This window comes from Pseudooceanicola nanhaiensis, from assembly GCF_020171315.1.
Classification (GTDB): domain Bacteria; phylum Pseudomonadota; class Alphaproteobacteria; order Rhodobacterales; family Rhodobacteraceae; genus Pseudooceanicola; species Pseudooceanicola nanhaiensis_A.
Window position 1 is genome coordinate 226,771 of record NZ_JAIUZP010000005.1, and the last position, 226,101, is coordinate 452,871.

205 protein-coding genes, 1 tRNA gene and 1 pseudogene (2 of these 207 cut by a window edge) are annotated in these 226,101 nt (G+C 67.3%); 95 read left to right on the forward strand and 112 right to left on the reverse strand.

Annotated elements, in window-relative coordinates; all coding sequences use genetic code 11:
- The 3 genes in view from dxs to LCM32_RS08740 are tightly spaced (at most 33 nt apart) and all read right to left on the reverse strand, a layout consistent with a single transcriptional unit that may run on beyond the window.
- Nucleotides 1-322, reverse strand: the 5' end (the start) of a protein-coding gene (gene dxs, locus LCM32_RS08730; RefSeq protein ID WP_224820666.1) for a 1-deoxy-D-xylulose-5-phosphate synthase. Its footprint begins 1,601 nt before the window's first position; only the first 322 of its 1,923 coding nucleotides appear in the window; it begins with the start codon at nt 320-322; its stop codon lies beyond the left edge, outside the window.
- A 33-nt stretch (nt 323-355) separates the two neighbouring features.
- Nucleotides 356-1,204, reverse strand: a complete 849-nt coding sequence (locus tag LCM32_RS08735; protein WP_224820667.1) for a polyprenyl synthetase family protein — start codon at nt 1,202-1,204, stop codon at nt 356-358.
- On the reverse strand, nt 1,205-1,456 hold the full coding sequence (locus LCM32_RS08740; RefSeq protein ID WP_224820668.1) for an exodeoxyribonuclease VII small subunit: 252 nt from the start codon (nt 1,454-1,456) through the stop codon (nt 1,205-1,207).
- A gap of 129 nt (nt 1,457-1,585) precedes the next feature.
- Between LCM32_RS08740 and LCM32_RS08745 the strand changes: the two genes are divergently transcribed.
- Nucleotides 1,586-2,554 (forward strand): phosphotransferase, encoded by a 969-nt coding sequence (locus tag LCM32_RS08745; RefSeq protein WP_224820669.1) that lies wholly within the window; start codon nt 1,586-1,588, stop codon nt 2,552-2,554.
- 128 nt (nt 2,555-2,682) lie between these two features.
- On the opposite strand, the gene LCM32_RS08750 is transcribed toward LCM32_RS08745, so the two are convergent.
- Nucleotides 2,683-3,399 carry a response regulator gene (locus LCM32_RS08750; RefSeq protein WP_224820670.1) on the reverse strand — a complete coding sequence of 239 codons (717 nt, stop codon included), beginning with the start codon at nt 3,397-3,399 and terminating at the stop codon, nt 2,683-2,685.
- Complete coding sequence (locus LCM32_RS08755; protein ID WP_224820671.1) at nt 3,396-3,893, reverse strand: MarR family winged helix-turn-helix transcriptional regulator; 498 nt, start codon at nt 3,891-3,893, stop codon at nt 3,396-3,398. Before LCM32_RS08755 ends, LCM32_RS08750 begins: the two co-directional genes overlap by 4 nt.
- A 161-nt stretch (nt 3,894-4,054) precedes the next feature.
- Between LCM32_RS08755 and LCM32_RS08760 the strand changes: the two genes are divergently transcribed.
- Nucleotides 4,055-4,924 (forward strand): branched-chain amino acid aminotransferase, encoded by an 870-nt coding sequence (locus tag LCM32_RS08760; protein ID WP_224820672.1) that lies wholly within the window; start codon nt 4,055-4,057, stop codon nt 4,922-4,924.
- A 73-nt stretch (nt 4,925-4,997) separates the two neighbouring features.
- Here LCM32_RS08760 and LCM32_RS08765 read toward each other — a convergent pair whose 3' ends face one another.
- The 7 genes and pseudogenes from LCM32_RS08765 to LCM32_RS08795 form a co-directional block, all read right to left on the reverse strand.
- Nucleotides 4,998-5,795 (reverse strand): pyrroline-5-carboxylate reductase family protein, encoded by a 798-nt coding sequence (locus tag LCM32_RS08765; RefSeq protein WP_224820673.1) that lies wholly within the window; start codon nt 5,793-5,795, stop codon nt 4,998-5,000.
- An 86-nt stretch (nt 5,796-5,881) separates the two neighbouring features.
- Complete coding sequence (locus tag LCM32_RS08770) at nt 5,882-6,886, reverse strand: phosphatase domain-containing protein (protein WP_224820674.1); 1,005 nt, start codon at nt 6,884-6,886, stop codon at nt 5,882-5,884.
- Between the two features lie 15 nt (nt 6,887-6,901).
- A pseudogene (locus LCM32_RS08775) lies at nt 6,902-7,747 on the reverse strand (ABC transporter permease); the annotation flags it as partial.
- A 15-nt stretch (nt 7,748-7,762) separates the two neighbouring features.
- Nucleotides 7,763-9,313 (reverse strand): ABC transporter permease, encoded by a 1,551-nt coding sequence (locus LCM32_RS08780; protein ID WP_224820676.1) that lies wholly within the window; start codon nt 9,311-9,313, stop codon nt 7,763-7,765.
- Nucleotides 9,314-9,601 (reverse strand): DUF1330 domain-containing protein, encoded by a 288-nt coding sequence (locus tag LCM32_RS08785; RefSeq protein ID WP_224820677.1) that lies wholly within the window; start codon nt 9,599-9,601, stop codon nt 9,314-9,316.
- An 84-nt stretch (nt 9,602-9,685) separates the two neighbouring features.
- A complete protein-coding gene (locus tag LCM32_RS08790) occupies nt 9,686-10,798 on the reverse strand; it encodes an extracellular solute-binding protein (protein WP_224820678.1) in 1,113 nt (370 codons plus the stop codon).
- Between the two features lie 247 nt (nt 10,799-11,045).
- Nucleotides 11,046-12,146, reverse strand: a complete 1,101-nt coding sequence (locus LCM32_RS08795; protein WP_224820679.1) for an ABC transporter ATP-binding protein — start codon at nt 12,144-12,146, stop codon at nt 11,046-11,048.
- Between the two features lie 291 nt (nt 12,147-12,437).
- Between LCM32_RS08795 and LCM32_RS08800 the strand changes: the two genes are divergently transcribed.
- Nucleotides 12,438-13,625, forward strand: a complete 1,188-nt coding sequence (locus LCM32_RS08800; protein WP_224820680.1) for a M24 family metallopeptidase — start codon at nt 12,438-12,440, stop codon at nt 13,623-13,625.
- Entirely contained in the window at nt 13,618-14,778 is a 1,161-nt protein-coding gene (gene argE / locus LCM32_RS08805) for an acetylornithine deacetylase (protein ID WP_224820681.1), read from the forward strand. Before LCM32_RS08800 ends, argE begins: the two co-directional genes overlap by 8 nt.
- 36 nt (nt 14,779-14,814) lie before the next feature.
- Here the strand turns inward: argE and LCM32_RS08810 are convergent, their stop codons facing one another.
- Nucleotides 14,815-15,207, reverse strand: coding sequence for a hypothetical protein (locus LCM32_RS08810; protein ID WP_224820682.1), 393 nt, complete (start codon nt 15,205-15,207; stop codon nt 14,815-14,817).
- Nucleotides 15,208-15,292: 85 nt separating this feature from the next.
- Here LCM32_RS08810 and LCM32_RS08815 point away from each other — a divergent pair, with 85 nt between their 5' ends.
- The 3 genes from LCM32_RS08815 (at nt 15,293) to LCM32_RS08825 (ending at nt 17,352) form a co-directional block, all read left to right on the forward strand.
- Nucleotides 15,293-16,024: a Crp/Fnr family transcriptional regulator gene (locus tag LCM32_RS08815; protein WP_412070671.1), complete on the forward strand. Its 732-nt coding sequence runs from the start codon at nt 15,293-15,295 to the stop codon at nt 16,022-16,024.
- A 367-nt stretch (nt 16,025-16,391) separates the two neighbouring features.
- Nucleotides 16,392-16,709: a hypothetical protein gene (locus LCM32_RS08820; protein WP_224820683.1), complete on the forward strand. Its 318-nt coding sequence runs from the start codon at nt 16,392-16,394 to the stop codon at nt 16,707-16,709.
- A gap of 67 nt (nt 16,710-16,776) precedes the next feature.
- Nucleotides 16,777-17,352, forward strand: coding sequence for a hypothetical protein (locus tag LCM32_RS08825; RefSeq protein WP_224820684.1), 576 nt, complete (start codon nt 16,777-16,779; stop codon nt 17,350-17,352).
- 87 nt (nt 17,353-17,439) lie between these two features.
- Here the strand turns inward: LCM32_RS08825 and LCM32_RS08830 are convergent, their stop codons facing one another.
- Complete coding sequence (locus LCM32_RS08830) at nt 17,440-18,831, reverse strand: aspartate aminotransferase family protein (protein WP_224820685.1); 1,392 nt, start codon at nt 18,829-18,831, stop codon at nt 17,440-17,442.
- Nucleotides 18,832-18,976: 145 nt separating this feature from the next.
- Between LCM32_RS08830 and LCM32_RS08835 the strand changes: the two genes are divergently transcribed.
- The 5 genes from LCM32_RS08835 (at nt 18,977) to LCM32_RS08855 (ending at nt 24,419) form a co-directional block, all read left to right on the forward strand.
- Nucleotides 18,977-20,062 (forward strand): polyamine ABC transporter substrate-binding protein, encoded by a 1,086-nt coding sequence (locus LCM32_RS08835; protein ID WP_224820686.1) that lies wholly within the window; start codon nt 18,977-18,979, stop codon nt 20,060-20,062.
- 64 nt (nt 20,063-20,126) lie between these two features.
- Nucleotides 20,127-21,248 carry an ABC transporter ATP-binding protein gene (locus tag LCM32_RS08840; RefSeq protein WP_224820687.1) on the forward strand — a complete coding sequence of 374 codons (1,122 nt, stop codon included), beginning with the start codon at nt 20,127-20,129 and terminating at the stop codon, nt 21,246-21,248.
- Nucleotides 21,249-21,278: 30 nt separating this feature from the next.
- Nucleotides 21,279-22,169 carry an ABC transporter permease subunit gene (locus LCM32_RS08845; protein ID WP_224820688.1) on the forward strand — a complete coding sequence of 297 codons (891 nt, stop codon included), beginning with the start codon at nt 21,279-21,281 and terminating at the stop codon, nt 22,167-22,169.
- Nucleotides 22,170-22,260: 91 nt separating this feature from the next.
- Complete coding sequence (locus LCM32_RS08850) at nt 22,261-23,076, forward strand: ABC transporter permease (protein ID WP_224820689.1); 816 nt, start codon at nt 22,261-22,263, stop codon at nt 23,074-23,076.
- Nucleotides 23,077-23,084: 8 nt separating this feature from the next.
- Nucleotides 23,085-24,419, forward strand: a complete 1,335-nt coding sequence (locus LCM32_RS08855) for an NAD(P)/FAD-dependent oxidoreductase (protein ID WP_224820690.1) — start codon at nt 23,085-23,087, stop codon at nt 24,417-24,419.
- 128 nt (nt 24,420-24,547) lie between these two features.
- Here LCM32_RS08855 and LCM32_RS08860 read toward each other — a convergent pair whose 3' ends face one another.
- The 5 genes from LCM32_RS08860 to LCM32_RS08880 all read right to left on the reverse strand — a co-directional run bounded on the left by LCM32_RS08860 (nt 24,548) and on the right by LCM32_RS08880 (nt 29,529).
- Nucleotides 24,548-25,273 (reverse strand): ABC transporter ATP-binding protein, encoded by a 726-nt coding sequence (locus LCM32_RS08860; protein ID WP_224820691.1) that lies wholly within the window; start codon nt 25,271-25,273, stop codon nt 24,548-24,550.
- Nucleotides 25,270-26,028, reverse strand: coding sequence for an ABC transporter ATP-binding protein (locus LCM32_RS08865; protein WP_224820692.1), 759 nt, complete (start codon nt 26,026-26,028; stop codon nt 25,270-25,272). The genes LCM32_RS08860 and LCM32_RS08865 overlap by 4 nt, the downstream gene beginning before the upstream one ends.
- Nucleotides 26,025-27,281 carry a branched-chain amino acid ABC transporter permease gene (locus tag LCM32_RS08870; RefSeq protein WP_224820693.1) on the reverse strand — a complete coding sequence of 419 codons (1,257 nt, stop codon included), beginning with the start codon at nt 27,279-27,281 and terminating at the stop codon, nt 26,025-26,027. Before LCM32_RS08870 ends, LCM32_RS08865 begins: the two co-directional genes overlap by 4 nt.
- A 5-nt stretch (nt 27,282-27,286) precedes the next feature.
- A complete protein-coding gene (locus LCM32_RS08875; protein ID WP_224820694.1) occupies nt 27,287-28,219 on the reverse strand; it encodes a branched-chain amino acid ABC transporter permease in 933 nt (310 codons plus the stop codon).
- A gap of 74 nt (nt 28,220-28,293) precedes the next feature.
- Entirely contained in the window at nt 28,294-29,529 is a 1,236-nt protein-coding gene (locus tag LCM32_RS08880) for a branched-chain amino acid ABC transporter substrate-binding protein (RefSeq protein ID WP_224820695.1), read from the reverse strand.
- Between the two features lie 391 nt (nt 29,530-29,920).
- On the opposite strand from LCM32_RS08880, the gene LCM32_RS08885 reads away from it, so the two are divergent.
- The 5 genes from LCM32_RS08885 to LCM32_RS08905 all read left to right on the forward strand — a co-directional run bounded on the left by LCM32_RS08885 (nt 29,921) and on the right by LCM32_RS08905 (nt 33,794).
- Entirely contained in the window at nt 29,921-30,382 is a 462-nt protein-coding gene (locus LCM32_RS08885; RefSeq protein ID WP_224820696.1) for a MaoC family dehydratase, read from the forward strand.
- Between the two features lie 81 nt (nt 30,383-30,463).
- Nucleotides 30,464-31,666 (forward strand): acetyl-CoA C-acyltransferase, encoded by a 1,203-nt coding sequence (locus LCM32_RS08890; RefSeq protein ID WP_224820697.1) that lies wholly within the window; start codon nt 30,464-30,466, stop codon nt 31,664-31,666.
- Complete coding sequence (locus tag LCM32_RS08895; RefSeq protein ID WP_224820698.1) at nt 31,666-32,331, forward strand: histidine phosphatase family protein; 666 nt, start codon at nt 31,666-31,668, stop codon at nt 32,329-32,331. Before LCM32_RS08890 ends, LCM32_RS08895 begins: the two co-directional genes overlap by 1 nt.
- A 13-nt stretch (nt 32,332-32,344) precedes the next feature.
- On the forward strand, nt 32,345-33,367 hold the full coding sequence (locus LCM32_RS08900; RefSeq protein WP_224820699.1) for a phosphotransferase family protein: 1,023 nt from the start codon (nt 32,345-32,347) through the stop codon (nt 33,365-33,367).
- 16 nt (nt 33,368-33,383) lie between these two features.
- On the forward strand, nt 33,384-33,794 hold the full coding sequence (locus tag LCM32_RS08905) for a PaaI family thioesterase (protein WP_224820700.1): 411 nt from the start codon (nt 33,384-33,386) through the stop codon (nt 33,792-33,794).
- Between the two features lie 69 nt (nt 33,795-33,863).
- Here the strand turns inward: LCM32_RS08905 and LCM32_RS08910 are convergent, their stop codons facing one another.
- On the reverse strand, nt 33,864-34,904 hold the full coding sequence (locus LCM32_RS08910; protein WP_224820701.1) for an NAD(P)/FAD-dependent oxidoreductase: 1,041 nt from the start codon (nt 34,902-34,904) through the stop codon (nt 33,864-33,866).
- Between the two features lie 49 nt (nt 34,905-34,953).
- Here LCM32_RS08910 and mnmD point away from each other — a divergent pair, with 49 nt between their 5' ends.
- Both mnmD and LCM32_RS08920 read left to right on the forward strand, forming a co-directional pair.
- Nucleotides 34,954-35,655, forward strand: a complete 702-nt coding sequence (mnmD, locus tag LCM32_RS08915) for a tRNA (5-methylaminomethyl-2-thiouridine)(34)-methyltransferase MnmD (protein ID WP_224820702.1) — start codon at nt 34,954-34,956, stop codon at nt 35,653-35,655.
- On the forward strand, nt 35,648-36,523 hold the full coding sequence (locus LCM32_RS08920; protein WP_224820703.1) for a DMT family transporter: 876 nt from the start codon (nt 35,648-35,650) through the stop codon (nt 36,521-36,523). The genes mnmD and LCM32_RS08920 overlap by 8 nt, the downstream gene beginning before the upstream one ends.
- Here the strand turns inward: LCM32_RS08920 and LCM32_RS08925 are convergent.
- Nucleotides 36,479-38,542 carry a lytic transglycosylase domain-containing protein gene (locus LCM32_RS08925; RefSeq protein WP_224820704.1) on the reverse strand — a complete coding sequence of 688 codons (2,064 nt, stop codon included), beginning with the start codon at nt 38,540-38,542 and terminating at the stop codon, nt 36,479-36,481. The genes LCM32_RS08920 and LCM32_RS08925 overlap by 45 nt on opposite strands.
- A 155-nt stretch (nt 38,543-38,697) precedes the next feature.
- Here LCM32_RS08925 and dapA point away from each other — a divergent pair, with 155 nt between their 5' ends.
- Nucleotides 38,698-39,573 (forward strand): 4-hydroxy-tetrahydrodipicolinate synthase, encoded by an 876-nt coding sequence (gene dapA, locus LCM32_RS08930; RefSeq protein ID WP_224820705.1) that lies wholly within the window; start codon nt 38,698-38,700, stop codon nt 39,571-39,573.
- 190 nt (nt 39,574-39,763) lie between these two features.
- Here dapA and LCM32_RS08935 read toward each other — a convergent pair whose 3' ends face one another.
- The 4 genes from LCM32_RS08935 to smpB form a co-directional block, all read right to left on the reverse strand.
- On the reverse strand, nt 39,764-40,345 hold the full coding sequence (locus LCM32_RS08935; protein ID WP_224820706.1) for a VOC family protein: 582 nt from the start codon (nt 40,343-40,345) through the stop codon (nt 39,764-39,766).
- Nucleotides 40,346-40,638: 293 nt separating this feature from the next.
- Complete coding sequence (locus LCM32_RS08940) at nt 40,639-41,823, reverse strand: aromatic amino acid transaminase (RefSeq protein WP_224820707.1); 1,185 nt, start codon at nt 41,821-41,823, stop codon at nt 40,639-40,641.
- Nucleotides 41,823-42,674, reverse strand: coding sequence for a 3-mercaptopyruvate sulfurtransferase (sseA, locus tag LCM32_RS08945; RefSeq protein ID WP_224820708.1), 852 nt, complete (start codon nt 42,672-42,674; stop codon nt 41,823-41,825). The genes LCM32_RS08940 and sseA overlap by 1 nt, the downstream gene beginning before the upstream one ends.
- A gap of 81 nt (nt 42,675-42,755) precedes the next feature.
- Nucleotides 42,756-43,229 carry an SsrA-binding protein SmpB gene (gene smpB, locus LCM32_RS08950; protein WP_224820709.1) on the reverse strand — a complete coding sequence of 158 codons (474 nt, stop codon included), beginning with the start codon at nt 43,227-43,229 and terminating at the stop codon, nt 42,756-42,758.
- 128 nt (nt 43,230-43,357) lie between these two features.
- On the opposite strand from smpB, the gene LCM32_RS08955 reads away from it, so the two are divergent.
- Entirely contained in the window at nt 43,358-44,386 is a 1,029-nt protein-coding gene (locus tag LCM32_RS08955) for an NADP-dependent oxidoreductase (protein ID WP_224820710.1), read from the forward strand.
- 112 nt (nt 44,387-44,498) lie between these two features.
- Here the strand turns inward: LCM32_RS08955 and LCM32_RS08960 are convergent, their stop codons facing one another.
- The 4 genes from LCM32_RS08960 to ade all read right to left on the reverse strand — a co-directional run bounded on the left by LCM32_RS08960 (nt 44,499) and on the right by ade (nt 50,715).
- Nucleotides 44,499-45,560, reverse strand: a complete 1,062-nt coding sequence (locus LCM32_RS08960; protein WP_224820711.1) for an acyl-CoA dehydrogenase family protein — start codon at nt 45,558-45,560, stop codon at nt 44,499-44,501.
- A gap of 1 nt (nt 45,561) precedes the next feature.
- A complete protein-coding gene (locus LCM32_RS08965) occupies nt 45,562-46,749 on the reverse strand; it encodes an acyl-CoA dehydrogenase family protein (protein ID WP_224820712.1) in 1,188 nt (395 codons plus the stop codon).
- Between the two features lies 1 nt (nt 46,750).
- Complete coding sequence (locus LCM32_RS08970; protein ID WP_224820713.1) at nt 46,751-48,850, reverse strand: 3-hydroxyacyl-CoA dehydrogenase NAD-binding domain-containing protein; 2,100 nt, start codon at nt 48,848-48,850, stop codon at nt 46,751-46,753.
- 164 nt (nt 48,851-49,014) lie between these two features.
- The gene (gene ade / locus LCM32_RS08975) at nt 49,015-50,715 is read right to left on the reverse strand and encodes an adenine deaminase (protein WP_224820714.1); all 1,701 of its coding nucleotides are present in this window, start codon (nt 50,713-50,715) and stop codon (nt 49,015-49,017) included.
- Nucleotides 50,716-50,872: 157 nt separating this feature from the next.
- Between ade and LCM32_RS08980 the strand changes: the two genes are divergently transcribed.
- The gene (locus LCM32_RS08980; protein WP_224820931.1) at nt 50,873-51,568 is read left to right on the forward strand and encodes a fumarylacetoacetate hydrolase family protein; all 696 of its coding nucleotides are present in this window, start codon (nt 50,873-50,875) and stop codon (nt 51,566-51,568) included.
- Between the two features lie 3 nt (nt 51,569-51,571).
- Here the strand turns inward: LCM32_RS08980 and LCM32_RS08985 are convergent, their stop codons facing one another.
- Nucleotides 51,572-52,174, reverse strand: a complete 603-nt coding sequence (locus LCM32_RS08985) for a Pr6Pr family membrane protein (RefSeq protein WP_224820715.1) — start codon at nt 52,172-52,174, stop codon at nt 51,572-51,574.
- 224 nt (nt 52,175-52,398) lie between these two features.
- Here LCM32_RS08985 and LCM32_RS08990 point away from each other — a divergent pair, with 224 nt between their 5' ends.
- From LCM32_RS08990 to LCM32_RS09015, 6 genes are all read left to right on the forward strand, one after another.
- Nucleotides 52,399-53,160: a DUF1028 domain-containing protein gene (locus tag LCM32_RS08990; protein WP_224820716.1), complete on the forward strand. Its 762-nt coding sequence runs from the start codon at nt 52,399-52,401 to the stop codon at nt 53,158-53,160.
- 100 nt (nt 53,161-53,260) lie between these two features.
- A complete protein-coding gene (locus LCM32_RS08995; RefSeq protein WP_224820717.1) occupies nt 53,261-53,746 on the forward strand; it encodes a MarR family winged helix-turn-helix transcriptional regulator in 486 nt (161 codons plus the stop codon).
- Nucleotides 53,743-55,626 carry an FUSC family protein gene (locus LCM32_RS09000; protein WP_224820718.1) on the forward strand — a complete coding sequence of 628 codons (1,884 nt, stop codon included), beginning with the start codon at nt 53,743-53,745 and terminating at the stop codon, nt 55,624-55,626. The genes LCM32_RS08995 and LCM32_RS09000 overlap by 4 nt, the downstream gene beginning before the upstream one ends.
- Before the next feature lie 402 nt (nt 55,627-56,028).
- Complete coding sequence (locus LCM32_RS09005) at nt 56,029-56,286, forward strand: hypothetical protein (RefSeq protein ID WP_224820719.1); 258 nt, start codon at nt 56,029-56,031, stop codon at nt 56,284-56,286.
- Nucleotides 56,287-56,605: 319 nt separating this feature from the next.
- A complete protein-coding gene (locus LCM32_RS09010; RefSeq protein ID WP_224820720.1) occupies nt 56,606-57,487 on the forward strand; it encodes a LysR family transcriptional regulator in 882 nt (293 codons plus the stop codon).
- A 172-nt stretch (nt 57,488-57,659) separates the two neighbouring features.
- Nucleotides 57,660-59,174, forward strand: coding sequence for a phospholipase D-like domain-containing protein (locus LCM32_RS09015; protein ID WP_224820721.1), 1,515 nt, complete (start codon nt 57,660-57,662; stop codon nt 59,172-59,174).
- Between the two features lie 182 nt (nt 59,175-59,356).
- Here the strand turns inward: LCM32_RS09015 and LCM32_RS09020 are convergent.
- A tRNA-Leu gene (locus LCM32_RS09020) sits at nt 59,357-59,442 on the reverse strand.
- A 149-nt stretch (nt 59,443-59,591) separates the two neighbouring features.
- Here LCM32_RS09020 and LCM32_RS09025 point away from each other — a divergent pair.
- A complete protein-coding gene (locus LCM32_RS09025) occupies nt 59,592-60,575 on the forward strand; it encodes a complex I NDUFA9 subunit family protein (RefSeq protein ID WP_224820722.1) in 984 nt (327 codons plus the stop codon).
- A gap of 80 nt (nt 60,576-60,655) precedes the next feature.
- On the opposite strand, the gene LCM32_RS09030 is transcribed toward LCM32_RS09025, so the two are convergent.
- Nucleotides 60,656-61,456, reverse strand: coding sequence for an undecaprenyl-diphosphate phosphatase (locus tag LCM32_RS09030; protein ID WP_224820723.1), 801 nt, complete (start codon nt 61,454-61,456; stop codon nt 60,656-60,658).
- A 228-nt stretch (nt 61,457-61,684) separates the two neighbouring features.
- On the opposite strand from LCM32_RS09030, the gene LCM32_RS09035 reads away from it, so the two are divergent.
- The 6 genes from LCM32_RS09035 (at nt 61,685) to queG (ending at nt 70,973) form a co-directional block, all read left to right on the forward strand.
- On the forward strand, nt 61,685-63,124 hold the full coding sequence (locus tag LCM32_RS09035; protein WP_224820724.1) for an NAD(P)-dependent oxidoreductase: 1,440 nt from the start codon (nt 61,685-61,687) through the stop codon (nt 63,122-63,124).
- A gap of 42 nt (nt 63,125-63,166) precedes the next feature.
- Nucleotides 63,167-63,607, forward strand: coding sequence for a GFA family protein (locus tag LCM32_RS09040; protein ID WP_224820725.1), 441 nt, complete (start codon nt 63,167-63,169; stop codon nt 63,605-63,607).
- A gap of 13 nt (nt 63,608-63,620) precedes the next feature.
- On the forward strand, nt 63,621-68,159 hold the full coding sequence (gene gltB, locus LCM32_RS09045) for a glutamate synthase large subunit (RefSeq protein ID WP_224820726.1): 4,539 nt from the start codon (nt 63,621-63,623) through the stop codon (nt 68,157-68,159).
- 189 nt (nt 68,160-68,348) lie between these two features.
- A complete protein-coding gene (gene mtgA / locus LCM32_RS09050; RefSeq protein WP_412070672.1) occupies nt 68,349-69,113 on the forward strand; it encodes a monofunctional biosynthetic peptidoglycan transglycosylase in 765 nt (254 codons plus the stop codon).
- A 68-nt stretch (nt 69,114-69,181) separates the two neighbouring features.
- Nucleotides 69,182-69,847 (forward strand): glutathione S-transferase family protein, encoded by a 666-nt coding sequence (locus tag LCM32_RS09055; protein ID WP_224820933.1) that lies wholly within the window; start codon nt 69,182-69,184, stop codon nt 69,845-69,847.
- Nucleotides 69,848-69,938: 91 nt separating this feature from the next.
- Entirely contained in the window at nt 69,939-70,973 is a 1,035-nt protein-coding gene (gene queG, locus LCM32_RS09060) for a tRNA epoxyqueuosine(34) reductase QueG (protein WP_224820727.1), read from the forward strand.
- A 19-nt stretch (nt 70,974-70,992) separates the two neighbouring features.
- Here the strand turns inward: queG and LCM32_RS09065 are convergent, their stop codons facing one another.
- The 10 genes from LCM32_RS09065 to LCM32_RS09110 all read right to left on the reverse strand — a co-directional run bounded on the left by LCM32_RS09065 (nt 70,993) and on the right by LCM32_RS09110 (nt 81,633).
- Nucleotides 70,993-72,168 carry an acetyl-CoA C-acyltransferase family protein gene (locus tag LCM32_RS09065; protein WP_224820728.1) on the reverse strand — a complete coding sequence of 392 codons (1,176 nt, stop codon included), beginning with the start codon at nt 72,166-72,168 and terminating at the stop codon, nt 70,993-70,995.
- Nucleotides 72,169-72,312: 144 nt separating this feature from the next.
- The gene (locus tag LCM32_RS09070; RefSeq protein ID WP_224820729.1) at nt 72,313-73,056 is read right to left on the reverse strand and encodes a metallophosphoesterase family protein; all 744 of its coding nucleotides are present in this window, start codon (nt 73,054-73,056) and stop codon (nt 72,313-72,315) included.
- A 282-nt stretch (nt 73,057-73,338) separates the two neighbouring features.
- The gene (serA, locus tag LCM32_RS09075; protein ID WP_224820730.1) at nt 73,339-74,934 is read right to left on the reverse strand and encodes a phosphoglycerate dehydrogenase; all 1,596 of its coding nucleotides are present in this window, start codon (nt 74,932-74,934) and stop codon (nt 73,339-73,341) included.
- A 111-nt stretch (nt 74,935-75,045) separates the two neighbouring features.
- Complete coding sequence (locus LCM32_RS09080; protein WP_224820731.1) at nt 75,046-76,200, reverse strand: phosphoserine transaminase; 1,155 nt, start codon at nt 76,198-76,200, stop codon at nt 75,046-75,048.
- Nucleotides 76,201-76,349: 149 nt separating this feature from the next.
- Nucleotides 76,350-76,988, reverse strand: a complete 639-nt coding sequence (locus tag LCM32_RS09085; RefSeq protein WP_224820732.1) for a glutathione S-transferase family protein — start codon at nt 76,986-76,988, stop codon at nt 76,350-76,352.
- Nucleotides 76,989-77,254: 266 nt separating this feature from the next.
- On the reverse strand, nt 77,255-78,598 hold the full coding sequence (locus LCM32_RS09090; protein WP_224820733.1) for a TrkH family potassium uptake protein: 1,344 nt from the start codon (nt 78,596-78,598) through the stop codon (nt 77,255-77,257).
- Nucleotides 78,599-78,605: 7 nt separating this feature from the next.
- A complete protein-coding gene (locus LCM32_RS09095; RefSeq protein ID WP_224820734.1) occupies nt 78,606-79,265 on the reverse strand; it encodes a potassium channel family protein in 660 nt (219 codons plus the stop codon).
- 251 nt (nt 79,266-79,516) lie between these two features.
- Nucleotides 79,517-80,308, reverse strand: coding sequence for a metal ABC transporter permease (locus tag LCM32_RS09100; RefSeq protein ID WP_224820735.1), 792 nt, complete (start codon nt 80,306-80,308; stop codon nt 79,517-79,519).
- A complete protein-coding gene (locus LCM32_RS09105; RefSeq protein WP_224820736.1) occupies nt 80,309-81,142 on the reverse strand; it encodes a metal ABC transporter ATP-binding protein in 834 nt (277 codons plus the stop codon). It abuts the gene before it with no gap.
- Nucleotides 81,139-81,633: a Fur family transcriptional regulator gene (locus tag LCM32_RS09110; RefSeq protein ID WP_224820737.1), complete on the reverse strand. Its 495-nt coding sequence runs from the start codon at nt 81,631-81,633 to the stop codon at nt 81,139-81,141. Before LCM32_RS09110 ends, LCM32_RS09105 begins: the two co-directional genes overlap by 4 nt.
- Nucleotides 81,634-81,771: 138 nt before the next feature.
- On the opposite strand from LCM32_RS09110, the gene LCM32_RS09115 reads away from it, so the two are divergent.
- Nucleotides 81,772-82,902, forward strand: coding sequence for a zinc ABC transporter substrate-binding protein (locus LCM32_RS09115; RefSeq protein ID WP_224820738.1), 1,131 nt, complete (start codon nt 81,772-81,774; stop codon nt 82,900-82,902).
- A gap of 149 nt (nt 82,903-83,051) precedes the next feature.
- Here LCM32_RS09115 and LCM32_RS09120 read toward each other — a convergent pair whose 3' ends face one another.
- A complete protein-coding gene (locus LCM32_RS09120; RefSeq protein ID WP_224820739.1) occupies nt 83,052-84,314 on the reverse strand; it encodes a glycerate kinase in 1,263 nt (420 codons plus the stop codon).
- 140 nt (nt 84,315-84,454) lie between these two features.
- On the opposite strand from LCM32_RS09120, the gene LCM32_RS09125 reads away from it, so the two are divergent.
- Entirely contained in the window at nt 84,455-85,840 is a 1,386-nt protein-coding gene (locus LCM32_RS09125) for an aspartate aminotransferase family protein (RefSeq protein WP_224820740.1), read from the forward strand.
- Nucleotides 85,841-86,058: 218 nt separating this feature from the next.
- Here LCM32_RS09125 and LCM32_RS09130 read toward each other — a convergent pair whose 3' ends face one another.
- From LCM32_RS09130 to LCM32_RS09155, 6 genes are all read right to left on the reverse strand, one after another.
- Entirely contained in the window at nt 86,059-86,703 is a 645-nt protein-coding gene (locus LCM32_RS09130; RefSeq protein ID WP_224820741.1) for a DUF1523 family protein, read from the reverse strand.
- 10 nt (nt 86,704-86,713) lie between these two features.
- The gene (locus tag LCM32_RS09135; protein WP_224820742.1) at nt 86,714-86,980 is read right to left on the reverse strand and encodes a hypothetical protein; all 267 of its coding nucleotides are present in this window, start codon (nt 86,978-86,980) and stop codon (nt 86,714-86,716) included.
- A gap of 3 nt (nt 86,981-86,983) precedes the next feature.
- On the reverse strand, nt 86,984-88,393 hold the full coding sequence (locus LCM32_RS09140; protein ID WP_224820743.1) for a DUF6638 family protein: 1,410 nt from the start codon (nt 88,391-88,393) through the stop codon (nt 86,984-86,986).
- Nucleotides 88,394-88,487: 94 nt separating this feature from the next.
- Nucleotides 88,488-90,422: an AAA family ATPase gene (locus LCM32_RS09145; protein WP_224820744.1), complete on the reverse strand. Its 1,935-nt coding sequence runs from the start codon at nt 90,420-90,422 to the stop codon at nt 88,488-88,490.
- 65 nt (nt 90,423-90,487) lie between these two features.
- Complete coding sequence (locus LCM32_RS09150; RefSeq protein ID WP_224820745.1) at nt 90,488-91,624, reverse strand: hypothetical protein; 1,137 nt, start codon at nt 91,622-91,624, stop codon at nt 90,488-90,490.
- A 73-nt stretch (nt 91,625-91,697) separates the two neighbouring features.
- Entirely contained in the window at nt 91,698-92,774 is a 1,077-nt protein-coding gene (locus tag LCM32_RS09155) for a hypothetical protein (RefSeq protein ID WP_224820746.1), read from the reverse strand.
- A 204-nt stretch (nt 92,775-92,978) separates the two neighbouring features.
- Here LCM32_RS09155 and LCM32_RS09160 point away from each other — a divergent pair, with 204 nt between their 5' ends.
- Both LCM32_RS09160 and LCM32_RS09165 read left to right on the forward strand, forming a co-directional pair.
- The gene (locus LCM32_RS09160; RefSeq protein WP_224820747.1) at nt 92,979-93,533 is read left to right on the forward strand and encodes a hypothetical protein; all 555 of its coding nucleotides are present in this window, start codon (nt 92,979-92,981) and stop codon (nt 93,531-93,533) included.
- Between the two features lie 69 nt (nt 93,534-93,602).
- Complete coding sequence (locus LCM32_RS09165) at nt 93,603-93,938, forward strand: cupin domain-containing protein (protein WP_224820748.1); 336 nt, start codon at nt 93,603-93,605, stop codon at nt 93,936-93,938.
- Between the two features lie 125 nt (nt 93,939-94,063).
- Here LCM32_RS09165 and LCM32_RS09170 read toward each other — a convergent pair whose 3' ends face one another.
- A complete protein-coding gene (locus LCM32_RS09170; protein WP_224820749.1) occupies nt 94,064-95,275 on the reverse strand; it encodes an aminopeptidase P family protein in 1,212 nt (403 codons plus the stop codon).
- Between the two features lie 293 nt (nt 95,276-95,568).
- Here LCM32_RS09170 and LCM32_RS09175 point away from each other — a divergent pair, with 293 nt between their 5' ends.
- Nucleotides 95,569-96,561 (forward strand): P1 family peptidase, encoded by a 993-nt coding sequence (locus LCM32_RS09175; protein WP_224820750.1) that lies wholly within the window; start codon nt 95,569-95,571, stop codon nt 96,559-96,561.
- Between the two features lie 48 nt (nt 96,562-96,609).
- Here LCM32_RS09175 and LCM32_RS09180 read toward each other — a convergent pair whose 3' ends face one another.
- Nucleotides 96,610-97,425 (reverse strand): alpha/beta hydrolase, encoded by an 816-nt coding sequence (locus tag LCM32_RS09180; protein WP_224820751.1) that lies wholly within the window; start codon nt 97,423-97,425, stop codon nt 96,610-96,612.
- A gap of 104 nt (nt 97,426-97,529) precedes the next feature.
- Between LCM32_RS09180 and LCM32_RS09185 the strand changes: the two genes are divergently transcribed.
- From LCM32_RS09185 to LCM32_RS09205, 5 genes are all read left to right on the forward strand, one after another.
- On the forward strand, nt 97,530-99,008 hold the full coding sequence (locus LCM32_RS09185) for an NAD-dependent succinate-semialdehyde dehydrogenase (protein ID WP_224820752.1): 1,479 nt from the start codon (nt 97,530-97,532) through the stop codon (nt 99,006-99,008).
- 426 nt (nt 99,009-99,434) lie between these two features.
- Entirely contained in the window at nt 99,435-101,039 is a 1,605-nt protein-coding gene (locus LCM32_RS09190; protein ID WP_224820753.1) for a hypothetical protein, read from the forward strand.
- Between the two features lie 168 nt (nt 101,040-101,207).
- Nucleotides 101,208-101,951: a 2-dehydro-3-deoxygalactonokinase gene (locus LCM32_RS09195; protein WP_224820754.1), complete on the forward strand. Its 744-nt coding sequence runs from the start codon at nt 101,208-101,210 to the stop codon at nt 101,949-101,951.
- A gap of 246 nt (nt 101,952-102,197) precedes the next feature.
- Entirely contained in the window at nt 102,198-103,226 is a 1,029-nt protein-coding gene (gene deoC, locus LCM32_RS09200) for a deoxyribose-phosphate aldolase (RefSeq protein ID WP_224820755.1), read from the forward strand.
- A 51-nt stretch (nt 103,227-103,277) separates the two neighbouring features.
- Nucleotides 103,278-105,620, forward strand: a complete 2,343-nt coding sequence (locus LCM32_RS09205) for an aldehyde dehydrogenase family protein (RefSeq protein ID WP_224820756.1) — start codon at nt 103,278-103,280, stop codon at nt 105,618-105,620.
- A gap of 106 nt (nt 105,621-105,726) precedes the next feature.
- Here the strand turns inward: LCM32_RS09205 and LCM32_RS09210 are convergent, their stop codons facing one another.
- Both LCM32_RS09210 and serB read right to left on the reverse strand, forming a co-directional pair.
- A complete protein-coding gene (locus LCM32_RS09210; protein WP_224820757.1) occupies nt 105,727-106,041 on the reverse strand; it encodes a YciI family protein in 315 nt (104 codons plus the stop codon).
- A 111-nt stretch (nt 106,042-106,152) separates the two neighbouring features.
- Nucleotides 106,153-107,028, reverse strand: a complete 876-nt coding sequence (serB, locus tag LCM32_RS09215) for a phosphoserine phosphatase SerB (RefSeq protein ID WP_224820758.1) — start codon at nt 107,026-107,028, stop codon at nt 106,153-106,155.
- A gap of 104 nt (nt 107,029-107,132) precedes the next feature.
- Between serB and recO the strand changes: the two genes are divergently transcribed.
- The gene (gene recO / locus LCM32_RS09220) at nt 107,133-107,867 is read left to right on the forward strand and encodes a DNA repair protein RecO (protein WP_224820934.1); all 735 of its coding nucleotides are present in this window, start codon (nt 107,133-107,135) and stop codon (nt 107,865-107,867) included.
- A 26-nt stretch (nt 107,868-107,893) separates the two neighbouring features.
- On the opposite strand, the gene LCM32_RS09225 is transcribed toward recO, so the two are convergent.
- From LCM32_RS09225 to LCM32_RS09265, 9 genes are all read right to left on the reverse strand, one after another.
- Entirely contained in the window at nt 107,894-108,427 is a 534-nt protein-coding gene (locus LCM32_RS09225) for a TetR/AcrR family transcriptional regulator (RefSeq protein ID WP_224820759.1), read from the reverse strand.
- A 235-nt stretch (nt 108,428-108,662) separates the two neighbouring features.
- Nucleotides 108,663-109,127 carry an Hsp20 family protein gene (locus LCM32_RS09230; protein WP_224820760.1) on the reverse strand — a complete coding sequence of 155 codons (465 nt, stop codon included), beginning with the start codon at nt 109,125-109,127 and terminating at the stop codon, nt 108,663-108,665.
- 191 nt (nt 109,128-109,318) lie between these two features.
- The gene (locus tag LCM32_RS09235; RefSeq protein ID WP_224820761.1) at nt 109,319-109,693 is read right to left on the reverse strand and encodes a hypothetical protein; all 375 of its coding nucleotides are present in this window, start codon (nt 109,691-109,693) and stop codon (nt 109,319-109,321) included.
- 43 nt (nt 109,694-109,736) lie between these two features.
- Nucleotides 109,737-110,144: a hypothetical protein gene (locus tag LCM32_RS09240; RefSeq protein WP_224820762.1), complete on the reverse strand. Its 408-nt coding sequence runs from the start codon at nt 110,142-110,144 to the stop codon at nt 109,737-109,739.
- A 67-nt stretch (nt 110,145-110,211) separates the two neighbouring features.
- Complete coding sequence (locus LCM32_RS09245; protein ID WP_224820763.1) at nt 110,212-111,069, reverse strand: trypsin-like serine peptidase; 858 nt, start codon at nt 111,067-111,069, stop codon at nt 110,212-110,214.
- Nucleotides 111,070-111,272: 203 nt separating this feature from the next.
- The gene (gene glcF / locus LCM32_RS09250; protein ID WP_224820764.1) at nt 111,273-112,580 is read right to left on the reverse strand and encodes a glycolate oxidase subunit GlcF; all 1,308 of its coding nucleotides are present in this window, start codon (nt 112,578-112,580) and stop codon (nt 111,273-111,275) included.
- Nucleotides 112,580-112,933: a hypothetical protein gene (locus LCM32_RS09255; RefSeq protein WP_224820765.1), complete on the reverse strand. Its 354-nt coding sequence runs from the start codon at nt 112,931-112,933 to the stop codon at nt 112,580-112,582. The genes glcF and LCM32_RS09255 overlap by 1 nt, the downstream gene beginning before the upstream one ends.
- A complete protein-coding gene (locus LCM32_RS09260) occupies nt 112,933-114,102 on the reverse strand; it encodes an FAD-binding protein (protein ID WP_224820766.1) in 1,170 nt (389 codons plus the stop codon). Before LCM32_RS09260 ends, LCM32_RS09255 begins: the two co-directional genes overlap by 1 nt.
- An 86-nt stretch (nt 114,103-114,188) precedes the next feature.
- Complete coding sequence (locus LCM32_RS09265) at nt 114,189-115,640, reverse strand: FAD-linked oxidase C-terminal domain-containing protein (protein WP_224820767.1); 1,452 nt, start codon at nt 115,638-115,640, stop codon at nt 114,189-114,191.
- Nucleotides 115,641-115,857: 217 nt separating this feature from the next.
- Between LCM32_RS09265 and LCM32_RS09270 the strand changes: the two genes are divergently transcribed.
- The 3 genes from LCM32_RS09270 to msrA all read left to right on the forward strand — a co-directional run bounded on the left by LCM32_RS09270 (nt 115,858) and on the right by msrA (nt 117,434).
- On the forward strand, nt 115,858-116,214 hold the full coding sequence (locus tag LCM32_RS09270; RefSeq protein WP_224820768.1) for a hypothetical protein: 357 nt from the start codon (nt 115,858-115,860) through the stop codon (nt 116,212-116,214).
- A 264-nt stretch (nt 116,215-116,478) separates the two neighbouring features.
- The gene (gene msrB / locus LCM32_RS09275) at nt 116,479-116,928 is read left to right on the forward strand and encodes a peptide-methionine (R)-S-oxide reductase MsrB (protein WP_224820769.1); all 450 of its coding nucleotides are present in this window, start codon (nt 116,479-116,481) and stop codon (nt 116,926-116,928) included.
- Nucleotides 116,925-117,434, forward strand: coding sequence for a peptide-methionine (S)-S-oxide reductase MsrA (msrA, locus tag LCM32_RS09280; protein ID WP_224820770.1), 510 nt, complete (start codon nt 116,925-116,927; stop codon nt 117,432-117,434). Before msrB ends, msrA begins: the two co-directional genes overlap by 4 nt.
- 343 nt (nt 117,435-117,777) lie before the next feature.
- Here msrA and LCM32_RS09285 read toward each other — a convergent pair whose 3' ends face one another.
- Entirely contained in the window at nt 117,778-119,286 is a 1,509-nt protein-coding gene (locus LCM32_RS09285) for a malonate--CoA ligase (protein WP_224820771.1), read from the reverse strand.
- A 184-nt stretch (nt 119,287-119,470) separates the two neighbouring features.
- Here LCM32_RS09285 and LCM32_RS09290 point away from each other — a divergent pair, with 184 nt between their 5' ends.
- Both LCM32_RS09290 and LCM32_RS09295 read left to right on the forward strand, forming a co-directional pair.
- Complete coding sequence (locus tag LCM32_RS09290) at nt 119,471-120,394, forward strand: DMT family transporter (RefSeq protein WP_224820772.1); 924 nt, start codon at nt 119,471-119,473, stop codon at nt 120,392-120,394.
- Nucleotides 120,395-120,504: 110 nt separating this feature from the next.
- Nucleotides 120,505-121,290 carry a sulfotransferase family 2 domain-containing protein gene (locus LCM32_RS09295; RefSeq protein WP_224820773.1) on the forward strand — a complete coding sequence of 262 codons (786 nt, stop codon included), beginning with the start codon at nt 120,505-120,507 and terminating at the stop codon, nt 121,288-121,290.
- A gap of 96 nt (nt 121,291-121,386) precedes the next feature.
- On the opposite strand, the gene pnp is transcribed toward LCM32_RS09295, so the two are convergent.
- From pnp to LCM32_RS09335, 7 genes are all read right to left on the reverse strand, one after another.
- Nucleotides 121,387-123,525, reverse strand: coding sequence for a polyribonucleotide nucleotidyltransferase (pnp, locus tag LCM32_RS09300; protein WP_224820774.1), 2,139 nt, complete (start codon nt 123,523-123,525; stop codon nt 121,387-121,389).
- A 384-nt stretch (nt 123,526-123,909) separates the two neighbouring features.
- The gene (gene rpsO, locus LCM32_RS09305) at nt 123,910-124,179 is read right to left on the reverse strand and encodes a 30S ribosomal protein S15 (RefSeq protein WP_224820775.1); all 270 of its coding nucleotides are present in this window, start codon (nt 124,177-124,179) and stop codon (nt 123,910-123,912) included.
- A gap of 184 nt (nt 124,180-124,363) precedes the next feature.
- Nucleotides 124,364-125,560 carry a calcium-binding protein gene (locus LCM32_RS21975; RefSeq protein WP_263618135.1) on the reverse strand — a complete coding sequence of 399 codons (1,197 nt, stop codon included), beginning with the start codon at nt 125,558-125,560 and terminating at the stop codon, nt 124,364-124,366.
- A 102-nt stretch (nt 125,561-125,662) separates the two neighbouring features.
- The gene (locus LCM32_RS09320) at nt 125,663-126,172 is read right to left on the reverse strand and encodes a DUF1643 domain-containing protein (RefSeq protein ID WP_224820776.1); all 510 of its coding nucleotides are present in this window, start codon (nt 126,170-126,172) and stop codon (nt 125,663-125,665) included.
- An 11-nt stretch (nt 126,173-126,183) separates the two neighbouring features.
- Nucleotides 126,184-127,089 (reverse strand): tRNA pseudouridine(55) synthase TruB, encoded by a 906-nt coding sequence (gene truB, locus LCM32_RS09325; protein ID WP_224820777.1) that lies wholly within the window; start codon nt 127,087-127,089, stop codon nt 126,184-126,186.
- 199 nt (nt 127,090-127,288) lie between these two features.
- Nucleotides 127,289-130,123, reverse strand: a complete 2,835-nt coding sequence (gene polA / locus LCM32_RS09330) for a DNA polymerase I (RefSeq protein WP_224820778.1) — start codon at nt 130,121-130,123, stop codon at nt 127,289-127,291.
- 212 nt (nt 130,124-130,335) lie between these two features.
- Complete coding sequence (locus LCM32_RS09335; protein ID WP_224820779.1) at nt 130,336-130,536, reverse strand: zinc-finger domain-containing protein; 201 nt, start codon at nt 130,534-130,536, stop codon at nt 130,336-130,338.
- Nucleotides 130,537-130,737: 201 nt separating this feature from the next.
- On the opposite strand from LCM32_RS09335, the gene LCM32_RS09340 reads away from it, so the two are divergent.
- On the forward strand, nt 130,738-131,889 hold the full coding sequence (locus LCM32_RS09340; protein ID WP_224820780.1) for an NAD(P)/FAD-dependent oxidoreductase: 1,152 nt from the start codon (nt 130,738-130,740) through the stop codon (nt 131,887-131,889).
- Nucleotides 131,886-132,545 (forward strand): phosphoglycolate phosphatase, encoded by a 660-nt coding sequence (gene gph / locus LCM32_RS09345; protein WP_224820781.1) that lies wholly within the window; start codon nt 131,886-131,888, stop codon nt 132,543-132,545. The genes LCM32_RS09340 and gph overlap by 4 nt, the downstream gene beginning before the upstream one ends.
- A 22-nt stretch (nt 132,546-132,567) precedes the next feature.
- Here the strand turns inward: gph and LCM32_RS09350 are convergent, their stop codons facing one another.
- The 4 genes from LCM32_RS09350 to LCM32_RS09365 all read right to left on the reverse strand — a co-directional run bounded on the left by LCM32_RS09350 (nt 132,568) and on the right by LCM32_RS09365 (nt 135,647).
- Nucleotides 132,568-133,284 (reverse strand): LrgB family protein, encoded by a 717-nt coding sequence (locus LCM32_RS09350; RefSeq protein ID WP_224820782.1) that lies wholly within the window; start codon nt 133,282-133,284, stop codon nt 132,568-132,570.
- Nucleotides 133,281-133,643 carry a CidA/LrgA family protein gene (locus tag LCM32_RS09355; RefSeq protein WP_222491045.1) on the reverse strand — a complete coding sequence of 121 codons (363 nt, stop codon included), beginning with the start codon at nt 133,641-133,643 and terminating at the stop codon, nt 133,281-133,283. The genes LCM32_RS09350 and LCM32_RS09355 overlap by 4 nt, the downstream gene beginning before the upstream one ends.
- Before the next feature lie 286 nt (nt 133,644-133,929).
- On the reverse strand, nt 133,930-134,406 hold the full coding sequence (locus LCM32_RS09360; RefSeq protein ID WP_224820783.1) for a GNAT family N-acetyltransferase: 477 nt from the start codon (nt 134,404-134,406) through the stop codon (nt 133,930-133,932).
- Nucleotides 134,407-134,408: 2 nt separating this feature from the next.
- On the reverse strand, nt 134,409-135,647 hold the full coding sequence (locus tag LCM32_RS09365; RefSeq protein WP_224820784.1) for a pseudouridine synthase: 1,239 nt from the start codon (nt 135,645-135,647) through the stop codon (nt 134,409-134,411).
- A gap of 61 nt (nt 135,648-135,708) precedes the next feature.
- Here LCM32_RS09365 and LCM32_RS09370 point away from each other — a divergent pair, with 61 nt between their 5' ends.
- Complete coding sequence (locus tag LCM32_RS09370; protein WP_224820785.1) at nt 135,709-136,158, forward strand: nucleoside deaminase; 450 nt, start codon at nt 135,709-135,711, stop codon at nt 136,156-136,158.
- A 163-nt stretch (nt 136,159-136,321) separates the two neighbouring features.
- On the opposite strand, the gene LCM32_RS09375 is transcribed toward LCM32_RS09370, so the two are convergent.
- Nucleotides 136,322-137,017: a metal-dependent hydrolase gene (locus LCM32_RS09375; protein WP_224820786.1), complete on the reverse strand. Its 696-nt coding sequence runs from the start codon at nt 137,015-137,017 to the stop codon at nt 136,322-136,324.
- Between the two features lie 93 nt (nt 137,018-137,110).
- Here LCM32_RS09375 and LCM32_RS09380 point away from each other — a divergent pair, with 93 nt between their 5' ends.
- The 6 genes from LCM32_RS09380 to LCM32_RS09405 all read left to right on the forward strand — a co-directional run bounded on the left by LCM32_RS09380 (nt 137,111) and on the right by LCM32_RS09405 (nt 141,879).
- Nucleotides 137,111-137,779, forward strand: coding sequence for a ceramidase domain-containing protein (locus tag LCM32_RS09380; RefSeq protein ID WP_224820787.1), 669 nt, complete (start codon nt 137,111-137,113; stop codon nt 137,777-137,779).
- A 30-nt stretch (nt 137,780-137,809) separates the two neighbouring features.
- Complete coding sequence (gene gatC / locus LCM32_RS09385; RefSeq protein WP_222491051.1) at nt 137,810-138,097, forward strand: Asp-tRNA(Asn)/Glu-tRNA(Gln) amidotransferase subunit GatC; 288 nt, start codon at nt 137,810-137,812, stop codon at nt 138,095-138,097.
- A gap of 109 nt (nt 138,098-138,206) precedes the next feature.
- The gene (gene gatA, locus LCM32_RS09390; RefSeq protein WP_224820788.1) at nt 138,207-139,694 is read left to right on the forward strand and encodes an Asp-tRNA(Asn)/Glu-tRNA(Gln) amidotransferase subunit GatA; all 1,488 of its coding nucleotides are present in this window, start codon (nt 138,207-138,209) and stop codon (nt 139,692-139,694) included.
- Between the two features lie 37 nt (nt 139,695-139,731).
- Nucleotides 139,732-140,616 (forward strand): hypothetical protein, encoded by an 885-nt coding sequence (locus LCM32_RS09395; protein WP_224820789.1) that lies wholly within the window; start codon nt 139,732-139,734, stop codon nt 140,614-140,616.
- Nucleotides 140,617-140,725: 109 nt separating this feature from the next.
- On the forward strand, nt 140,726-141,361 hold the full coding sequence (locus LCM32_RS09400) for an N-acetylmuramoyl-L-alanine amidase (protein ID WP_224820936.1): 636 nt from the start codon (nt 140,726-140,728) through the stop codon (nt 141,359-141,361).
- Nucleotides 141,362-141,411: 50 nt separating this feature from the next.
- Nucleotides 141,412-141,879, forward strand: a complete 468-nt coding sequence (locus LCM32_RS09405) for an OsmC family protein (RefSeq protein WP_224820790.1) — start codon at nt 141,412-141,414, stop codon at nt 141,877-141,879.
- Nucleotides 141,880-141,937: 58 nt separating this feature from the next.
- On the opposite strand, the gene LCM32_RS09410 is transcribed toward LCM32_RS09405, so the two are convergent.
- On the reverse strand, nt 141,938-143,905 hold the full coding sequence (locus LCM32_RS09410; protein WP_224820937.1) for a protein meaA: 1,968 nt from the start codon (nt 143,903-143,905) through the stop codon (nt 141,938-141,940).
- 415 nt (nt 143,906-144,320) lie between these two features.
- Between LCM32_RS09410 and ccrA the strand changes: the two genes are divergently transcribed.
- From ccrA to LCM32_RS09425, 3 genes are all read left to right on the forward strand, one after another.
- Nucleotides 144,321-145,607, forward strand: a complete 1,287-nt coding sequence (gene ccrA / locus LCM32_RS09415; RefSeq protein ID WP_224820791.1) for a crotonyl-CoA carboxylase/reductase — start codon at nt 144,321-144,323, stop codon at nt 145,605-145,607.
- Between the two features lie 398 nt (nt 145,608-146,005).
- On the forward strand, nt 146,006-146,734 hold the full coding sequence (locus LCM32_RS09420; RefSeq protein ID WP_224820792.1) for a helix-turn-helix transcriptional regulator: 729 nt from the start codon (nt 146,006-146,008) through the stop codon (nt 146,732-146,734).
- A gap of 65 nt (nt 146,735-146,799) precedes the next feature.
- Nucleotides 146,800-148,338 carry an ATP-dependent DNA helicase gene (locus LCM32_RS09425; protein WP_224820793.1) on the forward strand — a complete coding sequence of 513 codons (1,539 nt, stop codon included), beginning with the start codon at nt 146,800-146,802 and terminating at the stop codon, nt 148,336-148,338.
- Between the two features lie 125 nt (nt 148,339-148,463).
- Here LCM32_RS09425 and LCM32_RS09430 read toward each other — a convergent pair whose 3' ends face one another.
- A complete protein-coding gene (locus LCM32_RS09430; RefSeq protein WP_224820794.1) occupies nt 148,464-149,339 on the reverse strand; it encodes a 3-hydroxybutyryl-CoA dehydrogenase in 876 nt (291 codons plus the stop codon).
- Between the two features lie 175 nt (nt 149,340-149,514).
- Between LCM32_RS09430 and LCM32_RS09435 the strand changes: the two genes are divergently transcribed.
- Nucleotides 149,515-150,375: a DUF6473 family protein gene (locus tag LCM32_RS09435; protein ID WP_224820795.1), complete on the forward strand. Its 861-nt coding sequence runs from the start codon at nt 149,515-149,517 to the stop codon at nt 150,373-150,375.
- A gap of 94 nt (nt 150,376-150,469) precedes the next feature.
- Here the strand turns inward: LCM32_RS09435 and LCM32_RS09440 are convergent, their stop codons facing one another.
- Nucleotides 150,470-151,396: an electron transfer flavoprotein subunit alpha/FixB family protein gene (locus LCM32_RS09440; RefSeq protein ID WP_224820796.1), complete on the reverse strand. Its 927-nt coding sequence runs from the start codon at nt 151,394-151,396 to the stop codon at nt 150,470-150,472.
- On the reverse strand, nt 151,396-152,154 hold the full coding sequence (locus LCM32_RS09445; RefSeq protein ID WP_222491061.1) for an electron transfer flavoprotein subunit beta/FixA family protein: 759 nt from the start codon (nt 152,152-152,154) through the stop codon (nt 151,396-151,398). Before LCM32_RS09445 ends, LCM32_RS09440 begins: the two co-directional genes overlap by 1 nt.
- A gap of 292 nt (nt 152,155-152,446) precedes the next feature.
- Between LCM32_RS09445 and LCM32_RS09450 the strand changes: the two genes are divergently transcribed.
- Complete coding sequence (locus LCM32_RS09450; RefSeq protein ID WP_224820797.1) at nt 152,447-154,939, forward strand: GcvT family protein; 2,493 nt, start codon at nt 152,447-152,449, stop codon at nt 154,937-154,939.
- A gap of 9 nt (nt 154,940-154,948) precedes the next feature.
- Here LCM32_RS09450 and LCM32_RS09455 read toward each other — a convergent pair whose 3' ends face one another.
- Entirely contained in the window at nt 154,949-155,962 is a 1,014-nt protein-coding gene (locus tag LCM32_RS09455) for a DUF2125 domain-containing protein (RefSeq protein WP_224820798.1), read from the reverse strand.
- Between the two features lie 58 nt (nt 155,963-156,020).
- Here LCM32_RS09455 and LCM32_RS09460 point away from each other — a divergent pair, with 58 nt between their 5' ends.
- Genes LCM32_RS09460 through LCM32_RS09470 form a run of 3 tightly spaced genes read left to right on the forward strand, consistent with a single transcriptional unit; the run spans nt 156,021 to nt 160,052 of the window.
- Nucleotides 156,021-156,584, forward strand: coding sequence for a gamma-glutamylcyclotransferase (locus LCM32_RS09460; protein ID WP_224820799.1), 564 nt, complete (start codon nt 156,021-156,023; stop codon nt 156,582-156,584).
- A 51-nt stretch (nt 156,585-156,635) separates the two neighbouring features.
- Nucleotides 156,636-157,853 carry a biopolymer transporter ExbB gene (locus LCM32_RS09465; protein ID WP_224820800.1) on the forward strand — a complete coding sequence of 406 codons (1,218 nt, stop codon included), beginning with the start codon at nt 156,636-156,638 and terminating at the stop codon, nt 157,851-157,853.
- Nucleotides 157,854-157,856: 3 nt separating this feature from the next.
- Entirely contained in the window at nt 157,857-160,052 is a 2,196-nt protein-coding gene (locus LCM32_RS09470; RefSeq protein WP_224820801.1) for a peptidoglycan -binding protein, read from the forward strand.
- A 13-nt stretch (nt 160,053-160,065) separates the two neighbouring features.
- Here the strand turns inward: LCM32_RS09470 and LCM32_RS09475 are convergent, their stop codons facing one another.
- The 3 genes from LCM32_RS09475 to gloB form a co-directional block, all read right to left on the reverse strand.
- The gene (locus tag LCM32_RS09475) at nt 160,066-161,028 is read right to left on the reverse strand and encodes a M23 family metallopeptidase (protein ID WP_224820802.1); all 963 of its coding nucleotides are present in this window, start codon (nt 161,026-161,028) and stop codon (nt 160,066-160,068) included.
- The gene (clpA, locus tag LCM32_RS09480; protein ID WP_224820803.1) at nt 161,025-163,364 is read right to left on the reverse strand and encodes an ATP-dependent Clp protease ATP-binding subunit ClpA; all 2,340 of its coding nucleotides are present in this window, start codon (nt 163,362-163,364) and stop codon (nt 161,025-161,027) included. The genes LCM32_RS09475 and clpA overlap by 4 nt, the downstream gene beginning before the upstream one ends.
- Before the next feature lie 176 nt (nt 163,365-163,540).
- Nucleotides 163,541-164,308 (reverse strand): hydroxyacylglutathione hydrolase, encoded by a 768-nt coding sequence (gloB, locus tag LCM32_RS09485; protein ID WP_224820804.1) that lies wholly within the window; start codon nt 164,306-164,308, stop codon nt 163,541-163,543.
- Between the two features lie 63 nt (nt 164,309-164,371).
- On the opposite strand from gloB, the gene LCM32_RS09490 reads away from it, so the two are divergent.
- The 8 genes from LCM32_RS09490 to LCM32_RS09525 all read left to right on the forward strand — a co-directional run bounded on the left by LCM32_RS09490 (nt 164,372) and on the right by LCM32_RS09525 (nt 171,446).
- Nucleotides 164,372-165,142, forward strand: a complete 771-nt coding sequence (locus LCM32_RS09490) for a class I SAM-dependent methyltransferase (RefSeq protein ID WP_224820805.1) — start codon at nt 164,372-164,374, stop codon at nt 165,140-165,142.
- A 457-nt stretch (nt 165,143-165,599) separates the two neighbouring features.
- Nucleotides 165,600-166,160 (forward strand): F0F1 ATP synthase subunit delta, encoded by a 561-nt coding sequence (locus tag LCM32_RS09495; RefSeq protein WP_224820938.1) that lies wholly within the window; start codon nt 165,600-165,602, stop codon nt 166,158-166,160.
- A 1-nt stretch (nt 166,161) separates the two neighbouring features.
- Nucleotides 166,162-167,700: a F0F1 ATP synthase subunit alpha gene (gene atpA / locus LCM32_RS09500; RefSeq protein WP_224820806.1), complete on the forward strand. Its 1,539-nt coding sequence runs from the start codon at nt 166,162-166,164 to the stop codon at nt 167,698-167,700.
- 12 nt (nt 167,701-167,712) lie between these two features.
- The gene (locus tag LCM32_RS09505) at nt 167,713-168,591 is read left to right on the forward strand and encodes a F0F1 ATP synthase subunit gamma (protein WP_224820807.1); all 879 of its coding nucleotides are present in this window, start codon (nt 167,713-167,715) and stop codon (nt 168,589-168,591) included.
- A gap of 17 nt (nt 168,592-168,608) precedes the next feature.
- A complete protein-coding gene (gene atpD / locus LCM32_RS09510; protein WP_224820808.1) occupies nt 168,609-170,033 on the forward strand; it encodes a F0F1 ATP synthase subunit beta in 1,425 nt (474 codons plus the stop codon).
- A gap of 11 nt (nt 170,034-170,044) precedes the next feature.
- Nucleotides 170,045-170,464, forward strand: a complete 420-nt coding sequence (locus LCM32_RS09515; protein WP_224820809.1) for a F0F1 ATP synthase subunit epsilon — start codon at nt 170,045-170,047, stop codon at nt 170,462-170,464.
- Between the two features lie 136 nt (nt 170,465-170,600).
- A complete protein-coding gene (locus tag LCM32_RS09520; protein WP_224820810.1) occupies nt 170,601-170,981 on the forward strand; it encodes a VOC family protein in 381 nt (126 codons plus the stop codon).
- Nucleotides 170,982-171,098: 117 nt separating this feature from the next.
- Entirely contained in the window at nt 171,099-171,446 is a 348-nt protein-coding gene (locus LCM32_RS09525; protein WP_224820811.1) for an H-type lectin domain-containing protein, read from the forward strand.
- A 21-nt stretch (nt 171,447-171,467) separates the two neighbouring features.
- Here the strand turns inward: LCM32_RS09525 and LCM32_RS09530 are convergent, their stop codons facing one another.
- Nucleotides 171,468-172,481 carry a ribose-phosphate pyrophosphokinase gene (locus LCM32_RS09530; RefSeq protein WP_224820812.1) on the reverse strand — a complete coding sequence of 338 codons (1,014 nt, stop codon included), beginning with the start codon at nt 172,479-172,481 and terminating at the stop codon, nt 171,468-171,470.
- 101 nt (nt 172,482-172,582) lie between these two features.
- On the opposite strand from LCM32_RS09530, the gene LCM32_RS09535 reads away from it, so the two are divergent.
- Nucleotides 172,583-173,194 carry a 2-hydroxychromene-2-carboxylate isomerase gene (locus LCM32_RS09535; RefSeq protein WP_224820813.1) on the forward strand — a complete coding sequence of 204 codons (612 nt, stop codon included), beginning with the start codon at nt 172,583-172,585 and terminating at the stop codon, nt 173,192-173,194.
- A complete protein-coding gene (locus tag LCM32_RS09540) occupies nt 173,194-174,009 on the forward strand; it encodes an alpha/beta fold hydrolase (RefSeq protein ID WP_224820814.1) in 816 nt (271 codons plus the stop codon). Before LCM32_RS09535 ends, LCM32_RS09540 begins: the two co-directional genes overlap by 1 nt.
- Nucleotides 174,010-174,066: 57 nt before the next feature.
- On the opposite strand, the gene LCM32_RS09545 is transcribed toward LCM32_RS09540, so the two are convergent.
- The 5 genes from LCM32_RS09545 to LCM32_RS09565 all read right to left on the reverse strand — a co-directional run bounded on the left by LCM32_RS09545 (nt 174,067) and on the right by LCM32_RS09565 (nt 178,303).
- A complete protein-coding gene (locus tag LCM32_RS09545; protein ID WP_224820815.1) occupies nt 174,067-175,116 on the reverse strand; it encodes a threonine aldolase family protein in 1,050 nt (349 codons plus the stop codon).
- A 1-nt stretch (nt 175,117) separates the two neighbouring features.
- The gene (locus tag LCM32_RS09550; RefSeq protein ID WP_224820816.1) at nt 175,118-175,591 is read right to left on the reverse strand and encodes a YcgN family cysteine cluster protein; all 474 of its coding nucleotides are present in this window, start codon (nt 175,589-175,591) and stop codon (nt 175,118-175,120) included.
- On the reverse strand, nt 175,588-176,523 hold the full coding sequence (locus tag LCM32_RS09555) for a bifunctional riboflavin kinase/FAD synthetase (RefSeq protein WP_224820817.1): 936 nt from the start codon (nt 176,521-176,523) through the stop codon (nt 175,588-175,590). The genes LCM32_RS09550 and LCM32_RS09555 overlap by 4 nt, the downstream gene beginning before the upstream one ends.
- Nucleotides 176,524-176,887: 364 nt before the next feature.
- Nucleotides 176,888-177,328: a MaoC family dehydratase gene (locus tag LCM32_RS09560; RefSeq protein WP_224820818.1), complete on the reverse strand. Its 441-nt coding sequence runs from the start codon at nt 177,326-177,328 to the stop codon at nt 176,888-176,890.
- A gap of 102 nt (nt 177,329-177,430) precedes the next feature.
- Complete coding sequence (locus LCM32_RS09565; RefSeq protein WP_224820819.1) at nt 177,431-178,303, reverse strand: TIGR01459 family HAD-type hydrolase; 873 nt, start codon at nt 178,301-178,303, stop codon at nt 177,431-177,433.
- Nucleotides 178,304-178,587: 284 nt separating this feature from the next.
- Here LCM32_RS09565 and LCM32_RS09570 point away from each other — a divergent pair, with 284 nt between their 5' ends.
- Nucleotides 178,588-178,950, forward strand: a complete 363-nt coding sequence (locus LCM32_RS09570; protein WP_224820820.1) for an SH3 domain-containing protein — start codon at nt 178,588-178,590, stop codon at nt 178,948-178,950.
- A gap of 287 nt (nt 178,951-179,237) precedes the next feature.
- Here the strand turns inward: LCM32_RS09570 and LCM32_RS09575 are convergent, their stop codons facing one another.
- Together LCM32_RS09575 and hrpB are read right to left on the reverse strand one after the other, a co-directional pair.
- Complete coding sequence (locus tag LCM32_RS09575; protein WP_224820821.1) at nt 179,238-180,158, reverse strand: manganese-dependent inorganic pyrophosphatase; 921 nt, start codon at nt 180,156-180,158, stop codon at nt 179,238-179,240.
- A 133-nt stretch (nt 180,159-180,291) separates the two neighbouring features.
- Complete coding sequence (gene hrpB / locus LCM32_RS09580; protein WP_224820822.1) at nt 180,292-182,730, reverse strand: ATP-dependent helicase HrpB; 2,439 nt, start codon at nt 182,728-182,730, stop codon at nt 180,292-180,294.
- Nucleotides 182,731-182,897: 167 nt separating this feature from the next.
- Between hrpB and meaB the strand changes: the two genes are divergently transcribed.
- The 5 genes from meaB (at nt 182,898) to LCM32_RS09605 (ending at nt 190,465) form a co-directional block, all read left to right on the forward strand.
- Nucleotides 182,898-183,860, forward strand: a complete 963-nt coding sequence (gene meaB / locus LCM32_RS09585; RefSeq protein ID WP_412070673.1) for a methylmalonyl Co-A mutase-associated GTPase MeaB — start codon at nt 182,898-182,900, stop codon at nt 183,858-183,860.
- Between the two features lie 141 nt (nt 183,861-184,001).
- Nucleotides 184,002-184,799 (forward strand): uracil-DNA glycosylase, encoded by a 798-nt coding sequence (locus LCM32_RS09590; RefSeq protein ID WP_224820824.1) that lies wholly within the window; start codon nt 184,002-184,004, stop codon nt 184,797-184,799.
- Between the two features lie 99 nt (nt 184,800-184,898).
- Nucleotides 184,899-185,432, forward strand: a complete 534-nt coding sequence (gene moaB / locus LCM32_RS09595) for a molybdenum cofactor biosynthesis protein B (protein ID WP_224820825.1) — start codon at nt 184,899-184,901, stop codon at nt 185,430-185,432.
- Nucleotides 185,433-185,563: 131 nt separating this feature from the next.
- On the forward strand, nt 185,564-187,036 hold the full coding sequence (locus LCM32_RS09600; protein WP_224820826.1) for an efflux RND transporter periplasmic adaptor subunit: 1,473 nt from the start codon (nt 185,564-185,566) through the stop codon (nt 187,034-187,036).
- Nucleotides 187,037-187,039: 3 nt separating this feature from the next.
- Nucleotides 187,040-190,465: an efflux RND transporter permease subunit gene (locus tag LCM32_RS09605; protein ID WP_224820827.1), complete on the forward strand. Its 3,426-nt coding sequence runs from the start codon at nt 187,040-187,042 to the stop codon at nt 190,463-190,465.
- A gap of 114 nt (nt 190,466-190,579) precedes the next feature.
- On the opposite strand, the gene LCM32_RS09610 is transcribed toward LCM32_RS09605, so the two are convergent.
- The gene (locus tag LCM32_RS09610; protein ID WP_224820828.1) at nt 190,580-191,419 is read right to left on the reverse strand and encodes a protein-disulfide reductase DsbD domain-containing protein; all 840 of its coding nucleotides are present in this window, start codon (nt 191,417-191,419) and stop codon (nt 190,580-190,582) included.
- A 165-nt stretch (nt 191,420-191,584) separates the two neighbouring features.
- On the opposite strand from LCM32_RS09610, the gene LCM32_RS09615 reads away from it, so the two are divergent.
- Nucleotides 191,585-192,133: a YqgE/AlgH family protein gene (locus LCM32_RS09615; protein ID WP_318246187.1), complete on the forward strand. Its 549-nt coding sequence runs from the start codon at nt 191,585-191,587 to the stop codon at nt 192,131-192,133.
- A gap of 23 nt (nt 192,134-192,156) precedes the next feature.
- Here LCM32_RS09615 and LCM32_RS09620 read toward each other — a convergent pair whose 3' ends face one another.
- Nucleotides 192,157-193,143, reverse strand: coding sequence for an L-threonylcarbamoyladenylate synthase (locus LCM32_RS09620; protein ID WP_224820830.1), 987 nt, complete (start codon nt 193,141-193,143; stop codon nt 192,157-192,159).
- Nucleotides 193,144-193,336: 193 nt separating this feature from the next.
- Between LCM32_RS09620 and LCM32_RS09625 the strand changes: the two genes are divergently transcribed.
- The 5 genes from LCM32_RS09625 to LCM32_RS09645 all read left to right on the forward strand — a co-directional run bounded on the left by LCM32_RS09625 (nt 193,337) and on the right by LCM32_RS09645 (nt 197,511).
- Nucleotides 193,337-195,055 (forward strand): acyl-CoA dehydrogenase, encoded by a 1,719-nt coding sequence (locus LCM32_RS09625; protein WP_224820831.1) that lies wholly within the window; start codon nt 193,337-193,339, stop codon nt 195,053-195,055.
- Nucleotides 195,052-196,095, forward strand: coding sequence for an MBL fold metallo-hydrolase (locus LCM32_RS09630; protein WP_224820832.1), 1,044 nt, complete (start codon nt 195,052-195,054; stop codon nt 196,093-196,095). The genes LCM32_RS09625 and LCM32_RS09630 overlap by 4 nt, the downstream gene beginning before the upstream one ends.
- Nucleotides 196,080-196,571 (forward strand): DUF6173 family protein, encoded by a 492-nt coding sequence (locus LCM32_RS09635; protein ID WP_224820939.1) that lies wholly within the window; start codon nt 196,080-196,082, stop codon nt 196,569-196,571. The genes LCM32_RS09630 and LCM32_RS09635 overlap by 16 nt, the downstream gene beginning before the upstream one ends.
- A 99-nt stretch (nt 196,572-196,670) precedes the next feature.
- A complete protein-coding gene (locus LCM32_RS09640; RefSeq protein ID WP_224820833.1) occupies nt 196,671-196,805 on the forward strand; it encodes an aa3-type cytochrome c oxidase subunit IV in 135 nt (44 codons plus the stop codon).
- An 88-nt stretch (nt 196,806-196,893) separates the two neighbouring features.
- Complete coding sequence (locus LCM32_RS09645) at nt 196,894-197,511, forward strand: hypothetical protein (RefSeq protein WP_224820834.1); 618 nt, start codon at nt 196,894-196,896, stop codon at nt 197,509-197,511.
- On the opposite strand, the gene LCM32_RS09650 is transcribed toward LCM32_RS09645, so the two are convergent.
- From LCM32_RS09650 to LCM32_RS09675, 6 genes are all read right to left on the reverse strand, one after another.
- Nucleotides 197,505-197,831: an AzlD domain-containing protein gene (locus LCM32_RS09650; protein ID WP_224820835.1), complete on the reverse strand. Its 327-nt coding sequence runs from the start codon at nt 197,829-197,831 to the stop codon at nt 197,505-197,507. The two genes, LCM32_RS09645 and LCM32_RS09650, sit on opposite strands and share 7 nt — an antisense overlap.
- Nucleotides 197,828-198,532 carry an AzlC family ABC transporter permease gene (locus tag LCM32_RS09655; protein WP_224820836.1) on the reverse strand — a complete coding sequence of 235 codons (705 nt, stop codon included), beginning with the start codon at nt 198,530-198,532 and terminating at the stop codon, nt 197,828-197,830. The genes LCM32_RS09650 and LCM32_RS09655 overlap by 4 nt, the downstream gene beginning before the upstream one ends.
- A gap of 241 nt (nt 198,533-198,773) precedes the next feature.
- Nucleotides 198,774-199,253 carry a transglycosylase SLT domain-containing protein gene (locus tag LCM32_RS09660; protein WP_224820837.1) on the reverse strand — a complete coding sequence of 160 codons (480 nt, stop codon included), beginning with the start codon at nt 199,251-199,253 and terminating at the stop codon, nt 198,774-198,776.
- Nucleotides 199,254-199,376: 123 nt separating this feature from the next.
- A complete protein-coding gene (locus LCM32_RS09665; RefSeq protein WP_224820838.1) occupies nt 199,377-200,393 on the reverse strand; it encodes a hypothetical protein in 1,017 nt (338 codons plus the stop codon).
- A gap of 77 nt (nt 200,394-200,470) precedes the next feature.
- Nucleotides 200,471-200,941 carry a transcription elongation factor GreA gene (gene greA / locus LCM32_RS09670; protein ID WP_224820839.1) on the reverse strand — a complete coding sequence of 157 codons (471 nt, stop codon included), beginning with the start codon at nt 200,939-200,941 and terminating at the stop codon, nt 200,471-200,473.
- Between the two features lie 154 nt (nt 200,942-201,095).
- Nucleotides 201,096-201,479 (reverse strand): VOC family protein, encoded by a 384-nt coding sequence (locus tag LCM32_RS09675; RefSeq protein WP_224820840.1) that lies wholly within the window; start codon nt 201,477-201,479, stop codon nt 201,096-201,098.
- Between the two features lie 102 nt (nt 201,480-201,581).
- Between LCM32_RS09675 and soxR the strand changes: the two genes are divergently transcribed.
- The 4 genes from soxR (at nt 201,582) to LCM32_RS09695 (ending at nt 206,621) form a co-directional block, all read left to right on the forward strand.
- Entirely contained in the window at nt 201,582-202,061 is a 480-nt protein-coding gene (gene soxR, locus LCM32_RS09680) for a redox-sensitive transcriptional activator SoxR (RefSeq protein ID WP_224820841.1), read from the forward strand.
- Nucleotides 202,062-202,186: 125 nt separating this feature from the next.
- The gene (locus LCM32_RS09685) at nt 202,187-203,833 is read left to right on the forward strand and encodes an electron transfer flavoprotein-ubiquinone oxidoreductase (RefSeq protein ID WP_224820842.1); all 1,647 of its coding nucleotides are present in this window, start codon (nt 202,187-202,189) and stop codon (nt 203,831-203,833) included.
- A gap of 149 nt (nt 203,834-203,982) precedes the next feature.
- Nucleotides 203,983-205,704 carry a tetratricopeptide repeat protein gene (locus LCM32_RS09690; protein WP_224820843.1) on the forward strand — a complete coding sequence of 574 codons (1,722 nt, stop codon included), beginning with the start codon at nt 203,983-203,985 and terminating at the stop codon, nt 205,702-205,704.
- An 80-nt stretch (nt 205,705-205,784) separates the two neighbouring features.
- Nucleotides 205,785-206,621: a 4-(cytidine 5'-diphospho)-2-C-methyl-D-erythritol kinase gene (locus tag LCM32_RS09695; RefSeq protein WP_224820844.1), complete on the forward strand. Its 837-nt coding sequence runs from the start codon at nt 205,785-205,787 to the stop codon at nt 206,619-206,621.
- 299 nt (nt 206,622-206,920) lie between these two features.
- On the opposite strand, the gene LCM32_RS09700 is transcribed toward LCM32_RS09695, so the two are convergent.
- Entirely contained in the window at nt 206,921-208,489 is a 1,569-nt protein-coding gene (locus tag LCM32_RS09700; protein ID WP_224820845.1) for a 2-isopropylmalate synthase, read from the reverse strand.
- A 478-nt stretch (nt 208,490-208,967) separates the two neighbouring features.
- Nucleotides 208,968-210,407 (reverse strand): MORN repeat-containing protein, encoded by a 1,440-nt coding sequence (locus LCM32_RS09705; protein ID WP_224820846.1) that lies wholly within the window; start codon nt 210,405-210,407, stop codon nt 208,968-208,970.
- A 146-nt stretch (nt 210,408-210,553) separates the two neighbouring features.
- Between LCM32_RS09705 and LCM32_RS09710 the strand changes: the two genes are divergently transcribed.
- A complete protein-coding gene (locus tag LCM32_RS09710) occupies nt 210,554-212,215 on the forward strand; it encodes an NAD+ synthase (RefSeq protein WP_224820847.1) in 1,662 nt (553 codons plus the stop codon).
- 135 nt (nt 212,216-212,350) lie between these two features.
- Here the strand turns inward: LCM32_RS09710 and LCM32_RS09715 are convergent, their stop codons facing one another.
- The 11 genes from LCM32_RS09715 to dnaE form a co-directional block, all read right to left on the reverse strand.
- Nucleotides 212,351-212,692 carry a carboxymuconolactone decarboxylase family protein gene (locus LCM32_RS09715; RefSeq protein WP_224820848.1) on the reverse strand — a complete coding sequence of 114 codons (342 nt, stop codon included), beginning with the start codon at nt 212,690-212,692 and terminating at the stop codon, nt 212,351-212,353.
- Between the two features lie 135 nt (nt 212,693-212,827).
- Nucleotides 212,828-213,475 carry a DUF938 domain-containing protein gene (locus tag LCM32_RS09720; protein ID WP_224820849.1) on the reverse strand — a complete coding sequence of 216 codons (648 nt, stop codon included), beginning with the start codon at nt 213,473-213,475 and terminating at the stop codon, nt 212,828-212,830.
- Nucleotides 213,472-214,551 (reverse strand): NAD(P)/FAD-dependent oxidoreductase, encoded by a 1,080-nt coding sequence (locus LCM32_RS09725; protein ID WP_224820850.1) that lies wholly within the window; start codon nt 214,549-214,551, stop codon nt 213,472-213,474. The genes LCM32_RS09720 and LCM32_RS09725 overlap by 4 nt, the downstream gene beginning before the upstream one ends.
- Before the next feature lie 266 nt (nt 214,552-214,817).
- On the reverse strand, nt 214,818-215,906 hold the full coding sequence (locus LCM32_RS09730) for a BMP family ABC transporter substrate-binding protein (RefSeq protein WP_224820851.1): 1,089 nt from the start codon (nt 215,904-215,906) through the stop codon (nt 214,818-214,820).
- Nucleotides 215,907-215,935: 29 nt separating this feature from the next.
- A complete protein-coding gene (locus tag LCM32_RS09735) occupies nt 215,936-216,856 on the reverse strand; it encodes an ABC transporter permease (RefSeq protein WP_224820852.1) in 921 nt (306 codons plus the stop codon).
- Between the two features lie 34 nt (nt 216,857-216,890).
- On the reverse strand, nt 216,891-217,973 hold the full coding sequence (locus LCM32_RS09740; RefSeq protein ID WP_224820853.1) for an ABC transporter permease: 1,083 nt from the start codon (nt 217,971-217,973) through the stop codon (nt 216,891-216,893).
- Between the two features lie 126 nt (nt 217,974-218,099).
- On the reverse strand, nt 218,100-219,617 hold the full coding sequence (locus LCM32_RS09745) for an ABC transporter ATP-binding protein (protein WP_224820854.1): 1,518 nt from the start codon (nt 219,615-219,617) through the stop codon (nt 218,100-218,102).
- A complete protein-coding gene (gene xdhC / locus LCM32_RS09750; protein WP_224820855.1) occupies nt 219,614-220,606 on the reverse strand; it encodes a xanthine dehydrogenase accessory protein XdhC in 993 nt (330 codons plus the stop codon). The genes LCM32_RS09745 and xdhC overlap by 4 nt, the downstream gene beginning before the upstream one ends.
- Nucleotides 220,596-223,055, reverse strand: a complete 2,460-nt coding sequence (locus LCM32_RS09755; protein ID WP_224820856.1) for a xanthine dehydrogenase molybdopterin binding subunit — start codon at nt 223,053-223,055, stop codon at nt 220,596-220,598. The genes xdhC and LCM32_RS09755 overlap by 11 nt, the downstream gene beginning before the upstream one ends.
- Nucleotides 223,052-224,425, reverse strand: a complete 1,374-nt coding sequence (xdhA, locus tag LCM32_RS09760; RefSeq protein WP_224820857.1) for a xanthine dehydrogenase small subunit — start codon at nt 224,423-224,425, stop codon at nt 223,052-223,054. Before xdhA ends, LCM32_RS09755 begins: the two co-directional genes overlap by 4 nt.
- Nucleotides 224,426-224,878: 453 nt before the next feature.
- Nucleotides 224,879-226,101, reverse strand: partial view of a DNA polymerase III subunit alpha gene (gene dnaE / locus LCM32_RS09765; RefSeq protein WP_224820858.1) — the end only. Its footprint extends 2,287 nt past the window's final position; 1,223 of the gene's 3,510 nt are visible here — the last part of the coding sequence; its start codon lies off the right edge, out of view — the gene reads right to left on this strand; its stop codon occupies nt 224,879-224,881.

Here is a 226,101-nt window from a genome sequence, read left to right on the forward strand (position 1 = left end):
GCTTGGTGAAGCCCGAGAGCCCGTCCTTCTGGCGCAGGGTGCGGATCCGGTCACGGCGGCCCGTGAGGATCTTGTGCGGGTAGGACTGGTGGCTGACGTCCCAGATGAGCTTGTCGCGCGGCGTGTCGAAGACCGCGTGCAGCGCCACGGTCAGCTCCACCACGCCGAGGCCCGCGCCGAGGTGGCCACCGGTCTCGGAGACGGCGGCGATGGTTTCGGTCCGCAGTTCGTCGGCGACCTGCCGCAGCTGTGCATCGCTGAAACCCTTCAGGTCGGCGGGGATCCGGACCTTGTCCAGAAGGGGCGTCTCGGGTTTGGTCATGTCAGCCTCCGGGGCCTTGTCACGCAAGCTGCGTCAGCTGTCGCGCGAGATAACGAAGCGGGCCGCCTGCCGCAAGCTTTCGGCGGCCTCGCCATAGGGGGCGAGGGCGTCACAGGCGTCCTGCGCCAGTGCACAGGCACGGGCCCGCGCGGGCTCCAGCCCCAGCAGCGAGACGAAGGTCGCCTTGCCGGCGGCCGCGTCCTTCTGCAGCCGCTTGCCGGCGGTTTCCTCGTCACCCTCTACGTCCAAGATGTCGTCCGCGATCTGGAAGGCAAGGCCCATGGCGCGCGCATAGGCGGCCAGCGGCGCAGGATCGGCACCGGCCATGACGGCCCCGGCACAGGCGGACCACTCGAAGAGCGCGCCGGTCTTGCCGGCCTGCAGCTCGGTGATCTGCTCCAGCGTCAGCGGGGTCTTCGCCGTCTCGGCCGCGATGTCGAGCGCCTGCCCATGCACCATCCCGCGCGCGCCTGCGGCGCGGGCGAGCGCCCCCACGAGATCGCCCCGGCTCACGGCGGAGGCGGCCAGTTCGAAGGCGAGGCTCTGCAGCGCATCGCCCGCGAGGACGGCGGTTGCCTCGTCCCATTTCACGTGCACCGTGGGCTGGCCGCGGCGCAGGTCGTCGTCGTCCATACAGGGCAGGTCGTCATGGACCAGCGAATAGGCGTGCATCGCCTCGATGGCGGCGGCGGCCTTCAGCGCCTCGGCGCGGGGCACGTCATGCAGCCGCGCACTCTCCAGCACGAGGAAGGCCCGCAGGCGCTTGCCCCCTTGCACGCCATAGCGCATGGCCGCGCCAACCTCGCCGGGCATGTCCGCAAGGGTGGCGTCGAGAAAACCGGCGACGTCGTCAGCCGCCTGCGTCAGGGAGGTGCGGAACACTCACAGCCCCTCGACCGGCTTCAGGCCCGCGGGGTTGCCTTCGCCGTCGAGCGTGATGGCGGCCACCTTCTCCTCGGCTTCCTTCAGCTTGGCCTCGCAGCGCTTCTTCAGCTCGGCGCCGCGCTCGTAGAGACGGATCGATTCCTCCAGCGGAACGTCGCCCCGCTCCAGCCGGCCCACGACGGTCTCCAGCTCTTTCATGGCGTCCTCGAAGCTCAGGTCGGCAACGGGGGTTTGCGCGGTCTCGGTCATGATGCGTCCTCGGTCTGGCGGTCGCGCGCACCATAGACGCCACAGGGGGCGGGTTCAATCGGCCCCGGCCGCAACGTCCACCGGGCCGCCGGTTGACGCCCGGCCGGCCTGCGGCCAAAGATCACCGCCATGACTGACCTCATCCGCCCGACACAGGACAGCCACCCGAGGATGGCCGAAGCCCTGCGCGAGGGCCTCGAGACGCTCTGCGCGGGCGATCCCACCCTGCGCGGCGCCGTTCCCGTCGACATGCTCCGCTTCGTGCCCGGGCGGCGCGTGGTCTTCCGTGGCACGCTCGACGGCACGCCCGCGATCTTCCGCATGGCCAAATCCGACAGGGACGTGGAGGCCTTCGCCGCGGAATGGCAGGAACTGACCCGCGCCGCCGCCGCCATGGCCGAAGGGGCGAGCGCGGTGAACCGTCCGCTCGCGCTCGGCGCCGGGGGCCGGGTCATGGCGCTGGAACAGGTCGCGGGCCTGCCCTTGCTGGACCTGCTCTGGCAGCTGGAGACCGAGGACCGCCTGCGCTGGTGCGTCCGCGCGGCCCACTGGCTGGCCGGATTCACCACGGGGACCGAGGCGCGGGGCGCGATCAATCGCGGTCCCTGGCGCACATGGGCCGAAGAGGCCGCGGCGAAACAGACCCATGCAGAGCTGATCGAGATCGAGGGTCGGGTGCTCCAGAAGATGAAGAAGCTCTCCCGCGGCTTGCGCGAGGCGACGTGGCGCACGGCGATCTGCCACGGGGATTTCCACCCGAACAACCTGATCGCCGTCGGAGACCGGCTCACGGGGATCGACCTCGGCGGGTCGCGCCGGGCGCCGATCTACCGGGACATCGCCCGCTTCCTGACCCATATGTCCCGCCGCGGCATGCTGCCCTCCGGTCAGCGCCGCTTCGGCGTCGACGCCGCCGCCTACGAGGCCTTCACCACCGCCTTCGCCATGGACGAGGAGGAGGCCACCCGCATCCTGCCCTACCTGATCTGCTATGAATGCCTCGTGCGCGTCGAACACCCCGACATGTCCCGCGACCGCATCGCCCACGCCCGCACCATGGCCGAGGGCCTCTTCGAGGATCTCCGGCAGATCGCCTGACACATCCACTGTTCCGAAATATCCTCGGGGGGAGTCGCGGCACGCGACGGGGGGCAGACAGCCCCCCTTCCACGCCCGCCGCAGGCGCAGCTCTCGGTTATGGTCCCCTTCTGACCCCTGTTCGCCCCTCAGTCCGGAGCCAGCATATAGCCCGCGCCCCGCACCGTCTGGAGATAGCGCGGCTGCTTCGGATCGGCCTCGATCTTGCGCCGCAGGCGGGTGATCTGCACGTCCACCGCCCGGTCCTGCGCCGGTCCCCCGTCGCGCCCCGTGGCGCGGCCGAGGTCCTCGACCAGCTGCGCCCGGGCGATCGGCTCTCCGGGCCGGGCCGCGAACAGCCGCATCAGCTGCGCCTCGGTCGCCGTCAGCCGCACGAGGTCCTGCCCCTGCCACAGTTCGCCGCGGTTGATGTCATAGCGCACCTGCCCGAGATGCAGCACCTTGGGCACCTCCGCCGCCGCGCCATCCCGGTCCGGCATGCGGCGCAGGATGGCATTGATCCGCAGCAGCAGTTCGCGCGGCTCGAAGGGTTTCGCGAGGTAGTCATCCGCCCCGGCTTCCAGCCCCGAGATCCGGTCGTCGGTCTCGCCCCGGGCGGTCAGCAGCAGGATCGGCGTCGCCATCCGGCGGCGCAGGTCGTTGGTCAGGGTGATCCCGTCCTCGCCCGGCATCATCACGTCCATGATGATCATGTCGAACTCCAGACCCGCCAGCAGGCGCCGGGCATGGGCCGCGTCGCGGGCGGCCGAGACAAGGAACCCGTTCTTCTTCAGGAAGCGCGCCAGCAGCTGGCGGATGCGCTCGTCGTCGTCGACGATCAGCAGGTGCGGGGCAGGATCGCTCATGCCGCACCCTCCCGCAGGGCCGCGCAGAGACGGCGCATTTCCGGGTCCATCATCGCGTCCAGCACCTGCCGGAAGCCGGCCACGGCCTCGGGCCCGGCGGCACGGTAGGCGGCGCGCATGTTGCGGCGCTGCGCGTCGGACAGGCGATGCTCCAGCTCAGTGCCCTGCGCGGTCAGGTAGAGATGGCGTTCCCGCTTGTCGACGGTCCCGATGCGGCTCTCCACGAGGCCGTCCTCGATCAGGCTGCGCAGCACGCGGTTCAGCGATTGCTTGGTCACGCCGAGGATCGCCAGCAGGCGGTTCACGTTCATGCCGGGGTTCCGGGCGATGAAATGCAGTGCCCGGTGATGCGCTCGCCCATAGGCCAGCCCGTCGAGGATCTGGTCCGGGGCGGCGGTGAATCCGCGGTAGGCAAAGAACATCGCCTCGATGCCCTGGCGCAGCTGTTCGTCGGTCAGGAAGAGCAGGCTTTCACCCATGGGAACCTCTGACATGACCACCTCTCTTCGTTCACAAACTGCCCAAGTGCCGGGCATCTTACGTCAGCGTTATTGACATTCCAAGAGCGAACTGTTAGCGACTCGCCCGTTCTGCGCAACTTTCTGTCCGCTATCGGCTTTGGTTTCGCAATATTCGTAAAGCGTAGGAGAGTGTCATGGCTGGCGCATATGATGATCGTGACGGCAAGATCTGGATGGACGGCAAGATGGTGGAGTGGCGCGATGCCAACGTACACCTGCTGACCCACGCGCTGCATTACGCCTCCTCCGTCTTCGAGGGCGAGCGCTGCTACAACGGCAAGATTTTCAAGGGTGTGCAGCACTCCGAACGGCTGCGCAAGTCGGCGCAGATGCTGGACTTCGAGATCCCCTACTCGGTCGAGGAGATCGAGAAGGCGAAATACGAGATGCTGGCCGCCAATGGCTGGACGGACGCCTACGTGCGCGCCGTTGCATGGCGTGGCGCCGGTGAGGATATGGGTGTCTCCGCCAAGCGCAACCCCGTCCGCCTCGCCATCGCGGGCTGGGAGTGGGGCAACTACTACGGCGACGCCAAGATGAAGGGCGCCAAGCTCGACATCGCCAAGTGGAAGCGCCCCTCGCCGGAAACGATCCCGGTGCATGCCAAGGCCGCCGGTCTCTACATGATCTGCACCATGTCCAAGCACGCGGCCGAGGCCAAGGGCTGCTCGGACGCGCTCTTCATGGACTACCGCGGCTACGTGGCCGAGGCGACCGGCGCCAACATCTTCTTCGTGAAGGATGGCGAGGTGCACACGCCCAAGCCTGATTGCTTCCTGAACGGCATCACCCGCCAGACCGTCATCGGCATGCTGGAAGAGCGCGGCGTGACGGTGCACGAGCGCCACATCATGCCGGAAGAGCTGGAAGGCTTCCAGCAGTGCTGGCTGACCGGCACTGCGGCCGAGGTGACCCCCGTGGGCCAGATCGGCGACTACACCTTCGAGGTCGGCGCCCTGACGCAGGAGATCGCACAGGCCTACGAGGAACTGGTGCGCCGCTGATCCCGGCTGATCCCTTTGGGGACAAAGTCACGAAGGGCGGGCCTTGGCCCGCCCTTTCGCGTTTCCGGGGGGCTCAGCCCTTGCCCATCTCGCGGGCCTTCTTGCGAGCGGCCTCCAGCCCGGCGGCGACCTCGCGCAGCAGCGGGCCTTCCTGCATCCGGGTCAGCCCGGCGGCGGTGGTGCCGGCGTAATTCACCATCTCCTGCACCCGCACGGCGGGCGTGGGCCCCTCTGCCATCATGGCGGAGGCCGCGCGGAAAAGCTGGCGCACCGCCCGGTCGGCCACCCCGGCAGGGGCACCCTTGGCCCGCGCATAGGCCGCCATGCTCTCCGCAAAGAGTGCAACGAAGCCCGGCACCGGCCCGGTGATCGCGGTGAAGACGTCGATCAGGTCCTCGTCGTCGACCTCGTCGCTCAGTCCGACGGCGCCGAAGAGGGCGGCTACCTGCGCCGCATCCTCCCGCGTGGCGCCGGGGCCGAGCAGGAAGGGCGAATAGGCCATCCGCTCCGCCGCGGCCGGGCTGCTCATGGCACGGATGATCCGCGCCCCGCCCGATTGCGCCGCCAGCCGTTTCACCGGCACGCCCGCCATGACCGAGATCACCAGCCTGCCCGCTGCCGCGATCTCGACGCCCGCGTAGAGCGCGGGCGGCAGCGACAGCACGATGGTGTCACAGGCCGCCACCAGCGCGGCCACATTCGCCGTCACGGTCACGCCGCGCCGGTCCTCCCAGCCCACCCGGCTGCCGGAGCGGTTGGCGAGCCAGAGCTGATCCTCCCGCAGCGCCCCGCTCTCCAGCAGCCCGGTCGCGATCGCCGCGCCCAGCATCCCCGTTCCGCCGATGATCCCGATCTTGCCGTTCAGTGCCATGACCTGCTCCCTTCATCTTTCCAGCAATACTCTCGGGGGGAATTGGCCCGCAGGGCCAAGGGGGGGCAGACAGCCCCCAACCCCTCTCAGATCCAATCTGCGCCGCCGAGGATCTCGCGGTAATCCCGCCCGCTCTCCACCCGCAGGCCCATCTCGCGCAGCGCTGCCATGTCGCGCCGGTCGCGCCGGTCGGGCCCGCGCCCCGGTTCGCGCAGGATGACGCCCGCGATCCGCCCGGGATGGCGCTGTGCCGCCTCGAGGTAGACATGGGGATCATGCTGCCCGGTGTCGCCCACGAGGACGAAGCGCCGGTCGGGATGGGCCGCAAGGATCGCGTCGATGGCCAGCGACTTGTGATCGCCCCGCTTGCGGTTGAGGAACCGGCGCGAGGTCAGGCCGAAATCCCGCAGGAAGAGCGGCCCGCGCGGCGCGCCGTGGCGCTCCAGCACGCGGGTCAGGAAATGGTGCAGGTTCCAGGGCGAGGAGCTGACGTAGAACACTGGCCCGCCGCCCTCTGCCAGCCGGGTCAGCAGCTCCACCGCATCGGGGAAGACGTGGCGCGTCAGGGCGTTGCCGGTCAGCGAGGTCCAGAGGTTGCGGACCAGTGAATAGGCCCCGGTCTCCATCACCGTGTCGTCGATGTCGGAGATCACCGCGATGCCCGGCCCCGGCGGCGGCACGAGGGCCTCGACCGTGGCGGCGCTGGCGGGCTGGCCCGAGACCTGCGCCGTGACGCCGTGCCAGCCGGTCTCGTTCCCGTTGCGGGGCAGGCGCAGGGTGAAATAGCCCTCGCTGTCCGTCACCGTCCGCTCGCCGTCGGCCTTGACGACCACGTGGGCGACCTCGTCGGTGAGGAAAAGTGCCAGCATCTGCAGGAAGTTGACCCAGCGGCTCTGCTCCGGCTCGGGCGCGAAGCGGCGCAGGGCCGACAGGACGCGGCCCCGCAGGATCAGCTCATCCGGCGTGGCGTACCCCAGATAGGGGTCGATGACGGGTGGCCCCTCTGGTGGGGTACCCCGAGAAAGACCGATCCGGCCGAACAGGAATTCGGCCGGATACCAGAGTCGCTTGAGAAGTCTGATCAGGCGCATGCGCCTTGGGCTATATCAGCCCGGGGACATGCCCCGCAAACGTTCAGAACGCCGCCGCAGGATTTCCAGCGTCGCCAGCAGGCAGATCGAGATCGCCACCAGCAGCGTCGCCACCGCGAGGATCGTGGGCGAGATCTGCTCGCGCAGGCCGATGAACATCTGCCAGGGCAGTGTTTTCTGGCCTGCGGAGCCCACGAAGAGCACCACGACCACCTCGTCGAAGGAGGTGATGAAGGCGAAGAGCGCGCCCGAGATCACCCCGGGCAGGATCAGCGGCATCTGGACGCGGAAGAAGGTGGTGACCGGATCCGCCCCCATGTTGGCCGCAGCCCGGGTCAGCGAATTGTCGAAACCGACCAGCGTCGCCGTCACCGTGATGATGACGAAGGGGATGCCGAGCGCGGCATGGGCCAGCACCACGCCGAAGTAGGTGCCCTGAAGCCCGATGCGCGAGTAGAAGAAGTACATCCCCGCGGCCGAGATGATCAGCGGCACGATCATGGGCGAGATCAGGATCGCCATGATCGCCCGGCGGAAGGGCACATGCGGCTGGCTGAGGCCGATGGCCGCCAGCGTGCCGAAGCCGACCGAGAGCAGCGTCGCCACAGGCGCGATCTTCAGCGAGTTCCACATGGCGGCCTGCCAGTCGGAATTGTTGAAGAAGTCCTGATAGTGTTTCAGCGAATAGCCGTCAGGATCCAGCCGCAGCATCTCGGGCGTGAAGGTGAAGAAGTCCTCGGCGTTGAAGCTGAGCGGGATGATCACGATGATCGGCGCGATCAGGAAGAAGAAGATCAGCCCGCAGATCACCCGGAAGGCATAGAACCAGATGGTCTGGCCCGTCGTGGCATAGGGAGGAAGTGAACTCATATCTGATTACCCCAGCTTCACGTTGTCGATGCCGACGATCCGGTCGTAGACCCAGTACAGGAGCAGAACGACCGCCAGCAGGATGGTCCCGAGCGCCGCAGCCAGACCCCAGTTCAGCGAGCTGGAGATGTGGTAGGCGATCCGGTTCGAGATGAATGTGCCCGTCGTCCCGCCGACGATTTCCGGCGTGATGTAGTAGCCGATGGCGAGGATGAAGACGAGGATCGAGCCTGCGCCGATGCCCGGCACCGACTGCGGGAAGTAGACCCGCCAGAAGGCCGTCCAGTTGGTGGCCCCCAGCGATTTCGCGGCCCGCAGGTAGGTGGGCGGGATGGTCTGCATCACCGAGTAGAGCGGCAGGATCATGAAGGGCAGCAGGATGTGGGTCATGGCGACGATCGTGCCGAACTGGTTGTTCATCATGATCAATCGGTTGCCGTCATCGACCAGGTGCAGCCAGACGAGGATGTCGTTGATCACGCCCTGCTGTTGCAGCAGCACCTTCCAGGCCGAGGTCCGCACGAGGAGAGAGGTCCAGAACGGCAGCAGCACGAGGATCATCAGCAGGTTCGCCGTGCGCATCGGCAGGTTGGCAAGGATCCAGGCGACCGGGTAGCCCAGCATGATGCAGCTGAGCGTGATGGTCACCGACATGAAGATCGTGCGCTTGAACAGGATGCCATAGATCTGCTGGTTTTCGGGGCGCTGCTCGACCCCGTCCGGGGTCAGCTGCATGTCGACGGCGTTCAGGAAGTACCCAGAGGTGTAGCGCGGCGAATAGGTCTGGATCATGCGCCAGACATCGGCGTTGCCCCAGTCCTTGTCGGCGTCGATGAACTGCGCCTTGAGATCGACGGTTTCGAAGCTCGGGACGGCGGCGGCGGCCTGTTGCAGGCGCTCGGGCAGGCCCGACACCGGCGGCTGGGCCGCAAGATCGGTATAAAGCGTGGTGAAGAAGACATCCTCGATATCTTCCTTGGCGGGATCGTCGCCCTCGCGGTCCAGATAGGCGGTCCAGCGGTCCCAGGCATCGGCGGTGTGAGGCAGGGCCTCGAGAACCGCGTCATCTTCCATCATCGTGACCCAGGTGGCGGGGTCTTCCCAGCTGGCATCCAGCGCGGTGAACTGATCCGTGTAGCTGTCAGTGTCGAAGCGGCCCACCGCGCGGCCCGTTTTGCGGAACAGCGACGAAACGCCGGTCATCTCGTAGTTCAGGCGGCTGCCGAGGCGGGTGTGCAGCTTCTCGGCCTCAGCAAAGAACATATCGACATAGAACGCCTCCCAGAGGGCGTCGGGGGGCATGTCGGAGGCCTCGTGATCCCAGTCCGCCAGCACCTCGACCGTGTCGGGCAGCGTGTCGGCGACGATGTCGTTCTCGACCGAGCGGAACAGCATGTCGGCGATGGGCGCGATGAAGGTGATCAGCACGAAGATCAACAGCGGCGCGATCAGCATCAGCGCGCGCAGCTTCTGCCGGCGCAGGGCGCGGTTCAGGCTGCGCTTGAGCGGTTTGCCGTCAGCGGCCAGCATTGGGCCGCTCTGGGTTGCCTCAACCATTCAAACACCCTCCACGAGCATGATGTCACTGTCCGAGGTACGCCGACGAATTTCGGCAACCTCTTGGTATTCAGGGGAATAAAAGGCGCGCTTTGCGTCCTCGAAGGTCGGGAACTCGATCACGACGTGACGGTCCTTGACCGGGCCTTCGGGGGCTTCGCTGGCGCCGCCGCGGACGATGAAGCGCCCGCCATAGCCCTGCAGGATCGGCGTGTCCCGCTCGACGTATTCCTTGTACGCCTCCGGGTCGCGCACGGTGATATGGCCGATGATGTAGCCCTTGGGCATGTCTTTCCCCTGTTTGATGCCCTCTGACGGGGCTTTCATGGGTGGAAGGGGCCGCGCGGGCCCCTTCCGGACGTTTCAGGGCGCTTAGCGCGCCAGCCAGGCCTGGAACTTGGCGTCGATGTCGTCGCGGTAGTCAGCCCAGAACGAGTAGTTGGTCACGAAGACGTTCGTGGCGTTGGCCGGGTCGGTCGGCATGTGCGGAGCCATGTCGATGCCCAGTTCGGCGTGCTTGCCGACCAGCGGAGCCGAGGAGGCGCGCGCCGGACCGTAGGAGATGTAGGCCGCCTGATCTGCCAGACGCTGGGTGTCGGTGGCGAACATCAGGAAGTCCTTGACGCGGGCAAGGCGATCCTCGGGCAGGCCCTCGGGGATGATCCAGCCGTCAAAGTCCAGCATCTCGGCGTCCCAGAGCATGCCGATGGGCTGGTCCTGCTCGGCGATGGCCGAGAAGAGGCGACCGTTGTAGGTCGAACCCATGAAGACTTCGCCGTCGGCCAGCAGCTGGGGCGTGTCGGCACCGGCGGTCCACCAGATGGTCTGGTCCTTGATGGTGTCGAGCTTGGCCAGCGCGCGTTCCTGCCCCTCGGGGGTGGCGAGCACGTCGTAGATCTCGTCCTTCGGCACGCCGTCGCAGAGCAGAGCCCATTCGACGTTCGCCAGCGGACGCTTGTTCAGCGAGCGGCGGCCCGGATAGGTTTCCAGGTCGAACAGCGCGCAGATGTCGGACGGCGGCTCGGTCCCTGCGGGCACCATGTCGGTGCGGTAGCCCACGGTGGTCGAGAAGACGATCTGGGGGATGAAGCAGTCGGACACCAGCGAATCGCCGAAGTCGTCTTCCGCCGAGGAGCCGTCGTCGCCCTTGGCCAGCATTTCATCCACGTCGATTTCCATCGCCAGGCCTTCATCGCACAGGCGGATGGCGTCGGCGGCTTCCACGTCGACCAGGTCCCAGGTGATGTTGCCGGCTTCGTTCATGGCGCGCAGCTTGGCGACGGCCTCTGCCGAGGATTCGTCCCAAGTGGCCGAAACGCCCGCGTTGTTGGCCAGGTAGGGCTCAACATAGGCTTTCAGCTGCGAGTTCTGGTAGGCGCCGCCCCAGGACACGATGGTCATGCTGTCGGCCATGTCCTGAGCGGACAGACCGCCGGCGGTCAGCGCAAGTGCGGTGCTCGCCAGAAGGGTTTTGGTCAGTTTCATACTAGGCTCCCATTTGACCCGTTTGGGTTTTGTGAGCCCCGCGTCACGGGTGAGACGGCGGGGGCTTCTCTTTCCCTTGCGCGGTGGGGCGCACGGGGAAACTCGCGTGTGGCGCCGGGCCTCAGACCACGCGCCGAACCGCCCCGGTGCGCTGGGCACCGGTGGGGGCGGGACGGGGCTTGGTGGTCACGAAGGCCATGGCGCTCCTGTCGAATGGCACGGGATGCGGGACCGCGGGGGGGCGGTCTCAGGCGTCCAGTGCGCGGCAATCCTCGGCCAGCCAGCCGATCTCGATCATCTGACCGGGGGTCAGACGCTGCTGATCGGGGGCGTTCCGGGTCTTGATGACGAAATCCTCGTTGCCGGCCACCTTGAGCCGGGTGCGGAAGATGTCACCCATGTAGATGAACTCCAGCACTTCAGCCTTCAGCAGGTGCGCATCGGGCGAGAGGCGTTCCTTGTTGGTCTCGACGCGCTCGGGGCGAATCGACACGCGGGTCCGCTGGCCCGGCTCGGTCACGTTGACCGGCTTGCAGTCGATGACTTCGCCGCCATCGAGGCGGACTGTGGCGACGTCACCGCGGATATCCTGCACCACGCCTTCCAGCGTGTTGTTCTCGCCGATGAACTGCGCGACGAAGCTGTTCTCGGGGCTTTCGTAAAGCACATCCGGCGGCGCCAGCTGCTGAATGCGGCCATCGTTGAAGACGGCGACGCGGTCCGACATGGTCAGCGCCTCGGTCTGGTCGTGGGTCACGTAGACCACGGTGATGCCGAGGCTGTCGGAGATGCGCTTGATCTCGAACTGCATGTGTTCGCGCAGTTGCTTGTCGAGCGCGCCCAGCGGTTCGTCCATCAGCACCAGTTCCGGTTCGAAGACGAGGGCGCGGGCGAGGGCGATCCGCTGCTGCTGACCGCCCGAAAGCTGTGCCGGGCGACGGCCGCCAAAGGCACCCATCTGCACCATGTCGAGGGCGCGTTTCACTTTTTCCTCGCGCTCGGACTTGCCCATCTTCCGCACTTCCAGCGGGAAGGACAGGTTCTCGGCGACGGTCATGTGCGGGAAAAGCGCGTAGTTCTGGAAGACCATCCCGATGCCGCGCTTGTGGGGCGGGATGTTGTTGATCGGCCGGCCGTCGAGGGTGATCTCGCCATGGGTGGCCGTCTCGAAACCCGCCAGCATCATGAGGCAGGTGGTTTTGCCCGAGCCTGACGGCCCCAGCATGGTGAGAAATTCGCCCTTCGGAAGGGACAGGTTCAGGTCTTTGACGACCAGTGTCTCACCATCGTAGCTTTTCTGGACGCGTTCAAACGCCACGAAAGCATCGCTGCTTTGCGTTTCAGCCAAAGGCTAACTCCCCGTTGATGTCGCGCGGGTTGACCCGCTTCTGTACTGTCCCCGAGTAAAACGTCCCATTTGGCTGCATGCAACCAATTAGCCCAAAAAACTGGCAAAACTGCTTGGTTTCCCGGGGGCCAATTGACCAAATGGTCTGAAATTACCCAAAGTCTAACAAGGATTCTCCGAATTCCGGGGGCTGTCCTAGCGGAAAGCGACAGTCCTTCGCTGCAGTGCGACATGAAGCGGACAGGAGACTCCGGCGGCCATGCCGCCCGGACCGAAAATCAGGGAGCAGACATGCAAACAGATGCCGTGCCGTTCAGCGCCGCAGAGTACCGGCGCCGACTCGCCAAGACGCGCAAAGCCATGGAAGAGGCCAATCTCGACGTGCTTTTCGTCGAGGATCCGTCCAACATGGCCTGGCTCACCGGCTATGACGGCTGGTCGTTCTACGTCCATCAGGGCGTGATCGTCACCCATGATCAGGACCCGGTCTGGTGGGGCCGCAACATGGATGCCAACGGCGCCCGCCGCACTGCGTGGATCGGCGAGGACAGCATCCGCCCCTACGGTGACCAATACGTCCAGTCGACCGAACTGCACCCGATGCAGAACCTCGCCTTCCTGCTGACGGAAATGGGCTTCGGACAGGCCCGCGTCGGCGTGGAGATGGAGAACTACTACTTCTCCGCGAAGGCCTACACGACGCTGGTCTCCTCGATGCCCGCGGCGACGATCTGGGATGCCACCGCGCTGGTGAACTGGCAGCGCGCGATCAAGAGCGACGAGGAAATCACCTTCATGCGCAAGGCGGCCCGGATTGCCGAGAAGATGGTGGATGGTGCCATTTCCCGGGCCCGCCCGGGCCTGCGCAAGAACGAGTTGGTGGCCTCGATCTATCACGACGCGCTGATGGGCGTGGGCGACGACTGGGGTGATTACCCGGCCATCGTGCCCATGGCGCCCTCGGGGGCCGACGCCTCGGCCCCGCACCTGACGTGGGACGGCAATACCCTGAAGGAGGGAGAGGCGACTTTCTTCGAGCTGGCGGGGGTGTACCGCCGCTATCACACGCCCTTCTGCCGGACGATCTTCCTCGGCACGCCGCCCGATGACCTGCTGCGGGCCGAGGCCGCGCTGGTCGAGGGGCTGGAGGCCGGGCTGGATGCCGCCCGTGCGGGCAATCAGGCGCGCGACATCGCCGCCGCGCTGGCCCTGCCGCTGGAGCGGGCGGGCATCGTGCGCGGTGCGCGCTGCGGCTATTCCATCGGCCTCAGCTATCCGCCGGACTGGGGCGAGCGGACGATCTCGCTGCGCCTCGCGGATGAGACGGTGCTGGAGCCGGGCATGTGCTTCCACTTCATGCCGGGGATCTGGAAACCGGAATGGGGTCTCGAGATCACCGAGCCGATCCTGATCACCGAAGATGGCCCCGCGCAGCCCTTCTGCGACCGCCCGCGCAAGCTCTTCGTCATCGATGACTGACCTCAAGACCACGACCGACGTTCTGGCGGAGCTGGTGGCCTGTCCCACCGTCTCCTCCGACAGCAACCTGCATATGCTGGGGCTGATCGCGAACCGGCTGCATGCCGTGGGCGCGCGGGTCGAGCTTTACCACGATGCCGGGGGCACCAAGGCGAACCTCGTCGGCACCCTCGGCCCGGACCGGCCGGGGGGCATCATGCTCTCGGGTCATTCCGATGTGGTGCCGGTGGAGGATCAGCCGTGGAGCTCCGATCCCTTCACCCTGCGCGAGGAGGGCGGGCGCTTCTACGGGCGTGGCACCTGCGACATGAAGGGTTTCATCGCCTGCAGCATCGCCATGGCCGAGCATTACGCCACGCTGGACCTGAAGCGGCCGGTGCATTTCGCCTTCACCCATGACGAGGAGATCGGCTGTCTCGGCGCGCAGGCACTGGCGCCGATTCTCGCGGCGCGGTCCGATACGCCGGCCCTCGCCGTCATCGGGGAGCCGACCTCGATGCGGATCATCGAGGGGCACAAGGGCTGCTGTGAGTATCAGGTCACCTTCACCGGGCGGGAGGGCCATGGCTCGGAGCCCGACAAGGGTGTCAACGCGGTGGAGTTCGCCACCCGCTACATCACCCGCCTGCTGGACCTGAGGGCGGAGTTGCAGACCCGTGCGCCCGCGACCTCGCGCTTCGATCCGCCGTGGACCACGGTGAACATCGGGCGGCTGACCGGGGGCCACGTGCCCAATGTCATCCCCGGCCATGCCGAGGTCGACTGGGAAATGCGCCCGGTGCGGGACGAGGACCGTGTCTTCGTCAAGGAGGCGATCGAGAGCTACACGCAGGACGTGCTGCTGCCGGCCATGCGCCGGGTCTGGCCCGCGGCGGGGATCGAGACGACAGTTCTGGGAGAGGTGGCCGGGCTGGAGCCGATGGAGGAGAACGCCGCCCGCGATCTGGTGGCGGAGCTGACCGGGGCGAACGGGACGGACCTCGTCTCCTTCGGAACCGAGGCGGGCCTGTTCCAGCAGATCGGGATGAGCGCCGTGGTCTGTGGCCCCGGCTCCATCGAGCAGGCGCACAAGCCCGATGAATATGTCACCGGTGACCAGCTGGAGATGTGTCTTGCGATGCTGCGCCGGTTGGGAACGCGGCTGGCGCGGTGATCCTGCCATGCCGCGCCACCCGGCGCGGCGGGCGTCTCAGAAGGGCGGGACCGCGGGCGGCAGCATCCGCCGGATCATGATGTCGGTGAAGGGCCGGATCAGCAGGAACCAGCCCTTGTCCGCGATCTTGTCGCGGTCCAGCTCTCCCGCCGTCAGGACGATCCGCGCCCCGCGTTCGCCCAGCAGTTCCGGCAGGCCGCTGTCCAGAAACTCGCCATAGCGCATTTCCAGCAGCGCCGCGGTCACATGCGCGATCCCGTCCAGCACGACCGGGATCTCAGCCGGTTTCTTCACCATCACAACCCTGCAGGGCCCCTGGGCTGACAGCGCGTCCGCGATGTCCGTGGCGATCAGGGCGTCCGTCTCCAGCACAAGGAAAACAGGCGTGGCACGGACCGGTTTCCCGTCCGCTTCGACTCGGTTGGTCATCTTCGCCTCCGCTTTGCCCGCTACAAGTGGAACGAAACGGGCCGCGGCGCATTAAACTGTGACATACCTACGGAGGAACAATCCCGTGGCCATCGCCTGTGTCCAATGCCCGCTGCGCAACCGCAAGATCTTCGATCCGCTGACCGAGTCCGAGGTGCGCTTCATGCAGCGCTTCAAGACCGGCGAACTGGAGGTCGAGGCCGGTGCGGTGCTGATGATGGAGGGGGCGAACGCGCCGCATCTCTATACGGCGCTGGAGGGTCTGGGCCTGCGTTACAAGACGCTTGAGAGCGGCGAGCGGCAGGTGATCAACTTCGTGATGCCCGGCGATTTCATCGGGCTTCAGGCCGGGGTGATGAACGAAATGCAGCATTCGGTCGAGGCGACCACCTCGATGAAGCTCTGCGTGTTCAATCGCAACGCGCTCTGGTCGCTCTTCGCCGATCACCCCGGGCGCGCTTATGATCTGACATGGAGCGCGGCGGTCGAGGAACATCTTCTGGGCGAAACGCTGGCCGCGATCGGTCACCTCAACGGGATCGAACGTGTCGCGCGGGCCTTCATCCGGCTCTATGACCGGGGCGAGTCCCTCGGCCTTGCGTCGCGGTTCGAAATGGCGCTGCCCTACAAGCAGCAGGACCTTGCGGATGCGCTTGGCCTGTCGCTGGTGCACACCAACAAGACCCTGAAAAAGCTGCGCGATGCGGGTATGGCCGACTGGCAGCGTGGCAAGCTGACGATCCTCGACTATCCCGGCCTGTGCGAGATCGGACGGCTGGAGGTGGATGGCGCGCTGCCGACCCGTCCGCTGCTGTAGGGTGCAGGCCTGCGCCGGGGTTTCGGCGGCGGGCGCGGGACAGGTGCGGGCGGGATTGCCGGGATACTTGATTGTGGCGGGAAAGCCAGCCCCGGACAGGAATTGCAAAAACAGGATAATTCTCTGGCGTCAGCCACCTTGCGTCCATTAGAACGCAAAATTGCCTCGGCGACATTGGTCGCCAAGGCGCGATGCTGATAAAATACAGGCGACGACACCACTCACGGAACGAAGCCGTTCGAACGGTAGCACGGAAACCTATGGGGGCAAAGATCATTATCATAATGACAATTTGTCCGGGAGTTTCCATCGCCGTACGGCAACGTCCGAGTTGACCGGAGGGGCCAAGTGCCGGAGACTATGAAAGATGGATAAGCTCAACTCCATATTCCAGCTGCGGGAAATGCTCCGCGAGTTGGAGCGGGACGTCGGCCTCGACGACCTGAGCCGTACGGAACGGGATGTTCTGCTGGCGGCCCATAGCCTGTGCGAGCACCCCGGAGACGTCATCAGCACCGAACAGATTCGCGGCCATACGCTGGTACAGCCGGTGGCACAGGCGACGCTCTACCGGGCGATCCGGACGTTGCTGCGTCTGGGCCTGCTGGAACGTGCGGCGCAGACCAAGGCCCGTGCCTATGTCGTGCGCAGCGATCTCGTCGGGCGTGACCTGCCCGGGGCCTGAGGTCCGCATCGCGCCCCGGCCCCCGTGGGGCTGAAGCGCTCCCTGCTATCCGTCACGGACATTCTGCATGAAATGGCTTCAGAGCTTTGCCGTCGTTGGTGTCGCCTATATCCTGGCGCATGGTCTGACGGCCTTCCTGATCACCCCGGTGCAGATGCGACTGCTGCCGGAGATCACCTCCTTCGCAAGTCTGATCTACCTGCCTCACGGGGTGCGGGTGCTGTCGACGTGGCTGCTGGGGCGGATCGCCTTCATCCCCCTTGCCATGGGCGCCTTCCTGTCCGAGCTGCTCTTTACCCCGGCCGAATTCAGCACCGCCTGGGAGCCGCATATCCTGCTGTCCATTGCCGTCGGGGCGGCCTCGTCCATCGTGGCCTTCGAGGTGCTGCGTCTCGCGGGGCGGAACCTCTATGCCGGGCAGTCCTACCGCGTGCACTGGACATGGCTGCTGGTGGTGGGGGGGCTGGCCTCGGTTCTCAACTCCATCGGGCAGGCGGTCGTCTTCTCCGGTTCGCTCCTCTCCGGCCAGTTCGCGGGGGTGCTGCTGGTCTATGCCCTCGGTGATCTCTGCGGGCTGGTGGTGACGACGCTGGCCCTGATGCTGGTCTTCCGGCGCATGCGCCTTGGATCGTCGCGGGGCTAAGGCCCTTCTGAAAACCGCCTGACCTTCGCGTACGAAAAAGCCGCGCAGCCGGGGGCCGCGCGGCGTCTTTCTGTCAGCCGTGTCGGATCAGGCCGGGAACAGGCCCTTTTCCTGCGCCTGCGCCATGCATTCGTCCAGCGACTTGCGGGCGCGTTCGATCAGGATGTCGATCTCCTCCTTGCTGATCACCAGCGGCGGGGAAATGATCATCCGGTCGCCCACGTGGCGCATCACGAGGTTGTTGGCAAAGCAGCGCTCGCGGCACATGTAGCCCACGGTGCCCGCCTCGGCGTCGAACTTGGCGCGGGTGTCCTTGTTGGGCGTCAGCGCGATGGAGCCCATCATGCCGACGATCTTGGCCTCGCCCACCATCGGGTGATCGAGCAGGCTTTCCCATTTTTCCTTGAGGTAGGGCGCGGTCTCGGCGCCGACGGTGTCGACGATACCTTCCTCTTCCAGCAGGCGGATGTTCTCCAGCGCCACGGCACAGGCGACCGGGTGGCCGGAATAGGTGTAGCCGTGGTTGAACTCGCAGGCCGAGATCACCGCGTTCACCTCGTCGCAGACGATCGATGCGCCGATCGGCTGGTAGCCGGAGGAGAGGCCCTTGGCGATGGTCATGATGTGCGGCTTGATGTTCAGCGTCTGGCAGCCGAACCATTTGCCGGTCCGCCCGAAGCCGCAGATCACCTCGTCCGCGATCAGCAGGATGCCGTATTTGTCGACGATGCGCTGGATCTCGGGCCAGTAGGTCTCGGGGGCGATGATGACGCCGCCCGCGCCCTGCACCGGCTCTGCGATGAAGGCGCCGACGCGTTCGGGGCCGTAGTGCAGGATCGCCTTTTCCAGCTCCTGCGCGCGGGCAAGGCCGAAGTCCTCGGGGGACATGTCGCCGCCTTCGGACCACCAGTCGGGCTGGGGAATGTGGTGGATGTCGGGGATCGGCAGGCCGCCCTGGCTGTGGATGCCCGCCATCCCGCCAAGCGACCCGGAGCCCACGGAGGAGCCGTGGTAGCCGTTGGTGCGGGCGAGGATGATGTTGCGCTCGGGCTGGCCCTTCTCGGCCCAGTAGGTGCGCACCATCCGCAGGTTGGTATCGTTCGCCTCGGAGCCGGAGCCGGCATAGAAGACGTGGTTCAGATCGCCCGGCGCGATCTCGGCCAGCTTGGCGGCCAGCGCGATGGCCGGGACGTGGGACGTCATGAAGAACGTGTTGTAGTACGGCAGTTCCTTCATCTGGCGGGCGGCGGCCTCTGCCAGTTCGTCGCGGCCATAGCCGACGTTCACGCACCAGAGCCCCGCCATACCGTCGAGAATGCGTTCGCCTTCGCTGTCCGTCAGCCAGCAGCCGTCGGCGCTGGTGATGATGCGGGCGCCTTTTTCGGCGACCTGCGTCTGGGTCGAGAAGGGATGCATGTGGTGCGCTGCGTCCAGCGCCTGCAGCTCCGCGGTCGGCATGTGGTTGGTAATCGCGGGCATGTGACACCTCGTTGATCATTTCACGGAATTGTCGCGACGCTAGCCTGCCCTCACGGGAAACGCCATATTGCCTATCCGTCATTTTGTTGATCAACTCTCGGTCATGGACGAGCGCTTAAGACTAAGTCCAAGGGAGATAAACCAAATGACCAATAAACTGCTGACCTTCACTGCCGCCATGGCATTCGGCGCAACCGCCGCCATGGCCGAGGAGGTCCACGTCTACAACTGGTCCGATTACATCGACGAAGAGCTTCTGTCGAAGTTCGAGGAAGAGACCGGGATCGACCTGGTCTACGACGTCTTCGACTCCAACGAACTGCTCGAGACGAAGATGCTGGCGGGTGGTTCGGGCTACGACGTCGTCGTGCCGACCGGCTCGTTCCTGCAGCGCCAGATCGCGGCAGGCGCGTTCCAGAAGTTGGACAAGTCCAAGCTGCCGAACCTCGAGAACATGTGGGACGTGATCGAGGATCGCACGGCGCAGTACGACCCCGGCAACGAGTATTCCATCAACTACATGTGGGGCACCACCGGCATCGGCGTGAACACCGGCAAGGTGGCCGAGGTTCTGGGTGACGACGCGCCCATCAACAGCCTCGACCTGGTCTTCGACCCGGCGAACATGGAAAAGCTGGCCGCCTGCGGTGTCTACTTCCTCGACGCGCCGACCGAGATGATCCCGGCCGCGCTGAAGTATCTGGGCCTGAACCCCGACAGCAAGGATGCCGACGAGATCGAGAAGGCCGGCGAAGTGCTGATGGCCGTGCGTCCCTACGTCGCCAAGTTCCACAGCTCGGAATACATCAACGCGCTGGCGAACGGCGACATCTGCGTCGCCTTCGGCTGGTCCGGTGACATCCTTCAGGCCCGTGATCGCGCGGCCGAAGCCGACAACGGCGTCGAAGTGGCCTACAACGCCCCGACCGAGGGTGCGCTGATGTGGTTCGACCAGATGGCGATCCCGACCGATGCGCCGAACCCGGATGGGGCTCACAAGTTCCTGAACTTCATCATGGATGCCGAGAACATGGCCGCGGCGTCGAACTACGTCTACTACGCCAACGGCAACAAGGCCTCGCAGGAGTTCCTTGTCGAGGACGTGATCGGCGATACCGCGATCTATCCGGATGAGGCGACTCTCGAGAACCTCTACACCGTTTCGCCCTACGATCCCAAGGTGCAGCGGGTGGTGACGCGGCTCTGGACCAAGATCAAGTCCGGCACCTGATCACCCTGCCCGAACGTCAGGCCCGCGCGTATCCTCGCGCGGGCCAATTGCACCAGAGGACATCATGCCCCAGAAAGTCTTCGCGCCGTGGGATGACCCGCAGGAAAAACCGCTGATCCAGTTCAAGAACGTGACCAAGCGGTTCGGCAGTTTCACTGCCATCGACAATCTGAACCTCGATATCTTCGAACGCGAGTTCTTTGCCCTTCTCGGCCCGTCGGGCTGTGGCAAGACCACGCTGATGCGGATGCTGGCGGGCTTCGAGACGCCCACCGAAGGCACCATCCAGCTGTCGGGCAAGGATATCGGCGGCGTGCCCCCGAACCAGCGCGCCGTGAACATGATGTTCCAGAGCTACGCGCTCTTCCCGCACCTGTCGGTCTGGGAAAACATCGCCTTCGGCCTCAAGCGCGAGGGCAAGGACAAGGGCGCGATCGAGACCCGCGTCAGTGAGATGATGCGCCTCACGCGGCTCGAGAAATTCCGCAACCGCAAGCCGCACCAGCTGTCCGGCGGGCAGCGGCAGCGGGTCGCATTGGCCCGGAGCCTCGCAAAGGCGCCCAAGCTTCTGCTGCTGGATGAACCGCTCGGCGCGCTCGACCGCAAGCTGCGCGAAGAGACCCAGTTCGAGCTGATGGACATTCAGGAGAAGACCGGCACCACCTTCGTCATCGTGACCCACGATCAGGAAGAGGCGATGACCGTCGCCTCCCGCGTGGCGGTGATGGACGAGGGCAAGCTGGTTCAGGTCGCCACGCCCGACCGGATCTATGAAGGCCCGAATTCGGTCTACGTGGCCGATTTCATCGGGGACGTGAACATCATCGAGGGCCGCGCCCACCAGACCGGCGACAAGGTGCAGGTGATCTGGTCCGAGAGCGAGCCGCCCCTGATGGCGACGACCCAGAAGAATTTCTCTCTCGACCAGAAATGCTACATGGCGATCCGCCCCGAGAAGGTGGGGATTTCCGCGGACCGGCCTACCGCGGCCAATGCGCTGAAGGGCAAGATCCTCGACATCGCCTATCTGGGCAATATCTCGACCTATCATGTCGAACTGCCCTCCGGCCACGTGATCAAGGCGCAGGAAGCCAACACCCGCCGGATCGCGCGGCGGCATTTCACTTGGGAAGACGAGGTCTGGATCAGCTGGACCGACACCGCCGCCGTGCTGCTGGAGCAGTGAGGATGACGCCCGGAACGGAAGGAAGCTGACATGCGCCGCCTGATCCTGATCGCCGTGCCCTACCTGTGGCTGCTGGCCTTCTTCCTCGTGCCTTTCCTGATCGTGCTGAAGATCGCGCTCAGCGACTACAACCTTTCGATCCCGCCCTATACGCCGCAGCTGGACCTGTCGGCGGGCTGGCAGGGGATCAAGGATTTCTACGACGCGCTGGACTTCGAGAACTTCACCTTCCTGACGTCTGACGATCTCTACTGGAAGGCCTACCTCTCCTCGCTCAAGATCGCGGTGATCTCGACATTCATGACGCTGCTGGTGGGCTACCCCATCGCCTACGGCATGGCACAGGCGCCCGACGAATGGCGGCCCACGCTGATGATGCTGGTGATCCTGCCGTTCTGGACGTCCTTCCTGATCCGGGTCTACTCGTGGATGGGCATCCTCTCGAACGAGGGGCTTCTGAACAAGTTCCTGCTCTGGACCGGGGTCATCGACCAGCCGCTGATCATCCTGTCGACCAATACGGCGGTCTACATCGGCATCGTCTACACCTACCTACCGTTCATGATTCTGCCGATCTACGCCGCGCTGGAGAAGCTGGACGGATCGCTGCTGGAAGCGGCCGAGGACCTCGGCTGCTCGCGCCTCTCGGCCTTCTGGCTGGTGACCTTCCCGCTGTCGCGCAGCGGCATGGTGGCGGGCTGCTTCCTCGTCTTCATCCCGGCGCTCGGCGAATTCGTGATCCCCTCGCTGCTTGGCGGCTCGTCCACGCTGATGATCGGCAAGGTGCTGTGGGAGGAGTTCTTCTCCAACCGCGACTGGCCCGTGGCCTCGGCGGTGGCGGTGGTGCTGCTGCTGATCCTCGTGATCCCGATCGTGCTCTTCCAGCGCAACCAGGAACGCCAGCAGGAGGCCGAACGATGATCCCCTCCCGGACCTCTCCGGCGCTGCCCGGAAAATTCGAATTTTCCGAACCGTTTTCTGCGCGGAAAACGGGCAGATCGGAGGCCGTGGCATGAGACGTTTCAGCTGGTTCAATGCGACGGCGCTGACGCTGGGCTTCGTCTTCCTCTATCTGCCGATGGTGATCCTGGTCATCTATTCCTTCAACGCGTCGAAGCTGGTGACGGTCTGGGCCGGGTTCTCGACCCGCTGGTACGGCGAGTTGATGCGCAACGAGGCCTTCCTCGATGCGGCGCTCGTCACGCTGAAGGTCGGCATCGTCTCCTCGACGCTGGCGACGGTGCTGGGGACGATGGGCGCCTACGTGATGATCCGCGCGGGCCGCTTCACCGGGCGCACGCTCTTCTCGGGGATGATCTATGCGCCGCTGGTGATGCCCGAGGTGATCACCGGCCTGTCTCTGCTGCTGCTCTTCATCGGCATTGGGCTCGACCGGGGGATCGTGACGATCATCCTTGCCCATACGACCTTCTCGATGTGTTACGTCTCGGTGGTGGTGTCCTCGCGGCTGGTCTCCTTCGACCGCTCGCTGGAAGAGGCCGCGCTCGACCTCGGGGCCTCGCCCTTCGAGGCGTTCCGGCTGGTCACTCTGCCGATCATCGCGCCTGCGGTGATCTCGGGCTGGCTGCTGGCCTTCACGCTGTCGCTCGATGATCTCGTGATCGCCTCCTTCACCGCGGGGCCGTCCTCCACCACGCTGCCGATCAAGATCTTCTCGGCGGTGCGCCTCGGGGTCAGCCCCGAGATCAACGCGCTTTCGACCATCATGATTTCCATTGTGACCGTGGGCGTGATAGGCGCCTCTCTCGTGTCGAAACGCGCCGCGGTGAAGCGGCAGGAAGAGGAGCGGGCCGCCGTCCGCACCTGAAAGACCCCATGAAGCATATCTACCCCGCCCATGCCTATTCCATGGGCCCGATCCGTGACTGTTACTGGGCCGAGGACGTGCCCTCCGAGAGCCTTGCCCGGCCCCGTGCGAAGGGGCCGATCCGTGCGCGCACGGCGATCGTCGGCGCGGGGTTCACCGGCCTCAACGCGGCGCTGCGGCTGGCCGAGGCCGGCGAGGACGTCGTCGTGCTGGAGGCGGAGTTCCCGGGCTTCGGCGCCTCGGGCCGCAATGGCGGCTTCTGCTGCCTCGGGGGCGCGCGGATTTCCGACGCGGGGCTGCTGTCGCTTTATGGTCAGACGGGGCCGCAGGCGGTGCGCCGGGCCGAGGTCGGGGCCATCGCCCATGTGGACGCGCTTCTGACGCGTCACGGCTGGGAGGTCGACCGCCATTCGCAGGGCGAGACGATCATGGCCCATACGCGCGCCAAGATGGACAGCCTGCGGGCCTGGGCGGCGGAGTGCGAGGCCGAATACGGCGCGCCCGCGCAGGTGATCGAGAAGGACGCCCTGCGCGCCCACGGTATGAACGGCACCTTCGAGGGCGCTGTGTCGCATCCCATGGGCTTTGCCCTGCATCCCCGCAAGTACCTCGCCGGGCTGCTGGGTGCGGCCGAGGCGGCGGGCGCTGTGGTGCATGGCGCCACGCCGGTGCTGGAAACCCGGCAGGTGGCCGATGGCTGGGTGCTGAAGACGCCGCAGGCCGAGGTGACGGCGGATCGCCTGATCATCGCCACCAACGGTTATTCCAGCGAGGACCTGCCGCGCTGGATGCGGGGCCGCTACCTGCCCGCGCAGAGCTCTGTCATCGCCACGCGGGTGATGACCGAGGAGGAACTGGAGCGGCAGGGCTGGACCACGCGGCAGATGTGCTACGAGGACCGCCGGCTGCTGCATTACTTCCACCTAACCCCCGAGGGGCGGATGGTCTTTGGCCAGCGGGGTGGCGTCCGGTCCCATCCGCTGATCGAGAAGAGCCTTCAGCGAAAGGTGCGGGCCGATTTCGACCGGCTGTTCCCGGAGTGGCGCGGGATCGAGACGCCCTATTACTGGTCCGGGATGGTCTGCATCACCGGCTCGCTGATGCCGTTCTGCGGGGCGATCCCCGGGGCGCGCAACGCCTTCGCGGCCTTCGGCTATCACGGCAACGGGGTGGCCATGGGCTCGCTCTGCGGGGCGGCGGTGGCCGATCTGGCGCGGGTGGGCGAGACCGACCTGCCGCTGCCTGCCTTCTTCGGCGATACGCCGCGCCGGATGCCGCCGGGCCGTCTGCGCCGGCTGGCGCTGCTTGCGGATTACAGCTGGGCGACGCTGACGCGAGGCTGACCTTGGGCTGACCTTGCGCCGACCTGGGTCTGAAACGAAGCGACCCGCCCCGAAGGGGCGGGCCATCGGCCGGGCACCGAAAATTCTTCGAAGAATTTTCCAAAATTCTTGGTCGCGGGCCGGAGGGGTCAGACCTCCAGCCACTCCTTGCGCACGTCGTCCCGGGCGCGGAACTCCGCGGGTGTGCCCTCGAAGACGATCTCTCCGTGGCCCATGACATAGACCCGGCTGGCGATCCTGAGCGCGATGGAGAGCTTCTGTTCCACCAGCAGGATGGCGACCCCGGTCTTGGCGATCTCGGCGATCATGTCGCCGATCTGCTGCACGATCTTGGGGGCCAGCCCCTCGGTCGGTTCGTCGATGATGATCAGGTCGGGATCGCCCATCAGGGTCCGGCACATGGTCAGCATCTGCTTCTCACCGCCCGAGAGGACCCCCGCCGGGTTGTCGGCCCGGGCCGCGAGGTTGGGGAACATCTGCAGCATCTGCTCGATGGAGTACTTGCCCGGCCGCTTCATGTCCTTGATCCCGAGGATCAGGTTCTGGCGCACCGTCATCGTCGGGAAGATGTCGCGGCTCTCGGGCACGTAGCCGAGGCCGAGCCGCGCGATGCGGTGGCTTTCCAGCCCGGCAATCGGCTGACCCTTGAAGGTGATCTCGCCCTTGGGCGCGACCTCTCCCATGATCGCCTTGGCGGTGGTGGATCGGCCCACGCCGTTGCGGCCCAGCAGGGCGATGACCTCGCCCGGCTGGATGTGCAGGGTGACGCCCCGCAGCACATGGGACTTGCCGTAATAGGCGTGAAGGTCGCGCACTGACAGCATCGGTTCCTGCATCTGGCTTTGCACGTTCATGCCGCGTCCTCCACGTCTTCGCCGAGGTAGGCCTCGCGCACCTTGGGATCGTTGCGGATCTGCTCGGGCGTGCCGGTGGCGACGATCTCGCCGTAGACCAGCACCGAGATCCGGTCGGCGAGGTTGAACACCACGCCCATGTCATGCTCGACGATGATCAGCGTCTTGCCCTCGGTCGCCTTCTCGATCAGCGCCACGGCGCGGTCGGTTTCGGAATGGCTCATGCCGGCCGTGGGTTCGTCCAGCAGGATCACCTCCGCCCCGCCCGCGATGGTGATCGCGATCTCCAGCGCGCGCTGGTCGGCATAGGGCAGCAGGGCAGCAGGCGTGTTCGCCTTGTCGATCAGCCCGCAGTGTTCCAGCACCGCCGAGGTCTTCTCCTGCACATCGCGCTGCGATCCGATGTTGCGCCAGAAGCTGTAGCCCTGTCCCAGCGAATGCAGCACGCCGCAGCGCACGTTTTCCCGCACCGTCATCTTGGCAAAGATGTTCGATACCTGGAACGAGCGCGACAGCCCGCGGCGGTTGATCAGGAAGGGTTTCATCCCGCCGATCTCTTCGCCGTTCAGCCGGACCGAGCCGGAGGAGGGCGCGAAGAGCCCCGAGACAAGGTTGAAGAGCGTCGACTTGCCCGCCCCGTTGGGCCCGATCACCGCGTGGCGTTCGCCGCGCGGGATCGTCAGGTTCACCCCGTTGATGATCTGCGCCGGGCCGAAGCTCTTGCGCAGGTCGGTGATCTCGAGCGCGTTGGTCATGCCGGGTCCTCCTCGCGGCTCAGCCGGCGCAGGATCGCCACGCCCGCCGCGAAGGGCACGACGATGAGGACCCAGGTCAGCGGGTTGGTGAAGGTGAGATGCAGGCCGAAGGGTTCGAAGACCTCGCCATAGCCGTTCGACCAGCGGGTCGAGACCTCGACCAGCACGATCAGCCCGGCAAGCGCCAGCCCGATGCCCGCCGCCTGACCGCCCCAGCGTTTCAGCACCGTACCGGTTTCGCCATGCCGGGCCGTATGGGCCAGGCCGAAGACGATGCCCGCCAGCCCGCCGGGGGCGAACATGACGATCGAGATGAAGAGCACGCCGAGGTAGAGCAGCCAGGCCTCGGTGTAATCCGACAGCATGGACTGCATGAAGGTCAGCAGCACCGCGCCCAGAACCGGGCCGACGAAATAGCCGATGCCACCCACGTAGGCCATGATCAGCACGAAGCCCGACGGGATGAGCGAGACGGCCTCGGGGGTGAAGATCTCGTAGTTCACCGCGGACATGCCGCCTGCCATCCCGGCAAAGGCCCCCGCCGCGATGAAGACGAGGTAGCGCACGCGGGTCGGATCGTAGCCGATGAACTGCACCCGCTGCGGGTTGTCGCGCGTCGCCTCCGACAGCTTGCCGAGCGGCGTGCGGGTGAAGGCATACATGCCCAGAAGCCCCGCCACGACCCAGAAGGCCATGAACCAATAGACGTCCTCCACCGGGCCCATGGACAGGCCGAAGAGTTGCGGCCCGTTCATCCGGTCGCCCGAGACGCCCATTTCCCCGCCGAAGAAGGACAGGAACATGAAGCCCGCCGCCGCGATCAGCTCGGCCACGCCGAGGGAGATCATGGCGAAGGGGGTGCCGGCCCGGCGGCAGGAGGGCCAGCCGATGATGGCGCCCGCAAGGGCCCCGCCGGCAAAGCCCACCAGCGGCAGGCCGAAGACCGGGAAGTTGGCCCAGAACGGGCTGGTGCCCGCCTCGATGAAGGTCATGGCATGGACGGCGCAGTAGCCCCCCAGCCCGTAGTAGACCGCATGCCCGAAGGACAGCAGCCCGCAGCGCCCCAGCAGCATGTTGTAGCTGAGCGCGAAGACGATGTTGATCGCCATGACGTTCAGCAGCGAATACATGGTGCGGGACGGCCCGAGGAAGGGGATCACCACGACCAGCAGGGCAAAGAGCAGGATCGGCAGGATGCGGCCATAGAACTTGGCCGAGGCCGAGGGCGCGAGATCCGCGTAGTCTTGGGTCATGTCGGTCACAGTTCACGTTCTCCCATCAGGCCGCGCGGGCGGATGAAGAGGATCAGGACGAGCAGCAGGTAGGGCAGCATCGGCGCCAGCTGCGCGATGGTGATGCGGCCGACCTCGGTCGCCGACGACAGGCCGATCCAGCCGAAGAGATCGGCAAAGCTCGCATCCACCGACACGGCAAAGGTCTGCAGCAGCCCCAGCAGGATCGAGGCGACAAAGGCGCCCTCGAGGCTGCCCATGCCGCCGATCACCACGACCACGAAGACAATCGGCCCCATGTAGGCGGCCATGAACGGGTCGGTGACGAGGTAGTTGCCGCCGATCACCCCGGCGAGGCCCGCAAGGGCGCAGCCCACGCCGAAGACGGTCATGAAGATCATCGGCACGTTATGGCCAAGGTGGCCGACCATGTGCGGATGGGTCAGCGCCGCCTGGATGATCAGGCCCGCGCGGGTCTTCTTCAGCAGCACCCAGAGTGCCACCAGCATCGCCACGGCGACAAGCAGCATGAAGATCCGGTAGGCCGGATATTGCGCGCCGTAGAGGGTGAAGAGCGGGAAATCGAGCGCCTCGGGCACCCGGTAGTCCACGGCGTTGCGCCCGTAGACGATCTTGATCACCTCGTCGATCAGGTAGGCGAGGCCGAAGGTGAAGAGCAGTTCCGCCACGTGGCCATTGGCGTGGACGCGGCGCAGGCCCCATTTCTCCACCCCCGCGCCGACAAGGCCCACGAGGATCGGGGCAAAGATCAGCGCGAACCAGTAGCTGGTCGCATCGGTGACGGTATAGGCGAAATAGGCGCCGAGCATGTAGAAGCTGGCGTGGGCGAAGTTCAGCACGCCCATCATCGAGAAGATGAGCGTCAGCCCCGATGACAGCATGAAGAGCAACAGGCCGTAAATCACCCCGTTCAGGAGCGAGAATACGATCGTTTCCATGGTTCCCTCTCTGGATCGCGGGGGCGCCGCGCCCGGCACGGCGCCCCTGTTTCAACTGCGGGCGACGGGCCCCGTCACATCTTGGGGCGGGTCATCTGGCAGGTGGTTTCCATCGAGGTCGCGGCGGCGGGGATGTGGTCCTTGTCCTCGGCCATCCATCCCAGCGGCAGCCCTTCCACCCCGCGCGGCGGGTTGGCGGAGAAGGTGCCGACAAAGAGATCCTGCAGGATCTGGTGGTTGTCGGCCCGCATGGTCAGATGCCCGTAGGCGCCGTCCATCTCCATGCCTTCCATGGCATAGGCGACCTTGGTCGGATCGTTGGACCCCGCCTTCTCGGCGGCGGCGTCAAGGAAGTGCATCACGTTGAACACGCGGTGATAGTAGTAGCTGTTCTCGGGATACTTCTCTTCGAACTTGGCGATCCGCTCCTGCTGTTCGGGGGAGGAGGGGTAGTTCACCACCACTTCCGACACCTGCCGCACCTTGCCCACGGCCGCCTCGCCCATGGCGGTGGCCGCCCCGGTGGAGCCGCCGTAGTAGGTCAGGATCGGCTTGTCCCAGCCCGCGTCAATGGCCGCCTTCACCAGCAGCACCATGTCGGAGCCCCAGTTGCCGGTGATGATCGCGTCCGCGCCGGAGTTGATGATCTTCTGCACGTAGGGGGTGAAGTCCTTCACCTTGGCCAGCGGGTGCAGTTCGTTGCCGACGATTTTCACCTCGGGGGCCTTCACCTCCAGCATCCGCACGGCGGCGGCGGCCACGGCCTTGCCGAAGGAATAGTCCTGCCCGATCAGATAGACCGACTTGATGTCGGGATGCCCGGCGACCCAGTCGGTGACCGCCTCCATCTTCATGTCGGCGTCGGAATCGAAGCGGAAGTGCCAGAAGCTGCACTTCTCGTTGGTGAAGGCCGGATCGACAGCGGCGTAGTTCAGGAACAGCACTTCCTCGCCGGGATTGCGCTTGTTGTGTTTCTCGATGGCGTCGATCAGCGCCGAGGCCACGGACGAGCCGTTGCCCTGCACCACGTAGCGGATGCCCTGGTCGATCGCCTTCTGCAGCTGCACGAGGCTTTCCTTGGGGTTCACCTTGTTGTCGAAGCCGACGACCTCGACCTGCGACCCGTTCACGCCGCCCTCGGCGTTCAGTTCCTCGGCCGCGAACATGAAGTGCTTCAGCCCGGATTCGCCCGAGGGGCCCATGGGGCCGGACAGCGGGTCGATGAAGGCGATTTTCAGGGTGTCTGCCGATGCGCCAAGGGCGACAAAGGACATGGCCGCCGCGAGAGCGGCGGATGCGATGAGTTTCATGATTTTCCTCCCGTTTGGAGAGAGCCCTCCCAAGCCCTCTCACTGCGCCCGATGAAAAGCCGGGCAGGGCGGCTTGTCAAGAAATCTGTGAAATTCTATTCTGCATTGCGAACAATGGCCGTTCGGGAGGAACGGAATGCCGGAGGAGGCAGAGACGAGGGGGCGCGCCGACCCGGCACCCGCAGCCCGGTATGGCGCCGTTTTTCCAAGGAACCCGCAAGGTGTCGCCCCTTCTGGCGCGACGGCAGGAGGGGCCGGGGAGGCATGGCGGATCACGGACGAATCGCCGCGGCGGGGGGGCCATGCCGGGGCCACGGGGCGAGACGCGAACCGGACGGGCCGCTAGGCTGGCCGGATCGGACAGAGGATTGAGACGGGAGAGAGTTGAGGCATGGTGACACGGCAGGAATTGCGCGGGCTGGTGGGGCAGGAGGTGGGAACCTCGCGCTGGTTCACCATGGATCAGGAGCGGATCGACCAATTCGCCGAGGTGACCGAGGATCACCAGTACATCCACATCGACCCGGCGCGGGCGAAGGACACGCCGTTTGGCACCACGATTGCCCACGGTTTCCTGACGCTGTCGATGCTGTCGGCGATGGTGATCGACGGCGGGCCGAAGCTGGAGGGCGTCACCATGGGGGTGAACTACGGGTTTGACCGGCTGCGCTTCATCTCGCCGGTGCCGTCGGGTGCGCGGGTCCGGGGCGTCTTCGTCCTGAAGGCGGTCGAAGACAAGAGCCCGACAGAAATCCAGACAACCTATACCGTCACGGTCGAGATCGAGGGGCAGGCCAAGCCCGCCCTCGTCGCCGACTGGCTGGGCCGGAGGCACTTCGCAGAGGCCACGTGACGGCGGGGGTCGGCGAGAGGAGCGCCGGCCCGACGGCCCGCCACACCACGGGCCAGACCACATTTCAGGGAGGAACCCACCATGCGCGATGCAGTCATCGTCTCGACCGCCCGCACCCCGATCGGCAAGGCCTTTCGCGGTGCATTCAACGCCACACAGGCGCAGGAGCTCATCGGCCACGCCGTGCGCCACGCCGTCGACCGCGCCGGGCTAGAGGGCGGTGAGGTGCAGGATTGCCTGATCGGCTGCGCGATCCAGCAGGGCTCCACCGGGGGCAATATCGGCCGTCAGGCGGTGATCCGCGCGGGCCTGCCCACCTCGGTCGCGGGCATGTCGATGGACCGGCAGTGCGCCTCGGGCATGATGGCCATTGCCACTGCGGCCAAGCAGGTGGTGCAGGACGGGATGGACGTGGTGATCGGCGGCGGGGTCGAATCGATCTCGCTGGTGCAGAACCAGAAGATGCGCACCGACCACCTCCGCGACCCGTGGATCACCGACCATGTGCCCGCGCTCTACATGTCGATGCTGGAAACCGCCGAGGTGGTGGCCGAACGCTATGGCGTCAGCCGCGAGGATCAGGACGCCTATTCGCTTCGCTCGCAGCAGCGCACCGCCGCCGCGCAGCAGGCGGGCCGGTTCGATGACGAGATCGTGCCGCTGACCAGCACCATGGCCGTCATGGACAAGGAGACGAAGGAGGTTTCCTACAAGGAGGTCACGCTGGCGCAGGACGAGGGCAACCGTCCCTCCACCACGCTGGAGGGGCTGCAATCGCTCGCCCCCGTCTTCAAGGACGGGCAGGTGGTGAAGGAGGGCAAGTTCATCACCGCGGGCAATGCCTCGCAGCTTTCCGACGGAGCCTCGGCCTCGGTCCTGATGGAGGCGAAGCTGGCCGAGAAGCGCGGGCTGCAGCCGCTGGGTCGCTACGTGGGCGTCATGGCCGCGGGTCTCGATCCCGACGAGATGGGCATCGGCCCGATCCATGCCGTGCCCAAGCTGCTGGCGGCCCATGGCCTCAAGATGGACGACATCGGCCTGTGGGAGCTGAACGAGGCCTTCGCCTGTCAGGTGCTGCAATCGGCCCGTGTCCTCGGCATCCCGGACGAGATCCTGAACGTGAACGGCGGCGCGATCTCGGTCGGGCATCCCTATGGCATGTCCGGCGCGCGGATGGTCGGCCACGCGCTGATCGAGGGCAAGCGGCGCGGCGCGCGCTACGTGGTCTGCACCATGTGCGTCGGTGGCGGCATGGGCGCGGCGGGCCTCTTCGAGGTGCTCTGATGGTCGCGCTGACGGTCGTGCGGCACGGGCAGGCCTCCTTCGGGGCGGCTGACTACGACGTGCTGTCGGAGAAGGGGCATGCGCAGGCCTATGCCCTCGGGCAGGCGCTGAAGGCGCAGGGCCTGCGGCCCGATCGTTTCGTCACCGGCACCCTGCGCCGCCAGAAGGAGACCATGGCGGGGCTGCTGGAGGGGCTGGGGCTGACGGCGGAGATCGAGGAACACCCGGGCCTCGACGAATACGACTTCGCCGCCCTGCTAGCGGCGCGGTTTCGCGACGGCGGTGCGCCCGAGGGGATGATGCAGGACGCCAAGACCCACTTCCGCACCCTGCGGGCCGTGGTGGGCGAATGGCAGCAGGGCGCGGTGGCGGACCCGCCCGAGACATGGGCTGCCTTCACCGCGCGGGTCGAGGCGGCGCGCGCCCACATGGCGCGGGACGGCGCGCAGAGCGTGCTGGCCGTCTCCTCCGGCGGGGCGATCGGACAGCTGGCGGCGGCGGCGCTTGGCGCGCCGGGGGCGGCGCAGCTGGCCCTGCAATTGCAGATGAAGAACTGCGCCGTGACGCGCCTGCTGGTGACACCACGCCAGACATGGCTGACCGGCTTCAACGAGACGCCGCATATCGACGCTGCCACCGAGGCGGCGTTCCTGAGCTACAGCTAGGGAGGGCTGGAACATGCAGGACAGCGCAACGCTGGACACCGGGGCGGTCGCCCGTTGGCTGACGGACCATGTGGAGGGCTTCGAAGGCCCGCTGGAGGCAGAGAAATTCGCAGGCGGCCAGTCGAACCCGACCTATCGCCTGAAGACCCCGCGCGCCTCATACGTGCTGCGCCGCAAGCCGCCGGGCAAGCTCCTGAAATCGGCCCATGCGGTCGACCGGGAGTACCGGGTGCAGAAGGCATTGGCCGGGACCGCGGTGCCGGTGGCGCGGATGCATGCGCTCTGCGAGGACGAGAGCGTGATCGGCTCGGCCTTCTACGTGATGGAGGAGGTCCGCGGCCGCAACATCGGCCTGCCGACGATGCCCGACGTGGCCTTCGACCAGCGGCGCCAGATCAACGCCGAGATGGCCCGCGTGCTGGCCGCGATCCACGGGGTCGACCTGCAGGCCACGGGGTTGTCAGACTACGGGCCCGAGGGGAACTACTACCGCCGCCAGATCGACCGCTGGACCAAGCAGTACCGCGCGACCGAGACGGAAGTGATCCCCGAGATGGAAGAGCTGATCCCGTGGCTCGACGCCAATATCCCCGCCGATGACGGGCAGCGGACGCTGGTGCACGGGGACTACCGGATCGACAACATGCTCTTCGACGCCGAGGCGCCGCGCTGCCTTGCGGTGCTGGACTGGGAGCTGTCCACCACCGGCCATCCCTATGCGGATGTGGCCGCCGTGATCATGCAATGGCAGATGCCCGAGACGAACCGAGGCCTTCAGGGCCTCGACCGCAGGGCACTGGGCGTGATGGAAGATGAAGACTTCCTCGCGGCCTACTGCGCAGAGGCCGGCATTTCGCAGATTGAAAGGTTCGGGTTCTACCTCGCCTTCACCTTCTTCCGGATGGCCGGTATCATCCAGGGCGTCAAGAAACGCGCGCTGGACGGAAACGCCTCGAACCCTGCGCTCGCGGCGAAGGTGGCCCGGACGGTGCCCGATTTCGCGCGGGGGGGGATCCGGGCCGCCCACAGTGTTTGACCCCCGAGGAGACAGAATGAGCGAATTGGAACTGGACCCGGCGCTGGTGGAGGACCCCTATCCCTTCCAGCGGCACATGGGATTCAAGCTGGTGGCGTGGAAGGAGGGCTATTCGCGCTTCGAACTGCCCTGGGACGACTATCTGGGGAACCGCTACGGCATCCTGCACGGCGGCATTCACGGCGTGCTCTGCGACACGGTGATGGGCTTTGCGGGCTGCTACACCGGCGATCCGGAGCGCAAGCAGCTGGCCATGACCCTGTCGCTGAACGTGAACTTCATCGGGCAGCTGCAGGGCAAGGTGATCATCGCGGAAGGCTTCCGCATCGGCGGCGGGCGCAAGACCTTCTTTGCCGAGGCCAAGGTCCGCGATGATCTGGGCAACCTGCTGGCCACCGGCTCCGGGGCCTTCCGGATGCGCAGCTGAACGGCTGTCGACGGGTGATCGAGAGGGGCGCGGCCTGCCAAGGTCCGCGCCCTTTTTCCTGCGCGGGGCCTAGAACAGCGCCTCGGCGCGGAAGGCCTCGGGGACGGCATCGACGCCTTCCAGCACGAGGTCGGCCATGACCTGCGCCACCTTGGGCGCCATGCCGAAGCCGATCTTGAAGCCGCCGTTGGCGATGTAATGCCCGGGCCGCCCCGGCCATGTCCCCAGCACCGGCGCACGGGTCTTGGCCCGGGGTCGCAGCCCGGCCCAGCGGTCGATCACCGGGGCGCCGCGCAGGGCGGGCACCACCTCGCGCGCGCGGGCCACCACGTCGTCGAGCAACTCATCGGTTCCAAACGGGTCCGTATACTCTCGCTCGCTGGTGGAGCCGATGGCAACGGTGCCGTCCTCGTGCGGCACCACGTGCACCCCGCCCGCATAGATCTGCGGCATGTCATGGGCGTCATGGGCCAGCAGCGCCGCCTGTCCCTTCACCCCGTTGCCGAGAGACTTGCCGCTGTCCTCGCTCAGCGACTGGAGCCCGGCCACGCCGGTGGCCCAGATCACCGCACCCCGGTTCGGCCCCTCGCTTTCGACCCGGCCGCCCTTGGCGCGGATCGCGGCGACGAGGGCATCGCAGGCCATGCGCGGATGCATCCGCGCGGTCAGCGTGTCGTGGATCACCTGCCCCGTGGGGCTCAGGGGCGCCCAGTCGCTCTGCGCCGGGATCGGCAGCACGCGCCAGTCCGCCAGCCCGTGCCACAGCGTCCGGGCCGAGGCCGCCCGCTCCTGCGCCAGCGTCAGGGCCTTCTCGTCCGCCAGCGGCTGGATGCGCCCCAGCCGCTTGTAGCCCGGCGAGCGGCCGGAAACGTCCTCGACCTCTTCCCAGAATGGTTCGGCCAGGATCAGGCTTTCGAACTGGAACTGCTTCTTCTCGTTCCACTGGTCGGGCACATGGGGCGCCAGCGCGCCCACCAGCCCGCCCGAGGCCCCGGCGCCCGGCCCGAAGGGGTCGATCACCGTGACCGAGGCCCCGGCCTTGAGGCAGGCCCATGCACAGCTGAGCCCGAAGATGCCCGCGCCGCGTACCGTGACCTCTGTCCTTGCCATCGCCCTGATCCCTCGTATCCTTGCGCCGCCATCCATAAGGGAACACGACATGCAGGACCAGACGCCCGAGCGTCGCGGCGGGGTTGCCGATCTCGACTGGCGCGAGGGGGAGATCCCGGTCTCGCGGCTTTTCGACGATCCCTATTTCAGCCTCGAGAACGGGCTGGCCGAGACGGCCTATGTCTTCCTTGCGGGCAATGACCTGCCGGCGCGGTTCCGGGACGGCTTTCACGTGGCCGAGCTGGGCTTCGGCACCGGTCTGAACCTGCTCGCGGCGCTGCGGCTCTGGCGTGAGACGGGGCAGGCCGGGCGGCTGCACTTCACCACCTTCGAGGCCTATCCGATGACCGCCGGGGAGATGCGCCGCGCCCATGCGGCCTTCCCGGAGATCACGGCCCTGTCGGACGAACTGGCCCCCGTCTGGGGGCAAGAGGCCTTCGACCTGCCCGATCTCTCCTTCCGCATGATCCGTGGCGACGCGCGCGAGACGCTGCCCGCGTGGCAGGCCCGCGCGGATGCCTGGTTCCTCGACGGATTCGCGCCCGCGAAGAACCCCGAGCTCTGGGAGGAGGGCCTCATGGCGCAGGTCGGCGCCCATACCGTGCCGGGCGGCACGGCGGCGACCTACACGGCTGCAGGTTTCGTCAGGCGGGGCTTGCAGGCGGCAGGGTTTGACGTTGTCCGCGCGCCGGGATACGGGCGGAAACGGCACATGACCCGTGCCGTCTTACCGGACCCCTCCCATGGCTGAACAGAACACGCGACTCGGCATCCTGCTGATGATCCTGACGACCTTCGTCTTCTCGGTGCAGGACGCAGTCTCGCGCCATCTGGGGGACAACTACCCGGTCGAGATGATCGTGATGATCCGCTACTGGTTCTTCGGCGTCTTCGTCATGGTGCTGGCGACCCGGCAGGCGGGAGGGCTGCGCAAGGCGGCCAAGACGGGCTACCCGCTGCTTCAGGTCCTGCGCGGCACGCTTCTCGTCCTCGAAATCGGCGTCATGGTGGTGGCCTTCACCCTGCTGGGGCTGGTGGAAACCCATGCCGTCTTCGTCTGCTATCCGCTGCTGGTGGCGGCGCTCTCGGGCCCGGTTCTGGGCGAGCGCGTGGGCTGGCGGCGCTGGCTGGCGATCGGCGTCGGCTTCCTCGGCGTGCTGATCGTGCTGGAGCCGGGCTTTGGCGTCTTCAGCGTGAAGAGCCTCGTGCCGCTGGCGGCCGCGCTGATGTTCGCGGTCTACGGCCTGCTGACGCGCTATGTGTCGCGGCGCGATACCTCGGCCACCTCCTTCTTCTGGACCGGTGTCACCGGGGCCGTCATCTCCAGCGTCTGGGGCATCTGGTACTGGACGCCCATGACGGGCGGGGACTGGATCTGGATGGGGCTGCTCTGCATGTCGGGCGCGCTTGGCCACTACCTGCTGATCCGGGTCTACGAACTGGCCGAGGCCTCTGCCGTGCAGCCCTTCGCCTACTTCCAGCTCGGCTTTGCCTCGGTCATCGGGATGATCGTCTTCGGCGAGGTGGTGCGCCTGAACGTGGCCATCGGCGCGGCGGTCATCGTGGGCGCGGGCCTATTCACCTTTTGGCGCGAACGGCGGGCCCAGCAACAGGCTTGAGCCTTTCAGCTCCTTCGTGAAGGGCTGGGGCAGGGGGGCCTTGCCCAGTCGGGCGCGGTAGACCGGCAGGCTTTCCGCCACCCGCATCACGTAGTTGCGCGTCTCGCGGTAGGGGATCAGCTCGACCCAGTCGACAACGTCCACATCCGGATCGCGCGGATCGCCGAAGTCGTTGATCCACTGCTCGGGCCGCCCGGGCCCGGCGTTGTAGCCCGCCGCCACCAGCAGCACGTTGCCATCGAAGCGATCCGCCAGATCGGCAAGGTAGGCGGTGCCGAGCCGCGTGTTGTAGGTCCAGTCGCTGAGGACGGCGGCGGCGTCATGGGGCCCCTCGAAGCCGCGGGCCACCAGCCGCGCCGTGGCGGGCATCAGCTGCATCAGCCCCTGCGCACCGGCGTGGCTGCTGACGGTGGGGTCGAACTCGCTCTCGCGCCGGGCAATGGCGAGCGCCATCTCGGGCGGGACGGGCATCCGCATCGCGGCCAGCGGGTGCAGCGCGAAGTAGAAGCGCGGCAGCACGATATCGCGCTGTGCGGCGGCCTTGCCCAGCATGATCTGGAGGTGCGGCGTGCCCTCGTCCTCCAGCAGGCGGCCAAGCCGCCCCAGCCCGGTCCGGTCGAGGTGATCGGCGAGGTTCACGAGGAATCTCTCGCCGTCGTAGCCCTGACCGGCGGCCAGCAGCAGCATCCCCGCCTCGATCTGGTCGGAGCCCGCGAAATCCGCCTCGTGCCAGTCGCCGAAATCCTCGTCTCCCGCGAGGTCGGGATCGGGCGGCAGCCCGGCCTTCTCGGCCGCCAGCAGCCCGTAGTAGGTCGTCTGGTAACCGCCGCCCTCGGTATAGGCGGCCATCGCCTCGCCACTGCGGCCCATGGCCTCTTGCGCGCGGCCGATCCAGTACCACGCCCGGCCCAGCGAGATCGGCGTCTCGACCCCGTCGCGCAGGCGCTCGAAATGCATCAGGGCGCGTTTCGGATCGTCCAGCCACCGCAGCGCGATGAAGCCCGACAGGAATTCGAGGTCGGCAAAGGCCGCACCGCCGGTCAGCTGGTTCTGAGAGGCCAGCCGATAGGCGAGGGTCACGTCGCCTTCATAAAGCTTCTCGCGCACGTAGTAGCGTCGCCGGGCGGCCCAGTTCTCTGCCAGCCCCAGCCCGCCGGGAATCGCAGAGCGTTCCAGCATCAGCGCGATCGCCTCGTCCTCGCGGCCCTTGCGGACCCGCCAGTCGAAGCGTTCGAAAGCCAACCCGGCATCCTGTTGCAGGGCCTCGGGCAGCGCGTCGATCAGCGTGTCCACGTTGCCGGCGTCCTCGCGCAGGCCGCGGCGGGCGAGTGCCAGCTTCCAGCGCGCCTCGCTCACCAGCGGGACCATGCGGTTCGCGTCCTCGGTCCAGCCCTCCCAGAGCGCCCGGTCGAGGCGCGCCTCGTGGTGCGGTTTCAGCAGGTCGGCGTGGGTGGTGAGGAAGGCGTAATGTTCGTCCTGTGTCAGCGACATGCTGCGCCATGCCAGCACGAGGCTTGCCTCGGCCTCGCCCTGCTGGCCGTTCGCGGTGAGTGCGGCTGCGCGCAGCAAAACGCCGGTGCCGGTCTGGGCAGGGGTGTCGCCGAAGAAGGCGAGGATCTGATCGGGGCCCGCGCCCTGCAACTGGTCCTCGTGCCGCCGCCGCAGGTAGTCGAGCCCGGGCCAGTCCGGGTGCGCGTCGAGGAAGCGGAGCGTGTCGGCAAGCGATCCTGCGCCGCTGCGCAGCCGGGTCCACTCGATGATCTCTGCCGCCACCGGGCCGTCGCGCAGGGCCAGCAGCCGGGCGCGCTCCCAGTCGCCGCGCCCGGCAGCATGGAGCGCCGAGGACAGCGGCCGCGGCGGCTTGCGCGCCAAGTCCTCGGGGGATGGCGGGGCCGGTGTCTCCTCGGGCTGCTCCTCGGCCTCAGCGCTCGGCACCTCGATCTGCTGCGCCAGACCGGGGGCGGCAGGGCCAAGAGCGGCCAGAAGCACCAGAATGCGGTAGCGCCGGTGCAAGATCACTTGCAATTCCCCTAATGAAAACGGATAGACACGCGGGAAGATAACCCGGCGCCTTTCCCTCTCAACTCACATTCGCGGCAGAGGCGCCTTTTCGCATGGGTTCGCCTGCACATTCAGCGTCGCAGGCCCGCCCGCCACGTAGAAAGGAGCGTGTCATGTTCAAGGGGTCCATTCCTGCCCTGGTCACGCCGTTCAAGAACGGCGAGCTGGATCTGGAGACGCTCAAGAAGCTGGTCGACTGGCATGTGGAGCAGGGCTCCAACGGCCTCGTCCCCGTGGGGACCACGGGCGAGAGCCCCACGTTGAGCCACCGCGAGCACGAAACCGTCATCGAGGAAGTGGTGAAGGCCGCCGCTGGCCGTATCCCGGTGATCGCGGGCGCGGGTTCGAACAACACCAAGGAAGGCATCCGCCTGATCCAGCATGCCGAATCGGTGGGTGCCGACGCGGCGCTGGTGGTGACGCCCTACTACAACAAGCCGACGCAGCGCGGCCTGATCGAGCATTTCCGCGTTCTGCATGACTGCTGCACCCTGCCGATCGTGATCTACAACATCCCCGGCCGCTCGGTCATCGACATGACCCCCGCGACCATGGGTGAACTGGCCAAGCTGCCCCGGATCATCGGCGTCAAGGACGCCACCGGCAAGCTGGAGCGCGTGAGCCAGCAGCGCATGGCCTGCGGCCCCGAGTTCATGCAGCTCTCCGGCGAGGATGCGACCGCGCTCGGCTTCAACGCCCATGGTGGCGTCGGCTGCATCTCGGTCACCGCGAACGTGGCGCCGAAGCTCTGCGCCGAGTTCCAGGCCGCGACGCTGGCGGGCGACTACGCGCTCGCGCTCGACTACCAGGATCGCCTGATGCCGCTGCACGAGGCGATCTTCATCGAGCCCGGCCTGGCCGGCGCCAAGTTCGCCATGGCCGAACTGGGGCTCTGCTCGGACGAGGTGCGCCTGCCGCTCACCGGCCTCGAGGACAGCACCAAGACCACGATCCGCGCCGCCATGCGCCACGCGGGGCTGATCAACTGATCACCTGAAGGTTCGAAAAAGAGGAAGGCCCGGGACGACACCGTCCCGGGCCTTTTCCTTTTGCGCACTTCATCTTTCCCCAAGTACTCCCGGGGAGTCCGCGCCCCGCGCGGACGGGGGCAGGGCCCCCTCCCGGAAAATGCGCATTTTCCTGTCCGTTTCTTCGAAGAAAACGGGCAGCGCGGCGGGGTCAGTAGGGGGCTTTCGGGCTCCGGTCCTCGGAGAGCGAGCGCGTGGTCGCCGTCGTCAGCCGCTCGATCGCATCGGCGAGGTGCGCCGTCTGGATGTTATAATCGCCCTGCTCGACCCGGATGTGATGCGCTTCCAGCAGGACGGCGGCATGGCTGACGCCCGCGGGCGGCTCGAACCGGTAGGAGGCCAGTTCGATCAGGAAGCCCAGGGGATCCTTGAAGTAGATCGAATCCATGAAACCCCGGTCCTTGGGGCCGGAGTGCTTGATGCCGCGTTCGTCGAGGCGCTTGACCGTCTGGGCAAAGGTGGCCTGGCTGACGTTGAAGGCGACGTGGTGCACGCAGCCGGGATCGGTGGGCGTGCGGTCATGGACCGGGCCACGTTTCTCGTTGGTGAAGATCGTGATCAGCCGCCCGTCGCCGGGATCGAAGTAGAGATGCCCCTCGTCCGCGTTGTCGAGGTTCGGCTGGTCGAAGACGAAGGGCATCCCCAGCACGCCTTCCCAGAAGTCGATGGTGCTCTGCCGGTCGGCGCCGGTGAGGGTGATGTGATGCACCCCCTGTACCTGAAGCTTGCGCATGGCTCTCTCCCTTGTTGGCTGGGCCCTTGTTGGCTGGGAACAGGGTGCGCAGCAGGGCGGGGCGGGTCAACGGTCGAGGCGCGCAATGACTGTGCAGGGACTGTGCAGGGGCGCGGGCGGGCGCGGCGCGCGTCCAAGAATTTTCGAAAATTCTTGGCAAAATTCTTCGAAGAATTTTGGGGGCGCTGCCCCCTTGCACCGCTGCGCGGCGCAATTCCCCCGGAGTATTGGGGGAAAGAGGAAGGCCCGGGGCGCGTCTGCGTCCCGGGCCTCGTCATGTCCCGTGGTGCGGATCAGATGCCGGCGTCGATGATCGCGCGGGCGAGGATCGGCACCGTCTGGCTGTTCAGCCCGGCGATGTTCATGCGGCTGTCACCCACCATGTAGATGCCATGGTCCGCGCGCAGCTTCTCGACCATCTCGGGCGAAGTGCCGAGGCGCGAGAACATGCCGCGGTGCCGGGCAAGGAAGGCGAAACGGTCGGAGTTCGACAGCCGCGCCAGCTCGCCGGCCAGCTGCTCGCGCAGGCCCAGCATGCCGAGGCGCACCTCTTCCAGCTCTGCCATCCAGTCGGCGCGCAGCTCGGCATCGCCGAGGATGGTCGAGACGAGGCGGGCACCGTGGTCCGGCGGGAAGGAGAAGTTCTGCCGGTTCAGGAAGGCCAGCGTCTGCTGGTTCACCGCGGTCTTCGACGTGTCGTGCGAGATCGCCATCAGCACGCCGGTCCGCTCGCGGTAGATGCCGAAATTCTTCGAGCAGCTCGCCGCGACGATGGTTTCGGGCACCGAGGAGACCACCAGCCGGGTGGCGGCGGCGTCTTCTTCCAGCCCGTCGCCGAAGCCCTGGTAGGCGATGTCGATCATCGGCACTGCGCCGGTCTTCAGCAGCGTCTCGACCACGGTCTGCCACTGGTCCAGCGTCAGGTTGGCGCCGGTCGGGTTGTGGCAGCAGCCGTGCAGCAGGATGACGTCGCCCGTCTTGGCCTGGCCGAGATCCTCGATCATGCCGTCGAAGTTCACCTCGCCGGTGGCGCTGTCGAAGTAGCGGTAGGGTACGGTTTCCACGCCCATGAACTTCAGGATCGACAGGTGGTTCGGCCAGGTCGGATCGGAGACGAAGACGCGCACGTCGGGCTTGGCCAGCCGCGCCATCTGGAAGCCGTGGTGCACGGCGCCGGTGCCGCCGGGGCTGGCAGCGGCGGCGACTGTGTCGCGGGCCACCGCATCGCCCAGCACGAGCGAGATCATCGCGTCGAGGAAGGCGGGCTCACCGGCGAGGCCGGTGTAGCTCTTGGTGGTTTCCTCTTCCCAGATGCGCTTCTCCGCGGCCTTCACGGCGCGCATCACCGGGGTCACGCCCGAGGCGTTCTTGTAGACGCCGACGCCGAGGTCGATCTTGGTCTCGCGCGGGTCTTCGCGGAATTTCTGCATCAGCGCGAGGATCTTGTCCTCGGGCAGCGGTTTCAGGGCTTCGAACATCAGGCGTCTCCGGTGGCAATCGGGAGGGTGGGGAAGGCACCCCATTCGGTCCAGGACCCGTCGTAGAGCGCGTGGTCGGCCTTGCCGATCCGCTCGAGGGCGAGGCTGAGCACGGCCGCGGTGATCCCGGAGCCGCAGGAGGTGATCACGGGTTTCGTCATGTCGACCCCGGCGGTGTCGAAGATCGCGCGGATCTCCTCGGGGGATTTCATCGTGCCCTCGGCGGTCAGGAGCGTGCCGAAGGGCACGTTCCGCGCACCGGGGATATGGCCCGAGCGCAGGCCGGGGCGCGGCTCGGGCGTGGCGCCCGAGAAACGGTCGGCGGCGCGGGCGTCGACGATGACGTAGTCGCCCAGCTTGGCGGCGGAGGAGACCTGTGTCACGTCCTTCACCATCTGGTTCTGGCGCCGCACCGTCATGTGGCGGTCGCGGATCACCGGCGGCATGTCCTCCACCGGGCGGCCCTCGGCCTGCCACTTGGGGAAGCCGCCGTCCAGCACGGCCACGTCGAACTGCCCCATCAGGCGGAACAGCCACCAGACGCGCGGGGCCGAGAAGATGCCGGTGCTGTCATAGACCACGACCTGATGGCCGTCGCCGACGCCCATGGCACGCAGGCGCGACATGAACTTCTCCACCGGCGGGGCCATGTGGGGCAGGTCCGAGCGCAGGTCGCTGATCTCGTCGATGTCGAAGAAGCGCGCGCCCGGGATGTGGGCGGCGTCGAACTCGGCCTTGGGATCCCGGTCGGAGCCGGGCATGAACCAGCTTGCGTCCAGGATCCGCAGGTCCGGATCCTTCAGGTGAGCGGCCAGCCACTCGGTCGAAACAAGCGTCTTCGGATCATCCACGGCGTCGTCCCCCTCATACGAAAAACGAGGGTATAGCTAGCGCCGCTGCGCCGCGGAGGCAAGCGAGGGCTGGCGGAAACCCTAGTGGTTTTCGCGCAGCAGGCGCTGTTTCTGCCGGTTCCAGTCCCGCGCGGCCTCGGTTGCGCGCTTGTCGTGGGTCTTCTTGCCCTTGGCGATGCCGATCTTCACCTTCACCATCCCGCGGTGGTTGAAGTACATCACCAGCGGCACCAGCGTCATGCCCTTGCGCCCGGTGTCCTGCCACAGGCGGGACAGTTCGCGCTTGGAGACCAGCAGCTTGCGGCGGCGGCGCTCCTCGTGGCCGAACATGGCCTGCTCGTAGGGCGCGATGTAGCTGTTCACCAGCCAGAGCTCGCCTTCCTCCACCGCGGCATAGCTTTCCGCGATGTTGGATTGCCCGGTACGCAGGGATTTCACCTCGGACCCGGTCAGCACGATGCCGCACTCGAGGTCTTCCTCGATGGCATAATCGTAGCGGGCGCGCCGGTTCTCGGCGATCACCTTGTAATTCGGGTCTGTCGGTTTCTTGGCCATGGTCGCGCTCCTCTACACCAAGCCGCGCGGGCCGTCCATGTTCCCGGCATGACGCAGCGTTGGTGAAGGGCCCTATATTGGGTCGCCTGCCCCCGCGCGCTAGGGTTTGCCGGGAGAAGGAGTACCCCATGACAGAGATGATGCAACGAATCGCGCTGGCGAGCCGCCCGGCGGGCGAGCCCACGGCCGAGAATTTCCGCCTCGAGAAGAGCGCCCTGCCGCAGCCCGGCCCGGGCGAGGTGCAGGTGCGCTGCCACTACATGTCGCTCGACCCCTACATGCGCGGCCGCATGAGCGACGCGGAAAGCTATGCCGAGCCGGTGGCCATCGGCGAGACCATGACCGCCGGTGCCGTGGGCGAGGTGATTGCCTCGAACCACCCCGGCTTCGCGCCGGGCGATTTCGCCCTCGGCATGTTCGGCTGGGCCAGCCACGGCGTCCAGCCCGGCGACCAGCTGCGCAAGGTCGATCCGCAGGCTGCGCCGATCTCCACCGCGCTCGGCGTGCTGGGGATGCCCGGCCTCACCGGCTGGTCCGGCCTCAGGGCCTATGGCAAGCCGCAGGCGGGCGAGACGCTGGTGGTCGCGGCGGCGACGGGGCCGGTGGGCTCGATGGTGGGCCAGCTCGCCCGGCTCGCGGGCTGCCGGGTCGTCGGCGTCGCGGGCGGGGCCGAGAAGTGCCGCATCGCGACCGAGACCTTCGGTTTCGACGCCTGCATCGACCACCGTGGCAAGGACGCCCGTGCGATGCGCGAAGCCCTGGCCGAGGTCTGCCCCGAAGGGATCGACATCTACTTCGAGAACGTGGGCGGCGCGGTGCTGGGCGGCGTGCTGCCGCTGATGAACCTGCACGGGCGGATCATCGTCTGCGGCATGATCGCCTGGTACAACGGCGCCGAGGACGACCCGACCGCCCAGATGCCTCTTGCCGCGCTATGGCGCCGCACGCTGGTCAAGCGCCTGCAGATCAACGGTCTGCTGGTGGGCGATCACTTCCACCTCTTCCCCGACTTCGCCAAGGAGGTCGCCCCCCTCGTCGCCTCCGGCGAGATCGCCTACCTCGAGGATGTGGCCGAGGGGCTGGAAAACGCGCCCGCGACCTTCATCAAGCTCCTCAAGGGCGGCAACACCGGCAAGCAGGTGGTCAAGCTCATCTGACGCGAAAGGGCCCCGGCACTGCCGGAGCCCTTCATCCACTGTTCCGAAATATCCCGGGGGGTGCGGGGGGCTGGCCCCCCGCCAGCCTGCGTCTTGCGCTCAGGCCGCCCGTTCAGGCCGCCATCACCCGCGACAGGTGATAATCCGTATCCCCCAGCTGCGCGTCGATCATGACGATCCGCTTGGCGTAATGCGCGCCGGGATATTCCCAGGTCATCGCGATGCCGCCATGCATCTGGATCGCTTCCTCGGCCACCAGCCGGCCTGCGCGGCCGATCAGGTTCTTCGCCATCGAGGCATAGCGCCCCGCATCGGGCCCGCCCAGTTCCGCCGCCGCCTTGATGGTGATCGAGCGCGCCTGCTCGATCTCCGTCAGCATGTCCACCGCACGGTGCTGCAGCGCCTGGAAGGAGCCGATCGTGCGGCCGAACTGCTTGCGCTGCCCGAGGTAGTCCACGGTCATCCGGTGCAGCACGTCCATCAGCCCCACCGCCTCGGCGCAGAGCGCGACGATCCCCGCCGCCTGTGCATCTTCCAGCGCGGCGCGGGCATCGGCCAGCAGCAGCCTGCCCGGCGTGGCGTCCAGCACCACCTCGGCCGCGCCGCCGCCGTCGATCATGCCGTAGCCGGTGACCGAGGCCTCCGCCGCCGTCACCTCGAAGAGCGCAATCTGCCCGTCGAGCCTTGCCGCCACCAGCAGCCGGTCGGCGGCCTGCCCGCCATAGACCGCGCTCTTGCGGCCGGTGAGCGTGTAATCCTCGCCGGCCAGCGTCGCGGTGCAGGCGATCCCGTCGAGGTCGTAGGGCGCATCCAGCTCCCCCACGGCCACGGCATAGGTCACGGCGCCCGACATCAGGTCATCCGCATCGGCGCTCGCCGCGGCCAGCAGGCGCGCGCCCATGGCGGCCCCCAGCAGCGGCTCGGGGCAGAGCGCGCGGCCCATGGCCTCGAAGACCACGGTGATGTCGAAGCCGGAGCCGCCAAAGCCGCCCTGCTCCTCGGTGCCGAAGGCATAGAGCGCGCCCAGTTCCGACAGGCCGGCCCAGAGGGCGGGATCGTGGTAGGGCGCCTCGTAGGCGACCTTGGTGCGGTGCTCGAAGGGGCATTTGTCCGCGAGGAACCGGTTCAGGCTGTCCGACAGCATCTGCCGGTCTTCGGTCAGATCGAAGTTCATGTCACAGCTCCAGCATGGTCTTGGTGAGGATGTTGCGCTGGATCTCGTTCGACCCACCGTAGATCGAGGTCTTGCGCCCGTTGAAGTAGCGCGCGGCATTGTTCGCCGCCTCGACCGGCGCCAGCATCAGGTTGCCGTCGGTGATGTGACCCGGGAAGGGCGCCGACGAGGGGCCGAGCGCCCGGCGCGCCAGATCGCGCAGCTCCTGCATGATGACCGTGCCCTTGATCTTGAGGATCGAGGTCTCGGGCCCCGGCGCGCCCTGTTTCTGCGCCGTGTAGAGCATCCGCAGGTTGGTGATCTTCATCGCCTCGAGGTCGATTTCCACCTGCGCCACGCGGGCGGCGAAAAGCGGGTCCTCGATCAGCGGGCGGCCGTTGCGCGTGGTGCGGCGGGCCAGCGTCTTCACCTCCTCCAGCGCCTGCATCGAGAAGCCGACACCGGCGATGTTGGTGCGCTCGTGGGTCAGCAGGTACTTGGCGATGGTCCAGCCCTGGTTCTCCTCGCCCACGAGGTTGGTGACCGGCACGCGTACGTCGGTGAAGAAGACCTCGTTCACCTCGTGGCCGCCCTCGATCAGACGGATCGGCCGGACCTCGATGCCGGGCGTGTCGATGTCGATCAGCAGGAAGGAAATCCCCTGCTGCTGCTTCACGTCCGGGTCGGTCCGCACGAGGCAGAAGATCCGGTTGGCGTGCTGGCCCAGCGTGGTCCATGTCTTCTGACCGTTCACGACGTACTCATCGCCGTCGCGCACCGCGCGGGTCTTGAGCGAGGCAAGGTCGGAGCCCGCGCCGGGCTCGGAATAGCCCTGGCACCACCAGTCGTCACCGTTGAGGATGCGCGGCAGGTAATACTCCTGCTGTTCCTTGCTGCCGAACTTCTGCAGCACCGGCCCCAGCATGGCGAGGCCGAAGGACAGCGGGCGCGGCGCATAGGCGCGGCAGGCCTCCTCCTCGAAGATGTGGCGCTGTACCGGGCTCCAGCCGGTGCCGCCGAACTCGACAGGCCATGTGGCGGCCAGCCAGCCCTTGGCATTCAGGATCGTGTGATAGCGTTCCAGCATCTCCTTGCCCAACTCGCTGCCGTTGCGCACGGCGGTGCGGATGTCCTCGGGCATGTTGTCGGCGAAGAAGGCGCGCACCTCGTCCCGGAAGGCGATGTCCTCGGGGGAATAGCTCAGATCCATCTCAGCTCTCCTTGTTCAGATCGGCAAAGGTGGTCCCGTCCGCGGCCATCTTCCGCAGCAGGGCAGGCACCTGCCAGTAGTAGTCATCTTCCTGCGCATAATGCTCGATGCGCTCGATCAGGGTCTTGGCCCCGATGGTATCGGCATAATGCAGCGGGCCGCCACGGAACCGCGGGAAGCCGTAGCCGAAGAGGAAGACCATATCGACGTCCACGGGGCGGCGGGCGGTGCCGTCCTCGACCACGCGGGTGGCCTCGACGATCATCGCGGTCATGTAGCGGTCCACGATGTCCGCGTCGGTGAAGGGATGCTCGAGGCTGCCCTCTTCCTTGCGCACGTCGTCGATGATCCGCAGGGCGCCGGGGTTGGGCACCGGCGCGCCGGTGTCATAGAGGTAGTAGCCCTTGCCGGTCTTGCGTCCGAACCAGCCCTGTTCGCAGATCCGGTCCGCGATGGTCCCGGCATAGCGCTGCTCGGGATCGCGGGTCGCGGCCTTGCGCTTGCGCGTGGCCCAGCCGATGTCGAGGCCCGCGAGGTCGCCCACCTTGTAGGGGCCCATGGCAAAGCCGAAGTCCTCCAGCGCGTGGTCGATCTGTTCCGGCGAGGCGCCGTCGAGCACCATGTAATCCGCGACCAGACGGTAGTGGGCGAGGATGCGGTTGCCGATGAAGCCATCACAAACGCCCGCGCGCACGCCGACCTTCTTGAGCTTCTTGGCCAGCAGGAAGCCGGTGGCCGTCACATCCGCCGCGGTCTTGTCGGCCACGACGATTTCCAGCAGGCGCATGATATGGGCCGGGCTGAAGAAATGCAGGCCGATCACGTCCTGCGGGCGCGCGGTGGCCGCAGCGATCTCGTTCACGTCGAGGTAGGAGGTGTTCGAGGCGAGGATCGCCCCCGGCTTGCAGATCGTGTCGAGCTTGGTGAAGATCTCCTTCTTCACCGCCATCTCTTCGAAGACCGCCTCGATCACCATGTCGACGGGCGCGAGGTCGTCCATCTTCAGCGTCGGCAGCAGCTTGGACAGCGCCGCATCGCGTTTCTGCGCGCTCATCTTCCCGCGCGAGACCGCGCCGTCGAGGTTCTTGGTGATCGTGGCGACGCCCCGGTCGAGGCCGTCCTGCGCAACTTCGACCAGCGTCACCGCGTAACCCGCGGTCAGCAGCGCCGTCGCGATGCCGGAGCCCATGGTGCCGCCGCCGATCACGCCGATGCTCTCCAGCGGACGGGTCGGGCCCTTGGCCTCGGGGATGTTGGAGACGGCACGTTCCCCGAAGAAGGCATGGATCAGCCCGCTGCGTTGCGGGGTCTCGATGCAGTCGAAGAAGGCCTGTCGCTCGAACTTCAGGCCCGCGTCCAGCGGGCCGGTGGAGGCCGCGACCGCCTCGACGCATTTCAGGGGCGAGAAGAGGTGCGGCTGCTTGGCCTTCAGCATGGCGGCGGCGTCTTCCAGCACCTGATCGTCGGGGGTGACCTGCAGGTCGCAGGTGCGGCGGGTGGGCAGGGTGCCGGCGATCACCTCCTGCGCGGCGGCAATGGCCACGTCGCGCGGGGTGCCGGTGGTGATGCGGTCGATCGCGCCCTTTTCCAGCGCCTCCGCGGCCGAGACCTGACGGCCCGACAGGATCACCTCCAGCGCCCAGGGGATATCGGTCAGACGGGGCAGGCGCTGCGTGCCGCCCGCGCCGGGCAGGATGCCCAGCAGGACCTCGGGCAGGCCGACGCGGGCGCCTTCGATGGCCACGCGGGCATGGGACGAGAGCGCCAGTTCGAAGCCGCCGCCAAGGGCGGTGCCGTGAATCACGGCGATCACGGGCGTCGGGTTCTGTTCGATGCTGTTGAGGACGGCAGGAAGGATCGGCTCCCGCGGGGGCTTGCCGAATTCGCGGATGTCGGCGCCCGCGACAAAGGTCCGCCCGGCGCAGTAGAGGCCGATGGCCTTGGCCGTGCCGCCTGCGGTGATCTCTTTCAGCGCGGCGTCCAGCCCGGCCCTGACGGGATAGCCGGTGGCATTCACCGGCGGGTTGTCGATGCAGATCAGCGCGACGTCGCCCACGTATTCCACCGTGACGACGTTGTCGGTTGTCGCTGCCGTGTCCATGACGGACCTCTCCTCCTGATGTCTCCTCCGTGATGGCAGGCGCAGGGCATCGCCCGGCGCGCCATCGCGGGCCAAGGTAGGGGAGCAGACGGGTTCGGTCAATCTGCGGAATGATTTTTTGCACTGCGGAAGTTGACGACCCGAAACGGCCTTCCGCCCCGGGGTTAACCCGGGATGATTTCGAATTTCACCACGTCCACCATGCCGCGATCCGTGATCTTCAGCGCCGGAATCACCGGCAGCGCCACGAAGGCCAGTTGCAGGAAAGGTTCCTCCAGCACGACGCCGAGGCTCTTGGCCGCCGCGCGCAGGTCGATCAGCCGGTCGCGGACCTCCTCGAAGGGTTCAAGGCTCATCAGCCCCGCCACCGGCAGCGCCAGTTCGGCCAGCACCGTGCCGTCGCGCACCACGACGAAGCCGCCCTCGATCTCGCCCAGACGGTTCGCGGCAAGCGCCATGTCGTCGTAGTCCGCGCCCACCACGGCGATGTTGTGGTGATCGTGGCAGACGGTCGAGGCGATGGCCCCATGTTGGAGGCCAAAGCCCTTCACGAAGCCGGTGGCGATATTGCCGTTGATCCCGTGGCGTTCCACCACGGCCACGCGGATCAGGTCACGGGCGGTGTCGGGGCGCTTGTCGCCGTCCTCGATCGGGATCTCCTCGCGCAGGTGCTCGGTGATGATCTTGCCCTCCACCACGCCGATGACGTCCGTCATGGTCTGGTTCGAGGTGGCGCGGAACGAGGTCGCCGTGACCTTGGGCGCCTTGACCGAGTTGCGCCCCACGGGTGGCGCGATCTGGCGCGTGGCAAAGGCCGCATCATTCACCACCACGCCACCGGCCAGCACCATCTCGGCCCGGCAGTCCTTCAGCGAGGAGAGCGCGACGATATCCGCCCGCTTGCCCGGCGCGATCTGGCCACGGTCCTTCAGGCCAAAGGCCTCGGCGGCGGAGAGGGAGGCCGCACGATAGGCCGCCAGCACCGGCGTGCCATGGGCGATCATCCAGCGGATCATGTAATCGAGGTGGCCATGTTCGCCGATGTCCAGCGGATTGCGGTCATCGGTGCACAGGCACATGTAGGCCGAGGTGATATCGGTCAGGATCGGTTGCAGCGCCGCCATGTCCTTGGAGACCGAGCCCTCGCGCAGCAGCACCCGCATCCCCTTGCGCAGCTTCTCCAGCGCCTCTTCCGCCGTGGTCGCCTCATGCTCTGTCCGGATGCCGGCGGCGACATAGGCGTTCAGGTCCTTGCCCACCAGCTGCGGGCAGTGGCCGTCGATGTGGCCGCCGCGGAACATCTCCAGCTTGGCCATGCAGCCCGGGTCCTGGAAGATCACGCCGGGGTAGTTCATGAACTCCGCCAGCCCGATGACCTGCGGGTGATCGCGCAGCGGCGCGAGGTCCTCCGCCTCGATCCGGGCGCCCGCCGTCTCCATGTGGGAGGAGGGCACGCAGGAGGACAGGTTCACGCGGATGTCCATCACCGTCTGGGTCGCGCTGTCGAGGAAGTACTGGATGCCCTCCACCCCGATCACGTTGGCAATCTCATGCGGGTCGCAGATCGCCGTGGTGATCCCGCGCGGGCCGACGCAGCGGTCGAACTCATGCGGCGTGACGAGGGAGCTTTCGATGTGCAGATGCGTGTCGATAAAGCCGGGGACCAGCGTCAGACCGGTGACGTCGATCACCTCGACCCCGTCGTAATCGGCGCCGATGCCGACGATCGTGTCGCCGCAGATCGCCACATCGCCCTCGACGAAGGCGCCGGTGACCACATCCAGCACGCGTCCGCCGCGCAGAACCTTGTCCGCGGGCGCGTCGCCGCGACCCTGCGCGATCAGATCGGAAAGGGGCATCGTCATGGGGCGTCTCCTGTACAGCTGCGCCGCCAAGCCTCCCGCAATCCGCAGGGCCTGTCCAGCGGTGCCCGTCATCGGTGTCCTTCGGGCAGGGGGCGCAGAGAGTGGCTTCTCAGGCGCGCGGGAACGTGGCAGGTAACTGGTATATTAGTGTAAAGGAATCGCCATGAGCCTCTTCGATCTGCCGCCGATCCCCGACATTCCCGTGCTGGGCGAAGGCGAGGGCTACCCGGTGCGCCGCATCTTCTGCGTCGGGCGCAACTATGCCGCCCATGCCGCCGAGATGGGCTATGAGGTGGACCGCGAGTCGCCGTTCTATTTCACCAAGTCGCCTGCCAACATGGTGCTGACCGGCGCGGCCACGCCCTATCCCGGCGGGACCGAGGATTACCATTTCGAGATCGAACTAGCCGTCGCCATGGGCGCGGAGGTCTTCCAGTGCACCCCGGAGGAGGGCGCCGCGGCGGTCTATGGCTATTGCGCCGCGCTCGACATGACGCGCCGCGACCTGCAGATCCGTGAACGCACCAAGCTGCGCCCGTGGTCGCTGGGCAAGGATGTGGAGCAATCCGCCGTCTTCGCACCGATCACCAAGGCCGCGGACTTCACCCCCGGGGCACAGCGCATCTGGCTGGACCAGAACGGCGAGACGAAGCAGGACAGCACGCTCGACCTGCTGGTGCACAAGGTGCCCGAGATCATCGCCCACCTTTCGACCTTCTATCACCTGCGGCCCGGTGACCTGATCATGACGGGCACGCCCGAGAACGTGGGCCCCGTTCAGCCGGGCGACGTGCTGGAGGCCGGGGTTGAAGGGCTGAGCCCGATCTCGCTGACCATTACCGAGATGGCCTGAGCTTTAGCGGAACAGCCGGCCTGCGAAGATCAGGGCGAGGCCGCCGAGATAGAAGGCGGCCCCCAGCCCGAGGATGTAGAGCACCAGCCCCCCGGTGCCGACGGCGCCGGGGTTCAGGAAGTAATAGGGATAGGCGTCGCCGCCCTGTGCGCGGGCAAAGACATAGGCGACATAGCCCAGCGGATAGGCCAGCCAGATCAGGGCATGGCGCTGTCCCAGCCGCGCCTTGGGCGCGAAGATGACCCACCACAGGCCGACCGCCGCGGGCACGTAGCTGTGCAGCCCGAGGTCCGCCAATCGCCCGATCTGCCGTGGTCCGGGCTCCCCCGCCAGAAGCAGCCAGTAGACCGCGCTGACGATGCCGATCCAGAGGGTCAGCGCTATGAGCCAGCCGGGCCGGGCCCGCGCGCGGCCCAACCCGATGGCGAGGAAGGTGCCCGCCACCATGAGGTTCGTCGTGATCGTGAAGAAGCGGAGCAGCCGCCAGCCGACCTGAAGCGGGCCGAGGTGCGGATTGTCGAGCGAGGTGTCGATGAACTCCCCGGCCAGCGACAGGGCGGCGAGGCATCCGATGAGGGCGGCGCTGAGGCGGGCAAGACGGGTCATCGGACCCACGTCGCAGGTCGCAGCGCCGGTGGCAAGCGGGCATCGGGCCGGGCGTGTCGCCGCGCCTTGGTCTTGAGGCCCCGATCCTCTGGCCAAGCCCGGCGCCGCATGGCTAGACTATGCACAATCGGATACCGGCTCTGGCGGGGTGCCCGCTGGCATGTCACGCCGTGGCGGGCGGGCGGGCCCTTGCTGCGCCGCTGGGTGCCGGCCGTGGAGGATGCATGACCTTTTCGATCATCGGGCATTGCCCGCAAACCGGGGCCTTCGGGGGCGCTGTCACCACTTCGGACCTCGCTGTCGGGAACCGGTGCCTCCACCTCGCCCATGGGCGCGGCGCCGTCCTGTCGCAGCATCGCACTGACCCGCGTCTTGGGGCGCTGGGCCTGCGGCTGTTGCTGGAGGGGCTGAGCGCGCAGCAGGTCGTCGCGGAAATCGCGGCCGCCACCCCGGATATCCACTGGCGCCAGATCGGTGTCCTCGACGCGGCGGGGGGCAGCGCCGCCTACCACGGCGCCAGCCTCTATTCGATCCACACGGACAGCGCCGGGCGCGACTGCCTCGCGCTGGGCAACATCCTCGACAACGACCGGGTGACCGATGCGATGGCGCGGGCCTTCGGGGCCGCGGCCACGCTCCCGCTTGCCGAGCGGTTGATGCGCGGGCTGGAGGCCGGGCAGGCGGCGGGCGGCGAGATCTTCGGGCCGTTGCAATCCGCGGCGCTGCAGGTGACGGGGCCCGACGACATCGCGCAGGTGGACCTGCGGATCGACATCTCCGCCGGCTGTGCCCTTGCCGACCTGCGCGCGCTTCATGATGCCTACCAACCCCGCGCCGCAGGCCTGCGCCGTGTCGCACTCGCGCCCGACGAGGTGCCGGTGAACGCCGCCCTCTTCGAGGCCAGCCTCGACCGGATCGACGCGCTCGGGCTGGCAGACCGCTTCCCGTCGCGCCGGAACCGGGATCGCTGGCGCATCGGCTCCTGACGGGCGGTCAGCCCTTCGCCGGATGCAATGCGGGCATGCGGGCAGATGATTTGGCTCAAAATGATTTGAGTGCCAAATCAATTTGAGGCAAGCAGCCGGGATGACCGACAGCCTTGTTGCCCCTCTCCCCGCCCCAGTTCCCGCCCGCGAGCGGATCGGCTTCTCCTTCGTCACGCTGGCCCGCCGCTGGCGGCGCGTGATCGACCATGCCCTCGCCCGCGAGGGCCTGACGGACGCCAGCTGGTCGCCCCTGATCCACCTCGCCGAGGGCGGTGACGGCATCTCGCAGAGCGAGTTGGCGCAGCGGATCGGGCTCGACGCCTCGTCTCTCGTGCGGCTGATCGACCTACTGGCCGAGCGTGGCTTCGTCGAGCGCCGGGTGGACCCCAACGACCGGCGCGCCCGCCTCATCATGCTGACCCCGGAGGGCGAGGCAGAGGTCGCCCGCACCCGGGCCCACATCCACGAGATCGAGGCGCTGATGCTCGCCGATCTCTCCGAGGAGGACCTCGAAGAGATGATGGCGGCGCTGGATAAGATCAGTGCGCGGGTTCAGGTCCTTCTTGAGAAGGAGGCCGCGGAATGAGCACGCTTCTGACCCGCGCAGGCTTCGACGAGGGCCGTCTGGCCTATGCCATTCGGACCGCGATCGCGGCCTCCATCGCCTTCGTGCTGGCCTGGTGGCTTGGCCTCGAACATCCGCAATGGGCCGGCATGGCCGTCTGGGCGGCCTCCCAGCCGACCCGGGGCCAGCTGATGGAGAAGAGCCTGTTCCGGGTGGTCGGCACCGTGATCGGGTCGATTGCCGGGGTGCTTCTGGTGCTGGGCAGCCATGTTCACCCGGCGCTGCTGGTCGTGGGCCTGTCACTCTGGGTGGCGCTCTGCACCGGGGCGGGGAACCTCGCGCGGGGGTTCGTGGCCTATGGGGCCGTCCTCGCGGGGTACACGGCGGCGATGGTGTCGCTGTTGGATGCGGCGCATCCCGATCAAGTGCTGGCGCTTGGCGCGGACCGGATGGCGACGGTGCTGACCGGCGTCGTGGTGGCCGCGGCCATCGGCTATGTCTTTGCACCCCCGGCGGATGGCGGGGGGCTGCGCAAGCGGGTGATCGCGCTGCTCGCAGATCTGCTGGACCGTGCCGCGCGGCCCGCGCCGGCCCATGCGGATGCGGCGGATCAATCCCTGCTGCACCGCATCGCCGAGGCCGAAGAGATGCTGGATGCCCATGGCGCCGGGTCGATCCGCTCCCGGCGGATGGTGCGTGCGACACGCGACCTGCTGATCGCCGCGATTGCCCTGTTGCTCTGGCGCCGCGGGCGCGGGCGGACGTTTGACAGCGGTGTCAGTGCCGCGGGCCTTCAGGACGCGGCGCAGGCGCTCCGCGCCGGGCAGTTCGGCAGTGCCGCCCGCGCGCTGGAGCAGGTGGCCGCCGCGGGCAATGACGTGTCCGAGGCCGGCCTCGACGCCGCGCTTGCCCCGCTGGCCGCGGCGCTGCGGGCGTGGTCCCCGGAAGGGCCCGACCGGGCAGAGCCCGCCCTGCCGCAGGTGCTTCACCGTGACTGGGTCGGCGCGCGCGAGGCGATGATCCGGGCGGGGGGCACGATGCTGGTCTTCGGGGCGATCTGGCTGGCGACGGGCTGGCAGGCGGGTGCCTTCATGCTGCTCGGCCTCTCGGTGATGCTCTCGCTCTTCTCGACCTTCCCGAGCCCGACCCAGATGATGCGCTTCGTCTTCGTGGGCCAACTGCTGGGGGTACTGGGGGCGCTGGCGTGCCGCTGGCTGGTCTGGCCGCTGGCGGGAAGCGAGCTTCAGATGATCTTGCTTACCCTGCCGTTCATTCTGCTGGGGCCGCTGCTCGTCGGGCACCGGCGCACGACCGCCGCCAGCTTCGACTACAACATGGTGGTGCTGCTGATGCTTCAGCCGCATTGGCCGCTGGAGGGCAGCTTTGCCCATTCCGCGATGGCGGGGCTGGCCGTCGTGGCGGCGCCCTTGGCGGCGTTCCTTGCCTACAGCTTCATCTACCCCGCCTCGCTGCGCCGCCGGTCCGAGACCATGCTGGAGATGATGCGGCACGATCTGGCCGATCTGGCCGCCGATCCGCAGGCGCTGCAACGCCGGACGACGTGGCAGGCGCGCCTCTATCACCGCACGCTCCGGCTCGTGCGGAGCTCCGAGCGGTCCGCCCGTGCCAACGAGGCGGCGCTGGAGGTGAGCCTTGCGCTGCTCACGCTGGGGCACGCCGTGTTCTATTGTCATGGCCTGCTGGCCGACCCGGCGACCACGGCAAGCGACCGGCGTGCGGCACGCGCGGCGCTGGCACGGGTGGCACAGTTCCGGGTGCGCCCGGAGCGGGCGGGCAGCGCGCTGTCGCATCTCGCGCTGCGCCGCCGCACGGGCGAGGCAGAGATGCTGCGCGCCGCGGCGGCTGGCATCCGGCTGGTGGCGCCACGGCCCACCGCCTGACCGCCGCGTCAGGGGGGGGACTGCCGCCGCTGCTGTCCCGCGTCGTCAAGGCGAGGTGAGCCGCGGTGCGCCTCCGTCCCGGCCCCCGGGTCCATTGCCGAACAATGATAGGGCTGTCTGATCGGCCCTGTTGAACGGCTGTCCTGTGCCGCCCTTGTGAGGTGACCGGCGGGGGCAGGCAGTTTAAGCTGCAAAAGCATGGGCACCCGGACCGGCGCTCCGGTCAGGTGCTGCGATGACGGTTTTTAATTATGTCGATCTATCGAATAATGATTGCGATGATTTGCATCTAATGGTGGATGATGGGCGTTCCCATATCATGTGTATAAGAAGCGACGGCATCCAGCAGGATGCGGCGCCTTACCCCTAGAGTTTACCCCGGATTTAACGAGGAGACATGTTATGAATTTCGCTGCAATCACCGCAATCGCGCTGATGCTCTCGGTCGGAGCGGCGGCAGCAAATACGCAGCCGGTGCAGCCTGAAAAGGCCCCCGCGCCCGCGCCGACGACGCAACCGGCACAGCCCTCGGGCACTACCCGCGGACACGTCGAGATGCGCAAGGCGAGCGAAGTCTATTCGCCCTTCGAGCGTGCAGAACTTGGCCTGCGGGCGGATGAGCTCATCCCCGTCACGACATTCTCGCGCTCGGGGCGCTGAGCGCCCGATTTGAACTGATCACATCTTGAGGGAGTGCCGCAGGCCCCATTGGGGCGGCGTCCCGTCCATTTCTTCGATCCCACCTCCTGAGCCGTCGGCGCGGGGGCCTCTGCGAGGCTGCCCGTCCCTTCGACCCTGTCCGGCAAATGCGCCGCGGTCCTGCCGCGTTGCGCGACGCCCGGCGCGCGCCTGCGCTGCTGGATGCTGGACCCATTGTGCATTATCATTGGTCAATGGCGACGGAATTGATGGGCCAGGTTGCGCGCTGACGTGCGCGGCTGGCTGGGCTCGGAGCCTTGAAACAGGAACAGACATTACCATGGATACCGTTGCTCTGAAGGCCTATGCGCTGATCGTCGAGGAAGGCAGCTTCTCAGCTGCTGCGCGGCGGCTCGGCATTTCGAAAAGCATGTGCTCCAAGCATATCAGCGACATCGAGGCGCGGCTTGGCGCCCGGCTGCTGACCCGTTCCACCCGGTCGGTCCGGCCGACGGCGATCGGGCTCGATTACTACGGCAAGGTGCGCCGCATCCTCGACCTCCTGATCGAGGCGGACGAGAGCGTGAAGGCCGAGGTCAATACCGCCTCCGGGCGGCTGAAGATCGGCGCGCCGCTCTCCTACACCAACTCCGTGTTGCAGTCGCATATCATGCGGTTCTCGCAGGCCTATCCCGCGATCCAGCTGGAAATGGTGCTGGACGACGGCATGGTCGATCTGATCTCGGAGGGCTATGACGCCGCGGTCCGGGTCGGTGAGCTGAGTGACAGCGCCCTTCATGCGCGTCGGATCGACAGCGTTTCGACCTTCATCGTGGCCGCGCCGGAGTATCTGAAGGAATATGGCACCCCGGAACGCCCCGGCGACCTCGCCCAGCATCGTGCGCTGCATTACACCAACATGCGCGGTGCGGGCACATGGCCTTTCCGGCTGGGCCGCGAGGTGCAGCATCAGAAGGTCCACCCGTCCTTCATGGCCAACAACGGCGAGATGATCCGCGCCGCGGCCGTGGCCGGGATGGGGCTGGCCTATATGCCCGAGTTCCTGATCCGCAAGGACGTGGAGGATGGACGGCTGGTCAGCGTGCTGACCGAGTACGAGATGCCGGAACTGCCGGTGAGCATCGTCTACCCGTCGAAGAGGAACGCCTCCGCAGCGCTCAAGGTCCTGCTGGAATTCGCCCCCCGGATGGAGGTTCGCTGACACCAAGGCGACCGGAACGGCCCGCGCCGATCCGGTCGTCGCACTTGCTCACGGCGGCATCTGGTGCTGCGCCGTTTCCTGTATAGCTCGCGCATCTCCTTGATTTCAGGTGCGTTGCGGCGTTTCATGGCTGCCATGGTGCGCGTTGGACGCGCAGAGGTGGGTGAGTGTCATGATCGGGTTTCGGGTTTCAAACGGTTTCGGGGTGTGCGCAGGCTGGCTGCGAGGCATCGGGCTGGGGGCAGTGCTCTGTGCGCTGTCTGGCTGTGTCACGCTCGATGCCACCGTCTCGCGCAACGAGCCCCAGCCGCTGGTCGAGGTGCCCGTGCTGGCCTCCAGCGGGGCCGCGCCGACGCGTGTCGTGCAGCTTGTCGAGGGGAATGACGCCCTTGGCGCGCGGCTGAGCATGATCGCCCGTGCCCGTCATCGCATCGACATCCAGACCTTCCTCGTGCGTCCCGACATGGCCGGGGCGCTCGTGTCCCTCGCGTTGATCGAAGCCGCGGACCGCGGTGTCGCGGTCCGGCTGCTGGTGGATGATGCCATGACCACCACGCGCGATTCCCAGCTGGCCTTCCTGTCCTCGCATCCGCGGATCAGCGTCCGGGTGTTCAACCCGCTCGGTGTTCGGTCGTCCAAGGCGCTCAGCTACATGATGGATTTCCCGCGGGTGAACCGCAGGATGCACAACAAGACCTTCATCGTTGACGGGCGCCACGCCATCATGGGCGGGCGCAATATCGCGGATGAATATTACCAGATCGACACCAGCTCCGAGTTCGCGGATTTCGACCTCTTCCTGACCGGCGGAGCAGTCTCTGGCCTATCAGACGTCTTCGAGCGCTACTGGGGGGACGCGTGGTCCCTGCCGGTGGAGGCCTATGCCCGGCCGGCCCGCACCGACTTCAAGGCCGTCGTCGCGGAGGTGCTGGCGCGGAACGCCGAACGCGGGGCCGGGGATGTCTACCGGCACGCGGTCGAGTCGACCTATCTCCAGGATGTGCTGTCTGGCCGCCGGGCGCTCTATCCCGCCACGGCCGAGGTGCTGGCCGATACGCCCGACAAGCTGCGCCAGAAGGTGCGTGGCGGTCCCCGGCTGCTGGCCGAGGGGCTGATGCAGCGGATCGCGGCGGCGCAGAAGCAGGTGACGATCATCACGCCCTATTTCGTGCCCGAGGAGTGGGGCGTCTCGCTGCTCGAGGGGCTCGCGGCGCGGGGTGTGCAGGTGCGGGTCGTGACCAATTCCCTCGCCGCGACGAACCACCCTTACGTGCACGGCGGCTACCTTCCGCACCGCGAGCGGCTGCTGAAGGCGGGCGTGTCGCTCTACGAGGTGAAGCCCTATCTCGAAGGGTCGGAGGACCGGCATCTGACCATGCACACCAAGCTGGTGCTGATCGACGATAGCGAGACCTTCGTCGGGTCGATGAACTTCGATCCCCGCTCGATCAAGGTGAACACGGAAGTCGGGGTGCTGGTGCACAGCCCCTCCCTGACGCGGGACATGCTGGCAGGGCTGGAGGATGACATCGCCCGGCTGACCTATCGCCTCTCTCTCGACGCCGAGGGCCGGGTGACCTGGGTCGCGGGAAGCGGGGCTACCTTCCGGGATGAGCCCCACGCCGGGGGCTTCCGCAAGTTCGTGGCGCATATGGCCTGGCTGCTTCCGGTGGAGGGGCAGTTGTGACGTCAGGGAACTGCGTTTCAGGGCGGCGCGCGGGTGACGAAGCGGCCTGGCGTGCAAGGTGTCGGGGAGAGGTCCGTGAGAGCGCCCGGTCAGGCTGCCAGCAGCGGATGCCGTGTTGCCGACCCCCCAGAAACAAGAAAACCCCTGATAATCATAAATCTATGATTATCAGGGGTTTACTATGGTGCCCAGGAGAGGACTCGAACCTCCACGACCGTAAGGTCACTGGCACCTGAAGCCAGCGCGTCTACCATTCCGCCACCTGGGCAGGTGCCGTGGAGGGGCGTATATTGGTGCGCGCGGGGGGTGTCAACGGACTTTTTGCAGGTTTTTATCCATTCTCTTCTTAACGCCTTGCCCGGGCCCGGGTGGAGGTCTAGGAACAAGGGGAAAGCGCGGTAGCGGGGAGATTTCTTCATGGCAAAGCTGGTGACGATTTTTGGCGGCTCGGGCTTCATCGGGCGCTACGTGGCCCGTCGTATGGCGCAGGATGGCTGGCGCGTGCGCGTCGCGATGCGCCGCCCGAACGAGGCCGGTTTCGTCCGCACTTACGGTAATGTCGGCCAGGTTGAACCTGTGTTCTGCAACATTCGCGACGACGACTCGGTTCGCGCGGTCACCCGTGGCGCCGATGCGGTGGTCAACTGCGTGGGCGTGCTGGTCGAAAGCGGCAAGAATTCCTTTGACGCCGTGCAGGGCGAGGCCCCGGGCCGGATCGCCCGGATCGCGGCAGAGGAGGGCGTGGCCTCCATGGTGCATCTGTCGGCCGTCGGCGCCGATGCCGAGTCGGCGAGCGCCTATGCCCGCACCAAGGCCGCGGGCGAAGAGGCCGTGCAGGCGGCCTTCCCCGGCGCGGTGATTCTGCGCCCCTCCGTGGTCTTTGGGCCCGAGGACGAATTCTTCAACCGCTTCGCTGCCATGGCGACCCGCGGCCCGGTCCTGCCCGTCGTGGGGGGTGACACGAAGTTCCAGCCGGTCTTCGCTGATGACGTGGCCGCGGCGGCGCAGCTTGGCGCCGAAGGCAAGGCGGGCGCGGGCATCTACGAACTGGGCGGTCCCGATGTCGTGCCCTTCCGCAAGCTGATGCAGGACATGCTGGCAGTCATCCGTCGCAAGCGGATCATCGTGAACATGCCCTTCGCCATCGCGGGGATGATCGGCGGTGCCTTCGACCTGCTCCAGAAGATCACGGGCGGCCTGCTGACGAACAAGGTGCTGACCCGCGATCAGGTCCGCAATCTGAAGTCGGACAACATGGTGTCCGAAGGCGCCAAGGGCTTTGCCGATCTGGGGATTTCCCCGGTGGCCTACGAGGCGGTGCTGTCCAGCTATCTCTGGCGCTACCGCGAAAGCGGCCAGTATTCCGACATCAAGAATTCGGCCCGCAACCTCAACGTCTGAGGCTCAGACCTTAGACACGGCCCTGAACGACAAAAGACCCTGCCTCGGCAGGGTCTTTTCGATTTCGCCAGTGCGATCCGTCAGGCGTAGACCCAGACCAGCAGCGCCACCCCGAGCACCAGCCTGTAGATGACATAGGGGGTGTAGCTGACGCTGCGCAGCAGGCGCATCATCAGGGTCAGCGCGACGAGGGCGGAGAGGAAGGCGAAGAGCGCCGCAATACCCATGTCGCGGAAGGAGGCCTCGTGCGTCGCCACGACCTCTGCTGCAAGGTAGAGCGCGCTGGCGATGATCGTCGGGATCGACATCAGCATCGAGAGCTTGGCCGCGTCGCGCCGGGTATAGCCCAGCATCAGCGCCGAGGTGATCGTGATGCCCGACCGCGACGTGCCGGGGATCAGCGCCACCGCCTGCCACAGGCCCATGATCAGCGCATCCCGCACCGTCCACTCGCGGTCCTCCTTCAGGCCGCCCTTCCGCTGGTCGGCCCAGTAGAGAAGCAGGCCGAAGCCGATCATCGTCGCGGCGATCACCGTGGCGGAGCGGAGCAGCTCATCAAGCCCGGTCGCCTTGAGGATCAGGCCGAAGAGCACCACCGGAATCGTCGAGATGATCAGCAGGAACGCCAGTTTGGCGCCCGGGGTGTCCATCCTGCCGGTGAGGGCGCGGGGCAGCCCGATCGCCGCGTCGCGCACATCGGCCCAGAAATAGAGGATCACGGCGCCCAAAGTTCCGACATGAACTGCTACATCTATGGCCTGACCCTGATCCGACGCTCCTGTCAGGGCGGGAATCAGGATAAGGTGCCCGGAGGACGAGATCGGGAGGAATTCAGTCACCCCCTGAACGACCGCCAGAAGCAACAGATGGAGGAGAGTCATCGAGGGGCTCCGATGTCTGCGAGAGTCGTGGCCACCTTTACCGGGTCCCGTAAAAATTGAAAGACATACGGTAGGTATCGATCCGGACCTAATTTTTGACGAAAAAATGCCGGAGGCTGCTCCGGAGCGGTGCTTTTATCATATATAAGTCAGCATTTCTGACTTTTATTCCCTCGGGACATTCCGTAAAGAGGTCTCCGATCTAGGGACTCCAGGAAAGGCAGCGACGTGGCGAAGCAACCTATGCTGAAATTCGTGACCGTTGAGCGCGACATGCCCGAGAAGCGTGGCGCCGACACGCGGAACAAGGATTTCGACGAAATCTATGCTGAATTCGCCAAGGCGAAGGCCGAGGAGCAGGCAAGCCGCTGCAGCCAATGCGGTGTGCCCTACTGCCAGTCGCATTGCCCGCTGCACAACAATATTCCCGACTGGCTGAAGCTGACGGCGACCGGCCGCCTTCAGGAGGCCTATGAAGTCAGCCAGGCGACCAACACCTTCCCCGAGATCTGCGGCCGCATCTGCCCGCAGGACCGCCTGTGCGAAGGCAACTGCGTCATCGAGCAGTCGGGCCACGGCACTGTGACCATCGGCGCCGTCGAAAAGTACATCACCGATACCGCCTGGGAAGAGGGCTGGGTCAAGACCATCACCCCCGCGCTTGAGCGCGACCAGTCGGTGGGCATCATCGGCGCGGGCCCGGGTGGCCTTGCGGCGGCTGACGCGCTGCGCCGCGCGGGCGTGCAGGTCACGGTCTATGACCGCTACGACCGCGCCGGCGGGCTGCTGACCTACGGTATCCCCGGCTTCAAGCTGGAGAAGGACGTGGTCATGCGCCGGATCGAGCAGCTGGAGAAATCCGGCGTCGAATTCGTGCTGAACTGCAATGTCGGCGAGGACCTGTCCTTCGACGCGATCCGCGGCAAGCATGACGCCGTGCTGATCGCCACCGGCGTCTACAAGACCCGCGACCTGACCGGCCCCGGGTCCGGTGCCGACGGCATCGTGCGCGCCATCGACTATCTCACTGCCTCGAACAAGGCGTCGAACTTCGGCGACGAAGTGCCCGAGTTCACCAGCGGCGAGCTGAACGCCAAGGGCAAGAAGGTCGTGGTCATCGGCGGTGGCGACACCGCGATGGACTGCGTCCGTACCGCGATCCGTCAGGGCGCCGAGTCGGTCAAATGTCTCTACCGCCGCGACCGCGCCAACATGCCTGGCTCGCAGCGCGAGGTGCAGAACGCCGAGGAAGAGGGCGTGGAATTCGTCTGGCTGTCGGCGCCGAAGGCCTTCGCCGGTGACAGCGTCTCGTCCGTGACCGTGCAGAAGATGCGCCTCGGTGCACCGGATGCCTCGGGCCGTCAGAGCCCCGAGGTGATCGAGGGCGCAGACTACGTCGAAGACGCGGATCTGGTCATCAAGGCGCTCGGCTTCGAGCCCGAGGACCTGCCGACGCTCTGGGGGCAGCCGGAATTGGCCGTGACCCGCTGGGGCACGATCCGCGCCGAATACGGCACCGGCAAAACCAGCCTCGATGGCGTCTATGCGGTGGGCGACATCGTGCGCGGCGCTTCGCTGGTGGTCTGGGCGATCCGCGACGGGCGCGACTGCGCCACCGCGATGCTCGACTACCTCAACAACGGCGCCGAAGCGGTCGCCGCCGAGTAAGCACTTCGGCCCCGGCGCGGACCGGATCAGGGAGACGGGAAGATGGAGACCATTCAGGGTCACTGCCTCTGCGGCGCCGTCACCATCACCCTGACGGAATACCGCGCCGAGGTCGGCGTCTGCCACTGCGCCATGTGCCGGCGCTGGAGCGGCAGCGCCTACGCCTTCTTCACCGCCCCCGATGACGCGATCCGCGTCGCGGGGGAGGTGCGCACCCACCGCTCCTCCTCGTTCTCGCAGCGGAGCTTCTGCCCCACCTGCGGCAGCGGCCTCTGGCTGAAGGACGACGGAGCGGAGGAGACGGAATTCTGCGCGGGCCTCTTCGAGGCGGCCCGCGACTTCCCGCTGATCAGCGAAGCCTACGTGGATCAGCACCTGACCGCTCTCACCCTCGAGGGCGACCATCGGCGGGTGACTGCCGAGACCTATGAAGAGAAGTTTCCCTTCGTCCCCACGGCCGAGTTGCCGCAAGGACGGACCTGAGAAGGAGCCAGCCATGACGACGTTCGACGAAAACTGGGTCGCAGCCGAAGAAGCCAAGCGCAAGTGGATGGCGGAGAATTCGCTGTTCCGCGAAGAGGACGAGAAGTCCTCCTGCGGTGTGGGCCTCGTCGTCTCCATCGACGGCAAGAAGAGCCGCAAGGTGGTTGAGGCGGGTATCCAGGCGCTCAAGGCGATCTGGCACCGTGGCGCCGTGGACGCAGACGGCAAGACCGGTGACGGCGCGGGTATCCACGTCCAGATCCCGGTGCCCTTCTACTATGACCAGATCAAGCGCACCGGCCACGAGCCCCGCGCGGATGAGCTGATGGCGGTGGGTCAGGTCTTCCTGCCCCGCACCGATTTCGGCGCACAGGAAATCTGCCGGACCATCGTCGAGACCGAAGTCCTGCGCATGGGCTACTACATCTACGGCTGGCGCCACGTGCCGGTCGACATCTCCTGCCTTGGCGAAAAGGCCAACGCGACCCGTCCCGAGATCGAGCAGATCCTGATCTCGAACTCCAAGGGCGTGGACGAAGAGACCTTCGAACGTGAACTCTACGTGATCCGTCGCCGGATCGAGAAGGCCGCGACCGCCGCGCAGGTGAACGGGCTCTACATCGCGTCGCTGTCCTGCCGCTCTGTGATCTACAAGGGCATGATGCTGGCCGAGCAGGTCGCCGTCTTCTACCCCGACCTGATGGACGAGCGGTTCGAGAGCGCCTTTGCGATCTACCACCAGCGCTATTCCACCAACACCTTCCCGCAGTGGTGGCTGGCACAGCCGTTCCGGATGCTGGCCCACAACGGTGAGATCAACACGATCAAGGGCAACATCAACTGGATGAAGTCCCACGAGATCCGCATGGCCTCGTCCACGTTCGGGGACATGGCGGAAGACATCAAGCCGATCATCCCCGGCGGGTCGTCCGACTCTGCCGCGCTGGATGCCGTCTTTGAAGTGCTGGTGCGCGCCGGCCGCAACGCCCCCATGGCGAAAACCATGCTGGTGCCCGAAGCCTGGTCGCAGCAGGCGATTGAGCTGCCGCAGGCGTGGCGTGACATGTATTCCTACTGCAACGGCGTCATGGAACCCTGGGACGGCCCCGCCGCCCTCGCCATGACCGACGGCCGCTGGGTCTGTGCCGGTCTGGACCGGAACGGCCTGCGCCCGATGCGCTATGTCGTGACCGGCGACGGCCTGCTGATCGCGGGCTCCGAGGCGGGCATGGTGCCCTCGAACGAGGCGACCGTGCGTGAGAAGGGCGCGCTTGGCCCGGGCCAGCTGCTGGCCGTCGACATGGCAAGCGGCAAGCTCTACCACGACACCGAGATCAAGGACAAACTGGCCGCCTCGCAGCCCTTCGGCGAATGGGTCGGCAAGATCACCGACCTCGACGAGCCGCTTGCCGCGGTGACCGAGAAGGCGCTGTTCTCGGGCGGTGAGCTGCGCAAGCGGCAGATCGCGGCGGGCTACTCCATTGAGGATCTCGAAACCGTGCTCTCGCCGATGGCCGAGGACGCGAAGGAAGCGCTCGCCTCCATGGGCGATGACACGCCCTCCGCGGTGCTGTCGAACAAGTACCGTCCGCTGAGCCACTTCTTCCGCCAGAACTTCTCCCAGGTGACCAACCCGCCGATCGACTCCTTGCGCGAATTCCGCGTGATGAGCCTCAAGACGCGCTTCGGCAACCTGAAGAACGTGCTCGACGAAAGCTCGGCCCAGACCGAGATCCTCGTGCTCGACACGCCCTTCGTCGCCAACGCCCAGTTCGACGAACTGATGACGCATTTCAACGCCGACTTGGTCGAGATCGACTGCACCTTCCCGGTGGGCGATGACGGCGATGCGCTGCACAAGGGGCTGGAGCGGATCCGCGCCGAGGCCGAGGACGCCGTGCGTTCCGGCGGCGGCCACATCGTGCTGACCGACCATCATCAGGGCCCCGACAAGGTGGCCATGCCGATGATCCTTGCGACCTCGGCCGTGCACTCCTGGCTGACCAAGAAGGGCCTGCGGACCTTCTGCTCGCTCGGCGTGCGCTCGGCTGAATGCATCGACCCGCATTACTTCGCCGTGCTGATCGGCGTGGGTGCGACGATCGTGAACCCCTACCTCGCCGAGGACAGCCTCGCCGACCGGATCGACCGGGGCCTGCTGGACGGCACCCTGACCGAGAACATGGCCCGCTACCGCGAAGCCATCGACCAGGGCCTGCTCAAGATCATGTCCAAGATGGGCATCTCGGTCGTCTCGTCCTATCGCGGCGGTCTGAACTTCGAGGCCGTGGGCCTGTCCCGCGCCATGGTGGCCGAGTATTTCCCCGGCATGACCTCGCGCATCTCGGGCATCGGTGTCTCGGGCATCCAGAAGAAGGTCGAGGCCGTGCACCAGCAGGGCTGGCTGGGCGGTCAGGACGTCCTGCCGATCGGCGGCTTCTACAAGTCGCGCAAATCGGGCGAGACCCACGCCTGGGAAGCGCAGACGATGCACATGATGCAGGCGGCCTGTAACCGCGCCTCCTATGAGCTGTGGAAGCAGTATTCCGCGCGGATGCAGGCGAACCCGCCGATCCACCTGCGCGACCTGCTGGCGATCAAGCCGCTCGGCACGCCGGTGCCGATCGAGGAAGTCGAAAGCATCACCTCGATCCGCAAGCGCTTCGTCACGCCGGGCATGTCGCTGGGCGCGCTGAGCCCCGAGGCCCACAAGACGCTTAACGTCGCCATGAACCGCATCGGTGCGAAATCCGACAGCGGCGAGGGCGGCGAGGATCCGGCACACTTCGTGCCGGAGCCCAACGGCGACAACCCGTCCGCCAAGATCAAGCAGGTGGCTTCGGGCCGGTTCGGCGTGACCGCCGAATACCTGAACCAGTGCGAAGAGCTGGAGATCAAGGTGGCGCAGGGCGCCAAGCCCGGCGAGGGTGGCCAGCTGCCCGGCATGAAGGTGACCGACCTGATCGCGCGGCTGCGGCATTCGACCAAGGGCGTGACGCTGATCTCGCCCCCGCCGCACCACGACATCTACTCGATCGAGGACCTCGCCCAGCTGATCTACGATCTCAAGCAGATCAACCCGGGCGTGAAGGTGACGGTGAAGCTGGTGGCCTCCTCGGGCGTCGGCACCATCGCCGCGGGCGTGGCCAAGGCCAAGGCCGACATCATCCTGATCTCGGGCCACAACGGCGGCACCGGGGCGTCCCCGGGCACCTCGATCAAGTTCGCTGGCCTGCCGTGGGAAATGGGCCTGACGGAAGCGCATCAGGTTCTCGCCATGAACAACCTGCGTGACCGCGTGACCCTGCGGACCGACGGTGGCCTGCGCACCGGTCGTGACATCGTCATGGCCGCCATGATGGGCGCCGAGGAATACGGCATCGGCACCGCCGCGCTGATCGCCATGGGCTGCATCATGGTTCGCCAGTGCCAGTCGAACACCTGCCCGGTGGGCGTCTGTACCCAGGACGAGAGCCTGCGCGCCAAGTTCACCGGCAACGCGGACAAGGTGGTGAACCTCATCACCTTCTACGCCACCGAGGTGCGCGAGATCCTCGCCTCCATCGGGGCCCGGTCGCTGGACGACGTGATCGGCCGTGCCGACCTGCTGAGCCAGGTCAGCCGCGGGGCCGAGCATCTGGATGACCTCGACCTGAACCCGCTGCTGATCACGGTCGATGGCGCCCATGCCATCGTCTACAACCGTGACAAGCCGCGCAACGCCGTGCCCGACACGCTGGATGCGGAAATCGTGCGCGACGCGGCCCGCTTCCTGAAGGACGGCGAGAAGATGCAGCTCTCCTACGCGGTGCAGAACACGCACCGGACGGTGGGCACGCGGACCTCGTCGCACATCGTGCGGAAGTTCGGCATGCGCAACGCGCTGCAGCCGGATCACCTGACCGTCAAGCTGACCGGTTCCGCCGGCCAGTCGCTGGGCGCCTTCGCGGCCCCGGGCCTCAAGATCGAGGTGGCGGGCGAGGCGAACGACTATGTCGGCAAGGGCCTCTCGGGCGGTACCGTCGTGGTGCACCCGCCGATGTCCAGCCCGCTGGTCGCGTCCGAGAACACGATCATCGGCAACACTGTGCTCTACGGTGCGACCGATGGTTACCTCTTTGCCGCTGGCCGTGCAGGCGAACGCTTCGCGGTGCGGAACTCGGGCGCCAAGGTGGTGATCGAGGGCTGCGGCTCCAACGGGTGCGAGTACATGACCGGCGGCGTGGCGGTGATCCTCGGCTCCATCGGGGCAAACTTCGGTGCGGGGATGACGGGCGGCATGGCCTATCTCTATGACCCCGAAGCGAAGACGCCGTCGCTGATGAACATGGAAACGCTGGTGACCTGCCCGGTCACGGTGCCCCATTGGGAAGCCCAGCTGAAGGGCCTGATCGAACGTCACGCCGAGGAAACCGGCAGCCGCAAGGCCCGGGACATCCTGCAGCACTGGGACGTGGAGAAGGCCAACTTCGTGCAGGTCTGCCCGAAGGAGATGCTGGTGCACATCCCGCACCCGCTGGCCATCGAAGAGGCGGCGATGCCCGCGGAGTGATCTGCCGGTTCATGGATGAGAGAGGGCCCCGTCGGATGCGACGGGGCCTTTTCGTTTGCGGGGCGGCCCTTCTGCGCGCGGAGCCCGCCGCCCAAAGCGGAGACACGGCCCGCCCACTGCCCGCATCTTCCCGCCCCGTCAGCCGCCGTTTCGCTTCCGCGTGTCCCGCCCTTGGCCTATAGTCGCGCCGTGGCACGACAGGCAAAATCATCGGGCAAGTCCGTCAAGGGCAAGGCCACCGGATCGAAGGCAAAGGCCGGGACGGCGAAGAAGGCGCGGATCAACCCGATCCGCTGGCTTCTGCGCATGGCCCTGCGCGGCCTCGCGCTCGTCGTCGTGCTGACGCTGCTGCTGGTGCTGGTCACCAGCCGCGTCAACCCGCCCATGGGCGTCTACATGCGTCAGGAACAGGCCCGGCTGGGCACCATCGAGAGGACATGGGTGCCGCTCTCGGACGTGGCGCCTGTCATGGCGCGCTCGGTCGTGGCGGCGGAGGATGCGAACTTCTGCACCCACTGGGGCTTCGACATGACCGCGATCCGCACCGCGATCGAACAGGGCGGACGGCGCGGCGGATCGACCATCACCCAGCAGGTGGTGAAGAACGTCTTCCTCTGGCACGGGCGCAGCTATGTCCGCAAGGCGCTGGAGGCGCTGCTGACCCCGGTGGTGGAAACCTTCTGGTCCAAGCGCCGCATCGTCGAGGTCTATCTGAACGTGGCCGAGTTCGACGAGGGCATCTTCGGCGTCGAGGCCGCGGCCCGGCATTACTTTGGCGTGGCGCCCGAAAAACTGAGCGACCTGCAGGCCGCGCGCCTCGCCGCCGTGCTGCCCGCCCCGCAGAGCTGGTCGGCCTCGAACCCCAGCACTTACGTGCGCAAGCGGACCGGAATGATCATGGACGGGGCGGCCACGATCCGCGCGGATGGCCGTGCGGCCTGTTTCGAGGATTGAATTTCCCCGGTTTCGCAGGCAATGACGTGGAACCTTCGAAAAATCGGCACATCTTTCCGCTCATGACCATGGCTCGCCTCTATCACGTCCCGCTCTCCCCCTTCTGCCGCAAGGTTCGCCTCGTGCTGGCCGAGAAGAAGATCGATTGCGAGTTGGTCGAGGAACGCTATTGGGAGCAGAATCCCGATTTCCTGCGCCGCAACCCGGCGGCCAAGGTGCCGGTGCTGCGCATCGACGGTAAGACCATGTCCGAAAGCGGCCCGATCTGCGAGTGGCTGGAGGAAATGTATCCCGATCCGCAGCTGATCCCGGACACGCCGGACGAGCGCTACGAGGTGCGGCGGCTGGTGAACTGGTTCGACGACAAGTTCCACCACGAGGTGACCTCCAAGCTGCTCTACGAGCGGGTGAACAAGAAGGTCACGGGGCAGGGCTATCCGGACAGCAAGAACGTGAAGTTCGGCGCGCAGCGGATCAAGTTCCACCTCGACTACATGACATGGCTGCTGGACCACCGCCGCTGGCTGGCGGGGGATCGCATGACGCTGGCGGATTTCACCGCTGCGGCGCATCTCTCCTCGCTCGACTATATCTCGGACGTGGACTGGAACCGCTCCGAGCCGGTGAAGGACTGGTACGCCAAGATCAAGTCGCGGCCCGCGTTCCGGAAGATCCTGATCGACCAGGTGCCGGGCTTCCCGCAGCCGCCGCATTACTCCGATCTGGACTTCTGACCGGCGGCTTCTGACTGGCGACCGGGCGGGGAAGGGGGGCCAGCCCCCCGTCGCGTGCCGCGACTCCCCCCGGGATACTTGGGAAACGAAAATGGACGAGGTGAAGACCCGGCTGATTGCGCGCGCCCTCGAGGAAGGGTTCGATGCGGCGCGGATCTGCCACCCGTCCGCCGTGCCGGAGGTGGCCGGGCGGCTGAGCGGGTTTCTCGACGCGGGCTATCACGGGCAGATGGGATGGCTGGAGGACCGGGCCCATTGGCGCGGCGATCCTTCGGCGCTCTGGCCCGAGGCGCGGTCCGTGATCATGCTGGCGGAGAGCTACACCCCGCAGGACGATCCGCTGGCGGGGCTGTCCGAGCCTGAGCGCGGCGTGATCTCGGTCTATGCACGGGGCAAGGATTACCATGACCTCGTGAAGAAGCGGCTGAAGCGGCTGGCCCGCTGGCTGATCGCTGAAGCGGGCGGCGAGGTGAAGGTCTTTGTCGATACCGCGCCGGTGCCGGAGAAGCCGCTGGCGCAGGCGGCGGGATTGGGCTGGCAGGGCAAGCACACCAATGTCGTCTCGCGGGAACTGGGGAACTGGATGTTCCTCGGGGCTGTCTTCTCGACGCTGGAACTGCCGGTGGATGCGCCGGAGGTGGATCACTGCGGCTCCTGCCGGCGCTGCCTGTCGGCCTGCCCGACGGAGGCCTTCGTCGCGCCCTACCGGATGGATGCCCGGCGCTGCATCTCTTACCTGACGATCGAGCACAAGGGCCCGGTGGCAGAGGAGCTGCGGGCGAAGATGGGCAACCGGATCTACGGCTGCGACGATTGCCTGGCGGTCTGCCCGTGGAACAAGTTCGCGCAGGCGGCGCGGGAGATCGGCTATCAGGCGAAGCCGGGCAATACGCTGCCGGAGTTGGCGGAGCTGGTGGCGCTGGATGATGCGGCGTTTCGCGAGCGGTTCCGGGGCTCGCCGATCAAGCGGATCGGGCGCGACCGTTTCGTGCGCAACGTGCTCTATGCCATCGGGAATTCGGGGGCCGCGCATCTGCTGCCTGCGGCGCAGGGGCTCTGCGAGGATGCGGACGAGGCCGTGGCCGACGCCGCCCGCTGGGCCGTGGCGAGGTTGCGCCCCGCCTGAGCGGGGCGCGCGCGCCGTTTCAGAGGCGTTCGATCGCCAGGGCGATGCCCTGACCGCCGCCGATGCACATGGTGATCAGCGCCTTGGAGCCGCCGATCCGCTCCAGCTCATAGAGCGCCTTGACGGTGATGATCGCACCGGTGGCGCCTACGGGATGGCCGAGCGCGATGGCGCCGCCGTTCGGGTTCACCTTGGCGGTGTCGAGGCCGAGGGCGCGGTTCACCGCGATCGCCTGGGCCGCGAAGGCCTCGTTCGATTCGATCACGTCGAAGTCGCCCGCCGAGAGGCCGGTCTTCTCGAGCAGTTTCTCTACCGCCGGGATCGGGCCGAAGCCCATCACCTCGGGGCGCACGCCAGCATGGGCGTAGCCCAGCACGCGGGCGCGGGGCTTGAGCCCGGCTTTCTCGGCCGCCGCACCGCGGGCCAGCACCAGCGCCGCGGCACCGTCATTGAGGCCCGAGGCATTGCCCGCCGTGACGCGGCCGTCCTTGCGGAAGGCGGGGCGCAGCCCGGCAAGGGCCTCCAGCGTGGTGGCCTTGGGGTGTTCGTCGGTGGTGAAGGGCACCATGTCGCGCTTCACCTTCACCTCGACCGGCACGATCTGGCTGTCGAAATACCCGGCGGCGATGGCCGCGGCGGCGCGGGTCTGGCTCTCCAGCGCGAAGGCATCCATGTCGGCGCGGGTGATCTCGCTCTCGTCCGCGACATTCTCGGCGGTGATGCCCATGTGGCCGGTGCCGAAGGGGCAGTTCAGCGCGCCCAGCATCATGTCGAGCGTCTGCACATCGCCCATCTTCTGGCCCCAGCGCTGCGAGGGCACGATGTAGGGCGAGCGGCTCATGCTCTCGGCCCCGCCGGCGAGGGCGAAATCCGCATCGCCAAGCGCCAGCGACTGCACCGCCGAGACGATGGCCTGCGCGCCCGAGCCGCAGAGACGGTTCACGTTCATGGCGGGTGTCGTGTCGGGGATGCCGGCCTGGATCGCGGCAACGCGGCTCAGGTACATGTCGCGGGGTTCGGTGTTGATGACGTGGCCAAAGACCACGTGGCCGATCTGGCCGCCCTCGACGCCGGAACGCTCCAGCGCGGCCTTCGCCGCCGCGGTGCCGAGGTCGATGGGGGCGACGCCGGAAAGGCTGCCGCCGAAGGTGCCGATGGCCGTGCGGGCCCCGTCGAGGATAACGATATCGTCCATGTCTGGTCTCTCCCTTGAAGGGGCGCTCATCCCCGCCCCGGTCGCGCGGACCTTGCCGCGCAGGCCGGACCATTGCAATGCTGCAGCGCCAAAGACGCTGCGGCGGATGCGTGGAATGAAACGATCACCCGGGCCGGGTGGGGCTCAGCCCGCCTCAGGCTCGACGGGCAGGGGGCGTGGGCCGTCGGCCTCCAGCACCCAGGCGGCGTGCCCCTCGATCCGGGCCGCCGTGGGCATCCGGCCATAGCCCGCTCCACTGTCGAGGTCGATCCGCGGGCCGAAATGGCGCGGCGCCTCCAGCGCGGTATGGCCGTGGACGACCAGCCAGGGCAGGTCCTGCGCGGCGTCATAGAAGGCGTCGCGTATCCAGATCAGGTCGTCGATCCGCTGGTCTTCCAGTGCCACGCCCGGCACGATGCCTGCGTGGACGAAGAGCTTGTCCTCTGTCTCCAGCCAATAGGGCAGACCGGCGAGGAAGGCGCCATGGGCCTTCGGCACGGCGGAGAGCGTATCGGCGTGGATCTCCGCCATCGGGCGGCGCTCGTCCACGTCCACACCATAGCTTTGCAGCGTCGCCAACCCGCCGAGCCGCCGGTGCGGCCAGGGCAGGCCTGACTTGATATTGGCGTCATGGACGGTGGCATCGGCGAGGAAGCGGCGGAACATCACGTCGTGATTGCCCGCCAGAACGGTCATGTTGCGCCCGGCGGCGGCTTCCGCGATCAGTAGGTCGATGACGCCCCGGCTGTCCGGTCCCCGGTCCACGAGATCGCCCAGCAGGACCAACTGCGCCCCCGGCCCGCCATCCCGGTCGACCCTCTGCAGCAAGTCCTCCAGCCAGTCCCGCTGGCCGTGGATGTCGCCGATGGCATAGATCGGATCGCTCATGAGCCTGTCTCCTGTCTGCGTTGCCTTTGAACCACCGGCCGGCCCGAACTGCCACCCCCGGCTTCATCTTTCCCGAAACACTCCGGGGGAATTGGCCCCGGTAGGGGCCAAGGGGGCAGGGCCCCACCGCCGCGCGACAGCGCGGCCAAATGTCGTGTCGCGCGGAACGCGCGCCGATCTGGTTAAACTTGGCGGAACGCGCGCCCGTCCGCTCGGATCAACTCCGCCAACGAAAGAGGCCCCGGCATCTCTGCCGGGGCCTCTTGTCTCATCTCATCCGCCTCAGGCGACGTCGAATTCCAGCGGTTTCACCTGCTGGAACTTGCCGGTGGCGTTCAGCGCCTCGACCGCCTCGACCGGCAGCGGCCCGTCGAGGTAGAGCAGCGCGATCGCCTCGGCCCCGGCCGATGCGCGGCCGAGAGTGAAGTTCGCGATGTTCACGCCGTTCGCGCCCAGGGTGGCGCCCAGCGTGCCGATGATGCCCGGCACGTCCTGGTTGGTGGTGTAGAGCATGTGCGCGCCCACTTCGGCGTCCACGTTGATGCCCTTGATCTGGATGAACCGGGGCTTGCCGTCCGAGAAGACGGTGCCCGCGGCAGACCGCTCGCGCTTGTCGGTGACCACGGTCACCTTGATGTAGCCGTCGAAGGCGCCCGACTTGTCCTGGTTCGTGGTGGAGATGCGGATGCCGCGCTCCTTGGCCACGACCGGGGCCGAGACCATGTTCACGTCCGGGTTGGCCTTCTTCATGATGCCTGCCACGACGCCGCAGTTCAGCGCCTCGAGGTTCATGCCTGCCACGGTGCCGTCGTAGAGGATGTTGATCGCCTTGATCGGCTCATCGGTCATCTGGCCGATGAAGGAACCGATGTGCCCGGCGAGCTTCAGCCACGGACCCATGACCTTGGCTTCCTCAGCGGTGACGGAGGGCATGTTGAGCGCGTTCTCGACGGCGCCGGTCAGCAGGTAGGCCGACATCTGCTCGGCAACCTGAAGTGCTACGTTTTCCTGCGCCTCGGTGGTGGCAGCGCCGAGGTGCGGCGTGCAGACCACGTTGGGCAGGTTGAAGAGCGGGTTCTCGGTCGCGGGCTCTTCGGAGAAGACGTCGAAGGCCGCACCGGCCACGTGGCCCGATTTCAGCAGCTCTGCGAGGGCCGCTTCATCGACGAGGCCGCCGCGGGCGCAGTTGATGATCCGCACGCCCTTCTTGGTCTTCTCGAGGTTTTCCTTCGAGAGGATGTTCTTGGTGGTCTCGGTCAGCGGCACGTGCAGCGTGATGAAGTCGGCGCGGGTCAGCAGCTCGTCCAGCTCGACCTTCTCGACGCCCATCTTCTCGGCCTTCTCTTCGCCGAGGAAGGGGTCATAGGCCACGACCTTCATCTTCAGGCCGCGGGCGCGGTCGCAGACGATGCCGCCGATGTTGCCGGCGCCGATCACGCCGAGGGTCTTGCCGGTCAGCTCGACACCCATGAACTTCGACTTCTCCCACTTGCCCGCATGGGTCGAGGCAGAGGCCTCGGGGATTTGGCGCGCCACGGCGAACATCATCGCGATGGCATGTTCCGCCGTCGTGATCATGTTGCCGAAGGGCGTGTTCATCACGATGATGCCCTTCTTGGACGCGGCGTCCTTGTCGATATTGTCGGTGCCGATGCCGGCGCGGCCGATGACCTTGAGGTTGTCGGCGGCGGCGATGATCTTCTCGGTTGCCTTGGTGGCCGAGCGGATGGCGAGGCCGTCATACTGGCCGATGACCTCCAGCAGCTTGTCCTTGTCCTTGCCAAGGTCGGGCTGGAAGTCGACGTCGATGCCGTGGTCCTTGAAGATCTGGACGGCGGCGTCGGACAGCTTGTCGGAAATGAGAACGCGGGGGGCCATGTCTGGGCTCCTTTGGATAAGATCGGGGTGTGGACCGGCGCTGCAAACGCCGGCCGTGCCGTCAAATTCGGGGAAGATGGGGGCGGACCGGGGCCCGCCCGTCAGATCGGATCAGGCTGCTTCGGTCTGGGCCGCGATCTCGGCTTCGAAGGCATGGGCCACCCAGGGCATCAGCGCTTCGACGTCCGAGGTATCGATCGTGCCGCCGCACCAGATCCGCAGACCGGCCGGTGCATCGCGGTAGGCGCCCAGGTCGAGGCCCACGCCGGCCGCTTCGAGGCGCTTGGCCACGGCCTTGGCAAAGGCGGCGCCGTCCTTGATGCGGTCGTCGGTGAACTTCAGGCAGACCGAGGTGTTCGAGCGCGTCGCGTCATCCTCGGCGAGGTTCGCGATCCAGTCGTTGGCTTCGCAGAAGTCCCAGATCACCTTGGCGTTCGCATCGGCGCGCGCCATCAGCCCCTTCAGGCCGCCCACGGAGCGGGCCCAGTCCAGCGCCACGAGGTAATCCTCGACCGCCAGCATGGAGGGGGTGTTGATCGTCTCGCCCTTGAAGATGCCTTCGTTGAGCTTGCCGCCCTTGGTCATGCGGAAGATCTTCGGCATCGGCCAGGCGGGGGTGTAGCTTTCCAGCCGTTCGACGGCGCGGGGGCTGAGGATCAGCATCCCGTGGGCCGCTTCACCGCCCAGCACCTTCTGCCAGGAGAAGGTCACCACGTCGAGCTTGTCGAAGGGCAGGTCCTGCGCGAAAGCGGCCGAGGTCGCGTCGCAGATGGTCAGGCCTTCGCGGTCGGCGGGGATCGCGTCGCCGTTGGGCACGCGCACGCCGGAGGTGGTGCCGTTCCAGGTGAAGACGACGTCGGTGTTGAAGTCGACCTCGGCGAAGTCGACGATCTGACCGTACTCGGCGGTCTTCACCTCGGCGTCGATTTTCAGTTGCTTGACGACATCGGTCACCCAGCCTGCGCCGAAGCTTTCCCAGGCCAGCATGGTGGCCTTGCGGGCGCCCAGCATGGACCAGAGCGCCATTTCGACGGCGCCGGTATCGGAGGCGGGAACGATGCCGATCTTGTAGTCGGCGGGCACGCCCAGCAGGTCACGCGTCTCTTCGATCGCGGCCTTCAGCTTTTCCTTGCCGATGGCAGCACGGTGCGAGCGACCGAGTGCGGCATCAGCCAGTTTGTCGAGCGTGAATGTGGGGATCTTGGCGCAGGGGCCAGAGGAGAAACGCGGGTTTGCAGGCCGCGTGGTCGGTGCTTCAATAGCCATGTAGCTATCCTTCCAGATAAGCGCCCTTCGTTGGGGAAGGGTGTCCCACTGCCGCATCTAGTGCCTGTCGCGACGCTGCGCAACGAAAATTTTCAGGGGAAAGACGACAATTTGAATGCCGAAAGCGACATCGCGTCGCTTTCGGATGATCAGGCGCGCAGGGCGTCGTAGGGCACCATGACGTGCTCCCGGTAGGCCGGGCGCTCGGTCAGGCGGGCGTAGTAGGCCGCCAGCGCGGGCAGCTCGGGCCGGTCGACCTCGATGTCGTAGTAGCGGTAGAGGACATGGCCGAACTGGATGTCCGCCAGCGTGAAGTCCTCGCCCGCGAGGTGGGCGTGACGGGTCAGCTGCACCTCTGCGATTCGGAGCGGTTTTTCCAGCGCTGTCATGGCCTTGGCGATGGCCTCGGGGTCCCGCTGATCGGCGGGCGTGCGCACCACGCGCCAGAAGACGGGGCCGGTGAAGCCGATGGCGACGTTGATCTTGGCCCATTCCGCCCAGCGGTCGATATCGCTCCGATCCAGGAGGTCGGAGGGCCAGAACGGGCTGCCGCCGTAGCGCGTCGCGAGGTAGCGCAGGATCGCCCCCGTCTCCCACAGGGGCGGGTTGTCGCCGTCACGCAGGACCGGCACGGTGCCGTTCGGGTTCATGGCGAGGAAGGCCTCGGTATCGGTGACGCCATGGACATGCCCGGCGTCGATCCGCTCATGGGGCAGCTTCAGTTCGGCCACGGCCCACATCAGGGCCTGCACGTTGGACGATGTCTTGCGTCCCCAGATCGTCAGCATGTCGCTCTTCCTCTTTCGGCCTTGCATAGCTGTGGTGTTTTCGCGCGCGGACAAGGGCGGGCCCGGGACAATGACGCGAACGTGCCCTTTGCCTCGTCCTGGCCCCATCCCGGGCCCCCGTCCGACGGGCGGCGATTCGCCGGGGCCCGCGCCGGGCGCCTCGCTGCGGGATACGGTGCCCCGGATGCCGCGCGGGAAAATTCTTCGAAGAATTTTCTCAAGAATTTTCCAAAATTCTTGGGTGCGCCCGGCCGGCCTCCGGACCGTCAGCCGAGGTGGATCTGTCCGGCGGGGTAGCGCACGCGCGGCGTCGACCGGGTGGCGAGGAAGAAGCCAAGCGTCAGCGGGCCGACGCGGCCGAGGAACATGATCGCCATGATCACCGCCCGGCCAAAGCCCGACAGATCCCCGGTGAAGCCGCGCGACAGGCCCACGGTGCCGAAGGCGCTCGCCACTTCGAAGGAAATGTCGAGGAAATGCCCCTCGTGCGAGGCGGCGAGCAGGAAGACTCCGATGAAGACGACGAGCACGCTGATCGCGGTCAAGGCCATGACCTTCAGCACTTCGTCGAGGCTGATGCTGCGCCCGAAGGCGTGCAGCTGCGACTGGCGGCGGAAGAAGGCCATCGTGGCGATCAGCATGACGACGAAGGTGGTGACCTTGATTCCGCCCGCGGTAGAGGTGGGCCCTCCGCCGATCAGCATCATCGAGATGAACATCATCGTCGTGCTGTCGTGCATCGCGCTGATGTCGGTGGTGTTGAACCCGGCGGTGCGCGTCGTGACGCCCTGGAACCAGCTGACCGTCAGCTTGGCCACGGCCCCGTGGAGGTGGCCCAGCGTGCCGGTATTGTGCCATTCCAGAAACGCGAAGAGCCCGACCGACCAGGGGATCAGCACCGCCGTTCCCAGCAGCATGATCTTGGTGTGCAGCGTCCACCGGCGCCAGTCGCGCTGGTTGAACACGTCCTGCAGCACCACGTAGCCGATGCCCCCCACGATGAAGAGCGCAGGGATCACGATGTTGACGATCGGATCGGTGGCATAGGGCACCAGCCCGTTCGGGAAGGTCGAGAAACCGGCGTTGTTGAAGGCCGAGATGGCGTGGAAGAGCGCGGTCCAGAGCCCCTGCCAGACCCCTTCCTGCGGCACGAAGACCAGCGCCAGCAGCAAGGTGCCGGTCATCTCGCAGAAGAGGACGACCTTGGCGATGGTCTTCATCAGCAGACGGACCTGGGTCATGGAACTCTGGTTCAGGTCTTCGCGCAGGTAGACGTGGCCGGTGATCCCCACCGGCAGGCCGAGGGCTGCCAGCACCAGCACCGCGAAGGTCATGAGCCCCAGCCCGCCAAGCTGGATCAGCAGCGCCAGCACCACCTGTCCGAAAAGCGTGAGCCCGGTGCCGATGTCGAAGACGGCGAGCCCGGTCACCGTCACGGCAGAGGTGGCCGTGAAGAGCGCGTCGCCCCAGCTGATCGGGATCGTGCGGGCGAAAGGCAGCATGAAGAGCGCCGCCCCGGCGAGGATCAAGAGCGCATAGGCCAGCGCCAGGATCGCCGGCGCGGGCATCCGGGCGATGCGCTGGAGCGTTTGCTTGGGGATCAGGGCCATGACGGGCTCAGATCTGATCGCCGAAGCTGCGCAGCTCGGGCCGCTTGCCGAGGACGATGATCTTGTCGTCCTTTTCCAGCGTGTAGTCGCGGCTGTGGGCGGGGCGGAACTCGGTCCCGCGCATGACCCCCAGCAGGGTCAGGTCATGGCCGGTGAAGTCGAGCGCCTTCAGCGGCTGGCCCGCCATGCGTTCGGGCACCGCCATGTTGACCACGGAATAGCCGTTCCCGAGGCTCACGTAGTCCAGCATCACCGGGTTGTTCAGCATCTGCGCGATGTGGCGGCCCATCTCCTGCTCCGGCAGGATGACGCGGTCGGCGCCGAGCTTCATCAGGATGCGGTGGTGGGTCCGGTTCGAGGCCTTCACCCAGATCGTGTTCACGCCGCAGAGCTTGAGGTTCATCGTGGTGAGGATCGAGGCCTGGATGTCCTCGCCGATCGCCACAAGCGCCACATCGTAGCGTTCGATCCCGGCTTCGCGCAGGGCGCCCTCGTCGGTGGAATCGAGGATCACGGTCGCGGTCAGCACCGAGGCCATGCTGTTCACCCGGCGCTCGTCCATGTCCACGCCGATCACGTGGTTGCCGAAGCGCGCCAGTTCCGCGGCGACGGTCTGTCCGAAGGCGCCGAGGCCGATCACGGCGAAGCTGCGGTTTTCCTTGGCCATTGCGGGCTCCCTGTCGGTGGTGGTGGGGCGGCGGAAATGGGGGCGACGCTGCCGCTGCGGCGCGGCGCTGTCAAGCGCACAGGCGGCAGGGGCACTCGTGCGCGGGGGGCGATTGTGGAGACTGAGTGCAGGGGCGGACTGCGGGGGCCCGAGGGGCCGGGCGCGTGCCGCAGGCGGGGAGGGGGGCTGTCTGCCCCCGTCGCGTACCGCGACTCCCCCCGAGGATATTTGGGAACAGTGGATGTGGCGGGTCAGCCGCGGCGCAGGCGGGCGACGATCTGGCCGAGGGCGAAGAGGATCACGGCGCAGGTGACGATCGAGGGCCCTGCGGGCGTGTCGAGCACCCAGGCGAGGCGCAGCCCGCCAAGGGCGGAGGCCACGGCCACGACGGCGGCGAGGCCCAGCATCGCCTCGGGGGTGCGGGCGAAGGGGCGGGCGGCGGCGGCGGGGATGATCAGCAGGGCGGTGATCAGCAGCGCGCCCACGACCTTGATGGAGAGCGCCACCACGAGGGCGAGGGCAAGGGTGAGGCCCAGCTGCTCCCGCTCGGGGTCGATGCCGGAGGCGGCGGCGAGGTCCGGGTTCAGTGTGGCCGTGAGCAGTGCCTGCCAGCGCCAGGCCAGCCAGAGCGCCAGCAGCACCGTGCCGCCCCAGACCAGCGCGAGATCGGATTTCGAGACCGAGAGGATGTCGCCGAAGAGGTAGCTTTCGAGGTTCAGCCGTGCGCCAGGCAGGAAGGCGACGGCCATCAGGCCGAAGGCCAGTGCCGCATGGGCCAGCACGCCCAGCACCGTGTCCATCGCCTGCCCGCGGCGCGAGAGCGCGGTGATCGTCAGCGCCATGACCAGCGCCACCACGAGGACGCCGCCGGGGATCGGCAGGGAGAAGCCAAGCGAGAGCGCCACGCCGAGGATCGCCGCATGGGCGGTGGCATCGCCGAAATAGGCCATCCGGCGCCAGACCACGAAACAGCCCAGCAGCGCGGCACCCAGCCCCACGCCGACCCCGGCCAGCGTCGCGCGGATCAGGAAATCGTCGAGCATTCAGGGGCGTCCTTGGGTGGTATGGAGGGTGGCATGGCGCGGGGCCGGGTCGTCGTGCAGGTGATCGTGGGCGTGCGCGTGGTCATGTCCGTGATCATGCCCGTGATCGTGGGTGCAGCCCTCGTCGTGGTCATGGTCATGCTGGTGGCGGTAGAGCGCCAGCGCCCCCTGCGTGCCGCGGCCGAAGAGGGCCCGGTACTCCGGCGCGGAGCTGACCACCTCGGGCGTCCCCTGGCAGCAGATATGTCCGTTCAGGCAAACCACCCGGTCGGAGGCGCTCATCACCACGTGCAGTTCGTGGCTGATCATCAGGACGGCGCAGCCGATCTCGTGCCGGATCTCGTCGATCAGCTGGTAGAAGGCGGCGGAGGCGGGCTGATCCAGGCCCTGCGTCGCCTCGTCCAGCATGAGGATATGGGGATCCTGCAGCAGGGCGCGGGCGAGGAGGACACGCTGGAACTGGCCGCCGGAGAGGTCGACCATCTGGCGTTGGGCGAGGCTTTCGGCCACGCCGGTCCGCGCCATCGCGCGGGCGATGGCGTCGGGGCGGGCGCGGTGCGGCAGGTTCAGGAACCGCATCACCGACATCGGCAGGGTCCTGTCGATGTGCAGCTTCTGCGGGACATAGCCGATGCGCAGCCCCGGCATCCGGGTCACCGTGCCGCCGGTGGGCTTCAGCGCCCCGGCCAGCACCCGCAGCAGCGTGGATTTGCCAGAGCCATTGGGCCCGACGATCGTCACGATCTCCCCGGGTTCGAGCGACAGGTCGACGCCCTGCAGCACCTGCTGGCCGCCGAAGCCAGCCGTCAGTCGGCGGGCGGTCAACAGGCTCATGCTGCCTCTTCCCGGCACAGCGGGCAGAGCCCCTCTGCCTCGATCGTCGTCTTTTCCACCGCGAAGCCGGCCGCGTCCGCGCTGGCGTCAAGCGGGGTCACGCCCTGCGCTTCCGCCACGGCGCCACATTTGCGGCAGATGAAGAAAGCCGGGTCATGCGCTGCGCCGGGATGAGCGCAGGCGACGAAGGCGTTCAGCCGTTCGATCCGGTGCGCCAGCCCGTTGTCCATCAGGAAACCAAGTGCCCGGTAGGCCACCGGCGGCTTGGAGCCGAACCCGTCCTCCGCCAGCCGCGCCAGCACGTCGTAGGCGCCGAGCGCCACGTGGCTTTCCAGCAGGATCTCCAGCGTGCGCCGCCGCACCGGGGTGAAGCTGAGGCCCTTCTCGGCACAGGTCTCCTCCGCGAGGGCGAGGGCCGCGCGGGTGCAGGCGCTGTGATCATGCGCGGCGAAGCCCACGATGCCCTGCGGGTCGGTCGATCCTTGGCTCATCTCTCACCTCCTCGCCGTCACAGGTGCGACGGCCACGAACAGCTTGCCCCTCCGGCGCGCCGGATTTTCGGGGGTTGTGATATTATAACATACGCGTTAGGTGGGGGCTACTGTATAACATCCCCCCGGAGGACTTCCATGAGAACCCGCCTGAATGCAAGCCTTGGTCTCGGCTTTTCCGCAGCTCTGCTGGGCGCAACCGCCCTCGCAGGGACCGCGCGCGCCGAGGTGCCGGTGGTCACGGCAGACATCCCCGCGGTGCAGTCCCTCGTGATGCAGGTGATGGGCGACCTCGGCACGCCGGGTCTGGCCATGACGCCGGGGGCCTCGCCGCATGGCTACCAGATGCGCCCCTCCGAGGCGAAGCAGCTGGCGGGCAGCGACGTGATCTTCTGGGTCGGCGAGGCGCTGGAGCCGTGGCTGGGCGAGGCCATCGGCACGCTGGCCCCGAAGGCGCAGTCGGTCGAACTTCTGGAGGCCCCGGGTGTCGAGACGCTGATGTTCCGGACCGAGGCGCTGTTCGAGCAGGCGGGCAATCATGACCACGACCATGGGGACGAGCACGGCGAAGACGATCACGCCGATCACGAAGGGCATGACCACGATCATGACCACGGCGATCATGCCGATCACGATGGCGACCATGATCACGATCACGCCGCGGACCATGATGACCACGATCATGCCGCAGACCATGATGATCATGACCACGCCGCCGCGCATGGCGCCGAGGACGAACATCATCACGACCATAGCGGGATCGACCCGCATGCATGGCTCGACCCGCAGAACGCCTCCGCCTGGCTTTCGACCATCGCCGCGACGCTCTCCAAAGCCGATCCGGAGCATGCGGACACCTATGCCGCCAATGCCGCCGCTGCGCAGGACAAGATCGCGGCCCTTGCGGACCAGATGGCGGCTCAGCTGACGGAGCTGCCCGGCGCCTACGTGGTCTTCCACGATGGCTATCACTACCTTGAAAACCGCTTCGGCCTGCCGTCCCGCGGGGCGATCTCCATGAGCGATGCCACCAGCCCCAGCCCCGCGCGCCTTGCCGAGCTGCGCGAGGCCATCGCCGCGGAAGGCGTGACCTGCATCTTCGCCGAGCCTCAGTTCAGCGCGTCGTCGATGGAGCGGATCGCAGAGGATCTCGACCTCAAGACTGGCACGCTTGACCCGCTCGGGCAGGACATCCCCACCGGGCCGGAGTTCTATGCCACGCTGATGGAAGGCCTCTCGGCGTCCCTGCGCGGCTGCCTCGCCGACTGATCCCGCGCCAAGTGAGACGAAAAGTAAGGGGGCCTGCCGGGCGAACGGCGGGCCCCCTGAACTTTGCGGGGTGCTCTATCGGCCCCCGGCACACCGCAGGTGGGGGGCAGCACAGCGTGCCGTCAAAGGCCCCTGACGCCCCCCTCGCGTCAGCGCAGCAGGATCGCCCGGAAATCGTTCACGTTGGTGCCGGTCGGCCCCGGTTCAAAGAGGGCCTCGACCGCCTCGAAGGCCGTATAGGCATCGTTGCCGAGCAGCAGGGCCGACGGGTCAATCCCCGCGGCGCGCATCGTGGCCACCGTCTCGCCATCGGCAAAGGCGCCCGCGTTGTCCTCCGACCCGTCGATGCCATCGGTATCCGCCGCCAGCGCCGCAATGCCCGCCACGCCTTCGATCTCCAGCGCCAGCGACAGCAGGAACTCGCTGTTGCGCCCGCCGCGCCCCTTGCCGCGCAGGGTCACCGTGGTCTCGCCGCCCGAAAGGATCATCACCGGCTTCGCGAACGGCCGGTCCTTGGCCTGCACCTCGCGCGCGATGGCGGCATGGACCTTGGCCACCTCGCGGGCCTCGCCCTCGATAGCGTCCGACAGGATCGCCGAGGGCACACCGGCGGCCTCGGCCACCTCTGCCGCCGCCTCAAGCGAGCGTGCGGCCGAGGCGATGACGGTCACGCTGTTGCGGGCAAAGCGCGGCTCCGCGGGATCGGGCGCATCCTCCGGCGCCTCGCGCAGATGCGCCATGATCCGCTCCGGCAGGGTGATGTCGTAATCCCGGATCGCCTGCATCGCCGCCGCCCGGCCCACGGTCGTCGGCACCGTCGGACCCGAGGCCACCTCGCCCGGGTCATCGCCCGGCACGTCCGAGACGATCAGGCTCACCATCCGGGCCGGGGCGGCGGCTGCCGCCAGCCGTCCGCCCTTCACCCGGCTCACCTGCTTGCGGATCGCGTTCATCGCCCCGATGGGCGCGCCCGAGGCCAGAAGCGCCTCGTTCAGGGCCACTTCATCGGCCAGTTCCAGCCCCTCCGGCGGGGCCGCCAGCAGGGCCGAGCCGCCCCCGGTCACCAGCGCCACCACGAGGTCATCCTCGGTCAGCCCCTCCAGCGCCGCCAGCACCTCACGGGTCGCCGCAAGCCCTGCCTCGTCCGGCACCGGATGCGCCGCCTCCAACACCTTCAGTTGCTTGCACGGCGCGGCATAGCCGTAGCGGGTCACGATCACTCCCTCCAGCGGCCCGTCCCAGAGGTCCTCGAAGGCCTGTGCCACCTGCGCGGCGCCCTTGCCCGCGCCGATCACCACGGTGCGGCCCTTGGGTTTCTCCGGCAGATGGGCGGCCAGCGCCGCCTTCGGGTCTGCGGCGGCAATGGCGGCCTCGAAACAGCGGATCAGGAGGGCGCGGTCGGCTTCGGTCATCGGGGGCTCCACTTGCATGTTTGCGCGCACCATAGCAGCCCGCCGCCCATGTACCAGCCGCGCAGCGCCGCGCCCGATTGCCAAGTGTCGACAACGCGCCTAGGCTTCCCCCAACCTCACCCTTTCAGCGGAGCATCGCCATGGACGGCGCATACAAGGACAACGACATTTCCCGCGTGGTTGCGGCGGACCGCGCCCATGTCTGGCACCACCTGACCCAGCACAAGCCCTTCGAGACCGGCGAGCCGCGGGTCATCGTCGAGGGCAAGGGGATGCGCGTCTGGGACCAGGCGGGCCGCGAATTCCTCGACGCGGTCTCCGGCGGCGTCTGGACGGTCAACGTTGGCTACGGCCGCGAAAGCATCGCCGACGCGGTCCGCGACCAGCTGGTGAAGCTGAACTACTTCGCCGGCTCCGCGGGCTCGATCCCGGCCGCGCTCTTCTCCGAGAAGCTGATCTCCAAGATGCCCGGCATGAGCCGCGTCTACTATTGCAACTCGGGCTCCGAGGCCAACGAGAAGGCCTTCAAGATGGTCCGCCAGATCGCCCACAAGCGCTATGGCGGCAAGAAGCACAAGATCCTCTTCCGCGAGCGGGATTACCACGGCACCACCATCGGCGCCCTCTCCGCTGGCGGCCAGCCCGAGCGCAACGCGCAATACGGCCCCTTCGCGCCGGGCTTCATCGAGGTGCCGCACTGCCTCGAGTACCGCGCCCAGTGGGACCTCTCCGGCGAGGCCTACGGCCAGCGTGCCGCCGATGCCATCGAGGAGGTCATCCTGCGCGAGGGCCCCGACACCGTGGGCGCGATCTGCCTCGAGCCGGTGACCGCCGGCGGCGGCGTCATCGTGCCCCCGAAAGGCTACTGGGAGCGCGTGCAGGAGATCTGCCGCAAGTACGACGTGCTCCTGCACATCGACGAGGTGGTCTGCGGCGTGGGCCGCACCGGCAGCTGGTTCGGCTACCAGCAGTTCGGGATCGAGCCCGACTTCGTGACCATGGCCAAGGGCGTGGCCTCCGGCTATGCCGCCATCGCCTGCTGCGTCACGACCGAGGCGGTCTTCGACCTCTTCAAGGATGACGCCGCCGATCCGCTGAACTACTTCCGCGACATCTCGACCTTCGGCGGCTGCACCGCCGGCCCCGCGGCCGCACTCGAGAACATGCGCATCATCGAAGACGAGGACCTGCTCGGGAACACGCAGAAGATGGGCGACCGCCTCACCGCCAACCTCCTTGCCCTGCAGGAGAAACACGCGGTGATCGGCGAGGTCCGCGGCCTCGGCCTGTTCCAAGGCGCGGAACTCGTCACCGATCGCGCCACCAAGGAGCCGGTGCCCGAGAAACTCGCCCAGCAGGTGGTCGCGGAATGCGGCGCCCAAGGCGTGATCATCGGCGTCACCAACCGCTCGCTGCCGGGCCTCAACAACACGCTCTGCCTCAGCCCCGCGCTGATCGCGACCGAGGCAGACATCGACCGCATCACCGATGCCATCGACGTGGCGCTGACGAGAACCTTCGGCTGACCCAGCCCATCATCGACACGCAAAGGCCGGGGCACTCTCCCCGGCCTTTTCAATGTCGCCTTTCCAATTTTCTTGCCGCAAATATCCTCGGGGGGAATTGGCCCGCAGGGCCAAGGGGGGCAGACAGCCCCCAACCCCGCCCGCCGCAGGCGCCCCCGCCGGACGGCCCGCAGGGACGTTCCGCGGGGTATCTCCCGGTCAGCCCCGGAACGCGCCGCTCACTTGCCCGTCCAGCTCTGCCACCAGCGCGCCAGCCGTCCGCGTTTCTCCCGCGCGCTGTCGCTCATATCGTCCCAGGCCTCGCCCGCATCCGCGACCACCGGGTCGATGCGCCGCTGCCGGAAGCGGATCCAGCGCACCCGCACGGCCCAGACCAGCGCCAGGAAGACCACGATGATCACGATGTTCAGCCAGGGGATGAAGCGCGCGTCCGGCCCGTCGACCTGCGTGACCCCGACCGCGTTCGGGAAGATCGAGAGGAACTCGTTGCGCCAGCCGTAATGGGTCACCGCCACCCACTTCGGGTTGTCCGAGGTCGAGCGCAGGTCGGCCGCCTCGGTCTGCAGGTTGTTGGTGTCGAACTTGAAATAGGGCGGCCAGCCCCAGCTGGTGTCCTCGTTGCGATAGACCAGCGGTTTACCGTTGGTCTTGATCGTCTGGATGAAGAAGACGTCCCGGTTCGGCCCGCCGACCTGGTTGCCCGGCCCGGGCGAGGCCCAGAAGATCGAGTTCTCGCCGAAGTCGATCCGCCGTTCGAAGGTGTCGGTGATCCGCACGATGTCGCGCTGCGGCAGCGTGTAGTGGAAGAATGCCGCCACCAGCAGCCAGACGATCGCCCAGAACGTCCATTTCACATAGACCATGAGGGTCCCCTTACCAGAAGTTCACGTAGTAGATGAGGAAGGCCACCACCATCACCGGGACGATGTAGATCAGCAGGATCAGTTTTCGACGGAAGGACTGGTCGTAGTCTTCCAGTTCCTCGCGCATCCATGCCCTGCGGTCCCCGGTGCGGCCCTCGGCCTTCCAGCGCGCTTTCAGCTTGGCGCGCCGCGTTTCGCGCGACCAGATCGACACGATGACGTAAAGCACTGTCAGCACAACAAAGCCGACGAGGATCAGGCGGAACAGTTGAACCATGGATCACTCCCTCCCGCGCAGCACGGCGCCCCAGGGGCCGACCTGTGCAATCCTGTCGTCGGTCGCCGGGGCCGCAGCGGTGGCGGCGCGGGGCGACCATGGCCCAGTAACGGGCGGCGGTGGCGGTGGCGGGGCGGCCTCCATCGGGGCGTCGTGCCCGAAGAGCGCCCGCCGCGCGCCGGCCTTGTCCACCTGGTATTCCCGCGCGAGGAAATCGGCCACATAGGCCTTCTTGGTCTCGCCCCAGCCGGAATAGAGCCGGTAGAACAGCTCCTTGTGGCAGATGAAGAGCTGGCGCACATCCTTCGGCGAAAGCTCGGCCAGCACCATGTTCACGAGGTCCCGGTCGGCGTGATCCGCCGCGCGCAGGGTATAGAAATAGGCCGGGTGATCCGAGGAGATCCGCGGCCAGCGCCCGCCGTCCTCGGCCCAGGCCAGCAGGTCCCGCAGGGCGTGGTATTCCTCTGGCAGCGCCTCGGCATGATCGCGGGCCAGGGCGCGGATGTCGCGCCGGGTCGCGCCCTGCAGGTTCACGCCGCTCTCCTGTGCCGCGTCCACGACGATGAAATCCATCTTCTGGCGCAGGATCGCCGCCGCATCTATCCCGCGGGCCTTCACGATGGGTTCGACGAGGTCGTTCTGCTCCAGGAACCGGGCCACGCGGTTGCGCTGCCGGGTGAGGGAGAAGACCTCGCCCGGGATTCCTTCCAGCGGCTCCGTCGGCCCCGCCGCAAGCGTCGCGGGATGGTCCACCCCGCGAAAGACGTAGAGACCGCCGAAATGCGCGGTCCAGAAGTTCTCCTGCCGGAAGGACATCGTCTTAAGCCGCACCGGGTTGCGGGTCACGTCGCCGGTCCGCTTCGCGGTGGTGATCATCTGGGCGATAAGCACGTCATCGAACCAGGCGTCTTCCTCCTGCAGGAACCTGTCCGAGAGCTTGCCCAGAGCCTCCGCCGCGCGCACCGTACCTGTCGTGGTATCGGCCTCGATTTCGACCCGCCGGATGTCGAAGAGCCGCGCGGGATCGCGCACCGAGAAGACGGAGTTCACCAGCTCCCCCGCCACCGCGTCCTGCGCGGTCAGGGCGAAGAGCTGGCGCTCGTTCTCCTCGATGAAGCTGCGCAGGATCGACCGCGAGGTCGAGAATTTCGCGTTCAGCAGCGGCGCGCGCTTCTGGTCCGTGGTCAGCAGGATGAACTGCCGGTTCACCCCGTTGCGGTTGAGGTAGAGGTGGTCGTCCAGCTCTTCCCCGATCTCCGGGCTGAAGCCCGAGATATCGACGTGGAAATCCTTCAACGCCGTGCGCTTGCCCGCCAGATGCTCCAGCGCGCGGTTGTAGCGCTCGATCATGGAGGGCGCCTGAATGTGGACGAGGTTGCCGAACATCAGGCCCTTTTCGATAAGGCGTTTCATGGCCGGGCCTCCGCTGCGTAAGCGGCGCACTGCATCAGGACGGATCGACCGCGCGTTCCGCTCCATACGGATGTGTCTGGGCTGAAAACCACGCTCATCCCTTCCCCTCCAGATACCGCCGCTTCGCCTCGTCCTGCCGCCCGAAGTCGCGCACCATGGCCTCGATCGCCACCTCGTCGGACTTGTCGGCATAGCGGAATTCGCTGTCGGCGTAGCGGTTGATCTCCTGCACCACCATCTCCACCGTGATCGGCTGGCGCAGCTCGGCGATCATCGCCGCCTTGGTGTCGTAGTCCTTGAAGAGGAACAGCTCCGGCTCTTCCATCCAGGCATCGGGGAGCTCGAAATCCATCGCCCGCACCTTCACCGCATCGGTGATGTTCTTGATCGCCCGCCCGGTGAAGCGGGGATCGGCCTGCTGGATCGCCTTCAGATACTCCCCCAGCTTGGCAATCGTATCGAGCCGCCCCAGACGGTCCTCGACCCGCTCCCAGACCGCCAGCAGGCCGGCTTCCTTCGGGCGGCCGTGCCCCTCGAAAGAGGCGGCGACAGCGCGCTTGATCTCCTGCGCGGCGAAAAGCTCATGCGCGCCCAGCGGGATGTCGTGCTTCTTCCCCAGCAGCAGGGCGAGGATGTCGATGTAGTCCTCCCGCGTCTGCGGCCCGTCCACGAGGAACCGCGCGCCGGCCCGTTGCCGCAGGGCGTCATCCACGTTCTCGGGATAGTTCGAGAACATGCCGAAGGTGCAGTTCCCCCGCACAACGGTGTTCGCCCCGGCAAAGGCCTCCATGAAGACCGCCGTCACCTCCTGCTGCCCGGCCGAGGACTGCCGGTCCCCGCGCTTGCCCGCGATCTGGTCGATGTCATCGATGGTGCCGAAGCCGATCACCCCCGGGTCCAGCACAGTCTGGATGAAGGCCTTGGCGTTCTGCCCCGACTTGCCCTGATAGCTGTCGATATTGTCGATGCCGAAATTCTGGTAGCGGAAGGGATAGCCCGCCACCTGGCAATAGTCGTTCAAGAGCCCCGCCATCATCTGGATCAGCGTCGTCTTGCCGGTGCCCGGCGCGCCGTCCCCCATGAAGGTGAAGATGAAGCCGCCCAACTCGGCAAAGGGGTTCAGCCGCCGCTCGAAATCATAGGCCATGAGCATCTTGGCCAGCTTCATCGCCTGGTACTTGGCGATGTGGTTGCCCACCACCTCGTGCGGTTTCTTGAAGGCCATGGTCAGCACGCTGCCGCGCGCCTTCGTCGCCGGGGTGAAGCCCTGAAGCGTCAGGTCGTCCGCCTCCACCCGCCATGCGGCAGAGGTGAAGGCCTCCAGCCGCGGGGCGGTGGCCGCGCGGGCCGCGACCTTCTCCATGACCTTCTCGGCAAAGCCCGCGACCACGGCCACCAGCCGCGCCTCGTCGGTGCCAAGCGCCGCGATGTCCTGATCCAGCTCCCAGAGCATCCCGTGCAGCGCAAGCGGCGCATTGTCGGTGAGGATCTCCTCCACCTCGCCCGGCTCCACGGTGACCTCGCCCAGATGCGGGGCCAGCAGGTAGGCCAGCGTATTGGCGCAGACATGGAGCACGACCAGCGCCTCCGCCGTCAGCAACGCGCCGAAGTCCGCCTTCCGGTCGGCGGGCAGAGCCCCTTCAAGGTTCGCCCGCTTCAGCCCGTCGAGCCCGCTCGCCTCGGAAAGCTGCTCCCCCATGGCCAGCGCCACGGCAAGGGCCCGGCGAAGCGCCCCCATGACGGCGGCCTGCCGGGGCGAGACCAGCGGGTCTTCTGCCTCCGCGCTCTCGATCCGCTCCAGCAGCCGCACGCCCTCGGGCCGCGCCACGCTGCGCCCGGCCAGTCCCGGCGTGGTGGAGCGGAACCGCCGCCGCGTGCCAATCCCGGAGGACCGCTCCGCCACCGGTGCAGCCCCGCCCGCCGCGATCCGCGGCGCATGGTCAAAGCCCTCCAGCAGGGCAAAGGCCGCGGGGTAGTGCTTCACGATGTCCTCTTCCCGCAACTCCATGCGGTTTCCGGTCAGGCTCATGCGCTCCCCCTCATCCACTGTTCGAAAATATCCCCGCCGGAGGCCTCAAATCTCATGTCCCGCCCTCACCGGTAGCGCAGCACGGCGCCGTCGGGCGCCACCACGAACTTGCGCACGTTGGCGAAGCCCGGCGGGTTGCGCTCGCTCAGCACCTGGAAGGGCCGCGCCGGCAGGATGACAGAGCGGACCATCTCCGTCGCCCCAAGGTCCACGCCGCGCCCGCCGAAGGGATCGAGCGCATAGACCTCGCGCTCCACCCGGCCGAACCAGCCCTGCGCCTCGGTGGTCACCCGCTCGCTTTCCAGCCGCTCCTCGGTCCAGACCAGCGCCCAGTCCTGCCCCTCGGTCGAGGAAGCTTCGACCAGCACGTCGTGGATCGGCCCGGACTGGCGGGTATAGGCCGAGGAATGCATCGGCCCGATGTGGAACCGGCGCAGGCGCTTGGGGTGCAGGTGATCGAAATCCGCGTCGAAGCCGCTGGCGATGGTCAGCAGCTTCAGCCCGCCGAGGCTCTGCGCCATCAGGTGGGCCTGCGCCTCGGGCCAGCGGCGCTCGTCCTTGGGCAGGGCGACCTTCCCGGTGTCCTCCACCTCCATCAGGTAGAGGCAGGGCAGGTTCACCTCGGTGTCGTAGACCGACCAGTGCAGCAGGTAGCGCCGCCGCCCCTCGCCGACATCGCCCAGCCAGACCGCCTCGGGATCGTTGCGCGGCCAGAACAGCTCCCCCCGCGCCAGTTCCTCGTAGTAGAGCCGCTGCGACAGGGCGAACTGCAGCTTCGTCGGCACCTCGAGGTCACCGATGATCTTGCGCAGCATCTGCGCCTTCAGCTCCTCGACCGTGGGCATGTCGCGCAGGTGGCGGGCGGCCTGCTGCGCGTCATTGGCCATCACCATCAGCTCCTGCGCTGCCGGAAAGCCGCTTTCGTGGTTGTCGATGGTCAGCGAGCCGAAGAACCGGCCCGTATCGCGCCCGGTCATCAGGTATTTCATCGAGAGCGCGCGGAAGGTGAAGGTCAGCGCGGAGACATGCCGCGCCAGCGCCGTCACCTCGGCACGGGTGAAATCACCCTCCGCCTCCATCACGCCCGCGACCCGGCCCATGTGGGCCATGATCGCCTCGAACTTGCGGAAATAGCGCCGCGCCGCGACCCCGTCGGAAATCCCCACGTGGTCGTTGCCCGGGCTCTTGCTGCTGTCAGTCATCTTAGGGTCCGTCCGGTTGGCCACCCTGCCGGAAGGCGCGCAGGGCGCCGGGCCCCGCAGGCGGCCGTGCCTCTCACGCGCCGTAGAGGTTCTTGTCGTGTTTCTCGACGATCTTCTGGAACCGGCGGGCAAAGCGTTCGTCCGCCTTGGCCTTGGCTTCCAGCACCTCGCGGGCAAAGACCATGTGGCCCTCGTGGGCCTCCAGCATGTCAGCCATGCGGGCATTGGTGGCCGCGCCGATCTGGGCCATGGCCTGCTGCGCCTGCTTGTCGGTCTCGGTGCCGATCTCGTTGATCCGGTGCGCCACGTCCTGCTGCTGCGCGGTCTTCAGCGACTTGGTCAGCGCATCGTAGAGCACGACCCGCTGCTTGGTGTCCGTCTGCAGCTTGTTGATCAGAACCATCTGCGTCGCCGCCTGGTTCTGCAGGCTGTCGACCCAGGATTTGCCCTTCTCGATATAGCGCTCCAGCGTCTGCGACTTGGCGAGCTTCACCTGCTCGTCCTGCACCAGCGCGTTGTAGTGCGCGTTCAGGTCGGCCAGCTCGGTCTCCAGCTTGGTGCGCGCGGCGGCGTCCTGCTCGACCGAGATCTTGTTCTCCAGCTCGATGATCTTCGGATCCATCGCCGTGATCTCGGCCCGGACGGCCTCCAGCTCACCCACGGTGGTCTCGCGTTCGTCCAGCGTGTCGGTCAGGTTGGCCTCGACCTTGGTCTTCTGGCTGTTGAGCACCTCCAGCTGGCTCTGCAGCAGCCGGGTGATCACGTCGGACTTGGAAATCAGGTCCTGCAGCTTGTCGTCGATCGAGGCGGTGCGGATACGCTCCTGCCGCATCTGGTCCGACTTGTGGCGCGCGAAGAGGCCGACGAAGCTTTCCCACCCGGTCTTGGAGCGGATCTCCTCGAAATCCTTGGAAAAGCCCGCCGTCACATCGTCCAGCCCCATGATCAGCTCGGCGATATTGGCGTTCATCGCCTCGGTGTGGGCATGGACATCGGCCAGCGTCGCATTCTCGATCTCGGCGATCGCGTCGCCGCCGGTCTGCATCTTGGCGCGGGCCGCCTCGATCCGGCTGGTCAGTTCGGCAATCTTGGCCTGCGCCTCGGTCACCTCGGTCTGGCTCTGGCGCAGCTGCGCGTCGAAATCGGCCATCGCACTCTCCTCACTGAAATCTATTCAAAAGCAATATGGGGATCATGCCCCGGTCCTGCACGGGATGATACCGGTTTTTCGATGCGGGGGCAGGGTTTCACGGGTCAGGTTTACCGGACTTGCCAGCCCGGCTGCCATTTTGCCATTCTGAGCCAGATGTACGTCGCGGGCAGAGTTTCGCCCCATTTCAAAGGAAGTTTTTGAATGAAGTCCCTATTGGTCGCTGCGGCCTTCGCCTGCAGCCTGTCCCCGGTTTACGCAGACGAGATTTCCGACACGCTGCAAAGCGCGCTTGACGCCTACACTGACGGCGACGTGGCCTATGCCCTTGAAGAGCTGGAGTATGCCCGGCAGCAGATGATGGCGTTGAAGCAGGATGCGCTGACCCAGTTCCTGCCCGAGGCACCCGAGGGCTACACCCGCGAGGTGAACACCGAGATGAACGCCGGTCTCGCTCTCATGGGCGGCGGCTACGGGGCCGAGGCCTCCTATATCGCCGAGAGCGGCGACAGCTTCACCATCCAGCTTCTGGCCGACAACCCCATGATCGCCGGGCTGGGGGCGCTTATCTCCAATGCCGCGGCCTATGGCGCCAAGATCGAGCGGGTCGGGCGGCAGAAGTTCATGGTGCAGGACGGTGAGGCGCAGGCGCTGATGAACGGGCGCATCCTGATCAAGGCGGAGGGCGGCGACATGGCCACGATGCTCGCGCTGCTGGAAACCATCGACTACGGCGCGCTCGGCGCCTTCGGGAACTGAGGCGCGGGTTCGGGCTTTACCTTGCCGGGCGGGCGGTTTCTGATGGCGCAGACCATCCGGAGACCGCCCATGCCCATCCTGCCCGTCGCGCCCACCGGCCTGCCCGAGATCGAACGCCCCGCGCCCGAGAAGGTGATCGCGGGCGATCCCGTCTTCACCACCTGGAATCTCGTGGAGGAGGACGGGCTCTATGCCGGCATCTGGGAAGCCACCCCCGGCACCTGGCGCATCACCTACGATGAATGGGAATATTGCCGCCTGCTCAGCGGGGTCTCGATCCTGACCGAGGAAGGCGGGGCGCCGGTGACGCTCCGCGCGGGCGACAGTTTCGTCATCCCGCGCGGCTTCAAGGGCACTTGGCAGGTCGTGGAGACCACCCGCAAGGACTACGTGATCCGGCTCTGAGGGGGCCGCCGGGGCCAGGCAAAGGCCGGGCCTCGCCTGACAAGCTCCCATCTTGCAGGGCCCCTGCCATTTTCTTGCTCCAAATATCCCCGCAGGAGGCTTGAAATCTGACGGCCCGCGGGCCCTCAGATCACGTTCTTCTCCGGCCCGTAGGGGAAGCCGGTCAGGTTCTCGTTCCCATCGCCGGTGATCAGCAGGATATCATGCTCCCGGTAGCCCCCGGCACCGGGCGTCCCCTCCGGCAGGGTCAGCATCGGCTCCATCGAGACCACCATCCCGGGCTCCAGAACCGTGTCGATGTCCTCGCGCAGTTCCAGCCCGGCCTCGCGCCCGTAGTAATGCGAGAGCACGCCGAAGCTGTGGCCATAGCCGAAGGTCCGGTACTGCAGCAGGTCGCGCTCGGCGAGGAAGGCGTTCAGTTCCGCCGTCACCTCGGCGCAGGAGACGCCGGGCTTCAGCAGCGAGAGGCCAAGCTCATGGGTTGCCACGTTGGCCTCCCAGATCTTCAGCGAGGCGGGATCGACCGCGCCGAGGAAGAGCGTCCGCTCCAGCGCGGTGTAATAGCCCGAGATCATCGGGAAGGTGTTCAGCGACAGGATATCGCCGTGCTGCAGCCTGCGGGCGGTGACCGGGTTGTGCGCGCCGTCGGTGTTCAGGCCCGACTGGAACCAGACCCATGTGTCGCGATACTCGGCATCGGGGAAGGCGCGGGCGATCTCGGCCTCCATGGCGTCACGGCCGGCCATGGCCACGTCGATCTCGCGCACGCCCTCGCGGATCGCGGCGCGGATCGCCTCACCGCCAAGGTCCGCCACCCGGGCGCCTTCGCGGATCAGGGCGATCTCGGCCGGGCTCTTGGACATGCGCTGGCGCATGGACTGGACGTGGATCGGCACCAGCGCGGCGGGCGAGAGCAGCGCCTCCATGGCGGCCTCCACCGTGCGGGTCAGGTGATCGCCCTCGATGCCCAGCCGTTTGCCGGTGCCGGTGACCGAGGCGACGGCGCGCCAGATATTGTCGCGAGCCCAGTCGGTATAGGTGATCGCGTCGCCATGGGAGCGGCGCCAGGGCTGGCCCGCGTCGATCCCGGCCGAGATGGTCACGCAGTCGGTGGCGGTCACCACCAGCGCGTAGGGTCGGCCGAAGCTGCAGTAGAGGAAGCCGGAGTAATAGGCGATGCCATGCATCGAGGTGAGCACCGCGGCATCGAGGCCCTCGGCGCCGAGGATCGTGCGCAGCCCGGCGAGGCGGGCGTCGTATTCAGCGGGCGCGAAGGGCAGGGGGGCCTTTTCGCCGTTATGGAACCGGTAGAAGGCGGGACGGTCGTGCTGGGTCAAGGTGACCTCCTGTGAAAGAGGTCCCGGCGTACAGGACTGTAGGGGAAGGGCCCTGATCCCTGCGGGGGATTCGGCGACGCCATCGCCCGGGCCTGGGCAGAGAGTACAGGGGCCGGGGAAACGCGCAAGAGGGCGTGATGCGGCACCGGCGTTCTACGGTCTTTTCCGCCCGCGGGGGGCGGTCTAGGGTCCGCCGGAAGAGGTGATGCGCGGCCAGCCAGTGAATGGGTCAGTCAATTGGCTTCCCCCAATCGGCCCGCCCATCCGCCTGACCACAAGACGAAGGACATGCTATGCTGCGCCCCGGCCCCCGCAACCTGATCACCGACGTGCCCGGCCTGATGGTGGGCCAGTCGCAGGACCTCGACATTCGCACCGGGGTGACCGTGCTGACGGCAGAGGCCCCGTTCACCGCGGGCGTCAACGTCATGGGCGGCGCCCCCGGCACGCGGGAGACGGACCTGCTGGCACCCGACAAGACCGTGCAGCAGGTGGACGCGCTGGTGCTCTCGGGTGGCTCGGCCTTCGGGCTCGACGCGGCCTCGGGCGTGGCGGACCTGCTGCGCGCACGCGGGCGCGGCTTCGGCCCGCCGGAGGTGCGGGTGCCGATCGTGCCCGGTGCGATCCTCTTCGACCTGCGCGGCGGCGGGCGGAAGGACTGGGCCGAGAACCCCTACAAGGCGCTGGGCCGCGCGGCGCTGGAGGCGGCGGGGCCGGACGTCGCGCTGGGCACCGAGGGCGCGGGCACCGGCGGCACCACGGCGACAGTGAAGGGCGGGCTGGGCTCGGCCTCGGTCGTGCTGCCCTCGGGCCATGTGGTCGGGGCGCTGGTGGCGGTGAACGCGCTGGGCTCGCCCATCGTGGGCGAGGGTCCGGAGTTCTGGGCCGCGCCCTTCGAGGTCGCGGGCGAATTCGGCGGCATGGGTCTGCCCGCCGCCTTCCCGGACCCGCATCTGCCGGTCACCAAGATGCGGATGCACGGCAATACGACCATCGGGATCGTGGCCACGGATGCGGTGCTGGACCAGGCCCAGTGCACGCGGATGGCCACGGCGGCGCATGACGGCTTTGCCCGCGCGCTGGTGCCGTCCCATACGCCGATGGATGGAGACCTGATCTTCGGCGCCGCCACCGGGGCGGTGCCACTGGCGCAGCCGGTGCCGGACCTGCTGGCGCTCTGCCATGCGGCCTCGGTCTGCATGGCGCGGGCGATCGCACGCGGGGTCCATGCCGCGCGCGCCCTGCCGGACGATCCGGTGCCGGCCTGGGCGGCCCGCTTCGGCTGAGAGCGGCGGCGGGGGCTGCCCGCCGCGCGCCGGACCTCAGGCCAGATCTCAGGCCAGTGTCGAGACCAGCAACTGGCTGTCCGCGATCTCCAGCGGCTCGATCACGTCGAGATGGTGCCGCCCCTCGGCCACGATGCAGTCGACCTCCCAGGCCTGCGCAAGGTTCCGGGCATCGCGCTTGAAGACCGGGCGTTCCTTGGCGCCGACCCAGATCGTCACCGGCACGTCGAGGCGCTGCTTCATCAGCAGCGGGCTCTCTGCGGCGGCTTCGGCCATGTCGAGGCGAAAGATCTCGTTCATCGTGGTCTGCAGCAGCGGCCGCAGATCCGCCAGGGGCGAGATCGGCACCACCCGGCGCAGCCGCGCCGCCACCTCTGCCGGCAGCATCCCCGGTTGCAGCATCCGCGCCGCCAGGTGCCCGCCCGCCGAATGGCCGACGATCACCAGCGGCCCGGGCACCATCGCGGCCATGACCGGCAGGGCGCGGGCGACCTGCCGCACCGTGGCCGAGACCCGTTGCTGCGGGCAGAGCGTGTAGCTGGGCATCGCCACGGCCCATCCCGCCGCCTGCGCCCCAGCCGCCAGATGCGAGAACAGCTTGCGGTCAAAGCGCATCCAGTAGCCGCCGTGGATGAAGACCATCAGGCCTTTCGGCGGTGTGCCGGCGGGCAGATGGGGCTGGAAGAGGTCGAATCGTTCCCTCTCCCCCGTGCCGTAGGCGAGGTCGGATTGCAGCCGCCCCGCGTTGCACTCGGTCTTGCGCCACTGCGCGGCGGCCTCGGCCCATTGGCCGGAATATTGTGGCCCGCCGGGGATATGGCCTAGGTTGTCGTAGTCGTCGTCCAGTACTCCGATAACATCCATGCCTGGGCTCCTCCCTGCTCTGGCACAATAAGATGATAGCCGCTGGCCCTATGCGTTGGGAATACTAAGTGCTTCCTCAACGGAAAGTTGAGAAGGAGCCCCCCATGCTGGATACCGCAACCGATCTGAAATCCCTGCTCAAGGACCCGAGCCTGCTGGTCGAAGCGGCCTATCTGGCCGGGGAGTGGGTGCAGGGCGACGATGGCACCTTCGAGGTGACGAACCCCGCCCGCGGCGATGTCATCGCCAATGTCGCGGACCTGTCGCGCGCCCAGATCGCCAAGGCGATCGAGGCCGCCTATGTCGCGCAGAAGGAGTGGGCCAAGCTGACCGGCAAGGAACGCTCGATCATCCTGCGCAAGTGGTTCGACCTGATGATGGAGAACCAGGAAGACCTCGGCACGATCCTGACCGCAGAACAGGGCAAGCCACTGGCCGAGGCCAAGGGCGAGATCGCCTATGGCGCCTCCTTCATCGAGTTCTTTGCCGAAGAGGCCAAGCGCATCTACGGCGAGACGATCCCGGGCCACCAGCGGGACAAGCGCATCACCGTGATCAAGCAGCCCATCGGGGTGGCCGCCTCGATCACGCCGTGGAACTTCCCCAACGCCATGATCACCCGCAAGGCGGGCCCGGCGCTGGCGGCGGGCTGTGCCTTCGTGGGCCGTCCGGCCTCGGAAACCCCGCTCTCGGCGCTGGTGCTGGGCGTGCTGGCGGAACGCGCGGGCATCCCCAAGGGCGTCTTCTCGATCCTGCCCTCCTCCTCCGCCTCCGAAGCGGGCAAGGAGTTCTGCGAGAACCCCATGGTGCGCAAGCTGACCTTCACCGGCTCGACCGAAGTGGGCCGCATCCTGCTGCGCCAGTCGGCGGATCAGGTGATGAAATGCTCGATGGAGCTGGGCGGCAACGCGCCCTTCATCGTCTTCGACGACGCCGATCTGGATGCGGCGGTCGAGGGCGCGATCCTGTGCAAGTTCCGCAACAACGGCCAGACCTGCGTCTGCGCCAACCGGATCTACGTGCAGGCCGGTGTCTATGACGCCTTCGCCGAGAAGCTGAAGGCCGCCGTGGCCAAGATGAAGGTCGGCGACGGCTTCGAAGAGGGCACCGAACTGGGCCCGCTCATCACCACCGACGCGATCGAGAAGGTGCAGGAGCATATCGCCGACGCCAAGTCGAAGGGCGCAGAGGTGATCCTCGGCGGGGGCGACGTGCTGCAAGGCAAGGGCAACTTCATGGCGCCGACCATCGTGACCGGTGCCACCCGCGACATGCTCTTCTCCACCGACGAGACCTTCGGCCCGCTGGCCCCGCTCTTCAAGTTTGAGACCGAGGACGACGTGATCGAACTGGCCAACGACACGATCTTCGGCCTCGCCTCCTACTTCTACGCCAAGGACCTGAGCCGCGTATACAAGGTCGCCGAGGCGCTGGAATACGGCATCGTCGGCGTGAACACCGGCATCATCTCGACCGAGGTCGCCCCCTTCGGCGGCGTGAAGCAATCCGGTCTGGGCCGCGAAGGCTCGCACCACGGGATCGAGGATTACCTCGAGATGAAGTACATCTGCATGGCGGTCTGACCTGACCCCATCGGCAAGGACCTGCGCGCGGGGCGGCCTTCTGGGCCGCCCCGTTTGCGTCTGGGGGCGGGACGGCGCGTGGCGTGATGAGGGGAAAACACGTCACGGTGAGGGGTTCCCGGGGCAAAATCCCGAATTGGCGCTGCATCGCAGAAAATCGCGGAACCGATGTGGTTAAAGGGGGCTTTCCTTTCTGTGTGAGTAGGCGCGGTTTCGCCGATCCAGTGAAACAACCATCAAGGACCTATGGCCCTAACCGATACGCAAGGCATTGCCAGCCGCCCCGCCCCGGCTTCCTCCGGAAGCACGAAACCCCACCCCCGACACAGCGCCATTCCGGCGGCCGCACGACACGTCCGCGGCTGGCGGTATTTCGCTGGGCTTTTCGGAGGCGAGCACATCGCCGCCACCGAATTCGTCATCGGGATGACCTTCGTGACCATGGGCGTGGGCACCCGCGAGGTTCTGCTGGGGCTCCTGCTCGGCAACCTGCTGGCGGTGGCCAGCTGGACCCTCGTCACTGCGCCGATCGCGGTCGAGACGCGGCGCTCGCTCTTCTCCTACCTCGAACAGATCGCCGGGCCCTACTTCTCGAAAATCTACAATGTCGCGATCCTGCTCTTCTACGGCTCGCTGGCGGCGGCGATGATCACCGTGTCGGCCTATGCGCTGCGGTTCGCGCTCGGCGTGCCGGTGCAGCTGGAGTGGTATCCGACCTCCGGCATGTTCATCCTTGTCACGCTGCTGATCGCCGCCGTCGTGGTGGTCGTGGCCGCCAACGGCTTCGAGGCGATGGCGAATTTCGCGACCATCTGCGCGCCCTGGATGCTGGCCTGCTTCATCTGCGGGGCCGCCGTGGCGCTGCCGGTGCTGGCGCTGAACGCGACCGGCGAGACCGGCTTTGGCGGCTTCACCAGCTTCATCGAGATGGCGAAGGACCAGATCTGGACCGGCACCACGCCCGCCGGCGCGCCCGGCATCTCCCTGTGGGAGGTCGCGGCCTTCGCCTGGGCCAATGGTGCGATGGTGCACCTCGGGCTGATCGACATGGCGATCTTCCGCTTTGCCCGCAAGAAGAGCTACGGGCTCTTCTCCGGCATCGGCATGTTCCTTGGCCACTACGTCGGCTGGATCGCCGCGGGTCTGATGGGCGCCGGTGCTGCCGTCCTCGTCGGGCTGCCGCTGACCGGGCTCGACAGCGGTGACGTCGCCTATGCCACGCTCGGCTTCATCGGCATCCTCGTGGTGATCTGCGCCGGCTGGACCACCGCCAACGCCTGTCTCTACCGGGCCGGGCTTGCGGCCTCGAACCTGATGCCCTCGGTGCCGCGGTCGCGGGTCACGCTCTACGTCGGCGTCGTCATCGCAGTGGCCGCCTGCTTCCCCTTCGTGGCGCGGTCCATCATGCCGCTGACCGTCTATGGCGCGATGCTGCTGGCCCCCGTCGGCGCGATCGTCATCGCCGAGCATTACCTGCTGCCCAAGCTGGGGCTGACCCGCTACTGGGCGCGGTATCACGGGCTCAAGCTGAACCCCGCGGCGCTGCTGGCCTGGGGCGTGGCGCTGGCCTTTGCCCTGACCATGCTGCTGACCGGCGCGATGAGCTTCTACTTCATCTTCATTCCGGAATACCTGATCGCCCTTGCGCTCTACCCGCTGCTGGCGGCCCGGATGGGCGCCCGCAAGTCGTGGCCCAAGCGCGAGGAGCAGCAGGCCGCCCGGGAAGAGGCGCTCACCGCCTACGAGGAACGCCGCGAGGCGCGCGAGGCAGAGGCCGCGGAAAGCGAGGACGACGAGGAAGACCCCTCCGGCTTCCACACCGCCCGGCTGGCGAAATGGCTGCTCTTCGGGGCGGGGGTGATGCTGCTCTCGATGATCTTCTTCGCACTCCGCATCATGGTGCTCTCGCCCGAGCCGGAACTGCTGGAGAGCTTCCGCCAGACGTTCCAGATCACCGCGATCGTCTGCACCCTGTGCTATTTCATCACCGCGGTCCTCGCGATGCAGGTGACCGACGCCAACGAGGGCTGACCCTCCGGCACAGACCCGCTACGGGTCATGTCCGGGACATTCACGGGGCTGACGCCTCCCTCCCCGGGCGCCGCGCTGTCGCGGCGCCCGGGTCACGTTCGGGGGAGGGGCCCCCGCGGGCACCCGCGCCCCATTGACCGGCAGAGGCCGCTTGCCTATGCCCTCCCCATGAACGACTGGATCGGCATTCTCCCCCACGATGACACGGACCGCAGGGGTTGGCACTTCCACGGGGCCGACCTGCGCGGCCCGCTGGAGGGCCCGGCCCTCGATGCGGCGCTCAAGGGCCTGCCCAGCGAGGCGATCCTGATGGCCGATGCCGCCGGGGCCCCGCCCGAGGCCGTGCCGGCCAACCTGCTGCCCGACCAACTGCTGCACAGCCCCGGGGGCCTCGTCCTGCCGCCGCTGGCGCAGACCAGCCCCGCGGCCCGCATAAGGGCAGAGCGGCTGCTCCTGATCGGCTTCATGGCGCTGAACCCCAACTGGGACGGCGTCGTCTGCGTGCCCGGCGAGGTCACCACCTGGGCCAGCCTCTCGGCGGGCGAGGTGATCTTCCTCCAGCAGAGCCTCACCGGCCGCCTCGCCGCCGCCCTCGGCGCGGTGGAGATGCCGGATACCTCCGCGCTCGACACCACGCTCTCGCGGCCCGAGCGCCTCGCCACCGACCTGCGCGCGGCGGAACTCTCGGGCCAGCCCGGCGCGGCCATGGGCCACCTGCTGGGGGCCGAACTGGCTGCGGCCCGGGGCCTCTGGCTGGGCCAGCAACTGGCCGTCATCGGCACGGGCACGCTGGCGCGGGCCTATGCCGCTGCCCTCAAGGCGCAGGGCGCCCCGGTGACCGAAGCCGCGCCCGAGGCCATGGCCCAGCAAGGCTTCCTCGCCCTCGCCCAGAAATTCGGCCTTCCGGGCTAAGCCCGCATCCACTGTTCCGAAATATCCTCGGGGGGTGGCCCCGCAGGGGCCGGGGGGCAGACAGCCCCTCTTCACCGTCGCGGTCCGCGCTCCCGCCGGTTGAATTCCCGCAGACCCCGATCCTGCCCCCGATCCTGCCGATGCCGCCAAGTGATCCCGCCCCGCGCTTGCCAAGCCTGCCCCGCCATGCGACCGTCGCGCCCGAGTTGAGGCCCGCCTTGGGGCCCGAGCCGAGGGGAGGCGCCGATGCCGCAGGACCACGCCCAGACCGCCACACAGGCCGGTCAAGACACGGCCAGGGAGGCGGGACATCACCAGCTGCCCCAGACGGTGGAGCCGCGCAATCCCGGCATGCCGCTCGACATGGCCTGGGTCGAGGCGGCCACCGCCAATGCCCCGGCCATCACCCGGCGCTGTGCCACCCTGCCGGGGCGGCGCACGGTGAAGAAGGACCACCAGGCGGCCTGGCTGGCGCGCGCGATCTCCTGCATCGACCTGACCACGCTGGCGGGCGACGACACGCCCGGCCGGGTCCGGCGGCTCTGCGCCAAGGCGCGCCAGCCGGTGCGGGCCGATCTGGCCGCGGCGCTCGATTTGCCCGACCTCACGGTGGGCGCGGTCTGCGTCTACCACGACATGGTGCGCACCGCGGTGAAGGCGCTGCAGGGCACGGGCATTCCCGTGGCCGCCGTCTCCACCGGCTTCCCGGCGGGGCTGTCGCCCTTCCACCTGCGGGTGGCCGAGATCGGCGAGAGTGTCAGTGCAGGCGCCGCCGAGATCGACATCGTGATCTCGCGCCGCCATGTGCTGACCGGCGACTGGCAGGCGCTCTACGACGAGATGCGCGCCTTCCGGCAGGCCTGCGGCGATGCCCACGTCAAGGCGATCCTCGCCACCGGCGAGCTGGGCACGTTGCAGAATGTCGCCAAGGCCAGCCTCGTGTGCATGATGGCGGGGGCGGATTTCATCAAGACCTCCACCGGCAAGGAAAGCGTGAACGCCACGCTGCCGGTGAGCCTGGTCATGATCCGCGCGATCCGCGAGTATCACGAGCGCACCGGCATCCGCATCGGCTACAAGCCCGCGGGCGGCATCTCCAAGGCCAAGGACGCGCTGGTCTACCTGAGCCTGATCAAGGAAGAGCTGGGCGACCGCTGGCTGCGGCCCGACCTCTTCCGCTTCGGCGCCTCCTCCCTGCTGGGGGACATCGAGCGCCAGCTGGAACACCATGTGACCGGCGCCTATTCGGCCTCGTGGCGCCATGCGGCGGGCTGAGGGCTTGAGTATTTTCGGAAAGATGAAGCGGGCGTCGTGCGGGGGCGGGCAATGAGCGTGAAAGAGATCTTCGAGACCATGACCTATGGCGAGGCGCTGGAGAGCGCGGGCGAGGCCCTGGCCTGGCTGGTGGACCAGGGCGACCGGTTCGGCTGCTTCATCGACGGCACCTTTGCGGAGCCGGGCGAAACCTTCGAGAGCCGCAATCCCGCCACCGGCGAGGTGCTGGCCCATGTGACGCAGGCGAGCGCGGCGGACGTGGATGCCGCCGTGGCCGCCGCGCGCGCGGCCCAGCCGGGCTGGGAGGCGCTTGGCGGCTATGGCCGGGCGCGCCATCTCTATGCCCTGGCCCGGATGGTGCAGAAACATGCCCGCCTGCTGGCGGTGCTGGAAACGCTCGACAGCGGCAAGCCGATCCGCGAGGCGCGCGACATCGACCTCGCCCTCGTGCACCGGCATTTCTACTACCACGCGGGCATGGCCCAGCTGATGGAGGCCGAACTGCCGGGCCGCCGCGCGATGGGTGTCTGCGGGCAGGTGATCCCGTGGAACTTCCCGCTGCTGATGCTGGCATGGAAGGTGGCCCCGGCCCTGGCCATGGGCAACACGGTGGTGTTGAAGCCTGCGGAATACACCTCGCTCACCGCGCTCTGCTTTGCCGATATCTGCCGTCAGGCGGGCCTGCCGGAGGGCGTCGTGAACATCGTCACCGGCGACGGTACCGTGGGCGAGCTGGTGGTGACCCACCCGGGCGTGGACAAGGTGGCCTTCACCGGCTCCACCGAGGTGGGCCGCCGCATCCGCACCGCCACGGCGGGCCAGGGCAAGGGGCTGACGCTGGAGCTGGGGGGCAAGTCGCCCTACATCGTCTTCGAGGATGCAGACCTCGACAGCGCGGTCGAGGGGCTGGTGGATGCGATCTGGTTCAACGGCGGGCAGGTATGCTGTGCGGGCTCGCGCCTGCTGGTGCAGGAGGGCGTGGCCGAACGCTTCCATGCCAAGCTGCGCGCCCGGATGGACAAGCTGCGCGTGGGCAATCCGCTCGACAAATGCATCGACATGGGCGCGATCGTCGACCCGGCGCAGCTGGAGCGGATCAGCCGCATGGTGGCCGAGAGCACCGCGGGCGAGGTCTATGCCGCGCCCTGCGCCCTGCCCGAGGGCGGCTGCTACTATCCGCCGACGCTGATCACCGGGCTCTCCTCCTCCGATCCGCTGATGCAGGAGGAGATTTTCGGCCCTGTGCTCGTCTCCGGCACCTTCCGGACGCCGGCCGAGGCGGTGAGCCTTGCCAACAACACGCGCTACGGTCTCGCGGCCTCGATCTGGTCCGAGAACATCAACGTGGCGCTGGAGGTCGCGCCCAAGCTGGTGGCGGGCGTGGTCTGGGTGAACGGCTCGAACATGTTCGACGCGGCGGCAGGCTTCGGCGGCGTCCGCGAGAGCGGCTTTGGCCGGGAAGGCGGTTGGGAAGGCCTGATGGCTTATACGAAGCCCGTGGCCGAAGGCGCGCCGCTGGCGAAACTGGCCCCGATGGTGGGGCAGGGCGGACCCGGGGGCGGGCTGAACCGCACCGCCAAGCTCTATGTCGGCGGCAAACAGGCCCGGCCCGACGGCGGCTATTCCCGCGCGGTCTATGGTGCCGAGGGCAAGCTGCTGGGCCATGTGGGCGCGGCCAACCGCAAGGATGTGCGCAACGCCGTGGAGGCCGCGCAGGGCGCTGCCGCCTGGAGCCGGACCACCGGCCACCTGCGGGCGCAGATTATCTATTACATCGCCGAGAACCTCGAGGCGCGGGCGGAGGAATTCGCCGCGCGGATCGATGCGCTGGCCGGCTCCGGCGGGGCCGAGGAAGTGGCGGCCTGCGTGAAGCGGCTTTTCACCTGGGGGGCCTGGGCGGACAAATATGCGGGCAACCTCGCGGCGGTGCCGATGAAGGGGCTGGCCATGGCGCTGCGCGAGCCCGTCGGCGTGATCGGCGCGATCTGCCCGGACGAGGCGCCCTTGCTGGGGCTGATCTCTGTCATGGGGCCGGCGCTGGCCATGGGCAACCGCTGCGTGCTGGTGGCCTCGGAGATCTTCCCGCTGGCGGCGACGGACTTCTACCAGGTGCTGGAAACCTCGGATGTGCCCGGGGGCGTGGTGAACATCCTCACCGGGGAACATGCGGAACTGGCCCCGGTGCTGGCCAAGCACATGGATGTGGAGGCGGTCTGGTGCTTCTCCTCGACCGACCTGTCGCAGGTGGTGGAAGCGGGGGCTGCGGGCAACCTGAAGCGCACCTGGGTGAACAACGCACGCGCCCGCGACTGGCTGGGGGCCGAGGGCGAAGGCCGTGCCTTCCTCGACGCGGCGACCGAGGTGAAGACCGTGTGGGTGCCTTACGGGCTGTGATCCGTCGCGGCGGGGCAGGGGGGCTGTCTGCCCCCCACGGGGCCTGCGGCCCCTCCCCCCGAGGATATTTTCGAAACGAAAATGGGCGGGGCGCCGCGCGGGGCGGTCACATCGGGATGATCTGCGCCACTTCGACGCCGCCGCTGCCGGTGACCATCGGGTTGCCGGTGGCCATCTCGCAGGCGGTGGCAAGGTCCGGGGCCTCGACGATCGAATAGCCGAAACTGGGGTTCGGCACCTCCGGGCTGACACCGGTTTCGGAGACGAAGCTGGATTTGCCCACCGGGTTGCCGGGGTCGATCAGCGCCGCACCCAGGCCCGCCATCCAGACCCCCCAGGCGGCCATGGCGGCCTGCTGCTCTTCGGGGGTCGTGGGGATCTGGCTGGTGTCACCGCGGTAGATGTAGAGGAAGTGGGGCATGTCGGATCTCCTGTCTCCATGGAGCGGATCATCCGATGAGTCGCCGGTTTCGCGCAGTGTTTTCTGGGTGTGGGAGGCACCGGGCGGATTGCCGCCCGGCGGCCCGAAGCCTCAGGCGGCGAAGTCCTCGCGGGCATAGCCCTGCAGGTAGAGGAGCGCGGTCAGGTCGCCGAAGTTCACCCGCAGCTCGCATTCCGCCGCGACCGAGGGCTTGGCATGCAGCGCCACGCCCGCACCCGCGCGGGTCAGCATCCCGAGATCGTTGGCACCATCGCCCACGGCCATGACCTCGGCCTCGGAGAGGCCGAGACGGGCGGTGATCTGTTCCAGCGCCTCGACCTTGGCGGCGCGGCCGAGGATCGGGCGGCCGACCTCGCCGGTGAGCGTGCCCTCGGAGACGATGAGCGTGTTGGCGCGGTTCTCGTCGAAGCCGACGAGGGCGGCCACCTGCGCCGTGAAGGCGGTGAAGCCACCGGAGACCAGCGCCGCGTAGCCGCCCTGGGCCTTCATCGTGGCGACCAGCGCCGTGCCGCCGGGCATCAGTTCGATCCGCTCGGCCAGCACCTTGGCGATGACGCTCTCGGGCAGGCCCTTGAGCAGGCCGACGCGTTCGATCAGCGCGCCTTCGAAGTCCAGCTCGCCGTTCATGGCGCGGGCGGTGATTTCCTTCACCCGGTCGCCGACCCCGGCCTCGTCGGCCAGTTCGTCGATGCATTCCTGCCGGATCATCGTGCTGTCCATGTCGGCCAGCAGCATCTTCTTCCGGCGGCCCTCGGCGGGCTGCAGGTTGAGGTCGATCCGCATCTGCTGGAAGTCGTCCCAGGCCTGACGGAAGGTATCCGGCACGGCGGGCAGCGGGAATTCGGCGGCCTCGCCGGTGGCGAGCCAACGAATATCACCGCCGCCCCAGGCATTGCGCAGGGCGCTGACGGCGGCGCCGTCGAGGGCGGGGGCCGCGGGATCGCTGGTGAGGGTCACGACGTACATGGAAATCCTCCGGTCTGTTGCGGGGGATAAAGCACGGGGCGCGCGCCATGGGAAGGGGTTGGCCCTTGCAAATCGCGGGCCGAGGCGCTCCTCATGGCGCCATGATGGAATGGCGCGACGAAGGTATCCTGCTCTCGGTCCGGCGGTACGGGGAATCCGCGGCGATCGCCGAGGTCTTTACCCCCGGGCACGGCCGCCACGTGGGCGTCGTGCGGGGCGGGGGCTCGCGCCGGATCGCGCCGGTGCTGCAGCCGGGCGCGCAGCTCGACATCACGTGGAAGGCGCGGCTGGAGGAGCATATGGGCGCCTTCACCGTGGAGCCCGTGCGCTCCCGCGCGGCGGTGATCATGGGCGACCGGATGGCCCTGGCCGGGCTCAACGCGGTGACGGCGCTGCTGTCCTTCTGCCTGCCGGAACGCGAGGTCCACGGGCCCCTTTACCTGCGCACGGAGCGCCTGCTGGACCTGCTGGAGCACGGCGAGGTCTGGCCGCTGGCCTACCTGCAATGGGAACTGGCGCTGCTGGAGGAGATGGGCTTTGGCCTCGACTTGACGCGCTGCGCGGTGACGGGTGCGACGGAGGGGCTGATCTATGTCTCGCCGCGCACCGGGCGGGCGGTGTCGCAGGCCGGTGCGGGGGAGTGGGCGGACCGGCTGCTGCCGCTACCCGACTGCCTTGCGGGGCGGGGCGATGCGCCGGATGCGGAAATCGCGCAGGCGCTGCGGGTGACGGGGCATTTCCTGAGCGAGCATCTGGCGCCGGAACTGGGGCGCAAGCCTCTGCCCGAAGCGCGGGCGCGCTATGTCGATCTCTTCGTGCGCAGGCTGTCGGCGGGATAGCGGCGCTGCGCCGTCGTTGATGCGGCTTACCTGAGGGCCAGCACGAGGTCGACGAGCGTCCCCATGGCGGAATTGGTCTTCTTCGTGTCCGCGACGGGCAGCTGGGTGCTGCCGATCTGCGCGGCGTAGAGAATGCGCGCGATCTCGGGATTGGTCACGCCGATCTGGCGCAGCAGCTTCTCGAGGTGGGCCAGACGACGGGCGTCGATCTCGGCCAGGGTCGCGGCGGCGGTGGGTTCGGTCCGGGCCCAGGCCCGCATCGCGGCCTCGGCCGGCAGGCTGTCGGAGAAGCCCTCCTGCATCAGCTTGTGCAGCTGGCCGACGGCTTCGGTCTTGTCCTCCGGCTCGGAGAGGGCGGCCCCGGCGGTGTCGCCCCAGAAGTCGAGCAGCGCCTTGCGATAGGCGGGGACATCGGGGAAGTGCCAGTAGAAGGAGCCCTTCGTCGTGTCGAGACCACGGGCGAGGGCCTCGGCCTTCAACGCCTCGGGCCCCGCTGCTGCGAGGGCATCAAGACCGGCTTTCAGCCAGTCGTCGGGGGAAAGGCGTTGCTTGCGACTCATGGCTTTACCTTACGTACGGCGCCGGATGAATTCATGGGTTAATCTGGACCCTACGCCGGAATTGGCCGTTTTTCGCCCCTTCGTTACACCCCGTGAGCGGATTTCGCGACGTTGATGCTGCCTTGCAGCGATCCGCTGGCGTCGGGCGGGGTTCAACCGGTGCGTGCGTGCCGAAAAAAAGGGCGCGGCCGAAGCCGCGCCCACTGAGATACGAGGGGTCTTGGGGTCTGAAGCCTTATGCCTCGGCGTTCTCAAGCGCCTTGGCCTCGACCGTATCGCCGGAGGCGATCTGGATGCGGCGCGGTTTCAGCGCCTCGGGGACTTCGCGCAGGAGGTCGATATGCAGCATGCCGTTGGCGTGGGTGGCGCCCGTCACGCGCATGTGGTCGGCCAGATGGAAGCGCCGTTCGAAGGCGCGGGTGGCGATACCCCGGTGCAGGTAGGTGCGCTGGCTGTCGTCCTCGGCCTTCTTGGCGGCGATCACCAGCATCTTTTCCTTGACCTCAACCGAGAGGTCTTCGTCCGAGAAACCGGCCACGGCGAGCGTGATGCGGTAGCCGTTGTCGGCGGTTTTCTCGATGTTGTAGGGCGGGTAGCTCGGCTGAGCGACATCATTGGTCAGGACCCGGTCCATCATGTCGGCGATCTGGTCGAAGCCGACGGTGGCGCGATAGAGCGGGGCAAAGTCGAAGTTACGCATGGGGTTATCCTCTAGATAAGCGATACCTTGGATGCCTTCCCGACGGGACAGGCAGGGATGCGGGACCCTGTAGCGGCGTCCCGTATCCGGAATCTGGGAAGGCGGCGGCGGGGTTTCAAGACCCCCGGCAGGCTGTTGCCTGCTCCGCGCGGATCACCCTGTCGCGAGCGCCGCCATCCCGTCGCTTCAGATCACTGGAGCCAGATGCCCACGCCGAGGATCGCGGCCGAGCCCGCGAGGAAGCAGGCCCAGTTGATCAGGGTCTGGCGGTTGCTCTGGCTCGGCGTGCTGGATTTCAGCTCACACCAGCGGCAATGGGTCTCGCCCTGCGGGATGGGCGTGCCGCAGCCGCTGCAGGCCACGGTGGGCAGGTCGGCGGCGTCGGGTTTGACCGCGCGCCGCCGGGTCGGCGGGGCGGGCAGTTCCTTGGGCATCTGGATCGGTTCGCGCGGGGCGCGGGGGCCCGCGGCGCGGCGGGCGCGGGAGCGGCGGATGCCGGTGCCGATGAGCGCAAGGGCACCCATCGCAGGCAGCAACGCCTGGAAGGGAAGGGCGGAAAGGGCCATGAAAGCCTCCGTTCAGGGGGCGAGCCTATGGGCTCGCATCAGGTCATGCGTCGTGCGGGGGCATGAGACTGAACGGGGGCGCCCGGGGTTCCGGGCGCAGGCCATGGGCAGAGCGGGGATCGAGGGCCTCGGCAGGCGCCATGCATTGCGGCAGCGCCTCGTCGTCGCCCAGCGGAAGCACGCAGGCCTCCACCGGCAGGGCGGGGCTGTTGCCGCTGTCGCTGTCCGGCTGATCCTCGGTCGCCCTTGTGTTGGCCTTGACCGGCTGCACCAGGGCCATGTCGGTCTGGTACAGGGTCCAGGAGGGGGCGGTCTCGGCCGCTTCGCTCCGGTCGCCCTGACCGGCGAAAAGCGCCAGTGCAAGGGTCGTCAGGACCTGCAGCAGCCAATGCGCCATCCGCTCCGCCCGGGGGGCGGACCGCGTGGGGCCATGGGGAATGCTGCGGGTCATATCGTGTCCGGGGAGCGGAGGGTTAGCGGACAATGTAGTCCTCTCCTGCCCCTCCGTCCAGCGGAGGCTAGTTTCCCGCCCGGATGAATTTTGCACCGGTGTCGTTGCGCTGACCCCCGACCACGACGCGGTTTTGCCGCGGGGCGGGGCCGAGGAAGACGCCCTTCCCCGCGCTCAACTCGGCCTTGAGGGCCGCCAGCGGCTGGTCGAGCTGCATGCCAAGCGCCACCGGGCGCCCGTCGACCTCGGCCTTGGCCGAGATCACCGAGACGATGCGCGGCTGGCCGTTGTCGAAGCTGAAGACCGGCGCGCCGGAGGAGCCGAAATCCACATCGCAGGAGAGGATCAGGATGCCCTCCTGCCGCGACATGACGGAGCAGATTTCCTGAAGCGCCGGGGCCTCGGCCCGGTCATGGGCGTAGGAGACGACACCGATCCGCGTGCCCGCCATGGCTGTCGGTTCGGTCTGGAACGGGACCACCGTGGTGTTCCGGATCGGCATCTCGAGCTCCAGCAGCGCCACGTCGTCCTGCACCCGCTTGGTCGAGACGGAGGCGCCATAGCGATACTCGGGGTGGACCACGGCGCGGCGCACGTTGCGATAGGCCTCGGCCCGGCCATTGCGCCAGCCCGCGCGGAATTCGATCTTGGTGGGGTCGATCCGGGTGCCGGTGTGACGGTCATAGAGGCAATGCGCCGCCGTCAGCACGAGGTCCTCGGCCACCAGCGCGCCGGTGCAGAAGCCCTTCCCGTCGATGTCGAGCCGCCCGACGGCCTCCCAGCCGCGCGATTCGTCGCCCGTGTCGAGTCGCTGAAGCCGGCTGTCCTGCTGGGCCGCCAGCGGCGTGGCGCAGAGCACCGCCACAAGCAGCAGAAGCAGGGCGGGCGGCAGCAGGAGGCTGGGGCGAAAGGCAAGTCTTGGCATCGGGGCGGACCTGTAAGGATCGTTTATCCTCAAGGACCTATTCCCGCTCTGGGGCGAAATTAGGGAAATTCGGTGAACGATGGCGGCGGGCGTGCGTCAGCCCGGTTCGTCCCCGACCTCGACCGCCAGAGGGCCGACCGCTTCCGCGCCCGGGAAGCCGTCGAAGCGGTGGCCGCCGGCTTCGCCTCTCCCGGGCGGTCGCGTCAGATGTGGCCGGGCTTGGCCGCGGCGTCCAGCGCCCGGGGCGCAGGCCCGCCGGTCGCCCAGTCGAGCAATTCGACCGTATGCACCACCGGCACCCCGGTGCCCGATCCGATCTGCATCATGCAGCCGATATTGCCCGCCGCGATGACATCCGGCTTCACCGCCTCGAGGTTGCCCACCTTGCGCGCCTTCAGCTGGCCCGAGATCTCGGGCTGCATCAGGTTGTAGGTCCCTGCCGAGCCGCAGCACAGGTGCGGCTCCGCCGGTTCTGCCACGGCAAAGCCCGCCCGTTTCAGCAGGTCCTTGGGCGCGGTCTTCACCTTCTGCCCGTGCTGCAGCGAACAGGCGGAGTGATAGGCCACCTTCAGGCCCTTCTCGGTACCTTCCGGGATCTCCAGCCGGGTCAGCAGCTCGCTCACGTCACAGGCCAGCGCCGAGATCCGCTTGGCTTCCTCGGCCAGCGGATCGTTGCGGAACATGTGGCCGTAATCCTTCACGGTCGTGCCGCAGCCCGAGGTGTTGACTACGATGGCGTCCAGCCCCTCGCCCGCGATCTCCTGCCCCCAGGCGCGGATGTTGGCGGCAGCGGAGCCGTGGCTTTCGGCTTCGCGCCCCATGTGATGGGTCAGCGCGCCGCAGCAGCCCGCGCCCTTGGCCACCACCACCTCGCACCCCAGCCGCCGCAGCAGCCGGATCGTGGCGTCGTTGATGTCGGTGTTCAGCGCCTTCTGGGCACAGCCGGTCATCAGCGCCACCCGCATCCGGCGCGGGCCGGTGGCCGGGAAGACCTGCGGCGCGTCGTTGGGGGACACCGGCGGCACGCGCTTGGGCGCCATGGCGATCATCGCCCGCAGCCGCGGATCGGGCAGGAATCGCGCGAAGGGACGCCCCATCTTGGCCCCCAGCAGCGCCAGACGGAACCGCCCGGGATAGGGCAGGATCCGCGCCAGCAACCAGCGCAGCGCCCGGTCCGACCACGGCCTGCGATAGCGTTCCTCCACATAGGCGCGGGCATGGTCGATCAGGTGCATGTAATGCACGCCCGAGGGGCAGGTCGTCATGCAGGCCAGGCAGGAGAGGCAGCGATCGAGGTGCTTCACTGTACGTTCGTCCGGGACGCGCTCGTTCTCCAGCATGTCCTTGATCAGGTAGATCCGGCCCCGCGGGCTGTCGAGTTCATCGCCCAGCACCTGGTAGGTCGGGCAGGTGGCGGTGCAGAAGCCGCAATGCACGCAGGCCCGCAGGATCTGGTTTGCCCGCGCCGTGCCCGGGTCGGTCAGCTGTTCGGGAGAGAAGTTCGTCTGCATCAGGCCATCGCCTCCGCCAGGAAGAGCCCCGCCACGGGCACGAGGGTGGACGCCGCGCCAAGGGCGGGGGCCCAGACCGGCAGGTCCGGGGCACGGCGGCGCAGGATCTGCACCACGAGGGCCGCCAGACCGACCCAGCCGAGGTAGAGCAGCGCCAGCGCCGCCAGCGCCCGGCCCGGCTGGGTGCCGGCGTCCATCGGCACGATGCGCAGCACGAAGAGCCCGGCCAGCAGCGCCAGCAGAACGCCGCCCGCCAGCAGGCGCAGCGCGCCGCCGCGCGGGGCGGGCAGAACGAGCATGCCATAGAGGATCAGCCCCACCAGCACGGCAAGGGCGGGCACGAGCAGGGACATCAGGCAGGCACTCCCACCGGCATTGCGGCCATCAGCCCCGGGTTCAGGATGCCCCGCGGATCGAAGGTGGCCCGCAGCCGCTCGGCCAGCCGGGCCACGCCCGGCGCCTGCGGCTTGAACATCGGCACCTCTGCGCGATGCGCCTCGGAGGCGCGCATCAGCGTGGCGTGGCCGCCAAGTGCGGCCACCTCGGCCCGCAGCCGGGCCGCCGCCGCCGCGCTCTCCTCCAGCACCAGCCAGAGCCGCCCGCCGGACCAGTCGCAGATCGCGGGCCCGCGCCCGCCCGCCGTCTCCAGCGCCGCCAGCAGGCGCGGCCCGTCGGTGGGCTTCACCGAAACCTGCCAGACCGCCCCGGCGAGGTCAGCGAGCGGCGTCACATCGCGCACCGCACGCCAGAGGGCCGCGCTCTCTTCGCCCTCGACGCTTTCGAACCCGGAACAGACGCCCGCCAGCAGGGCATGGCGGCGATGCGCCACCGATCCCGGCAGCCCCTCGATCCGCACCAGCGTCAGGCTCTCCGCCCCGGCCAGCCCGGCCTCCAGATGCGCCGTCCCCGTCACGTCATAGGGCGTGCCCATGGCGGCACAGAGCCGCGCCACACCCGCTGCCACGTCCAATCCGCGCAGCATCAACGTGCACTCCACCGGCGGCGTCGCCAGCACCTTCAGGCTCACCTCGCTCAGCACGCCGAGGGTGCCCCAGCTGCCCGCCATCATCTTCACGAGGTCATAGCCGGTGACATTCTTCATCACCCGCCCGCCGTTCGACACGAGGGTCCCCGCCCCGTCCACGAAGCGCACGCCCAGCAGGAAGTCCCGCGCAGCCCCCGCCTGCACTCGCCGCGGGCCCGAGATATTGGCCGCGATGACCCCGCCCAGCGTGGCCGTGCCGGAGGTCCCCATAAGCGCCTGCGCCTCCATCGGCTCGAAAGCCAGCCGCTGGCCCTTCTCAGCCAAGAGCGCCTCGATCTCCGCCAAGGGCGTCCCGGCCCCTGCCACCAGCGTTTGCGCGCCGGGCTCATAGAGCCGCACACCCGACAGCCCGCCGGTCTCCAGCACATCGCCCGCCATCGGACGCCACGCCAGCCGCGTGCTACCGCCGCGTACCTCCACCGGGCCGCCCGCGTCCCGCAGGGCCTCCACCAGCTGGCTCTCGCTCTCAGGTCTCATCCACTGTTCCCAAATATCCCGGGGTGAATTGGCCGCAGGCCAAGAGGGGCAGCGCCCCTCTACCCGCCCCGCAGGGCACGCACGCCTCACCCGACATCGCGCAAATCCCCCTCCCGGCGCGGTGCCGAGACCGCCAGCGGGAAGACCTTGGCCGGGTTCAGCAGCCACTTCGGATCGAAGACATCCTTCACCGCCATCTGCGCTTCCAGGTCGGCAGGCGCATATTGCACCTCCATCAGGTCGCGCTTCTCGATGCCCACGCCATGCTCGCCGGTCAGGCAGCCGCCGACCTCGACGCAGAGCTTCAGGATCTCCGCCCCGAAGGCCTCGCATTTCTCCAGCTCGCCGGGGGTATTGGCGTTGTAGAGGATCAGCGGATGCATGTTGCCGTCGCCCGCGTGGAACACATTGCCCACGTCCAGCCCGCAGGCGCGGCTCATCTCGCCGATGCGGCGCAGGACGAGGGGCAGGGCGTTCACCGGGATGGTCCCGTCGAGGCACATGTAATCATTGATCTGCCCCATGGCACCGAAGGCGCTCTTGCGGCCCAGCCAGATACGGGCGCTCTCTTCGGGCGAGGTGCTCTCGCGCAGCTCCACCGGGTCGTGACGCCGGGCGATCTCGAGGATCACCGCCAGCTGTTCCTCGATCTCGGCGTCGGAGCCTTCGACCTCGATGATCAGCAGCGCCTCGCAGTCCGGGTAGCCCGCGCCCGAGAAATCGTCGCAGGCCCGGATGCAGGGGCCGTCCATGAACTCGATCGCCACCGGCACCACGCCGGCCTCGATGATGTCCGAAACGCAGGCCCCCGCGATCTCGGAGGAGGCATAGCCCACCAGCACCGGACGCGCGCCCTCGGGCTTGGGCAGGATGCGCAGCGTGGCCTCGGTCACGACGCCAAGCTGCCCCTCGCTGCCGCAGACAAGGCCCATGAGGTCCAGCCCGCCCGCGTCCAGATGCGCGCCGCCCAGCTCGATGATCTCGCCATCCATGAGGACCATCTTCACGCCCAGCAGGTTGTTCGTGGTCACCCCGTACTTCAGGCAATGGGCCCCGCCGGAGTTCATGGCGATATTGCCCGCGATGGCGCAGGCCAGCTGCGAGGACGGGTCAGGGGCGTAGAAGAAGCCCTCTGCCTCCACTGCGCCGGAGACCGAGAGGTTGGTGCGCCCGGCCTCGACCCGGATCAGCCGGTTGGCGTAATCGGTTTCCAGCACCGCCGTCATCCGCATCAGGCCGAGGACGACGGAATCCGCCGTGGGCAGCGCGCCCCCCGCCAGCGAGGTGCCCGCGCCGCGCGGCACCACCGGCACGCCGAGGGCGTGGCAGATTTTCAGCGCAGCAGCGACCTCCTCGGTCGAGCGCGGCAGGACCACGGCCAGCGGCGGGCAGCGGTAGGCGCTGAGCGCGTCGCATTCGTAGGCCAGCAGCTCCGCCGGGGCTTCGATGATGGCGTCCTCCGGCAGGACCGCGCGCAGCTCCGTCAGGAGCCGGGGCTTGAGCGCGAGGACGCGCGGATCGGGCTGCGGCATCTGCATAATTTCTCTCCCCTCCCGGGGCCTGTGACGGCCCCTGACCGGCCCGGGCGGGCCGCCGGGTCTCCATCCCGGGTTGAGCCGGAAATACAGGCAGGCGCCGCACCGATCAAGCGTTCTGGCCGTGGCAGGCGGCCACACGCAAGTGTGACCCCTGTTTCAGCCCGGCCCGCCTATGGTACGGGCGATGCAGAAGATTTGTCCCGTTCCCTCGCCCCGCATGCTGACCCGTGCCGCGGTGTTCTGCCTGCTTCCGGCCCTGCCCGCGCTTGCCTCTCCGCCCGAGATACTGGGCGCAAGCGCCAAGCGTGCCGCCGGGGGCTGGAACATCTCGGTCACCCTGCGCCACGACGATACCGGCTGGGACCATTACGCCGACCTGTGGGAGGTGCGCGACGAGGCGGGCAATCTGCTGGGCGAGCGCCGCCTGCACCATCCCCATGTGGACGAACAGCCGTTCACGCGCTCGCTGCGGCAGATCGTGGTGCCGGACGGGACCCGCAAGGTCTATATCCGTGCGCGCTGCAATGACGGGACCTGGACGGAAGGCCGCTACAAGCTGAAGCTGACGCGCTGAGGGGGCCATGGGGGCCGGGCAGATCGGGCCGGGCAAATCGGGACTGAGGCGGGGCTGCGATGGCTGTGGCGGCTTTCGCTCTGGACAGGACGGCCTGGGGGATCACATCCTCCACAGCAGGATGTAACAGGGCTTTTCCCGGCAGGCCCCACGCCCCACATGGGAGTTGAGCCACGTGGGACGCCGCCCTTACGGGTGCCGGCCCACATGAGAGCCGCACGAGAGCTACAGGTGACCCGCAAGGGACCCGACAAGGAGAACCGCATGGCAAGCTATCACAAGGACCCGGCGGCCATCGCCGCGCTGAGCCCCGAGGAATACTGGGTGACGCAGGAATCGGGCACCGAACGGCCCGGCACCGGCAAGTACCTCGGCAACAAGGCGCCGGGGATCTACGTCGACATCGTCTCGGGCGAGCCGCTCTTCGCTTCGTCCGACAAGTATGAAAGCGGCTGCGGCTGGCCGAGCTTCACCAAGCCCATCGCGCCCGCCAATGTCAGCGAATTGCGCGATACCAGCCACGGCATGATCCGGGTCGAGGTCCGCTCGACCCATGGCGACAGCCACCTCGGCCATGTCTTCCCGGACGGGCCGGTGGACCGGGGCGGTCTGCGCTACTGCATCAACTCGGCCTCGCTTCGCTTCGTCCACCGCGACGACATGGCTGAGGAAGGTTACGGCGAGTATCTCGACCAGGTGGAGGATGTGACATGACGATCGAACGCGCAGTCCTTGCAGGCGGCTGTTTCTGGGGCATGCAGGACCTGATCCGCAAGCTGCCGGGGGTGGAGAGCACCCGCGTCGGCTATACCGGCGGGGACGTGGCCCATGCGACCTATCGCAACCACGGCACCCATGCCGAGGGGATCGAGGTGATCTTCGACCCCGCGACGATCAGCTACCGGCAGCTGCTGGAGGTCTTCTTCCAGATCCACGATCCCACGACGCTGAACCGGCAGGGCAACGACATCGGCCTCTCCTACCGGTCGGCGATCTACTACGTCGACGCGGCCCAGAAGGCCTGCGCCGAGGAGACCATCGCGGATGTGGAGGCCTCGGGCCTCTGGCCCGGGCGGGTGGTGACCGAGGTCGAACCCGTGGGCGACTTCTGGGAGGCTGAGCCGGAGCACCAGGATTACCTGGAGCGCTTCCCGAACGGCTATACCTGCCACTTCCCGCGGCCCGGATGGGTGCTGCCGAAACGCGCGGCGGCGGAATGAACGCAAGGCCGGTCCCGAAGGGGCCGGCCTTTTTCCTGGCCTTTTTGCTGGCGCTGCGGGCGCGGCTGGACGGGTAAAATTCTTCGAAGAATTTTACCAAGAATTTTCGCAAAATTCTTGGCCGCGGGGGAGAGGGGCTGTGCGCCCTTCGGACCGACGGGTGACCGCGAGGGGCGATCCGTTTTCTTCAAAGAAAACGGTCCGGAATTTTCGAAAATTCCGGGTCCCGGCGCGCTGTGGGCACGTCGGGTCTGGCGTGGCACGGGCCTCGGGCGGTGCGGGGGCTGTCTGCCCCCAGTCGCTGGCGCGACGTCCCCCGAGGATATTTTTCAGCGAAAGATGATCAGGCGAAGAGCTTGGCGAAATCGTCGCGCAGGGCCTTCTTCTGGACCTTGCCCATGGTGTTGCGGGGCAGGGCGTCGATGAAGGCGATGTGCTTGGGTTGCTTGAACTTCGCGAGACGTTCGTTGAGCGCGGCGGCGATCGTCGGGGCATCGGTGCCGGCGCCTTCGGGGACGACCACGGCCACCACTGCCTCGCCGAAGTCGGGGTGGGGCACGCCGATGACCGCGCTTTCCTTCACGCCGGGCAGGTCGTCGATGACCTCTTCGACCTCCTTCGGGTAGACGTTGAAGCCGCCCGAAATCACGAGATCCTTGGCGCGTCCGACGATGGTGACATAGCCCTCGGCATCGACGAACCCGAGATCGCCGGTGATGAACCAGCCATCGGCGCCCAGTTCCTCGGCGGTCTTCTCGGGCATCTGCCAGTAGCCCTGGAAGACGTTCGGGCCACGGACCTCGATCACGCCGATCTCGCCTTGCGGGATGTCGCGGCCCTCGTCGCGGATGCGCAGTTCGACGCCGGGCAGCGGGAAGCCCACGGTGCCGGTGCGGCGCTCGCCCTCGTAGGGGTTCGAGGTGGACATGTTGGTTTCGGTCATGCCGTAGCGTTCGAGGATCGTGTGGCCGGTGCGCTCTTCCCAGGCCTTGTGGGTGTCCACCAGCATCGGCGCGGAGCCGGAGATGAAGAGCCGCATGTTCGCCGCGCGGGTGCGGTCGAGGCGGGGATCGTCGAGCAGCCTTGTGTAGAAGGTGGGCACGCCCATGAGGCTGGTGGCCTCGGGCATCGCCTCGAGGATCGCATCGGCGTCGAAGCCTGCGAGGAAGACCACGGCCGCGCCGGAGAGCAGCGCCACGTTGGTGGCCACGAAGAGCCCGTGGGTGTGGAAGATCGGCAGGGCGTGGATCAGCACGTCGTCGCGGGTGAAGCGCCAGTAGTCGCGCAGGGTCTCGCTGTTGGAGGCGAGGTTGGCATGGCTCAGCATGGCGCCCTTGGAGCGGCCCGTGGTGCCGGAGGTGTAGAGGATCGCGGCGAGGTCGGAGGCGTCGCGCGGGACGGCGTGGAAATCGCCCGAGGGTTGGGTCGCCTGTGCCTGGGCCAGCGTTCCGGTGCCATCGGCGCCGAGGGTGAAGAGACGGGCCGCGCCGGCAAGTGCTGCGATCTCGGCCTCGCGGGCGGGATCGCAGACCACCACGGCGGGGGTGGCGTCGCCGAGGAAGTAGGCAACCTCGGGGCCGGTATAGGCGGTGTTCAGGGGCAGGAAGATGCCGCCGGCCAGCACGGTGCCGATGTAGAGCTCCAGCGCGGTGAGGGACTTGGCCACCTGTACCGCCACCCGGTCACCGGGCTGGAGGCCCGCGTCGATCAGGGCGCGGGCCATGCGTTCGGCCCCGTCGAAGAGGGCGCCATAGCTCACGTCGTCCTGCCCGGGGCGTCGGGCAAAGAGCTTCTCGGGCGTCAGGGCTGCGTGGCGGGACAGCCGGCTGGCCAGGTAGTTCTCATCGTACATGCGGTTTTCCTCCCTCCGGGGCAGGCTGCGGCGGGGGCCAGCCTGCGCGGGTGCCGTTCCAGTGCGGGGACGCGGCGTAACGCCGGGCCCGGATTTCTGTCATCCGGCACGGCGTCCCGGATTGCAAGACCCGGTGAGGATTGCCTATGGAGGGACGATCCCCGCCCCACGGAAGGCCAGACCCATGCAACCGCTTCGCGGCATCCTCCTCAAGATCGGCGCCGTTCTGTGCTTCATCGGTATGAGCACGATGATCAAGCTGACCTCGGAGCGCATTCCCGCGGGCGAGGCGGTCTTCTTCCGGTCCTTCTGCGCGCTGCCGGTGATCCTGGCCTGGCTGGCGATGAAGGGCCAGCTGCGCACGGGGCTGAAGGTGAAATCCCCGGCGGCGCATTTCTGGCGCGGGCTGGTGGGGACGACGGCCATGGGCTGCGGCTTTGCCGCGCTGGCCTTCCTGCCGCTGCCGGAGCAGACCGCGCTTGGCTATGCGACGCCGCTGCTGGTGGTGATCTTTGCCGCGATGTTCCTGAACGAGAAGGTCGGTCTCTTCCGGATCTCGACCGTGCTGGTGGGGCTGGTGGGCGTGATGGTGGTCATGGTTCCCCAGCTGACGCTCTCGCCCGAGGAGGCGATGAACAGCGCGGCGCCGCTCGGGGTGGCGCTGGTGCTCTTCGGGGCGGTCTGCGCGGCGCTGGCGCAGATCCACATCCGCAACATGGTGCGGGTCGAGCATACCTCGGCCATCGTGTTCTGGTTCTCCTCCACCGCGACGCTGCTGTCGCTGGCGACGATCCCCTTCGGCTGGGTCCTGCCGATCGGCTGGGAATGGGTCTTCCTGATCACCACGGGCCTGATCGGCGGGGTGGGGCAGATCATGCTGACCTCCGCCTACCGTTTTGCGGATGCCTCGGTGGTGGCGCCCTTCGACTATGCCTCGATGCTCTTCGCGATCATCATCGGCTATACGGTCTTTGGCGATGTGCCGACGTACCAGACCCTTCTGGGGGCGGCGATCATCATCTGCGCTGGCGTCGTCATCATCCTGCGGGAGCGTCATCTGGGGCTCAAACGGGGCGGCGCGCGGCAGGCCAAGACGCCGCACGGATGAGGCGCCGCTAGGGGTTTTAAAATTTTGTGGAATAAGTGCGTCGGAAACTTCGGTCTCGTGCGTTGAAACGTCACGGCCCCCATGCCGCGAGACCCTAGAACGGACCGCTGATGTTTAACGATTTGCCACCTATCCCCCGGGAACGCCCCATCGACCGGCGCAAGGCGCGCCTCCTCTCCCCGCTCAGCCGCCGCTACCGTGCCAAGGCCGGACTGGCGGACATGCCCCTGCAAAAGCAGATCGTCTACAGCCACTGCATCCTGAGCCACGACGGCAAGCTCTTCTTCCCCAAGAACGCCAAGGCGGCCTCTTCGACCACGCGGCGCCATATCGTGCGACTGGCCACCGGGCAGTTCGAGCGTGACGCCCCGGAGGTGAAACAGGGCCAGCGGCACTGGCGCGCCTACGAGGCCGCCGTGCGCGATCCGCAGTGCGTCAAGTTCTGCATCACGCGGCATCCGGTGGACCGGCTCGTCTCGACCTTCTGCAACTTCTTCGTGGACGAGGGCCATCCTTCGACGCGGGCCCACATGGGGCCGATCGAGGCGCGTGGCTATCTGCGCGGCGGCGACATGGCACGGAACTTCGATGTCTTCCTCGCCTATATCGGCGAAGCCCACGCCGAGGGGCTGATCTATTGCGATCCCCACTGGCGGCCGCAGTACATCAACATCGCCCATGACGAGGTCACCTATGAGCTGTCGGGCGATATCTCGGACTATGCGAAGATCCTGCGCGAGGCCTTTGCCCGGGCAGGACACGGGGATCCCTTCGCGGGCGAAGACGGCAGCCGCCGCTTCAACGTGTCGTCGGGCGGCGATTTCGAGGTCAGCGCGGAGCAAAGGCGCAAGATCGAACTGCTCTTCGAACGGGACTACACGCTCTACGGCTATTGAGCCTTTGCCGGATGCGGGTGCTGCGCACACCCGTCCCCGGAACGAAAAAAGCCCCGGCATATGCCGGGGCTTTCTGATCTCTCGCAGAGGGGCAGATTACTCTGCCTTTTCCTCGGCGTCCTTGGCCAGCTCTTCGCCGGTTTCCTGGTCGACCATCTTCATGGCGAGGCGGACCTTGCCACGATCGTCGAAGCCGAGGAGCTTGACGTAGACTTCCTGGCCTTCCTTCAGAACGTCGGAGGGGTGGTTCAGGCGACGGTTCTCGATCTGGCTGACGTGCACGAGGCCGTCACGCTTGCCGAAGAAGTTCACGAAGGCGCCGAAATCGACGATCTTCACGACCTTGCCCTTGTAGACCTTGCCCTCTTCCGGCTCTGCCACGATCGAGTAGATCATGTCATAGGCCTTCTGGATGGCTTCACCGTTGGCCGAGGCGATCTTGATGATGCCGTCGTCGTTGATGTCGACCTTGGCACCCGAGGTTTCCACGATCTCGCGGATGACCTTGCCGCCCGAGCCGATCACTTCACGGATCTTGTCGGTCGGGATTTGCATCGTTTCGATGCGCGGTGCGTGAGCCGAGAATTCACCAACGCCCGACTGGGCCTTGTTCATCTCGCCGAGGATGTGCAGACGGCCGGCCTTGGCTTGGGCCAGGGCGGTCTTCATGATCTCGGGCGTGATGCCCTGGACCTTGATGTCCATCTGCAGCGAGGTGATGCCCGCTTCGGTGCCTGCAACCTTGAAGTCCATGTCGCCGAGGTGATCCTCGTCGCCAAGGATGTCGGTCAGGATCGCGTAGGAGCCGTCGTCTTCCAGCACGAGGCCCATGGCCACACCGGCAACAGCGGCTTTCAGCGGAACACCTGCGTCCATCATCGAGAGCGAGCCGCCGCAGACGGAAGCCATCGAGGAGGAGCCGTTCGATTCCGTGATCTCCGACACGACGCGGATCGTGTAGGGGAAGTCGGTCGGGGCGGGCAGGACGGCCTGCAGGGCGCGCCATGCGAGCTTGCCGTGACCGATTTCGCGACGACCGGGCGAACCGACGCGGCCCACTTCACCGACCGAGTAGGGCGGGAAGTTGTAGTGCAGCAGGAAGTTCGAGCGGAAGTTGCCGTGCAGCGCGTCGATGATCTGCTCATCGTCACCGGTGCCCAGCGTGGTCACGACCAGGCCCTGGGTTTCGCCACGGGTGAACAGTGCCGACCCGTGGGTCCGCGGCAGCAGGCCGGTTTCCACGGCAATCGCACGCACCTGATCGGTGGCACGGCCGTCGATCCGCTTGCCGTTCTTCACCACGTCGCCGCGCAGAACGCTGGATTCCAGCTTCTTCAGCGCCGAGCCGAGGTTCGCGTCTTCCAACTGCTCTTCGGTGAGGGCGGCCTTGATGGCCTCCTTCGCCGCGCCAACGGCTGCGACACGCTCCTGCTTGTCGGTGATGGCATAGGCGGCGCGCATCTTGTCTTCACCGGCGGCTTTCACGGCAGCGTAAAGCTCCGAGTAATCCGGGGGGGTGAAGTCGAAGGGCTCTTTCGCAGCGGCTTCGGCTAGGTCGATGATCAGGTCCAGCACGGGCTGCATCTGCTCATGGGCGAAGGTCACGGCGCCGAGCATCTCGTCCTCGGTCAGCTCGTAGGCTTCCGATTCCACCATCATGACGGCGTCCTTGGTGCCGGCCACAACCAGGTCGAGACGCTGCTCGGGGTTGTTGCGCAGGCCCTGCATGTCGTCGACGGAGGGGTTCAGCACGTATTCGCCATCGACGAAGCCCACGCGGGCACCGGCGATCGGGCCCATGAAGGGCACGCCCGAGATGGTCAGCGCGGCCGAGGCGGCGATCATGGCGACGATATCGGGATCGTTGACCAGGTCGTGGCTCAGCACGGTGCACATCACGAGGACTTCATGCTTGAAGCCGGGGGCGAAGAGCGGGCGGATCGGACGGTCGATCAGGCGCGCGGTCAGCGTTTCCTTTTCGGTCGGCCGCGCCTCGCGCTTGAAGAAGCCACCGGGCACTTTGCCGGCAGCATAGTATTTCTCTTGGTAGTGCACGGTCAGCGGGAAGAAATCCTGACCGGGCTTGGGTTCCTTGGCGAAGGTCACGTTGGCCATGACCGAGGTTTCGCCCAGGGTGGCGATGACGGTGCCATCTGCCTGACGGGCAACCTTGCCCGTTTCCAGCGTGAGGGTTTCGTCGCCCCACTGCATCGTTTTCGTCGTCACGTTGAACATTCAGCGTATCCTATGAGGGAGCCTACCCGGCCCTCCGGGTCTCCCGTTTTGCGTGGCGGCCCCATTGCCGCCGACCCCATCATCATTCCCTTCACAGCGCCGGGGTCCGGGCGCTACGTCTCAGATGGGCGGGCCATACATGAGTTTTGGACGAAAAGAAAGGAAAACGGCACAGTCTCTCGACCCGAATGCGGTGCAAGAGCTGCGGCGGATAGCCCCGCCCGGGGCAAGCGGCCGGGTGATGGTGGGCGTCTTGCCGGGGTCGTTGGGAGGGGGCTGCGGGGCCCTTGGTGAGGGCCGTGGCCGGGTCCTTGGCAGGGCAGGGCGCGCAACGAAAAAGGGGCCGCGCAGGCGACCCCTTTCATGCGTTCCCTGCGGGAAGGCTTAGCGGCGCAGGCCGAGACGCTGGATCAGCGACTGGTAGCGAGCTTCGTCCTTGCCTTTCAGGTAGTCGAGCAGCTTACGACGCTGGGCAACCATCATCAGCAGGCCGCGGCGGCCGTGGTTGTCTTTCTTGTGCGTCTTGAAGTGCTCGGTCAGGGTCGCGATGCGCGAGGACAGGATTGCGACCTGGACTTCGGGCGAACCGGTGTCGCCTTCCTTGGTCGCGAATTCTTTCATCACGCGGGCTTTTTCTTCAACAGTGATCGACATCGGGGTCTCCTTGGGTTGAAGGGTTCGGGCACAAGCCGGGATGTCGTCCAGCAAGGTCCATGGAGTCACCGCACCCTCGTGGCGCGGATTGCGGGCTGATAAAGCATCGGCTCCCCTTTGAAAAGAGGGATTCTCCCCGGTGTCGCGGGCCCCTCGGCGGGGTCCGGGGCGGGCCCTGCCCGGCTCAGCCCGCCGCCAGCATCGCGTCGGCCTCGGCCTGTGTCATCACCACCACATCGTCGAGCGTTGCGCTGCCGCTGCCCGAGAGCACGGCGACGACCGATCCATCCAGCAGCACCTGTTGCAGATCGTCCTCGGGCAGATCGCGCAGCGTGACCTCGGCCGGCGTATCGCCGTCATGCACCACCAGCAGGTGATCCGTACCGGGCTGGAAATCAAGGATATGGGCCGCTTCTCCGCCAGCCATCCAGTCTCCGATGAGGATCGAGTCGAAGCCCTGTCCGGCGGTCACGATGTCGCCGCTGCCCGCGATGATCGTGTCGGCCCCGGCGCCGCCGTTGAGAAAGTCCGGCGCATCGGCGTCAAGCCAGAGCCCGTCCTCGGCAAGCTGCGCGACAACGCCGGAGAGCACGTCCGCGCCCCAGCCGCCAAAGAGCGTATCGGTGCCAAGGCCGCCGGACAGGTGGTCGTTGCCATGACCGCCCAGAAGCGCATCCGCCCCCGCGCCGCCGGACAGGCTGTCGGCACCCATGCCACCCTCCATCGAATCATCGCCCTCGCCGCCGAAGAGGGCGTCGCGGTTCAGCCCGCCAAAGAGACGATCGTCGCCGTCCGCTCCCATCAGGGTGTCGTCGCCCTCGTTGCCCTCGATCTGGTCGCTGCCCGTGCCCCCCGCGATGACGTCGTCGCCGTCGCCGCCCAGAAGCCAGTCCGCGCCGTCGCCGCCCGACAGGCTGTCGGCACCGGCATAGCCGTGGATCTGGTCGTCTTCGTCGCCGCCCGCCAGCAGATCGGCAAGCGGGCCGCCGGGCTGGATGCCGCTGACAGGATCGGGACTTGGGCCCGCTGCCTCTTGTTCGGGGTCTTCCGCCGCGTCCTGCATGGGGTCTTCGGTGGTCTCCTCGTCCGCCGCGCTGTCCGTTGTGTCGGCAGGCACGGTCTTCGCTGCGTCGGCGCGGGCGTCGGGTGCGACTTCCGTGGCCCCCTCAGTGGCAGGCACGACATCGGCGGGCTCGGCGTCGGACAGGGCGTCGCCGAGCGGCGCAAGGTCGAGGAAGTCGGCGACGGAGGTGCCACCGGACGACGCATCGTCGCCCGTGTCGGTCTCGGCCTCCTCGTCCTCCTCTTCGGAGGGATGCAGCCCAAGAAGGGCCGTCGTCCCGGCAAGCAAGGCGCCCATCAGGCTGGCAATCACAAACATCGGTGCTCCGCTTTCGTCCTCGCAGACGGACCCTTCCCCTGCGTCATTATCGGGCGCGGGGCAGGGGCCGGTCAAAGCCAATTGGAGCAGTTGGTTAACGGCCTAGCCCTGCCAGGCCAGAGGCACCGTGTCGTAGGAGATGTAGAGCGGGTGGCGCGGCTGCCCGGCCTTCGTCAGGCCGAGGACATGCAGCGGCCGCCCGGTGCCGCGCAGCAGGGTCGCCACCTCGGCGTCGCGGCCCATGTGGGCGCCGTGAAAACCCCAGCCGGCGAGGATCATGTCACCCCAGGCGCAGGCGTCGCGCAGCACGGCGTCATTTTCGGGGCCGATCGGGGCCCCGGCCGCGCGCAGGGCCTTGGGATCGGTCTCGCGCCAGGCAAAGAGATTGACCACCCGCAGCGCGCCATGGCCCAGACGGCGGGCGCGCTCCTGACAGCGGGCTATGGTGGGGTCGTTCTGGGTTTCGGTCGCTTTCGACGGGTTCAGCATGACGAAGACGAGGCGGGGCGCGTCGGGCGCCCAGACCCGTGTCAGCGCATAGCGATACCGCTCGCAGGGGGAATAGAGCGCCTCCGAGCGGACCGTGCCGTCGTCATGCCTCCGGGTGATCATCGCCCCGTCGGTCAGAACCGGAACACGCGGGTCGGATGCAACTCGCCGCCCTTGAAGATGCCGACGGCGACGGGCTGCCCGTCGAGGCTGGCCCAGCATTCCTCGCCATAGTCCACGTCATGGGCGATCACCATGCCGGGGTTGCCGTTGGTCAGCCGGGCCGCGCCTTCGGGCGTGGCCTTCACCTCGGGCAGATCGGCAAGGCCGGTCTCCACGGGCAGCAGGTAGCCATCCAGTTCCTCGGTGCGGGCGTGGGCCTCGATGGTCTCCAGCGTGATGCCCTTGGCGGCCTCGAAGGGCCCGGACCAGACCCGGCGCAGGGTGGCCACATGGCCATGGCAGCCGAGCGCCTCGCCAAGGTCGCGGGCGATGGAGCGGACGTAGCCGCCCTTGCCGCAGACCATTTCCAGCACGGCATGGTCGGCATCGGGCACATCGAGCAGCAGCAGGGAGTCGACGTAGAGGGGCCGGGCGTCCAGCTCCACCTCCTCGCCGTCGCGGGCCAGCTTGTAAGCGCGCTGACCGTCGATCTTCACGGCGGAGAACTTGGGGGGGACCTGTTCGATATCGCCAAGGAACCCGGACAGGGCGGCCTTGATCTCATCCTCGGTCGGACGCGCGTCGGAGGTGGCGATCACCTCGCCCTCGGCATCGTCGGTGTTGGTGGCCTGCCCGAAGCGGACCGTGAACTCGTAGGCTTTCAGCGCGTCCGTGACATAGGGCACGGTCTTCGTCGCCTCGCCGAGCGCAATGGCCAGAACACCGGTCGCCTCCGGATCCAGCGTGCCGGCGTGGCCCGCCTTGTTGGCGTTCAGGGCCCATTTCACCTTGTTGACGACGGCGGAGGAGGTCAGCCCTGCGGGTTTGTCCACCACCAGCCAGCCCGAGATGTCGCGGCCCTTGCGCTTACGTGCCATGCGGGTCCCCTGAATGTTGCGCTACAGGCCGTGGCGGTTAGCGCAGGTGAGGTGCGGGCGTCAACAGCCCGCGGCGGAAAGCGGCCCGGGGGCCGCTTGCGTGGGGTCAGGCGCGGGGGCTGTCACGGGCCAGTGCTGGTACCGCAGCAGGCTCAGCGACAGGCCCCGAACCAGACCCCGATACGGGCGCGGCGCAGGATCAGTGCGCCTGCGCCCAGTTTGCCCCGCGGCCTGCGTCCACCACCAGCGGCACGTCGAGCTTCACCGCCGGATCGGCGGCATTCTCCATCACCGCGCGGGCGGCGGCGATGACCTCGTCCGCGGCGGCTTCGTCCACCTCGAACAGCAGTTCGTCGTGGACCTGCAGCAGCATCTTGGCGGGCAGGTGGGCGATGGCTTCGGGCATGCGGATCATGGCGCGCCGGATGATGTCCGCCGCCGCGCCCTGGATCGGGGCGTTGATCGCCGCACGTTTGGCAAAGCCCGCGCGGGGGCCCTTGGCGGCAATCTCGGGCGTGTGGATCTTGCGGCCAAAGAGCGTCTGGACGTAGCCATGCGCCTTGCCGAATTCCACCGTGGCATCCATGTAGTCGCGGATGCCGGGGAAGCGCTCGAAGTAGCGGTCGATGAAGCCCTGCGCCTCGGCCCGGGGGATGCGCAGGTTGCGCGCCAGCCCGAAGCCGGAAATCCCGTAAATCACGCCGAAGTTGATCGCCTTGGCCTGACGGCGCACCATCGGATCCATCCCCTCGACCGGCACGCCGAAGACCTCGGATGCGGTCATCGCGTGGATGTCCTGCCCCTCGTGGAAGGCCTGTTTCAGCGCGTCGATCCCGGCCACATGAGCAAGGATGCGCAACTCGATCTGGCTGTAGTCGAGCGAGAGCAGCACCTTGCCCTCCTCCGCCACGAAGGCCTCGCGGATGCGGCGGCCCTCTTCGGAGCGGACGGGGATGTTCTGCAGGTTCGGATCGGTCGAGGCGAGCCGCCCGGTGTTGGCCCCGGTCTGGACGTAGGAGGTGTGGACGCGGCCCGTCTCGGGGTTGATGTGGGTCTGCAGGGCGTCGGTATAGGTGGATTTCAGCTTGGAGAGCGCGCGCCAGTCCAGCACGCGGCCCGGCAGCTCATGCTCCGTCGCCAGATCCTCCAGCACGTCCGCGCCGGTGGCATAGGCGCCGGTCTTGCCCTTCTTGCCGCCTTCCAGCCCCATCTTGTCAAAGAGGATCTCGCCCAGCTGTTTCGGGCTGCCGACGTTGAAGGTCTCGCCGGCGAGTTCGTGGATCTCGGCCTCCAGCGCGGCCATCTTCTGAGCAAAGGCGTTCGACATGCGCGAGAGCGTGTCGCGGTCCACCTTCACGCCGTGCCGCTCCATCTGCGCCAGCACGGGCGAGAGCGGGCGTTCCAGCGTCTCGTAGACGGTGGTCACGCGGTCGCGGTGCAGCTGCGGCTTGAACAGCTGCCACAGCCGCAGGGTGATGTCGGCATCTTCGGCGGCGTATTTCACCGCCTCGGCCACGGGGACCTTGTCGAAGGTGATCGCGCTCTTGCCGGTGCCGAGCAGCGACTTGATCGGGATCGGCGTGTGGTCGAGGTACCGCTCGGAGAGCGTGTCCATCCCGTGCCCGTGTTCGCCCGCGTGCAGCGCGTAGGACAGCAGCATCGTGTCGTCGTAGGGCGCGATGGTCACACCGTAGCGGGCAAGGACCTTGGCGTCGTACTTCATGTTCTGGCCGATCTTGAGGACGGCGTCGTCCTCCAGTACCGGCTTCAGCGCGTCCAGCACGGCGTTCAGCGGCAACTGGCCCTCGGCAAGGCTGTCATCCTGAAAGAGGCCCTCGTCGCTGCCCCCGGCCTTGTGGCCCAGCGGGATGTAGCAGGCCTGACCGGCCTTGACGCTGAGACAGATGCCCACCAGTTCGGCCACCATCTCGTTCAGCGAATTTGTCTCGGTGTCCACGGCGACATAGCCGCGGTCGTTGATCCGGTCGATCCAGACCTGAAGCGCCTCCATGGTCGAGACGCATTCATAGGCCTCGGGGTCGATCTTGGGGGCCTCGGGCGTGGCGGCGGGGCTGGCCTGCGTCACCTCGGGCTCGGGGATCGCGGGGGCCTCGACGTTCAGCGTCTTGGCGACGCGGGCGGTGAGGGTGCGGAACTCCATCTCGGTCAGGAAGGCCATCAGCACCTCGGGGTCCGGGTCCTTCACCTCGAGGTCTTCGAGGGAGAAGTCGAGCGGCGTGTCGCAGTCGAGCTGCACCAGCTTCTTGGACAGTTCGATCTGCGCGCGGTTCTCGATCAGGGTCTGGCGGCGCTTTGGCTGCTTGATCTCCTCGGCGCGGTCCAGCAGCGACTCGAGGTCGCCGTATTCGTTGATCAGGAGGGCCGCGGTCTTGATCCCGATGCCCGGCGCGCCCGGCACGTTGTCGACCGAGTCACCGGCCAGCGCCTGCACGTCCACCACCCGGTCGGGATAGACGCCGAACTTCTCGTGCACGCCGTCGCGGTCGATGCGGCGGTTCTTCATGGCGTCGAGCATCTCGACCCCGTCGCCCACCAGCTGCATCAGGTCCTTGTCGGAGGAGATGATCGTCACGCGCCCGCCCGCCTCGCGGGCCTGACAGGCCAGCGTGGCGATGATGTCATCGGCCTCGTAGCCCTCCAGCTCCTTGCAGGCGATGTTGAAGGCCTCGGTCGCCTGCCGGGTCAGCGGCATCTGCGGGCGCAGGTCCTCGGGCATCGCCTCGCGGTTGGCCTTGTAGAGGTCGTAGAGATCGTTGCGGAAGGTGTGACTGCCCTTGTCGAAGATAACGGCGACATGGGTGGGGGCGTCGGGGCCGGTGGCATCCTCGACATACTTCTGCAGCATGTTGCAGAAGCCCGAGACCGCGCCGATCGGCAGGCCATCGGACTTGCGCGTCAGGGGCGGCAGGGCGTGGTAGGCGCGGAAGATGAAGGCAGAGCCGTCGATCAGGTGCAGGTGGCAGCCCGTGCCGAACTGCGTCGCGGGCTGGTCCTTGGGGGTCTCGTTGCTCATGTCGCGCCTCCGTTGGTCGGAGACGGTAATGCCACGATCCGCCCCGGGCATCCAGCGGGCAATGGTGCGGGGCGGGGGCTGCGCGGATCACGGCCCCGGCCGGGTGCACAGCGTCAGCGGCAGGGCGTCGGGGCCGCCGCGCGCCCGGAAAATTCTTCGAAGAACTTTCCCAAGACTTTTCGAAAAGTATTGGGTGCCTCGCGTCGGGGCGGTTACTTCGCCGCGGCGGTCAGCTCGGCTTCGGCCTTGGAGCCGCGCAGCACGTATTTCGCATCGCAATAGCCGCATTCGACGAAACCGGTCTCTTCCGGGATCGCCAGCCAGACGCGGGGATGTCCGAGCGCGCCTTCGCCGCCGTCGCAGGCCACCTTGGCAGAATCCACGATCTTCGTTTCGGGCGCTTCAATCGACATGCTGGCGTTCCTTCCGACTGGGGCCTCGACGGGCCGGGCTTGCGCTGCCCAAGATGCGGGCACGGGCCGGAATATGGGCGAAAACCGCGTGCGGAGCAAGCGGGGCGGCGCCGGTTCTGGACATCGTCGTCGGGTCGGGCAAAGCTGCCCGCGCAGAGGCCCAGCCACCCCCAGCTGCGGGCTTTCATTGGAAAGGACATCATGCATATCGCCGTTATCGGGCGCGGGCTGATCGGCTCCGCCGCCGCACGTCATCTGGCCAAGGCCGGCGGGCAGGTCACCCTCATCGGCCCCGACGAACCCGCGGCCCTCGCCACCCACGAGGGTGTCTTCGGAAGCCACTACGACGAGGGACGGATCACCCGCGGGCTCGACCCTGCGCCGTTCTGGAGCCGCGCCAGCCGTGCCTCCATCGCGCGCTACCGCGAGATCGAGGCCGAGAGCGGCATCGCCTTCTACACCGAGGCAGGCAGCCTGATGTCCGGCCCCGAGGGGCAGGACTACATTCACCGCGTGGCCTCGGTTCGGGCGCGCGACGACATCGCCGCCGATGCGCTGACCGGTGCGGCGCTGGCCGAGCGGTTCCCCTACTTCGGCTTCCCCGAGGGCACGATGGGCCTGCACGAGGCCAAGGGCGCGGGCCATATCAGCCCCCGCCGCATGGTGGCCGCCCAGACCGCCGCGGCCGAACGCGCGGGCGCCGCGATCCTGCGGGCCGAGGCCATCGGCATCGACCCGGATGCGCAGGGCGTGACGATCCGCACCAGCGCGGGCGACCTGCGCGCCGACCGGGTTCTGGTTGCCGCCGGGGCCTTCACCAACCGGCTACTGGCCAATGCGCTGACGCTCAGCGTCTATGCCCGCCTCGTGCGGCTCTTCGTGCTCGACGCCGAGGAACACGCCCGGCTGGCAGACATGCCGAGCTGGATCTACCACGATGCCTCGGGCGATGAATTCTACATGCTGCCGCCGATCCGCTATCCCGACGGCACCGTGGCGCTCAAGATCGGCGGCGATCCCGAGGACATTCTGCTGCCCGACGATGCGGCGATGCGGGACTGGTTCCGCAGCGGCGGCGACCCGGAGGTCGGCGCCTACCTACAGGCCAAGTGCGAACGCTTCATTCCGGGCCTTCGGGCGGTGGAGATGCGCGACGTGCCCTGCGTCACCACCTACACGCCGGACGTGCGCCCGGTGCTGCGCTTCGTGGATGACCGCATCGCCGTGGCGGCGGGCGGCAACGGGCGCGGGGCCAAGAACTCCGACGAACTGGGGCGCCTCGGCGCGCTGGTGGTGCGGGACGAGGCGCTGCCCGACTGGGCGCTCGAACCCGCCGAGGAGGCCGCTGAATGAGCACGCGCCTTCCGGTGATCTTCGATCTCGACGGCACGCTGATCTCCTCGGCCCCGGACATCCGGGAGGGGCTGAACGCCGCGCTGGAAGAGGTGGGTGCCGGGCCGCTCGACCTACCGACGGTCGTCTCCTTCATCGGCTGGGGCCTGCCCCGGCTGGTGGAGCAGGCCGCCGACCACCTGCGGCTGGACCGGGCGGGCCTGCCCGCGCTGACCGACCGGACGATGCATCACTACAAGGCTCTCAGCGGCAGCCGCACCGCGCTCTTCCCGGGCGTGGCGGAGGTGCTGGCGGAGCTGGCAGGGGCGGGCCATCCGCTCGCGCTCTGCACCAACAAACCTGCGGCCGCGACGATTGAGGTGCTGGCGCATCTTGGCCTTTCCGAGACCTTTGCCAGCGTGGTCTGCGGCGATAGCCTGCTAACCCGCAAGCCCGATCCGGAGATGCTGCGCCTCTCGCTCAGCGAGCTTGGGGCGGGCCATGCGGTCTATGTCGGGGACAGCGAAATCGACGCCGAGACGGCAGAGCGCGCGGGCCTGCCCTTCGCGCTTTTCACCGAAGGCTATCGTCATTGCGCGGTAGAGGAGATGACCCACGCCGCCGCCTTCGACGATTTCGCGGCGTTGCCGGGGATCGTGGCGCAGCTCGCGGGCTGAGTGCCCGCGCGCCGCAGGGCCGTCAGAGCAGCCAGGTCACGATATAGGGCACGATGACGGCGGTGAGCAGGGCGTTCAGCCCCATGCCGATGCCGGCGAAAGCGCCCGCCGTCTCGTTGATCTGCAGTGCCCTTGCGGTGCCCACGCCATGGGCCGCCACGCCGGTGGCAAAGCCGCGGGCGCGCCAGTCGGTCAGGCCGAGGGCGTTGAAGGTGGGCGTCACCACGATGGCGCCGAGGATGCCGGTGATCAGCACCAGAACGGCGGTCAGCGTGGGCAGGCCGCCGACCTTCTCGGAGATACCGATGGCGACCGGGGCGGTGGTGCTCTTGGGCGCCAGCGAGACCAGCGTGGTGTGATCGAGCCCCATCATCATCCCCACGGCGATCGCCACCAGAACGGCGGTGAGCGAGCCCGCCACCAGCGCCGCCAGCATCGGGATCAGCGCCCGGCGGATGTGGACCCGGTTGGCATAGAGCGGCACCGCCAGCGACACGGTCGCCGGGCCAAGCATGAAGTGGACGAACTGCGCGCCCTCGAAATAGGTGTGATAGGGCGTGCCGGTGATCAGCAGCAGCGCCGAGACGAGGATCGTCGCGATCATCACCGGGTTCGCATAGGGCGCGCGGTTGAAGCGCCGGAAGATAGCGTCGCCGATCACGTAGGCCAGCAGCGTCATGGTCAGCCAGAGCAGCGGGCCCTTGGCGAGGTAGGTCCAGATATCGGGCAGCGCGGTCATTGCTTGGCCTCCTTCGGGCCCTCGGTCAGGCGCGCCACGCCGACGAAGGTGAAGGCACCCACGATCAGCGCCAGCGTCGTCGAGGCCAGCACCGCCAGCAGCAGGCCGAGGCCCTCGCTCTCCATGATGGAGAGGTGCTGCACCACGCCGACGCCCGCGGGCACGAAGAGCATCGAGAGATGCGCCAGCAGCCCCTGCGCGGTGGAGGACACCATCCGGGCCACGGCCGGGAACAGCAGGAAGGTGACGAAGAGCCCGGCAAGGCCCAGCACGGGGCCGGGCAGCGACAGGCCAAGCCCGCGCACGAGCGTCTCGCCCGCCAGCTGGAAGCCGAGAATGATGACGATATTCAGGATCATGGTCCGGGTCCCTTCAAGGATGCGTCGCGGCGCGTGGGCGCGGGAATGCGGGGCGATCTACTGTGTGACGCAACGTCTGAAAACCCCCGTCCGCTGCAGGGCCGCCTTTCCGAAACCGGGCACCCGGCGGCGGGGCTGTCCGTTTTCTTCGAAGAAAACGGGCCGGAAAATTCGAATTTTCCGGGCAGCGTGGCCGGTCTTGGCGCGGACGGCAAGCGGGGCGTTGCGGGGCAGGGGGTGAAAAACCGGGCGCCCCGCCTCATTGGCGGGCGCTGCGGAAACGGCGTCAGGCCGTCGCGGTGAGGTCCCGGGTAAAGGTGAGGCTGGTGGGCCGGTCGTAGCCGTCATGTGCCGTGCGCCCGGTCTCGACGAAGCCCATGCGGGCAAAGATTGCGTGGTTCTCGGTCAGCTCGATTCGGGATTGCAGCACGATCCGGGGCAGGCCGAGGACCGCGGCACGCGTCACCGCATGGTCCATCAACTGCCGGGACAGCCCCGTGCCGCGGGCGGCCTCCGCCACGGCGAGCTTGCCGAGGTAGAGGTGATCCGTCTCGGGCGTCAGCAGCACGCAGGCCAGCGGCGCGGGGCCCGGGCGGATCACCCAGAGCTCTTTCGTCGCAGCGTCGCGGGCGAGGCTCTCGGGCGTCATGCGGTGGAGCGAGGAGGGCGGATCGATCCGCGCCTCCATATAGGCAAAGGCCGCGTGGAGCAGGGCATGGACGGGGGCCATGTCATCCTGCGGTCCGAGGCGGACAGGCTGCATGATCAGCCGCGCGGCTTGCGGCGCGGGCCGGACGGGGCGCCGTCACGGCCGGGTCTGGGCCCGGATTTCGGGCCTGCGCCGGAGCCGGTGCGCGGCCCGGGCTTCGCGCCGGACTTGGGTCCGGAGGTAGGGCCGGATTTCGGGCCAGACTTGGTGCCAGTCTTGGAACCCGGCTTGCTGCCATCGCGCGCGCGGGCGCCGGGCTTGGCGTTGAAGCCTTCACCCTCCTGTGCGCGGTCACGGCCAAAGCCGCCGGGCTTGCCGCCAGTGCGGGGGCCCCTACCGGGGGCTCCGCCCTCGGTGCGCGGCCCCTTGCCGGTGGAGGCGCCACCCGAACGGGGGCCTTTGCCTGCAGGGCCATCGGCCCGGGCGGCGCGGCCCGCGGTGATGCCCTTGCCGGTGAAGATCGTGCCTTCCCAGGCCGGGGCCTCGGGCTTCGGCTTGGCGGGCTTGCGCGGGCGCAGGCCGGGCTTGCCCTTGGCGGCGCGCGCAGTGCCGATGTCGTCGCCCAGCTCCAGCCCCAGCTGGTCGCGCAGCACGCGGCGGCGCAGTTCCTCGACCGCGCCGGGCTTCAGCTGGCCCAGCTGGAACGGCCCGTAGCTGACGCGGATCAGCCGGTTCACGGTCAGACCGATCTCGGTCATGGCGCGGCGGATCTCGCGGTTCTTGCCCTCGCGCAGGCCCACGGTCAGCCAGGCGTTCGCGCCCTGCTGGCGGTCGACGGTCACCGTCATCGGCTGGAACTTTTCGCCCTCGATGACCACGCCCTTGCGCAGCGGTTCGAGGTCGGCGTCCTGCGGCTTGCCGTTCACCCGCACCCGGTACTTGCGCAGCCAGCCGGTCGACGGCAGCTCCAGCCGGCGCTTCAGCTCGCCATCGTTGGTCAGCAGCAGAAGCCCTTCGGAGTTGAGGTCGAGCCGGCCCACGGACATCACGCGCGGCATGTCCTCGGGCAGTTCGTCGAAGATCGTGGCGCGGCCCTGTTCGTCCTTCGCCGTGGTCACGAGGCCGGTGGGTTTGTGGTAGAGCCAGAGGCGCGGCGGCTCGGCGGCGGCCAGCGGCTTGCCGTCCACCGTGATCTTGTCACGCTCGGTCACGTTCAGCGCGGGGCTGTCGATCTTCTTGCCGTTGACGGTGACGCGGCCAGCCTCGACCAGCCGCTCCGCGTCTCGGCGGGAGGCGACGCCGGCGCGGGCCAGCACTTTGGCGATCCGGTCGCCGGGGGGGGATTTCTGCTCCATCTTCCCGCGATAGCCGGATTCGGGCGCTTGCGGAAGACGGGACAGCGGGGCAGGAAGGGCCATGACATTCCGCAGCCACATGCAGATCGCGCTGGACGAGGCGCAGGCCGCAGGCCGCCGGGGCGAGGTGCCGGTGGGCGCCGTGCTGCTCTCGCCGGAGGGGGCGGTACTGGCGCGCGACGGCAACCGCACGCGGGAATTGAACGACCCCACCGCCCATGCCGAGATACTGGTGATCCGCGCCGCCTGCGCGGCGCTGGGGCAGGAGCGGCTGCCGGGCTGCGATATCTACGTGACGCTGGAACCCTGCCCGATGTGCGCGGCGGCGATCTCCAACGCGCGGATCGCGCGGGTCTATTACGGGGCGGCCGATCCCAAGTCGGGCGGCGTGGCGCAGGGGCCGCGGATCTTCACCCATCCCCAGTGCCACCATGTGCCCGAGGTCTATGACGGGATCGGTGCGGCACCGGCCGAGGCGCTGCTGAAGGATTTCTTCGCCGCGCGTCGGTGAGGCTCTCCCCGGAAAATTCGAATTTTCCGGTCCGTTTTCTTCGAAGAAAACGGGCAGGGCCCTCTGACGGACGCATCCAGGATTTTTCGAAAAATCTTGGCAAAATTCCTGGAAGAATTTTGAGGGGCCGCGGGCGGCCCCTCGCAAGCATCGGTCAGGGCGATCAGATCTCGATCGCGGTCATGACCTCGGGCTCGATGACGTTCACGCCGGGCAGGGCAGCGACCAGTTTCTCGGCCGATTGCTCCAGCAGCGGGAAGGTCTTGTAGTGCATCGGGATGACGGTCTTGAAGTCGAAGAAGGTCTTGGCCGCATAGGCCGCGCGCTTCATGTCCATCGTGTAATGGCCCCCGGCGCACAGGATGCCGATGTCGGGTTCATGCAGCGCGTTGAAGACGCCCATGTCCGCCATCACGTCCGTATCGCCCGAGAAATAGATCGTGTGGCCTTCGCCCGAGATCATGAAGCCCGATTCGGTACCGAGGTAGAGCGGCCCGTCCGGCCCGTCGGTGGAGGAGGAGTGGGTCGCGTTCACCATGGTGACCTGCACGTTCCCAAGGTCGATCGTGCCGCCCTTGTTGAAGCCGGTGGCATTCGCGACGCCCTTCTTGGCCGAGAGCCAGCCCATCAGCTCGACCATGCCGAAGACCGGGATGCCCAGTTCCTCGGCGATGGCGGGAACGTCGGCGACGTGGTCGCCGTGGCCATGGGTGCAGAAGATATGGGTCGCGCCCTTGATGGCCGTGTCGCGCTTGTCGTCCGGGAAGACGGGGTTGCCGGTCAGGAAGGGGTCGATCAGCAGCACCTTGTCCTCGATCTCGAGACGGAAGGAGCCGTGGCCCAGCCAGATGATTTTCATGTTGAACCTCCAACGGAAACGGCCACCCATGGGGCGGGCGGCCCGGAAACACGGGGCAGAGCCTAGCGCGTGCCGTGAGGAAGGAAAGAGCCGATGGACTGGACCCGGGCGGTGGACGCCTATTGCGAACGGACCGGGCCCGAATACTGGTCGGAACCTGTGAACGCCCTGACGAACCTCGCTTTCCTGCTGTCGGCGACGGTGATGGGGGCGCGCTGTGCGGGGCTGAGGACGGGCCGGACGACAGCGCGCGCGCTCTGCATAAACCTCTTCGTGATCGGGATCGGCTCGTGGCTGTTCCACACCCATGCGCAGGCCTGGGCGGGGATGGCCGACACGTTGCCGATCCTCGTCTTCATCCTCGCCTATCTCTTCGTGGCGAACCGGGACTTCTGGGGCATGCGCCCGCTTCATGCCGCCCTCGCGGTGCTGGCCTTCTTTCCCTTCGTGGCGCTGACCCTGCCGCTTTTCCGGCTGATCCCGGGCATCGGCTCCTCTGCCGGCTATGCGCCGGTGCCGCTCCTGATCGCGCTCTATGCCATCGGGCTGTGGCGCCGGGCGCCGGTGCTGGCCCGCAACCTCGCCCTCGGGGCGGGTCTGCTGGTGCTTTCGATCACCTTCCGGGCGCTCGACGGGCCGCTCTGCACCGCGCTTCCGGGGGGCACGCATTTCCTCTGGCACCTGATGAATGCGCTCATGCTGGGCTGGATGATCGAGACATGGCGCCGCCACCGCCTTGCGGGCGCGGGGCGCGGGCGGTAAAGGCTTTCGGGACCAAAGGAGAGACGCGCCATGTCGATCGACACCGATACCGCCGCCCGCGTGGCCAAGCTGGCCCGGATCAAGGTTGAGCCCGACCAGCTTCCCGCGCTTGCGGAGGAGTTCAACAACATCCTCGGCTTCATCGAACAGCTGAACGAGGTCGACGTGGAGGGCGTGGAGCCCATGACCTCCGTCACCCCGCAGCGCCTGAAGCGGCGCGAGGACGTGGTGACCGAGGGCGACCAGCAGGACAAGATCCTCGCCAATGCCCCCGATGCCCGCGAAGGTTTCTTCGCCGTGCCCAAGGTGGTCGAATAAGCCACGCTGGCCCGGGCCGCGCCTGCCTGCGCGCCCGAGCCCCTGCCGCCCACCTGCCGCGCTGTGCCCCCACAGCTGACGATGTGCCTGCCGAGAGAGGCGAGACCCGATGACCGAACTGAACAAGCTGACCATTGCCGAGGCCCGCGACCTGCTGCGCAGCGGTGACGTGACCTCGAAGGCCCTGACCGAGGCCTGCCTGAGCGCCGTCGAAGGCGCCGGTGCGCTGAACGCCTTCGTCCACAAGACCCCCGAGATCGCCCTGCAACAGGCCGAGGCCGCCGATGCCCGCCTCAAGGCCGGCGACGCGCCCGCGCTCTGCGGCATCCCGCTGGGGATCAAGGACCTCTATTGCACCAAGGGCGTGCCCAGCCAGGCGGCGAGCAACATCCTCGAAGGCTTCAAGCCCGAGTACGAGTCGACCGTTACGCAGAACCTCTTCGACGATGGCGCGGTCATGCTGGGCAAGCTCAACATGGACGAATTCGCCATGGGCTCCTCGAACGAGACCTCGGCCTATGGCAACGCGGTGAACCCGTGGCGGCGCGGCAACGACGACACCGCGCTGACGCCCGGCGGCTCGTCCGGTGGCTCGGCCGCGGCCGTGGCGGCGGACCTCTGCCTCGGCGCGACGGGTACCGACACCGGCGGGTCGATCCGCCAGCCCTGTGCCCTCACCGGCACCGTGGGGATCAAGCCGACCTATGGCCGCTGCTCCCGCTGGGGCATCATCGCCTTCGCCTCCTCGCTGGATCAGGCCGGGCCGATGACCAAGACCGTGCGCGACAGCGCGATCATGCTGCAGTCCATGTGCTCGCATGATGCCAAGGACAGCACCTCGACCGATCTGCCCGTGCCTGATTTCGAGGCCGCGCTGACCGGCGACATCCGGGGCAAGACCATCGGCATCCCGCGCGAGTACCGCATCGACGGCATCCCCGACGAGATCGACGCGATCTGGAAACGCGGCACCGAGATGCTGAAGGACGCGGGCGCCAAGGTGGTGGACATCTCGCTGCCCCACACCAAATACGCGCTGCCCGCCTACTACGTGATCGCCCCGGCCGAGGCCTCCTCGAACCTCGCGCGCTATGACGGCGTGCGCTATGGCCACCGCGCCAAGCTGGCGCAGGGCGACGGCATCACAGAGATGTACGAGAAGACCCGCGCCGAAGGCTTCGGCCACGAGGTGCAGCGCCGGATCATGGTGGGCACCTACGTGCTCTCCGCCGGGTTCTACGACGCCTACTACAACCGTGCCCGCAAGGTCCGCACCCTGATCAAGCGCGACTTCGAAGAGGCCTTCGCGCAGGGCGTGGACGCCATCCTGACGCCCGCCACCCCCTCCGCCGCCTTCGGGCTGGGCGAGATGAAGGACGCCGATCCGGTTCAAATGTACTTGAACGACGTGTTTACCGTGACGGTGAACCTTGCGGGCCTGCCCGGCGTTTCGGTACCAGCAGGGCTGGACAAGCAGGGCCTGCCCCTCGGGCTGCAGCTCATCGGCCGGCCCTGGGAAGAGGCAGATCTGCTGAATACCGCCCTTGCGCTGGAGACGGCGGCGGGCTTCGTGGATAAGCCTGCCAAATGGTGGTAAACCTGCCCGTCAGGAGCAGGCGATAGAGAGGACAGACATGTCCAAGCGGATGATTTCCTGCGGAGTTGTGGCCCTTGTTGCGCTCTCCGCATGTTCCCCGACGGTGCCCGACAGCGCCGCCGGTGTGGGCTTTGGCGACTACGAAAGCTATCAGCAGCAGCGCGAAGCTGCCCTCGCCACGGGCGGCGGGCGGACCTATTCGCTGCCGCCGCAGCGTACCGGCAGCGCAGGCGGGGCCCCGATGTCCGCGATGAACAGCGCAAGCCCGGTGAACGCGATGCCGGCGCCCGCGCAGGTCACGGCGCAGCCGCTGGACGGCGGCAGCGTCAACGTGCCGTCCAACCTGTCGCAGCCCGTCGCCACCGGCGCGGCGCTCGGCACGGCAACCACTGCCACCGGTGGCGCAGATGACATCGCCGCCGAGACCCGCGCCGCGCTGAACGCGGCACAGGCGAACTCGGGGCAGGTGCCGCTTCAGGCCAGCCCCAACAACCCGCCGCCCGAGGCAGTGGGCCCTATGGGCCTCTCGCGCGAGAATGATTTCAGCGCCGTCGGCGACCTGCGTTCGATCGAGAGCGACAAGGAACGCATGGCCGAGAACCGGGCGAACTACCAGGTCGTCCAGCCCGAGGCCCTGCCCGAGCGGACCTCCTCCGGGCCGAACATCGTGGCCTATGCGCTGCAGACCTCGAACCCGGTGGGCCAGCAGGTCTACAGCCGTGGCGGCTTCAACGTGGCCGCGCGCAACGCGCGCAACTGCGCCAAATACGCCTCGCCCGACCTCGCGCAGGAGGATTTCCTGAGCAACGGCGGGCCGCAGCGTGACCGCATGAGCCTTGACCCCGATGGCGACGGCTACGCCTGCAGCTGGGACCCGCGGCCGTTCCGCCGCGCCGGTGCCGCGGCCCGGCAGGGTGGCTGAGGACGACAGCGTCCCGTCCGGCGCACCGGACGGGGCTGCCGCCGCAGGGCTGGCCCATTGGCAGGCCTCGCCCAACGTGAATGCCCGCCGACACGGCGGCGACCCGGACATGGTGGTGTTGCACTACACCGCCATGACCAACGCCGAGGATGCCCTGCGCCGCCTCTGCGACGATTGCCCGCCCGAGGGGCTGGGCCCCGTTTCCTGTCACTACCTGATCTCGGAAACCGGCCGCATCTGGCAGATGGTGCGCGAGCGTGACCGCGCCTGGCATGCCGGGGTCGGTGCATGGGGCGGGCGCGAGGATGTGAATTCCCATTCCATCGGGATCGAGCTGGCCAACACCGGCATGCATCCTTTCCCCGAGCCGCAGATGGCGGCGCTGGAGGCGCTGCTGCCCGGCATCCTCGCGCGGTGGTCCATCGCGCCTGCGCGGGTCATCGGCCATTCCGACATGGCGCCGGGCCGCAAGATCGACCCGGGCCCGCGGTTCGACTGGCGCAGGCTGGCGCGGCAGGGCCTCTCCGTCTGGCCCGGGGCGGCGCGGGAGGGCGATTTCCACGCCGATCTGGCGCGCTTCGGCTACCCGGTGGAAGCTGTGGCAGAGGCGGACCTGCTGGAGGCCTTCCGGGCGCGCTTCCGGCCCCATGGCCGCGGTGCGGTGAGTGCCGAGGACCGGCGGATCGCGCGCGATCTGGCAGAGCGTTTCCCGGCCCGTGCGGGGGCGCACAGCCCCACCGCTTGATCGCCGGGCCCGGCCTGCGCCAGATGGCCCCATCGGCGCAGGAGGCCCCCATGGACGATCAGGTCTTTACCTCTCACATCCGCTGGACCGGGAACCGGGGCGACGGCACGGCCCATTACCGCGCCTACGACCGGACATGGGACGTGGCCGCGCCGGGCAAACCGCCGATCCCCTGTTCCAACGATCCGATGCTGGGCGGCGATCCCGCGAAGATGAACCCGGAGGACCTGCTGCTCTCGGCGCTGGCCGGGTGCCACATGCTGTGGTTCCTGCATTATGCCTCGGACGCGGGGATCGTCGTGCTGGGCTACGAGGACAATCCGCATGGCGTGGGGGAGCATGGTGCAGGCGGGGCAGGGCGCTTCCTGCGGGCGGAGCTGCGGCCGCGGATCACCGTCGCGGCGGGCACAGACCTGCATGTGGCCGATGCGATCCACAAGCGCATCCACGAGGTCTGCTTCATCGCGCGGTCGGTCTCCTTCCCGGTGGGCATCCGGGCGCGCTACCGCGTGGGGTGAGACCCGGGGGCTGTCTGCCCCCGGACCCCCGAGAGTGCTTGCGGAAAGATGAAGGCGATTACTCGGCCGCGACCTTCTGCGGATCGGCGAGGGTGACGATGTCCTTCATGATCGCGTTCAGCTCGAAGTCCTTGGGGGTATAGACCTTGGCCACCCCCATCTCGAGCAGGCGCTTGGCGTCCTCGTCGGGGATGATGCCGCCCACGATCACCGGCAGATGGTCGAGCCCCGCCGCCCGCAGGCGCGCGAGCGTATCTTCCACCAGCGGCATGTGCGAGCCGGAGAGGATCGAGAGGCCGACCACATGGGCGCCTTCCTCCTGCGCGCGGGAGACGATCTCTTCCGGCGTCAGGCGGATGCCCTCGTAGCTGATGTCCATGCCGCAGTCGCGGGCGCGGAAGGCGATCTGCTCGGCGCCGTTGGAATGACCGTCGAGGCCCGGCTTGCCGATGATGAACTTGAGCCGCCGCCCGAGACGGGACGAGACGGTATCGACCGCGTCGCGGATCTCCTCCAACCCCTCGGTCTTGTTCGAGGGCGCGCCGGAGACGCCGGTGGGGCCGCGGTACTCGCCGTGGACCACGCGCATCTGCGCCGCCCATTCGCCGGTGGTGGCCCCGGCCTTCGCTGCCGCGATGGAGGCAGGCATGATGTTCTCGCCCTTTTCGGCGGCCTCGCGCAGGGCGGAGAGGGCGGCCTGCACCGCGGCCTCGTCGCGCTGGTCGCGCCACTCCGTCAGCCGGGCGATCTGGTCGGCCTCGACCGCCGGGTCGACGGTCATGATGCCGCCGTCCTCGCCCATCAGCGGCGAGGGCTCGGCCTCCTTCCAGCGGTTCACGCCGACGACGACGGTCTCCTCGCGCTCGATCCGGTTCACCCGGTCGGCGTTGCTGTCCACGAGGCGCGACTTCATGTATTCGATCGAGCCGATCGCCCCGCCCATGGAGCCGAGGTTGGCAAGCTCGGCGCGCGCGCCGGCCTTCAGCTCTTCGACCTTGGCGTCGATGGCGGGGTTGCCGTCGAAGAGGTCACCGTATTCCAGCAGGTCGGTCTCATAGGCGAGGATCTGCTGCATCCGGAGCGACCACTGCTGGTCCCAGGGCCGCGGCAGGCCAAGTGCCTCGTTCCACGCCGGAAGCTGCACCGCGCGGGCGCGGGCCTTCTTGGAGAGCGTGACGGCCAGCATCTCGATCAGGATGCGGTAGACGTTGTTTTCGGGCTGCTGCTCGGTCAGGCCGAGGGAGTTCACCTGCACGCCATAGCGGAAGCGGCGGTACTTGGGGTCCTCGACGCCATACCGCTCTTCGAGGATCTCGTCCCAGAGGTCGACGAAGGCGCGCATCTTGCACATCTCGGTGATGAAGCGGATGCCCGCGTTCACAAAGAAGGAGATCCGGCCGCAGAGCGCCGGGAAATCCTCTGCCGCCACCCGGGGGCGCAGTTCGTCCAGCACGGCGATGCCGGTGGCGAGCGCATAGGCCAGCTCCTGCTGCGGCGTCGCCCCTGCCTCCTGCAGGTGGTAGGAGCAGACGTTCATCGGGTTCCACTTGGGCACGTTGGTGTAGCAGTACTCCGCCACGTCGGCGATCATCTTGAGCGAGGGCTTGGGCGGGCAGATGTAGGTGCCGCGCGACAGGTATTCCTTGATCAGGTCGTTCTGCACCGTGCCCTGCAGCGTGGTGGTATCGGCGCCCTGTTCCTCCGCCACGGCGATATAGAGCGACAGCAGCCAGGGCGCGGTCGCGTTGATCGTCATGGAGGTGTTCATCTCGGCCAGCGGGATCTGGTCGAAGAGGGTGCGCATGTCGCCCAGATGGCAGACCGGCACGCCGACCTTGCCCACCTCGCCGCGCGCCAGCACGTGATCGCTGTCATAGCCGGTCTGGGTCGGCAGGTCGAAGGCCACGGAAAGGCCGGTCTGCCCCTTGGCGAGGTTCGAACGATAGAGCGCGTTCGACTTCGCAGCCGTGGAATGGCCCGAATAGGTCCGGAAGAGCCAGGGGCGGTCTTTCTTGGTCTCGGTCATCTTATCGGTCATGGCACCCTCGTGCGGCAGGGCGGGAGATCCCGGGTGAGCAACAATCTTACGTCGAGCGGGTCTTAGCGGACAGAATATGGCTTTGTCAATTCGCCGCAACGCGGCGTCACGGCCTATCCTACACCTGTTGCGCCCGTCGCGCAGGCGGACACTGGGCAAAGACGGGCCTGCAGCGCGACCCAACGGAAACTTTTCTGCGGCTTTGGCTGATTCTCGCGTATTTTAAGGGCTATCGGCCTGAGCCGGCGCAGGGTTTCCGCGCCGGGCCTGCGGAAACGTCGGATTTTACGCGACATAAAATTACAAAAGTTGCGTTTCTTGCATTGCAAAGTTTCGTGACGGATTATATCCGATGAGCACCCACCGCGATTCTGCATCGCGGCAATCGCATGAGGAGGCTGTCATGGCGCTTGATACGGAAACGGGCATCGCGGCTTACGACGCGCCCGAGAAGGACCTTTACGAAATCGGCGAACTGCCGCCGCTCGGCTATGTGCCCAAGAAGATGTACGCATGGGCGATCCGGCGTGAACGGCACGGCGAGCCCGACAAGAGCTTCCAGGTCGAGGTCGTGGATACCCCCACGCTCGACAGCCACGAGGTTCTCGTGCTCGTGATGGCCGCCGGCGTGAACTACAACGGCGTCTGGGCCGGTCTGGGCATTCCGATCAGCCCCTTCGACGTGCACAAGGCCGAGTATCACATTGCCGGCTCCGACGCCGCGGGCGTTGTCTGGGCGGTGGGTGACAAGGTCAAGCGCTGGAAGGTGGGCGACGAGGTCGTGATCCACTGCAACCAGGACGATGGCGACGACGAGGAATGCAACGGCGGCGATCCGATGTTCTCCGACAGCCAGCGGATCTGGGGTTACGAGACCCCGGACGGCTCCTTCGCACAGTTCACCAACGTGCAGGCGCAGCAGCTCATGCCGCGGCCCAAGCACCTGACCTGGGAAGAGAGCGCCTGCTACACGCTGACGCTGGCCACCGCCTACCGGATGCTCTTCGGCCACGAGCCGCATGACCTGAAGCCGGGCGACAACGTGCTGGTCTGGGGCGCCTCGGGCGGCCTCGGCTCCTTCGCGATCCAGCTGATCAACACGGCGGGGGCGAATGCGATCGGCGTGATCTCGGAAGAGGACAAGCGCGATTTCGTCATGAGCCTTGGCGCGAAGGGCGTGATCAACCGGAAGGAGTTCAACTGCTGGGGGCAGCTGCCCAAGGTGAACACGCCCGAGTACAAGGAATGGTTCGGCGAGGTCCGCAAGTTCGGCAAGGCGATCTGGGACATCACCGGCAAGGGTGTGAACGTCGACATGGTCTTCGAGCACCCCGGCGAGGCGACCTTCCCGGTCTCGACCTTCGTCTGCAAGAAGGGCGGCATGGTCGTGATCTGTGCCGGCACCACCGGCTACAACCTGACGATGGACGCCCGCTATGTCTGGATGCACCAGAAGCGCATTCAGGGCTCGCATTTCGCCCATCTGAAACAGGCGGCCGCGGCGAATAAGCTGATGGTCGAACGCCGGATCGACCCCTGCATGTCCGAGGTCTTCCCCTGGGACCAGATTCCGGATGCCCATATCAAGATGCTGAGAAACCAGCATAAACCGGGCAACATGGCGGTTCTCGTGCAGGCGCCGCGCACCGGTCTGCGCACGGTCGAGGACGTCCTCGCGGCACGCTCCTGATCCAATCGCGCCGGTCCCGATTTCGGGGCCGGCGCATCTGACGCCCGGCTTTTGCAATTCGCGAAGATTGCAAGACACATTCTTATGAATGTTTTTGGCGCCCTTTTTCCAAGAATTAATGCATTCCACCCCAATCCTCCGAAATGGGGGGATTGATCGCCCGCGACTGGCAATATCTAGTTGTCCGGCGGCGCGATGATCTGTTGTCCGACCCATGCAATGGTCTCTCACACGGCCGGACCCGGTGAGCAGCCCGATGCCCGTGATCGCCGGTCTCTCACCGGGATGGCGAACCGCACGGGCGGTGAAAGCGGCCAGGACGGCAGGGCCGGATCGGGAACGTCGCAAAGCTCAGTTCGCGCAAGGGTAGTGCCGCGCGAAGATAAAGGCCTTTTGGGATGCGACATTCGAGCGCCGACAGGATGGAGGCGAACTGTCAGACGGTGGAAGCCGTGGGCGGTCATGATGAGTTGCAGGAGCTCATCGTGCGGTTTCGCGATGACTTCGGGGTGCAGCACCTGAACTACACCTGGGTGACGGCGCCTGTGCGTCCCTGCCGTTTCGGCACGCTCCCCGAGGACTGGCTCGACTACTACAAGCAGCGCAACTACGCGATGATGGACCCGGTGATCCTCGGGGCGTCACGCCATTTCGGCGTGGTGAACTGGGCCGATCTCGACTGGAGCAGCCGCATCGCCCGGGACATGCGCGCCGAGGCCAATGCCCATGGTGTCGGCTGGCAGGGGCTCAGCATCCCGGTGCGCGGCCCCCGTGGCCAGTTCGCGCTGCTGACCGCCACCAGCGACGTGTCGGACGAGGACTGGGCGCTCTTCGTGCGCCAGCAGGGCAATGCGCTGCTGCTGCTGGCCCATACGATCCACCGCAAGGTGCTGGCGCTCTGCGATCACAGCGGGCCCGATACGACGGCTCTTCTGTCGCCCCGGGAATGCGAAACCATGACCCTTCTGGCACAGGGCAAGAGCCGGGCGCAGGTCGCTCAGGAGCTGTCGATCTCCGAGCATACGCTGCGGGATCACATCAACTCGGTGCGCAGCAAGCTGAAGGCGGGCAATACCGTGCAGGCCGTCGCGCTCGCGCAGGCCTACGGGTTGATCGTCGTCGGCTGACGCCGGGACGGAAACCTGTCGTGCGGGCACTGGCGTCTACCCGCCGGCGCGGCTAGATTGCCGTCATGGCCGGGACTTCGCTCACCTTTTCCCATGATCAGGCGGAGGCCTGGGACCGTATCGCCGAGATGCTCCGCGAGGCGGGCGTCGACGTCGAGGACGGCACGACGCGCCCCGACAGCGGCACCCGCTCCCGCGTCCTCGCCGTGACCGGGAAGGCGGGCTCCGGCAAGACGCTCCTTCTGGCGGAGCTTTCACGCACCTGCGCCGAGGCCGGGCTGGCCGTCGTTTCGGGCGATTACGAGCCGAAGAAGTCGAAGGAGCGCCGCACGCTCTCGATCCTCGCGCCCACCAACAAGGCGGCCTCGGTCCTGCGGCTGCGTGGCGTACCGGCGACGACGATCCACCGCATCCTCTACACCCCGGTCTATGATCCCGAATACGAGAAGATCGCCGAATGGCTGGCCGAGGACGGCGAACGCCCGGTGATCGAGGGGCTCAGCGACGTGGCGCTCGACCGGGCGCTGGCCTTCTACCAAACCAACAAGTCGATCCCCGGGGCGCTCGCGGCCGCCGGGCTGCGCGGCTCGGATTTCATCACCGGCTGGAAACGGCGCGAGGATCCGCTGGACGTGGGCTTCGTGGACGAGGCCTCGATGCTGGACGAGAAGCAGTTCGAGGACCTCAAGGAGATCTTCCCGACGCTGATCCTCTTCGGCGATCCGGCCCAGCTGGCCCCTGTGGGCCAGTCCGGGCAGATGGTCTTCGACCGGCTCCCGGAACCGGCAGTGCTGACGCTGAACCGCATTCACCGGCAGGATGCCGACAACCCGATCCTCGACCTCGCCCATGCGCTTGCCGACCCGGCGCTCACCTTCGAAACCTTCGAACGCATGATCGAGGAGGCCGCCCGCAAGGACGACCGCGTCCGCTGGGCGCAGCGGGTCGAGGTCGACCTCATGGCGCGCTCGCCGGTGCTGGTCTGGCGCAACGTGACCCGGATCAAGCTGATCAACGCCTTCCGCGCGGTCTACAACGCGCCGGACGATGCGCTCCTGCCCGGGGAGCCGCTTATCTGCGACGGGATCGAGCTGCCCCTGAAGCACCGCAAGAAGCGCCTCGATCTGGAAGCGCGCGGGCTGATCAAGGGGGCGCAGGCGATCTACCTCGGCCCCGGGCGGCGCGCGGGCTTCTCCCGGCTGCACCTGATGGGCGCGGAAGACCCGCAGATCTCCGCCGCCTCGATCGTGAAGATCGAGAAGCCCGACGAGGAAGAGCCCTTCATCCCCTACGCCGCCCATATGGGCGCCACCTTCCTGCATGGCGCGGCGGTGACGATTCACAAGGCGCAGGGCTCGCAATGGTCCGACGTGCAGGTCTTTGCGCCCGATCTCTACGCCGCCGCCCGCGCGGGCCGCAACGAGGCTGGCCAGCCGCTCTGGAAGCGGCTCGCCTACGTGGCGATCACCCGCGCCGAGGAACGGCTGCACTGGGTCGTGCGCAACCGCCTCGCCCGGCCCAGCCACGAGCTGCGCCTCGACGATCTCAAGGCCGCTGCACCCGCGGCCCTTCAGCTCGAAATGCAGGAGCCGGAGGGGGAGTAGCCCTCATCCACTGTTTACAAATATCCCCGCCGGAGGCCTCAAATCTCTTCTGTCGGAACAGAAGATTTTAAAGCCTCCGGCGGGGATATTTTCGAACAGTGGATGGACCGGATCGGCCCGCCCTATCAGCGGGTGGGGACTGGCGTCTCGCCGCGGTAGTCGTAGAAGCCGCGGCCGGTCTTGCGGCCCAGCCAACCGGCTTCGACGTATTTGGTCAGCAGCGGGCAGGGGCGGTACTTGGTGTCCGCGAGCCCGTCGTGCAGCACGTTCATGATCGCGAGGCAGGTGTCGAGGCCGATGAAGTCGGCCAGCTCCAGCGGACCCATCGGATGGTTCGCGCCGAGCTTCATCGCCTCGTCGATCGAGCGCACGTTGCCGACGCCTTCGTAGAGCGTGTAGACCGCCTCGTTGATCATCGGCACCAGGACGCGGTTCACGATGAAGGCCGGGAAATCCTCGGCCGAGGCCGCGGTCTTGCCGAGGCGTTCCACCACGTTGAGGCAGGCCTTGTAGGTCGGCTCGTCCGTGGCGATGCCGCGGATCAGTTCCACCAGCTTCATCACCGGCACCGGGTTCATGAAGTGGAAGCCCATGAACTTCTCGGGCCGGTCGGTGCGGCTGGCCAGACGGGTGATCGAGATCGACGAGGTGTTCGAGGTCAGGATCGTGTCGGGCTTCAGCGCGGGCAGAAGCTCCCGGAAGATCTGGTCCTTTACCGTCTCCCGCTCGGTCGCCGCCTCGATCACGAGGTCGGTCTGGCCGAGGTCGGTCAGCGTCAGCGTGGTGGAGATCCGGCTCATCGCGGCATCGCGGTCCGCCTGTGCGATCTTCTCGCGGCTGACCTGCCGGTCGAGGTTCTTGCCGATGAGGGCGACGGCCTTGTCCAGGGCGTCCTGGCTGATGTCCGTCATCATCACGTCGTAGCCTGCAAGGGCCATCACATGGGCAATCCCGTTGCCCATCTGCCCCGCGCCGATCACGCCGACCTTTTCGATCTCCATTTATCCCTCGCTGCGGTGGCTTGAATACTGGCCGCAGAATAGGCCCCTGACGGGGGAAACCGCAAGGGAGGGCAGGGGTCGGGAGGCCAGTTAAATTTTTCGGAAAATGAGGGGTTTAGGCGGATGGAAAGTGTTTTGGGGGAATCTGGCCCGGTGGACTGAAGTGGTGGGAACCATGACTTACGAGAAACTGGGGCAAGAGGCCCTGGAGTATTACCCGTGCCGGTATGGCCGGTCGAAGATCCTGTTCCGTGGGCCGAAGCGCACGCTGGATGGGCCCTACGTTGCCTTCCTCGGCGGATCGGAGACCTATGGAAAGTTCATCCCGCGGCCGTTTCCGGCGCTGGTGGAGGATGAGCTGGGGACGGCCTGCGTGAACCTTGGCTGGATGAACGCGGGCGTCGATGCCTTTCTGCACGACCCGGCGATCCTTCAGATCGCTTCCGGGGCGAAGGCCGTGGTGATCCAGGTGATGGGGGCGCAGAACATGTCGAACCGGTTCTACGGGGTCCATCCGCGGCGCAACGATCGCTTCCTTCAGGCCTCGGAGCTGTTGCGCACCGTGTTCCGCGATGTGGATTTCACGGAGTTCCATTTCACCCGGCATATGCTGCAACACCTGCGCGCCCGTTCGGAGGAGCGGTTCGAGATGGTGCGGGGGGAGCTGAAGGCCGCCTGGTCGGCCCGGATGGACCGGCTGCTGTCGCGGATCGGCGCACCGGTGGTGCTGCTCTGGCTGTCGAATCATGCCCCGGGGGATGCGGTGCTGGAGGCGGAGATGCGCTCCGATCCGCTGTTCGTGGACCGGTCGATGATCGAGGCGCTGCGGCCCCGCGTGCAGCAGGTGGTGGAGGTGATCGTCAGCGCCGAGGCGCAGGCCCGGCGTGGCGAGGGGATGGTGTTCAACGAGCTGGAGGCCCCGGCGGCGGCCGAGATGCTGGGCCTGGGCGCGCAGGTCGAGGCCGCAAAGGCTTTGGTGAGCGCGCTTCAGACCCAGCTTCAGGGGCGCAGCGGCCGGGAGCAGGGTGCGGTCTGAGCGCAAGCCGGGCTGACCCCGCAACGGTGCCACGAAAAAGGCCCGCGCCGGGCGCGGGCCTTTCGGGGATCGGAACGGGCCGGAGCCCGCAGGATCAGAGCTTTTCGATCAGCGCAGGGACGGCCTCGAAGAGGTCGGCCACGAGGCCGTAGTCGGCGACCTGGAAGATCGGCGCTTCTTCGTCCTTGTTGATCGCGACGATGACTTTCGAGTCCTTCATCCCGGCGAGGTGCTGGATTGCGCCGGAGATGCCCACGGCGACGTAGAGCTCGGGCGCGACGACCTTGCCGGTCTGACCCACTTGCCAGTCGTTGGGTGCGAAGCCCGAGTCGACCGCAGCGCGCGAGGCACCGACGGCGGCGCCCAGCTTGTCGGCCAGCTTCTCGATCAGCGCGAAGTCTTCCTGCGAACCCACGCCGCGGCCACCGGAGACGACGACACCGGCCGAGGTCAGCTCGGGACGGTCGCTCTCGGCCACCTTGTCCTCGACCCACTCGGAGATCGCGGGATCTTCGGCAGCACCGATGGCATCGACCGAGGCGGAGCCGCCGGTGGCGGCTGCTTCGAAGGTCGAGGTCCGGAAGGTGATGACCTTGGTGGCGTCCTTGGACTTCACGGTCTGGATCGCGTTACCGGCATAGACGGGACGCTCGAAGGTGTCGGCGTCGACCACGGCGGTCACGTCGGTCAGGATCATCACGTCCAGCAGGGCGGCCACGCGGGGGAAGATGTTCTTCGCGTCGGTGGTCGCGGGGGCCACGATGTGGCTGTAGTCGCCGGCCAGCGACACGATCAGCGCCGCGGTCGGTTCCGCGAGGCGGTGACCGTAGAGCGCGTCCTCGGCGACCAGCACCTTGGCGACGCCCGCGATGGTGGCGGCCTCGTCGGCGGCGGCCTTGGCGGAGGCGCCAACGGCCAGAACGGTCACGTCACCGAGGGCCTTCGCGGCGGAAACGGCCTTGGCGGTGGCGTCCATGGACAGGGTGCCGTCCTGGATCTCGGCAAGCAGAAGAACAGCCATTACACGATCCCCTTCTCTTTGAGTTTCGCCACCAGCGTGTCCACGTCGGGCACGATCTCACCGGCCTGGCGGGATTCCGGCTCGGAGGTCTTCACGATTTCGAGGCGCGGGGCGACATCGACGCCGAGGTCGGCGGCGGTCTTTTCGTCCAGCGGCTTCTTCTTTGCCTTCATGATGTTCGGCAGCGAGGCATAGCGCGGCTCGTTCAGGCGCAGGTCGGCGGTGACGATGGCGGGCAGCTTGACCTTGACGGTCTGAAGGCCGCCGTCGACCTCACGGGCCACGGTAGCGCTGTCGCCGTCCACGTCGAGCGTGTTGGCGAAGGTCGCCTGCGACCAGCCGAGCAGGGCTGCCAGCATCTGGCCGGTGGCGTTCATGTCGTTGTCGATCGACTGCTTGCCCGCGATGATCAGGCCGGGCTGCTCTTCTTCTGCAACCTTGGCAAGGATCTTGGCGACGGCGAGCGGCTCGATGTCGGTGTGCACGTCATCGGCGGCCACGACGAGGATCGCACGGTCGGCGCCCATGGCGAGTGCGGTGCGCAGGGTTTCCTGCGCCTGCTTGACGCCGATCGAAACGACGACGACTTCCTCGGCCTTGCCGGCTTCCTTCAGACGGATCGCCTCTTCCACGGCGATTTCATCGAAGGGGTTCATCGACATCTTCACGTTGGCCAGATCGACACCGCTGCCATCCGCTTTCACGCGGACTTTCACGTTGTAGTCGATCACACGTTTCACAGGTACGAGTACCTTCATAAGTGTGGTCTCCCATAGTGATGCCGCGCAAGATTCGTGCGCGGCGCATACTTCTCCCGCGTGTTGATATCGGCTTGGGGCCGGGGACAACAGTACAAAAACCGACGCTTGGCAGCCGGGAACGCCGCGTTTTCGCCTTTCTGGCGGTTTCGTTGCCGCAGTGCGGAAATTGGAGAGGTCGGATTTTTGCCCCTACGTCGCAAATGAGACGATTTGCGTCGGCTGGGCACTGCGGGAATCCGCTGGCCTGCTATCGCTGGATCCGCGTCCAGTTCTAGGAGTCCCTCGCGCCATGAAAACCCATGTCAAAGCCCTTGTCGTCGGCGGTGGTGCCGTCGGGACGGCGATCGCTTATCACCTTGCCAAGGCCGGCTGGTCCGACGTGGTCCTGCTGGAGCGGGACGAGCTGACCTCCGGCTCGACCTGGCATGCCGCGGGTCTGCTGCCGCTCTTCAACATGAGCTATGCCACGACCCACATCCACAAGTACTCGGTCGAGTTCTACAAGTCGCTGGAGGCCGAGACCGGCCTGAACGCCGGCTTCTCCATCGTCGGCAACCTGCGCATGGCGCAGACGCAGGACCGGATGGACGAATACATGCTCTATGCCTCGACCGCCGAAACCGCGGGCGTGCCCTACGAGTGGATGAGCCCGGCGCAGATCAAGGAGCGTTGGCCGCTGGTGAACATCGACGGCCTGAAGGGCGCGATCTTCCACCCGACCGATGGCTACATCAACCCGGCCGACGTCACCATGGCGATGGCCAAGGGCGCCCGGCAGCGCGGCGTGACGATCGAGCGCAAGTGGCAGGTGGATGCCTACGAATGGACCGGCTCCGAGTGGAAGGTCACCTGCACCAAGATGGGTGAGCGGGGCGGCAACCTCGTGCCGACCGAAGAGACCGCCGTGGTCTATGCCGAACACGTCGTCACGGCGACGGGCAACCACGCGCAGCGCACCGCCAAGATGCTGGGCATCAAGATCCCCGCGATCCCCGTCGAGCACCAGTTCATCGTGACCGAGCCCGATCCCGCGCTGGTCGAGTTCCGCGCCAACGGCGGGGCAGAGCACCCGGTGCTGCGCGATGCCGACGCCAAGTGGTACGTCCGCGAAGAGCGCGGCGGCTGGATCCTCGGCCCCTATGAGCGTGGCGCACCCGCCCGCTTCCAGTACGGCGTGCCCGACAGCTTCCGCGCTGACCTCTTCCCGCTCGACCTTGAGCGGATCGAGGAAGAGTACATGTCGATGATCCATCGTCTGCCCTCTTCCGAGACGGTGGGCCTGAAGGACGATTTCAACGGCCCGATCTGCTACACGCCGGATGGCAACCCGCTGGTCGGCCCGGCGCCGGGCCTGCGCAACATGTGGCTGGCCGAAGGCTTCTCCTTCGGGATCACCGCCGCGGGCGGCACCGGCCACTACCTTGCGCAGATGATGGTGGAAGGGGAGGCCGAGATCGACATGGCCAGCCTCGACCCCAAGCGCTACGGCAGCTGGATGACCACCGAATACGCGGTGAAGAAGAACGAGGAAGCCTACGAGCACGTCTTCATCCTGCACCACCCGGACGAAGAGCGCGAAGCGGCCCGTGGCCTGCGCACCTCGCCCGCCTATGACCGCCAGAAGGCGCGCGGCGCGCAATTCGGCCAGGTGAACGGCTGGGATCGTCCCAACTACTTCGCGCCCGAAGGCTTTGACGATCACGCCGCGCGCTCCTTCCGCCGTGGCGGCTGGTGGCAATATGCCGTGGAAGAGGCCAAGGCGATCCGTGAGGGCGTCGGTCTTGTCGATGCGACGGCCTTCACCAAGCACGTGGTCAAGGGCCCCGGCGCGACGGCCTTCCTCGACTGGTTCACCTGCAACAAGCTGCCCAAGGTCGGCCGGATCAACCTGACCTACGCCCTGACCGCCGCCGGGACCACCCGCACGGAATACACCATCGTCCGCATGAAGGAGCATGAATACTACCTCGTCTCCGCGGGGGCATGGACGGCCTATGACGCCGATTTCCTGCGCAAGGCCGCCGAGGACAAGGCGGAGGAGTTCGGCTACATCGAGATCCAGGATGTCACCACGCAGTGGGGTGTCTTCGCTGTCGCTGGTCCGAAATCGCGTGACCTGCTGAAGGCCGTGATCAAGGACGCCGATCCGGAAACCGCCCTCTCCAACAAGCGCTTCCCCTGGCTGTCGGCCCGTCCGATCGAACTGGGCATGTGCCCGGTCAACGCGATCCGCGTGGCCTATACCGGCGAGCTGGGCTGGGAACTGCACCACCCGATCGAGATGCAGAACTACCTCTTCGACCTGCTCGAAGAGGCGGGCAAGCCGCTGGGGATGAAGCTGGTGGGCGCGCGCGCCCAGAACTGGCTGCGGCAGGAGAAGAGCTATCGCGCCTTCGGCACCGAACTGGGCCGCGACGCGACCCCGGCCGAGGCCGACCTGCCGCGCTTCATCGACCTGTCCAAGGAGTTCCACGGCAAGGAGGCGATGGAGAAGCTGGGCATCCGCGCGAAATGCGTCACCGTCCTGATCGACGGGCCCGAGGATGCGGATCCCTGGGGCCGCGAGGCGCTCTATGTGGATGGCACCAAGGTCGGTCGTCTGACCTCGGGCGGCTACTCGGTGGCCTTCGGCAAGTCGATCGGCATGGGCTACGTCAGCCCCGATCTGGCCGTGGTCGGCCAGAAGCTGAAGGTCAAGATGTTCGACCAGCTCTGGGACGCCGAGATCGTGGAGGACAGCCCCTACGATCCCACCAACGCCCGCATCCGTCAGGACGGATAAGCGCGGCGATCAGCGCAGAATGAGACGGGGGGCCGGTCCGATGGGGATCGGCCCCAGTCGCATCATCCCCCCGGTGAACGTCAGCGTAACGTTCAGCGAATTGCGGTTGCCCGAGAAGCCCGCCAGCAGGGTCAGCCCCTGTTCGATGGCCTTGGCCACATCCGCGTTCAGCGCGTCCGAGCTGACGGCCATCTGCAGCATCTCGCGCCAGTGCTCGGCCTTGACCGAGACCTCGCCCTCGGGCGTGCCCTCGTCATCCACATCCACCGTGCCGGTCGCCTCGATCGCCATCTCGCCCCATTGCGCGCGGGCGGTCTTCAGCTCCAGCCGGCGGGGTTGCGGGCGGCTGTCGTCGAGGGCGTGGATGTTCCACGGGCGGTTGAAACTCGCCGTCATGTCCATTCGCACGTCAGAGAGCGCGTCCGGCAGGGCCAGCCCCTCGGAAATCCGGTTGCGCCAGCCTTCGGGCGGGGTCAGCGCCGTGGCCGCAAGGCCGAGGTGGTAGGTCGCGGGGTCTGCCACCCGCTCGACCCCGAGGCGCAGCTCATCCGCGTGCAGCGGATCGCTGCGGGTGGCGCGGGCAATGTCCATGCCCTTGCCGATGACCGTGGCGCGCTGCAGCTCCAGCGTGGGGCTGGCATCGGTGATCAGGCTGGCGCGCAGGTCCTCGTTGGTGATGACGTAGCTGTCCACCGGCGTGTCCAGCAGGAAGGAACGATCCGTCACCGCGATGACGTGCTGCGGCTTGTAGGAGAGCATGAGGATCTGGAAGAGCGGCATCTCCACCGACCAGCCGGTGTCGGGATCGCCCAGCTTCAGCCCGCTCCACGTCGAATCGAACCGGTTCGGGAAGCCCTGCAACGTGAAATCGGCATATTGCGCCTGCCAGCCGTCGGCCTGCCTTTCGGTGAACCATGTCTCGAAGGCGCCGCGCAGCTTGCTGGCACCCCAGTACCAGTAGCCGCCCCACGCGGCGGCGGCCGCGAAGATCAGGATAATCAGCAGGCTCAATGCGCGTTTCATGGCGTTCCCTCTCCACGACCCCTTCAAATCGGGCCCATTGAGGTGTTTATAGGGCCCCATGCACGACACGCCAGAGACAGACGGCCCGATGTGGGTCTTCGGTTACGGATCGCTCATCTGGAACCCCGGCTTCACACCCGTCGAAACCGCCATCGCCACCCTGCCGGGCTGGGCCCGCAGCTTCTGCATGCGCTCCATCCACCACCGCGGCACGCCCGAGGACCCGGGCCTCGTGCTGGCGCTGGACGAGGTGGCGGATGCGGAATGCCATGGCGTTGCCTTCTGCGTGGCGGAGCCCGAACGCGCCCACGTTCTGGCCTACCTGCGCGAGCGGGAACTGGTCTCCTCCGCCTATCTCGAGACATGGCAGCAGGTGCGTCTGGCCGATGGCCGCGAGGTGCAGGCGGTGACCTACGTGATCGATCCGGCCCATGTGCAATACTGCGCCCTCGCGCTGGAGGAGCAGGCCGAGATCATCGCCTATGCCCATGGCGGGCGCGGGCCGAACCACGAATACCTCACCAATACGGCAGATCATCTGGCCGAACTGGGCATTGAGGACACAGACCTGACCTATCTTGCGAAACGTGTCCGGAGTTTAAGGGATAACTCCTTGGCTTGATCCTGCGAGATCTCTAGAATCAGCACGAAATCAAAGTCAGGAGCTGTCCGCATGGACCAGCCCGCCCGCGAGGCAGAGCCGCAGTTTTCCCAACCCGTCCGCCAGATCCTGCTGATGCTGATCGTTCTGGGGCTGACGGGCGTCGTCGCCTTCTTCATCGCACCGCGGGTCCTGCCGGTGTTCCTGTCGAACCCCTACCTGAACGGGCTGATCGGCTTCGTCTTCGTGGTGGGCGTCTTCTCCTGCTTCTGGCAGGTGGCACAGCTCGTCTCCTCCGTCCGCTGGATCGAGGCCTTCGCCTCGGACCGGCTGGAAGCGGAAGGCGTGCAGGCGCCGCGCCTGCTGGCACCGCTGGCCACGCTGCTGCGCTCGCGCAGCAAGCGGATGCAGATCTCCTCCTCCTCCTCGACGTCGATCCTCGAATCCGTCGTGACCCGGATCGAGGAACAGCGCGAGATCACCCGCTACGTGGTGAACGTGCTGATCTTCCTCGGCCTGCTGGGGACGTTCTATGGCCTCGCCACCACCGTGCCCGCCGTGGTCGACACCATCCGAAGCCTCGCGCCGCAGGAAGGCGACAGCGGCGTCGAGGTGTTCAACCGCCTGATGACTGGGCTCGAAGCCCAGCTGGGCGGCATGGGCACGGCCTTCTCCTCCTCGCTGCTGGGCCTCGCCTTCTCGCTGGTCGTGGGCCTGCTGGAGCTCTTCGCCGGGCATGGCCAGAACCGTTTTTACCGCGAGCTGGAGGAATGGCTGTCCTCGATCACCCGCGTCGGTTTTGCCGGGGGCGACGGTGACGGGCAGACCGATCATTCCATCCTCGCCACCGCCATGGACCAGATGGTCGAGAACATGCAGGCGCTGGTGGAGATGAACGCCGCCACCGACGCGAACCGCGCCATGCTGGACGAGAAGCTGGCCAACCTCGCCGATGCGGTGGAACGTCTTGCCTATCGTCTGGGCGATCAGAACCCGACCCAGACCGCGCTGCTGCGTGTGGCCGAAGGGCAGGAGAAGCTGATCGAGCGCTTCAACCGCAGCGAGGCGGGCGAGGGGATCGACGCCGAAAGCCGGATGCGCCTGCGCTCGATCGACGTGCAGATGCTGCGCATCCTCGAAGAGATTTCCGCGGGGCGTCAGGAAACCATGTCCGAGCTGCGCACCGATATCGCGGCCCTGTCCCGTGTCGTGGCGCAAAGCGCCACCGGCCAGCCGGGCACGCGCCGTCTGGGCGGCCAGGTGAAGAAATCCACCGGGCAGGAGGGCTGACCCATGGCGCTCTCGCGCCGCACCGGCAACCGCTTCCAATCCTCGATCTGGCCCGGCTTCGTCGACGCCATGACGGGGCTGCTGCTGGTGCTGATGTTCGTGCTGACCATCTTCATGGTGGTGCAATTCACCCTGCGCGAGACGATCTCGGGGCAGGAAAGCGAACTGGATGAGCTGTCCTCGCAGGTGGCTGAACTCTCCCGCGCCCTCGGGCTGGAGCGCGACCGCAGCGACCGGCTTCAGGGGGAACTGGGGCAGCTGAACGCCACGCTGTCCACCGCGCAGGATCAGGTCGCCTCGCAACAGGCGCTGATCGCCTCGTTGACGCAGGAGCGCGACGCGCAGGTCACCGCCCTCGACGAGGCACAGACCAAGATCACCGCTTTCGAGGCACAGGTGGCCGCGCTGCTGAACCAGCAGAGCCGCAGCGAAAGCACCATCGCCGACCTGCGCGCCACGCAGGAAGAGCTGGAAACGGCCCGCGATCAGCTGCTCTCGGAGCAGGAGGCGCTGAACCTCGCCCTCGCACAGGCCCGCAGCGAAACCGACGCGCAGGCCGAGGCCGCCCGCCTTGCCGCCGCCCGTAGCGATGCGCTTGATGCGCTCGTCGCCGATCTGCGCCGCCAGAACGCCGAGGGCGAAGAGCAGCAGGCCGCGCTGTCCACGCAGGTCGACAGCCTGCAAGCGCAGCTGAGTGACGAGGAGAAGGCCCGGCTCGCCGAGGCCGCCGCCGCGCAGGCCCTGCGCGAGAGGCTGGCGAACTCCGAGGACGAGCTGACCGCGATGACCCTTGCGCTGGAGGAACAGCGCAAGAAGGCCGAGGACACGCTGACCCTGCTGGCCGCCGCCCGCGCCGCGCGGGAAGACCTCGCGCTGAAACTGGCCGCCGCGCTGGTGGATCAGGATAGCCTGCCGCAACTGCGCGCTGACCTTGCCGCCCGCGAGACGGAGCTGGCCACCGCCCGGGACGCCCGCAGTCAGGCCGAGGCCTCGCTGGTCGCGCTGGAGGCCCGTGTGGCTGCCCTCGAAGCCGCGCTCTCCGGCGCGCGGGACGAACGCGACGGCTTGCAGGATCGTCTGACCGCCGCGCTCGATGCGCAGGATGCAAATGCCGCGCTGGAGGCGGACAAGCAGGCGCTGGAGCAGGACCTCGCCTCCGCCCGCGGGGCGCTCGAAGAGGGGCAGGGGCGCGTATCGGCGCTGGAGGCCCGGATCGCGGCGCTTCAGGCGCAGGTGTCCGATGCCGAACAGGCGCAATCCGACAGCGCCGCGAAACAGGCCGACCTCGAACAGCAGCTGGCCGCCATGATCGCGGCCCGGAATGCGGCTGAAGCCGATGCGATGGATCGCGATGAGGTGGAGCAGCAGCTGGCCGCCGCCCTCGCGGCCAAGCTGAAGGCCGAGCAGCAGGCGCAGGACCGGCTGAGCGCGGCGGAGCAGCGGGATATCCTGCTGAAGCAGGCGAACGAGGCGTTGTCGCAGGAAGAGGCGCGTTCTGCCGAATCCGCGCGGCGGGCGGCCTTGCTGAACCAGCAGGTCACGGCGCTGCGCTCGCAGCTCGCCAGCCTTCAGGCGCTGCTGGACGACGCCAAGGACCGCGACGAGGCGGCGCAGGTCGAGATGACCTCGCTCGGCAACGAGCTGAACGCGGCCCTTGCGCGGGCGGCGGCAGAGACCAAGAAGCGCCTCGCCCTCGAAGAGGCGGAGCGCAAGCGCCTTGAGGCCGAGAAGCAGCAGCTTGAAAACTACCGCTCCGAATTCTTCGGGCGGATGCGCGAGGTGCTCTCGGGCCTCGACGGCGTGCGCATCGTGGGCGACCGTTTCGTCTTCTCCTCCGAGGTGCTCTTTGCCCCCGGCGCGGCCACGCTGTCACCGGATGGCGAGGATCAGATCGCCCGGATCACGCAGGTGCTGAGCGATATTTCCGGCGACATCCCCGCAGGCATCGACTGGGTGCTGCAGGTGGATGGCCATACCGACAACGTGCCGCTGTCGGGCCAGGGCGAGTTCCGTGACAACTGGGAGCTTAGCCAGGCGCGGGCGCTCTCCGTGGTGCGCTTCATGTCGCGGAGCCTCGGCTTCCCGCCGGAGCGGCTCTCGGCCAACGGGTTCGGGGAATACCAGCCGATCGCCGCGGGCAACAGCGAAGAGGCCCGCGCCCTGAACCGCCGGATCGAGTTGAAGTTTACCGAGAAGTAACGGGGGCAGGCGCCTACTGCGCCACCGTCATGGTGATCGTGCGCGTCACGGGCGCCAGCCCCTCGCGCGTCAGCGTCACCTCACCCCGATAGGTGCCCGCGGGCAGGGGGGCCTTCAGGCGTTTGCCGGCGGCTTGGTAGTAGAGGATCTGCTGTTTTTCGAGCGCCACGTCGTTGTCGAGCAGGGCGCCCTCCGGCCCCTCGATGTGGAAGCGGAGGCCGTCGCCCGGCTTGGAGCCATAGGCATAAGCCCAGAGGACCAGCGCTCCGGCATCGCGCCCCGGCTGCACCTCGGAGGCGGCGCCGGACTTGATGTCGTCGAAGGAGGGCAGGCCATCGGAAAAGCCGAGCGCGATGAGCCCGGTCGGGAGATAGGCGGGGGTTTCGGCCCAGAGCGAGCGCCCGGGCGTGCCACATCCGCCACCCACGGCGAAGGGGTCGATCACCTCGTCCCCGCGGCGCACCGACATATGGACATGGGGGAACTGGGTCCGGCCGGACAGTCCGACCTGTCCAAGCAGCGCGCCCCGTTCCAGCACATCTCCGGTGCGGACCCGGATAGACCCGCGGCGCATGTGGCAATACTGGGTGACCCAGCCCTCGCCATGGTCGATGGCGACACCGTTGCCACAGGCAGGGCGGTCGTCGCCTTCGGGCGGCATGATGCGGTCCTCGACACCGTCGCGGGTGCCGATCACGCGACCGGGGGCGGCGGCGATGACATCGACGCCCGCCATCATCGCGGCCAGCGACGGCACGGCGAGGTCGGTGCCCTTGTGCCCGTCGTAGCTGAGCGCGCCGCAGGTGAAATCCTCGGCCTCCGGGCCCGGGTCGTGGTCGACATATTGCTGGAAATAGCAGGTCTCGCCCAGCGTACAGTCCGCGTAGAGGGTCAGAGACGGTTCCGCCGCCGAAGGACCGGCGGCGGAGAGAAATCCGAAGAGGGGCAGGGCCGCGAGGGCCCTGTCCAGTCTCATTCTGCCGTCAGGAGCGGCGGCTTGTTGCCCGAGAGGCGCGGATTGCCCGGCCCCTGGATCTGCAGGTCGATCTCGCCGTTCTTCACGGCGACACGGACCAGGCCACCCTTGGCCAGCTTGCCGAAGAGCAGTTCCTCGGCCAGCGGCTTCTTGATGTACTCCTGGATGACGCGGCCCAGCGGACGGGCGCCCATCTTGTCGTCGTAGCCCTTGTCGGCCAGCCATTCGGCCGCCGGGCGGGTCAGTTCGATGGTCACGCCGCGGTCCAGAAGCTGGGCTTCCAGTTGCAGCACGAACTTCTCGACCACCTGCAGGATGGTTTCCTTCGGCAGCGGCGCGAAGCTGATGACCGCGTCCAGACGGTTGCGGAATTCCGGCGTGAAGGTCCGCTCGATCGCGGCGGTGTCTTCACCCTCGCGACGGTCGCGGCCGAAGCCGATGGCCGATTTGGCCTGTTCCGCGGCACCCGCGTTCGAGGTCATGATCAGGATCACGTTACGGAAGTCCACCGTGCGACCGTTGTGGTCGGTCAGGCGGCCGTGGTCCATCACCTGCAGCAAGATGTTGTAGACATCCGGGTGGGCCTTTTCCATCTCGTCGAGCAGGAGCACGCAATGCGGGTGCTGGTCGACGCCGTCGGTCAGAAGGCCGCCCTGGTCGAAGCCGACATAGCCCGGAGGCGCACCGATCAGGCGCGAGACGGCGTGTTTCTCCATGTACTCGGACATGTCGAAGCGCAGCAGTTCCACACCCAGCGTATCCGCCAGCTGTTTCGCCACCTCGGTCTTACCCACACCGGTCGGGCCGGCGAAGAGGTAGTTGCCGATGGGCTTTTCCGGCTCGCGCAGGCCGGCACGGGCCAGCTTGATCGCCGAGGCAAGCGCCTCGATGGCGTTGTCCTGACCAAAGACCACGCGCTTCAGCGTGCCCTCCAGATCCTTCAGCACCTCTGCATCGTCCTTGGAGACGTTCTTCGGCGGGATGCGGGCGATCTTGGCCACGACGGCCTCAATCTCCCGGGGACCGATGGTCTTGCGCCGCTTGCTTTCGGTGACCAGATGCTGCGCCGCGCCGGCCTCGTCGATGACGTCGATGGCCTTGTCGGGCAGTTTGCGGTCATTGATGTAGCGCGCGGAGAGTTCCACGGCGGTCTTGATCGCCTCGGCGGTGTAGCGGATGTTGTGGTGATCCTCGAAGTAGGGCTTGAGGCCCTGCAGGATTTTCACCGTATCCTCGACCGAAGGCTCGCTCACGTCGATCTTCTGGAACCGGCGCGACAGGGCGCGGTCCTTTTCGAAGTGCTGGCGGAACTCCTTGTAGGTGGTGGAGCCCATGCAGCGCAGCTTGCCGCCCTGAAGCGCGGGCTTCAGCAGGTTCGAGGCATCCATGGCCCCGCCAGAGGTGGCACCGGCACCGATGACCGTGTGGATCTCGTCGATGAAGAGCACCGCGTCGGGATGTTCCTCAAGCTCGGTCACCACGGCCTTCAGCCGTTCCTCGAAATCGCCGCGGTAGCGGGTGCCGGCCAGCAGCGCGCCCATGTCGAGCGAGAAGATGGTGGTGTTTTCCAGCACGTCCGGCGTTTCGCCCGCCACGATCTTGCGTGCGAGGCCCTCGGCGATGGCGGTCTTGCCGACGCCGGGATCGCCCACGAGGAGCGGGTTGTTCTTGCGCCGGCGGCAGAGGACCTGGATGCAGCGCTCCACCTCGGACTCGCGCCCGATGAGCGGGTCGACATCGCCGATCCGGGCCTTGGCGTTCAGGTCCACGCAATACTTCGACAGGGCGCTCTCCTTCCCGTCAGATTGCTCGGCGGTGGAGGAGCTGGAGGAACTGGTGCTCTCGCTGTCCTCGTCGGTCGAGCCGGTGACCGGGCGGCTTTCGCCGTAGGCCGGATCCTTGGCCACGCCATGAGCGATGAAGTTCACCGCGTCGTAGCGCGTCATGTCCTGCTCCTGCAGGAAGTAGGCGGCGTTGGATTCCCGTTCGGCGAAGATCGCGACGAGGACGTTGGCCCCCGTCACTTCGGTCCGGCCGGAGCTTTGCACGTGGATGGCCGCGCGCTGGATCACGCGCTGGAAGGCCGCGGTGGGGACCGCTTCCGAGCCGTCAACATCGGTCACGAGGTTCGAGAGATCGTCCTCGATGAACTCCACAAGCGTCTTGCGGAGGTCCTCGGTGTCGACCGAGCAGGCTTTCATAACCTTTACGGCATCGGGTTCATCGATCAGCGCCAGAAGCAGATGTTCGAGCGTTGCGAATTCGTGTCGGCGCGCATTGGCAAGCGCCAGTGCCGCGTGAATTGCCTGTTCAAGCGTCGTCGAGAATGAAGGCACTCTGATGCTCCTTTCAACTGCGTTCTGGAGCGGGGTGCGGGCCCCGGTCCCACCATGGCCTCATAGTGTTAAAGTTTGGTCGAGTTTCGCCGCGCTTCAAGGGTTTTCTGTGATCTCCCGTTCACATTTCGGATTTTGCTGCAACGCCGCGTGAGTTTGCGGCAACGGGATAAGGGTCAGAAATTGTCCTTGGCCTTGCGCACGGCGGCGAAGACGGCGACCGGATCCCCTCCGGGCAGACCGACGGCGGCCTGAACCTCGGGCTGATCGACTCGGAGGAAGGGGTTGGTGGCCAGCTCCTCACTGAGGAGGCTCGGCACGGTTGGGAGGGCGTCGGCGCGGGCTGCGGCGACCTGTTCGACACGCGATATAAGCGCTGCGTTGCCGGGTTCAATGGTTAGCGCAAACTTGCCGTTCGAGGTGGTGTATTCGTGGCCCGAACACACGATTGTCTCGCCGGGCAGGGCGGCCAGTTTCTGAAGGCTGGCATAGAACATCTCGGGGTTGCCTTCGAACATGCGTCCACAGCCGAGCGCCATCAGGCTGTCGGCGGTGAAGACGATGCCGCTGTCCGGGAAGTAGAAGGCCAGATGGCCGATGGTGTGGCCCGAGACATCGAACACCTCGCCGCTTTCGCCGCCCAGCACCAGCTTGTCCCCTTCGGCCAGGTCGAAATCGAGATCGGGCAGGCGGTGCGCATCGCCACGCCCGCCATAGACCTTGGCCGGATGGGCCATCAGCACCTCGGCCAGCCCCTGCACGTGATCGTCGTGGTGGTGCGTGATCCAGATCTGATCGAGCGTCCAGCCGCGCGCCTCGAGCTCTGCCAGAATCGGCGCGGCCTCGGGAATGTCGATCAGCGCCGTCTCGCCGCTTTCCGGGTCATGCAGCAGGTAAGCGTAGTTGTCCGAAAGGCAGGGCACGGTGACGAGATCGAGGGGCATGGATTTTCACCAGTCGGTTGCTATTGTCCTCTCAAGACTTGCAGCTAAGCGGGCCGAAGGCAAATGCATCTGGATGTTCAGGATCTGCGGAATTTCTATTACCGCTCCACCCTTGGCAGGGCGGCGCAGCATCAGGTGCGCATGCAGGTCCTCAAGCTCTGGCCCGAGGCGCAGGGGCAGACCGTGGCGGGCTTCGGCTTTGCCGTGCCGCTGTTGCGGCCCTACCTGCCCGAGGCGCGCCGGGTGATCGGCCTAATGCCCGCGCCGCAGGGGGTGATGCCCTGGCCCGCGGGCATGCCCAACGTCTCGGTCCTGTGCGACGAAACCAACTGGCCCCTCGACACAGGGCAGGTGGACAAGCTGGTCCTGATGCACGGGCTGGAGACCTCGGAGAATCCCACCGACCTGCTGGCGGAATGTTTCCGCGTGCTGGGTCCGGGGGGCAAGGCGCTCTTCATCGTGCCGCACCGCGCCGGGCTCTGGTCCCGGTCGGATCGGACGCCCTTCGGCTACGGGCGGCCCTACAGTCAGGGGCAGCTGGAGGCGCAGCTCAAGCGGCATTCCTTCCTGCCCGAAACCGCGATCCACACGCTCTACCAGCCGCCCTCCGGGCGCCGCTTCTGGCGCAAGACGGCCGGGTTCTGGGAGAAGGCGGGCGCGTCGCTGTCCATGGTGATTTCCGGCGGGGTCCTCATGGTGGAGGCGTCGAAGCGGGTGCAGGCGCCCTCGGGTCCGGGCGAGCGCATCCGCAAGCCCTCCGGTCTGCGCGTCCTCGAAGGGCTGGCGGCCGCGAAACCCGAAGGCGCGCTGTCGCGCGGCGAGGGCCGGTTCTGAGCATGCGTCTCCTGCACCGACCCGGGCTGTGGACGAATCCTGACCCGGCGTCATGCGAGCCGCCGCCTCCATTCGGTGCCCCGGAGGGGGCGCGAAATGCCGCAGGTAAAAAAAATATTGTCAGGCGTTAGCGATATCCGTCGCCCTTGCAGCTGGTGCATGGGTCGATGTTAGCGCCTGACGGATTCGCAAAAGGTAAAGGAATCGTGAGTGTTTCCGCCCGGATGCGGGGCGCAATCAGTCATGAGAGACTGACGGCGCTGTGAGAAGCGCCTGAAAAACAAGGCCGTCCGATTGACCCGCTAATCCTTGCAAGCAGGTTGATAGGCGGGGTGGCCTCTGCTAGACCCACGGCGATTTTGATGCTTCGGCGCGGCTTCGGCTGCGCTGTCTTGCTGCCAACCCCCCGGGCCCGCACCCTCACGGCGGATCGGGGCCTGACATCGGAAGGGTGGACGTGTCCGAACCAGCTTCGATCTCCTCCGGCATTGCGCACCGCTATGCCACCGCCATCTTCGAGATTGCCCGTGACAACGACAGCCTGTCTCAGCTCGAGACTGGCGTCGCAGACCTGTCCGCGGCTTTGGCGGAAAGTGACGACCTCAAGGCGCTGATCTCGTCGCCGGTCTACACGCGCGAGGAACAGGCCAAGGCGATTGCCGCCGTGGCGAAAAAGATGGGTCTGGCCGATGTGCTTGGCAATGCCCTGCAGCTGATGGCGCAGAAGCGCCGTCTGTTCGCCCTTCCCCAGCTCGTCGAGGCGCTGCGCGCCCTGCTGGCGGAGCACAAGGGTGAAGTGACCGCCGAGGTCACCAGTGCCAAGGCGCTGACCAAGACCCAGTCCGAGAAGCTGGCCAAAGTGCTGTCGGCTTCCGTGGGCAAGGATGTGAAGATTGTTGCGGCCGTCGATGAAACGCTCATTGGCGGTCTCGTTGTTAAGGTGGGCTCGAAGATGATCGACACCTCGATCAGCTCGAAGCTCAACTCCCTCCAGAATGCAATGAAAGAGGTCGGATAAGATGGGTATCCAAGCAGCCGAAATCTCTGCGATCCTCAAGGAGCAGATCGCAAACTTTGGCCAGGAAGCAGAAGTGGCCGAAGTTGGCCGCGTGCTCTCCGTCGGCGACGGGATTGCCCGCGTCTACGGTCTGGACAACGTCCAGGCCGGTGAGATGGTCGAATTCCCCGGCGGCATCATGGGCATGGCGCTGAACCTCGAGAGCGACAACGTTGGTGTCGTGATCTTCGGTTCGGACCGTGACATCAAAGAAGGCGACACCGTCAAGCGGACCAACTCCATCGTGGACGTTCCCGCAGGCGACGCCCTGCTGGGCCGCGTCGTCGATGGCCTCGGCAACCCGCTGGACGGCAAGGGTCCGATCGCGGCAGCCGAGCGTCGCGTGGCCGACGTCAAGGCACCGGGCATCATTCCCCGTAAATCGGTGCACGAGCCGATGGCGACCGGCCTGAAATCGGTCGACGCAATGATCCCGATCGGCCGTGGCCAGCGTGAGCTCATCATCGGTGACCGTCAGACCGGCAAAACCGCCGTGGCTCTCGACGCGATCCTGAACCAGAAGTCCTACAACGAAGCCGCCGGCGACGACGAGAGCAAGAAGCTCTACTGCGTCTACGTCGCCATCGGCCAGAAGCGCTCGACCGTTGCGCAGCTGGTGAAGCGTCTCGAAGAGACCGGCGCGATCGAATACTCGATCGTCGTGGCCGCAACCGCTTCGGACCCCGCGCCGATGCAGTACCTCGCGCCCTACACCGCGACCGCGATGGCGGAATTCTTCCGCGACAACGGCCGTCACGCGCTGATCATCTACGATGACCTCTCCAAACAGGCCGTGGCCTACCGCCAGATGTCCCTGCTGCTCCGCCGTCCGCCGGGGCGTGAAGCCTACCCGGGCGACGTGTTCTACCTCCACTCCCGGCTGCTGGAACGTTCGGCAAAGATGGGTGACGCAGCTGGCAACGGCTCGCTGACCGCACTGCCGATCATCGAAACCCAGGGCGGCGACGTTTCGGCGTTCATTCCGACCAACGTGATCTCGATCACCGACGGCCAGATCTTCCTGGAAACCGAACTGTTCTACCAAGGTATCCGCCCGGCCGTGAACACCGGTCTGTCGGTGTCCCGCGTGGGCTCCTCGGCTCAGACCAAGGCGATGTCCTCGGTGGCTGGCCCGGTGAAACTGTCGCTCGCCCAGTACCGCGAGATGGCCGCCTTCGCCCAGTTCGGTTCGGACCTCGACGCCTCCACGCAGCGCCTGCTGAACCGTGGTGCCCGTCTGACCGAGCTGATGAAGCAGCCGCAGTACCAGCCGCTGACCAACGCAGAGATCGTCACCGTGATCTTCGCCGGCACCAACGGCTACCTCGACAAGATCGACGTCAAGGACGTCGGCCGCTACGAGGCAGAGCTGCTCAAGTTCATGCGCACCAAGAAGAAGGACGTTCTTGACTGGATCACCAACGAAGATCCCAAGATCAAGGGCGAGCCCGCTGACAAACTGAAGGCTGTGCTGGACGAGTTCGCGGCAGACTTCGCGTAAGGGAGAGACGTAATGCCTTCTCTCAAGGACCTAAAAAACAGGATCTCGTCGGTCAAATCGACCCGCAAGATCACCAAGGCCATGCAGATGGTTGCCGCGGCGAAACTTCGCCGCGCGCAGGACGCTGCCGAAGCCGCACGCCCCTACGCCGAGCGTTTCAACGCGGTGATGGGTCAGCTGGCGGCCTCGGTCGGCGGGTCGGATACGGCACCGCTGCTGCTGAAAGGCACCGGCAAGGACGACGTGCACCTGCTCGTCGTCATGACGTCGGAGCGCGGTCTGTGCGGCGGGTTCAACGCGAACATCGCCAAGCTGGCCCGCCAGCACGCCCGTGACCTGATCCAGAAGGGCAAGACGGTGAAGATCATCACCGTCGGCAAGAAGGGTCGCGAAGCAATGAAGCGCGACCTGGGTGAGCTGTACATCGGCCACGTCGACCTGTCCGACGTCAAGCGTATCGGCTATGGCACTGCCACCGATATCGCCAAGGACGTGCTGGGCAAGTTCGACGCGGGCGAGTTCGACGTGGCGACGATCTTCTACTCGAAGTTCGTCAACGTCGTGACGCAGACCCCGACCGCCCTGCAGGTCATCCCGGCCAAGTTCGACGCTCCCGAAGACACGGGCGCGGCCTCGGCCCTCTACGAATACGAGCCCTCGGAGGAGGAGGTCCTTGCCGACCTGCTGCCCCGTGGCGTGGCGACGCAAATCTTTGCGGCGCTGCTCGAAAACGCAGCCTCGGAACAGGGGGCGCGGATGTCCGCCATGGACAACGCGACCCGCAACGCTGGCGAAATGATCGACAAGCTGACCATCGAGTACAACCGCTCGCGTCAAGCCGTGATCACCAACGAGCTGATTGAAATCATTTCGGGCGCCGAGGCGCTCTAAGGAACCGGAGAAACGACATGGCAAACGCAAAAGGCAAGGTGACTCAGGTCATTGGCGCCGTTGTGGACGTGCAGTTCTCGGATCACCTGCCGGAGATCCTGAACGCTCTGACCACCGAAAACAACGGTAAGAAGCTGGTTCTGGAAGTTGCTCAGCACCTCGGCGAAAACACCGTTCGCACCATCGCAATGGACGCAACCGAAGGTCTGGTTCGCGGTCAGGCAGTCGCCGACACCGGCGGCCCGATCTCGATCCCCGTCGGCAACGCCACCCTGGGCCGCATCCTGAACGTCGTCGGCGAACCCGTCGACGAACAGGGCCCCGTGGAAGCGGAAGAGACCCGCGCGATCCACCAGCCCGCTCCGGAGTTCTCCGAGCAGGCAACCGAGACCGAGATCCTCGTCACCGGCATCAAGGTGATCGACCTTCTCGCGCCCTACTCCAAGGGTGGTAAGATCGGCCTCTTCGGCGGCGCCGGTGTGGGCAAGACCGTTCTGATCATGGAACTGATCAACAACATCGCAAAGGTGCACTCGGGCTACTCCGTGTTCGCCGGTGTTGGCGAGCGGACCCGTGAAGGGAACGACCTCTACCACGAGATGATCGAATCCAACGTCATCAAGCCCGACAACCTGTCGGAATCGCAGGTGGCCCTGGTTTACGGTCAGATGAACGAGCCTCCGGGGGCCCGTGCCCGTGTTGCTCTGACCGGCCTGACCCTGGCCGAGCAGTTCCGCGACCAGTCCGGGACCGACGTTCTGTTCTTCGTCGACAACATCTTCCGCTTCACGCAGGCAGGTTCCGAGGTGTCCGCACTTCTGGGCCGTATCCCCTCCGCAGTGGGCTACCAGCCGACGCTGGCCACCGACATGGGCGCCATGCAGGAACGGATCACCTCGACGAAAGCCGGCTCGATTACCTCGATCCAGGCCGTCTACGTTCCCGCGGATGACCTTACCGACCCGGCACCGGCCACGACCTTCGCGCACCTCGACGCGACGACGGTTCTTAACCGTGCCATCTCGGAACTCGGCATCTACCCGGCCGTTGACCCGCTCGACTCCAACTCGCGGATCCTCGACCCGCAGATCGTTGGCGAAGAGCACTACAACGTCGCCCGTGAGGTCCAGGGTATCCTTCAGCGCTACAAGTCGCTGCAGGACATCATCGCGATCCTCGGCATGGACGAACTGTCGGAAGAGGACAAGCTGACCGTGGCCCGCGCCCGGAAAATCCAGCGTTTCCTCTCGCAGCCGTTCGACGTGGCAAAGGTCTTCACCGGTTCCGACGGTGTTCAGGTTCCCCTGGAAGACACCATCTCGTCCTTCAAGGCGGTTGTCGCCGGCGAATACGATCACCTGCCCGAAGCAGCCTTCTACATGGTCGGCGGCATCGAAGAGGTGAAAGCCAAGGCCGAGAAACTCGCCGCTGAAGCGGCCTGAGGGGTATCCTGATGGCGAATACGACGCAGTTCGACCTGGTCTCGCCCGAGCGCAAGCTCGTGTCGGGTCCGGTCACCGCCGTCGAGATCCCCGCGGCTGCGGGCGATCTCACGGCGATGCAGGGCCATTCGCCGCTGATCACCACCCTGCGTCCCGGCGTGCTGAAAGTCAGCGGCCCGGACGGGGAGCAGGAATACGTGGTCACCGGCGGCTTCGCCGAGATCTCTGGCGAAAGCATCTCGGTGCTGGCAGAGACGGCGCTGCCCAAGGGGGAAGTCACCCAGGGTCACATCGACGACTGGGTCGCTCAGGCGCATGCTGCCAAGCAGAACGCACCGGAGCACCTGACCGAAGCAGCCACCAAGCTGCTGGCCGACATGGTTGCCCTCGGCACCCACATCGGTCTGGACCCGAACCAGCCCAACCTCTGATCCACCCGGATCAGACGCTCTGTGAAATTTTGGTAAAGGCCCCCTGTGCGGGGCCTTTTTCCGTTCTAGGATCTTGGCAGTGGAAGCGATTGCCCTATCTGCGGTATACGGCAGTATACAGTAGTGGGAAAACGCTATGATCCTCGACATGCACCATGTTCAGCTCGCCATGCCACAGGGGCAGGAACCCGCAGCCCGTGCGTTCTATGGCGATGTGCTTGGCCTTGCCGAAGTGGCAAAGCCCGCGCCCCTCGGCGCCCGTGGCGGCGTCTGGTTCGAGCAGGGCGCCCTGCGGCTGCACCTCGGTGTCGAGACCCCCTTCAATCCCGCCCGCAAGGCCCATCCCGCCTTCCGTGTGGCCTCTCTGCCCGCCATGGTCGAACGGCTGGACGACCGGGATGTGAAGTGGCGCATGGATGTCGATCTGCCCGGGCTGCGTCGGGTCTATGTCGATGACCCCTTCGGCAACCGGATCGAACTGCTCGAGACGGATCCCGACGGCGCGGACGAAGATTGACCAATCGGCCAAAAATCGCGCATTGTGCCTATGCCCTGAACCACAAAAAGACAAAGACTTGGCAGACTATTCCCTCTCCCGCGGTGAACGCCCCCTTGGCCTGTGCGGACTGATCGCATGAAACGGCTGAACCGCAACATGATCGGCGTCGATCAGGGCGAAGACCTGATCTTCTCGGATTTCGAAGAGGGGGGGGACATGTGGACCGGCGAAGGCCCGCGTGAGCGTCGCCTTGCGATCACCTTCTCGGAAATCTTCCGGACGCCGCCGGTGGTGCATTGCGCGCTGTCGATGTGGGATGTGGCCCAGGGGGCGAACCTGCGGGCCGATGTGACGGCCGAAACGGTCACCACGACCAGCTTCGAGCTGGTCTTCCGGACGTGGGGCGATACCAAAATCGCCCGCGCACGGGCCCGCTGGATGGCCATCGGCGAGGTCGCCGATGACGACGAGTGGGACGTCTGAGACGCCCCACCCGCCAATCGCTTACTTGAAGAAGCCTTCGTAGATCGGCTCCAGCGTGTTCGCCTCGAAGAGCGAGGAGACCGAGGTGCCGTTCCAGATGTTCAGGATCGCCTGGGCAAACATCGGGGCCGTCGGCACGATGCGGATGTTCGGCGCGTCCAGCACCGGCTGGGGTGCTGCGATCGAGTCGGTGATGACGAGGCTCTTCATGACCGAATTGGTCACGCGCTCCACCGCCGGGCCGGACAGGACGCCGTGCGAGATGTAGGCGTGCACCTCTTTCGCGCCGTGGTCGACCAGCAGCTGCGCCGCCTTGCAGAGCGTGCCAGCGGTATCGCACATGTCGTCAACGATGATGCAGACCTTGTCCTGCACGTTCCCGATGACGGTCATCTCGGCGATCTCGCCCGGCTTCTCGCGGCGCTTGTCCACGATCGAGAGCGGGGCGTTGATCCGCTTGGCCAGTTCACGGGCGCGCGCCACGCCGCCCACGTCGGGCGAGACGACCATGAGGTCGTCCATCTGGCCTGCGAACTTGTCGCGGATATCCAGTGCAAAGATCGGCGAGGCATAGAGGTTGTCGACGGGGATGTCGAAGAAGCCCTGAATCTGCGCCGCGTGCAGGTCCATGGTCAGGACGCGTTCGATGCCGGCCTCGACCATCATGTTGGCAACCAGCTTGGCGCTGATCGGGGTCCGGGCCTTGGTGCGGCGGTCCTGACGGGCGTAGCCGAAGTAGGGGATCACGGCGGTGATGCGGCTGGCCGAGGAACGACGCAGCGCGTCGGTCATGATCAGCAGTTCCATCAGGTTGTCGTTCGCCGGGTTCGACGTCGACTGGATGATGAACATGTCCTCGCCGCGGACGTTCTCGTAGACCTCGACGAAGATCTCCTGATCGTTGAACCGCTCCACCCGCGCATCGACGAGGCCGACGTTCATTCCGCGATGCATGGACATGCGCCGGCAGATGGCATTGGCCAGAGGTTTGTTGGCATTGCCAGCAATGAGTTTGGGTTCGTTCAGCATGGGCATCTTCGACTCCGGGAGGAACGGGTGACAGATTCGTGACGTTGACACCGCTTACCACCCGGATACGGTCTTGCCAAACCGCGACAGGGGCCTAGGAGGGGCAGATGGCGCATATCGACTATTACTTTACGACGATTTCGCCGTGGACATACCTCGCCGGGCTCCGGCTGGAGGAGATTGCCACGAAACACGGGGCTACGATCACCTACAAGCCGGTCGACCTGCCCAAGGTCTTCTCGCAGACCGGGGGGCTGCCGCTGGCCGAACGGCCCGTCGCGCGGCGCAATTACCGGATGCAGGAACTGCGCCGGGGCGGGGCCAAGACCGGCCTGCCGCTGACCCTGCAACCTGCGCATTTCCCGACCAACCCCGCGCCCTCCTGCTACGCGATCATCGCGGCGCAGGCGGCGAATGCAAAGGGCGCCGGCGGTGACCTCGCCGGGCTGGTGCACGGCTACCTGCGCGCCTGCTGGGCCGAGGAGAAGAACATCGCCGAAGACGACGTGATCCGCGCCGGTCTCTCCGCCGCGGGCTTCGATCCGGCGCTTGCCGACAGCGGGCTGCTCATGGGGGCCGAGACCTTTGCCCGCAACACCGAGGAAGCGGTGCAGGCCGGTGTCTTCGGCTCGCCCTTCTACGTGGTGGACGGCAGCGAATGCTTCTGGGGACAGGATCGGCTGGAGGACCTCGACCTCTTCCTCGCAGGCAAGCTCTGATGCCCAAGGACACGATCGCCGGCCGCACCGTCGGCTGGCGCGAATGGGGCACGCCCGGCGATCGCCCTGCGCTGATGATCCACTGCGCCCTTGCGCATTCCGGCGCTTGGGGCCCGGTGGCAGAGATGCTGACCGACAGGCTCTGGATGCGGGGCTTCGACCTGCCCGGCCATGGCGGAACCGATCCCTGGGACGGCACCGGCACCTATCAGGAGGCCGCCCGCGACATCGCCATCCCCATGGCCGAGGAGATGGGGCAGGGCGCCCCCATCGACCTGATCGGCCATTCCTTCGGCGCGACCACTGCGCTGCGCCTCGCCGTGGACCGGCCCGACCTCGTGCGCAGCCTCGTGCTGGCGGAACCGGTGTTCTTCACCCCCGCCTTCGCGGATGATCCTGCGCTCAAGACACGCCACGACCGGGAACAGGCCCCTTATGCCGAGGCCATCGCGTCAGGGGATGACGAGGCCGCGGCCAAGGCCTTCATGTCGGTCTGGGGCGGTGGCGTCAGCTGGGAGTTGCTGCCGGAGGAGATGCGCAAACAGTTCGTGGCGCAGATCCCCATGGTCGAGGCCTTCCGCGCCACCAACTACGGCGATCCCTCGGGCATGGTCTCGCGCAATACGCTGGCGGATGTCTCGGTGCCGGTGCTGCTGATCGATGGCGGCGACAGCCCGATCTACATGAACGCGATCAACCGGGCCCTGGCGCGGCGCCTGCCGGATGCGCGGGTGATGACGGTGCCCGGCGCACGGCACATGGTGCCGATCACCCATCCCACGCAGGTGGCAGAGGCGATCCGCGCCTTCCTCTGACGGTGTGCGCATGAAAAAGGCCGGTCCCGAGGGGCCGGCCTGTTGCGTGTCCGTGTCTCAGCCCTGCCGGGCGAGGTCGAGGTAGCGGTCGATATCCTCATCCGTCAGCGCCCAGTCGGCGACGTAGCGCGCCATCAGCGGCTCCTCGTCCGGGCCACTGTCGAGGTCTCCGTCATAGAAGGCATAGCGCGCACCTTCGGCCTGAAGCTTGCGGTGCAACCCGCGCGGCAGCCAGGCGAAGAGCATGTTGGCCTCGGGCTCATGCAGGAAGCGGGCACCGGGAATGTCGCGCAGCCCCGTGGCCAGCCGCGCCATGGCGGCGTTCGACCGGCGCGCCAGGTCGAGCCAGAGGTCGTCCTCGAGGTAGGCCATCATCTGGGCCGAGAGGTAGCGGTGCTTGGAGAAGAGATGCGCCCCGCGCTTGCGGCGCAGCTCGAATTCCCAGGATTTCGCGGGGTCGAAGATCACCACCGCCTCGACGCCCATGCAGCCGTTCTTTGTGCCGCCGAAGGAGACCGCATCCACGCCCGCCTTCCACGTCATCTCGGCCGGGGTGCAGCCGAGCGCGACCATCGCATTTGCAAACCGCGAGCCGTCGAGGTGCACCTTGAGGCCGAAGTCCCCGGCCACGTCGCAGATCGCGCGGGTCTCGGCCAGCGAATAGGCGCGGCCCTTCTCGGTCAGGTTGGTGATCGAGACCGGCCCGCGCTGCGGCCCGTGCACGCCGCGGCTTTCCTCCGCCGCGATGGCGGTGCGCAGCGCCTCGGGGGCGATCTTGTCGGAACCGGGCACGAGGGTCAGCTTGGCCGCGCCCATGTAGAACTCGGGCGCGTTGCACTCGTCCTCGTGGATATGGGCCACGGGCGAGCAGAAGGCGGTTTCCCACGGCTGGGTCAGCGTGGCGAGGGCCAGCGAGTTGGCGGCCGTGCCGGTGGCGACGAAGTGGACCATCGCCTCGGGCGCCTCGAAGACCTCGCGGATGCGCGCCTGCGTGGCGGCGGTCAGATCGTCGGCGCCATAGCTGGCGACATAGCCGGTGTTCGCGCGGGCCAGCCCGTCGAGGATCGCGGGGTGAACGGTGCCGGCGTTGTCGGAGGCAAAGAACATGTCAGAGAGGTTCCTCTATGATGTAATCCTCCCACTCGTTCTCATCGATCTCGAACTCGGACACGGTCATGCCCTGCACCGAGACGCCCGCGCGATGCACCGTTGCGGGATCGCCCGAGATCAGCGGGTGCCAGTCATGGAGCGGCAGGCCCAGATGCAGCAGCCGGTAGGCGCAGGTCTGGGGCATCCAGTAGAGGTTCTTCTCGATGTTCGAGGGGCGGAGCGTGATGCATTCCGGCACGAACTGGTGCCGGATCTCGTATTGGCTGCACAGGCAGGTGTCGTCGTCCAGCAGGCGGCAGGCGACGCGGGTCAGGGCGACCTCGCCGGTCTCCTCGTCTTCCAGCTTGTTCAGGCAGCATTTGCCGCAGCCATCGCAGAGCGCTTCCCATTCCTTCCGGGTCAGCTGCTTGAGGCTGTATTTCTCCCAGAACTTGGGGCGCAGGCCCTTCTTGCGGTCGATCGGGTCGGTCATAGGGCGTCCAGAATGGCGCGGGCCTCGTCACAGTCACGGTCCATCTGGGCGATCAGCGCGTCGAGACCATCGAACCGCAGCTCGGGGCGCAGGTAGTCGATCAGCGCGACGGAGAGCGTGGCGCCGTAGAGGTCGCCGTGGAAGTCGAAGAAGTAGGTTTCGAGGTTCGGCTCCTGCCCGTTGAACATGGGCCGCATCCCGAGGGAGGCCGCGCCCTTGTACTGGCCCTTGTGCGGGCCATCGAGGACGTCGACCAGCACGGCGTAGACGCCGAACTTGGGCTGCTGCAAGCCGCGGATCCACATGTTTGCCGTGGGGAAGCCGAGGTCGCGCCCCCGCTGGTCGCCGGTCACCACGGTGCCCTCGATCCGGTGCCAGTGGCCCAGCATGGCGGCGGCATCGCGCGGGCGGCCCTCGGTCAGGGCCTCGCGGATCGCGGTGGAGGAGACATTGCCGGCCTCGCCCCGCAGCAGGGGCGCCACGGTGACGCCGAAGCCCATCTCGGCGCCGAAGGCCTGCAGATCAGCGACCGAGCCGGCACGGCCCTTGCCGAAGTGGAAATCACCGCCCACAACAACGTGGCGCAGGCCAAGGCCCTTGATCACCTTCTCGGCGAAATCACGCGGGCTTAGGGCGGCGAGGGCGGTGTTGAAGTTCAGCTCGTAGAGCGTCTCGACACCCAGCTTCTGGAGCCGGTGCGCCCGGGCGGCGGCACTTGTCAGCCGGAAGGCGGGGGCGTCGGGCGCGAAGAATTCACGGGGATGGGGCTCGAACGTCAGCACGCCGAGCGGGGCGCCGATCTCGGTCGCGGCCGCGCGGGCAAGGTCGATCACCGACTGGTGGCCGAGATGCACACCGTCGAAGTTGCCGATGGCGACGCAGGCCCCACGGTTTTCCGGGGCGACGAAGTGGTAATCACGCACGATCCTCATGGGCCGAGGGTTAGCCCCGGCGTGCAGGGGGCGCAAGGGGACAAGCGTCTTCCGGCCGGGCAGGGGCTGTGCGTGGGGTCACAGGGCAGGGGGCCGTGGTGCAGAACCGGGCTGTTTGCCGATCCCTCGACAGGGCGCGCCCAAGAATTTTCGAAAATTCTTCGAAGAATTCTGAGCGCAGGGTTTCGCGCGGAGCGTGTCGTTCAAAGGGTCCGCTGGCGGCGCGGCTGGACCCGGAAAATGCGCATTCTCCGGACCGGAATTTTTGAAAATTCCGGGATGGGACGCACCGGGGGCGCAGATGCGAAAACGAGGCCCTGTGGAGGCCCCGTTCTGCAGATGCGTATTTCTGGAAAGATGAAGCTCAGCCCGCGCGGGTCGGGGCCAGCACCATGCCTTCGCCGATCAGGACCTTTTTGCCGTCCACGAGGCAGCGGCAGTCGAGTTTCACCCGGCGCTTGGCGTGGTTGATCTCGAGTACCTCGACCTCGGCCCGGACGATGTCGCCGGGGCGCACGGGGGCGAGGAAGGTCAGCGACTGGTTCATGTAGATTGTGCCGTGGCCCGGAAGCTGTTCCCCGATGACGGCAGAGATCAGCCCGGCGGTCAGCATCCCGTGGGCGATCCGCCCGTGGAAGATCGACTGCTTCGCATATTCGTCGTCGAGGTGCACCGGGTTGTGGTCGCTGGAGACCTCGGCGAACATCTCGATGTCGCGGTCGGTCACCTGCTTCTCGAGGTGGCGCATCATGCCCACCTCGAGGTCTTCGAGGTAGATGGTTCCGCGCGGGGCTTGATCGAACATGGGACCCTCCGTGGGATTGGTCGAGTAATTTTGTGCTATACCATATCGTGGTTTCGGCAATTTAATTACCTCGCAGCCGCAGAAAGTCAAGGGGAGATGTGATCAGCGCAGTTTACCGATCGCGAAGGTCGGGGAAGACTTTTCCTTGTTAAGATAGTCATTTAGCGCGGTTTCGTCCGGTTGGACCTCGGTCAGCGTCTCTTTTGCCGCAAGGCCGCCGGTGATGAAGAGGGAATCGATCCCTTCGCCCATGGCGCCGAGGACGTCGGTCCGGATGCCGTCGCCGATGGCGATGATGCTGCTGTCCGGGATGTCCTTGCCGGTGGCCGCGAGGCGGCGGCGGGCCAGATCGTAGATCGGCGGGTGGGGCTTGCCGAAGTAAAGGCTTTCTCCACCCATCTCGGTGTAAAGCTCGGCAATCGCGCCGGCGCACCATTCGCGGGTCTCGCCGCGGTCCACCACGATGTCGGGGTTGGCGCAGAGCAGTTTCAGCCCCTTCTGCTTGGCCAGCAGAAGCTGCGGGCGCAGCACGGAGGGATCGGCGTGGGGATCGAAGGGGCCGGTGCAGACGATGCCCTCGGCCTCGTCCAGATCAACGCGTTCGATCGTGACGGGGTTGTCGATGATGTGCAGCGGTTCGAAGAAGGCCGTCTCCTCGGGCACACCGATGTGGAAGACCTTGGAGCCGACGGCGCCTTCGAACATGGCGGCGCGGGCGCTGTCACCGGAGGTGGTGATCGTGTCCCAGGCGTCGCGGGCGACGCCGAAGTGGTCCAGTTGAACCTCCACGCTGGCGCGCGGGCGGGGCGAGTTGGTGACGAGGACGACGGTGCCGCCGGCAGCGCGGTACGCCTGAAGGGCCGCCACCGCTTCGGGCAGGGCTTTCACGCCATCGTGGACGCAGCCCCAGAGGTCGACAAAGGCGGCGTCGTAGTTGGTGGAAATGTCGGCGAAGGAGGCGACGATGCGGGTCATGGGGTCCTCGCAAAGGAAAAGTGGGTTCGGCCTTGGTATGGCCGATCCTTGCCGCGGGGGCCAGAGGGGGCGGTTCTGGGGCGGGGACTTGGGCGAGGACTTGGGCCAATTGTCATCGGACCGTCATGTTGCGCAGCAGCGTCCCGCCCTGAAACGCGGCAATCGGAGGGTGATGCACGGGCGCAACGGCCGCCGCCCTGCGCCGGGTGCGACAGTCTGTCGGGGGAACCGGGGCGGCGCCTCGCCCGTTGTTCAGCAAAACGACCTGAGCAGGAGAAGAAACGATGCAATACGAGGTCACTGAAAACTGGACCGCAACGGCTGCCGATCCGATCAAGGTGCGTGCAGGGGATCCGGTCGAACTGGACGGGCGCTCGGACGAGCGTGACGGTCATCGCTGGCTCTGGGCCCGGTCCCGGACAGGCGGCGAAGGCTGGGTGCCCGAGGCGCTGCCGATGCCGGCCCCGGAGGGCTATGTCGCGACCGTGGATTACACGGCACGCGAACTGAGCTGCAAGGCGGGCGAAGTGGTCCGCGCCGTCAGCGAAGGGCATGGCTGGGCATGGTGCGAGAACGCGGATGGTGCAAGCGGCTGGGTGCCGCTGGACCACCTGCGGATGCAGCGCGCAGGGTACCGGGCACACTGAAACGGGCCGAGCCGGGCGGAGGCTGAGATCGGTCGTGCTGAGGCGTGCCGCATAGGAGCGGTGCGCGACCGGCGGTTATGGCGGGGGAGCACCCCGACCAAGCCGAGGCGACCGGGCCCTGATGCCCATGGTCACCCGGTCTATCACAGATCGGATCGGTGTCGGCGCGACGCCTGCCTGCGACATGCAGCACGCAGCGCAGCGACACACGCGGACCACCAGACACGAGAAAGGGCGCCCCGAGGGGCGCCCTTCGTGTTCCGGACGCGAGGTCCTGACCGGAGAGGTCAGACCTTCAGCGACGGGATGATCTGCTTCTTGCGGCTCATGATGCCGGGCAGGACAACGGTGTCGCCCTCGACGGTGGCGCCGAAGCTCTTTTCCGCCACGGTCTTCACCAGATCGTTGGGGACCATCAGGGTGGCTTCTTCGTTCAGGATGTCCACGACGAAGAGCAGTACCTGATCCACGCCGTCTTCCGAAGCGACGGTCAGCATGGTTTCCATCAGGCTGTCCTTGCGGTCCAGCACGATCTTGGGTGCGGTGGTTTCCAGCACGGAGACGCGGAACTTGGTGCCGTCGACGGCGTATTCCTTGCTGTCCATCCGCAGCAGTTCTGCGTCGGAGAAGGCGGAGACGTCGGACTTGGCTTCGAACATCTCGGAGGCATAGGCCGACAGGTCGAGGTTCAGCTCAGCCGCCAGTTTCACGGCCAGGTCCTTGTCCTGGTCGGTCGTGGTGGGGGAGCGGAATTCCAGCGTGTCGGACAGGATGCACGACAGCATCAGGCCCTTGATCTGGTCGGTCATCTTGGCGCGGTTTTCGCCCATCAGGTTGTACATGATGGTCGCGGTGCAGGCGAGCGGCTTGATCGTGATGTCGATCGGGGCCTTGGTCTCGATGCCGCCGGTCAGCTTGTGGTGGTCGATGATCTGGATGATCTCGGCGTCGTTGATCGCGGCGGGCAGTTCGGCGGGGTTGTTGGTGTCCACGATGACAACCTGGTCGTCCGCGGTCACGTCCGAGATGATCTCGGGCTTGTCGCAGTTCCACTTCTCCAGGACGAAGGCGGCTTCGGTGTTGGGTTCACCGAGCAGCTTGGCCTCGGCCGGGGTGCCTTTCACCTCGGAAAGATACCAGGCCCAGATCAGCGGCGAGCCGGTGGAATCGGTGTCGGGGGACTTGTGGCCAAAAACCTTGATCGTCATTGAATGATCCGTCGATTGGTGTGTTGATTTGGCCAGCCTTATAAGCGGCATGTGCAGGGTTGTCACCCTGTTGAGCCGGTCGTCGGCAAAGGAATGCTGCGGCGCAGCGTCTCAGCGGAGTCTTGGCCGAAGGTCAGCCGCGCGGCTTGGCCCGCAGGGTGGGGTCGGCCTGCGTCGGGTCCTCTGGCCAGGGGTGCCTGGGGTAGCGTCCGCGCATGTCCTTGCGCACGTCGGCATAGGAGGAGGCCCAGAACCCGGGGATGTCCATGGTCACCTGCACCGGCCGTCCGGCGGGCGAGAGGAGGGTCACCCGCAGGGGCGTGCCCGCGACCGAGGGATGGGTTGTCTGGCCGAACATCTCCTGCAGGCGCAGGGTGATGCCCGGCGCCTCGCCGGCATAGTCGATGGCGATCTGGCGCCCCAGCGGCGTGGTGAACTTTGCCGGCACCGCCCGGTCGAGCGCCTGCATCTGGTCCCACGTCAGCCGTGCCCGCAGCGCGTCCAGCATGTCGAACCGGCGCCAGCCCTCGGCGTCGCGGACGCCGGTCAGATAGGGCAGCAGCCAGTCCTCGGCGCTCTCCAGCAGCGCGGCGTCGCTCATCTCGGGCAACTCCGGGTCCTCGGCGCGGGCCAGCGTGACCCGCGCGGCAAAGAGACGGGCCGGTTCCGACCACGTCAGCCCCAGATCGCGCACGCCGTCCAGCATCGTGCGGGCCACGGCCTCGGCGGGGGCCTCGCGCCAGATGCGATCCTGCAGGGCGATGGCGCCGAACATCTCGCGCTGGCGGGCCTCGACCCGGCGGTGGCGCCGCGACCAGGCCACGTGGTCGACCCAGGCGATCTGCTCGGTGAAGAGGCCGCGGATCTCGCCCTCGCCGATCTGCACGGCCTGTCGGATCGCGGCCTCGCGCGGGTCGCCGTCGGTGTCCGTCACCACGATCAGCCGGGCCCCGGCCAGCGGATCGCCGGGCTCCAGCTTCACGCCCTTGCCGCCCGAGAGCTGCCAACGCGGGTCATCGCCCGGGCGGCGCAGGCCGATCCGGTCGGGATAGGCCAGGGCCACCTGCTCCGCCAGGCCCAGCCCCCGTGGCCCGGGCGCGGCCCGGGACAGCCGTTTGCCCTCGTCGCGGATGCGGTGCAGGGCGCCCCCGTTCGGCTCGATCCCCCGGTCGCGGGCAAAGCGGCGCGGGTCGGCCAGTGCCTCCGCCCGCAGGGTCAGGTCTACCGAGACCCCGCGGGGCAGCGGGTCGCGATCGGCGATCAGCGCCGCCATCGGCGCGGCGTCCCGTCCGGCCCGGATCAGCATATGCGCGAGGCGCGGATGCAGCGGCAGGGCGGCCATCTCGCGGCCGTGGGCGGTGATCAGGTTCTGCCCGTCGAGCGCGCCCAGCATCCGCAGCAGGGCCTGCGCCTCGGCGAAGGCGCCCTCCGGCGGGGGCGTGAGGAAGGGCAGGTCGCCCGGTGCCGCCCCCCAGAGCGCCAGCTCCAGCGCCAGTCCGGCGAGGTCCGCCGCCTCGATCTCGGCAGGCGGGTAGGGGGCGAGCGCGCCTTCCTCGCCGCGGGACCAGAGACGATAGCAGGTGCCTTCCGCCACGCGGCCCGCGCGGCCTGCCCGCTGGGTCGCCTCGGCGCGGGTGACCCGCTCGGTCACCAGCCGCGCCATGCCCGAACCGGGATCGAAGCGGGACCGCCGCGCGCGGCCCGCGTCCACCACCACGCGGATATCCTCGATCGTCAGCGAGGTTTCGGCGATGGACGTGGCCAGCACGACCTTGCGCCCCTCTTTCACCGGGGCGATGGCGGCTCGCTGCGCGGCAAAGTCCATGGCACCGAAGAGCGGGCGCAGCTGGCACTCCGCCGGAAGGCGGCTCTTCAGTAGCGCCTCGGTGCGCCGGATCTCGCCCTCGCCGGGCAGGAAGACCAGCACGCCGCCCTCGGTCTCGGCGACGGCCTGCGCCACGAGGTCTGCGGTCGCCTCCGGCAGGCGGCTGCGGGGCGGCAGCGCCTTGTCGAGCCATCGGGTCTCCACCGGGAAGGCGCGGCCTTCCGAAGTCACGAGGGGCGCATCCTCCATCAGGGCCGCCACGGGGCCCGCGTCCAGCGTTGCGGACATGGCGACAAGGATCAGGTCCTCGCGCAGCGCCCCCGCAATCTCGAGGCAGAGCGCGAGGCCGAGGTCCGCGTTCAGGCTGCGCTCGTGGAATTCGTCGAAGAGCACGGCGCCCACGCCCGACAGCTCCGGGTCGGACTGGATCATCCGTGTTAGGATGCCCTCGGTCACCACTTCGATCCGCGTGGCCTTGGACACTTTCGCCTCGCCCCGCACCCGGTAGCCGACGGTCTGTCCCGCGCTTTCGCCCAGCGTCTCGGCCATGCGCTCTGCGGCGGCGCGGGCCGCGAGGCGGCGCGGCTCCAGCATCAGGATGCGGCCCTGCGCCAGCCCGGCGTCGAGAAGGGCCAGCGGCACGCGGGTGGTCTTGCCCGCGCCGGGCGGCGCCTGCAGCACGGCGCGGCCGCGGGCGCGCAGCGCGGCGATCAGGTCGGGCAGGGCGGCGTCGATGGGCAGGGACATGGCGCCTTATCCGACATCGGTCCGGTCCGGGCAATGGGGCCCGGCAGCGGGCGCGGCAGGGGGTGGGGGCGGTGCGACGACCCGCCGGGGTGGACTTGCCCGCGCGGGGGCGGCAAGAAGGGGGCCGGGGCGGCGATCCGGAGGGAGAGGCTTTGGACATCGGGCAGATGGCAGAGAAGGTCATCGCGGGCGACCGGCGCGCGTTGAGCCGGGCAATCACGCTGGTGGAAAGCGCACGCAAGGACCACCGCGAAGAGGCCGTGGCCCTGATCGAACGTCTCGCGCAGTCGGGCCGTCAGGCGTTGCGCATCGGGCTCTCCGGCACGCCGGGTGTCGGCAAATCCACCTTCATCGAAAGCTTCGGCATGATGCTGACGGCGCAGGGCCTGCGCGTCGCCGTGCTGGCGGTGGACCCGTCCTCGGCGCGCTCCGGCGGCTCGATCCTCGGCGACAAGACCCGGATGGAACGGCTCTCGCGCGATCCGAACGCCTTCATCCGCCCCTCGCCCAGCCAGACCCAGCTCGGCGGCGTGGCCCGCCGCAGCCGCGAGGCCGTGGCGATCTGCGAGGCGGCGGGTTTCGACGTGGTGCTGATCGAGACGGTGGGCGTCGGCCAGTCCGAAACCGTGGTGGCCGAGATGGCCGACCTCTTCATCCTGCTGTTGGCGCCCGCGGGCGGGGACGAACTGCAGGGCGTCAAGCGCGGGATCATGGAGATGGCCGACATCATCCTCGTGAACAAGGCCGACGGCGATCTCAAACCCGTCGCCACCCGCACCTGCTCGGACTACGCGGGCGCGCTGCGCCTGCTGCGAAAGCGTCCGCAGGACCCGCAGGGCTATCCCAAGGCGATGATGGTCTCCGCGATGGAGGAAACCGGCCTCCAGACCGCCTGGGAGGAGATGCAGGCCCTTACCGCATGGCGCCGCGAAAACGGCCATTTCGACGGGATGCGTGCGGCGCAGGCGCGCTATTGGTTCCGCGAGGACGTGCGCAACGCGCTGCTCTCGCAGCTCGACACGCCCGAGGCCCGCAGCCGGATGGCCGATCTCGCCGGGCAGGTCGGCACCGGCGGTCTCACCCCTGCGCGCGGGGCAGAGGAAATGCTGCGCTGGCTGCGCCGGACGTGACGCGCTCCATTTTCTTGCCCCAAATATCCTCGGGGGGTGGCCCCGCAGGGGCCGGGGGGCAGACAGCCCCCCGTGCGCGTTCAAGGCACGCCCGAACAACGAGCATTCAAACCCCGGCCAAGGCGGGATAGTTTGACCGACATGGATTCGGCACTCGACTGGCACACGGCAAGGGCCCTGCTGGAATGGCAGGTGGAACTCGGCGCGACCGAGGCGATCCTCGATGCGCCGGTGAACCGTTTCGACCTGCCCAAGGCCGAGCCCGCCGCCGTCACCCCCAAGACGAAGGATGGCCGCCCCGTCGCGCCGCCGCCCCCCGTCGACCGGGCCGAGCCCGACGCGGTGGAGATCGCGCGCCATGCGGCCCAGCAGTGCGGCAGCCTCGAGGCGCTGCAGGCGGCGCTGGCCGCCTACGAACATTGCGCGCTCAAGCAGGGGGCCAAGTCGCTGGTCTTCTGTGACGGCCACCCGGGCGCGAAACTGATGATCATCGGAGAAGCCCCGGGCCGCGACGAGGACCGCGAGGGCAAGCCCTTCGTGGGCCGCGCGGGCCAGTTGCTGGACCGGATGCTGGGCGCGATCGGGATGGACCGTCGCTCCGACGATCCGGCCAAGGCGGTCTATATCACCAACGTAATGCCCTGGCGCCCGCCGCAGAACCGCGATCCCGAGCCGAAGGAGATCGCGATGATGCTGCCCTTCCTCCAGCGCCACGTGGCGCTGGTGAAGCCGGACGTGCTGATCCTGATGGGCAATACCTCCTGCCAGGCCGGGCTGGGGCAGCGCGGCATCCTCAAGCTGCGCGGCCACTGGGCCGAGGCCTTCGGCCGCCCTGCCATGCCCATGACCCACCCGGCCTACCTGCTGCGCCAGCCGCTGGCCAAGCGCGAGGCCTGGGCCGACCTGCTGGCGATCCGCGCCCGGCTGAACGGCGCCTAGACCCGGCGCCCCGAACCTGCGTACGCACCCGCGCCCGCCCCGCGCCGTCGGGGCCCGCCAGAGACGACACTGACAGACGACCTGCTCAAGGAGTGGCCCATGGCCGAGGACAAGCCCTTCATCCCCGTCCGCATCGCGGTTCTCACCGTGTCCGACACCCGCTCGCTGGCCGAGGACCGCTCGGGCGACACGCTGGTGGCCCGGATCGAGGCGGCGGGCCATCACCTCGCCGCCCGGACGATCCTGCGCGACGACCGCGCCGCCATCGCCGATCAGCTGCGCGCATGGATCGCCGACAAGGAGATCGACGTGATCCTTTCCACCGGCGGCACGGGCCTGACCGGCCGCGATGTCACCGTCGAGGCGCACCGCGACGTCTACGAGAAGGAGATCGAGGCCTTCGCGACGGTCTTCACCATCGTCTCGATGAAGAAGATCGGCACCTCTGCCGTGCAGAGCCGGGCCACCGGCGGCGTGGCGGGCGGCACCTATCTCTTTGCGCTGCCCGGCAGCACCGGGGCCTGCAAGGATGCCTGGGACGAGATCCTCGTCCATCAGTTCGACTACCGGCACAAGCCCTGCAACTTCGTCGAGATCTTTCCCCGTCTGGACGAACACCTGCGACGGAAATGACAGGGGCCTGCGTAGGACCCTATACTTAAGATCGTAACGGGAACGTGGCTTGGCGAAAGCGACGTTGCCCTGTTGACTCATCCTGCCGGGCGTTCCGGCCGTAAGCCATTTGAAGACCTGACCGAGGTGCCATGCGTTTCCTGCGCCAGAGCTTGACCGGATTGTTCCTCCTCGCCCTCACTTTGGCGGGGCTGCTCTATGCCGGTGTCCTCGTGAAGGACGCGGTGCAGGACCGGATGAGCCAGGAACCCCGCATCCCGCAGGCGCGGGAACGGATCTTCACCGTCAACGTGGTGCCCGCGCAGGGCGAACGCATCGCCCCGGTGATGGAGGCCTATGGCGCCATCGCCAGCCGGCGCGAGCTTCAGATCCGCGCCGCCGCTGCCGGGCGACTGGTGGAACTGTCCGAGGCCTTCGAGGATGGCGCGGCGGTGACCGCCGGCGAGGTGCTGGCCCGGCTCGACCCGGCCCCGGCGCAGGCCGCGCTCGACCGTGCCGATGCGGACCTGATGGATGCCGAGGCCGAGCGTCGCGACGCCGAGCGCGCGCTGGAGATCGCCCGCGATACGCTCACCGCCGCCGAGGAACAGGCCGAGCTGCGCGCCGCGGCCTTCCGCCGTCAGAGTGACCTGCGCGACCGCGGCGTCGGCTCTGCCGCGCTGGTGGAGGAGGCCGAACTGGCCGCCTCCTCGGCCCGGCAGTCGGTGCTCTCGTCCCGCTCGGCGCTGGCGCAGGCCGAGGCGCGTGTGGATCAGGCGGATACCTCCCTTGCCCGGGCGCGGCTCACCCGCGCCGATCTGGCCCGCGATCTCGAGGACCTGACAATCACCGCGCCCTTCAACGGCACGCTCAGCGAAGTGGCGGGCGTCGAGGGTGGCCTCGTCTCGGCCAACGAACAGCTGGCGCTGCTGGTGGATGGCGACGCGCTGGAGGTCGCCTTCCGGGTCTCGACCCCGCAATACGCGCTGCTTCTGGATGGAAACGGAGATCTGCGCGACCTGCCGGTGACCGTGACGCTGGATGTCTATGGCGTAGCGCTTCAGGCGACGGGGCGGATCAGCCGCGACAGCGCGGCGGTGACCACCGGCCAGTCGGGACGCCAGCTCTATGCCCGGCTCGATCAGGCGCGCGGCCTCAAGCCCGGCGATTTCGTGACCGTCGCCATCGAAGAGCCGCCGCTCGACAACGTGGTGCGTCTGCCCGCCACGGCGATGAATGCCGCGGGTCAGGTGCTGGTCGTGGGCGCGGACGAGCGGCTGGAGCCGGTCATGGTCGAACTGGTGCGCCAGCAGGGCGACGATATCCTCGTGCGCGGCGACGGGCTGGAAGGCCGTGCCGTCGTGGCCGAACGCACGCCGCTTCTGGGCGCGGGCATACGGGTGCGCCCGGTCTATCCGGCGGGGCAGGAGCCCCGGCAGGAGGCCGCCGTGGACGATGCCGAGCTGATCGAACTGACCGACGACCGCCGTGCCCGGCTGATCCAGCTGATCGAGGCCAACCCCCGGATGCCGGAGGACGTGAAGGCCCGCATCCTCGGGCAGCTGAACCAGCAACGTGTGCCCGCCAAGGTGGTGGCCCGCATCGAAGACCGGATGGGAGGCTGACCCATGGCCCACCGGGAGGAGCGCGATCTGGGCGAGGCGAAGGGCATCCTGTCCTATTTCACCCGCCACCGCACCGCTGCCAACCTGCTGCTGGTGGTGCTTCTGGCCCTTGGCGTCGCCGCCGTACCCCGGATGCGGGCGCAGTTCTTCCCCGACGTGGTGATCGACGACATCGACGTCTCGGTCAGCTGGGACGGGGCCGGGGCGGAGGACGTGGATGCCGCCATCGTCCAGCTGCTGGAGCCCGCCCTGCTGGCGGTGGAGGGCGTCTCGGCAACCTCTTCGATGTCGCGCGAAGGCTCGGCCCGGGTGACGGTGGAGTTCGAACCGGACTGGGACATGGCCCGCGCCGTCAACGACGTGCAGACCGCCGTGGACGCCGTGACCAACCTGCCGGAGGAGGCCGACGATCCGGAAGTCAGCCGCGGCGGCTGGCGCGACCGGGTCACCGACGTGGTGATCACCGGGCCCGTCGGCGCCGAACAGCTGGGCAATTTCGCCGATGAATTCGTCACCCGCCTCTTTGCCGAGGGGGTGACCCGCACCACGATCCGGGGCGTCGCCGCGCCCAACACGGTGATCGAGGTGCCCTCGATCAACCTGATCGCCCATGACGTCACCATGCGCGAGATCGCGGATGCCATCGGGGCCGAGGTGGACGCCGATCCCGCGGGCGATGTCACCGGGGCCAATGCCCGCGTCCGCACCGGGATCGAGAAACGTTCTGCCGATCAGATCGCGGGCATCGTCCTGCGGACGAACGAGGACAATTCGAACTTGACCGTGGGCGACGTGGCCACGATCCGGGTGGAGGGCTCAAGCTACAAGCGCTCCTACTACGTGGGCGACAACCCGGCGATCTCGATCCGGGTGGACCGCTCCGAGAAGGGCGATGCGATCAAGATCCAGCATCAGGTGGAGGAGGTCGCCGCCGAGATGCAGCCGACCCTGCCCGAAGGCACCTCCATCGACCTGATCCGCACCCGGGCGGAATCGATTACCGCGCGGCTCGATATCCTCGTGGACAACGGGCTGATGGGGCTGGTGCTGGTGGTGGCGCTGCTCTTCCTCTTCCTCAACGCGCGCACGGCGGTCTGGGTCGCGGCGGGCATCCCGGTGTCGATGTTGACGGCCATCGCGCTGATGTATGTCTCGGGCCTGACGATCAACATGATCTCGCTCTTCGCGCTGATCATCACCATGGGCATCGTGGTGGATGACGCCATCGTGGTGGGCGAACATGCGGATGCCCGTCTGCGCCGCTATGGCGAGGGCCCGATCCGCGCCGCCGAAACCGCCGCCCGCCGCATGGCGATGCCGGTCTTCTCGGCCACGCTGACCACGGTGATCGCCTTCTTCGGGCTGACGGTGATCGGCGGGCACTTCGGCTCGATGATCAGCGACATTCCCTTCACGGTGATCGTGGTGCTGCTGGCCTCGCTGGTGGAATGTTTCCTGATCCTGCCCAACCACATGTCCCACGCCCTTGCCCATGCGGGCGAACGGCACTGGTACGATGCGCCCTCGCGCTTCGTGAACCGGGGCTTCGACTGGATGAGCCTGCGGCTCTTCCGCCCGCTGATGGCCGGGGTGATCTGGGCGCGCTACCCGGTGCTGGCCCTCGTGATCGCGATCTTTGCCTCGCAGGTGGCGGTCTTCATCCGGGGCGACGTGCCATGGCGCTTCTTCAACTCGCCGGAGCAGGGCTCGATCTCGGGCAATTTCGCCATGGTCGAGGGCGCCTCGCGCGAGGACACCTTTGCCATGATGCGCGAGATGCAGCGCGCCACCAACGCCGTCGCCAAGCGCTACGAGGAGAAATACGGCCGCAACCCGGTGGACTATGTCCTGACCGAGGTCGGCGGCAGCACCGGGCGTGGCCTCACGGGGACGGAGAACAAGGACAGCGAGTTGCTCGGCTCCATCGCGATCGAGCTGATCGACGCAGACCTGCGGCCCTATTCCAGCTTCGCCTTCCTCGGCGATATCCAGGAAGAGGTGCAGCAGACCCCGCAGGCCGAGGTCGTGTCCTTCCGCGGCATGCGCTCCGGCCCCGGGGGCGATGCGCTGGACGTGCAGTTCTACGGCGCCAATGCCGAGACGCTGAAGGGCGCCTCCGAGGCGCTGAAACAGGCGCTGCTGCCTTACCCGGAAGTCTCGGCGGTGGAGGACAACCTCTCCTACGACAAGGAAGAGCTGATCCTCGAGCTGACGCCGCAGGGGCAGGTGCTGGGCTTCACCACCGCCGATCTGGGTACCGTCCTGCGCCACCGGCTGAACGGGATCGAGGCGGCGACCTATCCCGACGGGCCGCGCAGCGCGACGATCCGCGTGGAACTGCCCGAGGATGAGCTGACCGCCGACTTCCTGACCCGCATCCAGCTGCGCACCGCCTCGGGCGCCTATGTCCCGCTGGCAGATATCGTGCGGGTCGAGCGGCGGTCCGGCTTCTCCACCGTGCGGCGCGAGAACGGGCTGAGGGTGCTGTCGGTCAACGGCGACATCTCCGAGGACGACCCGGCCCGCGCGACCGAGATTTCCCGTGCGCTGGAACAGGAGATCCTGCCCGATGTCGCCTCGCGCTTCCAGGTGGACTGGCGCATGGCGGGGCTGAGCGAGCAGGAGGACGAATTCCTCGGCGATGCCTTCACCGGGCTGGTGATGGTGCTGACGGGGATCTACCTGACGCTGGCCTGGGTCTTCTCCAGCTGGACGCGGCCGCTGGTGGTGATGGCGATCATTCCCTTCGGGCTGGTCGGCACGATCTACGGCCATGCTCTGTGGGATGTGCCCATGTCGATGTTCACCGTCGTGGGCCTCCTGGGGATGACCGGGATCATCATCAACGATTCCATCGTGCTGGTGACGACGATCGACGAATACGCCGAGAAGCGCGGCCTCTTCCCCGCGATCATCGAGGGGACGGCGGACCGGCTGCGGCCTGTCCTGCTGACCACGCTGACCACGGTGCTGGGCCTTGCGCCGCTGCTCTACGAAAGCTCCTCGCAGGCACAGTTCTTGCGGCCCACGGTGATCACGCTGGTCTACGGCCTCGGCTTCGGCATGGTGCTGGTGCTGCTGGTGGTGCCCGCGCTGATGGCGATGCAGCACGATTTCCGGCGCCAGATGACGGCGCTGCGCCGGGCGCTGCGCGGCAGCGGGCGGGCCAGTGGCCACCCCGCGCGGGCGATGCAGAGGCTGCTGGCGGCGGGCGTCCTGCTGGTGCTGGGCTGGCTGGGGGCGACCATGGGCTGGGTCGCTGTCACCGGCGCGCTGCCCACGTGGCTGGCAGTGCTGCTTCCGCGGGCGGGCGCCGCGCCGATGCTGGCGGCCATGGCGGTTTTCGTCGCAGGCGCGCTGGCGCTGTCGATCCTGCTCTTCGGGCTGGGGGCCGGGGGCGTGGCCCTGCGGCGCCGTGGCCACGCCTGATGAGCGCGGGGCCGTGCGGCGCTGTCCGGTTTCTTCGAAGAAACCGGTCCGGAAAATTCGAATTTTCCGGTCAGGGCCGCAGGCGGCACGATCATTCAGGCGTTTCGGAAGGGCTCAGCCCGCGCAGCCGCGGATATCGACCGCGTGGTCCTTGCCCAGCACGGTAATGCGCAGCTGCGACCGGTCCAGCGCAAAAGGCTTGCCGGAGTTGTGGATCAACTCGGTTTCGGCCACCAGCTTGCGGCCCGATCGCGTGGTCTGCGCCGGGGCCACCCAGACGCTGGGGTTCGGGGTCTCGATCACGGCGACCTCATGCCCGCCGGTGGAGGGCATCTCGATCTCGGCGGTCAGCTTGATCCCGTCCTCGCCCGGTGCGATCCGGCAGCTGACGCGGCCGACCTGCGCCTCGCGGGCGGTATAGGGCTGATCGGCGAGCGCCGCCGCAAGGGCCGCGCTGCGCACGCCTGCGCCCTCGACAGCCCCGTCGAGGTCCAGCGTCGTCAGCATGCAGGTCTCCTGGCAGACGCCCAGTTCGACCTCGCCCTCCAGCCGCACGGGGGCGGCGTCATCGCGGGGATAGATCCGCAGCGGCAGGATCACGCGATCCTTGTAGCCGATGGTCTGGTAGCCGCCGCTGTCGAAGATCGAGGGCGTGGGCCACATCACCTCGACCCGGTCGAGGTTGCGGGACCCGCGCCAGTCGAAGCTGGGCGGCACGCCCGCATCGCCCGGAGCGCGCCAGTAGGTCTTCCAGCCGGGGGCGAGGTCCAGTTCCAGTCCGGCCATGTGGCTGCCGTCTGGCAGGCGCCAGCCCTCGACCAGCCGTGCCGAAATGGTCGTGCCGAAGGTCGCCGGGCTCTCCGCGAGGGAGGCGACGGGCATCAGCGCCGCGCAGGCACTGCCCAGAAGCGCCATCAGGCGGCTCCGGCGGAAGGGATGGACTGTCTCGCTCATGCCCAAATCGATGCGCCATTCCTCAGCTTCGGACAACTCACATTCAGGCGAGAGCACTGTCATATTCCAAAGCGGCTTGTCAGTGACGCCTTTTGGCATCATGCTGATACGTATTGGAACAGGCATTAGGCGAACGGCAGGCAAATCTTGGCAGATATCTCCAATTTGACAGGGCAACTTCTGATTGCCATGCCTGGGTTGAGGGATGAACGTTTCGAACGTGGTGTGATCCTGCTGTGCGCACACTCCGGCGATGGCGCGATGGGGCTCATGGTGAACCATCCCTCCCGCGATGTGCGTCTCTCGGACATGCTGGAACAGCTCAACATCGACAAGCCGGGGCTGGAGGATGACCTGATTGTCTATGCCGGCGGCCCGGTCGAGCCGGAGCGCGGCTTCGTCTTGCATTCGGCCGATTATTCCTCTGTGCTTTCAACGATCAACGTGCGTTCGGGCATCTGCCTGACGGCCACGCGCGACATCCTCGAAGACGTCGCTGGCGGCAATGGCCCGCTCGAGACGATGGTCGCGCTGGGCTATTGCGGCTGGGGGCCGGGGCAGCTCGAACGGGAGCTGTCGGAGAACGGCTGGCTGCTGGGCGAAGCGAGCGCGGAACTGGTCTTCCACGCGCCGGACGAGCGCAAGTGGGATCTGTCGATGCAGGCGCAGGGAATCTCGCCGCTCAACCTTTCCGGGCAGGCTGGCCACGCCTGACGTGACTTGGCGTCATGTTGCCCTTACGGAGCATAGGATGTCGATTCGGGGGTATCCCTCGGTGCGGCGGCGCGGCGCAGCCGGTCATTGATCGCCCGGCCCAGCCCACGATCCGGCACCGGGGCCACGGCGATTCGCTCGGCCCCGGAGCGGTCCAGTTCATGCAGGCAGTGGAAAAGCCGCGCGGCGGCTTCCACCATGTCGCCCGAGGCCGAGAGGGTCATCGCGCCCTCGGCGCCTGCGGGCAGGGGGCCGAAGCCGAGGTAGGTCTCGCCCGGTTCGGGCGCGACGGCCTCCAGCCGGACCCGTCCCTTCGGCGCGTAATGCGAGGTCATCTGGCCGGGTGCGGTGATCCCTGCCGCCGCTTCGGGGGGCAGAGGCATTTCGCCCAGCATTTCGGCGAGGGCTTCGGCAGGCAGGCCGCCGGGACGCAGCAGGCGGGGACTGTCCCCGTTCAGGCCGAGGATCGTGGATTCGACGCCCACGGCACAGGGCCCGCCATCCAGCACCGCCTCGATCCGGCCGTCGAGGGATTCCATCACATGGGCGGGCTCCGTCGGGCTGACTCGGCCCGAGGGGTTGGCCGAGGGCGCGGCCAGCGGGCCGCCGAAGCGTAGCAGCAGGTCGCGCGCCAGCGGATGCGCCGGCACCCGCAGCGCCACGCTGTCGAGGCCCGCGGTGACCAGCGGCGAGAGCCCGGCGTTTTCGGCCAGCGGCAGGACCAGCGTCAGCGGGCCGGGCCAGAAGGCCTGCGCCACGGCCTCGGCCCGGTCATCCCATGTCACCAGACGGCGCGCGGTGGCCACGTCCGGCAGGTGCACGATCAGCGGGTTGAAGCGCGGCCGGCCCTTGGCCTCGAAGATCCGCGCCACGGCCACGTCCGAGCGCGCATCGGCGGCCAGCCCATAGACCGTCTCGGTCGGCATCGCGACGAGGCCCCCGGCCCGCAGGATGGCGGCGGCGCCGTCCTTTCCGGTGTCGTCGGCGGGCAGGAGACGGGTCTGGTACATTGCGCGGGGCACCTCGGGCCGGGGTCAGGGATGGGGGGCCGGTCTCACCGGCCTTCGGACGCCACGTCGAGAAGCGACGCTATGACGCTGCGTTCCAGTTGATGACAGGGGGCGCGCTCATACGATACGTCCCACCCAGTTGTTACAGGCGCTCAGCCGCTATGCCAAGGTGCCGAAGGGGAGGACACAAGCCATGCCGTATCAATCGCCCGTGCGCGACTTCACGTTCCTGTTCGACAAGGTCGTCGGCCTCGATCAGGTTTCCGCAACCGAGATGTTCGCGGAAGCGACCGCCGAAACCGTCGAGGCGATCCTGACGGAAGCGGCCCGCCTGAACGACGATATCCTCGCCCCGCTGCGCCGGAATGGCGATCTGCATCCTGCCGTGCTGGAGAACGGCGTGGTGCGGACCTCGCCCGGGTTCAAGGACGGCTACAAGGCGATTGCCGAGGGCGGCTGGGTTGGCATTTCCGCGCCTGAGGAGTTCGGCGGCATGGGTTTGCCGCTGGCGATCAGCACCGCCTTCAACGACATGATCAGCGGCGCCTGCCTGTCGCTGGGTCTGAACCCGCTGCTGACGCAGGGCCAGATCGAGGCGCTGGAACATCACGCCAGCGACGAGATGAAGGCGCTTTACCTGCCCAAGCTGATCAGTGGCGAATGGACCGGCACCATGAACCTGACCGAGCCGCAGGCCGGGTCGGACGTGGGCGCGCTGCGCTCCAAGGCAGAGCCGCTGGGGGATGGCACCTATGCCGTCTCGGGGCAGAAGATCTTCATCTCCTGGGGCGATCACGACCTTGGCGGCAACGTCTGCCACCTCGTGCTGGCGCGGCTGCCTGACGGCGCGCCGGGCACCCGTGGCATCAGCCTCTTCATGGTGCCCAAGTACCTGCCCAAGGAAGACGGCTCGCTGGGCGCGGCAAATTCGCTGCGCGTCGTCTCGCTGGAGCACAAGATGGGCCTGCATGGCTCGCCGACCGCGGTGATGGAATTCGACGGTGCCAAGGGCTGGCTGGTGGGCGCACCCCACAAGGGCATGGCCGCGATGTTCACCATGATGAACAATGCCCGCCTTGGCGTGGGCGTGCAGGGCATCGGCTCGGCCGAGGGGGCCTATCAGGCGGCGCTGGAATATGCGCTGGACCGCAAGCAGGGCAAGACGCCGGTCGAGGGGCCGGGCGGGATCATCGACCACGCCGACGTGCGCCGGATGCTGCTCACCATGAAGGCCGAGATCTTCGCCTCCCGCGCGATCGCGCTTGCCTGCGCCGTGGCGCTGGACATGGGCCGGGCCACCGGCGAGGCCGACTGGAACGCCCGCGCGGCCTTCCTGACGCCGATCGCCAAGGCCTTTGGCACCGATGTCGGCTGCCGGGTGTCCGACATGGGCGTGCAGGTACACGGCGGCATGGGCTTCATCGAAGAGACCGGCGCGGCTCAGTTCTTCCGCGACGTGCGCGTCACCGCGATTTACGAGGGCACCAACGGCATTCAGGCGATGGACCTCGTGGGCCGCAAGATGATGGACGGCGGCGAGCAGGCCTATGGCCTCCTTGAGGAAATCCAGTCCCTTGCGGAAAGCGCCCGCACCAGCCACGCCGCCCTGGCCGAGCCGGTCTGGCAGGCGGCGGAAACCCTGCGCGAGGCCACCGAATGGATGGTGGGCCAAGAGATGAACGACCGCTTCGCAGGCTCCGTGCCCTATCTTGGGGCTTTCGCCCGCGTGCTGGGGGGCTATTATCACCTCAAGGCCGCCATCGCCGAAGAGGGCGAGGCGGGCCCCCGGCACAAGCTGGCGCAGTTCTACGTGGACCGCCTGCTGCCGGAACACAGCGCATTGGCCACCCACGCGATGGCCGGGGCCGAAGGGCTCTATGCACTCAGCATCGAGGAGCTGACCGGCACATGATGGATGGCGCAGCGGGCATGATCCGCACACCCTGGGACACTCCCCCGGAACCGGGCGAGGCGATCGAGGTGGCGGAGGGCGTGCTCTGGCTGCGGCTCCCCCTTCCGATGGCGCTGGACCATGTGAATGTCTATGCGCTGGACGAAGGCGATGGCTGGACGATCATCGACACCGGCATCTGGAACAAGCGCTGCCTTGCTGCGTTGCAGGCGGCGCTTGACGGCCCGCTGGCGGGCAAGCCCGTGCGGCAGGTGGTGCTGACCCACCACCACCCCGATCACGCGGGCCTTGCCGGCTGGCTGATGGAGACGCAGGGCGCCTCGCTGGCCGCCACCCGGACCAGCTGGCTCACCACGCGGATGCTGCAACTCGACGAGGAGACGGAAGCCTCTGCCGCCTCCGTGGCCTACTGGACGGCGGCGGGTCTCAGCCCCGAGATGCTGGCCCGCAAGCGGTCCGAGCGACCCTTCAACTTCAAGGACATGGTCTGGCCCATCCCCACCGGCTACACTCGGCTGAAGGACGGGCAGCGCTGGCGAATGGGCGGGCGCGACTGGATCATCCGCACCGGCGATGGCCACGCGCCGGAACACGCGACCTTCTGGAGCCTCGACGACAATCTCGTCATCGGCGGCGACCAGCTGCTGCCCTCGATCAGCGCGAACATCGGCGTCAATGCCTCGGAGCCCGAGGCCAACCCGCTGGCCGAATGGCTCGACAGCTGCGCCCGCTTTGCCGATCACGCCCGCGAAGACCAGCTGATCCTCGGCGGGCACAAGCTGCCCTTCACCGGCCTGCCCCTGCGCCTGCGCCAGATGTCCGAGAACCATTACGGGGCGCTCGCCCGGCTGCGCGATCATCTCGCCACGCCGCGTGTCGCGGTGGAGTGTTTCCCGCCGCTCTTCAAGCGCGCCATCGATGAACGTGTTTTCGGCCTCGCATTGGTGGAAACCGTGGCACACCTGAACTACCTCCTCGAGGACGGACAGGCGACACGGCGCAAACGGGAGGACGGGGCGTGGCTATGGGAGAGGACATAAGGACGGTGGCCGAAGCGGCGGAGGAGCATTGCCCGCGCCGCCACGAGGCCCATGCCGACCCGTCCCTCGCCCCCACGGTGGAACTGCCCGCGCAGGTCACCACCAAGCCGCAGCGCGCCAAGAGCCCGGCGGAATGGGCCTATGAACGGCTGATCCTCTATATCCAGAACTTCGAGTCCACGCTCGACGCCGAACACGAGGTCGCCATGGGCTTTGCCGGCTCCGACGCGGGCGTGCTGCGGATCGAGGGCATGGGGTTCTTCGAGCCCGACATCGTCACCTTCTACGGCTCCGATGCGGGCGGGGCGAAGACCCAGCTGATCCAGCACGTGAGCCAGCTCTCCGTGATCCTGCGCGCCATGCCCAAGGCCCAGCCCGCCGTGGCGCCCCGGCGCATCGGCTTCCGCCTTGCCGCGGATCTGGAACAGGAGGCGGAAAAGGACGCGCCCGCAGTGTCGCAGGGCGGACAGGACTGATGACAGCTCTTCTGATTTCGGCTAACAAATTCGGGATTTGGCGTCTCGTCGACGCGCATCAGGGACCCGGTCACCGACCGGACAGGAGAGGAAGCGACCATGGCAGAACACAAGCACGGAACGATGAACATCGAACCGCAGGAAAAGACCTTCGACGGGTTCATCACCACGACCAAGGTGGTTGTGGGTATCGTCTTTGTCGTCCTGCTGATCATGGCTGTCTTCAACAGCTGATCCCCTCCTCTTCATCGCGTGGGGCCATCGGGCCCCGAAACGGAACGGCTCGTGGAGGAGGCGGGCCCCAACGGGAGACGACCCCCGCATGATTCGCCTTCTTCTGGTTCTCGCGGCCGTTCTCGGTCTCGCGGCCTGCGCCAACAATCCGACCTCTGCGCCCACGGCCGAGGTGACCCGTGCAGCCTATTCGATGCCCGGCCAGCCCGAGCTGAAGCTGATCACGATGATCTCGAACCGCACCGGCAAGGGCGGCCACACCGCGCTGCTGATCAATGCCTCGCAGCGGGTGATCTTCGACCCGGCAGGGTCCTTCCACCATCCCCAGACGCCGCGGTCGGGTGACGTGCTCTACGGTATCTCTCCGGCCTTCGAGGACGGCTACCTGCGGATGCACGCCCGGCCCGAGTATCACGCCGTGGTGCAGACGATCACCGTCTCGCCCGAGGTGGCGGAGAAGGCGCTGCAACTGGCGCAGGCCAATGGCCCGGCGCCCGGCGCCTATTGCGCGAACCACACCGCGCGGCTGCTGCGGCAGCTGCCGGGCTTTGAAAACGTGGATCAGACCTTCTATCCGCGTCTGCTGGCGATCAGCTTCTCCAAGCTGCCCGGCGTGCGCACGAACACCCTCTACGAGGAGTTCATCCCGGTCGCGGGGGCCGATAACGACTTCATGCCGAAACAGCGGATGGCGGCGCTTCAGTAAAGCAGCGTCAGCATCGCGGCGAGCGTCAGGGCGCCTGCCGCGATGGCCGCGAAGGTGTGCTTGGTCAGGACGCCGACCGCGATCGTGACGATGGCTGCGGTCAGCCGCGCGGGCTCCACCTCGCCGCCGTTGGCCGCGGGCCAGAGCACCAGCGGCGCCACCAGTGCCGGCAGCACCGCCACGGCGGTATAGCGCAGGTGGCGCAGCACCCACTCCGGCAGGGCCCGGTCCCCGATCACGCCTAGGAAGACGAACCGCAGGAAGAAACTGCCGATCCCCAGCAGGATCACGACGGTCCAAAGCTCGGTGCGGTCGATCATTTCGCGCCTCCGGTCATCATTTCCACCCGTGCACCGGCCATCATGCCCGCGATGGCGGCCACCATCAGGCCGAGGTTGTAGGGCATCCACGTCAGCACCAGCGACAGCGTGATCGCCACCAGCGCCGCGGCGAGGTGGGCCCGGGTCTTCAGCATCGGCGCCACCATCGCAAGGAAGGTGATCGGCAGCGCGAAGTCGAGCGCGAATTCGGGCGGGATCTGGTTGCCCACGAGGGCGCCGACAATGGTCAGCAGGTACCAGAACGGGCAGATCGCCGTCACGGTCCCGAGGAAATACCCCATCTTCTGGGGCGTCTCCCAGTCCGGGTGCTTGGGATAGGTCGACATGGCAAGCGCATAGGACTGGTCCACCGTCAGGTAGGCCGCCAGCGCCCGCTGCCACAGCGGCGCCGCGCCGAGGTGCGGCGTGAGCGAGGCGGAATACATCGCCATGCGCAGGTTCACCGCGAGGGCCGAGGCCAGCGCCACGAAGGTCGGCGCGTGGTCGGCCAGCAGGCCGATAGCCGTGAACTGGGCCGCGCCCGCGATCACCGCCAGCGAGACAGCGGTTGCCTCCAGCGCGTTGAGCCCCGCGTCCGCGGCCACCACGCCAAAGAGCAGGGCGAAGGGCCCGACCACGAGGACGAAGGGGGCGCCGTCGCGCAGACCCAGCCAGAAGGCGGATTTCGAGATGGTGGACATCGCAGGGAGACCTTGGGACAGAACTGCTGACCCGCCTACCTGCCGCCACGCCACGATGCAATCGCGCTCAGGCGCGGCGAACCGGGCCGTTCTGTGCAGCGTTGCGAAGACTGCCCGCGCGGGGCCCCCTCACGGGGCGTCTGCATCCACTGTTCGGAAATATCCTCGGGGGGAGGGCCCGCAGGGACCGGGGGGCAGACAGCCCCCCTTTCCGCGTGGGTCCGAAGCGCCCGGTCTCGGGTCAGCGCAGGCCGGTCTCTTCCAGCATGCCGCGGCGCTTGGCCTCGTAGTAGTAGCCGCTGGCATACCATTTGACGGCAGTGTCGTAGGAGCCGTCGGCCAGCAGCCAGGCGCCCCGGAGGTATTTCACCGCGTACTTGAGGTTGGTTTCGGCATCGAGCAGGTCGCTCGGCTTGCCCGCGAAGCCCATCGAGCGGGCCGTGGCGGGGAGGATCTGCAGCAGGCCGTAGTAAGGGCCGTTGCGAGCCTCGGGGCGGTGGGTGCTCTCGCGCACGACCAGCCGCTGCACCAATGGCACCGGCACCTCGTAGGTGTCGGCGTACTTCACGATCAACTGGCGAAGTTCAGGCGTCTCATTGGGATAGAGCGGAGTCGCAAGGGCGCGGGTCACCTCGGGCGTCTCGTCGGGCGTGTGGCCACAGGCCACCAGCGGCAGGGACAGAGCAAGCGCGAGGCAAATCGTCTTCACGTGTCTGGTCATGGGATGCTCCGGCGCGGGATGCGCCACTCATCTCTCATTTACCTTATTTTGCTGGGCCGACAAAGCACGCTGCGCTGCGGCAATCTGACCGCAGGCGGAGCTTTGCCGAAGCGCCGGGCGCCGTCAGTCGAAGATGCCCGCGACCCGTCCCAGCAACATGAAGGCCCGCGCGGTGCGGGTTTCGGCCAAGTCGTTGATTTCCGTATCGGACGCAGTCTGTTCGAGTTCCGCGAACATCCGGTCGAAGTGGCGCAGGAAGTGATGCGCCGCATCGCGGAAGATCGGGTCCTGCTTCATCCGGCCGGCGGCCAATGCCAGCGAAGACCGGTCGCGCACGCCGCCAAGGGCCGCAACGACCCGCCCGCGTTCGCCCTTGGCGAAGCGGCGCCAGATCTCGGGCCGGGCCAGATCGGGGCGCAGGTCGTCCATGTAGATGCCATCCTGGCTCATCAGGGTGAGGACATCCTGCGCGGCCTGGATCAACTGTGCCGCCTGCCGGTCCTTCAGCGCCTTGCGCAGGGCGGCAAAGCCTTCCTCGTCCTCGGCGGTCTCGGGGAAGTTCAGCGCCCGGATGAAGGTGCTCCGGTCGAGAGGCGGGGCCATGTCCTCGGGCCGCGTGCCAAGGGGCAGCCCGGGCTGGTCGTCCGCCGGGGCGGGCGGGGCTGCGGCGGCGGCCTCGGGGCGAATGCCGTTCTGGTGCCGGATCGTTGTGAAGGTGGCGATGGCCGTCTCGGTCTTGCGCTGCGCGGCCGCGATCTGGTCCAGCTTGCGGGAAATCGAGTCCTCGCTCGACCCGCGGCGGCCCTGGTTCTGGGCGACATAGGCCTGCCGGATACCGTCGATGGCGGCGCGCAGACGGGCGCTTTCCTCGCGCATGACGCGGGCCGACCGCGAGGCGGCGGCAGCCACCCAGATCATCGCGACGGGCAGGAAGATCGCCAGCATGGTCAGCACGAATCGCAGCGTATCCGGGGCCATGCCGTCGGGGCCGGGCGTCAGCGTCATGAAGAAGACACCGGCGCCGGCCAGCCAGAGCAGCGAGAGGACAAGCGCGATAATCTCACCCGCGCCGTATTTCGGCGGCTCGGGGCGGTCGTAGATCCCCATGGGGGTGGGGCGCGATTCCTGCGGCTCGCTCATGATCGTCGTCCTGTCCGGCCTGCCCGGACGCCCGCGCCGCCCCTCGGGGGCATGTGCGGGGCCGGGCTCTACTGCGGTCATTTATAGACGATTTTCAGAATTTCATACGAACGTTCGCCACCGGGCGTGCGGACCTCGACGCTGTCGCCCTCATCCTTGCCGATCAGCGCCCGTGCAATGGGCGACTTGATGTTCAGCAGGCCGGCTTCGATGTTGGCCTCGTATTCGCCCACGATCTGCCAGGTCTTCTCCTCGTCGGTGTCCTCGTCCACCACGGTGACGGTGGCGCCGAACTTGATGGTGCCCGAGAGCGTCTTGGGGTCGATGACGTCGGCCAGCGAGAGGATGCCTTCGAGTTCCTTGATCCGGCCCTCGATGAAGCTCTGCTTCTCGCGGGCGGAGTGGTATTCGGCGTTTTCGCTCAGGTCGCCATGCTCGCGCGCTTCCGCGATGGCCCGGATGATGGCCGGGCGCTCTTCGGATTTCAGCTTCTTCAGCTCGACTTCGAGTGCGGTGGCCCCCGCGCGGGTCATCAGTATCTTTTCCATTGGCCCCATCCGTAGCAGTAGCAAAGGGGCCCGCAGAGGCCCCTTTGCTGAATTTATCAGTTCGGCTACCTGACCCAAGCAGGGCCCCGAATGCAAGGAAAACCCGCGGCGTCGGCAAGCTTCCCCGCCTGCCACGTGGCCCTGTGCGGGGCCGTCAGGGCTGATGCGAGGCCACTTCCCATTCCAGCCCGTCCCGGTCGTGGAAGTAGAACCGCCGTCCCGGCGCGTAATCGGCATGGTTGCCGGGGGTAAAGCCCGCCGCCGTCACCTTGGCCTCCACCGCGTCGATGTCGTCGGTGAAGACGGCGAGGTGGTTCAGCATCCCCACGGTGTCGTAGCTGGACAGCCCCGTCTGCACCGCATCCGCCCGGGTGTAGAGCGCGATATAGCTGTCGTCGGTGCCCACGTGAACCGAGCGGCCCTTGTCCTTGGATGGACCCTGCCAGCGGATGTGCCAGCCAAAGACCTCCACCAGCCATGCGGCGGTGGCATCCGGGTCGGTCACGGTGACATTGGCGTGTTCGAGGCGCGGGATCATGGTCGTCTCCTTCTTTTTCTCGCGTCTGATGTTGTTCCAGTGTGCCACCTCAAGTAAACTTGAGGTCAACGGCAAAGAAATGCTGCAGGGCAGGGGGTTGCGATGAAGCGTGGTCTGGCGATCGGCGAAGTGGCGGGGCGCACCGGGCTCGCCGTCTCGGCCATCCGGTATTACGAGGACGAGGGCTTGCTGACCGCCGGGCGCACCCCGGCGGGGCAGCGGCAGTTCGAGAAGGCGGACCTGCGCCGCCTCTCCTTCATCATGATTGCGCAGAAGATGGGCTTCTCCATCGCGCAGATCCGTACCCAGCTGGAAGGGCTGCCCAAGGGGCGCACGCCCACTGCTGCCGACTGGCGCGGGATTTCGACGCGCTTTCGTGCCGATCTCGACCGCCGCATCGCCGTTCTGGAACGGCTGCGCGACGACCTCGACGGCTGCATCGGCTGCGGTTGTCTGAGCCTTGAGAGCTGCCGCCTGAACAACCCGCAGGACCGCGCCGCGCGACTTGGCGCCGGACCGCGCTACCTGATGGGCGATGCGCCGGAGGATGCAAGGGGCGATGCCGGCGCGGGCGAGGGCTGAACGTTACGTTTGAAACAGGGTTGGATCGCTGCGTTTTGCACGCGCGGCAATTGACCTGTCGGCAAGCGCCGCGCTATCCCTTCGCAACATTCTTACCCATAAGGGCCTGTAGGGAGAGGAAACAGATGACCGAAGTTCAGCGCGAAGCCATGGAATACGACGTGGTGATCGTCGGGGCGGGCCCGGCGGGCCTGTCGGCTGCCATCCGGCTGAAGCAGCTCGACGCCGATTTGCAGGTCGTCGTCCTCGAAAAGGGCTCGGAAGTGGGGGCGCATATCCTCTCGGGCGCGGTTCTGGACCCGGTCGGCCTGAACAAGCTGATCCCCGACTGGAAGGAAAAGGGCGCGCCGCTCAACACCCCGGTGACGGAAGACAACTTCTACATGCTGGGCGAAGCGGGCAAGATCCGCGTGCCGAACTTCCCGATGCCGCCGCTGATGAACAACCACGGCAACTACATCGTCTCGATGGGCAACGTCTGCCGCTGGATGGCGGAACAGGCCGAGGAACTGGGCGTCGAGATCTTCCCCGGCATGGCCTGCTCCGAGCTGGTCTACGGCGAGAACGGCGAAGTCAAAGGTGTCGTCGCGGGTGAGTTCGGCAAGAACGCCGACGGCACCGAGGGCCCGGGCTACGAGCCGGGCATGGAGCTGCTGGGCAAATACGTCTTCATCTCCGAAGGCGTGCGCGGCTCGCTCGCCAAGGAGCTGATCGCGAAATACGACCTCTCCAAGGGCAAGGAGCCGCAGAAGTTCGGCATCGGCATGAAGGAGATCTGGGAGATCGACCCGGCCAAGCACAAGCTGGGCTCCGTCAGCCACACCATGGGCTGGCCGCTCGGCTCCAACGCGGGCGGCGGGTCGTTCATCTACCACCTCGAGAACAATCAGGTCTACGTCGGCTTCGTGGTGCACCTGAACTACAAGAACCCGTACCTCTTCCCCTACATGGAATTCCAGCGCTTCAAGCATCACCCGATGGTGGCCGAGCTGCTGGAAGGTGGCAAGCGCGTGGCCTATGGCGCCCGCGCCATCACCGAGGGTGGCTATCAGTCGATGCCCAAGATGGTCATGCCCGGCGCGGCCCTGCTGGGCTGCTCGGTCGGCATGGTCAACGTGCCGCGCATCAAGGGCAACCACAACGCGATGCTTTCGGGCATGGCCGCGGCCGAAGCCGCCCATGAGGCGATCAAGGCCGGCCGTGCCTCGGACGAGCTGACCGCCTACGAGACGGAAGTGCGCGAAGGCGCCATCGGCCAGGACCTCAAGAAGGTGCGCAACGTCAAGCCGCTGTGGTCCAAGTACGGCCTCGTGCCGAGCCTCGCGATCGGCGGGCTGGACATGTGGACCAACACGCTCGGCTTCTCGTTCCTCGGGACGCTGGGCCACGGCAAGACCGACGCCGCCGCGACCGAACCCGCGGAGAAGCACAAGCCGATCGACTACCCCAAGCCCGATGGCAAGCTGTCCTTCGACCGGCTGACCAACGTGAGCTTCGCCATGACGAACCACGAGGAAAGCCAGCCCTGCCACCTCAAGCTGGCCGATCCCGAGATTCCTCTGAAGAAGAACCTTCCGGTCTACGCGGGACCCTCGGCGCGCTATTGCCCGGCAGGGGTCTATGAATTCGTGGGCGAGGGCGACGACAAGAAGTTCCAGATCAACTTCCAGAACTGCGTCCACTGCAAAACCTGCGACATCAAGGACCCGGCCCAGAACATCAACTGGACCACGCCGCAGGGCGGTGACGGGCCGAATTATCCCAACATGTAATCGCAGACGATCACGGATGAGCGAGAATCCGTACAGGCGGGGTGTCCTCAGGGGCACCCCGCATTGATTTGCATAACGCGTCTCGGCTAGCTTGGTTCCCATTCCGGGGAAATTTTTCCCGAAGGACACAGCAGGCAGGGAGCAAGCGCATGTCGGGCAGCACGATCCGCGCAGTTGCAATGGTTCTGACACAGGGGCTGGCGATCGCCGGACTGGGGCAGGGAGCATCGGCAGAGCCGTTGCCCGGCCTTGCGGGCGATTACCTCGCCGCGCGTCAGGCCCGCATCACCAGCGATTACGGCACCGCCGGGGGCTACTACGCCGAGGCGCTGAAGGCCGACCCGGGCAATCCCGCCCTGCTGGAAGGCGCCGTCCTGTCCGAGATGTCCGTCGGTCGCCTCGACGCGGCGCTGCCCTACGCCAAGGCGATGGAGGAGCAGGGGGCTGAAAGCCAGATCGCGCGGATGGTCCTTGCCGCCGCCGAGGCGCAGACCGGCGATTTCGCCGCGCTGCTGAAGCGGGTCGAGGACGGGCGCGGCGTGGGTCCGCTGGTCGACGGCCTGCTGGTGGCCTGGGCCCATGTCGGCATGGGCGACATGGCCAAGGCGCTGGTTGCCTTCGACGCGGTGGCGGATGAACGCGGCCTGCGCGGCTTCTCGCTCTACCACAAGGCGCTTGCTCTCTCGCTGGCGGGGGATTTCGAAGGCGCCGAGGCGATCTACTCCGGCGAGGCGGATGGCCCGCTCCAGATGACCCGCCGCGGGGCGCTTGCCCGGATCGAGGTGCTGTCGCAGCTTGACCGGCCCAAGGATGCGCTGACGGTGATCAGCGCGCTCTTCGGCCCCGATCCCGATCCGGTCGTTGCCGGGATGCGTGCGGCACTGCAGGCCGGGCAGATGCTCGACTTCGACTATGCCCGCAATGCCGCCGATGGCGTGGCCGAGATCTTCTATTCCGTCGCGGCTGCCCTCGATGGCGATGCGACCGACGATTACACGCTGATCTATTCGCGCACGGCGGAATACCTGCGTCCCGATCATATCGACGCGATCCTGCTGTCGGCAGAGCTGCTCGACGACATGGGCCAGCCCGATCTGGCCACCTCGGCCTACCGCCGGGTGCCGCGCGACAATCCCGCCTTCCACGCCGCCGAACTGGGCCGCGCCGACGCGCTGCGCCGGGCGGGCCGGACCGATGCGGCGATCGAGGTGCTGACCTCGCTCTCCGACACCCACGGCGAGCTGCCGCTGGTTCATGCCACCATGGGCGACGTCCTGCGGGGGACGGGGCGCTACCGCGAGGCGGTGCAGGCCTATGATGCGGCGCTGGCGCTCTATACCACCGAGGACCGGTCGCAGTGGTTCCTGCATTATGCCCGTGGCATCGCGCAGGAACGGCTCGGCAACTGGTCCGCGGCCGAGGCCGACTTCCGTCAGGCACTGGAGATGAACCCGGAAGACCCGCAGGTGATGAACTACCTCGGCTATTCCATGGTCGAGAAGCGCGAGAACCTCGACGAGGCGCTGGCCATGATCGAACGCGCTGCGGCGGCCAAGCCTGACAGCGGCTACATCATCGACAGCCTCGGCTGGGGGCTCTACACGCTGGGCCGCTACGAGGAGGCCGTCGGCCACATGGAACATGCAGCAGAGCTGATGCCGGTGGACCCCACGGTCAACGACCACCTCGGTGATGTCTACTGGGCCGTCGGGCGCCATATGGAGGCCCGCTTCCAGTGGACCCGCGCGCTGTCCTTCGATCCCGAGGCCGATGCGGCCGACCGGATTCGGCGCAAGCTGAACGTCGGCCTCGACGCCGTCCTTGCCCAGGAAGGCATGGAGCCGCTACAGGTGGCAGGCGACGACCGCTGACGGACACGCTGACGGGCACCTGACAGCTGCGCCGCCAGGCGGGCGGAGCATAAGGACGGGACAGGACGCAGGCTGAGTTCATGACGGACGGGACAACCGCCACGCGGCACGAGATCGCGCGGGCCAAGATCAATCTGGCCCTCCACGTGACCGGGCAACGTGGCGATGGCTACCACCTGCTCGACAGCCTTGTCTGCTTCGCCGATTTCGGCGATGAGCTGGAGGTGACGCCGGCGCCGCAGAACAGCCTCACGCTCGACGGTCCGCTGGCTGCGGGCGTGCCGACCGGGCCAGAGAACCTCGTCTTCCGGGCCGCCAGCTTCTTTGGGCAGACCGCCGCGATTCGCCTCACCAAGCATCTGCCGATGGCCGCCGGGATCGGCGGAGGCTCTGCCGATGCGGCCGCCGTGCTGCGCGCGCTCTCCGCAGCGACGGGTCGGGCAGTGCCGGATCACCCGGAACGCCTCGGCGCGGACCTGCCGGCCTGCCTGCGCTCGCGGGCGCTGCGGATGCAGGGCGTGGGGGAGTTGCTGGAGGATGTGCCCGGCCTGCCGCAGCTGCCTGCCGTCCTCGTGAACCCCGGTGTCGGGGTCGAGACGCCCGCCGTCTTCAAGCGCCTGACCCGCCGGACCAATCCCGCGCTGCCCGCCCGGCTGCCGGACTGGCACGATGCGGCGGCCTGCGCCGCGTGGCTGGCCGCGCAGCGCAATGATCTCGAAGCCCCGGCGCGCGCAGTTGCCCCGGTGATCGGCGATGTCCTTGACACCCTTGCGGCCACGCCGGGCTGCCTGTTGGCGCGCATGTCCGGCTCCGGCGCGACCTGCTTCGCGCTCTACCCGGATCGCCGCGCGGCCGAAGCCGCCGCCGAAAACCTCGCCCCCACCGGCTGGTGGGCCCGCGCCACGACGCTCAGCTGAAGCCATCCCGCCATTTCATCTTTCCCCAAATACTCCGGGGGAATTGGGCCCGGCACGGGCCCAAGGGGGCGGAGCCCCCCGGAATTTTCACAAATTCCGGACCGGAGAATGCGAATTTTCCGATCAGCGCGCCTCTCAATGGATTATCCCCCTCACCCCAGGCGCAGAAAATTCTTCGAAGAATTTTCCCAAGAATTTTCGAAAATTCTTGGTCGATCCCGGAGAGGGCAGGCGCCACAACGCGAAACGCGCGCCCGGTGAGGGGCGCGCGTTCGTGATCCCGTAACGGGCAGCCTGGCTTACGAGACGTCCTTGTAGGAGATCTCGGCCTTGTCGGAGCCGGTCTTGCCGCGGCGCACGATGAGGCGGTTCAGCGCGTGGATATAGGCCTTCACGCTTGCCACCACGGTGTCGGTGTCGGCGGACTGGCCGGTCACGATGCGACCTTCCTCGTCAAGGCGCACCGAAACGGTCGCCTGTGCATCGGTGCCCTCGGTGACTGCATGCACTTGATAGAGCTGCAGCCGGGCGCCGTGGGGGTAGATCTGCTTCACCGCGTTGAAGGCGGCATCGACGGGGCCGTCGCCGGTGGCGGTGACGCTCTTGTCCGTGCCGTCGACCGAGAGGGTCATCTCGGCGGTCTGGGGGCCTTCGGTGCCGCAGACGACCTTGAGCGACTTCAGCACGAGGCTGTCCTCGCCCGCGTCATCGGAGACCCGCACGAGTGCGATGAGGTCCTCGTCGAAGACCTCCTTCTTGCGGTCGGCGAGGTCCTTGAAGCGCACGAAGACGTCGTTGAGCTGGTTCTCGCCAAGCTCGATCCCGAGGTCCTTGAGCTTGGAGCGCAGCGCCGCGCGGCCCGAGTGCTTGCCCATGACGAGGTTGGTGGCAGACAGGCCCACGTCCTCGGGGCGCATGATCTCGAAGGTCTCGGCGTTCTTGAGCATGCCGTCCTGGTGGATGCCGCTCTCGTGGGCGAAGGCGTTCTTGCCGACGATCGCCTTGTTGAACTGCACCGGGAAGCCCGACACGGCCGAGACACGGCGCGAGATGTTCATGATCTTGGTGCTGTCGATGCCCGTGGCATAGGGCATGATGTCGTTGCGGACCTTCAGCGCCATGACAACCTCTTCGAGCGCGGTGTTGCCCGCCCGCTCGCCCAGGCCGTTGATGGTGCATTCGATCTGCCGTGCGCCCGCCTCGACGGCGGCAAGGCTGTTGGCCGTCGCCATGCCGAGGTCGTTGTGGCAATGGGTCGAGAAGATCACCTCGTCCGCGCCGGGCACCCGTTCGAGAAGCATGCGGATCAGGTCTGCCGATTCCCGGGGCGCGGTGTAGCCCACGGTGTCGGGCACGTTGATCGTGGTGGCGCCGGCCTTGATGGCGATCTCGACCACGCGGCAGAGATAGTCATGCTCGGTCCGCGTTGCGTCCATCGGCGACCACTGGATGTTGTCGCAGAGGTTGCGCGCGTGGGTCACCGTCTCGTGGATCCGCTGGGCCATCTGGTCCATGTCGAGGTTCGGGATCGCACGGTGCAGCGGCGAGGTGCCGATGAAGGTGTGGATGCGCGGCGAGGGCGCGTGTTTCACGGCGTCCCAGGCGCGGTCGATATCCTTGAAGTTCGCCCGGGCGAGGCCGCAGATAGTCGAATTCTTGGAGTTCTTGGCGATCTCGCTGACGGCGCGGAAGTCGCCTTCGGAGGCGATCGGGAAGCCGGCCTCGATGATGTCGACGCCCATCTCGTCGAGAAGCGCCGCGATTTCGAGCTTCTCTTCGTGGGTCATGGTCGCGCCGGGGCTTTGTTCGCCGTCACGGAGCGTGGTGTCGAAAATGAGGACGCGGTCCTGTTCGGATACTTTGGTCATGTCGGTGTTCTCTCTGGTCTCCAGGTGCCTTGGCGCGAAACGGCTATTCCTCTGAGCGGTCGCGCCGAAACGGCACGCTCAGAGGCGCGTTAGGAGAAGCAGCAGGGCGGCAGCCGACAGGCCGCCGGAACGGCGGGTCGCGCTGAAGGAGATATGATGGCCCTGAATGGTCATGCGGGCTGTGTACTGCGCGGAAACTGAATTGAAAACCCGGAAATTCCGCCGCAGCGCCGCAATTGGGGAAGAGCCGCTGACGTATTGGGAGGGGAATTGCATTCCACCATCGAAACGGCGCGTGGGGAATTGCGTGATGCGGGGCCTTTCCGGGGCAATGCGGGGGAGTGGTGCGGACAGGTGGTCTGCAGGTGCCGGGGTCTGGCGGTGTAAAAAAGGGCTGCGCGGTTGCGCAGCCCTTGTCAGGTCTCGTTACAGCGGCCCGGCCGGGCGCTCAGCGCGGCCCGGGAACCGGCCTGCGGCGTCACTCCGTCGAAACCACGGGCGCGTCGCCGGGGGCTTCCGCGGTCGTGGCGCTTTCCAGCGCGCCGTTGTCCCAGGTCCCCGAGGCCTCTTCGCCGCTGGAATAGCGCATCGTGCCCTGCCCATGCCGCTTGCCGCTGAGGAACTGGCCCTCGTAGACATCGCCGTTGGCATAGGTCGCGACACCCGTGCCGCTGATCTCGCCCGCTTGCCAGTCGCCTTCATAGGTGAAGCCGTCGGGCATGGTGATCTTGCCGGTGCCCTCGCGCTTGCCCGCGACGAAGCCGCCTTCGTAGACGGTGCCGTCGGCATAGGTCGCGGTGCCGGTGCCGCTGCGCTGTCCCTCGGACCACTCGCCTTCGTAGCGGTAGCCGTCGGGGAAGGTGATCACGCCATAGCCGTCGTTCTTGGCGCCCTTGAACGCGCCCTCGTAGACCAGCCCGTTGGCGTAGCGCGCGATGCCCTCGCCCTCGATCACGCCCGCGGCCCATTCGCCTTCGTAGGTCGAGCTGTCGGGATAGGTGATCTTGCCCTGCCCATCCGGCAGGTCCTCGCGGAACTGGCCCTCGTAGACCGAACCGTCGGGATAGACCACGCGGCCCTCGCCGCCGATCTTTCCGGCCACCCAGCTGCCGGTGTATTCATAACCGTCCGAGCCCGAGAAGGTGCCGGTGCCATCGCGGCGGTCCTCGTGGAACTCGCCCTCATAGGTGTCGCCGTTGGCATAGGTGACCTTGCCCTCACCCTCGCGGCGGCCCGCGATCAGCGTGCCCTCGTAGACGTCGCCATTGGGCTGGGTCAGCGTGCCGATGCCGTTGATCTGGCCGTCTTCCCAGCTGCCGGTATAGGTCAGCCCGTCCGGCGTGGTCAGCGTGCCTTCGCCCCAGCGCTTACCGTCCTTCACCGCGCCTTCGTAGACTTCGCCGTCGGCATAGGAAATCTTGGCCTGCCCGTTCTCGACGCCGTTCACCCAGTCGCCTTCATAGGTGTAGCCGGAGGGGGCGACCATCGTGCCGCGCCCGTCATGGAGCGCATTGCGGAACTGGCCTTCGTAGCGCGAGCCGTTGGCATAGGTCACGACGCCCTTGCCGGTGATCTTGCCCTCGGACCACTCGCCCTCGTAGGTGCCGCCGTCTGAGAAGACGATCTTGCCCACGCCGTCGGGTTTGCCCTTGGCGAATTCGCCCTCGTAGACCGAGCCGTCGGGGTAACGCGCGGTGCCACGGCCCGCGATTTCGCCCTCGACCCAGTCGCCGGTGTATTCATAGCCATTGGGCAGCCGGTAGGTCCCGGTGCCGTGTTGCAGGCCGTTGAGGAAGGTGCCTTCGTAGACGCCGCCCCCCTCGTATTGCTTGGTCTGGACCTCTCCGTCCTGTGCAATCGCCGCCCCGGCCGCGATGGCCAGAGCTGCACAGGCTGCGATAGACGCACGTGGTTTCATACCAACTCCCCATTCCGCCCCACCGGCGGGTTGCGCTGGCAACGGTAAATGACGGCATCCCGGCGGGCAATGTCTTTCCGGGAAATCACCTTTTCCTCCGTCGCTTGCCTCGCTAATCAGGGGAGGACGCAGGAAAGGGGAGCCGCATGGCCGAACGTTTTCGTATCACGCTGGCACAGCTGAACCCCACGGTCGGTGACATCGCGGGCAATGCTGCCAAGGCGCGCGCCGCCTGGGAGGCCGGCAAGGCGGCCGGGGCCGACCTCGTCGCCCTGACCGAGATGTTCATCACCGGCTACAACACGCAGGACCTGGTGGAGAAGCCGATCTTCCATCAGACCGCAATCGCCGCGATCGAGAAACTGGCGCAGGACTGCGCCGACGGCCCCGCGCTGGCGATCGGCGGCCCCTGGGTCGAGGGCGCCGAACTCTTCAACGCCTACCACATCTGCCGCGGCGGCAAGGTGGTGAGTCGCGTGCTCAAGCACGAACTTCCGAACGAGACGGTCTTCGACGAGGTCCGCATCTTCGACAGCGGGCCGCTTGGCGGGCCCTATTCCGTGGGCAACACGCGCATCGGTTCGCCGATCTGCGAGGACGCGTGGCATCCCGATGTCTCCGAGACACTGGCCGAGACCGGGGCCGAATTCCTGCTGGTGCCCAACGGATCGCCCTACTACCGGGGCAAGATGGACACGCGGTTCAACCACATGGTCGCCCGCGTGGTCGAGACCGGCCTGCCGCTGATCTACCTGAACATGATCGGCGGGCAGGATGACCAGGTCTTCGACGGTGGCTCCTTCGGCCTGAACCCGGGCGGCGAGATGGCCTTCCACATGCCGGTCTTCGACGAGGAGATCGCCCATGTGGACCTGATCCGCGGGCCCGAGGGCTGGCGCATCGCGGAGGGCCCGAAGGCCCATATCCCCGACGACTGGGAACAGGATTACCGCGTCATGGTCGAGGGCCTGCGCGATTACTGCCGCAAGACCGGCTTCGCCAAGGTGCTGCTGGGGATGTCCGGCGGGATCGACAGCGCGCTGGTGGCGACGATCGCCGCCGATGCGCTGGGGCCTGAGAACGTGCGCTGCGTGATGCTGCCGTCCGAGTATACCTCCGAGCATTCGCTGGAGGATGCCAAGGCCTGCGCCACCGCTCTCGGCTGCCATTACGACTTCGTGCCGATCAGCGCGGGCCGCGACGCGATCACCGCGACGCTGGCGCCGCTCTTCGAGGGCCTTGCCGCCGACACGACAGAGGAGAACATCCAGTCCCGCCTGCGCGGCCTGCTGCTGATGGCGCTGTCGAACAAGTTCAACGAAATGCTGCTGACCACCGGCAACAAGTCCGAGGTCGCGGTGGGCTATGCCACGATCTACGGCGATATGGCGGGCGGCTACAATCCGATCAAGGACCTCTACAAGACCCGCGTCTTCGAGACCTGCCGCTGGCGCAACGCCAATCATCGCGGCTGGATGATGGGGCCGGGCGGGGAGGTCATCCCCGAGCGGATCATCACCAAGCCGCCCTCGGCCGAGCTGCGCCCGGACCAGAAGGACAGCGACTCGCTGCCCGATTACCCGGTGCTGGACGGCATCCTGACGATGCTGGTGGATCAGGATGCCTCGGTCGCGGATTGCGTGGCGGCGGGCTATGACAAGGCGGATGTGAAGCGGGTGGAGCACCTGCTCTACATCAGCGAGTACAAGCGCTTCCAGTCCGCGCCCGGTGCGCGGCTGACGAAACACGCCTTCTGGCTGGATCGTCGCTATCCCATCGCGATGCGGTGGCGCGACAACGAGGCGTAAGGCACGCCGCTGACGGCGTGCTTTGTTGATCCAGGGCCGCTGACGGCGTGCTTTGTCGATCCGGGCGCGTGCCGATGCCCCCGGCCTCTGCCCGGCCCTGCGGCCGGGCGAGGTCTTCAGGGGGCAGCCCGGGCCTCACGCCTTTTCCGAGAACTCGTCCCAGGCTTCCAGCGCCTTGGCCGCGTACATCATGGCAGGCCCGCCGCCCATCTGCACCGACATCGCCAGCACGTCGCCCAGTTCCTCGCGGGTGGCCCCTGCCTTCATGAGCGCCTCGACGTGCAGCACGATGCAGGCCTCGCAGCGTTGCGACACGGCGATGCCGAGGGCCACGAATTCCTTGGTCTTGAGGTCCAGCACCCCGTTCTCGGCCACGGCCTTGCTCAGCCCGCCGAAGGCGCGCGTGGTTTCGGGAATGGCCTTGTAGAGACCGCGCAGCTGGTTGCGCGTGCCGTCAATCTTGTCCGTCCAGCTCATGGCTGCGTCCTTTCGAATATACCTGCTCGCAGGAATCATATTCGAAAGGTTGCAACTTTGATCCGGATCAGATCCGGTGGGCCCGGGGCAAATGACGCCCCGTCAGATGGTCGTCAGAACGGTTCCTGACCGGAGTCAGTTCGCCCGGTGCGCGACGAACATCAGGTTGTTGGCGGGCATCTCGACGACTTTCTCCAGCTCCAGCCAGTTGGCGTGCAGCATCTTCGTCATTTCCACGTCGTCCTTGTAGCCGATCAGCGGGTCGCGGGTCTTCAGCTCCGCATCGAAGCGGATGTCCCCGTCGCTGGTCAGCTTGCCGTTGCGCCGGAACGGGCCATAGACCGCCAGCCGCCCGCCGCGGTTCAGCGCCTTGGCCGCCTGTTCGATCACCATGTCGGCCTCGTCGGCCGAGATCAGGTGCAGCAGGTTCACCACCACGATCAGGTCGTTGCCGCCGTGGATCGCGGACCAGCCGTGCCGCGTGGCGTCGATGCGGATCGCGGGGCGCAGGTTCGGCAGGCCCGCCGCCGCGACATAGGCGTCGATCGAGGCGATCCGCGTCGGGTCCATGTCGCTGGGCTGCCAGGACAGGGCCGGGAACCGATCCGCCATGCGCACCACGTGCTCGCCGGTGCCGGAGGCAATCTCGAGCGCCTTGCCGGTCTCGGGCACCACGCTGTCGAGGGCGTGCAGGATCGGCTCGACGTTCCTCTGCGCGGCCGGGCTGCTCAACGCGCCAGCGGGCGGAGTGTCGAGTGTGGGGGACAGCGTGTCGATCGTCATGCCGCGAACCTTTCCGGTGAGAGTGCGCCCACCACGGTGGCGGGCAAGGCGGGGGAACGTCCCATCAGCAGATCGGACGCGAGTCGGCTGGCCGCCGGGGCCGTCTGGAAGCCGTAGCCCCCCTGTCCGGCAAGCCAGAAGAAATCGGGGCAATCGGGCGCGCGGCCGATCACCGGGGTGCGGTCGGGCGCAAAGCTGCGCAGCCCGGCCCAGGAGGTCTCGACCCGGGTGACCGGGGCGGTGACCATTTCCTCGTAGCGCGCCAGCCCTTCGGCCAGCACCATGTCGTCGGCCCATGCGTCATGGGGCGCGACCGGGTCTTCCTCGGAGGGGGAGACCAGCAGGCCGCCGGTGTCGGGCTTGGCGTACCAACTCTCGTTCACGCCATCCATGAAGGGCCAGCCGGTCGTATCCGCGCCATTGGGGGCGGGCAGTCGCGCCATGGAGCGGCGGAAGGGCCGGATCTCCATCGGGCGCAGGCCCGCCATGACGGCGACCTCGTCGGCCCAGGCCCCGGCGGCATTGACCAGCGTCGCGGCGCGGAAGCTGCGCCCGGCGGTCTCCACCTCCCAGTGGCCGTCCGCGCGGCTGATCGCCGTGACACGGGCGCCGGTGACGATCTCGACCCCGAGGGACCGGGCGCGCTTGCGGGCGCTCTCCATGATCCGGTGGGTGTCCATGTCATAGGCTTCGTCGTACCACGCCGCATAGGCGCAGGTGACGGGGTTGAGGATCGGCACGGCCGCGCGGGCCTCGGCGACGGTGATCGGGGCCATGTCGTTGGCGGCCGCCTCGGCCTCGAAGGCCGCGCGTTCCTGCGGACGGCCGACGAGCATCAGGCCGCGGCGGGTCAGTACGCCACCGTCTGTCGCGTGGTGCTCTTGCAGGCTGGCGTGGTTCAGCGCGCGGATCGTCTCATTGCCGTATTGCGCGATGAAAATCGCCGCCGACCGGCCCGACGCGTGGTAGCCGAGTGAAGGCTCCGCTTCGAGCAGGGTGACCGAGGCGTCCTCGGCCAGCCGGGCTGCCGCAGTCACGCCGGCAACACCGCCCCCGATGATCAGGATGTCTGCCAAATTTCTCCTCCCATTAGGACAAAATGACACAGCTTCTTGATTGTTGGTAGTCCTGCAGGAGATACGTGGACTGCCGAAAATGCATATCTCTTGGGCGTGGCGCGATTTATGCGGCTGGACTGAACGATTTGACGCTGCGTTATTCTTGTTTCGCGAACAGTCGAACAAGCGCGGGTTCGGTGTGCATTGCAGCCAAACGAAAAGGCCCGCGCAAAAGCGCGGGCCTTCGTGTCATGTGGCGCCGTGTGCGGCGCCGATCACGTGGATCACTGCGGGATTTCGCCCGTCAGGCCTTCGACGTAGAAGTTCATGCCGGCCAGCGTGCCGTCATCGGCCACTTCGCCTTCGGCCAGCCAGTCGCTGCCGTCCTGCTTCTTCAGCGGGCCGGTGAACGGGTGGTATTCGCCCGCGGCGATGGCGTCGCGCATGGCTTCTGCCTCGGCCTTCACCTCGGCGGGGACCGCGTCGGAGATCTCGCCGATGCCGACCATGCCGTCACCGATGCCTTCCCAGACGTTGTGGCTTTCCCAGGTGCCGTCCATGGCCGCTTCAACGCGCGACACGTAGTAGGGCGCCCAGTTGTCGATGATCGACGAGACGCGCGGGGAGGGCGCGTATTCGCTCATGTCGCCCGCCTGGCCGAAGCCGATGACGTTGCCCGCATCCTGCGCGGCGGCCAGCGGTGCGGTCGAGTCGGTGTGCTGGAAGATCACGTCGGCGCCCTGTTCGATCAGGGTGCGGGCCGCGTCGGCTTCCTTCGCCGGGTCCATCCAGGTGTAGAGCCAGATGATCTTCATCTCGACGTCGGGGTTCACCTTCTTGGCGTGGATATAGGCCGAGTTGATGCCGCGCACGACTTCGGGGATCGGCACCGAGGCGATGTAGCCCAGCACGTTCGACTTGGTCATGTGGCCCGCGATGGTGCCCATGACGGCGCGGCCTTCGTAGAAGCGCGCGGAATAGGCCGAGACGTTGTCGGCGGTCTTGTAGCCGGTGGCGTGCTCGAACTTCACGTCCGGGAACTTGGCCGCGACGTTGATCGTCGGGTCCATGTAGCCGAAGGAGGTGGTGAAGATGATCTTGGCGCCGCCCAGGGCCATCTGGGTCATGGCGCGCTCGGCGTCGGGGCCTTCGGGCACGGATTCCTGGTAGACCAGCTCGACCTTGTCCTCGCCGATCTCCTCGACCATCTTCAGGGCGGACTCGTGGTGGTGCTGGGTCCAGCCGCCATCATTGATCGGCCCCACGTAGATGAAGCCCACCTTGGTCTTCTCCTGCGCGAAGGCGGGTCCGGTCATGGCGAGCGGCAGCGCAACGGCGGCTGCGGCCCCTTTCAGAAACGTTCTCTTCTTCATCTGCATCTCCCGATTATTATTGCAGGGCCTCATTGAGAGGCGTGGAAAGTCCGACCCAGCGAGGCAGGCGCGCCGCTGCGATGGGACGACATGATGACCAGCACGAGGATGGTGATCAGGTATGGCGACATGGAAAGGTATTCCACGGGGATGGCAAGGCCCGCCGCCTGCAGGTTCAGCTGCAGCACGGTGACCCCGCCGAAGAGGTAGGCGCCCAGAAGGACACGCCAGGGTTTCCAGCTGGCAAAGACCACGAGGGCGAGGGCGATCCAGCCGGTACCGGCGGTCATCCCGTCGACCCACTGCGGCACGCGCAGCAGGCTGATGTAGGCCCCGCCCATGCCCGCGCAGGCGCCCCCGAAGAGGATGGCGAGGATGCGGATGCGCCGCACCTTGTAGCCAAGCGCATGGGCCGCGTCGTGGTTCTCGCCCACGGCGCGCAGGATCAGGCCGGCGCGGGTGAAGCGCAGCAGGGCCCAGACCCCGGCCACGAGGGCCAGGCCCGCGTAGACCATGATGTCATGGCTGAAGAGGATGCGCCCCAACACCGGCAGGTCGCTCAGCACCGGGATGTCGAGCCGCGCGGAGGGCGGGGGTTTCTTGCCCACGTAGCCCTGCCCGATGAGGGCCGAGAGGCCGAGGCCGAAGAGCGTCAGAGAGAGGCCCGAGGCGACCTGGTTGGCGAGCGCGTATTGTGTCAGCGCCACGAAGAGCAGCGAGAGCGCCGCGCCCCCGGCCGCCGCGCCCACGAACCCCAGCAGGGGCGAGCCGGTCTCGACCGCGACGGCAAAGCCGCAGATCGCCCCGGTGATCATCATCCCCTCGACGCCGAGGTTCAGCACGCCCGCCTTCTCCACCACCAGCTCCCCGATGGCCGCCAGCAGGATCGGCGTGGCCGCCACCATCAGCGAGGCCACCAGCAGGACGGGATTGATCGCGCTCAGGTCCATGGGCCCATGCCTCCGTTGATCTTGTCGATACCGCTCATGCCGCGTCCGCCTTGGCGAGCTTCAGCCGGTAGTTGGTCAGCACGTCCACCATCAGCAGGAAGAACAGGAGCATCCCCTGGAAGACCTGGATCGCCGAGGAGGAAAGCCCCATGCTCGACTGGGCGATTTCGCCGCCGATATAGGTCAGCGCCATCAGCAGCCCGGCCAGCAGGATGCCCACCGGGTGCAGCCGTCCGAGGAAGGCCACGATGATCGCGGTAAAGCCGTAGCCCGCGTTGAAGTCGATACTGATCCGCCCCGAGGGGCCCGCGACCTCGAAAAGCCCCGCCATGCCGGCGAGCGCCCCGGCCAGCCCCATGCAGAGCAGCACCAGCTGCTTGGGCTTCACGCCCGCAAAGCGCGCCGCGCGGGGCGCCTCGCCGGTCAGCCGGATCTGGAAGCCCAGCAGGTGCCGGTTCAGCAGGATATAGGCCATGATCACCGCGATCAGCGCGGCGACAACGCCCCAGTGCATCCCCGATCCGGTGATCAGCTCGGCGTTATGGGCGCTCGGGTATTGCTGCAGGTTCCGCGATCCCGGGAAGCCATAGCCCTCCGGGTTCTTCAGCAGCCCCAGCGAAACCGAGGCGAGGAACTGCTCGGCCACGTAGACCAGCATGAGCGAAACGAGGATCTCGTTGGTGCCGAAGATCACCCGCAGCGCCGCCGGGATCATCGCCCAGAGAAGCCCGCCGATCGCGCCGCAGATCACCATCAGCGGGAACAGCCACCAGGCCTCCAGCGGGTAGAAGGCCAGCGCCACCCCCGCGCCCGCGATGGCCCCCATGATGTACTGCCCCTCGGCGCCGATGTTCCAGATCCCGGCCCGGAAGCCGAGGCTCAGCCCGATGGCGATCAGCACCAGCGGGGCGCCCTTCACCAGCATCTGCGGCCGGTAGTAGAAGGCAAACTCCCCGAACAGCGGATCCCAGAAGATCGTCCGGATCGCCAGCAACGGGTCCTTGCCGAGGAAGGCAAAGAGCAGCCCGCCCACCACCATCGTGGCCACCACCGCCACCACCGGCGCCAGATAGGCCCAGACCTGCGACGGCTGGCGTCGTTTCTCCAGCTTCAGCACGTGCCGCGCCCCCCTTCATTTTCTTGCCCGAAATATCCTCGGGGGGCCCGGGGGGCAGACAGCCCCCCGCCTCTCCGCTCGGGAAGGCGCCCGATAAGGGCCTCCCCCGGATGGTGCCGCCTGCCCTCAGACATGCGCCACCTCCATCCCGTGCGATCCGCCCATCATCAGCCCGATCTCGTCCACCGTCAGCCCCTGCGCCGGGCGGATGTCGCTCAGCCTTCCCTCGTTCAGCGCCGCGAACCGGTCCGAGATCTCCATCAGCTCGTCGAGGTCCTGCGAGATCACGATCACCGCGGTGCCCCCCGCCGCCAGGTCGAGGATCGCCTGCCGGATCGTTGCTGCGGCGGCAGCATCCACACCCCAGGTGGGCTGGTTCACCACCAGCACCTGCGGGTCCTGCATCACCTCGCGGCCGATGACGAACTTCTGCAGGTTCCCCCCCGACAGCGCCCGCGCGGCCACCTCCGGCCCGGGCGTGCGCACGTCGAAGCGGGCGATCACCTCTTCGGCAAAGCTGCGCGCCTTGCCCCATTTCAGGAAGCCGTTCGACATCAGTCCGCGCCGTTCCGCCCCGGTCAGCAGGGCGTTCTCCGTCAGGCTCATGTCCGGCGCCGCCGCATGGCCCAGCCGTTCCTCCGGCCCGGTCAGCAGCCCCAGCCGGCGCCGCGCCATCGGCCCCATCCCGCCCACCGGCGTGCCGTCGAACTCCACCATGCCCGGGGCCGAGAGGATCTCGCCCGAGAGTGCGCCCAGCAATTCGTCCTGACCGTTGCCCGCGACACCCGCCAGCCCCAGAACCTCGCCCGCGCGCACCTCCAGCGTGATGCCCTTCAGGGAGGTGCCGAATTCACCGGGGCTCTTCACGCTCAGCCCCTTCAGCGCCAGCCGCACCGCGCCCGGGGCCTTGGCCTCGCGCGAGGGGGTGTGCAGCTCGCTGCCCACCATCATCTCGGCCATGGCCCGCGCGGTGGTCTCCTTGGGCACGCAGGTGCCCACCTTCTTGCCGAGCCGCAGGATCGTCGCCCCGTCGCAGAGCGCCCGGATCTCCTCCAGCTTGTGCGAGATATAGAGGATCGAGGTGCCCTCATCGCGCAGCTTCATCAGCGTGCGGAAGAGGATCTCCACCTCCTGCGGCGTCAGCACCGAGGTCGGTTCATCCATGATCAGCAGCTTGGGATCCTGCAGCAGGCAGCGCACGATCTCGACCCGCTGACGCTCGCCCGCGCTCAGGTCGCCCACGGTGCGGAACGGGTCGAGCGGCAGGCCGTAAAGCTCCGACACCTCCTTGATCCGTCCGGCCAGATCCCGCGGTTTCGGCGGGTTCTCCATGCCGAGCGCGATATTCTCCGCCACGTTCAGCGCGTCGAAGAGGCTGAAGTGCTGGAACACCATGGCCACGCCCAACTGCCGCGCCATCGAGGGCTCGGCCGGGACATAGGACCGCCCGTCCAGCACCATCTCGCCCGCATCCGGCTTCACGAGGCCATAGATCATCTTCACCAGCGTGGATTTCCCCGCGCCGTTCTCGCCCAGCAGGGCATGGACCTCGCCCTTGCCGATCTCGAAGGAGACATCGTCATTGGCAACCACCCCGGGATAGGCCTTGGTCAGCCCCCGGATCGACAGAAGTGACTGGCTCACGCGCGCATTTCCCCCTCGTTCAGGTCTTCGTCCGGGCCCGCCACGGGGTGTTCCACATGCGGCCCCACGGCCCGGCCCACCACTGCACCCGCGCGCAACATCTGCGTCGCCACGCCAAGCGCGATGGCCTGCGGGTGCTTGCCGAGCGCCGGGTCCCCGATCGGACAGGCTATCCCTGCGATGGCCTCGGGCCCGTGGCCCATCCCGGCCAGCCGGTTACGGAACCGCGCCCATTTCGTGGCCGATCCGATCACGCCTGCACGCCCGAAGCCCCGACGCAGCAGCGCATCGCAGAGCGCGAGGTCCAGCGCGTGGGAATAGGTCAGCACGATATGTTCGGCGTCCCGCGGCGCATGGGCGGCCAGCCGGACCGGATCGGCCACGGGCACCGCCGTGACGCCCTCGGGCACCGCGTCGGGGAACCGCTCCGCCCCGGTATCGACCCAGGTGACCGCCATCTCCGGCAACGGGGCCAGCACGTTGACCAGCGCCCGGCCCACATGGCCCGCGCCCCAGATCCAGACCGTGCGGGCGGGCACCAGCACCGGCTCCATCAGCCAGCCGCCCTCTAGCGCCACGTCCACCTCCGCGCCCTGCGCCCGGGCCGCGGCCAGCCCCCGGCGCAGCGCCAGCGGCATCTCTCCGGCATCGCCCACCGCGCGGGCCACCACCGTCGCGCCCTCTAGCGCCGCCACATCCGCCGCCCAATAGGGCTCGAAGGCCAGCACGACCGACCCGCCGCAGCATTGGCCCAGTTCCGGCCCCAGCGCGCGCGTCACCAGCCTCGGCGCCTCCAGCGCCCGCGCCATGGCGATCGCCTCGTGTTCCAGCGCCCCGCCACCGATGGTGCCCTCAACGCTCCCTGCGGTCACGACCATCGCCGCCCCTGCCTCGCGCGGGGAGGAGCCGCGCACCTGCGCGATCACCACGCGCACGGCGCGGCCCTCGCGCGCCACCGCGCGGCTCAGCTGGGCGACATCAAACGCCATCGCGCACCTGCATCACGGCCTTCAGCACCCGCTCCGGCGTCGCCGGTGCATCCAGTGCCGGATAGCCCGGCCCACAGGCCGCCACCGCATCGGACAGCGCCATCAGCACCGACATGCCCAGCATGAAGGGCGGCTCGCCCACGGCCTTGGAGCGATAGATCGTCTCCTCCGGGTTGCGCCCGTCCCAGAGCGCCACGTTGAACACCTCCGGCCGGTCACCGCAGGCGGGGATCTTGTAGGTCGAGGGCGCATGGGTCCGCAGCCGCCCCTTGCCGTCCCAGACCAGTTCCTCGGTGGTCAGCCAGCCCGCGCCCTGCACGAAGCCGCCCTCCACCTGCCCGATGTCCAGCGCCGGGTTCAGACTGCTGCCCGCATCGTGCAGCAGGTCGGCCCGCAGGATGCGGTACTCGCCGGTCAGCGTGTCGATCACCACCTCTGCCACGGCCGCGCCATAGGCGAAGTAGAAAAACGGCCGCCCATGTCCCTTGATCCGGTCCCAGGCCACCTTCGGCGTCTTGTAATACCCCGTGGCCGACAGGCTCACCCGGTTCTCGTAGGAGAGTTTCGCGGCCTCGGCGAAGGAGATCACCTCGCCCCCGATCCGCACACTCCCGTCCTCGAAGACCACCTCCGCGCGCGTGGTCTGGTAGAGCCCCGCCAGGCAATCCGCCATCCGTGCCCGGATCGTGTCGCAGGCAGCCTTCACTGCCATCCCGTTCAGGTCCGACCCGGAGGAGGCCGCCGTGGCCGAGGTGTTGGGAACCTTGCCGGTATCGGTCGCGGTGATCCGCACAGCCTCCATGCCCACGCCGAACCGGCTGGCGGCGACCTGCGCCACCTTCTGGTTCAGCCCCTGTCCCATCTCGGTCCCGCCATGGTTCAGGTGGATCGAGCCGTCCTGGTAGACATGCACCAGCGCCCCCGCCTGGTTCAGATGGGTCAGCGTGAAGGAAATCCCGAATTTCACCGGCGTCAGCGCGATGCCCTTCTTCAGGATCGGCTGCTCCGCGTTCCAGTCCGCCACCGCCGCCCGGCGCGCGGCATAGTCCGAGGTTTCCACCAGCCGCTCGGTCAGCCCGTGCAGGATGAAATCCTCAACCGCCTGCCCATAGGGCGTGGTCTGCGCGCCCAAAGGCGCCTCGGGGACCGCCGCCACTGTTGCCACATCCGTCGCCCCGCGCGAGGCAGCGTCTTCGTCCATCCGCTGTTCGGAAATATCCTCGGGGGGGAATGCCGCGTCAGCGGCAGGGGGGGCAGACAGCCCCCCATCCCCGCCCGCCGCAGGCGCATCCGCATCCAGCCCGGACGCCTCCGCATAGTAATTCACCCGCCGCACCTCCAGCGGGTCCAGCCCGAGGGCATGGGCCACATGGTCCATCACCCGTTCGATCCCCAGCATCCCCTGCGGGCCGCCGAAGCCCCGGAAGGCCGTCGCGCTCTGCATGTTGGTCTTCAGCCGGTGGCTTTCGATCCGGCAGTGGTCCAGCAGGTAGGCGTTGTCGGCATGCAGCATCGCCCGGTCTGCCACGGGCAGCGAGAGGTCCATCGACCAGCCGCAGCGGGTGTACTGCCGGAAGTCCACCGCCAGCACGCGCCCGGTCTCGTCGTAGCCCACATCGTAGTCGATCCGGAAATCGTGCCGCTTGCCGGTGACGACCATGTCGTCGTCGCGGTCATAGCGCATCTTGCAGGGTCGCCCGGTCTTCAGGGCCACCACGGCGCAGGCGCAGGCCAACGCGTTGCCCTGGCTCTCCTTGCCGCCAAAGCCGCCGCCCATGCGCCGGGTCTCGACCCGGACGGCGTGCATCGGCTGGCCGATGGCCTCGGCCACCTTGTGCTGGATCTCGGTCGGATGCTGGGTCGAGGACATGACCTGCACCCCGCCATCCTCCATGGGCAGCACCAGCGCGGCCTGTCCCTCGAGGTAGAAATGCTCCTGCCCGCCCATCTCGATCCGGCCCGCCAGCGTCAGCGGTGCGGCCTCCAGCGCAGCGCTGGCATCGCCCTTCTCGTAGACCCGCGGGCCCTCTTCGAAGCGGCTGTCGAAATCCAGCGCATCCTCGATGGAAAGCACCGGCGTCTCCTCGGCAAAGACCATTGCCGCCTTGCGGGCGGCGCGGCGCGCGGCGAGGTGGCTGGTGGCCGCCACGACAAAGACCGCCTGACCGAGGTAATGCACCTCGCCGGTGGCCAGCAGCGGCTCGTCATGGGCCGAGGGTGAAACATCGTTCGCAAAGGGCAGGTCCTCGGCGGTCAGCACCGCCACCACGCCCTCCGAGGCGCGCACCGCGTCGAGGTCGAGGGAGACGAGCTTGCCCGCCGCCACCGTGCTCAGCCCGAAGGCCAGGTGCAGCGCATTGGCGGGCAGCGGGATGTCGTCGATATAGCGGGCCGCCCCGGTGACATGGAGTTTCGCGCTGTCATGGGGCAGGGGGGAGGAGACGCTCATGCCGAGACCTCCCGCACGCGCGTCGCCGCGCCGATGTCCTCGAGGAAGTAGCGCGTCAGCATGTTGCGGGCGGCCTCCAGCCGGTAGGCAGCCGAGGCCCGCATGTCGCTGAGCGGCTGGAAGTCCTCTTCCCAGGCGCTCCACGCCGCGTCGATGGCCTCTTCGCCCCAATCCTCGCCGATCAGCGCGGCCTCCACGGCGGCGGCGCGTTTCGGGATGCCCGCCATGCCGCCGAAGGCGATGCGGGCGTCGGCCACGCGGCCGTCCTCCAGCGTCACGTTGAAACAACCGCAGACGGCCGAGATGTCCTGATCGAACCGCTTCGACAGCTTGTAGCAGCCCAGCCGGTCGGGCTGGTGCGGAATGCTGATCGCCTCGACGAATTCACCCGGTGCCCGGTCCTGCTTGCCATACGCGAGGAAGAAATCCTCCAGCGCGATCTCGCGCCGGGTGTCGCCCTTGCGCAGGTGCAGCCGCGCGCCAAGCGCGATCAGCGCGGGCGGGCCGTCCCCGATGGGCGAGCCGTTGGCGATATTGCCGCCGATGGTCGCGGCATTGCGCACCTGGACCGAGCCGTAGCGCGTCAGCATCGCGGCAAAGTCGGGGTAGCGCCCGCTGACCGCCGGGATCAGCTGGCTGATGGTGACGCCGGCCCCGATCACCAGCGCCTCCTCCGTCTCTTCGATGCCCTGAAGATCGGCGCAGCGATGCAGGAAGGCGACCGGCCCGAGGCGGCGCAGCGCCTTGGTCACATGCAGGCCCAGATCGGTGGCCCCGCCCACGAGGACGCCCTCGGGATGGGCCGCGTACCAGGCGGCGAGGTCATCGGAGGTTTCCGGCAAGACGGCCTCCGCTTCGGGATCGAAGGGGCGCTCCAGCAGGGCGCCGGGCAGGGCAGGGACCACGGCGGGCTCGGCCATGGCGGCCTCGGCGGCGCGCACGATGGGGGCATAGCCGGTGCAGCGGCAGAGGTTGCCCGCCAGCACCTTGTCCACATCGGTCTCGCCGGTGGCATGGGCGGCGGCCAGCGACATGACGATGCCCGGCGTACAGAAGCCGCACTGGCTGCCGTGCTTGTCGATCATCGCCTGCTGCACCGGATGCAGCGTGCCATCGGGCCCGGCGAGGCCTTCGACCGTGGTGACGGATTTGCCGTGCAGCTGGGGCAGGAAGAGGATGCAGGCATTCACGGCCCGGGGCCCGTGTTCATCGGTGACCATCAGCGTGCAGGCGCCGCAATCGCCCTCGTTGCAGCCTTCCTTGGTGCCGGTCAGCCCCCGGATCTCGCGCAGCCAGTCGAGCGTCGTGACCGTCGGATCGGTCACGTCCATCTCCACCCGCTCTCCGTTCAGAAGAAAGGAGATCTCCATATGTTTCTTCCGCCGCGTTACCCTGTTTGACCGGAAACACACCCCTTCGATGCGGCGTAGAAGGGCGCTGGCCTTGTTGTTTTCAGACTACAGAAAAGAGGCAGATTCGAAACCGCGCAAGAGTTTCCTGCTCAAAGGCTGGGCGGACCCTGCGGAAACGCTCATGAATTCAGCGTGGTGGCGGGGCGCGCCGCCTGTGCGGAAGGCGCCCCCTGCGGCGAAGAAATCAAGGGCCGGGCGCTGCGCCGGGGCTGGCAGGACGCCACTGCGAACGCCCCGCGCGCGGCCTCGCAGCCCTGTCCGGAATTTTCAAAAATTCCGGTCCGGAAAATTCGAATTTTCCGGGCAGACACGTGGGCAGACACGCGGGCCGGTCACGGGGACCGCCAAAATTCTTCGAAGAATTTTGCCAAGAATTTTCGAAAATTCTTGGGTGCCCGGAGGGGGCGGCGGTTACAGGTCCTCGACCGCCATCACCCCATTCAGGCTCTTGATCGCGCCGCGGATCTCGGGCGAGACCGGGAATTGCTGGCCCGCGTCGATCTCCACCTCGCCGGGCAGGCCCGGGTCCATCAGGCAGAAGCGCACCGGGCCGCGCGCCGCGTTCTTCGCCGCCTCCCGCGCGCCCTCAAGGATGCCCGCGACCGCCGGGATCGCGGCGGCTTCCTCGATATAGACGAGGAGCCCGCCGCCGCCCGCATCGGCCACCACGTTGTCCACCGGCGCGACGGACCGTGCGAGCAGGCGCAGCTGGTCGCTCTCCATCGTCGCCTCGACCGTCATCACCACCTTGCAGCCGGTCTCGAGATTGTCGCGCGAGACCTCCAGCACGTCCGAGAACAGCATCGTCTCGAAGGCCCCGGTGGTGTCGGAGAGCTGCACGAAGGCAAAGCGGTTGCCCTTGGCGGATTTCCGTTCCTGCCGCCCGGCGACGATCCCGGCCATCTTGGCCACATGGGGGCCGTTGTGGGCCTTGGCGATCACGTCGTCGAGGGTCATCACCCCCGCCCGTTTCAGCGCCGAGGCATAATCGTCGAGCGGGTGGCCCGAGAGGTAGAAGCCGACCGCCTTGAACTCCTCGCCCAGCCGTTCGGCGGGCAGCCAGTCGTTGCAGGGCGTCAGGCGCGGTTCGGGCAGGTCATCGCCCGCCTCGCCGAAGAGCGACACCTGGTTCGAGGTCTTCTGCTCCCAGATCGCGGCGGAATATTGCACCAGCCCGTCGAGGCTTTCGAAGACGCGGCGGCGGTTGCTGTCGATCTCGTCGAAGGCGCCGGACCGCGCCAGCATCTCCAGCGGCCGCTTACCGACCTTCTTCAGCTCCACCCGGCGGGCGAAGTCGAAGAGGTTCACGAAGGGCTTGTCGCGGCCATCGACCTTGCGGCCGTCCGTCACCAGCTTCATCGCCTCAAGACCTACGTTCTTGAGCGCGCCGAGGGCATAGACCAATGCGCCGTCCACCACCTTGAAGGTCGCGTCCGAGCGGTTCACGCAGGGCGGCACCCAGGGCAGGCCGAGGGCCTTCTTGAGCTCTTCGAAGTAGACGCCCAGCTTGTCGGTGAGATGGATATCGCAGTTCATGACGCCGGCCATGAACTCGACAGGGTGGTTCGCCTTCAGCCAGGCGGTCTGGTAGGACACCACCGCATAGGCCGCCGCGTGCGACTTGTTGAAGCCGT

Coding starts and splice junctions, on each gene's coding strand:
- LCM32_RS08740 (WP_224820668.1), bottom strand. CDS start 1,456: ATGACCGAGACCGCGCAAACCCCCGTTGCCGACCTGAGCTTCGAGGAC.
- LCM32_RS08745 (WP_224820669.1), top strand. CDS start 1,586: ATGACTGACCTCATCCGCCCGACACAGGACAGCCACCCGAGGATGGCC.
- LCM32_RS08750 (WP_224820670.1), bottom strand. CDS start 3,399: ATGAGCGATCCTGCCCCGCACCTGCTGATCGTCGACGACGACGAGCGC.
- LCM32_RS08755 (WP_224820671.1), bottom strand. CDS start 3,893: ATGTCAGAGGTTCCCATGGGTGAAAGCCTGCTCTTCCTGACCGACGAA.
- LCM32_RS08760 (WP_224820672.1), top strand. CDS start 4,055: ATGGCTGGCGCATATGATGATCGTGACGGCAAGATCTGGATGGACGGC.
- LCM32_RS08765 (WP_224820673.1), bottom strand. CDS start 5,795: ATGGCACTGAACGGCAAGATCGGGATCATCGGCGGAACGGGGATGCTG.
- LCM32_RS08770 (WP_224820674.1), bottom strand. CDS start 6,886: ATGCGCCTGATCAGACTTCTCAAGCGACTCTGGTATCCGGCCGAATTC.
- LCM32_RS08780 (WP_224820676.1), bottom strand. CDS start 9,313: ATGGTTGAGGCAACCCAGAGCGGCCCAATGCTGGCCGCTGACGGCAAA.
- LCM32_RS08785 (WP_224820677.1), bottom strand. CDS start 9,601: ATGCCCAAGGGCTACATCATCGGCCATATCACCGTGCGCGACCCGGAG.
- LCM32_RS08790 (WP_224820678.1), bottom strand. CDS start 10,798: ATGAAACTGACCAAAACCCTTCTGGCGAGCACCGCACTTGCGCTGACC.
- LCM32_RS08800 (WP_224820680.1), top strand. CDS start 12,438: ATGCAAACAGATGCCGTGCCGTTCAGCGCCGCAGAGTACCGGCGCCGA.
- argE (WP_224820681.1), top strand. CDS start 13,618: ATGACTGACCTCAAGACCACGACCGACGTTCTGGCGGAGCTGGTGGCC.
- LCM32_RS08810 (WP_224820682.1), bottom strand. CDS start 15,207: ATGACCAACCGAGTCGAAGCGGACGGGAAACCGGTCCGTGCCACGCCT.
- LCM32_RS08820 (WP_224820683.1), top strand. CDS start 16,392: ATGGATAAGCTCAACTCCATATTCCAGCTGCGGGAAATGCTCCGCGAG.
- LCM32_RS08825 (WP_224820684.1), top strand. CDS start 16,777: ATGAAATGGCTTCAGAGCTTTGCCGTCGTTGGTGTCGCCTATATCCTG.
- LCM32_RS08830 (WP_224820685.1), bottom strand. CDS start 18,831: ATGCCCGCGATTACCAACCACATGCCGACCGCGGAGCTGCAGGCGCTG.
- LCM32_RS08835 (WP_224820686.1), top strand. CDS start 18,977: ATGACCAATAAACTGCTGACCTTCACTGCCGCCATGGCATTCGGCGCA.
- LCM32_RS08840 (WP_224820687.1), top strand. CDS start 20,127: ATGCCCCAGAAAGTCTTCGCGCCGTGGGATGACCCGCAGGAAAAACCG.
- LCM32_RS08845 (WP_224820688.1), top strand. CDS start 21,279: ATGCGCCGCCTGATCCTGATCGCCGTGCCCTACCTGTGGCTGCTGGCC.
- LCM32_RS08850 (WP_224820689.1), top strand. CDS start 22,261: ATGAGACGTTTCAGCTGGTTCAATGCGACGGCGCTGACGCTGGGCTTC.
- LCM32_RS08855 (WP_224820690.1), top strand. CDS start 23,085: ATGAAGCATATCTACCCCGCCCATGCCTATTCCATGGGCCCGATCCGT.
- LCM32_RS08860 (WP_224820691.1), bottom strand. CDS start 25,273: ATGAACGTGCAAAGCCAGATGCAGGAACCGATGCTGTCAGTGCGCGAC.
- LCM32_RS08865 (WP_224820692.1), bottom strand. CDS start 26,028: ATGACCAACGCGCTCGAGATCACCGACCTGCGCAAGAGCTTCGGCCCG.
- LCM32_RS08870 (WP_224820693.1), bottom strand. CDS start 27,281: ATGACCCAAGACTACGCGGATCTCGCGCCCTCGGCCTCGGCCAAGTTC.
- LCM32_RS08875 (WP_224820694.1), bottom strand. CDS start 28,219: ATGGAAACGATCGTATTCTCGCTCCTGAACGGGGTGATTTACGGCCTG.
- LCM32_RS08880 (WP_224820695.1), bottom strand. CDS start 29,529: ATGAAACTCATCGCATCCGCCGCTCTCGCGGCGGCCATGTCCTTTGTC.
- LCM32_RS08885 (WP_224820696.1), top strand. CDS start 29,921: ATGGTGACACGGCAGGAATTGCGCGGGCTGGTGGGGCAGGAGGTGGGA.
- LCM32_RS08890 (WP_224820697.1), top strand. CDS start 30,464: ATGCGCGATGCAGTCATCGTCTCGACCGCCCGCACCCCGATCGGCAAG.
- LCM32_RS08895 (WP_224820698.1), top strand. CDS start 31,666: ATGGTCGCGCTGACGGTCGTGCGGCACGGGCAGGCCTCCTTCGGGGCG.
- LCM32_RS08900 (WP_224820699.1), top strand. CDS start 32,345: ATGCAGGACAGCGCAACGCTGGACACCGGGGCGGTCGCCCGTTGGCTG.
- LCM32_RS08905 (WP_224820700.1), top strand. CDS start 33,384: ATGAGCGAATTGGAACTGGACCCGGCGCTGGTGGAGGACCCCTATCCC.
- LCM32_RS08910 (WP_224820701.1), bottom strand. CDS start 34,904: ATGGCAAGGACAGAGGTCACGGTACGCGGCGCGGGCATCTTCGGGCTC.
- mnmD (WP_224820702.1), top strand. CDS start 34,954: ATGCAGGACCAGACGCCCGAGCGTCGCGGCGGGGTTGCCGATCTCGAC.
- LCM32_RS08920 (WP_224820703.1), top strand. CDS start 35,648: ATGGCTGAACAGAACACGCGACTCGGCATCCTGCTGATGATCCTGACG.
- dapA (WP_224820705.1), top strand. CDS start 38,698: ATGTTCAAGGGGTCCATTCCTGCCCTGGTCACGCCGTTCAAGAACGGC.
- LCM32_RS08935 (WP_224820706.1), bottom strand. CDS start 40,345: ATGCGCAAGCTTCAGGTACAGGGGGTGCATCACATCACCCTCACCGGC.
- LCM32_RS08940 (WP_224820707.1), bottom strand. CDS start 41,823: ATGTTCGAAGCCCTGAAACCGCTGCCCGAGGACAAGATCCTCGCGCTG.
- smpB (WP_224820709.1), bottom strand. CDS start 43,229: ATGGCCAAGAAACCGACAGACCCGAATTACAAGGTGATCGCCGAGAAC.
- LCM32_RS08955 (WP_224820710.1), top strand. CDS start 43,358: ATGACAGAGATGATGCAACGAATCGCGCTGGCGAGCCGCCCGGCGGGC.
- LCM32_RS08960 (WP_224820711.1), bottom strand. CDS start 45,560: ATGAACTTCGATCTGACCGAAGACCGGCAGATGCTGTCGGACAGCCTG.
- LCM32_RS08965 (WP_224820712.1), bottom strand. CDS start 46,749: ATGGATCTGAGCTATTCCCCCGAGGACATCGCCTTCCGGGACGAGGTG.
- LCM32_RS08970 (WP_224820713.1), bottom strand. CDS start 48,850: ATGGACACGGCAGCGACAACCGACAACGTCGTCACGGTGGAATACGTG.
- ade (WP_224820714.1), bottom strand. CDS start 50,715: ATGACGATGCCCCTTTCCGATCTGATCGCGCAGGGTCGCGGCGACGCG.
- LCM32_RS08985 (WP_224820715.1), bottom strand. CDS start 52,174: ATGACCCGTCTTGCCCGCCTCAGCGCCGCCCTCATCGGATGCCTCGCC.
- LCM32_RS08990 (WP_224820716.1), top strand. CDS start 52,399: ATGACCTTTTCGATCATCGGGCATTGCCCGCAAACCGGGGCCTTCGGG.
- LCM32_RS08995 (WP_224820717.1), top strand. CDS start 53,261: ATGACCGACAGCCTTGTTGCCCCTCTCCCCGCCCCAGTTCCCGCCCGC.
- LCM32_RS09000 (WP_224820718.1), top strand. CDS start 53,743: ATGAGCACGCTTCTGACCCGCGCAGGCTTCGACGAGGGCCGTCTGGCC.
- LCM32_RS09005 (WP_224820719.1), top strand. CDS start 56,029: ATGAATTTCGCTGCAATCACCGCAATCGCGCTGATGCTCTCGGTCGGA.
- LCM32_RS09010 (WP_224820720.1), top strand. CDS start 56,606: ATGGATACCGTTGCTCTGAAGGCCTATGCGCTGATCGTCGAGGAAGGC.
- LCM32_RS09015 (WP_224820721.1), top strand. CDS start 57,660: ATGATCGGGTTTCGGGTTTCAAACGGTTTCGGGGTGTGCGCAGGCTGG.
- LCM32_RS09025 (WP_224820722.1), top strand. CDS start 59,592: ATGGCAAAGCTGGTGACGATTTTTGGCGGCTCGGGCTTCATCGGGCGC.
- LCM32_RS09030 (WP_224820723.1), bottom strand. CDS start 61,456: ATGACTCTCCTCCATCTGTTGCTTCTGGCGGTCGTTCAGGGGGTGACT.
- LCM32_RS09040 (WP_224820725.1), top strand. CDS start 63,167: ATGGAGACCATTCAGGGTCACTGCCTCTGCGGCGCCGTCACCATCACC.
- gltB (WP_224820726.1), top strand. CDS start 63,621: ATGACGACGTTCGACGAAAACTGGGTCGCAGCCGAAGAAGCCAAGCGC.
- LCM32_RS09055 (WP_224820933.1), top strand. CDS start 69,182: ATGGCTCGCCTCTATCACGTCCCGCTCTCCCCCTTCTGCCGCAAGGTT.
- queG (WP_224820727.1), top strand. CDS start 69,939: ATGGACGAGGTGAAGACCCGGCTGATTGCGCGCGCCCTCGAGGAAGGG.
- LCM32_RS09065 (WP_224820728.1), bottom strand. CDS start 72,168: ATGGACGATATCGTTATCCTCGACGGGGCCCGCACGGCCATCGGCACC.
- LCM32_RS09070 (WP_224820729.1), bottom strand. CDS start 73,056: ATGAGCGATCCGATCTATGCCATCGGCGACATCCACGGCCAGCGGGAC.
- serA (WP_224820730.1), bottom strand. CDS start 74,934: ATGGCCCCCCGCGTTCTCATTTCCGACAAGCTGTCCGACGCCGCCGTC.
- LCM32_RS09080 (WP_224820731.1), bottom strand. CDS start 76,200: ATGGCTATTGAAGCACCGACCACGCGGCCTGCAAACCCGCGTTTCTCC.
- LCM32_RS09085 (WP_224820732.1), bottom strand. CDS start 76,988: ATGCTGACGATCTGGGGACGCAAGACATCGTCCAACGTGCAGGCCCTG.
- LCM32_RS09090 (WP_224820733.1), bottom strand. CDS start 78,598: ATGGCCCTGATCCCCAAGCAAACGCTCCAGCGCATCGCCCGGATGCCC.
- LCM32_RS09095 (WP_224820734.1), bottom strand. CDS start 79,265: ATGGCCAAGGAAAACCGCAGCTTCGCCGTGATCGGCCTCGGCGCCTTC.
- LCM32_RS09100 (WP_224820735.1), bottom strand. CDS start 80,308: ATGCTCGACGATTTCCTGATCCGCGCGACGCTGGCCGGGGTCGGCGTG.
- LCM32_RS09105 (WP_224820736.1), bottom strand. CDS start 81,142: ATGAGCCTGTTGACCGCCCGCCGACTGACGGCTGGCTTCGGCGGCCAG.
- LCM32_RS09110 (WP_224820737.1), bottom strand. CDS start 81,633: ATGAGCCAAGGATCGACCGACCCGCAGGGCATCGTGGGCTTCGCCGCG.
- LCM32_RS09115 (WP_224820738.1), top strand. CDS start 81,772: ATGAGAACCCGCCTGAATGCAAGCCTTGGTCTCGGCTTTTCCGCAGCT.
- LCM32_RS09120 (WP_224820739.1), bottom strand. CDS start 84,314: ATGACCGAAGCCGACCGCGCCCTCCTGATCCGCTGTTTCGAGGCCGCC.
- LCM32_RS09125 (WP_224820740.1), top strand. CDS start 84,455: ATGGACGGCGCATACAAGGACAACGACATTTCCCGCGTGGTTGCGGCG.
- LCM32_RS09130 (WP_224820741.1), bottom strand. CDS start 86,703: ATGGTCTATGTGAAATGGACGTTCTGGGCGATCGTCTGGCTGCTGGTG.
- LCM32_RS09135 (WP_224820742.1), bottom strand. CDS start 86,980: ATGGTTCAACTGTTCCGCCTGATCCTCGTCGGCTTTGTTGTGCTGACA.
- LCM32_RS09140 (WP_224820743.1), bottom strand. CDS start 88,393: ATGAAACGCCTTATCGAAAAGGGCCTGATGTTCGGCAACCTCGTCCAC.
- LCM32_RS09145 (WP_224820744.1), bottom strand. CDS start 90,422: ATGAGCCTGACCGGAAACCGCATGGAGTTGCGGGAAGAGGACATCGTG.
- LCM32_RS09150 (WP_224820745.1), bottom strand. CDS start 91,624: ATGACTGACAGCAGCAAGAGCCCGGGCAACGACCACGTGGGGATTTCC.
- LCM32_RS09155 (WP_224820746.1), bottom strand. CDS start 92,774: ATGGCCGATTTCGACGCGCAGCTGCGCCAGAGCCAGACCGAGGTGACC.
- LCM32_RS09160 (WP_224820747.1), top strand. CDS start 92,979: ATGAAGTCCCTATTGGTCGCTGCGGCCTTCGCCTGCAGCCTGTCCCCG.
- LCM32_RS09165 (WP_224820748.1), top strand. CDS start 93,603: ATGCCCATCCTGCCCGTCGCGCCCACCGGCCTGCCCGAGATCGAACGC.
- LCM32_RS09175 (WP_224820750.1), top strand. CDS start 95,569: ATGCTGCGCCCCGGCCCCCGCAACCTGATCACCGACGTGCCCGGCCTG.
- LCM32_RS09180 (WP_224820751.1), bottom strand. CDS start 97,425: ATGGATGTTATCGGAGTACTGGACGACGACTACGACAACCTAGGCCAT.
- LCM32_RS09185 (WP_224820752.1), top strand. CDS start 97,530: ATGCTGGATACCGCAACCGATCTGAAATCCCTGCTCAAGGACCCGAGC.
- LCM32_RS09190 (WP_224820753.1), top strand. CDS start 99,435: ATGACCTTCGTGACCATGGGCGTGGGCACCCGCGAGGTTCTGCTGGGG.
- LCM32_RS09195 (WP_224820754.1), top strand. CDS start 101,208: ATGAACGACTGGATCGGCATTCTCCCCCACGATGACACGGACCGCAGG.
- deoC (WP_224820755.1), top strand. CDS start 102,198: ATGCCGCAGGACCACGCCCAGACCGCCACACAGGCCGGTCAAGACACG.
- LCM32_RS09205 (WP_224820756.1), top strand. CDS start 103,278: ATGAGCGTGAAAGAGATCTTCGAGACCATGACCTATGGCGAGGCGCTG.
- LCM32_RS09210 (WP_224820757.1), bottom strand. CDS start 106,041: ATGCCCCACTTCCTCTACATCTACCGCGGTGACACCAGCCAGATCCCC.
- serB (WP_224820758.1), bottom strand. CDS start 107,028: ATGTACGTCGTGACCCTCACCAGCGATCCCGCGGCCCCCGCCCTCGAC.
- recO (WP_224820934.1), top strand. CDS start 107,133: ATGGAATGGCGCGACGAAGGTATCCTGCTCTCGGTCCGGCGGTACGGG.
- LCM32_RS09225 (WP_224820759.1), bottom strand. CDS start 108,427: ATGAGTCGCAAGCAACGCCTTTCCCCCGACGACTGGCTGAAAGCCGGT.
- LCM32_RS09230 (WP_224820760.1), bottom strand. CDS start 109,127: ATGCGTAACTTCGACTTTGCCCCGCTCTATCGCGCCACCGTCGGCTTC.
- LCM32_RS09235 (WP_224820761.1), bottom strand. CDS start 109,693: ATGGCCCTTTCCGCCCTTCCCTTCCAGGCGTTGCTGCCTGCGATGGGT.
- LCM32_RS09240 (WP_224820762.1), bottom strand. CDS start 110,144: ATGACCCGCAGCATTCCCCATGGCCCCACGCGGTCCGCCCCCCGGGCG.
- LCM32_RS09245 (WP_224820763.1), bottom strand. CDS start 111,069: ATGCCAAGACTTGCCTTTCGCCCCAGCCTCCTGCTGCCGCCCGCCCTG.
- glcF (WP_224820764.1), bottom strand. CDS start 112,580: ATGCAGACGAACTTCTCTCCCGAACAGCTGACCGACCCGGGCACGGCG.
- LCM32_RS09255 (WP_224820765.1), bottom strand. CDS start 112,933: ATGTCCCTGCTCGTGCCCGCCCTTGCCGTGCTGGTGGGGCTGATCCTC.
- LCM32_RS09260 (WP_224820766.1), bottom strand. CDS start 114,102: ATGAGACCTGAGAGCGAGAGCCAGCTGGTGGAGGCCCTGCGGGACGCG.
- LCM32_RS09265 (WP_224820767.1), bottom strand. CDS start 115,640: ATGCAGATGCCGCAGCCCGATCCGCGCGTCCTCGCGCTCAAGCCCCGG.
- LCM32_RS09270 (WP_224820768.1), top strand. CDS start 115,858: ATGCTGACCCGTGCCGCGGTGTTCTGCCTGCTTCCGGCCCTGCCCGCG.
- msrB (WP_224820769.1), top strand. CDS start 116,479: ATGGCAAGCTATCACAAGGACCCGGCGGCCATCGCCGCGCTGAGCCCC.
- msrA (WP_224820770.1), top strand. CDS start 116,925: ATGACGATCGAACGCGCAGTCCTTGCAGGCGGCTGTTTCTGGGGCATG.
- LCM32_RS09285 (WP_224820771.1), bottom strand. CDS start 119,286: ATGTACGATGAGAACTACCTGGCCAGCCGGCTGTCCCGCCACGCAGCC.
- LCM32_RS09290 (WP_224820772.1), top strand. CDS start 119,471: ATGCAACCGCTTCGCGGCATCCTCCTCAAGATCGGCGCCGTTCTGTGC.
- LCM32_RS09295 (WP_224820773.1), top strand. CDS start 120,505: ATGTTTAACGATTTGCCACCTATCCCCCGGGAACGCCCCATCGACCGG.
- pnp (WP_224820774.1), bottom strand. CDS start 123,525: ATGTTCAACGTGACGACGAAAACGATGCAGTGGGGCGACGAAACCCTC.
- rpsO (WP_224820775.1), bottom strand. CDS start 124,179: ATGTCGATCACTGTTGAAGAAAAAGCCCGCGTGATGAAAGAATTCGCG.
- LCM32_RS21975 (WP_263618135.1), bottom strand. CDS start 125,560: ATGTTTGTGATTGCCAGCCTGATGGGCGCCTTGCTTGCCGGGACGACG.
- LCM32_RS09320 (WP_224820776.1), bottom strand. CDS start 126,172: ATGATCACCCGGAGGCATGACGACGGCACGGTCCGCTCGGAGGCGCTC.
- truB (WP_224820777.1), bottom strand. CDS start 127,089: ATGGCACGTAAGCGCAAGGGCCGCGACATCTCGGGCTGGCTGGTGGTG.
- polA (WP_224820778.1), bottom strand. CDS start 130,123: ATGAGCAACGAGACCCCCAAGGACCAGCCCGCGACGCAGTTCGGCACG.
- LCM32_RS09335 (WP_224820779.1), bottom strand. CDS start 130,536: ATGTCGATTGAAGCGCCCGAAACGAAGATCGTGGATTCTGCCAAGGTG.
- LCM32_RS09340 (WP_224820780.1), top strand. CDS start 130,738: ATGCATATCGCCGTTATCGGGCGCGGGCTGATCGGCTCCGCCGCCGCA.
- gph (WP_224820781.1), top strand. CDS start 131,886: ATGAGCACGCGCCTTCCGGTGATCTTCGATCTCGACGGCACGCTGATC.
- LCM32_RS09350 (WP_224820782.1), bottom strand. CDS start 133,284: ATGACCGCGCTGCCCGATATCTGGACCTACCTCGCCAAGGGCCCGCTG.
- LCM32_RS09355 (WP_222491045.1), bottom strand. CDS start 133,643: ATGATCCTGAATATCGTCATCATTCTCGGCTTCCAGCTGGCGGGCGAG.
- LCM32_RS09360 (WP_224820783.1), bottom strand. CDS start 134,406: ATGCAGCCTGTCCGCCTCGGACCGCAGGATGACATGGCCCCCGTCCAT.
- LCM32_RS09365 (WP_224820784.1), bottom strand. CDS start 135,647: ATGGAGCAGAAATCCCCCCCCGGCGACCGGATCGCCAAAGTGCTGGCC.
- LCM32_RS09370 (WP_224820785.1), top strand. CDS start 135,709: ATGACATTCCGCAGCCACATGCAGATCGCGCTGGACGAGGCGCAGGCC.
- LCM32_RS09375 (WP_224820786.1), bottom strand. CDS start 137,017: ATGAAAATCATCTGGCTGGGCCACGGCTCCTTCCGTCTCGAGATCGAG.
- LCM32_RS09380 (WP_224820787.1), top strand. CDS start 137,111: ATGGACTGGACCCGGGCGGTGGACGCCTATTGCGAACGGACCGGGCCC.
- gatC (WP_222491051.1), top strand. CDS start 137,810: ATGTCGATCGACACCGATACCGCCGCCCGCGTGGCCAAGCTGGCCCGG.
- gatA (WP_224820788.1), top strand. CDS start 138,207: ATGACCGAACTGAACAAGCTGACCATTGCCGAGGCCCGCGACCTGCTG.
- LCM32_RS09395 (WP_224820789.1), top strand. CDS start 139,732: ATGTCCAAGCGGATGATTTCCTGCGGAGTTGTGGCCCTTGTTGCGCTC.
- LCM32_RS09400 (WP_224820936.1), top strand. CDS start 140,726: ATGGTGGTGTTGCACTACACCGCCATGACCAACGCCGAGGATGCCCTG.
- LCM32_RS09405 (WP_224820790.1), top strand. CDS start 141,412: ATGGACGATCAGGTCTTTACCTCTCACATCCGCTGGACCGGGAACCGG.
- LCM32_RS09410 (WP_224820937.1), bottom strand. CDS start 143,905: ATGACCGAGACCAAGAAAGACCGCCCCTGGCTCTTCCGGACCTATTCG.
- ccrA (WP_224820791.1), top strand. CDS start 144,321: ATGGCGCTTGATACGGAAACGGGCATCGCGGCTTACGACGCGCCCGAG.
- LCM32_RS09420 (WP_224820792.1), top strand. CDS start 146,006: ATGCGACATTCGAGCGCCGACAGGATGGAGGCGAACTGTCAGACGGTG.
- LCM32_RS09425 (WP_224820793.1), top strand. CDS start 146,800: ATGGCCGGGACTTCGCTCACCTTTTCCCATGATCAGGCGGAGGCCTGG.
- LCM32_RS09430 (WP_224820794.1), bottom strand. CDS start 149,339: ATGGAGATCGAAAAGGTCGGCGTGATCGGCGCGGGGCAGATGGGCAAC.
- LCM32_RS09435 (WP_224820795.1), top strand. CDS start 149,515: ATGACTTACGAGAAACTGGGGCAAGAGGCCCTGGAGTATTACCCGTGC.
- LCM32_RS09440 (WP_224820796.1), bottom strand. CDS start 151,396: ATGGCTGTTCTTCTGCTTGCCGAGATCCAGGACGGCACCCTGTCCATG.
- LCM32_RS09445 (WP_222491061.1), bottom strand. CDS start 152,154: ATGAAGGTACTCGTACCTGTGAAACGTGTGATCGACTACAACGTGAAA.
- LCM32_RS09450 (WP_224820797.1), top strand. CDS start 152,447: ATGAAAACCCATGTCAAAGCCCTTGTCGTCGGCGGTGGTGCCGTCGGG.
- LCM32_RS09455 (WP_224820798.1), bottom strand. CDS start 155,962: ATGAAACGCGCATTGAGCCTGCTGATTATCCTGATCTTCGCGGCCGCC.
- LCM32_RS09460 (WP_224820799.1), top strand. CDS start 156,021: ATGCACGACACGCCAGAGACAGACGGCCCGATGTGGGTCTTCGGTTAC.
- LCM32_RS09465 (WP_224820800.1), top strand. CDS start 156,636: ATGGACCAGCCCGCCCGCGAGGCAGAGCCGCAGTTTTCCCAACCCGTC.
- LCM32_RS09470 (WP_224820801.1), top strand. CDS start 157,857: ATGGCGCTCTCGCGCCGCACCGGCAACCGCTTCCAATCCTCGATCTGG.
- LCM32_RS09475 (WP_224820802.1), bottom strand. CDS start 161,028: ATGAGACTGGACAGGGCCCTCGCGGCCCTGCCCCTCTTCGGATTTCTC.
- gloB (WP_224820804.1), bottom strand. CDS start 164,308: ATGCCCCTCGATCTCGTCACCGTGCCCTGCCTTTCGGACAACTACGCT.
- LCM32_RS09490 (WP_224820805.1), top strand. CDS start 164,372: ATGCATCTGGATGTTCAGGATCTGCGGAATTTCTATTACCGCTCCACC.
- atpA (WP_224820806.1), top strand. CDS start 166,162: ATGGGTATCCAAGCAGCCGAAATCTCTGCGATCCTCAAGGAGCAGATC.
- LCM32_RS09505 (WP_224820807.1), top strand. CDS start 167,713: ATGCCTTCTCTCAAGGACCTAAAAAACAGGATCTCGTCGGTCAAATCG.
- atpD (WP_224820808.1), top strand. CDS start 168,609: ATGGCAAACGCAAAAGGCAAGGTGACTCAGGTCATTGGCGCCGTTGTG.
- LCM32_RS09515 (WP_224820809.1), top strand. CDS start 170,045: ATGGCGAATACGACGCAGTTCGACCTGGTCTCGCCCGAGCGCAAGCTC.
- LCM32_RS09520 (WP_224820810.1), top strand. CDS start 170,601: ATGATCCTCGACATGCACCATGTTCAGCTCGCCATGCCACAGGGGCAG.
- LCM32_RS09525 (WP_224820811.1), top strand. CDS start 171,099: ATGAAACGGCTGAACCGCAACATGATCGGCGTCGATCAGGGCGAAGAC.
- LCM32_RS09530 (WP_224820812.1), bottom strand. CDS start 172,481: ATGCCCATGCTGAACGAACCCAAACTCATTGCTGGCAATGCCAACAAA.
- LCM32_RS09535 (WP_224820813.1), top strand. CDS start 172,583: ATGGCGCATATCGACTATTACTTTACGACGATTTCGCCGTGGACATAC.
- LCM32_RS09540 (WP_224820814.1), top strand. CDS start 173,194: ATGCCCAAGGACACGATCGCCGGCCGCACCGTCGGCTGGCGCGAATGG.
- LCM32_RS09545 (WP_224820815.1), bottom strand. CDS start 175,116: ATGTTCTTTGCCTCCGACAACGCCGGCACCGTTCACCCCGCGATCCTC.
- LCM32_RS09550 (WP_224820816.1), bottom strand. CDS start 175,591: ATGACCGACCCGATCGACCGCAAGAAGGGCCTGCGCCCCAAGTTCTGG.
- LCM32_RS09555 (WP_224820817.1), bottom strand. CDS start 176,523: ATGAGGATCGTGCGTGATTACCACTTCGTCGCCCCGGAAAACCGTGGG.
- LCM32_RS09560 (WP_224820818.1), bottom strand. CDS start 177,328: ATGTTCGATCAAGCCCCGCGCGGAACCATCTACCTCGAAGACCTCGAG.
- LCM32_RS09565 (WP_224820819.1), bottom strand. CDS start 178,303: ATGACCCGCATCGTCGCCTCCTTCGCCGACATTTCCACCAACTACGAC.
- LCM32_RS09570 (WP_224820820.1), top strand. CDS start 178,588: ATGCAATACGAGGTCACTGAAAACTGGACCGCAACGGCTGCCGATCCG.
- LCM32_RS09575 (WP_224820821.1), bottom strand. CDS start 180,158: ATGACGATCAAGGTTTTTGGCCACAAGTCCCCCGACACCGATTCCACC.
- hrpB (WP_224820822.1), bottom strand. CDS start 182,730: ATGTCCCTGCCCATCGACGCCGCCCTGCCCGACCTGATCGCCGCGCTG.
- meaB (WP_412070673.1), top strand. CDS start 182,898: ATGGCAGAGAAGGTCATCGCGGGCGACCGGCGCGCGTTGAGCCGGGCA.
- LCM32_RS09590 (WP_224820824.1), top strand. CDS start 184,002: ATGGATTCGGCACTCGACTGGCACACGGCAAGGGCCCTGCTGGAATGG.
- moaB (WP_224820825.1), top strand. CDS start 184,899: ATGGCCGAGGACAAGCCCTTCATCCCCGTCCGCATCGCGGTTCTCACC.
- LCM32_RS09600 (WP_224820826.1), top strand. CDS start 185,564: ATGCGTTTCCTGCGCCAGAGCTTGACCGGATTGTTCCTCCTCGCCCTC.
- LCM32_RS09605 (WP_224820827.1), top strand. CDS start 187,040: ATGGCCCACCGGGAGGAGCGCGATCTGGGCGAGGCGAAGGGCATCCTG.
- LCM32_RS09610 (WP_224820828.1), bottom strand. CDS start 191,419: ATGAGCGAGACAGTCCATCCCTTCCGCCGGAGCCGCCTGATGGCGCTT.
- LCM32_RS09620 (WP_224820830.1), bottom strand. CDS start 193,143: ATGTACCAGACCCGTCTCCTGCCCGCCGACGACACCGGAAAGGACGGC.
- LCM32_RS09625 (WP_224820831.1), top strand. CDS start 193,337: ATGCCGTATCAATCGCCCGTGCGCGACTTCACGTTCCTGTTCGACAAG.
- LCM32_RS09630 (WP_224820832.1), top strand. CDS start 195,052: ATGATGGATGGCGCAGCGGGCATGATCCGCACACCCTGGGACACTCCC.
- LCM32_RS09635 (WP_224820939.1), top strand. CDS start 196,080: ATGGGAGAGGACATAAGGACGGTGGCCGAAGCGGCGGAGGAGCATTGC.
- LCM32_RS09640 (WP_224820833.1), top strand. CDS start 196,671: ATGGCAGAACACAAGCACGGAACGATGAACATCGAACCGCAGGAAAAG.
- LCM32_RS09645 (WP_224820834.1), top strand. CDS start 196,894: ATGATTCGCCTTCTTCTGGTTCTCGCGGCCGTTCTCGGTCTCGCGGCC.
- LCM32_RS09650 (WP_224820835.1), bottom strand. CDS start 197,831: ATGATCGACCGCACCGAGCTTTGGACCGTCGTGATCCTGCTGGGGATC.
- LCM32_RS09655 (WP_224820836.1), bottom strand. CDS start 198,532: ATGTCCACCATCTCGAAATCCGCCTTCTGGCTGGGTCTGCGCGACGGC.
- LCM32_RS09660 (WP_224820837.1), bottom strand. CDS start 199,253: ATGACCAGACACGTGAAGACGATTTGCCTCGCGCTTGCTCTGTCCCTG.
- LCM32_RS09665 (WP_224820838.1), bottom strand. CDS start 200,393: ATGAGCGAGCCGCAGGAATCGCGCCCCACCCCCATGGGGATCTACGAC.
- greA (WP_224820839.1), bottom strand. CDS start 200,941: ATGGAAAAGATACTGATGACCCGCGCGGGGGCCACCGCACTCGAAGTC.
- LCM32_RS09675 (WP_224820840.1), bottom strand. CDS start 201,479: ATGATCCCGCGCCTCGAACACGCCAATGTCACCGTGACCGACCCGGAT.
- soxR (WP_224820841.1), top strand. CDS start 201,582: ATGAAGCGTGGTCTGGCGATCGGCGAAGTGGCGGGGCGCACCGGGCTC.
- LCM32_RS09685 (WP_224820842.1), top strand. CDS start 202,187: ATGACCGAAGTTCAGCGCGAAGCCATGGAATACGACGTGGTGATCGTC.
- LCM32_RS09690 (WP_224820843.1), top strand. CDS start 203,983: ATGTCGGGCAGCACGATCCGCGCAGTTGCAATGGTTCTGACACAGGGG.
- LCM32_RS09695 (WP_224820844.1), top strand. CDS start 205,785: ATGACGGACGGGACAACCGCCACGCGGCACGAGATCGCGCGGGCCAAG.
- LCM32_RS09700 (WP_224820845.1), bottom strand. CDS start 208,489: ATGACCAAAGTATCCGAACAGGACCGCGTCCTCATTTTCGACACCACG.
- LCM32_RS09705 (WP_224820846.1), bottom strand. CDS start 210,407: ATGAAACCACGTGCGTCTATCGCAGCCTGTGCAGCTCTGGCCATCGCG.
- LCM32_RS09710 (WP_224820847.1), top strand. CDS start 210,554: ATGGCCGAACGTTTTCGTATCACGCTGGCACAGCTGAACCCCACGGTC.
- LCM32_RS09715 (WP_224820848.1), bottom strand. CDS start 212,692: ATGAGCTGGACGGACAAGATTGACGGCACGCGCAACCAGCTGCGCGGT.
- LCM32_RS09720 (WP_224820849.1), bottom strand. CDS start 213,475: ATGACGATCGACACGCTGTCCCCCACACTCGACACTCCGCCCGCTGGC.
- LCM32_RS09730 (WP_224820851.1), bottom strand. CDS start 215,906: ATGAAGAAGAGAACGTTTCTGAAAGGGGCCGCAGCCGCCGTTGCGCTG.
- LCM32_RS09735 (WP_224820852.1), bottom strand. CDS start 216,856: ATGGACCTGAGCGCGATCAATCCCGTCCTGCTGGTGGCCTCGCTGATG.
- xdhC (WP_224820855.1), bottom strand. CDS start 220,606: ATGGCGTTTGATGTCGCCCAGCTGAGCCGCGCGGTGGCGCGCGAGGGC.
- LCM32_RS09755 (WP_224820856.1), bottom strand. CDS start 223,055: ATGAGCGTCTCCTCCCCCCTGCCCCATGACAGCGCGAAACTCCATGTC.
- xdhA (WP_224820857.1), bottom strand. CDS start 224,425: ATGGAGATCTCCTTTCTTCTGAACGGAGAGCGGGTGGAGATGGACGTG.